Genomic DNA, 230,686 nt, shown 5'->3' with positions numbered 1-230,686 from the left:
TTGGACTCGTTCTTGATCGGTGCCTTGGTTTCTTTTTGCGTCATCTCTTTAGTAAAACCACCGCCCTGGACCATGAAGCCAGGAATCACACGGTGGAAAATCGTGTTGTTGTAGAAGCCGCTGTTGACGTAATCAAGGAAGTTCTTGGTACTGATCGGGGCCTTGACCGGGTCCAGTTCGATTTCGATCTGGCCATTAGTGGTCTCCAGCAGCACGTGCGGCGCCTTGGTGGGCGTTGCGGCCATCAGGTTGGCGGCAAACAGAACGGAGCCAGCGACGAGGGCGATTTTTTTCAGCATGGGTCAGTAATCCTGAGTGAGGTGGTGTCGACTGCGGTGAGAAACTCGAGCAGGGTTTGGTTGAAGTGATCGGGTTGATCCAGCGGGGTGGCGTGGCGCGAATCGGCGATCACCACCAGCCGCGCATCGGGCAGCAGTTTTATATAGGTCTCTTTTAGCGAGACCGGTGTGTAGTCACGGTCGGCGCTGACGATAAGGGTTGGACAGGAGACCTTCGAAAGTCGTTCCTGAACCCCCCAGCCAACGATCGCATCGAAGCTGGCGAGATAAGCATGTTTGTCGTTTTTTGCCCAGCGCTCGGCCATCTTTTGTCGCAAATCAGCCTGTTCCGGTTTAGGGAACAGCTTGGCGCCCAGAGCCTTGCCGATAGCGCCCAGGCTGAGGACGCGCATCAGGCTCCAGCGCTTGAACCACTGCCAATAGTCGTCGCGGCTGCGCAGTTTGACCTCGGGCGCGCTGTTGACGATGCACAGGCTTTTGAGCAATTGCGGCTGATCCACGGCCAGTTGAAAACCGATCATGCCGCCCATGGACAAGCCCACGTAATGAGTGGGGCCCAGGTTCAGGTGTTCGATCAGGGCAATCAGGTCGGCGCTGAACCCGGCGATGCTGTAACGCTCGCGGGGCTTGTCTGAGCGGCCGTGGCCGCGTACATCCGGGACGATCACCCGGTAGCGGGCCGACAGCGCCGGGATCTGCTCTTCCCAGTCCAGGGTGCTGGAACCCAGTCCGTGAACCAGCAGCAACGGCGCACCGTGACCATATTCCTCATAGTGCAGGTTGCAACCTTCGTGTTCGAAATAGGCCATGTTTACACTCCGTGTCAGGCTTGTTCAGGGGCGGCGAAAGGGGTATCCAGCGGCGCGGTGTCGAAGGTGCGCAGCAGTTCGATGAGAATCTGCGTGGCCGGACCCAAGGGTTTGTCCTTGTTCGAGTAGAGGTAGAAGCTCGGGTTACGGCTGCCACCCTGGTCCAACGGTAGCAGCTTGAGCAGACCTTCCTTGAGTTCTCGTTCGATCATGTGCCGAGGCAACCAGGCGAAACCCAGGCCACTGCTGACAAAAGTCGCCGCGGTGGCCAAGCTGCCGACGGTCCAGCGCTGTTCCGCGCCGAGCCAGCCAACGTCCCTTGGCTGCTGGCGACCGGAGTCGCGGATGACCACTTGCAGTTGGCTTTCCAGGTCCTGGAAATTCAGTTCGCGATTGAGGCGATGCAACGGATGTTCGGGATGGGCCACCGCGACGAACTCGACGTCGCTCAATTCCGCGCCCAGGTAACCCGGGATGCTGAAACCACTGATGGCCAAGTCGGCCACGCCTTCGAGCAGGACTTCTTCCACGCCCGACAACACTTCTTCGCGCAGACGCACCCGGCAGCCACGGCTTTGCGGCATGAACGCGGTCAAGGCGCGGACGAGGCGGGCGCTCGGGTACGCAGCGTCGACTACCAGCCGCACTTCCGCTTCCCAGCCTTGTTCCATGTGATGGGCCAGGTCTTCCAGCTGACTGGCCTGTTTCACCAGTTGCCGGGAACGACGCAGCAGCACCCCGCCGGCTTCGGTCAGCACGGCTTTGCGGCCGTCGATACGCAACAGCGGCACGCCAAGCTGATCCTGCATGCGCGCCACGGTGTAGCTGACCGACGATTGCGAACGGTGCAGCGCTTCGGCGGCCTGGGCGAAACCACCGTGGTCGACCACGGCCTGCAACGTTCGCCATTGATCAAGGGTCACGCGGGGCGCTTTCATGAATAGCTCCTCTTGTCTAAGCTGGCAGTCCTAATTGGAGACTGCTGAATGAAAAAGCTTTGTTGTGTGGTATCGGGTTGTGTGCTGCTGGTGATGTTGCCGCTGACGGCATTTGCCTATCCAATCGATGTTCAAAAACAGCTGAATGGCTTGAGCATCGACTACAACGCGTATGACACAGATAGCGACATTGCCTCCATTCAGGTGAACAACTACGGCACCACCGATGCGATCTGTAAGGTGGTTTTCAACAATGGCCCGGAAGCACCGCGCACCCGCAAAATCGAAGTGCCAGCCGGCAAACACACCAATGCCACCGCGAAGTTCACCCGAACCATCATCAAGATGCGTATCAACCTGAGTTGCACCCCAAAATGACGTCCAGCGGAGCATGGCAACGGGTCATGCTCCGCTTATAAACGAATTTATTGATGGGTTATAGCAGTTATTTGCGCTTTTTCATCGATATGGTTCTGTTTAACCTTCACTCCATCGCCTTACAGCATTCTCAGATGGAGCCTACATCCCCATGTCACGTGTTCTGATCATCGAAAGCAGCGCCCGTCAGCAAGACTCGGTTTCCCGTCAACTGACCCAGACCTTCATCAGCCAGTGGCAAGCGACTCACCCGGTAGACCAGATCACGGTGCGTGACCTGGCCGTCAACCCGGTGCCACACCTGGACATCAACCTGCTGGGCGGGTGGATGAAGCCCGCCGAACAGCGCAGCGACATCGAACAAGTTTCCCTGGAACGCTCCAACCAGCTGACCGACGAACTGCTGGCCGCCGACGTGCTGGTTATGGCTGCGCCGATGTACAACTTCGCGATCCCAAGCACGTTGAAAGCCTGGCTCGATCACGTGCTGCGTGCCGGCGTGACCTTCAAGTACACCGACACCGGCCCACAAGGTCTGCTCAGCGGCAAGCGTGCCTATGTGTTGACTGCTCGCGGCGGGATCTACGCCGGCAGCACCGCGGACCACCAGGAACCGTACCTGCGTCAGGTCATGGGCTTCATCGGGATCCACGACGTGACCTTTATTCACGCCGAAGGCATGAACCTGGGCGGTGACTTCCAGGAGAAGGGTCTGAACCAGGCCAACGCGAAGCTTGCCCAGGTCGCCTGAGGCTTTAATCGCCAGATAATCCCTTGATGTTCAAGTGACCTGGCGCAACCCCTTCAAGGCTCTACGCGCATCGAACCTCCCTTTGCACTTGTTGCTCCTGAGTGCTGTAGCCCGATTGAACGCTTTAGCGAGATCGGGCTTTTTTTTGCCTGGGATTTAGCGATGGCCGGCAAAAACCGCTATCGTCGCCGCCATTCGAAATGAGGCGAGCATGGGCTATCTACTTTTTGTGACGCTGATTCAGGCGTTTTCCTTCAGTCTGATCGGCGAATACCTGGCCGGTCATGTCGACAGTTTCTTCGCGGTGCTGGTGCGCGTGGTGCTGGCGGGGCTGGTGTTCATTCCGTTGACTCGCTGGCGTTCGGTTGAGCCGGCGTTCATGCGCGGCATGCTGCTGATCGGCGCGTTGCAATTCGGCGTGACCTACGTCTGCCTGTACCTGAGCTTTCAGGTGCTGACAGTGCCGGAGGTGTTGCTGTTCACCATCCTCACGCCGCTGCACGTAACCCTGATTGAAGACGCGCTGAACCGGCGCTTCAATCCATGGGCATTGATCGCAGCATTGGTGGCGGTGATGGGCGCGGCGGTGATTCGCTACGACCGGATCAACCCGGATTTCTTCATGGGGTTCCTGCTGCTGCAACTGGCCAACTTCACCTACGCCGCCGGGCAGGTGCTCTACAAGCATCTGGTCGCCCGTCATCCGAGCGATCTACCGCATTATCGGCGCTTCGGTTACTTCTATCTCGGCGCATTGGCGGTGGCGTTGCCAGCGTTTCTGCTGTTCGGTAAACAGAACTTCCTGCCCGAAGCACCGCTGCAATGGGGCGTGCTGGTGTTCCTCGGCCTGGTCTCGACTGCGCTCGGGTTGTACTGGTGGAACAAGGGCGCGTGCCTGGTGAATGGCGGGGTGCTCGCGGTGATGAACAACCTGCATGTGCCGGTGGGATTGCTGATCAATCTGCTGATCTGGAATCAGCATGAAGCGCTGGGGCGGTTGTTGTTTGGCGGGATGGTGATTCTGATGGCGGTGTGGATCAGTCGGTTGGGTGTACGTCAATCGGCAGTCGCACACTGAACCCATGTGGGAGCGAGCTTGCTCGCGAAAGCGGTGTGTCAGATAACATCTATGTCGACTGACACTCAGCCATCGCGAGCAAGCTCGCTCCCACAGGGGATTGCGGTGCTACATGATGTGTTTTTCGGGCTCTGGAATGTGGCTAGAACCCAGCAGCGCCGGCAATAACCCGGCCCTTAAATCACCACCACTGGGCTGCTGATACAGGCTCAAGCCAAATTCCGGCAACACCGCCAGCAGGTAATCAAAAATGTCCCCCTGGATCCGCTCGTAATCCGCCCACGCAGTGGTGCGAGTAAAACAGTAAATTTCCAGCGGAATACCCTGGGCGGTGGTCTGCATCTGCCGAACCATGCACGTCATGTTTGGCTGGATTTCCGGGTGGCTTTTCAGATACGCCAGCGCATAGGCGCGGAAAGTCCCGATATTGGTCATCCGCCGACGGTTGGCCGACATTGCGGCCACATTGCCCTGGGCTTCGTTCCAGGCCTTGAGTTCAGCCTGTTTGCGGCTGATGTAATCGGTCAGCAGATGCACCTGGGACAGTTTCTGCTCTTCGTCATCGCGGATGAACCGCACGCCGCTGGCGTCGATGAACAGGCTGCGCTTGATCCGTCGTCCACCGGACTGTTGCATGCCGCGCCAGTTCTTGAACGACTCGGACATCAGGCGCCAGGTCGGAATCGAAACGATGGTCTTGTCGAAATTCTGCACCTTGACCGTGTGCAGCGTGATGTCGACCACGTCACCGTCCGCGCCGACTTGCGGCATCTCGATCCAGTCGCCGACCCGCAGCATGTCGTTGCTGGTCAGCTGCACGCTGGCGACGAACGACAGCAGGGTGTCCTTGTAAACCAACAGGATCACCGCCGACATGGCGCCCAGACCCGACAGCAGCAACAGCGGGGAACGGTCGATCAGCGTCGAGACAATGATAATCGCGCCAAACACGTACAAGACCATTTTCGCCAGTTGCACGTAGCCTTTGATCGAGCGGGTGCGGGCATGCTCAGTGCGCGCATAGATGTCCAGCAGGGCGTTGAGCACGGCGCTGATGGCCAGCACCAGAAATAGAATGGTGAACGCAAGCGCGACATTGCCAAGGAAGATCAGGCTGGTTTTGCCCAACTCCGGCACCAGGTGCAGGCCGAACTGAATCACCAGCGACGGCGTCATTTGCGCCAGGCGATGAAACACCTTGTTGTGCCGCAAATCGTTGACCCAGTGCAGCGCCGGCTGGCGGCCGAGCATTTTGGTCGCATGAAGAATGAGGTAGCGCGCCACTCGTCCGAGGACCAGCGCAATCACCAGCAACACCATCAGCGCCAGGCTGGAATGCAGGAGCGGGTGCTGATCGAGCGCACCCCAAAGGTCTTGGACGTTGAGCCAGAGCTGTTTGATATCCATGGTCGAAAACGGTTCTTCTGTAGGACGCGACGGGGCGATTAGAGCATTTAAGACGCTTTGGATGACGTTTTTGGACAAAAGACGCAACAAAAAAACCACTGTTTAGCGCCGTTTGTATAAAGAAACTCGGCCTTAGCGCTCGAAACCGTTACCCTATGCAGCTGTTTTTTTGTATTTCTTCGAGGTAGCACCCGTGTTTTCCCAATTCGCCCTGCACGAACGCCTGCTCAAAGCCGTGGCCGAGCTTAAATTTGTCGAGCCAACGCCTGTGCAAGCAGCGGCTATTCCGCTGGCGCTCCAAGGGCGTGACTTGCGGGTGACAGCGCAAACCGGCAGCGGCAAAACCGCTGCATTCGTTTTGCCGATCCTCAACCGTTTGATCGGCCCGGCTAAAGTTCGCGTCAGCATCAAGACCCTGATCCTGCTGCCGACCCGCGAGCTGGCTCAGCAGACCATCAAGGAAGTCGAGCGCTTTGCGCAGTTCACGTTCATCAAGTCCGGCCTGATCACCGGCGGTGAAGACTTCAAGGTCCAGGCCGCCATGCTGCGCAAGGTGCCGGACATCCTGATCGGTACGCCGGGCCGGATGATCGAGCAACTGAACGCCGGCAACCTCGACCTCAAAGAAGTCGAAGTCCTGGTCCTCGACGAAGCCGACCGTATGCTCGACATGGGTTTTGCTGAAGACGTCCAGCGCCTGGTGCAAGAGTGCACCAACCGTCAGCAGACCATGCTGTTCTCCGCCACCACCGGTGGTTCGGGCCTGCGCGAGATGGTCGCCAAGGTGTTGAACAACCCTGAGCACCTGCAGCTGAACAACGTCAGCGATCTGAACGCGACCACCCGTCAGCAGATCATCACCGCTGACCACAACCAGCACAAAGAACAGATCGTGAACTGGCTGCTGGCCAACGAGACTTATCAGAAGGCCATCGTGTTCACCAACACCCGGGCCATGGCCGACCGTATCTACGGCCGTCTGGTGGCGCAGGAATACAAAGCGTTCGTGCTGCACGGTGACAAAGACCAGAAGGACCGCAAGCTGGCCATCGATCGCCTGAAGCAGGGCGGCGTGAAAATCCTGGTTGCCACCGACGTCGCCGCTCGCGGCCTCGATGTGGATGGCCTGGACCTGGTGATCAACTTCGACATGCCGCGCAGCGGCGACGAGTATGTTCACCGCATCGGTCGTACCGGCCGCGCCGGCAACGATGGCCTGGCCATCTCGCTGATCTGCCACGGCGACTGGAATCTGATGTCGAGCGTCGAGCGCTACCTCAAGCAGAGCTTCGAGCGCCGCACCATCAAGGAAGTCAAAGGCACCTACGGCGGACCGAAAAAGGTCAAGGCCTCGGGTAAAGCCGTTGGCGTGAAGAAGAAAAAAGTCGACGCCAAAGGCGACAAGAAGAAAACCGGCGCCAAGGCCCCGACCAAACGCAAAATCGCCAACCGCCCGAAGACCGACGCCCTGTCGCTGGTCAGCAAGGACGGCATGGCCCCGTTGAAGCGCCGCAAGCCGGAAGCACCGGCTGCTGAATAAAGCCGCGTCGTGACCCCATAAAAAAACCGGACAAATGTCCGGTTTTTTTATGCCTGGGATTCCTGGGTGGGATCAACCCTCGGTTTTCTTCTCCGCCGATTTCAACTCCTTGAGTCGCTGATCGATCAGCTGGCACTTGTCGGGCAAATCCTTGCTGGCTGTGCCCAAATCCATCTTCTGCAACTCAGCGTTGATCTCCTTAGCCTTGGCCGGGTTCTGCTCGGTGAGTTTGGTTACCTCCTTGGCCAATTGTTCGCGTTTGGCGGTGGCTTCCTCGGGGGTGCAGGCCCAGACGGGAAGGGCGCAGGCGAGGGTGGCGGCGAGGGTGAGTTTCAGCAGGGTTTTCATGGGTTGGGCCTCAATATCTGCATCGCGACGATATTGAGTGGAGGGTCGAGCGCTCTGAAAAGTTCAGGAAGCCTGCGAAGACCAGCGGCCTAGAACGGTTGTAAAAAAGCCCGAAATCAACTTATTGACGCCAGAATGGTGGCAGCTTAACATTGCGCCATCATATTGATATCACTTTGTCATTTCGAGGGATCGAACAGTCCTGACGCCTGCCGTCGCGAAGGACAGTGCACCATGCCCCTGGACGTCCTGACCGGGCGCGCACTTATCCCCATATGAAGTCCGACCCGCTGCGAGCACCCATCGTGCTGGCAGTGTCGGAATCGCTTTGCCTTCGATTTTTGTCCTCAACCATCGCTCCGACGAAACGAGATCTTTGACATGGACGTTCGCCACTACGCTTTTCTCGCTCGCCAGCCCTCTGCGGATCTGAAAGCCCGAGAACACTTCTGGGGTATGCCCAAGCGCGGATTGGCGTTCCTGTTGGCCAACGTTATGTTCTGGCAGCCGATGTGGGCCCAGGCCGAGGGGATCGTCGTGGCGACGCCCGGCACCAGTCTCGGTCAGGCGGGCAATGGCGTGCCGATCGTCAACATCGCCACACCCAATGGCAGCGGCCTGTCGCATAACCAGTTTCACGATTACAACGTCGGCGCTCAGGGTGTGATCCTCAACAACGTCGCCGCGCAAACCGGTGCGACGCAGTTGGGCGGCATCATCATCGGCAACCCCAACATGACCAACCGGGTCGCGGCGCAGACCATTCTGAACGAAGTGGTCGGCGGCAGCCCGAGCCAGTTGCGCGGTTACACCGAAGTGGCGGGACAGTCGGCGCGAGTGATCGTCGCCAACCCGTATGGCATCAGCTGCAACGGTTGCGGGTTTATCAACACCCCGCGCGTGACATTGACCACTGGCAAGCCAGTGCTCGACGGCGGCGGTCGTCTGGATCGCTTTCAGGTCGATCAGGGCAGTGTCTCCATCGAAGGTGCCGGGCTCAACGCCAACAACGTCGACCGCTTCGAAATCATCACCCGCAGCGCGAAAATCAACGCCGAGATTCAGGCGAACAATCTGACCCTCATCGCCGGACGCAACGACGTCAACGCCGACAGCCTCAACGCCACCGCCCGCGCCGATGACGGCAGCGCCAAACCAGGGTTGGCCATCGACTCTTCGGCCTTGGGCGGTATGTATGCGGGGGCGATCAAACTGGTCGGCACCGAGGCCGGGGTCGGGGTGAAACTCGATGGCAAACTGATCGCCAGCGGTGGCGATATCCAGCTTGATGCCAATGGCCACTTGAGCCTGGTCGACACCTCGGCGACTAACGGCGCGGTCAATGTCAAAGCCGCCAGTTTAGACGCTCGTGGCCCGGTCTATGCGGGCACGGCGCTGAACGTGCAAACCCAGAGCAACCTGACCAACCAGCAAACCCTCGCCGCCCGGGACAGCATCACCCTGACCGCCGGCGGTGTGCTGACCAACAACGGCATCATCGAAGCCGGGGTCAACGCCGACACCAGCCGCAACGCCAGCGGCGATGTGAGCCTGACCGCGCAGAACCTCAACAACACCGGTAAGACCGTGGTTGCCAGTCGCAATCTGGCGGTCAATACCGCGCAGACCCTGAACAATCAGAGCGGCACTTTGAGCACCGCGCAAACCGCAAACATTACCGCCGGCACCCTGGATAACCAGAACAACGGCCGGGTGTTGAGCAATGGCAACCTCAATCTCACGGCCAAGCAGGTGCTCAACGCCAAAGGTCTGATCAACAGTTCAGGCGATCTCAGCGCCACCCTTGGTCACCTGAACAACCACAATGGCGAGGTCTTCAGCGCTGGCATCACCACGGTTGCGGGCCAGAGCCTGGACAACAACAGTGGCAGCCTTGTCGCTCAGCGAAAGCTGGATATTCGCTTCGACAATACCTTGAGCAACATCGGAGGTTTGATCAGTGGCAAAAGCGCGACCACTGTCACGACCGGTACGTTCGACAACACCCTGGGCGGTCAATTGATCAGCGGCGATACGCTCGACCTGACCGCGACCCAAGTCAGCAACGGAGTTGCCAGCCGAATCGCCAGCGATAAAACCCTGACCGCCAGTGTCACCGGCTTCGATCAGCAGGGCGGTCAGCTGTTCAGCAAAACCGCCCTGCGCCTGGACTTGAATCAGGGCCAACTGAATAACCAGAACGGACTGATCAACGCGCCTTTGCTGATGTTGAAAAACCTCAAGGACATCAACAACCAGAACGGCGAAATTTCCAGCACCGAGGCGTTCACACTGGCCGCTCAGAATCTGGACAACAGCAACGGAAAACTGCTGAGCAATCAGAGCCTGACCCTGCGCCTCGATCAGGCGCTTACCAATCTCAAAGGCCTGATCGCCGCCGCGGCACTCGACGTCAAGGCCGCCAGCCTGGACAACAGCGGCGGCACCCTGACCAGCCGTGCCAACCTCAATCTGAATCTCGACGGGCTGTTGACTAACCAGAACCAGGGGCTGATCAAAGCCACCACCGATCTGACGATCAACAGCAGCGGCCTAAATAACCAGAACGGCTCTTTGCTGGGCAGCGCCATTGCCATCGATTTCGGGGCCGCCACCGGGGACCTGAACAACAGCGGCGGTCTGATCACCACCGCAGGCTTGCTGACCCTTCAGCACCTGCGCGACCTGAATAACCAGAACGGCGAAATCTCCAGCAGCCAAACCCTCGACCTGACTTCCCGTGCCCTGGATAACAGCGGCGGAAAACTGATCAGCAGCAACCTGCTGACGGTCACCGCCGACACGGTACTTAACCAGGCTGGCCTGATCTCCGGCTGGCAAGGCCTGAGCGTCACCGGCAACAGCCTGGACAACCGCAACAAAGGCACGCTGTCGAGTCACGACGCTGATGTGGCCATCAGCGTCAGCGGTGCACTTCTCAACAGCGGCGAAGGCGCGCTGGTCAGCCAGAAAACCCTGAGCGTCAATGCGGCGAGCCTGGACAACAGCAACGGCGGCATCCTCTCCAGTGGCGGCGCCCAGACCCTGACTATCAGCGGGCTGCTGAACAACGCCCAGGGCGGTTTGATCGACAGCGGCGCAACCCTGGTCATGCAGGCCATGACCCTGGGTAACGCCGGCGGCACGGTCAACACAAAACAGGACCTCAGTTTTACCGGCACGGCACTGGATAACACTGGCGGCAATCTGGTCGGTAACGCTGCCGTGACCTTGGACCTGCTCGGCGCCTTGACCAACACCAACGGCAAACTGGCCAGCGCCGGCCCGCTGCTGGTGCAACGCGCCACACAGATCAATAACCAGGGCGGGCAACTCGCCAGCCAAGGCTTGATGACCCTGCTCACCGGTGGCCTGGACAACCGTAATCGCGGCACCATCGCGGCCAACGATCAACTGACCATCACCACGGGCGGTATGCTGCAGAACAGCGCCGACGGCCAGATCTACAGTCAGACTGGCGACCTGCAAATCCAGGCTGCCAGCCTCGCCAACGCCAAGGGCACCCTGCAAAGCCAGGGGGCTTTGAACCTCACCATCGGCGGCGATATCGACAATCAAAGCGGCCGGATCGTCGCCAAGGACGGCGACCTGTCGATCAAGGCCGGCAATCTCGATAACCGCGGCGGCGTGCTCGCCAGTCTGCAAGCGGCGTTCACGGCCAACCTGAGCGGCGTGCTGAAAAACGGCTATGACCTGAACAACAACCGCCGGAGCGGCGTCACCCAGGCGGCGCGCCTGAACCTGACTGCTCTGGCCGGCATCGACAACTATGGCGGGCATATCGCTGCGCAAAGCGGCGACGCGATCATCGTCATCGGCAACTTCGACAACCGAAACGGCGGCCTCTATGCCAAAGGCAAGGTCAATGTTACTGGCCACGATTTCGATAACAGCGGCGACAATGACGGCCAGATTGCCGGTCAACAGATCGACCTGAACCTCAGCGGCGCGCTGAACAATCGACTGGGCATCATCAAGAGCGACAGCACCCTATCGATCAAGGCCGCCAGCCTCGACAACCAGACCGGCCAACTGCGCGCCCTCGGCGCCAATGGCAAAACCAGCTTCCAGATCGGGGGCCTGTTCGACAACCGCAACGGCACTCTGGAAAGCGCCAACACCGACCTGACACTGGCAGTGGGCAGCTTTCTCAACGGCGGCGGCAGTCTGCTGCATGTGGGCAACGGCACTTTCGACATTTCCACCGCCAACGTCACCGGCGCCGGTGGCACCATCGTCACGCGCGGCGGCCTGACCCTCAACGCCGACAGCTGGACCAATAGCAACGTCATCCAGGCCGGGCGCCTGAACGTCAACGTCAACAGTTTCACCCAGACCGCAAGCGGTCAGTTGCTGGCCTCGGAGAGTCTCGTTGGTACCGGTGTCAACTGGACCAACGATGGCTTGATTGCCAGTGATGGCAGCCTGCGGCTAAACCTGAATGGTGCCTATACCGGTGCGGGTCGAGCCACCAGTCTGGGTAGTCTTTCGCTCAACGCGGCAAGTCTGAATCTGTCCGAGGCGGGCCGAATTGCCGGCGGCGGGCCCACAGATATCAGTGCCTCCGGCCCGATCATCAACCATGGGCGGATGACGTCAAATGACGATCTGCTGCTCAATACGGCATCCCTCAGCAACTACGGCACCGTGGGAAGTGCGCAAGACCTTACGGTTAACGCCTCGCAACTGCTCAATCAGCAGGGCTTGATCTTTAGCGGCGCGAACATGCAGCTGCGCAGTAATACGCTGACGAATAACTATGGCGACATTTACAGCCTGGGTGATTTGACCGTCTCTCGGAACGCGGTGGGCGAGCGGGCAGACGTCATCGAGAACATCTCCGGTAGCCTGGAAAGCGCCGGCGACATGCGGTTGCTGGCGACTTCAATCAGCAACCGCAAGGAGGTGCTGACCTTCGCTGAGCAACGCGTGAATGGTCATATCACCCACAGTTGCAGCCATTGTTCGGATGAGTGGAACGTCTGGTACTACGTCAATGAAGTGTATGAGCGCACTGTCGATAAAGACTCGCCGTCTGCCTTCCTGACAGCCGGAGGCAACCTCGATGTCACCGGATCGAACTTCCTCAATCAATACAGTTCGGTATCGGCCGCCAAAAACATCAACATCACGGTCGATACGTTCAAGAATGAAGGTGTGAACCTAGAGACCATTACCTATCGCAGCCACTATAAAAATCCGGCCGACAAGGAGCCGGGAAGCATCTATCTGGGATTGATCGATCCAGGCGGTGCGGTCAATGAGTACAACAAGTACAGCGCCAAATACGTGCCGTTATACCGGCGAGCCGATGGCGGTTACTTCTACCAACAGGAGAGCGGATTAAGCACCGAGCTCAACCCTGATTACGATCCGTCGAAAAACCTGCCGGTGCCTGAAGCGGTCACCAAATATGGGGTTTTTTCGGCAACGCAAACCGCCAGTACGGGTAAAAGCATCAACGCCGTTATTCAGTCTGGCGGCAATACGACCATCACGGCTTCGACTTCTTTCAACAACAGCGTGCAAACGGTCAACGCTCCCATTGTCACCAGCGACAGCAAGGTGGACGACACCGGCACCAAACGTGCGACTAGCCCGTTTATCGTCCACCTCAACAGCCAACTCCCACCGAATCTGTCCCAACAACGGGTCGATCCCCTGACGCTGCCCGGCTTCGTGATACCGGAAGGCCAAAACGGCCTGTTCCGCCTCAGCACGCAGGGCACCACCTCTGGCGCCGCCAACAACGCTCCGCAAAGCTGGACCATGGGCGGTGCCAGCATCACCCCGACGCAACGGCAGCAAACGGTACCTGCCGCCAGCGCCGTCACGGTCAACCGTGTCCAGGGCTTACCGGCCAGCAGCGGCCAGTCCAAACCGCAGAAATACCTGATCGAAACCAACCCGGTACTCACCGACCTCAAGCAATTCATGAGCTCGGATTACCTGCTGTCCAACCTCGGGTACGACCCGGACAACAGTGCCAAACGACTGGGCGATGGCCTCTTCGAACAACGTCTGGTGCAACAGGCCGTGATCGCCCGCACCGGCCAACGCTTCATCAATGGCCAGACCACCGACGAGGGCTTGTTCAAATACCTGATGAACAACGCCGTCGCCAGCAAACAGGCACTAAACCTGTCCTTGGGCGTCAGCCTGACCTCCGAACAAGTCGCGGCACTGACCCACGACATTGTCTGGATGGAAAATGCCGAGGTGAACGGCGAGCAAGTGCTGGTGCCAGTGCTGTACCTGGCCAACGCCAACAATCGCCTGGCCGCCAACGGCGCGTTGATTGCAGGCAACGACATAACCCTGATCGCCGGCAAGGACCTGAACAATGCCGGCACCTTGCGCGCCTCCAACAATCTGTCGGCCACCGCCACCAACGACCTGGTCAACAGTGGCCTGGTGGAAGCCGGCAATCGCCTCGACCTGCTGGCTACCAACAACCTGACCAACAAGGCCGGCGGCATCATCGCCGGTCGTGACGTCTCGCTGACCACCACCCGTGGCGACGTGATCAACGAACGCACCGTCAGCAGTTACTACGACCAGAACGGTCAATGGTCCTGGTCCCAGGGCTTTGCCGACAGCGCGGCGCGGATCGAAGCGGCCAACCACCTGACCATCGGTGCCGGGCGCGACTTCAACAACATCGGCAGCGTGCTCAGCAGCCGGGCTGATCTGACGATTGGAGCGGGCCGGGACGTAAACATCGTGTCGGCGCAGACGCACAACAGCATCACGGATGGCCGAGATCATAACGATGCATCGGTGACTCAGCTGGGCGCGCAGGTGTCCGCGGGTCGCGACCTGACCATTACCGCCGGGCCGGCCGCGACCTGACCGCCATCGCTAGTCAGATCGATGCCAAAGGCGACATCACCATGGCCGCCGAAAATGACCTGACCCTGGCCTCGGCGGCGGATGAACAGCACTCGTACAGCAAAACCAAGAAGGTCACCAGTCAGGAAGACCATGTCAGTCAGGTGTCTACGACGGTCACTGCGGGGGGCACAGTTTCGCTGAATGCGGGCAAGGATCTGGACCTGATTGCCAGTCGGGTGAGTGCGGGGGATGAGGCCTATCTGTTTGCGGCTAACAACCTGACGCTCCAGAGCGCAGAGGACAGCGATTACAGCTTCTACAGCAAAACCAAGAAAAGCTCCTCGGGCAAGAAGAGTCGACTCGACTAGGTGGCCAGCAGCACCAACATCGCCAGCGCAGTGACCTCCGGCGGCAACAGCACCCTGCTGGCCGGTAACGACATGCTGATAAAAGGCAGCGAGATCGCGGCCGATAAAGGCGGTGTGCAACTGGTGGCCGGCAATGACGTGCAGATCGTTGCTGTCGCTGATTCGAACAGTGCCCGCCATGAGAGCAGCGCCAGTAAAAGCAGTTGGGGTGGCTTGAAGTCGAGCAAGGTCAAGGATCAGGTTTCCGAGACGCAAACCACTGCTGTCGGTAGCGTGATCTCGGGTAATACCGTGGATGTCGCTGCTCGTCGTGATGTAACGGTGACTGGGTCGTCATTAGTCAGCACCCAAGACCTTAAGGTTGCAGCGGGACGCGATCTGACCATTAATGCAGCGGAAAATACATTAACCCGTAACGAGCTGCACAAGGAAAAGAACCGTGACCTGGCGGGCGTACTGACGGCCAATAACCTTGGCGTCGATGACATTACCGGCAACCAGCACCTGTCGGTCAGCAGGCAGAACCATACCGGCAAGTCGTCCCAAACTACCTTGACCGGCAGCACAATTGGCTCCAGTGCAGGGAGCATCAGTCTGTCTGCGGGACGCAATCTTGGGGTCATTGCCAGTGATCTGGTCAGTACTCAAAACATGACCCTTAATGGCTCGAACGTGACCATTGCCGCAGGCATGGAAAGCGCGAGTCAGAGCAGCACCGATAAATCCAGCAGTCTCGCTGTTGGGCGAGTAATCGGGGGGGCTGTCGTCGATACTGCCAATAGCATTCGTGCGGCAGTTAAAGCGGCCAACGATGCCGACGACCCTCGACTCAAGGCAGTGAAGTTGGCTCAGGCAGCGCTGGCGGCCTACAACCTCAATGGAATGGCATCCCAGACTGCTGGAGAGAGTTCGGGTTTCAAAGACAAACAAGGTGGAACTGCCAGCAACGGTTCGTTGATAAAAATTGGTACAGAACTCGCCAATACTCATAGCAAAAGTACCAGCGAGTACACCAGCCAGACCGCCAAACAAAGCACGCTCAACGCCGGTAAAGACCTCACCATCACCGCGGCAGGCAACGCAGCAGGAACCCTTGGTGATATTCATATTGTGGGTAGTAGCCTGAAGGCGGCAAATACCCTGTTGCTAGCAAAGAACGACATCACCCTTGAGAGTGCACGGAACACCGCAGACTGGACCAACAACAGTACCAACAATAAAACCAGCATTGGCGCCAGTTTTAATATCGGTCAACAAAATGGCTTCACCCTGGACCTCGGAGCGCAGATTGCCAAAAGCATGGGGACTGGGAGTTCAGTCACCCAGGTCAACAGCACGCTGGACACTGGATCGCTGTTGCTGCGTAGCGGCAACGACACCACCCTGGCTGGTGCCCAGGTGCGTGCTGACAGTATCCAGGCGTTGATCGATGGCAACTTAAATATTATTTCTCGTCAGGACAGCGAGACACAGAAAAACAAGCAAGGCAGCGGCGGTTTCGGCGCCAGCATTTGTATTCCTCCCTTCTGCTACGGCTCGACGGTGGCAGCGTCTGCAAACCTTGCCGCGGGCAATATGAGCAGTGAATACAAGCAGGTGACCGATCAGAGTGGTCTATTTGCCGGCACGGGTGGTTATAGCCTTGATGTTGGCAAAAACACCACACTACAAGGCGCGGTTATTGCGAGCCAAGCCTCTGCCGACAAGAACCTGCTTATCACCGACCGGTTGATCGTCAGTGACATCAAGAATGTCAGCGAGATCAACAGCCAATCTGCTGGAGTGAGCGTCTCCGGCAGCTATGGTGGCGGAGCAGCAAGTGCATCAGTGGGCGGTTTGTCTGGTATTGCGCTGGAAGAGTCTGATCACAGCAGAACCCGCAGTGCGGTCAGCGAAGGCACGATCATTGTGCGCAACGCCGAGGGCGCACATGATCTGGTCGGCCTGAATCGCGACACCGCAAGTGCCAACGAGACGCTTGATAAACCTGACCAAAAAGCCATGGAAGAACGCATGGAGCTTGTAAGAAGCTCCATGGAACTGGTCAAAGGTGTCGGCGACGCCATTACTGCGGCAAAAATCAAAGAAGCTAACGATCCCGATAGCGAAACATCAAAAGCTGCACGTCAGAAGTTGCTCGACAACGGGGTAGTCGATCCGAGTAACGAGCAGGTCGCCAAACAGGTTCAGAGTGATTACGGCGTCGGCAGCAGTTTCCAGAAAGCCAACCAAGCGGTGACGGCCATCGTTCAAGGGCTGGTCGGCGGAAATATCGGCGGTGCTCTGGCGGGCGCTACTGCGCCTTATCTGGCGCAAACGGTCAAGGACATGACGGAGGGGGACGGAACAGCCAATTTAATGGCCCATGCGGTTTTGGGCGCTGTGATCGCGAGAGCAGGTGGTAATTCGGCGTTAGCGGGGGCGGCTGGCGCAGTCGTCGCCGAGGAAACTGCACGACTGATTAGGGAAGAGCTTTATGGTGGAGTCAGCAACGAACAGCTGACGCAAGAGCAAAAGCAAACAATCTCTGCATTGGCCACATTGGCAGCCGGGATTGCGGGCTCAGTCACAGGCAAGGATGCGATATCTGCTGTGGCATCGGCTCACGTCGGGAAGAATACGGTAGAAAACAATTTTCTTAGCCCGGCCGACCAGACGTTGCTGGATCAACTTCGGCAACAGCGGTTGGATAAAGATACCCGCGTTTCCGTTGCTCAGAAACTGGTCGCGTTGGATAAGCTGGATCAAATCTCAAATGCACTGATGGAACGCTATCGTCGGCATCCTGAGACGATGTCTGATGCTGACAAGGCTCAGCTCAACAACTATCTGCAGGAATATACGTACGCACTGATCAATGCTTACGGGCCAGAGGTAGCACAAGCAAAAATTGATGCGCTAACAAGGAGCGGGCCGTTAAAGCAAAGCGATACCGTCGCCTATGCGAGCTACAGCGCAGAAAAGCAGGCTTCACTGGATAGACTGTACCCAGGTGGACTCATTGAGCAGATGAGTCGCCCGTTGAGTCAAAACGAGCAGCTTTATCTCGACTCCCTTGGCACGCTGCGTATCAATCAGAACTACCAGGCGCTTGCTGATGTAGGCACCCCCGCGCTGTACGTAATGAGCGGTAGCTTGGGTCTGGGTATACGCTTGGTCGCTGCTGAAAGTGGGGCACTTCAGATCGTGTACGGTGGGGTGCAAGCCTACAATGGCGACACGTGGGCTGCGGCCGGCAACATAGTGATGGGCGCTCTGAACATTGCGGGTTCAGGGGTGAATGGGGCGTTGAAAGGGGGTGGGGTTGGTAGTGGTGCAAAAGCAATTGATAACTCAGTAATAGGGAAGCCAAGAGTCGGGAGCGCAAACAAACTTCCTGATGGTCAGCATGGATTTAATGACATAATTGATAACTATGCTGGTGATGCAGCTAGATTTGAGATACCAACCAAAGGTCCTGGTGGCGAGGTGGTTAGGGTGTCCGAGTTAAGACAAATTGAAGGTAGCAATAACGGAGCTAGTGGGGTCTTTGAGTGGATTGTTGATGAAGGCAATGTAACTCATCGACGTTTTATTCCTGGTGGCCAAGTCACTGGGTTGCCTAACCAGATTCCGAAGAAATAGGGAGAAAGTAATGTCACCGCTTAACGTGTTGATTAGTTTGGGTTTGGCTTGTTGGTCAACCATTTTTTTTGGGTTTAGAAAACGCTGGATAAGGCGAGATGATGTTTTTGAATACGCCATTAGTCAGCTTTTGAACGGTTGCGAAAGCGAGCGTGTTGCTATCATTGCGGGAGGCGAATACTTAAGTGATGAAGAGCTTCTTGCCATTATCTCAAAACAAATGGAGATGACGGACTGTGTTGCCGACATGGATAAGTGGCGTTTGGCTTTTCTGCTTTGTATTGATGCATCAGATGACAGTGACGAAAATAAAATAAATAGGCTTCAAGAGATCTATGCGGACTTTGGTTATCCGGAAGACATGGCTTCGTGCAGTATTTACTCTCAAGATGGTGTTTGCCCGCTTGTGGCTATGAACCAGGTTGTGAAAAGGTTAAGAGAGAGGTTTTTTCTTCGGTAGTTTGATGGTGCAAAAGAGGGGGTAAGTGTTGGAGGGGGCGTTGTTCAAAACGGTGACTCCGCTACGGGCCTTCTGAGTACTCAGTTAGCCAAAGATGCCAAATCGTATCTCACTGATATTCAGAGTTTGACAGGCAGGCAGTTCACTCCTCAGCAGCTGGATCTTTTGAAAGCGGATCTTCGGGAAAATTCTTACTCGCGTCTCTCCAAAGAAGGTGTTGAGTTGAACCGGGTTGATTTTGAAAAGAAACTGCCAAGCCTCCGAAAAGAATGGGAGAAAAACACCGGCGAGAGCTGGCCAAAAGAAACCTACACTGATAAAAATGGCAGTGTGAAAACCAGAAATTACGATGCTCATCATGTGATAGAGAATAAATTTGGTGGTAAAGCTGAATGGTGGAATATTACACCTGCAATGCGAGGTGTAGAACATCAGGGAGGCATTCATAGAGCGCAAGGTCCAGCAGAAAAATTATTTGGTAGATAACTATGAAAAATTCAGTAGAAATGCGAAAGCTTATAGACGCAATAACATCCGCTGAGCTTTATGAAGGGGATTATGGTGACTGTATATCTAATGTTGATGCCATACTGAGCGGCGTTGACGATTCGGACCGAAAAGGTGTACCTACTGATTATCTGGCGTTTCTTGCGGATTTTGGATTCGGTGAGCTAGACGCTGCGTTTTATGTAGATGATGGTCCAGTAAAGTATTCTTTTATGTCTGGTAGAGGAATAGATGGGTATGAGGGTATGTATGTATTTGCTGGTAACTCAAGTGATGTGCTATATGCTTTTGATTCCAGGAATAATTGGTCGGTAGTGGAGATTAGCTCTGAGGCTGATGGGTTTAAAGTATTGTCGGTGGATTTTTCTAGTTTTATGTTGGATAAGCTTAAGTATGTTAAGGGTCTAGTCGATTGGCGTGTAGATAACTGAGCGTCGAAAGATTCTTAAGAATGGCAAGACCCAAAAGGCGCAATACTTCAACCAAGGGCAATGGGGTAAGCTGCTCTTGGATGCCGCAGGCGATGGCGGAGCTATTGCTGGAGCATTGGCCCCTGTTTTAGGGAGCGGTTCGAAGGTTCTTGCCGGGGCGGGTGGGGCCGTTGACGAGGTAGCTGCGGGCGGAAAAGGCATTCAGAAGGTTCCTGGTTTTGGAGAGGTAGATGACTTCTTTGCATCACAATCGACTAACCTCAATAAAAAGCTGGGAGCAAAAATTGGTGAGGGTCGCTTACCCTATGAAGCAAGCAGGACTGGTGTAGAGCAGGCTAAGGCAACGGTTAAAGAAATCTTAGAGAACGCTACATCTGTGAGCCCAGTAATCCCCAGCTCAACTGTTCGAGGTAGTTACGACCTCATTCACGTGTACAGCTCCAAAACAAATAGCACCGTGAGCTTAAGGGTGTTGCCTAACGGAAAGTATGAATTTGATACGTTAATTCCAGAGAAGTCATCGAAGTTTTAATGTGGAGGTTGAGAGTCCATGCTGAATAAAGAATTTTTATGTGATGTCAGATTTCGTTCGTTTTTTATGAGTGGAGATTTGGTTTGTGAGTTTTTGGTTTTGTTTTTTAGGATGTCTATCGCAGGGTGGGTATCACTAACGATTAGCGATGGTGTATCAAAATTTACAGTGTTAAATTCAGAGCCGGCATTGCTGGAGTTGTCAGAGATAAGTGATGATTTTGCGTATCCAGTTAAGTCGCTAAATGGTCTGGATGAGTTTTTAGGGTTAGAGGTTTTGGCTGTGTACGAGTACAGAATTAAGAATGTCGAGGAAGGTTGTGTTGGGGTGTATTTAGATTTTGGCAGTAGTGGGCTAAGTATCATTGAGTCTGATGAGTGCCTGTCGGTTGTAGAGGGTGTGGTGCAATATTTGAAAGGCGAGATTTCTCTGTATAAAATAGAAATTTAGTTGGTGCAAAAGGCGGTGCTGCGGAGAGTCCAGGATCAATTGGTGCTATAGCCGATAATGAAGCTGGAGGATTTTCTTACTACGACCAGTTTAAGAAAGCTGACGGAGGGTGGGAATGGCCGAAAAACTTAGGTTTCGCTGAAGACCCTGTTAAAAATACGTTACCAGTTGGTACCAAACTGGATCGCTATGGTGGGCCTGATGGTTCATTTCTGTCGCCAAAAGGTACTCCGTTCGTATCCGATCCATGAACCACACCTACCGTAAGACAACCGCCTCGTTTACCGTGGCATCTCTGGCGAGCAGTTCCATGGCAGTAGCGCTTCGTAATCGGCCACCGACTCCGCATGCGGCAGCCGCTCCAGTACGTGGCGCAGCCACGTATAGGGCTCCTGGCCGTTGACCTTGGCGGTCTCGACCAAGCTGTAGATCTGCGCACTGGCGGTGGCGCCTTTGGGCGTGTCGCTGAACAGCCAAGCCTTGCGCCCAATGACAAACGGCTTTATTGCGCGCTCTGCCGGGTTGTTGTCGATCGGTAAAAATCCGGCCTCCACGTAACGCTCCAGACGGCTCCAGTTGCTGGCCAGGTAGTTCACTGCCTTGCCCAGCACACTTTGAGGGGTGACCTGAGGCTGCGTTTTATCCAGCCAGCTTTTCAACTGAGCCAGGATCGGCAGGCTCTTTTCCTGACGAACGATAAAACGCTGCTTATCGCTGACATCCTTGAGTTCACGCTCGATGCCGTACAGCTTGTTGATCATCGTCAGCGCGATATCGGCACGTCCCGTCTTGCCCTTGGGCTGCACTTTTTGCGCATCGACGAACTTGCGCCGTGCATGGGCCATGCACGCCAGCCGCTCCACACCCGGTTGCAACGCCAATGCGTTGTAACCCGCGTAATCATCAGTCATCACGTAGCCGCGATAACTTTCCAGCAGGCGCAACGGCACGTCCTGCGCACGGCTGGACGTGTAGTCGAACAGCACGACTTTTCGGTCTGGCGGCCCGCTGGCCTGCACCCACATCCAGGATTGGCTGGTAGGGTCTCGATCCGGTTCCTTAAGTACCTGGACGCGGGTTTCATCACAGTGGATGACCGGGCTTTCCAGCAATCGGTCGCGCATTAAATTCAGCAACGGTTGTAAGTGCTCTCCGCACTGGATAACCCAGCGAGCGAGAGTCTGACGCGGGATATCGATACCGTGTCGGCTCAGCACCGTTTCGAAACGATGCAGCGGTAAGCCATCGACATACTTGGTGGTCAGCAGCATCGCCAGTACGCTCGGACTGGCCATGCTCTTTTCGATCAACTGAGCAGGTTTATCAGCAGTGACCGGAGCCGTTTCACAACCACGGCAGCCGTAGACTTTGCGGATGTGTTTGATCACTCGGATCTGCATCGGCACGATGTCCAGCTGTTCGCTGGTTTCTTCACTGATCACATGCTTGCGGCAACCGCAGGCACAGGTCAGTTCATGTTCTGGCAGTTCGTGGATGACTTCGATGCGCGGCAGATCAGCCGACAGTGGCTTGCGTTTGCCACGACGTGGCGTCGGAGCAACCACTTCTTCGTCAGCGTCGCCGACTGAAGGCATCGGCTCGCTTTCGGGCTCGTTGAATAACGCGAGTTGAGGCGTGTTGGGTTCAACGGTCTGCTCGGATTTACGTCCGAATAAACGGTCGCGCAGCAACTTGATCTGTTCTTTTAGATCGACGATATGAGTCTGGTATGCCTCAGCCGTTGCCTGCTGACGGCTGAGTGCCTCAAGCAACATTTGCTTGAGCAGAATAGGGTCATCAGGGAGGTCTTCGGGCATCAAATTCATGCCCGGATTATACCCGTCAAGCGACGAATCTTGGCGTTAAAACCTTGTGAGGACGGTTGCGCCAGAGATCAAATCCATCCAGTAGCCAGTTAAGTTCCTGAACGGTCAGCACGATAGCCTCGTCCACCTCATCAGGTGAACTTTTAAAACGCTCGGACTCCAGGCGCTTGAGCCAAAGGCAGAAGCCGTTGCGCTCCCAGTACAACACTTTGACGCGGTTACGGTGGCGATTCAGGAAAACAAAGAGCACGGGGTCAAACACCGCGACCTTGATATCCAGTTCGACCAGCGCAGCCAGGCCATCGATGGACTTTCGAAAGTCTACCGGCTTTGGATAGAGGTACACTTTTTCAACGCTGGCATTGGGACGCATCATGGTGATGGGCTCCTCATGGAAATCGGGAGCACAGCATCAGCCGTCAGCTATCCGCTTGGAATGTGGGGTTCATGGATCCCTTACAAAAAGTACTGGTGCCGGTGCTTTACCTGGCCAGTGCCAACCAACGCCTGGCCTCCAACGGCGCCCTGATCGCCGGCAAGGACGTGTCCCTGATTGCCGGCAAAGACCTGATCAATGCCGGCACCTTGCGCGCCAGCAACAATCTGTCGGCCTCGGCGGGCAACGACCTGGTCAACAGCGGTCTGATCGAGGCCGGCAATCGTCTTGACCTGCTGGCCGGCAACAACCTGGTTAACAAGACCGGCGGCATCATCGCCGGTCGCGACGTCAGCCTGACCACCCTGCGTGGCGACCTGATCAACGAACGCACCGTTACCTCGCACCAGAGCGCCAGCGGCGATCTGAAGGACCGTCACGACTTCCTCGACAGCGCCGCGCGCATCGAAGCCGCCAACGACCTGACCCTCAACGCCGGGCGCGACCTCAACAACACCGGTGGCGTACTGCAAGCCAAACGCGACACCACCATCAACGCAGGCCGCGATGCCAACCTCGTCGCAGTGGAAGAGCAAAACAGCGAAACCCGCAGCCGCTTCCTGCGCGAAACCATCACCCAACACGGCAGCGAAATCACCACCGGCCAAGACCTCAGCATCAGGGCCGGTCGCGACCTGACCGCCATCGCCAGTCAGATTGAAGCCAAGCGCAACCTCAGCATGGACGCCGGGCAAAACCTCACCCTGGCGTCTGCGGCGGATGAGAGTCACTCGCTCTCCAAGAGCAAGAAAATCACCAGTCAGAAAGACCATGTAAGCCAGGTGTCCACCAACGTCACGGCGGGCGGCAATGTGGCGTTGAGTGCGGGTAAGGATCTGGATTTGATTGCCAGTCGGGTGAGTGCGGGGGATGAGGCCTATCTGTTTGCGGCTAACAACCTGACGCTCCAGAGCGCAGAGGACAGCGATTACAGCTTCTACAGCAAAACCAAGAAAAGCTCCTCGGGCAAGAAGAGTCGACTCGACGAGGTGGCCAGCACCACCAACATCGCCAGCGCAGTAACTTCTGGCGGCAACAGTACGCTGCTGGCCGGCAATGACATGCTGATAAAAGGCAGCGAGGTCGCGGCCGATAAAGGCGGTGTGCAACTGGTGGCCGGCAATGACGTGCAGGTCGTTGCGGTCACTGATTCGAACAGTGCCCGCCATGAGAGCAGCGCCAGTAAAAGCAGTTGGGGTGGCTTGAAGTCGAGCAAGGTCAAGGATCAGGTTTCCGAGACGCAAACCACTGCTGTCGGTAGCGTGATCTCGGGTAATACCGTGAGTGTGGCGGCCAATCGTGACGCCACGATCACCGGCTCATCCCTGGTCAGTACCCAGGATCTGACCGTACAGGCTGGTCGCGACCTGACCATCAATGCGGCAGAAAACACCTTCACCCGCGACGAATTCCATAAGGAGAAAAATCGTGATCTGAGCGGCGTACTGACGGCCAATAACCTTGGCGTCGATGACATCACCGGCAACCAGCACCTGTCGGTCAGCAGACAGAACCATACCGGTAAGTCCGCGCAAACCACTTTGACTGGTAGCACCATTGGCTCCAGCGAGGGGAACGTCAGTCTCACCAGTGGCCGTGAACTGAGCATGATCGCCAGCGATCTCGTCAGCACCCAGAACATGAGCCTGATCGGCTCCAAGGTGACCATCGCTGCCGGCATGGAAAGCGCGAGCCAGAGCAGTACCGACAAGAGCAGCAGTTTGGCGGTGGGACGAGTCGTTGGCGGCGTGATCGTCGATACGGTCAATACGATTCGCAGTTCGGTAAAAGCGGCCAATAACGCCGACGACCCTCGACTCAAGGCGGTGAAGCTGGCTCAGGCAGCCATGGCGCTCAACGATCTGGGAGGTATGGGCGGTGACGCCGAAGGCGCCGGCTCGGATTATGGGAAAAAGCAGGGCACTGCCAGTAATGGGTCCCTGATCAAGATTGGCACCGAACTGGCGAATACCCACAGCAAAAGCACCAGCGAGTACACCAGTCAGACTGCCAAGCAAAGCACGCTCAATGCAGGCAAAAACTTATTGATCATCGCCGATGGCGGTGCGCCGGGAACGCTGGGTGATATTCATGTGATTGGCAGCAGCTTGAAAGCCGCCGACACCGTATTGCTGGCGAAAAACAACATCACCCTGGAAAGCGCGCAAAACACCGCCAACTGGGCCAATAACAACAGCAACAATAAAACGGCCATAGGTGCCAGCTTCAACCTCGGCGAGCAGAACGGATTTACCCTCGACCTGGGAGCGTCCATCGCCAAGAGCATGGGGACTGGTAGCTCCGTTACCCAAGTCAACACCACCCTGGATACCGGCTCTCTCTCCCTGCACAGTGGGCAGGACACGACCCTGGCTGGCGCGCAGGTACGGGCCGACAGCATCAACGCGTTGATTGACGGCAACCTCAACATTACGTCCCGCCAGGACACCGAGACCCAGAAGAGCAAACAAGGCAGTGCCGGTTTCGGTGGCAGCATCTGTATTCCGCCGTTCTGCTACGGCGCACCCGTGGCCGTGTCTGGAAGCCTGGCCGCTGGCAACATGAACAGCGAGTACAAGGCTGTAACAGACCAGAGCGGTCTGTTCGCCGGCAAGGGCGGTTACGACATCACCGTCGGTAAAAACACCACCTTGCAAGGTGCGGTGATTGCCAGTGAGGCGTCTGCCGACAAGAACCTGCTCAGCACCGACCGTCTGATCGTCAGCGACATCAAAAATACCAGCGACATCAGCGCCCAGTCGGCAGGCTTTTCGGCTTCCTACGGCAGCAATGCCGGTTCAAGTGTGGGCGGTAGCGTTCCGCTGTCACTGAACGACTCGGACCACAGCAGCACCCGCAGTGCTGTCAGCGAAGGCAGCATCATCGTGCGCAACGCCGAGGGTGCGAATGATCTGGTTGGGCTGAATCGCGATACAGCAAACGCCAACCAGACGCTGGACAAGCCTGATGAAAAAGCGATGCAGGAGCGGATTGATCTAATCCAGAGCACAGTCGCGCTGTCCAAAAGCATCATCGGCAAAGTAGCCAATGCCCAGCAGCAAGCGGCCGGTGAGAGAGCCAAAGCAGCGACGACTGAGAAGGAACGACAGGCTGCTATTGATGATTACAACAGTTGGGGGGTTGGTGGTGACAAACGCTTCATGGCGGACATCGCCGCAGGCGTGATTGCCGCCGGCATGGGGAGTGTGGGTGGGGCGACGGCGATAGGCCTGGTTGCCAATACTACGGCGGCGGATACCTACAAAAAAATAGGCGACTATGCCGACCAACAACTAGCGGATGCGATACGCAGCAAGGACACAAGCCTGCAAGCGGCATGGGCTGAAGGCGGCTCTGCACGTGTCTTGTTACACAGCTTGGCAGGTGCCGTACAAGGCTTATCCAGCGGCACGGCGGCGAACGGCGCCCTCAGCGCCGGCGCGTCGGCGGCGATGATGCCGGCATTGGACGAGGTGCTGAAAAGTTACGGCGTCGGACTGGCAAGCCGGGATGCGTTCGGCACATTGATCGCCGCCGGACTGGGGGCGGCAGCCGGCAGCGGTGGTTCGGTTGCGCAGATGAGTGGTGCTGCCACTGCTGCCAATATCGAAAAATACAACCGTCAGGTCCACCCCACAGAAGCGCGGTTGATCGAACAGGAAGCGCCAAAACTCGCGGCCCGACTTGGCATCACAGAAGCGGAAGCTGAGCAACGAATGGCTCGTGCATTCGCCTTTTATACGGATGCTCAGTGGCAAAAAACGATTGGCGGCACCGACAGCCAGTTCGATGCGGCCACGTTAGAGCACCTCGGCATTGCTCTCTCGCCACTGGCGGGTCGTTATGACACCGTTGTGTCAGTACTCGAGAATGGGAATAAGGCTTATACCGTCGATGAAACGCTGAGTTTGATAAAAAACTACAATGTGGTTCATTCAGCTGACTTTAAAAACTATGATATCAACATCGGCTATCTCGGCGATCCCGAAAGGTTCAATACAAATAGCCTGGTGGACTTCTACAACCTGAATCTGGATTTTAGTGGAAAGACAGCTGGGGTCTTTGATCCTGTTACGGGAGCGGTGGCGGGTGGCGCTTTAAGTGTCTGGACTGGCTTACGATCAATGGCATCAATGGGCAATGAGCTTCTGTCCGGCCATGCGTTAAATGCTGCAAATAGTCTTCTAGATCCGTTTGTCGATCCAGATGCATCAATGGTTTCCAATTGGTTGGCCACCAACAGCGGTCAGAATTTTGTCTTTGGGCTGCAAAACAACAGCTATCAGAAGGCCTTGCAAACGGGGCAGAATGTTGCTGATCTTGCTACGCTTATAATACCTGGGGCGGGAGAGGCTGCCGGATTCGGGAAAATAACTAAAACTTCTGTGTTGGGTGGGAAGCTTGTAGATGAGGAGGTTTTCTTTCGCGCTATGACTCAGGAACATTATGATGCGTTGTTAGAGACAGGGAAGGTGTCGGCAACAGGAGAAACATTTATTTCACCTGCACAGGGTTTTTCTTCAAATTATAAAGGTGTTCTAGTGCAGTTTAATTTGTGGCCAGGTGCGCTTGATGCGCTTTCCGGACTAGGAGTCCGTGATGCTTCTAAAGCGGTTAAAAATGCATATCCAGACATGCCTCCAATGTCTTCACTGCCTGAAGGTTGGTCTTTTACCAATGTATATTTCAAAAAGGAAAGGGACCAAATCAACATCGGTCTAGGTAAAGGGCCGGGGTTGGATGTTTTTAATTATTATATAAAGTCGTTTTCGGAGATTAAGCGATGAACCATGAGCAGCAAGAGTTGGTGTTTGATCTTATGTTTAAAAGAATTTCAAGGGAAAAATTTATTGAATTGTTTTTCGTGGGGGGTGACATCCCGGAAGATTACGTGTGTCAGGAGCTAGAGGTAGCGCTTGCAATTAAAGACGCTGATAGCGTGGAGTGTTTGCTGATTTTTAGTTTTATATTTGGCTTTTCGACGGGTTGCCCAGATATTTTGAGCCGCCTGTTAATTGAAGATTGGCATGTTTGTCATGAAGATATTGCTAGTGCATTGCAATCGCTTAAATACCCTGGTGCTGTTGATTATTTATTTAAAGCGGCGCTGGCTGATCATCCTTATATAGGTTCTGAATACTCTTTAGGCGTTAAATGTATACATGCGCTGCATGATATAGGTACAGATAGCGCTAAGGAAAAACTGCGAATTTTGGCGCAGGCAGAAAATCCTGTTTTGTCCGAACGCGCAGGCCGACTACTAGCATCTATGTAATGAGTTTTTAGCTCAAGTTTGGTTCGGAGCTACGATGTTGTTTGTTGCTGGGTAATATGTTTTTTCGATTGGAAGCATTTCTCGTGCTTTTTCGATTTCGTTGTCTAGGACCAAGTCGTGAAGATTGTGCGCCAATGATGTTATATCAGTTATGTTCTGTATCCATTCATTGACGTAAAGCTCTACGGCTTGCCTGCTTAGGCCTATCTGAATCGCGCGATGTGTTTGCGGTTGTAGGTACAAGTCTCGTTCTGGATCCCACTGGATGCGGACTGGTGCATTCTCCTTCACATTGAGCCACTCCTCTTTGCTCATTAATTCGTCGGGATGGCTGGGGCAGCTATGGGCTAATGCCCACTCGAAGCCTTTTCGTGAAATATCGATTGCCAAAATTCGGGACTGCCCCGCCTCCTTCAGACCCCAGCCGGCTCGGTACATCATCCATAGAAATGATGGCTTTATCCATGTCATCCGTTCCATCTTGAACGGCGGTGACGCAAAGGTGCCAAGGGTCAGCGCTGCATCGGCGATAGCATCCGAATAAGCCTGGTAGACGCGAATTGTCTTATCGTCGTACAAGCCGCGAATCTGGCAGAGAGGTGTAATTTGAGAGGCGAACCCCCACTGATTTTGCATGCACGTACTCAACATTTAGTGAAAATAAAGGATTGACTATGTCTTGGGGTGTTTTTGACTCATAGGACAGATTTATTTTTTGTATCTCGATTTTCTTGGCGCATTACGTCTTGGAACAAGTTTTCCCATCAGCCAAAAAAACCGTAAAGGACATTCATACGTGAACAAAATCTCACTATTGCTGCTAACCCTAATTCTCGCATTGCCAGGCTGCCATTCCAACGTCAGGGATTCTTCGCCCAGCCTACTGAAAGACGGTGTCCAGCTGCACCAGAACAAGGTGACAGTCGATGCGCAGCACGCCAAGGTCATCATGAAAACCTCAGGTAACACTTCTCCGGTAGAGTTCGCGATCAGGCGTGCAGCAGATCCTGACCAGCGTATGGAGGTGCTTGGAACCGTGGTGGATTCAGGCCAGGGGAAGGTGTTCGGCTGGATTGCCAAACTCAACGAAGTGGCCAACAGTGCCACGGTTAAACGCTTCCCGCAGTTGGAAGTACAGGCCGATGCCGACAAACCGTTCGAGGTGTCGGGATACTCGAATGGCAGGGGCGCCGGGGATACCTATAGCTGTGGTCCGCTGAATAGCACCTTTACGCCAGAACGAAGCAAGGTATATCTGGTGGAGTTCCAGTTTGTGGGTGAGCGCTGTGAGCAGCATGTTTACGATGTCACCCAGCCTCAGCAGCGTATTCCCGTGACGAGCGCACCTGCGGTGTGAAAGGGATTTGTCTATTGCTCACAATATGAAACGGGCAACCCAAAAGGTCGCCCGTTTTCATTCACCCCGCAGCCTGCGCCCGCAACCGCCGACCGATTACATCCATCAAATCACAGCCATCACGCAACGGGATGGCGAGCAATTTTGAGAAGTCGGATAGCACGACTGTGTCGCAGCCGATTTCTGCGCGAAAGGCGATGTTTTCTAGAACTTGGGTGACCGTGCGAATGCGGTAGTCGGCCATGGCTTGCAGGACATCGAGCGGGGCTTGGGTATCAATAAGCAGGGAGGCCGGGATCAGGTCGATTCCGGTGAGGGGCATGTATCTATCCATAGCTGGAGTCTCTTGCAATTAAAAGGACTCTCTGTAATCAGGTCGCCAAACCCGGTTGCCTTTTGGGCGACGGTTTCACTATAAGGATCTGCCACCCAGCGGTACAGAGCGCCGGTTCTGAACTTGATGTAGGGGAAATGTCCTGGTGCGGTCGGACAGTCTCCGGCATTTTGCTCATTACTAAACACTGCCAACACCGGTGGGAGCGAGCTTGCTCCGGGCGGCGATCCGACGATAGCGGTGTATCAGTCGATATCAGTGTTGAATGTTTGTCAGTCATCGCGAGCAGGCTCGCTCCCACAGAGGATTTTCGGTGTTTGGAGAAAGTGTGTGCGGCACAAATCCAATGTGCTCTATGGGCTATCCTCCATGGCAGCAACCGGCTGGGGCCTCGTCGTCATACTGATCGTGAAGCCTCACCCACTCCATAATTTCCTCTTCGTTACGCCCCTTGGGCGTCAGGTCGAGATAGTTATAGGCCCCGACCAACATGTCCAGACCCCGGGCATAGGTGGAATAGGTGTGGAAAATCTCACCCGCTTCGTTGCGATAAAACACGCTGAGGCCGGGGAGTTCTTCTTCGGTGCCGTCGGATTTTTCGTAGTTGTAGGTGGCTTTGCCGGCGGCAACGTCTTCTGCTCGGGCCGAGACGCCGAAGTCGTAGTTGAAATCGCAGCCTTCTGACGACACCCAATCGAATTTCCAGCCCATGCGTCGTTTGAAGGCCTGGAATTCGGCGAACGGTGCGTGGGAAACAGCCACCACGGCGACGTCATGGTGGGCCAGGTGTTGGTTGGCGCCGTCAATGTGGTCGGACAGGAACGAACAGCCGGAGCAGCCTTCGTCCCAGCCTTTGCCAAACATGAAGTGGTAAATGACCAGCTGGCTACGGCCGCCGAACAGGTCAGCCAGTTTCAGTTCGCCGTTTGGGCCCTGGAAATGATAGTCCTTGTCGATTTTCACCCAGGGCAGGGCGCGGCGTTCGGCGCTGAGTTTGTCTCGTTCTTTGGTGAAGGCTTTTTCGTGGGCCAGGTGTTGCTTACGGGCGGCGAGCCATTCTTCTCGGGAGACGACGGGATGATTCTGAATGTTCATTGGGATTCTCCTGCGGGGTGCTGGGAGGTGACTTACACAGCCTAGTCGTTTGGCCTACGCCCAATTCGACATACCGCCGGTCGGTACAGGCAAAAACCTCGGCTGAACGGCTTCAAGCCGCGCCGGTCACAACTTAAGAAGGCCATCTCACTCACAGGCTTTGGAGGTTGAATCAGGATGACAACTTACAACTGGGATTTGATTGAACGCTTGCTGCACGAAGTGCAACACGGTGAGGCCAGTTTTACGCCGCGACCGTATGCCGAGCAGTACGTGGCGGAGAAAGCAACGGAGGGCGAGGAGACGGAAAACCTGGATCACCTGAAAGCGGTGGCCGGTGAGTACGAAAAATTACTGTTGGAGCGCGGTTATATCGAGCCACGGCCTGAGGAGCAGGGTGGCACCGGCTCGAATTACATTTTGACGGCGCGGGGTTCTAGCCTATTGAGCTTGATCGACAGCAGTATTCCAGGCCATGACCATCCGCGGCAGGTGTTGGATGAGCAGGAAGATGCGCTGGATGAGGTGACGTTTGATGGGGTGGCGTCGAAGGCGCAGATTGCCTGATGCCGTAAAAAGCTTCGCGGGCAAGCCTCGCTCCTACAGAAATTCACCGTCTGTAGGAGCGAGGCATGCCCGCGAAATGTTGCGTTCACAATTTATTCCTGCTTTGCCGCCTTCAGGCACTTCAAATCATTGAAGTCCTTGCGCACCCCTTCTATTTTTTTCAGCAACTGCTGGCGCTGCTCCGGCGTGCTTTCGGCCATCAAATCTACAAACAGTCCCCGTGCCTGGGCTTCGGTGTTGGCGAAAGCCTGGCGATAAGCGGGCGTCCACAAGCTCTCGCGATTGACCAGAAGCGTCTCGATACGCTGTGGGAATTCTGGACTCTGGCGCTGCGCAACCGCTGCACTGAACTGCTTCTGCCAATGGACTCGGTTGGCGATCCATTGCGTATTTTGGTCACCCAAGCCGTTTGACCACGCGACAACGCGTAGCTGCTGGGTTGCGCTGAGCGGGCCGAGCCAGTCATTCAGGCGTTTTTCCATGCGCTGGCCACGTCCCTTGATCTGTTGGTCGAGGGACGGTTTGAGGTAACGCTCCTGGCGTTTCTTCTGGTCCTTGGCGAAGGAGTCGTTCATCTCTGCGACTTGCTTGTCATCCAGCCCCTGTAATAGCTCAGTGGCCGACGGGGTGATTTCCCGGGCGGTCTGGGCGATGGCGGCTTTAGCTTCCTGAGTGCGGGTTTGCAGCGCGGCGTCGGTGACCTTGTTGGTCTCGACCATGACCTGTAAGCGGTCCAGCCAGTCGAGATAGCCCGGCAGTTGCGTGGTGCAATGCCAGCTCAGGTGCTCTTTGAGGCGCTCGTCGAACCATTCTTTCTGCTCCCCGTGCATGTTCAGGTAATCGCTAAGCGTCCAGGGAATGATCACGTCGAGGTTGCGATAGGCCAAGCCCACCCGGCTGCACGCACCGAGGGCGAGATTGAGGGTGATAACGAGGGCGAGATACTTCAACCAGCGCGACATGGGCGAATCCTTTGCGAAGGTCTGGTTTTTTTAATTGGCTTCTCTATGTGAGCGCAGAATGAGCCGCGCAGTTCAGCCGATCAATAAAAGGCGCGTTCGGCCTTGAGGGTGACCAGCCCGTCGCATTGGCTGTTGCGCCCGGAATAGGCGGAGCAGCTGCTGCCGCTCAAGCTGGAGTCACTGTAGATCAGGTCCAGATCGACGCCCATGAACGGCCGAGAAAGTTGCACTGACCAGTCGGTGAAATTGCCTACATTTCCACCGTCGACGGACACCGGCGTGTTGAGCTGGTGGGTGGTGTATTTCATGCTGATCCCGATACCGAACGGCTGATTGCCACCGAGGTCGGCGAATACGGTGCTGTTCTGTTTGTCCGGGTCATTGCTGAAGGCTGCGCCAAAACGGCTGCCCAGAAAGGTCAGGCCACCGAAAAGCTCTTGGCTGTCGAGGGTGTCCTCTTTCGGATAGCTGTAACGGATCATGCCGACTTCGTACCCGAGGGTATTATCGAAAGGCTGTTTAAAACCCATGTAGGAGTCGACTTCAAGGTTGGCCCCAGGCGTTAAACCCATGCTTGGTGCCCATTGGCCCACGTAAAAACCGCTGTCGTGACTCAGGTCGAGACCACCGTGGAACGAACCGGTGCTGGCAGGTTTGACCAACCCCTGGGCCATGCTGCGGCTTGGGGTGGTGCCGAGTTTGAGATCGAAGTCGCCCAGTTCACGCTGAAAGATTTGCGCGTTGGCGACCGAACACGACAGCAGGGTGCCGAGCAATAAATAGGAGGGTTTGAGCATGCGTCACTCCATGACAGCGAGGGGCAGGAACAAAAACCTACTGAAACGCTTGATCTAGACGTGTGCAAGCATACCGGCGAATGCTCGGCATTGAAGGCCGTTCGTCGATTTTTGAAATATTGATGTGTTTGGCGGGGTGTTGCGAGGAGGGTTCCAGTCCAAGCGCTTCGAAGCTCAAAGCGCTTAGGGACCAGGTGACGCGGCGGATCTTGAGGAAGTTACTTCTTGCCCAGAGTGATCTGCTTGGACGGGCCGAACGTCTGGCCGCTCACGCCTTTGGCAATTTGCTGGATCTCGCCGCCGGACTTGAGGAACGCAGCAATCTGGTTGTTGATCGATTCGCTGGTTTCAACGGCTGGAGCTGGCTTTGCTTTGCTGTTGGATGCTTTTACACGCATGGCGGCCATTAACCTATAGAAAATTAACTTGGCCAGCTATCGTACAGGAAATACTTGACAATTGCTTGGCAAATATCCCCCCGAAATTCACAAGACAGATGAAGAGATTATCGCCAGTTATTATTCTGCATAACCCCCTAAGCTGCTGTTTTGACTAAGAACGATCGTGAAAAAAACACAGTTTTTTGCCTGGCTGACAGGTGCGCAAGTCACCAGATCGGCCTGACGAGCGGCCAGGCGCGAGCGGTAAAACCCAGGAAAATTAAGCCCTTTAGAGGATTTTCTTCCGCCACCGGGCTGGCCAGCGAACGCGGCCCGCAAAACCGGGTAGAATGCCGCCCACGCAATGAGGGTATTGGAAATGGCTTTAGTCGGGCGCTACAACAGTTTGCAAGTGGTTAAACACACTAACTTCGGTCTATATTTGGACGGTGGCGCGGAGGGCGAAATCCTCTTGCCTAATCGTTATATTCCCAAAGATATTCCCAGCGAAGATGAAGATTGGCTCAACGTTTTTATTTATCTGGACAGCGATGACAAACTCATCGCAACTACCGAAAAGCCGAAAGTTCAAGTCGGTGAGTTCGCCAGTTTAAAAGTCGTTGAAGTCAACAGCATCGGTGTTTTCCTGGATTGGGGCTTGCCGAAGGATCTGTTGCTGCCGTACTCCGAAGAAAAGCGCCAGATGACCGCCGGCGAGTATGTTGTGGTGCACGTCTACCTCGACAAGCACACCCGCCGCATCACCGCGACGGCGCGTCTGGACCGCTACCTCGACAAGACCCCGGGCACCTACACCCCGGGCCAGGAAGTTGATTTGCTGGTGGCCGAAGCCACCGATATGGGCTTCAAGGCGATCATCAACAACAAGCACTGGGGCCTGATTCACAAGAACGAAATCTTCAAGTTCATGCGCGCCGGTAAAGAAGAGAAGGGCTTTATCAAAGAAGTCCGTGCCGACGGCAAGATCAGCCTGAGCCTGCAACCGGTCGGCGAAGAAGCCGCCACCAGCCTGAATTCGAAGATTCTCGCCAAGTTGCGCGACAACAATGGCAGCCTGCCGGTCAGCGACAAGAGCGACCCGACGGTGATCAGCAGTATGTTTGGTGTGAGCAAGGGCAACTTCAAAAAGGCCATCGGTGCGTTGTACAAGAACGGCCAGATCGTCATTCATGCCGATCGCATTGAGCTGAGCTGAGCTGACCTCACTCTTACCGGTATGGGCCCGAGCATGTACGTTCACTGCACCGGAGCTTTGCCTTTACTGTCGAGTCACTGCCATGGATTGTGTTGTCGAGGTGTTTAGGTGAACGCCACCCGGCGCAGCGCCGATGGGTTTGCCCTGCAAGTAATGATTGGGTTGTGCCTGATCTGGGGTATTCAGCAGGTGATGATCAAATGGGCGGCGCCAGATATCGCGCCGGTCATGCAGGCCGCCGGGCGTTCGGGTATTTCCGCATTGCTCGTAGGATTGTTGATCTGCTGGAAGGGCGGCTGGGATCAAGTGGGCCGCACCTGGCGCGGTGGACTACTGGCGGGCGCGCTTTTTGGCTTGGAGTTCTTCTTCATTTCCGAAGGCCTGCAACTGACCACGGCCGCGCACATGTCAGTGTTCCTTTACACCGCGCCGATCTTCACCGCATTGGGCGTTCATTGGTTGTTGCCGAGTGAGCGTTTAAGACCGGTCCAGTGGCTGGGAATTTTCCTCGCCTTCGTCGGGATCGCCATCGCGTTTGCCGGTGGGGTGTCCTGGGACAACCTCGATCACCGTATGTTGATGGGCGATGCGCTGGGCGTACTGGCCGGCGCATCCTGGGGCGCGACCACCGTAGTGGTGCGCGCTTCGCGCCTGTCGGAAGCGCCGGTGACCCTGACGCTGTTCTATCAATTGATTGTAGGTTTCGTTGGTTTGTTGCTGATTGCGATCCTCAGCGGCCAGGTCACCCACGTCAGCCTGACCACCGTGGCGGTGGCCAGTGTGTTGTTTCAGGGATTGGTGGTGTCGTTTTTCAGTTACCTGACCTGGTTCTGGCTGCTGCGCCGTTACCTGGCGGCGAACCTGGCCGTGTTTTCGTTCATGACGCCGCTGTTCGGCGTCACGTTCGGTGTGGTGCTGCTGGGCGAAGAGCTGAGCTTCAACTTCGTCATCGGTGCGGTGCTGGTGCTGCTGGGTATCACGTTTGTCAGCGCTGAGCAGTGGGTACGCCGTCGTTTGCGCAAAGCCCTCGGGCAGAGTTGACCGGACGCAACAACAGACCGCCGGCGACAATCAAACCGCCGCCGGCTAATACCAGCGCTGGCTGCAATCCGCCACTGAAGTGGCTGCTCAACGCCGCCAGCAACGGCCCTCTGAGCTGGTCTACGGCAAAGCAAATCGTCAGCAGCCCGGCCGTTGCGTGGGGCGCCAGTCGGCGTCGAACCAGGCTCAGGCGATGGCTTGAACTATCGGTCAGGTATTTTGATCAATTCAGTAACAGATCATTGCGACTTTGGGCGAGCATTGCGTAGGACTTCGGACTATTATCAGTGCGAAGTGGCTACAGAATTTTTGGCTACTCGGCACTACCCTGAAGGGGGCACCATGAAAGAGAAAATCCAAAACTGGCTGCACGACTTGGGTGTCGCACTCGGTTTGATCGAACCGCCTCTGCAACCTGTGCCCATTCGCACTGACGACGAACAACGCCGACGCCAGCAGCGCCGCCGGTAATCGTGACGCAGCCGATGTAGCAGCTGCCGAAGGCTGCGTTCGGCTGCGAAGCAGTCGTGGATTCTGCGCGCGGTAACACTGACGGAATGCAATTGTATGTTTTGCGACTGCTGTGTCCGAACGCAGCCTCGCAGGCTCGGCAGCTACTACAGGAGAACGGGCGAGTTCATGAAGTGGCGAGCTCAATCCCGCCCGATCACGATCAAAAACCGGCTCAAGTCATTCGCCGTCCCGGCGGTCTTGAGCATCTGATCTTCCTCCGCCGTAAACGCCGTCAAACCCAGTTCATCTTCCAGATGGAAGATCAGCTCTTCGATATCTTCTTTATCCAATCCCAATTGCGCCAGGCTGGCGTTGTCGTCGAGTCATCCTGACGCTCCAGAAGGCGGCTCTTCGATCAACCCGGTGGCTGGGGCCGCTTTGACCCGGTACTCGGCGTAGCACAACGGGCAGTCAGGGTGAGCCTAGAACATCTCGTCACCGACAAAAGCCTTGCTCAGTGTGTTCTCGCTGTCCGGCGACGCGAGGAGTGAATGCCGTCGCTGAGTTGTTTGACCTCAAACCACTGATGACGATCTTCATAAGCAGATTCCTTCAGACGAAAAAAAACGGGTGTGGCAACCGACGCCACACCCGTCGAAGAAAGCATCAAGTCGTTATGTTCAGCTTAGGCGGCGCTGGCCACCGCTGCAGGGCGACGGGACAGCAAGCTGACCACGACGAAACTCACCAGACCCACGCTGAGGCTGTAGTAGATCGGGGTGTTGGCGTCCATTCCGTCCTTGATCATGAATACCAGCGCGGTGGCAAAACCCAAGCCCATGCTGGCGATGGCGCCGGCGGTGGTTGCGCGTTTCCAGAAGATTGCACCGATCAGCGGGATCAGCATGCCGCCCACCAACAGGTTGTACGCCAGGGTCAGCGCGCTGATCACGTCGTTCACTACCAACGCGATGCCAAGTACCGCGATGCCGGTCAGCAGGGTGAACAGGCGGTTGATGCCCAGGCTCGACTGTTTACCGCCGCGCAGTTTCGGCAGCAGGTCTTCGGTCAGGGTGGTGGACGCAGCGAGCAAGCCGGCGCTGGCGGTGGACATCATGGCGGCCAGGGCAGCAGCGATCACCAGGCCACGGATACCGTCCGGCAGGGACAGTTTGACGATGGCGGCGAAGGCGTTGTTGACGTTGTCCAGGTCCGGGATCAGTACGTGAGCGGCCATACCGATCAGGGCACAGGCCAGGCCGTAGAAGATGCAGTAGATGCCCGCGAAAGTACCGGCGTACTGAGCGACTTTGGCGGTCCGGACGGTGAACACACGCTGCCAGATGTCCTGGCCAATCAGGATCCCGAAGAAGTAGATCATGAAGTAGGTGATGATGGTGTCCCAGCCGATGGTGCTGAAGTTGAAGGCTGCTGCCGGCAGTTTCAACACCAACTCATCCCAGCCGCCCACGCGGTACAGGCAGATCGGCAACAGGATGAACATCAGGCCGACGGTCTTGATCACGAATTGGACGATGTCAGTCAGGGTCAGGGACCACATGCCACCGATGGCCGAGTAGACCACTACCACACCACCGCCGAGCAGTACCGAGATCCAGAACGGCAGGCCGAACAACACTTCCAGAACGGTGCCGATCGCCAGGATCGAAGTCACGCCGATCATCAGCGCGTACGCCAGCATGATCGCCGCGCTCGCGGAGCGGGCCATCGGGTTGTAGCGTTTTTCCAGGACCTGGGTGACGGTGTAGATTTTCAGCTTCAGCAGCGGTTTGGCGAGGAACAGGTTCAGCGCCACGATCCCGCAGCCCAGTGCGGCGCAGAGCCAGAAACCGGAAATGCCATGGACGTAGCCCAGACGCACGGTGCCGACAGTGGACGCACCACCCAGAACGGTAGCGGCCATGGTGCCCATGTACAGGGTAGGGCCGAGGTTACGCCCGGCGACCAAGTAGTCTTCGTTGGTCTTGGCCTTGCGCATGCCGAAGTAGCCGAGTACCAGCATCGCGGCGGCGTAAATGAGAACGACGAATAAATCCAATGCCATGATGGCGTGTCTCCGATTGTCTTTTTTATGGTGAAACGAAAATCAAACTTTGTAGGAGCAAGGCTTGCCCGCGAAGGAGACGCCGCGGTCCATCAGGCCGACCGCGTTATCGTTCTTCGCGGGCAAGCCTCGCTCCTACACTACCGCCGGTTTAGCGAGCGAATCCGTGCCCTTGCTGCGTGGATCGCTTGGTCCGAACACCGCTGCCGATTCCGGGAACAGGGTCAGTAGCGCCAGGTACACCAGCGAGGCCAGGCCGAGGGTGACCGGCAGGCTGATGTCGATACCGCCAGCCAGATTGCCCAACGGACCCACAAACTGCCCCGGCAGGTTCACGAAGCTCAAACCCACCAGTGCACTCGGGATCCAGGCACCCAGGCCACGCCAGTTCCAGCCATGCGTGAACCAGTAACGACCCCCTTTCTCGCCGCGGGTGAACACTTGCAAGTCATCCGGGCAGTAGAAGCCGCGACGCACCAGCAGACCGATGATCATGATCACCATCCACGGGGTGGTGCAGGTGATGATCAGCACGGCGAAGGTCGACACGCTCTGCACCAGGTTCGCGGCAAAGCGCCCGATGAAGATGAAGGCAATCGACATCACGCCGATCAATAACGTTGCCTTTACCCGCGACAGCACACGAGGGAACACGCTGGACATGTCCAGCCCGGTGCCATAGAGCGAGGTGGTGCCGGTGGACATGCCGCCGATCACTGCGATCAGGCACACCGGCAGGAAGAACCAGCTCGGCGAGACGGCCAGCAGACCACCCACGTAGTTGTTGGCTGCGATGTAGTCCGGTGCCTTGATCGCCACGATGGTTGCGGTGGCGAGACCGAACAGGAACGGGATCAAGGTGGCGACTTGCGCGGCGATCACGGCGAACATGATCCGGCCTTTTGGGGTTTCGCGCGGGATGTACCGCGACCAGTCACCGAGGAACGCACCGAAGGAAATCGGGTTGCTCATGGCCACCAGCGCGGCGCCGATGAAGGCTGCCCAGAAGCCGGCCTGGCCCATGGCGACGGTGCCGGCGAACTGGCTATCGAAGGTCGGGGCGAAGGCGAAGATGCCTAGCAGGAACAGGGCGCTGGCCGCCCACACCGCGATGCGGTTGACCCACAGCATGAAGCGAAAGCCATAGATGCACACGGTCAGTACCAGGATCGCGAACAGACCGTAGGCCAGGCCCAGGGTCAGGTCGGTTTCCGGAAGACCGATCAGGCGTTTGGCACCACCGATCAGCGCATCACCCGAACTCCACACCGAGAGCGAGAAGAAGGCGATGGCGGTCAACAGCGACAAAAACGATCCGACGATCCGCCCGTGCACGCCAAAGTGCGCACCGGAAGACACAGCGTTGTTGGTGCCATTGATCGGGCCGAACAGGCCCATCGGCGCGAGGATCAGCGCACCGAGTAACACGCCCAGCACGATCGCCCAGACACCGGCCTGGAACGACAGGCCGAACAGCACCGGGAAACTGCCGAGCACGGCGGTAGCAAAGGTGTTGGCGCCGCCGAAGATCAAGCGAAACAGGTCGCTGGGTCGGGCGTCGCGCTCATGATCCGGGATCTGTTCGACCCCGTTTGTTTCGATGCTGCTAAGGCTTTTTTCTTTGTTGTTGTTATTCATGATCAGCTCCGATCATAAAGGCGCGCTCATCGATTGTGAGCGTCACCTGTTTGGCTAAGGGGGTGGCAGCCCTTCCGGCATCGCGGACAAATGTTCGTGGCAGGCCAGCCATAGGCCTTGTTGTTCTTGGCCAGACGCTTGTTTTTTGAAAACAATCGTCTCGCGCTCCTGGCTGAAGTGTTGCTCCCCTTGCATGCGCAGCTCGGTGGCCACGTCATGGATGAAAATCGCCACGTCACCCTGCAGGCTGACGAAGGCGTTGCTCGAGGTGCACGAAAGCACCTCGAAGCCATCCTCCGAGCGCCAGGTGTCCCACAACGCCTCATAGGCATCGCGCGACAGCAGGGGCTGCTCGAGGGTGTGGAACACGAAGCTGGCGTCGGCGCTGAACGCGCCGAAGTAGGCTTCGCGATCGTTACCGGCAAAGGCTGTCACCAAATCGGCGGCAGCTTTCAATACCTGATCACGTTCGTTCATGACCGATCCTCAGCGGTGGGCCACGCCAGGCAGTACGCAGAGCATTTCGTACAGCAAGTTTGCGGCCAGCAGCGAGGTGTTGCCGGTGGTGTCGTAAGCGGGCGAGACTTCTACCAGATCGCAACCGATCAGGTCGAGGCCTTGGCAGCCGCGAATGATCTCTATCGCCTGAATGGTCGTCAGACCACCGATTTCCGGGGTGCCGGTGCCTGGCGCCCAAGCGGGGTCGATGCCGTCGATGTCGAAACTCAGGTACACCGGACCGCCGCCGACTTTCTCGCGAACTTCGGCCATCAGCGGTGCCAGGGATCTGTGCCAGCACTCTTCAGCCTGAACCACGCGGAAGCCCTGTTTACGGCTCCAGTTGAAGTCTTCAGAGGTGTAACCCTGAGCGCGCAAACCGATTTGCACCACGCGATCGCAGTCGATCAGGCCTTCTTCGGCAGCGCGACGGAAGGTGGTGCCGTGGGCGATTTTCTCGCCGAACATGTGATCGTTCACATCGGCGTGAGCATCGATGTGCACCAGACCGACCTTGCCGTGCTTCTTATGAATTGCACGCAGGATGGGCAGGGTGATGGTGTGGTCGCCGCCCAGGGTCAGCGGGATCACGTTGTGTTCGAGGATGGCGTCGTAGGATTCTTCGATGATCCGTACGGCGTCCAGCAGGTTGAACGTGTTGATCGCCACGTCACCGATGTCAGCGACCGACAGCGAGTCGAACGGCGCAGCGCCGGTGGCCATGTTGTACGGGCGGATCATGACCGATTCCGCGCGGATTTCGCGAGGTCCGAAACGGGTGCCAGGGCGCAGAGACGTGCCGATGTCCAGCGGGACGCCAACGAAGGCAGCATCCAGCCCGGCAGCGGTGGGCAAATGGGGAAGTCGCATCATGGTGGCGATGCCGCCGAAGCGCGGCATTTCATTGCCGCCCAGTGGTTGGTGAAGAATCTTGTCCACGGGTAGGGCCTCATCATTTTTATATTAAGAGCTTTATTAGGGGTCGATTCTGCGAAATGTAGTGGGCGGGAAGAATCGCTACGGGCAAATACTTAGTTCAGGTTTTTCTAAACTAATGGCTGGAGCAGAGATAGACTTGAAATTCGACTGGTGTCTGGAGCCCCCCATGGCCAACGCGTTACCCGACCTGAAACTGTTGCGCATCTTCGTCAGCGTGGTTCGCCATCAGGGGTTTGCCAGCGCCCAACAAGAGCTCAACCTATCGACCTCGGCCATCAGCACTTACATGAGCCAGCTCGAAGCCGCCCTCGGCCTGGTCCTCTGCCATCGCGGCCGTGGTGGTTTCAGCCTGACCAGCAAGGGCGAACTGTTCCATCAGGAAACCCTGCGTCTGCTCGGCGAACTCGAAGGCTTCGAACAATACGCCGCTGCCCTCAAAGGGGAACTGCGCGGCACTCTGAATCTAGGAGTGATCGACTCCACCGTCAGTGACAAGGCCTTGCCCTTCGCCGAAGCCATCGGCGCCTACAGTCAGGAACACCCGGCCGTGCATTTGCACCTGTCGGTCATGAGCCCTTACGAACTGCAACTCGGTGTGCAGGACAACCGCCTCGACCTGGCCATCGGTGCGTTCTCCACGCGCATGAGCGGTCTGGTGTACATGCCGCTCTACCGCGAACAACACTGGTTGTATTGCAGCAGTCGTCATCCGCTGTTCACCGAGCGGCGCATTCCCGAGCAGGTCATTACCCAGCAGCGCATGGTCGGCCGCGGTTACTGGAGCCAGGCCGAACTGGCCCGCCACGGCTTCAAGCACAGCGCCGCGACCGTGGAAAGTATGGAAGCCCAGCTGATTCTGGTGCTGTCCGGTGCCTACATTGGCTACCTGCCGGAGCACTACGCGCAGGCGTGGGCGGATAAGGGTGACTTGCGGGTTTTGCTGCCGGCGACCTTCGGTTATCAGGCGCCGTTCTCGATGATCGTGCGCCGTGGCCGCAGCCGCGAGCCGCTGATCCAGACCTTCCGCGACCTGCTTAAAGCGCAACTGAATCAGGCCGCTTAAAGGGAAAACAAGTGATGTCTAGAATCCAATGTCCACGCTGCCTGCGTCCGCAAACCCATTGCCTGTGCCCACTGATCCCGAGCCTCGACAGCCGCACTCGGGTGTTGCTGTTGCAGCATCCCAGTGAAGTGAACCATGCGCTGAACACCGCGCGGTTGGCGGCGATGGGGTTGAAGAATGCCGAGTTGATTGTGGGCGAGGTGTTTGAAGATTTGCCGGCATTGTTGAACTGGCCGGGCTACCAGGCGCGACTGCTGTTTCCTGCCGATGATGCGCAGCCGTTGCAGCCTTACGCCGCCAATGAGCAACCGTTATTGCTGGTCGTCCCGGACGGCACCTGGCGCAAGGCGCGCAAGCTGTTGCACCTCAATCCGTTGTTGGCGGCGTTGCCGAGGGTGACGTTGGCGGAGGGCGGGGTGTCGAGGTATCGGTTGCGCAAAGCACCGGGGCCGGGCGCGTTGTCGACGGTGGAAGCGATTGTTCAGGCGTTGCAAGTCCTCGAAGCGCCGACCACTTTCGAGCCGTTACTACGGCCATTTGAAGCCTTGATTGAAGGGCAGATCGCGGCGATGGGGGAAGAGACCTTTTTGCGTAATCATGGCGACACATGATCGTTCCCACGCTCTGCGTGGGAACGATCAGAGGTTAACGTTCGCGCATCGCTTCGGTCCGGGCTTTCAGCACCGGTTTGAGCAAGTAGTCCAACACACTTTTCTCCCCAGTAATAATGTCCACCGTCGCCACCATCCCTGGAATAATCAGCAATGGTTTTGCATCCCCGCCCAAATGGTTTTTATCCGTCCGTACCTGAATCAGATAAAAGCTGTTGCCCTTGTCATCCGTAATCGTGTCTGCCCCAATCAACTCCAGCTTCGCACTCAGCCCGCCATAAATCGTGTAATCGTAAGCACTGAACTTGACCATCGCTTTCTGCCCCGGATGCAGGAACGCCACGTCCTGCGGCCGCACCTTGGCTTCGATCAGCAGGTTGTCTTCAATGGGCACGATTTCCACCATGTCGCTGCCCGGCTGAACCACGCCGCCGATGGTGTTGACCTTCAGCACTTTGATAATCCCGTGAACCGGCGACACCACGGTGGTGCGGGTCACTCGGTCATCGATAGCAATGCTCGATGCCGTTATTTTCGACAGGTCGGTGCGTTTTTCATTCAGCTCTTTCGCCGCGTCGGAACGGAAGGATTGCTCCGATTCGTCGATTTTGCTTTTGATCTCATTGATCGCCGATTCCGCACGGGGAATCGCCAGCGTCGTGGCATTCAATGAGCCGCGAATCTCCACGGCGCTACGTTTGAGGCGCAAAATTTCCACCGGTGAAACCGCCCCGGAGCCGACCAACGGCGCGGACATGTTCATCTCTTGTTGCAGCAACGCCAGGCTTGAACTGTATTGGCCCTGTTTGGAGCGGAACTCCGCCAGCTCCTGGGTTTTCTGCCGAAGTTGCTCACTCAGCGTGCGCTGTTCGCTCGCCAATCGACGCTGCCGTTGTTCGTGCAACGAGCGTTCGTCTTCGGCCACTTGCGGCGCCTTGGCGATCACTTCGGGGGACAGCTTGAACGGCCGGCCTTCAGCCTCGGCCGACAGCCGTTCGACCTGCGCCGTCAGCGCATAACGATCCGCCTCGCTTTCGCCCTTGTTCGACAGGAATCGAGTGTCATCGAGGCGCAGCAAGGTGTCCCCCTTGTTCACCATTTGCCCTTCGCGAACGAAGATCTCAGTGACGATGCCGCCCTCCAGGTTCTGGATCACTTGGACTTTGCTCGACGGAATCGCCTTGCCTTCGCCCATGGTCACTTCTTGCAGCACCGCAAACTTTGCCCAGACCACCGCGGTGATAATCAGCGCTGCCGCCAGCCACACGGTGATCCGCGACCAGCGCGGTGAATCCTGCAATGAGGCACCGGCGGTTTCCGGCATGAATTCGCTCTCGGCGCTTTTGCTGAAACTGCCGAAATAGCCGCGCGGCTTCGAATTAGAGCGCGATGTGTCGGATGATGAACGGGCCATGGGTAGCTCCTAGACAGCCGCAGAGCCGACACGGCCCTTGCGCAGTGCATCGATGACCGCTTCTTTCGGACCGTCGGCGACGATCCGCCCGTAGTCCAGCACCACCAGCCGATCCACCAGGCTGAGCATCGAGGTGCGGTGGGTCACCAGCAGCAGGGTTTTGCCCTGGACCCAGCCGTGGAGTTTTTGCCGCAGAACGTCTTCGCTGCTGTTGTCCATGGCACTGGTGGGTTCGTCGAGCAACATGATCGGCGGATCGAGCAACAGAGCGCGGGCCAGCAACACTGCCTGACGTTGCCCGCCGGAAAGCAGTTGTCCGCGTTCACCCACTGGCCGGTCGAAGCCTTGCGGATGCTGACGAGCCAGCTCGGTGACGCCGGTCAGCTCGGCGACTTCGAGCATCCGTGAGTCGCTGATGTAGCGGGCGCCGAGGGTCAGGTTGTCGCGCAGGCTGCCGGCCAACAGCGGCAGATCATGGGCGACGTAACCGATTTGCTGGCGCAGGTCGGCGACGTCCAGTTGCCGCAAGTCCAGGCCATCAAGCAGCAACTGGCCTTCTTCCGGTGCGTAGAACCCCATCACCAGTCGCGCCAACGTACTTTTGCCCGAGCCGCTGCGGCCGATGATGCCGATCCGCTCGCCGGGTTTCACGCTGAAGCTGATGTTGGCCAGGGCGGGAGCGTTCTGGCCGTTGTAGTGGAACGTCACGCTGCTGACGTCCAGTGCACCTTGCAGTTGTGTGCGCTCCAGCGGCCGTTGTTTGGCGTCGCGTTCCTGCGGCAAGGACATCAGCGCATCGGTGCTTTTCATCGTCAGTTGCGCTTGCTGATAGCGGGTGATCAAACCGGCAATCTGCCCCAGCGGCGCGAGCACCCGGCTGCCGAGCATGTAGGTCGCCACCAGCGCGCCGACACTGAGGTTGCCGGCGATGATGCTGTAGACCCCGGCGACGATGGTCGCCATGCCGGAGAATTGCTGAATGAACAGCGTGCCGTTGGTGGCCAGCGCCGAGAGGTTGCGCGCATGGCTGTCGAGTCGGGTGAGGGCGCCGTGGGTGCTTTCCCATGTGTGCTGGCGTTCGCTTTCGGCGCTGCAGGCCTTGAGGGTTTCCAGGCCGCCGAGGGTTTCGATCAGCAGCGCCTGGCGTTCGGCGCCCAGGGTCAGGCTTTTCTGCACGGTGTCGCGCAGACGCACCTGAATCACCATCGCGAAGAGGATCGTGATCGGAAACGCCAGCAGAGGAATCACCACCAGCCAGCCGCCGAGCAGGCCGATCACCACCAGCATCAGCACGGCAAAGGGCAGGTCGATCAGGCTGGTCAGCGTCACCGCGGTGAGGAATTCCCGCAGGCCCTGGAAGTCGTGAATGCTTTGGGCAAAACCACCGATGGTCGCCGGCCGGGCTTTCATCGCCATGCCGGTGATGCGCTCAAATAACGTCGCCGAAAGGATCACATCGGTTTTCTTCCCGGCGGAGTCCAGCAAGTGCGCGCGAACCACCCGCAGCGCCAATTCGAAACCGGTGCCGATCAGCAAGCCGATGGACAGCACCCACAAGGTCGACGTGGCCTGGTTCGGCACCACCCGGTCGTAGGTCTGCATCACGAACAGCGGCACCATCAACCCCAGCAGGTTGATCAAAAAACTTGCCAGAATCGCGTCGCTGTACAACCACTTCGACAGCTTCAAGGTGTCGCGAAACCACGCCTCCACGCGTGGCACCAGCGGTGAGCGCAAGTCTTCGAGTTCATGCCGTGGCCGCGCGAACAAGGCCTGGCCGCTGTAATTCTCGGCCAGCTCAACGCGGCTGACCCATTGTTCACCCCCGTCGGCTTCGCTGGGCAGAATCAGCAACTGACCGTCATCGCCAAAGCGTCGCAGAATGGCGGTGCGGCCGTTGTTGAGGATCAGCATCACAGGCAGGTTGAGGGCGCAAATATCCGCCAGTTCACGACGCAGCAATCGCGCCTGCAAACTGGCCCGGGCCGCTGCGCGAGGCAGCAAGTCCAGGCTCATGCGTTGCTTGTTCAGGGGAAGCCCGGCACTCAGGCTGGCGCGGCTGACCGTCGCGCCGTGAAGTTTGCAGAGGATCAACAGACCGTCCAGAAGCGGGTCATCGAAACTCAGGCGCGGATCGACACCGATGTTGCCGGGTTCCATGCTGGTCACATTGATCTCTCCACAGGCCTACTTCAGTTCAGGCAAACGGGCTTCGTTTTTCACTTCGGTCTGGGCGATCGCATCGGCGGGCAACACCACCCGTTGTTTGCTCAGCAACTGACCCATGTTCGCCAGCACGCGGTACATCGAGTACTCCTCGGTGTAGCGCACTTCGGTGTAACGGCGGTTGGCGTTGTAGAGCTCGTTTTCACTGTCCAGCAGGTCGAGCAGGGTGCGTTGACCGAGGCCGAACTGGTCCTGATACGCCACGCGTACGCGCCCGCTGGTGTCCGCGTATTCGCGGGCGGTCGGGGTTTGTTTCTTGGCGTTGACCATGGCGTTCCAGGCCAGGTGAATGTTCTCGTTGAGTTGGCGCAGGGCATTGTTGCGGATGTCCATCGCCTGGTTGATCTGGTGCGCATTGGAGGCCAGGCGAGCCTTATCGCTGCCACCGCGGAACAGGTTGTAGTTCATCACTATGCCTACCCGCCATTCGTTGTCGTGGCCTTCATCGCCCTGCACGTTGTTGTTTGCACCCACGGCGGCTTCGGCGTCGAAACGTGGGTAGAACGGCGACTTGGCCACTTCGTACTGGCTCTCGGCCGATTGCACATCGGCTTGGGCAGATTTCAGGTACGGGTTGTTTTCCACCATGCTTTGCTGGGCTTCCTGCAGGGTGGCGGGCAGCTCGCCTCGGGTCGAGGGCGGTGCTTCGATTTCATCGGGCATGCGCCCCACGACGGCGTAGAAGTTCGACTCGGCGTCCGCGAGGTCGACTTCAGCGGTATCGAGGTTGTTTTGCGCCAGTGCCCGACGAGCGACGGACTGGTCGGCGTCGGCGTTGCTGCCAATACCACGCTGGGTGCGCAGACCGATTTGATCGTTGACCCGCAAGTGAGCCTGCAGGTTGTTCGTGGCCAGGGTTACCAGTTCGCGGCGCTTGAGCACTTCGAGGTAGACCTCGATGGTGCGCAGGGCCAGATCCTGTGCGGTGCCCTGAGCGTAATAGGCCCGGGAATTGACCACGCCTTTGGTGCGCTGGACTTCGTTGGCGGTGTTGAAACCATCGAAAAGCATCTGCCGCAGGCGCAATTCCGATTGGGTGTAGGTCAGGATTTCGGTGTGGTGATTACCGAATGCCCGGGTGTTGGTGTTATCGCTGTACCCGCGCCCGTAGGCGGCATTCAGATCAACCGATGGATAAAAGGCCCCTTTGGCGACTTTCACTTGTTCATCGGCCGAGAGGCGGCTGTCCACTCGCGACGCCAGCTCCGGGTGGGTCGCGATCGTGCTCTGGATCGCCTCCGTCAATGACATGGCTTGGGCCTGAGAAGTGCAGGCCATCGCCAGCAGAATTGCGCTGCATAGGGGGGTTAATACGCGCATGGGTGCCTCTCCCTGAATCCTAATGGTGCTTATAATTCGCCAAATATTTGACGACATTTGTAGTGGAAACCGTTTCACTCTTGTAACAACAGAGCTAAGAACATTTTTGAGAGAACCTAAGAAGTGTTTCTCATAAGGCTTATGCCAAAAAAAACTTATACTCCCTGCTAAATCCAGCACATTGTTCACTCCGAAAGCCCTTGATTTAGGAGCGTTAGGGAGCTCAGCAGGGCTTGAGGAAAGTTTCAATTCACCTATCGACATAGGGCGGGGAAGTGCTGGAGGGGAGGGAAGCGGGCGGTCTGGAAGGTGACGGTTTTTTGTCACTTGGTGGATCAAGATCGTTACGCATCGCTCGAAGGGCAAGTTGTTGCGCAAGTGGATCCCGATGCCATTGATTGCATAGGGTTTTATCCCGCAGCAGACACGTCGCCCGCGAGCGGCAGGCTTGGCGAGAACGGCGCCAGGGCAGCGGCTTACTTCAGGTAACCACTGCCATCAGGCGATTCCGCCAGGTAACCCGTTGGAGCCATGAGCACGTTCTTCGCAAAAACAGGATGCCGACATCGGTTGGCAGCGGAGGAAGTGCACATGGCTACGCTCATCGGTATCGTCAGTAAGGTTATTGGTCAGGTGTTCGCGGTCGCGAGCGATGGCACCCGACGCGCGCTGGTCGAGGGGGATCGATTGTTCGCCGGCGATCAGGTAGTCACCGGGGCCGAAGGCGCGGTGGCGGTGCATCTGCAAAATGGCCAGGAACTGACACTTGGGCGTGACAGCAGTATGGGGATGACGCCTCAGTTGTTCGCGCATCAGGCACCCCCTGTAGACACCGCTGAAGCGGTGACGCCGACTCAGGCGCAACTGACCGATGTCGAACAACTGCAAAAAGCCATCGCTGCCGGCGACGACCCGACCCAGACCGCTGAAGCCACGGCGGCCGGACCTGGTTCGACCGGCGCACCCGGTGGTGCACTCGGCGGTGGCCACAGTTTCGTCATGCTCGAAGAGGTGGGCGGGCGGGTCGATCCGACGATTGGTTTTCCTACCGCAGGCTTCAACGGCATTCCCGAATTTCCCCTGGAGCGGCTGGCCGGAAACCCGGACAACGGCGACAACGGCGACAACGGCGACAACGGCGACAACGGTGCAGGCGGTTCGGGTGGTGCAGGCGATTCGGGTGGTTCAGGCGGGACAGGCGTTCTTCCTGTGACACCGGTTTTTCCTGATGTGCCGAACAATCCGGTCACCCTCACCGGCCTATCGGTGGCAGGGGGCGAACTGACCCTCAATGAGGCCAACCTGGCCGACGGTTCGGCCCCCAACCCTGGGGCACTGACCAAGACCGGCACGTTCAGCGTGTCTGCTCCTGACGGGCTGACCAGCCTGAGCATCGGTGGGATCAACGTGATCAGCGGTGGCGTTGCCGCCGGCTTCCCGCAGTCAATCACCACCCCGTTGGGCAACACCCTGACCGTCACCGGCTACAACCCGGCCACGGGGGTTGTGAGTTACAGCTACACCCTCAACGACAATGAAACCCATCCGGCCGGGGACGGCGCCAACAGCATTACCGAGAATTTCGACGTCGTCGCCACCGATACGGACGGCAGTACGGCGACCGGGCAAATTAACGTTAACATCGTCGATGACCTGCCGACCGCCCATGCCGACACGACCTCGGTCGCCGAAGGCGGCATCATCAGTGGCAACGTGCTGTGGAACGACGTCGGCGGCGCCGATGGTCCCGCCGCCGGTGGCGGAGTGGTCGGCGTGCGTGCCGGTTCAGACACCTCGACCTCGGCCATCGGCGGCCTGAACAGCCAGATCAATGGCACCTACGGTTACCTGACGTTGGATGCAGCGGGCAACGCGGTCTACCACAGCAACCCGAACGCCGTGAACGGCCCGGGTGCAACCGACGTGTTCACCTACACCTTGCGCGATGCCGACGGTGACGAAAGCACCACCACCATCACCATCGACGTGAACAACAGCTGCATCAGAGCGGTCAGCGACCACGACGCGACCGTCTACGAAAAAGCCCTCGACCTGAACAAGGACGGCCTGGATCTGGCCGCCGGGACCGTCACCGGCAGCCAGCCCGGCCACATCGGCGAAACCGCCTCCGGTACGTTGGTTGGCTCCGTCACCGGCGCCATCGGTGCAATCACCTACACCCTGGTCGGCAGCGCCACCGGCACCTACGGCCAGATACTGCTCAATCCCAACGGCACCTACACCTACACGCTGACCTCGCCGGCCAGCACCACGCCGCAGGCGAACGACGGCGCCAACACCCTGAGTGAAACGTTCACCTACCACGCCACCGATTCGCTGGGCAATGTCGTCACCAGCACCATCGTGGTCAACATCGTCGATGACGTGCCGACCGCCCATGCCGACACGGCCTCGGTCGCCGAAGGCGGCATCGTCAGTGGCAACGTGCTGTGGAACGACGTCGGCGGTGCCGATGGTCCCGCCGCCGGTGGCGGAGTGGTCGGCGTGCGTGCCGGTTCAGACACCTCGACTTCGGCCATCGGCGGCCTGAACAGCCAGATCAATGGCACCTACGGTTACCTGACGCTGGATGCAGCGGGCAACGCGGTCTACCACAGCAACCCGAACGCCGTGAACGGTCCCGGTGCAACCGACGTGTTCACCTACACCTTGCGCGATGCCGACGGTGACGAAAGCACCACCACCATCACCATCGATGTGAACAACAGCTGCATCAGAGCGGTTAGCGACCACGACGTGACCGTGTATGAAAAAGCCCTCGACCTGAACAAGGATGGCCTGGATCTGGCCGCCGGCACCGTCATCGGCAGCCAGCCCGGCCACATCGGCGAAACCGCCAGGGGCACCTTGGTCGGCGCCGTCACCGGTGCCACCGGCGCAATCACCTACACCCTGGTCGGCAGCGCCACCGGCACCTACGGCCAAATCCTGCTCAACCCCAACGGCACCTACACCTACACCTTGACCTCGCCGGCCAGCACCACGCCGCAGGCGAACGACGGCGCCAACACCCAAAGTGAAACGTTCACCTACCACGCCACCGATTCCCTGGGCAATGTCGTCACCAGCACGATCGTGGTCAACATCGTCGATGACGTACCGACCGCCCATGCCGACGCGACCTCGGTCGCCGAAGGCGGCATCGTCAGTGGCAACGTGCTGTGGAACGACGTCGGCGGCGCCGATGGCCTCGCCGCAGGAGCGGTGGTCGGCGTGCGCGCCGGTTCAGACACCTCGACCTCGGCCATCGGCGGCCTGAACAGCCAGATCAATGGCACCTACGGTTACCTGACGCTGGATGCAGCGGGCAACGCGGTCTACCACAGCAACCCGAACGCCGTGAACGGCCCCGGTGCGACCGACGTGTTCACCTACACCTTGCGCGATGCCGACGGTGACGAAAGCACCACCACCATCACCATCGACGTGAACAACAGCTGCATCAGAGCGGTCAGCGACCACGACGTGACCGTGTATGAAAAAGCCCTCGACCTGAACAAGGATGGCCTGGATCTGGCCGCCGGCACCGTCATCGGCAGCCAGCCCGGCCACATCGGCGAAACCGCCTCCGGTACGTTGGTTGGCTCCGTCACCGGCGCCATCGGTGCAATCACCTACACCCTGGTCGGCAGCGCCACCGGCACCTACGGGCAAATCCTGCTCAACCCCAACGGCACCTACACCTACACCTTGACCTCGCCGGCCAGCACCACGCCGCAGGCGAACGACGGCGCCAACACCCTGAGCGAAACCTTCACCTACCACGCCACCGATTCGCTGGGTAATGTCGTCACCAGCACGATCGTGGTCAACATCGTCGATGACGTACCGACCGCCCATGCCGACGCGACCTCGGTCGCCGAAGGCGGCATCGTCAGTGGCAACGTGCTGTGGAACGACGTCGGCGGCGCCGATGGCCTCGCCGCAGGAGCGGTGGTCGGCGTGCGCGCCGGTTCAGACACCTCGACCTCGGCCGTTGGCGGCCTTAACAGCCAGATCAATGGCACCTACGGTTACCTGACGCTGGATGCAGCGGGCAACGCGGTCTACCACAGCAACCCGAACGCCGTGAGCGGCCCGGGTGCAACCGACGTGTTCACCTACACCTTGCGCGATGCCGACGGTGACGAAAGCACCACGACGATCACCATCGATGTGAACAACAGCTGCATCAGAGCGGTTAGCGACACGGACGTGACGGTCTACGAAAAAGCCCTCGACCTGAACAAGGACGGCCTGGATCTGGCCGCCGGCACCGTCATCGGCAGCCAGCCAGGCAGCACGGTCGAAACCGCCAGTGGCACTCTGGTCGGCTCCGTCACTGGTGCCACCGGCGCAATCACTTACACGCTGGTCGGCAGCGCCACTGGCACCTACGGCCAAATCCTGCTCAATCCCAACGGCACCTACACCTACACGCTGACGTCGGCGCCAAGCACCACGCCGCACGCCGACGATGGCTGGAACTCCCTCAGCGAAAGTTTCACTTACAAAGCCACCGACGCCTTGGGCCATTCCACCACCAGCACCATTGTGGTGAACATCGTCGATGACGTGCCGAGCGCCACCCGCGACGCGACCTCGGTCGCCGAAGGCGGTATCGTCAGTGGCAACGTGCTGGGGAACGACTTCGGCGATGCCGATGGTCTCGCCGCAGGGGGTGGGGTGGTCGGCGTGCGCGCCGGTTCAGACACCTCGACCTCGGCCATCGGCGGCCTGAACAGCCAGATCAATGGCACCTACGGTTACCTGACGCTGGATGCAGCGGGCAACGCGGTCTACCACAGCAACCCGAACGCCGTGAACGGCCCCGGTGCTAGCGACACCTTCACCTACACCTTGCGCGATGGCGACGGTGACGAAAGCACCACGACGATCACCATCGACGTCAACAACAGCTGTATCAAAGCGGTCAGCGACAACGACGTGACTGTGTATGAAAAAGCCCTCGACCTGAACAAGGATGGCCAGGATCTGGCGACCGGCACCGTCAGTTCGATTGCCAAAGGCGCGGACTTCACCGGCAGCGGAGCGATCAATTTCGTCGGCACCAGCAACTACAGCGCGGCTAACCAGGCATTGGCGAATGTGCGGAGCGCCTTTGCCGGCAACGCGGCGACCATGACCGCGCTGCTGGTCGTGAGCGGTTATCTGGGCGCCGTCACCCATGTCAATGCCAACGATGAGAACCGCATCACCGTCAACCTCAAACAGGGTGAAACCCTTAACCTGGATCACAACCTGGCGGCCGGTCACATCGCGATGGAGTACTCCGTCAACGGTGGGGCTTTCATTGCCATCGCCGACGGCCAGACCATCACCGCCGCGGCGGACGGCAAGTACCAGATCCACATCAACATCGACAACGATGGTCCGGGCATCAGCGGGAAGGGGGCGGAAAACTACCAACTGACCATGACCGTCAACTACGCCGGGGCCCACGATGTCACCCCGGACTACCACGGCACCTACACCGCCAACGACAGCCATGGCGGCAGCGATAACGCCGCCGTGACCATCACCTATCAGAGCGGCCACACCCTCAACGGGACGGCGGGCGATGATGTACTGGTGGCGGGCGCTGGCAACGACCTGCTCGACGGCGGCACCGGCGTCGACACGGCGAACTATGCCCACGCCACCGCAGGGGTTACGGTCAACCTCGGTGTGCTCGGTGCGCAAAACACCCTTGGCGCCGGCACTGACGCCCTGACCGGCATCGAAAATCTCACGGGCTCGAACTTCAACGACACCCTCACCGGCGATAACCACAACAACATCATCAACGGCGGCCTGGGTAACGACATGCTCAACGGCGGGGGCGGTGATGACTTCCTGATTGGCGGTCTGGGCGACAACACCCTCACCGGCGGCAGCGGCGCCGACACCTTCCAGTGGCTCAAAGGCAACAGCGGCCACGACGTGGTCACCGACTTCACGCCGGGCACCGACAAACTCGACCTGTCACAACTGCTGCAAGGGGAAAACGGCACCACGGCGTCGCTGGATGACTACCTGCACTTCAAAGTCACTGGCAGCGGCGCCTCACTGGTCACCAGCATCGACGTCAGCGCCATGGCCGGTGCCACGCCGAACCAGACTATTGATCTGGCGGGCGTGAACCTGGCCAGCCATTACGGCGTAACGCCGGGGGCGGGTGGAGTGATTGCCGGTGGACACGATACGGCGACCATCATCAACGGGATGCTCAATGACCATTCGTTGAAGGTAGATACCGTGTGAACTGAGGGCTGAAACGACAAAACCCGCCATTCCTGTGGAAAGGAATGGCGGGTTTTTTGTTGTCCGTAGCATCGCTATCTCGGTTCATCTGATGAACCGCAATCGCTGTGGTGAGGCAGTCGGTATCGATCTACAACCGCGAGCGACCGCACCTGTCATTGAAATACAAAAATGCCCGATGCGATGCATCGGGCATTGGGGTGAAATAGGTGTAAACCAATTTCAGGACCAGACAATGCCTAATGTTGGGCAAAACCATCAGGTAGGAACAAAACAAATCGTTTGACATTGATGCGGCAAGCCCGGAACTAGCCCCCATGCAAGACCAGCAATATTCCCCGCAGCATCACATTGCATATAACTAATTATTTCTCCCCCTGCCGGACTAGGTCCAACATTATACCAACGTCTGCCTCCATTGCCGATCTGTGTGAATATCTGACGCTTGTCGCTAAAATTGTTAACAAGAACGACTGAGCCAAAAACATCGTTCCGAAGTGCCCCCCCTTGACTGCTTACCCAGGTGATAGCTTGGTGAGCAGTCATTAAAGTATTGTTTATCAGCACTCGACTGACATTAGAAATGACAACTAAATAAGTTGCACTGGCTTTGGTAGCGTCGGTGACTCGAATTGTCGTTGTTCCATTTTTCCTCCCGCTTACTTTTCCGTTTGAATCTACTGTGGCAACACTAGTGTCAACACTGGCATAGACATAAGGTGATGTACCCTGTTTTGGGGTTCGTATTTCGGTGTTGCCCGCAACTTCTTTGGAGGCCCATCCATAGCTTTGAAGAAGCTTTACGCCATCCAACACCATTCGGGTTTGATCAATAACCAGCTGTAAAACCACGCTAAAGGTCCGAGCGGCAGAGACTTGGCCACTACCATACAAGGCTTTGGCCGTGAAACTGTGAGCCGCCACTGACAGCGCCGTTAACGCAAGGGTCCAAGCACCCGTTGTGGCGTGGGCCGTTACAGTGCCCTTGGGCGTGGTGCCGTCAAAAATCGTGACCTGTTGACCCTTGCTGGCCGTACCACTGAGCGTGACAGTGGTATCTACCGTGGTTCCGGCGTTTGGAATCTCAACACTTTTGGAGTCTTTCACCGAGCTGATCACTGGCGCGACGAGTGCAATGACCGTCATGGTTCGGGCGGTAGATACCTGCCCGCTGCCATACAGTGCCTTGGCCGTGAAACTGTGAGCTGCCACTGGCAGCGCCGTTAACGCGAGGGTCCAAACACCCGTTGTGGCATGGGCCGTTACAGTGCCCTTGGGCGTTGTGCCGTCAAAAATCGTGACCTGTTGACCCTTGCTGGCAGTGCCGCTGAGCGTGACAGTGGTATCTACCGTGGTTCCGGCGTTCGGGATCTCCACGCTTTTGGAGTCTTTCACCGAGGTGATCACTGGCGCAACGAGTGCAATGACCGTCATGGTTCGGGCGGCAGATACCTGCCCGCTGCCATACAGTGCCTTGGCCGTGAAACTGTGAGCTGCCACTGGCAGCGCCGTTAACGCAAGGGTCCAAACACCCGTTGTGGCGTGGGCCGTTACAGTGCCCTTGGGCGTTGTGCCGTCAAAAATCGTGACCTGTTGACCCTTGCTGGCCGTACCGCTGAGCGTGACAGTGGTATCTACCGTGGTTCCGGCGTTCGGGATCTCCACGCTTTTGGAGTCTTTCACCGAGGTGATCTCGGGCTTCAGCTCCACCAGTGCCTTGACGTTGTAGGTACGCACCGGAAAGATCACCGCCGTGGATTCATCCATGCTGCTACCAAACGTCGTCTTGAACTCCACCCGCAATTTACTTCCGTGCGCCAGATCCTTGAGGTAGCTGTACGGCGCAATGGGGGCGTAGTAGCCCTGGTTCAGCCATGCCTGGTGCACTGCATTACTGGCGCCAGTCATCACTGCCAAATCGTGAGTTCCGCCGCTGGAGTTTTTGCCTCGCATGTACAGCCAGACGCGGTGCCCAAAAGCAATCAGTGGATAACTGTTGACACGTACCGACGCTCCGGAAGTCAGCCCGCTCGTATCCAGCTCAGGCCCTTCACCGTTGTTGGCTGCCTGTGTGATCTTAGGCGCCTCCAGTGCCGGATCTTCATTCGGAATCTTTTGCACCGTCAGCTTCAACACTTTGGACTTCTCATCAACCCCGTTACGAATCACCGTGTAGGTCACCGTCACTTCCAGGCCGAAGTTGGGGATCACCACCGTATTCGGGATCATGATCTCCTTGACTCCCACGGTGCCCACCTGCACCGTTGCCGATGTGTGCGAGCCGGCCCCCGATGTGCCGAGCCATGTCACGCGAATATCATCCGTGCCCAACATGCCGGGGTAACGCGGAACCATCACGGTGAGTCGGTCCTTGGTCGCGAGGGGATTCAGACTGGTGTTGTTCGGTGCTTCCTTCACCGTAGGGGCAATCAAATCCATGGCTTTGATCGTGTACGTGCGATCCGGAAACACCGTGGCTGTGGCCGGGTCATTACTTTTATCCAGCGACGCCTTGAACTTTATGGTCAGTGTGGAGCCCTTCCCGAGTTGCGTCAGGTAGCTGTTGGCCAGCGCGGCCGGCCAGTATCCCTGTTTGATCCAATTAGCGTTGGTCTGGGCCGGCAGACCGTTCCACAACGCCAGGTTGTGCGCCGAGCCGTCCGGTTTCTTGCCTTCCAGGCTCAGCCAGCACGGTTGGTCGGCCTCGATCAACGTATAAAGCAATGCATGGATGGTCGCGTTTTTTGTATTCAGTGCTATCACGTCAATCACATTATCGGCACCGGCCTCAACGATCTTCGGCGGGATCAGCGCCGTCGCGGGCAGTGTCAGGATGTTCAGCGCCAGAGGCAATGAGGTGGAAGAGTTCCCGCCACGTTCGATGACATAGCTGACCGTGACGCTTTTGCCCAGGCTGTAGGCCAGCACCGAGCGTGGCACGACAAACTCCAGCCCGGCGCTGACCAGCCGTTGCGGGCTGGTGAAGGAGGCCGCCGGCGTGCTGATCGCGCCTTGCCAGATCACGCTCACCTTGTCGGTCGGCAGCAGCGAGCCTTGCGGCACAATTACGCGGATGTCCTGCAGGGTCGGGCTGAGGTTGTTGCCCGTCTGGCCCTTGACGGTCGGGGCCGGCAGGGTAAAACGGTCGAGGTGGATGTCCAGCCGCTTCTCTGCGGATTTCACCCGATTGCCCAATTGGTCGACGACAAAAAACTCGGCCACCGCACTGGTGTTGTCCCCTGCCTTCTGAAACGTGTCCGTGAACAGTGTGTGGGTGATTGGCGCCGTGCCATCGGGGACATCGAACCTGACCAGCGCATCGCCCAGCAGAAACTCGATACGGTCGAATGGTCGCCGGTTGGCGTAGGTGAACCCGAACTCCACCCCTTGCGCCGCCCGATCAGCGTTCACGCCGTCCTTGATCACGTCGGGCGGGATCATCAGATCCAGGCCATCTGCAGGCCGCAGGTGGTACAGCACCTTTAGATCCCGAGAACTTTCAACGTTCCCGCCGACACGGGTGACCTTGTAATGCAGTCGATTGACACCCTGTGTCAGATACCCTTGCGGCACATACAGACGCACGCGCAGACCTTCATCCTCCGTGCTGACGGTCTTGCCCGTCACAGGGGTCGGATCGTCGTTGACATACAGATCCACACGATCATCGACCGCCATTGTCCAGGACCGAAGCTGAAGCTCGGTCCATGGGTCGACCAGACACTCAAGGCCCTGAGCCTGGCCGTCGTAAAGGGATTTTGGAATGCCGCCGTGAGCGATATCGGGTGGTTTTACCGGAGAGACCCAGCCCGGGATGATCACGGGATACAGCACAAACAATTCGGTCAATACGGCGGACTGGATATCCATCAAGTTCTCCTGAAAGGTGACAAGCCCTGAGTCCTCTCGGGACGCGGGTTCATCACACACCAGGCTGGGAAGACTGGCTACTGTCAGATCTGACAGGTAAATGCAGGTTTAAGACGAACGGTAGTACCGTTCACATCGGCTCCGGCGGCCCAATCAACCGTTCCATCACCCCAAACAACTCCAACTCCCGGATCACCTCCAACTCTCCTTTGGTCTCTACCATCTCCGCAATCAACGGCAAATCAATGCTGTTAGTCGCCGGTTGGGGCGGTGATGACTTCCTGATTGGCGGTCTGGGCAACAACACCCTCACCGGCGGCAGCGGCGCCGACACCTTCCAGTGGCTCAAAGGCAACAGCGGCCACGACGTGGTCACCGACTTCACGCCGGGCACCGACAAACTCGACCTGTCGCAACTGCTGCAAGGGGAAAACGGTACCGCGGCGTCGCTGGATGATTACCTGCACTTCAAAGTCACCGGCAGCGGCGCCTCACTGGTCATCAGTATCGACGTCAGCGCCATGGCCGGGGCCGCGCCGAATCAAACCATCGACCTGGCGGGTGTGAACCTGGCCAGCCACTACGGCGTAACGCCGGGGGCGGGTGGGGTGATTGCGGGTGGGCACGATACGGCGACGATCATCAACGGCATGCTCAATGATCATTCGTTGAAAGTGGATACGGTGTGAGCTGACGGCTGAAACGACAAAACCCGCCATTCCTGTTGAAGGAATGGCGGGTTTTTTGTTGTCCGTAGCATCGCTATCGCGAGCGTGCTCGCGATGAACGATAACGCGGTTCATCTGAAGAACCGCGATCCCTGTGGCGAGGGAGCTTGCTCCCGCTAGGTTGCGAAGCGGCCCCAAACTCTGCGCACGCGGTGCCGCTGACCAAACCCTTTGTGGCGAGGGAGCAAGCACCCTCGTCACAAGTCCATCGCTAGTCCTGCGGATCGATGTTGTCCAGCGCCCGATTCACCGCCAGCTCCCCCAGCATGATGATCTGCGCAATACCCAACAGGGAATTGCGACTCGGCCCCTCCATTTGATCCGCCAGGTCCATGGTCATGACATTGGCCGAGGCCAGCGACTCGCAAGCGTGGGCCAGCAGGGTCTCGGTATCGAGCTCCGGATTGACGGTGAACATAGTGCCGGGTGTGCGCGGGGTGGCTTTGATGTGGGCGGCCAGATTGAGGTAGTGATCGAGGGCGCGGTGGGCGGCTTCGTGGAGTTTTTTGGAGTCGAGGGAATCGTAGGGGGAAACGTCGTCGGTTTTCGGGGGATTGGGTGTTGGTTTGAACATAGTGAAACTCCTAGTTAAAACAAAGGAGCCTTCACCCTTGCTACCAAACGAAGGGTGGCGGCCATACGCGGGTTGGTAGACCGGTAACTAGGACCCGGCGCCCCCGAAGGAGCCCTGCGCATGGCCACCATAAAACAGAAGCCTGGACAGGCCTGCAAATGGTGCGCTATGCGACTAGTTAATCCGGGCTACCAAACCCGATCGCTGTTTTTCAGCGACAGGGAAACGATAGAGCCCCAGACCCAAGGCGCACAAGCCGGCGGATTCTGGCGCAGTCGTAGGCAATGGCGCAAGGCTGTGTAGCCTGAGTGAGTATCTGAAGGTGTCTATTAAACATCAACGTTCATGCTCACTTTTATGGACAAATAAATGTGTCCGCTTTTGCCCCTTTTCTTATTCTTCCTGTCTCGCTGAACGAGGAGATATCGCCTTGAGCAGCATGGCCATGGAGCTGTCCTGCGCAATTTGATCCTGTGGGTCGTAGCTGACGATATGGCCGGGTGTGGCTGCCAGATCCACGTGGACAATCGGTAAGAAACGAGCTCAGGCTCGTTACATAGGCTCCGGCGGCCCGATCAACCGCCCCATCACCCCAAACAACCCCAGCTCCCGGATCACCTCCAACTCCCCCTTGGTCTCTACCATCTCCGCAATCAACGGCAAATCAATGCTGTTGGTCGCCCGAAAAATCGCCTCGATGAACAGCTTTTTATCACTCTGCTCATCAATATGGCGGATGTAAGCGCCGTCGATTTTCAAGTAAGCCAACCCCAGCTGGGTCAGATTGCCGATCTGACTAAAGCTGCCGCCAAAATGCTGCAGACCGATGCGGTAACCGGTGTTGAGCAAGCTGTGGCTCAGGCGTTGCAGTTCTTCCTGAGGGGGCAGTTGGCGTTCGTCGATTTCCAGAATCAGCAGGGGCGCGAGTTCGGGCAACGATTCGAGCATGTCGAGGATGTGTTGCAGCTGCGCGGGATCGCGCAGGGTGCTGCCGGACAGGCTTAACGCCAGGGGCCAACGATTAATGACGAGGTAATCGAGGGTGGCTTCGAGCATCGCCAGGTCGAACCGGGCCGACCAGCCGAGGCGTTCGATCCATGGCAGGCAATGCCCGGCGGCTATCGCCTCGCCCTGTGGGTCCAGCAGGCGCGCGAGGACTTTGTGATGCAACACCTGGCTGGTGTCGGCGCATTGCACGACGGGTTGGAAATACAACTGCATCTTGCCTTGGTTCAAGGCGTCGTCGATCCAGGTTTGCCAGTCGTTTTGAGACGGGTCCGGCGCGGTATTGGAATAGGCCAAGTGGACCCACGGGCGCTCGGGATGTCGCTGGGCTTGAGTCAACGCCTGATCCAGTCGCGTCAGCACGTCACTGGCCGGTTCACCGGGTTGGAAAGCGACGATCCCCAAGTGTGCGACCGGCATGCAATCGCTGGCACCGGTCAAGCGCAGGTTTTCCAGGGTGGCGCTGATTTCGGAAGCCAGGCGTGCCGCGTCCTTGGCGTCGAGGCCCGGTGTCAGCAGGCTGAACTCGCCACCGCGATTGCGTGCCGCCAGCCAGGTGCGACGTTCCGCAAGTTGGGTCAGACGCTTGAGCAGTTCACCGATGGTGCTGATCAACGCGTCAGTGCGCTGACCACCCAAGCGTTGGTTGAGACCGACCAGGTCGTTGATCCGCAGCATCAGCAAATGGCCGTCGCTGCTCTGCTCGGAGACCAGCAATTGGTCGTCCAGTTGTTCATCCAGCAAGCGTCGATTGGCCAGGCCCGTAAGGTTGTCCTGATAGGATTCGGCCCGCAGTTTTTCACTGCGCGCGACCTCTTCGGCGAACAGCGCTTTTAGCTTTTCGACCATCTGGTTCATGGCCAGTACCACGCGTTTCAACTCCGGTGTGCGCGGCAGTTTTGGCAGGCTGAGGAACTCGCGTTTGCTGATGGCTTCGGCCTGTTTGACCATGGTGTCGAGTGGACGAAATTGCCGGCGCAGCAACCAGCCACCAAACACGGCGCTGAGCAGTCCGCAAATCAGCAACCAGATCAGGCTGCCGAGAGTGCTGTCCCAGAGTTTGGCCAGGGCGAATTGCGGGTTGCTCAGCACTTCGACCCGTGCCGCCTGCACCCAGCCACGCATGACCAGCGCTTCGCCACCGGGTGGGTGCAGATTGACCAAACTGACAAACCAGGTGGGAACGCTTTTGATTTCCGCCGATACGCTGCGCTCCACCAGCACCTGCTCATTCTCGATATTGATGACTCGGATGCTGCTGAAGTAACCACTGTCGAAAATCGAGCTGACCATCAATTCGGTCATCGCCTGGTCATCGATCTGCGCCGTCAACGACAAACCCAATGCCGTGGCGGCGTCCTGGGCGTGGGAGCGCAATTGGCCGAGCATCTGGTCGCGAGAGCTTTCCAGGCTGACAAAAAAACTGCCGCTGAAAGCCACCAGCAAGAACAGGCAAATGGCGAGAAACAACTGTTTGCGCAGTGACATAAAACGCTCCTTGCGATGGTGGCTAGCCGTCACCCACGGCGAACCCTTCGGCCTGCATCTTTTTCAATACGTCCTGCCAGCGCGACAGGTTTTTCGAGTCGTTGCTGCGTTTACCGCCATTGGCTCCCGGCAAGTAGAGGCCTTCGGCGTTGAAGGCGTACACCGGCAGCAGGTCTTTGCGTTGGGAGGCGGGGCGGATTTCGCCGATCAAGTTGTCCAGCACCAGCGGATCGGCCGTGGGACTGTTGTAGAACGTCAGCACCATGTGCGCCTGGTTCTGGGTCAGGGCTTTGACGTAGGTGATGCGCAGTTTCTCGCTGGGAATCCCGAGGTGGCGCAGGCTGAAATACTTCGCCAGTGCGTAGTCCTCGCAGTCAGCGGCACCTTTGATCAGGGACTCGACGGGCGTGGCCCAGTAATCGGTCTGCCGCCAGATGCGGGTGTCGTCCAGAAAGCTCAGTTGCTGATTGAAGAAACGATTGACTGCGTTCAGTTGCTCGCGCTCGGGGGCATTGACTTCGCTTCGCAGCATCTGACTCCAGGCCTCGATCCGTCCTCGTTCCGGGCCGAGGGTGCCGTAGCGTTTTTCTGCGGTTTGCAGAATCTGCGCAAAATCCCAGTTGGCCCAGACACTGCCCAGCCCGGCCAATAGAAAAGTGATCAGCAACAACCATTCGCCGAGCCGAAGTCGGAGCGTTGACCATCCTGGACTACGCGGACTGCGGGACATGTCTGGCTGCTCGGGTACAGATGCCTGAAGTCTAGGCGGTGTTTTTTGAAAGGTAGGGTCGATCGTCGGACCGAGACGGCATGATCGGGGTGCTTTCAGGGCTTTTGCAGGGTTTTCTGTTTGAGGATGTAGACGGTCACCAGAACGGCGCTGGTGAGCATGAACCCCCGCGCCCACGGCAGGGGCACCAGATAGCAGGAGAGCAGAATGCTCGCCCACATCAGCCCGATGGCGTAGACCTTGCCTTTGAGCGGGATGCCGTTGCCGCTCAGGTAATCGCGTACCCACGGCCCAAGCCGTGGATGCTCAACCAGCCAATGATAGAAGCGCGGAGAGCTGCGGGCGAAGCAAGCGGCCGCCAGCAACAGGAAGGGCGTGGTGGGCAGCACCGGCAGGAAAATCCCGATCACCCCCAGCGCTACGCTCAGCCAACCGATGGCCAGCAGCACGTAACGCAACATCAGGGAGCGGTTGCCTATGGGGTTGTCCATAGGCAAAACCTTAGTGGTGACGAGGCTTGAGTATCGCCGGTTTTTCGTCTGGTGCCTGGCACAGCAGGTACAGCGCAGTCAGCGCTTCCGGGATCTGTACGATCATGTCGTCCATCAGGTTGGCGTCTTTGGCGATGTCTTCGAACTCAGGCTGTTCGTCGAACAGACCCGAACCGACCATGATCGGCAGCAGCATTTCGCTGACTTCGTCTTCGGCGGTTTCGAACCAGGCCGCTTCGCGCAGGAACACGCCTTCCATGAAACCGATGCACCAGCCGCGCAGGTCGGAATCGTCCGGCTCCTCGCCCAAGTCCAGGTCGCATGGCAGCTCGAATTCTTCATCGGCAGCCAATTGGCGGGCGATGTGAGCCTTGAGCAGCAGCAGGGTGGATTCAATCGCTTCACGCTCGGTGTCGTCGGCGTAATGCGGCTCTTCGGCGAAGAGGGCGTCGATCCATTCACGGTCGGGAACGGTTTCGGAACAGATCGACAGCGCAGTGAGGTAGCCGTGGGCGGCCACGTAGTCCAGCGCCTCGTCATGCAGTTCGTCGGCGTCGAGGAAGACTTGCAGGCGGGTTAATTGCTCAGCGAAGGACATTAAAGGGCTACCTTGGGAATTAAACAGATGCGCGAATTCTAGGCCTTCTTGAGCACTCAGGCCAGCCGCGCGGCATATTTGCGCGCACAGGCCTCTTATCAGCGGCGCCCTTTGCCGGACAGGGGTCGGGTATACTCGCGCGTTTTGTGATGCCCTGCCGGCGTCGCGGCTGAAATGTGAAGCGTCATGCAATGCGCACTTACGATTTGTCAGTGCAGCCTGCGTGGTTCTGAACCAGCCTTGCAGGGATGTTTTTGTGATTTTTGGAGTTTCTATGCTCGAACAGGCTCAACGCGTCCTCAAGGACATCTTCGGCTACGACAGTTTCCGTGGCCGTCAGGGTGCAATCATTGAGCGCGTGGCCAGTGGCGGCGACGCCCTGGTGTTGATGCCTACGGGTGGCGGCAAGTCCTTGTGCTTTCAGGTGCCGGCGCTGTTGCGCGAAGGCCTGGCGGTGGTGGTGTCGCCGCTGATCGCCCTGATGGACGACCAGGTCGCGACCCTCGAGGAACTGGGCGTCGCCGCCGCTGCATTGAACTCCACGCTGAGCGCCGAGCAGCAACGTGATCTGGCCGTGCGGATCAAGCGCGGTGAAGTGAAAATGCTTTATCTCGCGCCCGAGCGTCTGGTTCAGCCACGGATGCTGGCTTTCCTGCAAAGCCTTGAAATCTCCCTGTTCGCCATCGACGAAGCCCACTGCGTGTCCCAATGGGGTCACGACTTCCGCCGCGAATACCTGCAACTGGGCCAGTTGGCGGAATTGTTCCCCAACGTTCCGCGTATCGCCCTGACCGCGACCGCCGACAAGCGCACCCGGGAAGAAATCGTCGACCGCCTTCATCTTCAGGATGCGGAGCGTTTCCTGTCGAGTTTCGACCGCCCCAACATCTTCTATCGCATCGTGCCCAAAGAGCAGCCACGCAAGCAATTGCTGGCGTTCCTCGCCGAGCGGCGCAGTGATGCCGGTATCGTCTATTGTCTGTCGCGCAAGAAAGTCGATGAAGTCGCGGTGTTCCTCAGCGAACAAGGCTTCCCGGCGCTGCCGTACCACGCCGGTCTGCCCAACGATACCCGGGCTCACCACCAGAAGCGCTTCCTCAACGAGGAAGGCCTGATCATGGTCGCCACCGTGGCGTTCGGCATGGGCATCGACAAGCCCAACGTGCGCTTTGTCGCTCACCTCGATTTGCCGAAATCCCTGGAAGCTTATTACCAGGAAACCGGTCGCGGTGGCCGTGATGGTTTGCCGGCGGACGCCTGGATGGCTTACGGCCTGCAAGACGTGGTGATGCTCAAGCAGATGTTGCAGAACTCCGAGGGCGACGAGCGCCACAAGCGACTGGAACAGCACAAACTCGACGCCATGCTCTCGCTCTGCGAAGAAACCCGCTGCCGTCGCCAGACGCTGCTGGCCTACTTCGACGAAGACATGCCCGAGCCCTGCGGCCACTGCGACAATTGCATCGATGGCGTGCAGACCTGGGACGCCACCGAGCCGGCCCGTCAGGCGCTCTCGGCGATCTTCCGCACCGGCCAGCGCTACGGCGTCGGGCATCTGGTGGACGTGTTGCTGGGCAAGGACAACGAAAAGGTCCGCAGCTTCGGCCATCAGCATCTGTCGGTTTACGGTGTCGGCAAGGCGATGGGGGAGAGCGAGTGGCGCTCCTTGTTCCGACAGCTGGTTGCCCGTGGTCTGGCCGACATCGACCTCGAAGGCTACGGCGGCCTGCGCTTGAGTGACACGTGCCGGCCGCTGCTCAAGGGCGAAGTGACTCTGGAACTGCGTCGCGACCTCAAGCCGCAAACCACTGCCAAAAGCAGCAAGAGCCAGGCGAGTCAACTGGTTCGCGGCGAAGAACGCGAACAGTGGGAAGCCTTGCGCGCCCTGCGCCGCAAGCTCGCCGAAGAGCATGGCGTACCGCCGTACGTCATTTTCCCCGATTCGACGCTGCTGGAAATGCTCCGAAGCCAGCCGACCTCGCTGTCGGAAATGGCCACGGTCAGTGGTGTTGGCGCGCGGAAACTGGAACGTTACGGCGAGGCCTTCCTTGAAGTCCTCGGCGGCCAGGTCGAAGCGCCGAAAGTGGTGGCCGACCTGCGTCACGAACTGATCACTCTGGCTCGTGCGGGCATGACACCGTTGCAAATCGCCGGCCAGCTGCAATGCTCGGAAAAGAACGTCTACACCCTGCTCGCCGAAGCGATTGGCAAGCAACAGTTGTCGCTGGAGCAAGCGCTGGATCTGCCTGAAGAGTTGATGGGCGAAGTCCAGGACGCGTTCCTCGACGGCGAGGGCGAATTGCCGCCCGTGTCAGAGATTGCCGCATTGTTCGCCGGTCGCGTGCCGGAAGGGGTGTTGTACTGTGTGCGGGCGGCGCTGCAATCGGAATTTGAAGTTTAAGTGACCTGTTACGGTGATGTAACGATTCACTAAAGAGCAAACCTTGCCTCAAGCCAACGGCCATGCTTAGCTGACTAATAATTAGTTTTCTCTATTTCAGTCTAATCATGAGTGTTTTATGCCGTTTACCGACCAACACCGCTTTGGCATGCAACTGGCCCAGATGTCGCGCGGCTGGCGTGCCGAACTGGACCGCCGTCTGGCTGGCCTGGGTCTGTCCCAGGCGCGCTGGCTGGTGCTGCTGCACCTGGCGCGTTTCGAGGATGCCCCGACCCAACGTGAACTGGCGCAAAGCGTCGGCGTTGAAGGGCCGACGTTGGCCCGACTGCTCGACAGCCTCGAAAGCCAGGGACTGGTGCAACGTCAATCGGTGCTGGAAGACCGCCGTGCCAAGAAAATCGTCCTCTGTGCTCCGGCGCGTCCCTTGATCGAACAAATTGAAACCATTGCCACTCAACTGCGCCACGAATTGTTCGAAGGCGTCGATGAGGCGGATTTGAAGATCTGCATGCGTGTCCACGGGCATATTCTGACCAACCTGGAAAAATCTTGAGGCATAACCGCGCGCCAGACTTTTGAGATACCCCGTTGGGCAGACTATAAAGAACTACTTGGCAATCTCGTGTTCGTACCGGATGTGCGAACGCGTACAAGATGGTTATGGTTATCTAAGGGATGCTCATGCTCGAGAGTTGGCACGTGGTTTTGCGGTGTTGCGCCAGGCTGCTACTGGTCGGTGGTGCTGTCACTTACTCGGCATTGGCGCCCGCGTTGGGCTTGGGTGATATCACTCTGCATTCTGCACTGAATCAGCCATTGCGCGCCGACATCGCCCTGGTGGATGCCGCGGGTCTGGAGGAGGGCGAGCTCTCCGTCAGTCTGGCGACACCTGAAGAGTTCAGCCGCGCCGGCGTCGATCGGGTGTTCTTCCTCAACAATCTGAAATTCACACCGATCTTGCGCGGTAACCGCGGCCTGATCCGGGTGAGCTCCAACAAGCCAGTCAATGAACCCTTCTTGAATTTCCTCGTGCAACTCAATCAGCCCAACGGGCGGGTGCTGCGCGAGTACACGGTGCTGATCGATCCGCCGGGTTCACCGGGGATTGTTCCCGTCACTGACGAACCGGTCACCGACGTTCAGTCCTCTGGATTCCCGACGGTTGAACCGGCCGTTGCGCAGCCACCTGCGGCGAAGGGCCAAATGCCGCCAGTCTCTCGCGTCGATCAACCTGCTGCCACGCCGGAGAGTGATCCGATTGCCGAACAACTGGCGGCCAGCGTGCTGCAAAACCAGCAGCTGCAAGCAACCATCGATACGTTAAATGCGAAGCTTCAAACCCAGGAGGAGCAAGTCGCCGGCCAGAAAAAACAGGTGACTGAACTGCAAACCCCATTGGCGGGGATCAAACAAGCGTCGGTGGAGCCGGTTGCACCCGTTTTTGCGGCTCCAGCGCCGGCCATTGTTGAAGAGCCTGAGGCCACTCATTGGCTGCTGATTTTCGGGTTGCTGGCGCTGGTGGCTTTTGTTTTGTTGGGGCTGTTCGTTAGGCGTCAACGACAACAGGTTCAGGCATTGCCCGACGCTTTACCTGTTTTGCCATCACAGCATGTGGCGGTGCTCAATCGCGCTGCAGAACCGGTCGTGCAACCAGCAACCGAATCGGGTGAAGAGACGCCCGCAGGCGATGTGCTCGAAGGGGTAGGTATCTATCTGGCCTATGGCCGTTTTTCCGAAGCGGCCGGTTTGTTGCGGGAGGCGCTGATCAATGAGCCACAACGCACGGATCTGGCCGTTCAGCTGTTGGAAGTATTGGGTAAACAGGGTGACGTACCGGCTTACGAAGCACAGGAAAACAACCTGCGTGACGCCGGATACGACCTGCAAAAACTTCAGAATATTCGCGCCCAACACCCGAAACTGAGCAGAGCGGTACCGTTGGGCGTCGCAACGACAATCACTCCCCTCCAGCCTTTAATACCTCAAGCAGCGCCGAACGATGAGTTCCAGTTGAACCTGGATGACCTGTCGATGGATTCGAGTTGGGACCTGATCAGTCCTTTTGAACACTCGCTGTCTGCCGCGAAGCCATCGAGCGAACCCGCGCCGGACGAGCCCGAACTTGAATGGGTCGCCGAGCCTGACTCGCAGTCTCTGGATGACACCTTTCTCAACGAGTTCAGCGATCCCGGCCAGTCGCTGGAGTTGGAACCGTTGAACCTGGAACGGGCCGAGCCGAGCAGCGCCATCAAACTGGAACAAGCCCAGAGCTGCATCGATGACGGCGATCTGGACAGTGCCATCGAACTGCTCAACGAGTTGCTCAAGGAAGGTGACGAGCCGCTTAAGCAAACAGCGCGGAACCTGCTCGCCGGGCTATCATAGCGGCGACCTCTGGCTCAGGAGTTTCGCCGATCATGACTGCACGCAAACCGGAAATCATCATCACTTATTGCACGCAATGCCAGTGGCTGTTGCGTGCTGCATGGCTGGCCCAGGAACTGCTCAGCACCTTTGGTGACGACCTCGGCAAAGTGTCGCTGGTGCCAGGCACCGGTGGGGTGTTTCACATTTTCTGTGACGATGTGCAGATCTGGGAGCGCAAGGCTGATGGCGGTTTCCCGGAGGCCAAAGTGCTGAAGCAGCGGGTCCGCGATCAAATTGATCCGGACCGCGATCTGGGGCACAACGATCGCACTCAGTGAGAGGCAGCTTCTGCCGCAACGGTCTTCTTGCTTGAGCCGCCCGAGAGTCGGCTGGAGACCACGATCGCCACGAGAATCAACGCGCCACCGATCAGCATGCGCAGTGTCGGGTTTTCATCAAACAGCAGCCAGGCCACGGTGATGCCGTAAACCGGCTCTAGGGCGAAAACCATTGCCGCGGTCCGCGCCTTGATCACTGCCAGGCTGGCGACAAACAGACTGTGAGCGACGCCGGTGCAGAACACCCCGAGCAGACCGATCCACAGCCAATCGATGGTGCTCACTTCGCTCAACTGCGGTGCCGCCACCGGCAGCAGGCACAACGCGACCACCACGTTCTGACACAGCGCAGCCTGCACCGCCGGGATTCGCCCGGAGCTGGCGCGGTTGGTCAGCGATAGCAGAGAGAACAGCAAACCTGAGCCCACCGCCCACAGCAGGCCAATGGTGGCGCCGCTCGCCAGGTCGAAATCAGGGGTGACCAGCACCAGCCCGACACTGACCAGCACTACCAGCAGGATTTCGTTGGCGCGAATTCGCTCGCGGAAGATCAACCCTTCAAGGATCACGGTAAACGCCGGGAAGCTGGCGAAACCCAAGGTCGCGATTGCCACGCCTGCGACCTTCACCGCAATGAAAAAACTCACCCAGTGTCCGGCCAGCAGTAAACCGCTGAGCAACAGTCGGCGCAAGTCCATAGCCTCGAGTTTCTGCCAGCGAGTATTGCTGGCGAACAGCGCAAAAAAGGCTAACGCCAGCACAGCGAACGCGGCACGACCAAAAACGATAATGGCGGGGGACGCAGCAGCCAGTTTGCCGAACACACCGGTCAAGCCGAACATCAGTGCGCCGATATGCAGGGCGCCAAGGGCGGTGCGGGGAGTCATCGCAATCCTTAATAACAAGCGAACAGAGATGTAGGAGCAGCCTTCGGCAGCTCCTGCATTGAACCGTGATAACGCCTGTTGTGTCTGTCGGTAAACTATTGCCTTTTGCCGCCAACCTCGCGCCGCAATTTGCCGGGTGAGACACCGAACTCCCGCAACACCCGACCGGCGTTGTCGAGCAAACGACGGCTGAGGATCGGTCTCATCGCAGGTCTCGAGGGCTTGGCTGCCAGTCTACGCCGAGGGCAATCGTGGGGTGCTGTCACAGGACTGACTCGCCACTGTCATGGGCAATTAACCCGACCGGCGCAAAGTTGCAAAAACTTTTGCAGAGGGTTGCCCATGACCAGCGCCGAGCTCGCCAAACCCAGTCGTAAGCAACGTGTGCGGACCTTGTGGATTTCCGACGTGCATCTGGGCACCCGGGATTGCCAGGCCGAACACCTTTCGCAGTTTCTCAAGGGCTACCACGCGGACAAGATTTACCTGGTCGGCGACATCATCGATGGTTGGAAGCTGCGCGGCGGCATGTACTGGCCGCAGGCGCACACGAATGTGATCCGCCGCTTGCTGACCATGAGCAAGCGCGGCACCGAGGTGATCTACGTCACGGGCAACCACGACGAATTCCTGCGCCGCTATTCGAAGCTGATTCTGGGCAATATCCAATTGGTGGATGAAGCCGTGCACGTGACCGCTGATGGCCGCCATCTGCTGGTGATCCACGGCGACCAATTCGATGTGATCACGCGGTATCACCGCTGGCTGGCCTTTCTCGGCGACTCGGCCTACGAATTCACCCTGACCCTCAACCGCTGGCTCAACCATTGGCGCGCCCGTTATGGTTACGGTTACTGGTCGTTGTCTGCCTACCTCAAGCACAAGGTCAAAACCGCGGTCAGCTTCATCAGTGATTTCGAAGAAGCTATTGCTCACGAATGCGTCAAGCGCGAGTTGCACGGCGTGGTGTGCGGGCACATTCACCATGCCGAGATTCGCAAGGTCGGCGGGGTGGATTACTTTAATTGCGGGGATTGGGTGGAGTCGTGCACAGCGCTGATCGAGCATTGGGACGGGTCGATTGAGTTGTATCGATTGGCGGATGCCCAGGCGCGAGAGGCCGAGTTGAAAGAGGTGAAAGTCGCCGAACCGGCGTGAAGAGCAAAATCAAGAGATCGCAGCTGGCGCGTATTCCTCCATCGCGGCCTTGTAAATGGAGTTCTTCGGCTGCGCAAACAACCGCTTCATCATCGGCTCAAAGAAACTCAGCGGCAGCGTGTCATACGCCGGATCAAACGCCGCAGCGTCATATGTGGCACAGAACTCAATGGTCGCCTGATATTGCGGATGGCCGCTGAATTGCTCGCGCAGATGCCGGTCCATGCCCAAATGATGGAAGAAATAGTATCCCTGGAAAATCCCGTGTTGCTCGACCATCCACAGGTTCTCGGCGCTGACGAAGGGCTTGAGGATCGCTGCGGCGATGTCCGGGTGGTTGTAGGAACCCAGGGTGTCGCCAATGTCGTGAAGCAGCGCGCAGACCACATATTCTTCATCGCGGCCATCGCGCCAGGCACGGCTGGCGGTTTGCAGGGAATGGGTCAGACGATCCACCGGGAAACCGCCAAAATCACCCTCCAGTAATTTCAGGTGCGCCACAATCCGTGTCGGCAATTGTCGCGCGTAGGCACTGAAGTCTGCGGCGATAATCGCCCAGTCTTCCTGCGTCCCGTCCTGCATATGGGTGAAACGGGCGTTGGCATTCATCGGCTAATCTCTCTTTGCTTATCTCTCTAAATAGCGGCTGCGCCTAGAACGGCACGCGACCCAGAATCATGTCTCGGTACATGACAAAATCGCCGAGCAGGCTGTAAAGCGGATGTTGAAAGGTCGCAGGACGATTCTTCTCGAAGAAGAAATGCCCCGCCCAGGCGAAGCTGTAGCCTGCCAGCGGTAGCGCCAACAGCAGCAGCCAGGCGCCTTTGCCGATGGTGAGGGCCAGAATGAAAATAACCAGCGTCGTGCCGATAAAGTGCAATCGCCGGCAGGTACTGTTGCTGTGTTCGCTGAGGTAATACGGATAGAACTCAGCGAAGCTGTTGAAACGTTTGACGTTTTCCACGACTGCGATCTCTGTGGTTATTGTTCTGACTGCAAGTTGTTCTGCAGGTAGCTTATTTGAGTCTAGAGTGATCATTGGCATCAGCCAGTGACAATAGGCGCCACTTTAGTATCCTTCGGAAATTGGCCGTAGCATGCGGCTCATCATGTAAGTGGACGACATGAGCGAACGAACGACTTCTGCAAGCTGGGCGATGGGGATTGTCAAAGCACTGGAGATGGACGGCCTGGATTGCCGGGTTCTGTTCAAGCAGCTGGGGCTCGACTACGCGGCACTGGATGATCCGGATGCGCGCTTCCCGCAAGATTCCATGACACGACTTTGGCAACGCGCGGTTGAGCTGTCCGGCAACCCGGCGATTGGCCTGAACATGGGCAAGGTGGTGCGACCGGCTTCCTTTCATGTGGCAGGCTACGCCTTGATGTCCAGCCAGACCCTGGCCGAAGGCTTTCAACGGCTGGTGCGCTATCAGCGGATTATTGCGGAAAGTGCCGACCTGAGCTTCCGGTTATTGGATGAGGGTTATGCGCTGATTCTGACGGTTCACGGCGACCATCTGCCACCGACCCGGCAGAGCGCCGAAGCGTCACTGGCCTGTGCCCTGGCGCTGTGCGGCTGGTTGACCGGGCGCACTCTGCAACCGCGCAAAGTGCTGGTGCAGGGCGATCAGCCCGTCGATCTCGAACCCTATAAACAAGCCTTTCATGCACCTTTGGTGTTCAACGCGCCTTATGACGCCTTGATCTTCGAGCGTGCTGACATGGAGGCTCCGCTGCCTACTGCCAACGAGGCGATGGCGCTGTTGCATGACCGGTTTGCCGGTGAATACCTGGCGCGGTTTTCCGAGAGTCGCGTGACCCACAAGGCGCGACAGGTGCTGTGCCGTTTGCTGCCCCAAGGCGAACCCAAGCGCGATACCGTGGCGCAGACGCTGCACCTGTCGCAACGCACCTTGCAGCGACGCTTGCAGGAAGAAGGCACGAGTTTTCAGACGTTGCTCGACGACACTCGACGTGAACTGGCCGAGCAATACCTGGCGCAGCCGACCATGACCCTGCTGGAAATTGCCTACCTGCTGGGGTTCGCCGATCCGAGCAACTTCTTCCGTGCTTTCCGCCGCTGGTTTGATGCCACCCCCGGCGAGTACCGGATACGGCTGATGGAAGCGCCGGCGCCTGTCAGTGACGCCAGAACGCCGGAATACACAGAACAAACACCGTAATAATCTCGAGTCGGCCCAGCAGCATGCCGACCGACAGAATCCACTTGGCGGCGTCCGGCAGGGTGGCAAAGTTGCCCGCCGGGCCAATCGTCTCGCCCAGTCCGGGACCGACGCCGGACACCGTGCTTGCCGCGCCGGTAAGGGCGGTCATCCAGTCCACACCGAGCAGCGACAACAGCAGCGCGATCACACAGATGGTGATGGCGAAGAAGAATGAAAACGTCAGAATCGAACGCACAATCTCTTCGTCGAGCCGGTGTCCGTTGTACTTCTGTTTGATCACCGCGCGAGGGTGAATCAATTGGTTAAGGTTGGCCTTGAGCAGAATGTAGGCGACCTGGAAGCGGAAAATCTTGATCCCGCCAGCGGTCGAGCCCGAACAGCCGCCGACAAAACCCAGATAGAAGAACAGCATCAGCGAGAAATTGCCCCAGAGGCTGTAGTCTCCCAGCGCAAATCCTGTGGTAGTCACCACTGATGTCACGTTCAGCGCCACGTGCCGCAGGGCTTCCAGCCAATGCAGCTGGGTGGTCCACCAGTACCAGGTGCCGAGCACCAGCCAGGTCACCAGCAACATGCCAAGCAAACCCTGAACCTGCTGATCCTTGATGAGGGCCCTGCGGTTACCGCGCAAGGTCGCTACATACAGGGTGAACGGCAGACTGCCGAGGATCATGATGACGATCGCCACCCAATGCACCGCCGGCTGCGTCCACTTGGCCAGAGACTGGTCGGACGTTGAGAAACCGCCGGTGGAAATCGCCGACATCGCATGGTTGATCGCATCGAACGGGCTCATCCCGGCCCACCAGAGCGCCAGGCTGCCGAAAATGGTGATGCCGACGTAGGCCGCAACGATCAAGCGCGCCACCATGTGCGAACGGGGCATGACTTTTTCGGAACGGTCCGACGATTCGGTCTGAAACAGCCGCATGCCACCGATGCGCAGCAGTGGCAGAATCGCTACCGCCATGCCGATAAAGCCGATGCCGCCGATCCAGTGCAGCAACGAGCGCCACATCAGGATGCCGGGGGACATGGTGTCCAGGCCCGTGAGCACCGTTGCCCCGGTGGCGGTGATGCCGGACATGCTTTCGAAGAACGAGTCGGTGTAGCTGATGCGCTGGGTCAACAGGAACGGCAGCGCAGCGAAGATGCACACCGCCACCCAACTGCTGACGGTCAGCAGGTACATGTCTCGCGGACGCAGGTGTATGTGTTCGGGGCGACCGGGGATGACCAGCGCGAGGCCGGCGACAAAGGTAATCATGCTCGCCCAGAGGAACGACGGCAGGTCGCTGGTGCGGTCGAAAATCACCAGCGTGGCCATGGGCACGACCATGGCGATGGCCAGCGTGATCAGGAAGATGCCGATGATGAAACCAATAATCCGTAAGGTCGGCAACGCCATGAAGTCCGCTCGGGCTGAAATAGGGAAGGGCGCCATTCTACCTGTGGGGCAGGGCATGTAAACCGGCACCGTCGGGCACTTACCGCTAGAATAGCCGGACAATTTTTTCAGGAGGTGGCCGATGCAGGCTCTCGACGCTTTGCTCAACCGTGTTTCCGTTCCACGACTGCTGGAACCAGCACCGACCGCAGAACAGCGCGAAGTGCTGTTTGCCGCCGCGATGCGAGCGCCAGACCATGGTCACTTGCAGCCTTGGCGCTTCCTGACCGTCGAAGGCGCGGCGCGTGAGCAAATGGGCGCGTTGCTGGCCGAAGCGGCGAAGCTTCAAGACAGCGAGGTGTCCGAGGCCGCGCTGGACAAGGCGCGTAACGGCCCGCTGCGTGCGCCGCTGGTGGTTGTGGTGATCGCGCGGTTGCAGGAGCACGTCAAATATCCGAAGTCCGAACAACTGCTGGCGGCGGGTTGCGCGGCTCACGGGATTTTGCTGGCGGCTTATGCACAAGGGATTGGCGCGGTGTGGCGCACGGGAGAGCTGGCATATTCGGCGCATGTGGCCAAAGGGTTGGGGCTTGCGGAAGGGGAAGAGGTGATTGCGTTTCTTTATCTGGGTACGCCGCAGAAGGAACCGCGGGTGGCAGAGAAGGTTGATCTGGCGGAATTTGTCAGCGTCTGGCCCGGAAGGTAAGTAAGGATCGTTCCCACGCTCTGTTCTGCGTGGGAACGATCACCTAAGAGGCGACTCCCGGCACCAGAGGCAACTCCAGGCTGGCGATAAACCCGCCATCCGGATGATTAGCCAGCACTAGACTCCCGCCATGCCGTTCCGCCGCGCGACGCGCAATCGCCAACCCCAAACCATGCCCAGCCGCCGTCTGCCCCGGCGCCCGATAGAACGGCTTACCTAACTGGTTCAAATGTGCAGCCTCTACACCCGGCCCATGGTCACGCACGCTGACCACAATCCGCTCACCCTGACGCACCGCCTGCATTTCAATGGATTGCCCCTGCGGGTTGAACCGCTGAGCATTGCGCAGCAAGTTGTCCACGGCGCGCTCGATCATCGTCGGCCAGCCTTTGAGATTCAGCTGCGGCTCGGCCTCAAGGCGCACGTTCTGTTCGGGCGAACTCAATTGAGCATCCTTTTGCAGTGTGTTGAGCAGTGCGTTGAGATCAACCTCTTCGGCGCTGGCGTTGTCGGCATCGACCCGTGCCAGTACCAGGATTTCGCTGATCAACGCTTCCAGTCTGTCGCACTCACGGGTAAGGCGCGGCCAGAGCTTTTCCCGTTCTTCAGGGTTGGCCCGCTCGGCCAGTGCCAGCGCAATGCGCAGCCGGGCTAGCGGTGAACGCAGCTCATGGGACACATCCCGCAGCAACTGCCGCTGACTGCCGATCAAACTTTGCAGGCGCGCGCCCATGCGGTTGAAGTCGTTGGCCAGCACGCCGAACTCATCGCGGCGGTTGGCCAGTTTTACCAGGCTGTTTTGTTGGTAGGTGGTTTGTCCAAGGTCATGCACCGCGCCGCGCAAGCGGTTGAGTGGGCGAGTAATGGACAACGTCACCAGCAGGCTGAACAAGGTCAGCACCACCAGCGCGATACCCAGCGCACTCAACGGCCACAGCAGGCTTTCGCGGTGCCATGAGTCCAGTTCCGGGTGTCGAATGCGGTAGATCAGCAGGTACGTGTCGCCGGTTTTTTCGCTGGTGTACTCAGCGGTCAAGCGACGCCATGGCAGGCGACGGTCGTCGTTGTTCTGCCGCGCTTCGAAGGCCGCCGCGCGACGTGGGAAGGTGCCGCGCACCACCGGATCGCCGCTCTCGTTGAGCACTTGAACGTCAATGTGATACTGGCGTTTGCGCTGTTCCAGAATGTCCTGGGCCGCGTCTTCACCCTGCGACTCATAGGTTTGCGTCCACTGTTCGGCGAGGGTGTTGAGGCCCGGGTGGCGACTGAGAATCCACGCGTCCTGGTTGAGCATGTGCCCGAGCAGAATGGAGAGCCCTGCAACCAGAGCGATAGCCAGCCAGAAACTGGCCAGGATACGCCAGAACAATGAGCGCACAGAAAATCCTCAAACGAAGAAAGCCCAGCGGCGATTAACCGTTGGGCTGGAGAGTGTCGCTAAAACATTATTGCGCTTTTTGCGGTTGTTGCGCTTTCCAGGCCTTGAACTCGGCCCATTCGGCGCGACGCTCGGCCTTTTTCTTCTGGATCTCGTCAAATTGCTTCTGTTGATCCGGTTTCAGCAAGGCACGCACGTCGGCTTCAGCTTTCTTGTGGTTGGCCGCCATTTCATCTTTCATGGCTTTCTGGTCGGCTGGCGAAAGTTTTTCCAAGTACTTGTCGACCACTTGCTTACGCTCATGCATCTGCTCGCCCATGATCTTGCGGATCTGCTCGCGCTGTTCGCGGCTCAGGTCCAGCTGGCTGTACGGGCCTTTGCCGTGCATGCCGTGCATCTGACCGCCATGGCGTGAGCCGTCCATCGGGCCGGCACTTTCGGGCATGGCCATGGCAACGGTCGGCAGGGCGGCAGCGAACATCAGAGCGATAAGAGTCTTGCGCATGGTGAATCTCCTTGTCTCGTTCCCGGTACGTTCCGGATGTGTGCAGATTACGGAGATCAAGGTCAGCGGCGGTCAGCGGAGCGTAAAGCTTGGGTAAAGACGATTTCTCGCTGACCTGACAAAACTTACAGGCTGTAGTAATAGCCACGGCTGCGCAGGGCCACGATGCGCGGGCGGCCGTCGGGGTGCGGGCCGATCTTTTTGCGCAGGTTGCTGACGTGCATGTCCAGGCTGCGGTCGTACAGCGTCAGCTTGCGGCCGAGGGCGATTTGCGCCAGTTCCTGTTTGTCCAGCGGTTCGCCAGGTTGCTTGAGCAGGGCTTCGAGCAAACGGCTTTCGGAAACGGTGAGGGTAAATTCCTGTTCATCGATGCTGACGACGCCACGCACCGGGCTGAAACACAGGTCGCCCAGTTCCATCTGGCTGGACACCGCCGTCGGATGACTGCGGCGCAATACGGCGCGCAGGCGGGCTGTCAGTTCCCGTGGGTCGCACGGTTTGGCCAGGTAATCGTCGGCGCCGAGTTCCAGGCCGAGGATGCGGTCCAGCGGCTCGCCGCGCGCCGAGAGCATCAGCACCGGCAAGTCCGGGTGGTCGTTGCGCAATTGCTTGAGCAACTCCAGGCCGCTGCCGTCCGGCAGCATCACGTCCAGTACCACGGCTGCCGGCGATGTTTCAGCCAGTGCGCGACGGGCACTCTGACCGTCGTGGCAGGCGCGGACCTGGAAGCCTTCCTGGCTCAGCCAACTGCTCAGGAGCTCACACAGCTCCTGGTCGTCATCAATTAATAACAGCTCGCTCATGACTCACTCAATTTAGCCATTGCCTACGTTTTCTGGTGGCACCACTGGCGAAGATACCGCAGAGCAGCGCCAATAGCGCTACTCCAGCCCCGATGACGAACCACTGCTGCTGATCAGTCAGCAAGCGCGGCAGCGGGCTGCTGGCCTGGGCTTCCTTGAGTTGCAGCTTCAGACGCTGGTTCTCCTGGCGCAACCGGCTCAGTTGAACGCTTTCGCGTTCGCCATCGACATTCTGCAGTTGTTTGCTCAGTTCTTCTCGTTGCTGCTCGCTTGCCTTCAAGCGTTGCTGCAAATCGGTGATCTGGCTGCCGGCGCTCAAGGACAGCGGCGTCGAACTAGCGCCTGCAGCGCCTTCTTCACCGTGGGCGGGGGCCATGATCGACAACGTCACCAACATCAGACACAACGGACCTTTGCGCATCGCGACTCCTGATTCCAATACGAGTATTGGGCAGGTTGTCGGCCGGTAAACGAGAATAATGAGCGTTGAGCGCGCGATGAACCGATTAGGTTCACCGCGCCAGGGGATATTACGGCAGGACTTGCTTGAACGGCTTGACCGAAACGTTGGCGTAGACGCCTGCGGCGATATACGGATCAGCGTCGGCCCAGGCTTGGGCGGCGCTCAAAGAATCGAATTCGGCGACGATCAGGCTGCCGGTGAAACCCGCAGCACCTGGATCATTGCTGTCGACCGCCGGGTGTGGACCGGCCAGAACGATGCGACCTTCGCCTTTAAGCACTTGCAGGCGCTCAAGGTGTGCAGGGCGTGCGGCCAGGCGGGCTTCCAGTGAGTTGGCGACGTCTGTGGCAATAATTGCGTAAAGCATGTCAGTCCTCGGTTTTTGGCGTTGTGGTATCGGCGTCATGCAGGTGGCGGGACAGGTAGATGCCCTGGGCGACCAGGAACAGCAGCGTCATGCCCAGGCTGCCGAACACCTTGAAGTCGACCCAGTAGTTCTGGAAGGTGAACGCGACGAACAGGTTGGCGGCACCGCAGAACAGGAAAAACCCGATCCAGGCGATGTTCAGGCGGGTCCAGACCTGATCCGGCAGGGTCAGCGCGTGGCCCATGATGCGTTTGATCAGCAGGTTGTCACCAACAAAGTGGCTGCCGATGAAAGCCAGGGCGAACAGCCAGTTCACCACCGGAGCTTTCCACTTCAGGAAGGTTTCGCTGTGGAACGCCAGGGTCAGGCTGCCGAAGACCAGGCAGGCGACGAGGGTCAGCCACTGGCTCTTCTCCAGCTTGCGCTGCTTGATGAACAACGTGCCGTAAACCACCAGGGAACTGATGATCAGCATCGCGGTGGCGCTGTAAATACCGCCTACAGTCAGTTGATGACCGGCGATGTCGACGACCCGTGGATCAAGTTTGAAGACGATGAAAAACAGCAGAAGCGGGATGAAATCGATGAATTGTTTCACAGTGGCAGCCAGAAGCAGGATGTGGCGGCATAATAACAAACATACGGGCGCGCGATAGCGCCAGCTGATTTGAGGTAACACATCCCCGTGAATGTTGATTTGCACTGCCATAGCACGGCCTCCGATGGCGCTCTCGCGCCTGCAGTTCTCGTTGCGCGTGCGTTCGAAAAAGGCGTGCGAGTCCTGGCCTTGACCGATCACGACACCCTTGAGGGCCTCGACGAGGCCCGCCACGCTGCGACTGCGCTGGGGATGCAACTGGTCAATGGCGTCGAATTGTCCTGCACCTGGGGGGGCGCGACCATTCATGTACTGGGCTACGGATTTGATGTAAATGCCGCACCGTTGGTCGAGGCAATCGCAAAATTGCACGACGGCCGCTGGCTCCGGTCCGAAGAAATAAGCCGCAAGCTGGCGTTGAAAGGCATGCCGGGAGCGCTCGACGGTGCCCGGGCCATTCAGCAGGAACTGGGCGATAGCGGCAACGCGCCGGCCCGTCCGCACTTCGCCGACTGGATGGTGCGTGAAGGTTTCGTCAAGGATCGCGCCGAAGCGTTCCGCAAATGGCTGGGCGCCGGCAAGCTGGGGGACGTCAAGCAACACTGGCCGACCCTGGAAGACACGGTCGAAACCCTGAGAGCCGCGAAAGCCTGGGTCAGCCTGGCGCATCCGTGGCACTACGATTTCACTCGCAGCAAACGTCGCCGGTTGATTGCCGACTATATTCAAGCAGGGGGCCACGCTATCGAAGTGGTCAATGGCCATCAGCCCGCCGAGCAAGTGGGCAGCCTGGCGATTCTTGCCCGTGAATTCGGTCTGCTGGTCAGCGCCGGCAGTGACTTTCATGGCCCTGGAGGCTGGTCCGAGATCGGTGAATACCGCCCGCTCCCGGAGGATCTGCCACCACTGTGGTGTCGATTCAAACATGACCCAATTATTGCCGCCGTCTGAACAGGTAGAGAATGTGAGTCAATTTTTCCAGATTCATCCGGAAAACCCGCAAGCGCGCCTGATAAAACAAGCTGTCGAGATCATCCGCAACGGCGGGGTGGTGATTTACCCCACAGACTCGTCCTATGCCATTGGTTGCCAGATCGGCGACAAGAATGCCGTGGAGCGCGTGCGTCGCTTGAGACAGCTGGACGAAAAGCACAACTTCGCGCTGATTTGCAGCGACCTGTCGCAACTGGGGCTGTTTGCCAAGATCGACACCGGCACCTTCCGCCTGCTTAAAGCTCACCTGCCGGGGCCATACACCTTCATTCTCAACGCCACCCGCGAAGTCCCGCGGCTGTTGTTGCACCCGAAAAAACGCACCATCGGCCTGCGCGTGCCGAGCCATCCGATTGCCCTGGCGCTGCTGGAGGAACTCGGCGAACCGCTGATGAGCGTGACGCTGATCATGCCTGGCGACACCGATCCGATGACCGATCCTTACGAAATGCGTCAATTGCTTGAGCATCAGGTCGAACTGATCATCGACGGCGGTTTCGGCGGGATCAAGGCGTCCACCGTGATCAACCTCGCCGACGGCGAGCCAGAAGTGATCCGCGTCGGTTGCGGCGACCCTACGCCGTTCATGGCCGAGGCGTAGATGTCTGCAGTAGAACCCGTTATCGACAGTCAGGCCGGAGCCCAGCAAGAGCTGCCCTTCGCCATGGTCTATGGCCAGGCGGTCATGGAAATGCCGCTGGACCTGTACATTCCGCCTGACGCATTGGAAGTCTTCCTTGAAGCGTTCGAAGGCCCTCTGGACCTGCTGCTGTACCTGATCCGCAAACAGAACATCAACATTCTCGACATCCCGGTGGCGGAAATCACTCGGCAATACATGGGCTATGTCGAGTTGATGCAGTCGGTGCGCCTGGAGTTGGCCGCCGAGTACCTGGTCATGGCCGCGATGCTGGCCGAGATCAAGTCGCGGATGCTGCTGCCGCGTGCCGAAACGATCGAGGCCGAAGAAGACGACCCTCGCGCCGAACTCATCCGCCGCTTGCAAGAGTACGAACGCTTCAAGGCTGCTGCCGAAGGCATCGATGGTCTGAGCCGCGTGGGCCGCGATGTGGTGGTGCCCAAGCTCGACGCTCCGCAAGCCCAAGCGCGCAAACTGTTGCCGGACGTGCGTCTGTCAGAGCTGCTGCTGTCCATGGCCGAGGTCCTGCGCCGCGGCGACATGTTCGAAAGCCACCAGGTCAGTCGCGAGGCGCTGTCCACGCGCGAACGCATGAGCGATGTGCTGGAACGGCTCAAGGGTGGTGGTTTCGTGCCGTTTGTCGAGCTGTTCACCGCTGAAGAAGGGCGTCTTGGGGTAGTGGTGACCTTTATGGCGATTCTCGAACTGGTCAAGGAATCCTTGGTCGAGCTGGTGCAGAATGAGCCGTTCGCGGCGATCCATGTCCGGGCCCGAGCCGAATAACGAGTTGAATCATGAACCTGACTGAACCCCGCGAGCTGGCGCCACTGCTTGAAGCCTTTCTGTTGGCCTCGGGAAAACCGCAATCGCTTGAACGCCTGTTCGAACTCTTCGAAGAGGGCGAGCGGCCGGAGCCGCCCGTCTTCAAGAAAGCCCTGACGATTCTCGCCAAGTCCTGCGACGGCCGCGCCTTCGAGCTGAAGGAAGTGGCCTCCGGGTATCGCTTGCAGATTCGCGAAAAGTTCTCGCCGTGGGTAGGACGATTGTGGGAAGAACGCCCGCAGCGTTATTCGCGCGCCATGCTCGAAACCATAGCCCTGATTGCCTATCGCCAGCCGATCACCCGGGGCGAGATCGAAGATGTGCGGGGCGTGGCGGTCAACAGTCACATCGTCAAAACCTTGCTAGAGCGCGAGTGGATTCGCATTGTCGGTTACCGCGACGTGCCGGGTAAGCCGGCGATGTTCGCGACCACCAAGGCCTTTCTCGATCACTTCAACCTGAAAAACCTCGACGATTTGCCACCGCTGGCCGAATTGCGCGAGCTTGAACCTGATCCAGTGCTCGATTTCGACGACGCGCCAGTGCCTGCCGGTCTGCAAGCGTTGGCCGACGCCAGTGCCGAACCGGAAGAGCCGAAGGAAGAAACCAGTTTCCATACGTTGCTGCTGGAACTGGACACCATGGAGGAAGGGATCAAAACCGACTTCGACGATTTGTTGCGCGATGAAGCAGTGACTGAGACTGACGAAGGCGTGGATCAGGCTGAGCCTGAAATCGAAGTTGAACTTCAGGTTGAGCCAGAAGCCACAGTCGAAGAAGAGCAGGAAGACGATGTGCTCGGCGTCGCCGAAGCTCGCGAAAAACTCCTGGCCGCTGTGGCTGCACTGGAACAAGCCAAGCCCGAACCTGAACTGAGCGACGAAGAAGCCGAAGCCCGGGCTCTCGCCGAAGCGATCGAAAACGAACGCCGCGAATTCGACGACTGACCCCAATCCTGAGCCGAGCTTGCTCGCGATAGCGGCCTTCCAGTCACTTTGATGTTGAATGTGCCGTCGCTATCGCGAGCAAGCTTGGCTCCTACACAAGGTCGACAAGCGCACGGTTCTCGCCGAAGCGTCGCTCAGGCTGATCAAACTCGACGCCGGTCGGCGGAAAAATAAGTAAGTCTCCATTGATCAGCTAGTCTCTGATGCGCGAACGCTCCCATGAGCGTATGATTCGCGACCCTTCGGCGATCCCTTTGCCAAGTACCAGTTTTACATCGCTTCAGGACGCTCAATTCAGGGCTGCCTGAACAGACCACACCGGGAGGTGCCCAGATGAGTATCAAAGAACAGAAAGACGACCAGGAAATCGGCCCAGCAGGCGAGAAACTGCAGAAAGTCCTCGCCCGTATCGGGGTCGGCTCGCGCCGTGACGTAGAAGCCTGGATCAGCCACGGCCGCATCAAGGTCAACGGCAAAGACGCCACCCTTGGCCTGCGCGTCGACCTGCATGACGCCATCACCATTGATGGCAAGGTGATCAAGCGCGAAGAAGCCGCCGAGTCGGTACGCCGCGTGATCATGTACAACAAACCCGACGGTGAAATCTGCACCCGCCTTGACCCGGAAGGCCGTCCGACCGTTTTCGACAAGATGCCGCGCCCAAAAGAAGGTCGCTGGATCAACATCGGCCGTCTGGACATCAACACCACCGGTCTGCTGATGTTCACCACCGATGGTGAGCTGGCCAACCGCCTGATGCACCCTTCCTATGAAATGGACCGTGAATACGCGGTACGTGTGCGTGGCGAAGTCGATGACGAGATGATCGAGCGTCTGAAGGCAGGCGTCGTCCTCGAAGACGGCCCGGCCAAGTTCACCGACATCAAGCAGGCCCCAGGCGGCGAAGGTTTCAACCACTGGTACCACTGCGTGGTGATGGAAGGTCGTAACCGCGAAGTCCGCCGTCTGTGGGAATCCCAGGGCCTGGTGGTCAGCCGTCTGAAGCGCGTGCGTTTCGGTCCGGTGTTCCTCAACTCCGACCTGCCGATGGGTCGCTGGCGCGAAATGAGCCAGTACGAAGTCGACATTTTGAGTGCTGAAGTGGGCCTGACGCCTGTGGCCATGCCGCAGATGAACGCCAAAAGCAAAGATAAGCTCGATCGCATGCAGCGTAAATCGTCGCGTCCATTGGGCAAGACCGAGCGCGTGCGTTCGTTGCGTCCAGCCATCGGTAACCAAACCGCTGCTACACCGCGTGACTCCCGTGAACCGCAGATCGAAGGCGATCGTCCGTCCCGCAAACCAGCCGCGCCACGTGCGGATGGCGAGCGCGGTCCGCGCGCGCCGCGTCCGGCCAACGGTCGCACTGAACGTGGCGAGGGTCGCGGTGCGCCAAGCGGCGGTCGTAGCGATCGCGGTGCTCCAGCCGGTCGTGGTACGCCAGTGGCAGACCGTCCTTCCGACACCAAGCGCCCGGCCAAGCCAGCGCCGAAGAAGCGCCCGGGCATTGTTCTGGTCGACAAGGACGCGCCATCGGGCAAGCGCCGTGGTGCGCCAGCCGGTTCGGGCCAGCGTCCGGGCTTCGGTCGTCGCAAGCCTGAGTAATTGGTAAGCGCCCCATAAAAAACGCCAACCTTCGGGTTGGCGTTTTTTTTTTGCTTGGCTGATCGTACCCACCCCGTTTAGAACACAAACCGCCCATCAAACACCGGCTCATCATCCAGCGCCAACACGCCGCTGGAGAAGATCAGGTCCAGATGATGGCTGCCCTTCGCGCCACCGCCCAATCCGAGATGCAGGCCGCAATGACGCTCCTCGAACCCGGCATTGCGTGCATACAACGTCTTCACGCCTTCGTTGGTGCCGACCCCCAACTCCTCGATCCGTCGATTGGATGGATTGGCTTCTAGATACTTGTTGAAGTCATGTTCCAGCCCGGGTACATCGGTGGCGATTTTGCTGATGGTCGAGTTCTCGATCCACAGTTCCAGCGGTGACTCCAGCACCCCGTATTTGCGGGCAAATGGAATAGTGCCGAGAAAAGTCCCCATGAACCTGACCCGGCCGTTAATGGCTTCGCTGTGCGTGGCAATTTCACCGGGCGCCAGATCGAAGTTGCCGACACCGTTAATGTCGGTCCACTTCTTGATGCTGCTCAACGGTGTTTCGAACCATGACCCGTGATCATCTTTGAAACTTAACGTGGTGGCGTGAGACATGCGCTGGATCAAGTGGCTGTTCAACCCGGCGATGCGCTGCGGGGTGACACTGAAGGTATCGTAGAAGTAATCGCCGTAATCCTTGAACAGCAGCGACTTCTTCCAGTTCTCGGCCATCACGCCTTGCAGCGCGCGGACAAATTCCGGGCCGTCGGGGCGTGGGTTGGGCAGGGTGGAAGAGTCGTAGAAGAAAATATACAGATCGCTGTCGGCTATCGCCTGGGCCAGCAATGGCGTGGGTTCCAGATCCAGTCGCATCGCGCTGAAACCAAAACGCGGGCTGTCACCGGCCTGTTCGGCAATGGCGCCGGTCAGTGCTTCGTAATCAGCCGTGTGGCCGAGCAAAACCTTCGCCGGGTTGATGCCGGCAAGGGCAGGGTGGTGTTCGAGGTAGTAAAGGAAATGCGAGATGGCGCGTTGCTTATCCATGTAGTCCTCCCTGACAAACCGAGAAAAAGTGGCAGGCACAACCGGCCGGATCGTGCCTGCCGGGCCTTTCTACAAAGGCCACATCGCCGTGCCGAACGGAACAACCGCGTCGGCTTGCATCATTTCAACGGCGGCTTCATGGGTTGGTGCTTCAAACCAATCGTCCAGTTGCAGTTCAGTTTCCAAGTCTTTGTCCAGTGCTTGCATGGTGAATCTCCTAGATGACTTTTGAGTAAGAACAACTTGCCGATCGATGCGGCTCGGCAAGTCGCTAAAACCTAGTTCAGAGATTTTTAAAATGCAAAAAAATAATTAAATAAGATTTATTTTGAACTTTTTATTCTGTTTTGTAGGAAGCTATTTGTTAATAAAAAACAAAAAACTAACCCGACGTTTCCATAAGGAAACGTCCTACCGTCAATTTGCAGTCAGCTTACATCCAGATCTGATTCGGAAAATTTACGTTACGGCATGTAAAGAAATGCTGACGAAAATCAAGCCTCAAAACCCTTGGATTGACGTTGATGAAGTGAATGTAAGGAAAACCTTCCGCTCAGGAGCCATTTAACCCCTGCGCAGGGCTCTGGCCCGCTTGTTTCAGACGCGGTTGAAGGGTGAGATGCGCCGCATGCCTGTCGTGCAGGTGCATAACAAGAAGGAGGCGCAATGTACGCCGTGACTCATTTTCATCTCTCCCCGTGGGGCAATTTTTCCATTGCTCCCGTCAGAGACCTGCAAAGGTCTGACTCAATTTTTGCAGCCGCCCGAGGCACTCGAGGCGGACACTGGCAATCCCGGCAATCGACACGCTGATCCAGCGGTGTCTGGCAGCAGGGGGTTACAGGTGTACAATGCGCCGCGTTTTAACTGTGACCTCCTGCGCATCTGCGCAAACCTTAAGGCTATCCGCCTTGTTCACTCCGCCGCGTTACGAGCGTGTCGGGTTCGATTTCGTCACAGATAAAAACAAACAGGTGACGCATGACTGTTGTAAATACGCTGAACGTGAGAGCCTTTTCATGAGTGGACAAAACTCGCATTCAGGCGAGCTGAAACGCGGCCTGAAAAATCGCCATATTCAACTGATCGCCCTCGGTGGTGCGATCGGTACCGGGCTGTTCCTCGGCTCGGCCGGCGTCCTGAAATCCGCCGGCCCGTCGATGATCCTCGGCTACGCCATCTGCGGCTTCATTGCTTTCATGATCATGCGCCAGCTCGGCGAAATGATCGTCGAAGAGCCGGTGGCCGGTTCCTTCAGCCACTTCGCTCATAAATACTGGGGTGGTTTTGCCGGCTTCCTGTCGGGCTGGAACTGCTGGATTCTGTACATTCTGGTGGGCATGTCGGAGCTGACCGCGGTCGGCAAGTACATCCACTACTGGGCGCCGGACATCCCGACCTGGGTATCGGCAGCCGGATTTTTCGTCCTGATTAACCTGATCAACCTGGCCAACGTCAAAGTCTTCGGTGAGGCCGAGTTCTGGTTCGCGATCATCAAGGTCGTGGCCATCGTCGGCATGATTGCGCTGGGCAGCTATATGCTGGTCAGTGGCCACGGCGGCCCGCAAGCGTCGGTGACCAACCTCTGGGCTCACGGCGGCTTCTTCCCGAATGGCATCAGCGGCCTGGTGATGGCCATGGCGATCATCATGTTCTCCTTCGGCGGCCTGGAAATGCTCGGTTTTACCGCAGCGGAAGCCGACAAACCGAGAACTGTGATCCCGAAAGCCATCAACCAGGTGATCTATCGGATCCTGATTTTCTACATCGGTGCGCTGGTCATCCTACTGTCGCTGACGCCATGGGACAGCCTGTTGGCGACCCTGAACGCGTCGGGTGATTCCTACAGCGGCAGTCCGTTCGTGCAAGTGTTCTCGATGCTCGGCAGCGACACCGCCGCGCACATCCTCAACTTTGTGGTCCTGACCGCGGCGCTGTCGGTGTACAACAGCGGCACCTACTGCAACAGCCGTATGCTGCTGGGCATGGCCGAGCAGGGCGATGCGCCGAAAGCCTTGTCGAAGATCGACAAGCGCGGCGTGCCGGTGCGTTCGATCCTTGCGTCGGCGGCGGTGACGCTGATCGCGGTGCTGCTGAACTACCTGATCCCGCAAAACGCGCTGGAACTGTTGATGTCGCTGGTCGTGGCCACCCTGGTGATCAACTGGGCGATGATCAGCTTCTCGCACTTCAAGTTCCGCCAGCACATGAACAAGACCCAGCAAACGCCGCTGTTCAAGGCCCTGTGGTACCCCTACGGTAACTACGTCTGCCTGGCGTTCGTGGTGTTCATTCTCGGCGTAATGTTGTTGATTCCGGGCATCCAGATCTCGGTGTATGCGATTCCGGTGTGGGTTGCGTTCATGTGGGTTTGCTACGGCATCAAGAACAAGCGTCGTGACCGGCATGCGCTGCAGGCTGCGGGTTCCACCGCGAAGTAAAACGCATAACGCAGAAACAACAAACCCGGCCATGTGCCGGGTTTATTATTCGTGACACGCTAACTTTACGATTGTGCTGAAGTCTCGTTCCTACAGGGGTAGTTATTATTCACTACAGTAATTTCTGAATTGTGAAAAAACAGAAGCAGGCACGTTAATTCAGAACCGGCCTACAATCTGCCTTGTCCTTTTTGTCATAGGCTGGCGCTCCAAGTACATTAAGGAGCCGTATGTATGGCCAGTCAAAGCTACATGACTATTACAGGTAAGCGGCAAGGTTTGATTTCTGCTGGCTGCTCCGGTCAAAGCTCTATCGGTAATAAATGCCAGTTCGGCCACCAAGACGAAATCATGGTGTTGGCCTATTCGCACGATATGGTGACGGGTAATGACGGCAGCATGTCAGGTGGTCGCGGCAAGCACATGCCTATCATGATTACCAAGGGTATCGATAAATCATCACCGCTGTTGGCGAGCGCGCTTCATGAGCGTGAAGAAGTGGAGTGTATTATCAATTTCTACCGTACAGCCTCGGCTGGGGGGGCAGGAGCGATATTATTCAATACATCTCACCGGTGCGCGTATTGCACATATCAGCCAACAAGTCCCCCACGCTATTCGTATGAACGATGCAGAACCGCAAGAACAGGTGGCTATTCGTTATAGAGATATTGCTTGGGCGCATGTGCCTGGGGCAACAAGCGCATACAGTACGTGGGCAAATGAGGATGAATGAAACTTCGTGCGATATTCATGATGTGACTAGGGCGGCTTCTGATCTGGTAGCGGTAGGATGCAATATTGGCATGACACATTTGCCGGACGGTGTTACACGGTTGCGATTCAGTTCGGTTATTTCATCCTATGCTGATGAGGTGATCCAAGCTGTTGATGAAGGACTCATCAGCGTGTGGCAAGGGGTTCAGGAGTTAAGGGCGGAACAGGAAGAATTATTATCGAGGGCTCGATTTTACCTTCAGAATGGTGTCGGGGTTGTGGCTGGTGTAATGCAGGTTAGGACGGGTGTTTCGGTCATTGGTAGCTCAGGAGGGCTAGGGGTGGTTCCGGGGGGGCTGATGGTCGGACATGGTGCGAATAATATCTATGAAGGCTTGGGTAATATCTATCATGAGCCGGGAACTCCAGTAAGGGATCCATGAACCCCACATTCCAAGCGGATAGCTGACGGCTGATGCTGTGCTCCCGATTTCCATGAGGAGCCCATCACCATGATGCGTCCCAATGCCAGCGTTGAAAAAGTGTACCTCTATCCAAAGCCGGTAGACTTTCGAAAGTCCATCGATGGCCTGGCTGCGCTGGTCGAACTGGATATCAAGGTCGCGGTGTTTGACCCCGTGCTCTTTGTTTTCCTGAATCGCCACCGTAACCGCGTCAAAGTGTTGTACTGGGAGCGCAACGGCTTCTGCCTTTGGCTCAAGCGCCTGGAGTCCGAGCGTTTTAAAATTTCACCTGATGAGGTGGACGAGGCTATCGTGCTGACCGTTCAGGAGCTGAACTGGCTACTGGATGGATTTGATCTCTGGCGCAACCGTCCTCACAAGGTTTTAACGCCAAGATTCGTCGCTTGACGGGTATAATCCGGGCATGAATTTGATGCCCGAAGACCTCCCTGATGACCCTATTCTGCTCAAGCAAATGTTGCTTGAGGCACTCAGCCGTCAGCAGGCAACGGCTGAGGCATACCAGACTCATATCGTCGATCTAAAAGAACAGATCAAGTTGCTGCGCGACCGTTTATTCGGACGTAAATCCGAGCAGACCGTTGAACCCAACACGCCTCAACTCGCGTTATTCAACGAGCCCGAAAGCGAGCCGATGCCTTCAGTCGGCGACGCTGACGAAGAAGTGGTTGCTCCGACGCCACGTCGTGGCAAACGCAAGCCACTGTCGGCTGATCTGCCGCGCATCGAAGTCATCCACGAACTGCCAGAACATGAACTGACCTGTGCCTGCGGTTGCCGCAAGCATGTGATCAGTGAAGAAACCAGCGAACAGCTGGACATCGTGCCGATGCAGATCCGAGTGATCAAACACATCCGCAAAGTCTACGGCTGCCGTGGTTGTGAAACGGCTCCGGTCACTGCTGATAAACCTGCTCAGTTGATCGAAAAGAGCATGGCCAGTCCGAGCGTACTGGCGATGCTGCTGACCACCAAGTATGTCGATGGCTTACCGCTGCATCGTTTCGAAACGGTGCTGAGCCGACACGGTATCGATATCCCGCGTCAGACTCTCGCTCGCTGGGTTATCCAGTGCGGAGAGCACTTACAACCGTTGCTGAATTTAATGCGCGACCGATTGCTGGAAAGCCCGGTCATCCACTGTGATGAAACCCGCGTCCAGGTACTTAAGGAACCGGATCGAGACCCTACCTGCCAATCCTGGATGTGGGTGCAGGCCAGCGGGCCGCCAGACCGAAAAGTCGTGCTGTTCGACTACACGTCCAGCCGTGCGCAGGACGTGCCGTTGCGCCTGCTGGAAAGTTATCGCGGCTACGTGATGACTGATGATTACGCGGGTTACAACGCATTGGCGTTGCAACCGGGTGTGGAGCGGCTGGCGTGCATGGCCCATGCACGGCGCAAGTTCGTCGATGCGCAAAAAGTGCAGCCCAAGGGCAAGACGGGACGTGCCGATATTGCACTGACGATGATCAACAAGCTGTACGGCATCGAGCGTGAACTCAAGGATGCCAGTGATGAGCAGCGTTTTATTGGCCGTCAGGAAAAGAGCCTGCCGATCCTGGCCCAGTTGAAAGGCTGGCTGGAAAAAACGCAGCCTCAGGTCACCCCTCAAAGTGTGCTGGGCAAGGCAGTGAACTACCTGGCCAGCAACTGGAACCGGCTGGAACGCTACGTGGAAGCCGGTTTTTTACCGATCGACAACAACCCGGCAGAGCGCGCAATAAAGCCGTTTGTCATTGGGCGCAAGGCTTGGCTGTTCAGCGACACGCCCAAAGGCGCCACCGCCAGTGCGCAGATCTACAGCTTGGTCGAGACCGCCAAGGTCAACGGCCAGGAGCCCTATACGTGGCTGCGCCACGTACTGGAGCGGCTGCCGCATGCGGAGTCGGTGGCCGATTACGAAGCGCTACTGCCATGGAACTGCTCGCCAGAGATGCCACGGTAAACGAGGCGGTTGTCTTACGGTAGGTGTGGTTCATGGATCGGATACGAACTCCAGGTACGGTCGGACCTGTTAGGCGTATCTACAGAACTTTACTTGATGATTATCAGGGAGATATGGCTTATTACTCTATGGATTTGTTTATTTCGGGGTACGGAGTTTCGAGGGAAGGGCGTAAGCCTGGAGCGGTGGAGTTTTTCAGGCGTGATCCAATTAACTACGAGAGAGCTTACCGGCAAACGGGAAAGCTGGCGTTGGCTTTCGAGGCGCTAGTCGATTTTCTAACCATAAATATAATTCTTTCAGAAGAAAAATCTTCCAATTGATGTAATAGTGCTGTGAGGATTAACTATTTATGTTCTGCCTCGCATTCTTGGGATGTAAAAAACTAATCCCAAAAAAACAATAATTGCGTATGTTACTAAGTAGGTAATATTTAGATTATTTTTGTCTATGTGGATTGCTTTTTTTATGCAAAACACAACTAGTCCGGCGGGAAGTCCGGAGCAGCCTAAGACCATGAGAGTGACAGAAGTGTAGTATCTAATATTTTCAAGGTTCATTAGCCAATGTAATCCGTCGATGTAAAGTCTTAGATTAATATTGCTATTCGAAACAAAGCAACTCCCCATTTGTAAATCCGAGAACGCTGTAAGAAAAATCCGGGAGAGCTTTTCATATCTCGCCTGCGCCATTGATTACCTGCTATTGAGAGCGTCTTTCGCGGTATCCTGACCACCCTGAACCCGGACGCTTTTCCATGCTGGTGATTTCCAACAACGTGCATCTGCCGGATGCCGAGATCGAGTTGACCGCTATTCGCGCTCAGGGCGCGGGGGGGCAGAACGTCAACAAGGTCTCCAGCGCCATGCACCTGCGCTTCGACATTCCGGCCTCGTCCTTGCCCGAGTTTTACAAGGAACGGTTGCTGGCGCTGCGGGACAGCCGCATCACCAGCGAAGGGGTGTTGATCATCAAGGCCCAGCAATACCGCACGCAGGAAGCCAATCGCGCCGATGCGCTGGAGCGGTTGACCGAGTTGATTCTCAGCGCCACCAAGGTCGAAAAGAAACGTCGCCCGACCAAACCGACCCTCGGTTCGAAAAAGCGTCGGTTGGAGTCCAAGACCAAACGTGGCAGCATCAAGGCTGGACGCGGTAAGGTCGACTTCTAACGCGCGTCTCTTTCTTCGCGATACTTTGGCGCTTGCCGGTACAGATAAACGCTAAGCATCAACCCGCTTAAAGCGGCGAGGGCGGCGAACAGGAAAATCGAGGCAAAGCCAAAGCCTGCCGCAACCGCTCCGGCCAACGGCCCGGTGATTCCCAGCGACAAATCGATGAACAGCGAATAAGCCCCGACCGCAGCACCACGGCTGGAGGCTGGCACCAGATTGACCGCTTCCACCCCCAGCGCGGGGAACACCAGCGAAAAGCCGAACCCGCTCAGCGCCGCACCGGCCAGTGCCCAATGAGCATCCGGTGCCAGCCATAGCAGCAGCAAGCCGAGGGTTTCCACCGACAGGCAGGCAATCGCCACGCGAAAGCCGCCGAGGCGGTTGATCAGGTTGCCGAACAGCAGCCGCGCACCAATAAAACTGGCACCGAACACGCTCAAGCAAAGCACCGCATTGGACCAATGCTGAGTCGCGTAGTAGAGGGTAATGAAGGTGGCGATGGTGCCGAAGCCGATCGAGCCCAGCGCCAGACTGCAACCATGTGGCAGCACGCGCCCCAGCACATGCATGAACGGCAAGCGTTCACCGACAACGATCGGTGCGGCGGTTTTCGGCCAGGCGAGTGCCAGGCCCAGCACGGCCAGCAGCAAGATGCTCACGCCCATGCTCCACAAACCCAACTCACCGACCAGCCACACCCCCAGCGGTGCGCCGATGGCGATGGCGCCATAACTGGCGATGCCGTTCCAGGAAATGACCTTGGCAGTGTTCGCCGCGCCGACCCGGCCGATGCCCCAGCCGATCGAGCCGGAGCCCACCAGGCTTTCCGCGCTGCCGAGCACCAGACGACCGATCAGCAGGCTGATCAGGCTCACGGTCGGCAGGCTCTGGGTCCAGGCCGAAATCAGCATGAACACCCCGCTCAAACCGCAGCCGGCGAGGCCGTACATCACGGCGAGTTTGCTGCCCTTGTTGTCGATGATTTTCCCGGCATAAGGACGGCTGAGCAGGGTGGCCAGGTATTGCACGCTGATGACCAGACCGGCGATTACCGCGCCGAAGCCCAGGTCGCTGTGGACGTAGCCCGGCAACACGGCCAGGGGAATGCCGATATTCAGGTAGCCGATGAAGGTGAACAGGACGATGGAAACGACTTGCAGCGTGACCGCCAGGGGGCGCTGGTTTTCAGACATGGGTAAAAGGTCCACGGGGAAGCAGGATAGATAGGCTGCTTATGATAGCGGCGCGAGCGGACGCGGGTCGTGGAAAAGTAAAACTATTTGCCGTGTGGGGTGAATCAGGGTTTGGCGGGAGCAACCAGGTGCGTTGTGACCAGGGCGGCCAGGGCGTTTTCTTCGGAACCGAAGCGGGCCAGGAGGGCGGCTTGCTTTTCGGGGGACAGGCGATTCCAGATCTCGATCATCTTCTCGGTGGTGCCGATCAGAATGCTGGCCTGAGCTTCGCTAAAGGTAGGGCTGAAGTCGTCGGTCATGGAGGGGCTCAAGGGTTCAGGCGGTGTGGAAAGCGCATGTTAGCGCTTTCCACACGGTCTGGCATTGCAGGTGAATCAGTCTTCGCTGTCGGCCTTGCGGCGTTCAGTGGCTTCTTTCGGCTCGGGCTGTTGGGCACCGGCTTGTTGCGTGGGCGTCTGCTCAGTTTCGTGCAGGCTTGGGAAGGGGAGATTAGGGATCTCGTGCATATCGCGCTCCTCGCAAAGTCTGTTGATAGATCTGGTAGATCCGCGCTTTTAAAAAGCCTGGGAAGGATACAGCAGGAGAAATGACAAACAGAGTTTTATATCCATTTGTTGCGACGGATGGGATTGTCTGGACAGGTCTGTAGCAGTTCCGAGCTGCATTCCCACGCGGAGCATGGGAACGATCAGTGGAGGGCGGGGTTATTTGCAGACTTCGGCAATCGCCTCGGCCAGCAAATCCAGACGCGTCGCATCAATCCCGGCCACGTTGGCGCGGCCTGAGTTGACCATGTAAACACTGTGATGATCGCGCAGTTGTTTCACCTGGTCCGGCGTCAATCCGGTGTAGGAAAACATTCCGCGCTGCACGCCGATGTGCGCAAAGCGCTCGCGCAACCCATGAGGTTCAAGGGCTTCAACCAATCCGCTGCGCAGTTGGGCGATACGCAAACGCATGGCTTCCACTTCGTCAGCCCAGAGGCTTTTCAGCTCTGGATCACCGAGGATGGTCGCCACCACAGCAGCGCCGTGATCCGGCGGTGTCGACCACAGGTTGCGGGCGATGTTGGCCAGTTGGCTGCGGATGTCCACTAACTTGTCAGCGGTTTTCGCGCAGACAATCAGCGCGCCTGTGCGGTCGCGGTACAGGCCGAAATTCTTTGAGCAGGAACTGGTGATCAGCACTTCCGGCAACGCGGCCGCGAACAAGCGGGTCGACCATGCATCCTGTTCCAGACCATCGCCGAAGCCTTGGTAGGCGAAGTCGATCAACGGAACCAGATCGCGGCTGCGCACCACCTCCAGCACCCGGCGCCAGTCGTCATGGGACAGGTCGAAACCGGTCGGGTTGTGGCAGCAGGCGTGCAGCAGCACCACATCGCCCTTCGGCGCTTCATTGAGTACCGCGAGCATCGCTTCGACGTCGAGGCGGTTATCGCTGCCGACGTACGGGTAATGACCGACCTTGACCCCGGCCGCCGCGAAAATGCTTTCGTGGATTGGCCAGGTTGGGTTGCTCAACCACACGCCACGGCCCGGCAAGCACTGGGCGATGAAGTCGGCACTCAAGCGCAGCGCGCCGGTGCCGCCCGGCGTTTGCGTCGCGCCGGTCCGTTGTTCGGCGATCAGCGGGGAATCGGCACCCAGAACCAATTCAATGATGGCCTTGCCGAACGCCGGTTCGCCGTGGCCACCGATGTAGGTTTTGGTGGTCTGACGATCCACCAGACGTTGCTCGGCGAGCTTCACGGACTGAGGAATCGGTGTCAGGCCCTGGGCATCTTTATAGACGCCCACACCGAGGTCGAATTTGCGCGGGTTGGGGTCCTGCGCATAGGCCTCCATCAGGCCGAGAATCGGGTCGCCGGGTACTCGACCTATGGCGTCGAAATGCATTATTTGCGGCCCTCGGCGTCCTTGGCCACTTCGTCAGTGCGCGCTGCCATGATGAAGTCGTTGCGATGCAGGCCTTTGATCGAGTGGCTCCACCAGGTCACAGTGACTTTGCCCCACTCGGTGAGCAGGCCTGGGTGGTGACCTTCGGCCTCGGAGATTTCACCGACGGCGTTGGTGAACGCCAGCGCGTGTTTGAAGTTCTTGAACAGGAACACTTTTTCCAGCTGCATCACGCTGTCGCGCACTTCAATGTTCCAGTCCGGGATCTGCTTGATCAGTACCGGCAGTTCTTCGTCGCTGACCTGAGGAGCGCCGGCTTGGCAGGCTTCGCAGTGGGCTTGGTTCAATGTGGACATGATGGGTTCCTGAAATCGAATGATTGGAAATCGGCTGCCAGTTCACCACGCTAAAGCAAAGCGTCGGTTCCTGACAGACTCACTTGATCGTAAAAGTCGCGGATCACGCAGCTTTTGGTTTTGGCGCAAACTTTGGTGCGCGCAAACCCAGCTGCATGCCTTGCTTGACCATACCCATGATGTCTTCGTGGGCGAGGTCGAACAGGCGCTTGAGGTTTGGCAGGGCAAAGTACAGCGGCTGCAAAATGTCGATGCGGTAAGGCGTGCGCATGCATTCCAGCGGATCGAAGGCCTGATGCTCAGGTTCGTCCGACAGGCAGTAAACGGTTTCTTTCGGCGAGGAGAGAATGCCGCCGCCGTAGATGCGCAGGCCTTCTGGCGTGTTGACCAGACCGAACTCGATGGTCATCCAATACAGACGCGCCAGGTACACGCGTTCTTCCTTGGATGCTTGTAGGCCAAGTTTGCCGTAGGTGTGGGTAAATTCGGCGAACCAAGGGTTGGTCAGCAGCGGACAGTGGCCAAAAATCTCGTGGAAAATGTCCGGCTCTTGCAGGTAGTCCAGCTCTTCGCGGGTACGAATAAACGTTGCCACCGGAAACTGCTTGTTGGCGAGCAATTCGAAAAAGGTCTGGAAGGGGATCAGTGCGGGTACCCGGGCAACCTGCCAGCCGGTGGTTTCACCGAGGACCTTGTTGATCTCACCGAGTTGAGGAATGCGGTCGTGGGGCAGACCGAGTTTTTCGATACCGTCCAGGTATTCCTGGCACGCACGCCCTTCGATCACTTTCAGTTGGCGAGTGATCAGCGTGTTCCACACCGCGTGTTCTTCGGCGGGGTAGTCGATAAAACCTTGCGCATCGGGCTCGCGAGCCACGTATTGCGTCTGCTTCATGCTGCTCTCCTGCTAGGGGATTTCGTTCTTGTTATGTCCTGCTATGGACCTAGAAATACTCCAAGGTGTGCGGTGTTGCAGCAGGTGATTGGCATCGTGTGTAGGAGAATTCGCCAATTTTCGTAAAGTATTCGTTACGGTTTGGCGCTTGTCGCGCAGCTATTGAGATTTTCGAGTTTGAAACTGCGTACAGGTGTCACATAATCTTGACGACTAAGTTGGCGCCTGCGCAGAAAATTTCTGGCTCAGGCCCTCGATCACTCCTGTTTCGGGCCTTTATATGCGTATCAAAGTCCACTGCCAGAACCGCATCGGCATCCTGCGCGACATTCTCAACCTGCTGGTGGAATACGGGATCAACGTCGCACGCGGCGAGGTCGGCGGTGAGCATGGCAATGCCATCTACCTGCATTGCCCGAACCTGATCAACATTCAGTTCCAGGCGTTGCGTCCGAAATTTGAATCGATTGCCGGGGTTTTTGGCGTCAAGCGCGTAGGTCTGATGCCCAGCGAGCGTCGGCACATGGAACTCAATGCCTTGCTCGGCGCCCTGGAGTTTCCGGTGCTGTCGATCGACATGGGCGGCTCGATCGTCGCGGCCAACCGCGCAGCGGCGCAGTTGCTCGGGGTGCGCGTGGATGAGGTTCCAGGGATCCCGCTGTCGCGTTACGCCGAAGATTTCGACTTGCCTGAACTGGTGCGCGCCAACAAATCGCGGATCAACGGGCTGCGGGTCAAGGTCAAGGGCGACGTGTTTCTCGCCGACATCGCGCCACTGCAATCGGAACATGACGACAGCGAAGCCATGGCTGGCGCGGTGCTGACGCTGCACCGCGCGGATCGGGTAGGGGAGCGCATCTACAACGTGCGCAAACAGGAATTGCGTGGGTTCGACAGCATCTTCCAAAGCTCAAAGGTGATGGCCGCCGTGGTGCGCGAAGCCCGACGCATGGCGCCGCTGGATGCGCCGCTATTGATAGAAGGTGAAACCGGTACCGGTAAAGAGTTGCTGGCGCGAGCCTGCCACCTGGCGAGTCCGCGGGGGCAGTCACCCTTGATGGCGCTCAACTGCGCCGGCCTGCCGGAATCCATGGCTGAGACGGAGCTGTTCGGCTACGGCCCCGGCGCTTTCGCGGGGGCGAGGGCAGAAGGCAAGCTCGGGCTGCTGGAGCTGACAGCGGGCGGTACGCTGTTTCTCGATGGCGTCGGGGAAATGAGCCCGCGCTTACAGGTGAAATTGCTGCGTTTCCTGCAGGACGGTTGTTTCCGTCGTGTAGGCAGTGATGAAGAGGTTTATCTGGATGTACGAGTGATCTGTGCGACGCAGGTTGACCTCTCGGAATTGTGCGCACGAGGCGAGTTTCGCCAAGATTTGTATCACCGCTTGAACGTGCTGTCGTTGCACATTCCGCCACTGCGCGAATGCCTCGATGGTTTGACCCCGCTGGTGGAGCACTTCCTCGATCAGGCCAGTCGGCAGATCGGTTGCCCACTGCCAAAACTGACGCCGGCGGCGATGGAACGGCTCAGTCACTACCATTGGCCGGGCAACGTGCGACAGTTGGAAAACGTGCTGTTCCAGGCCGTTTCCCTGTGCGAAGGAGGGACGGTCAAGGCCGAGCATATTCGCCTGCCGGATTATGGCGTGCGTCAGCCACTTGGCGATTTTTCGCTGGAGGGCGGGCTGGACGAGATTGTCGGGCGCTTTGAGAAAGCGGTGCTGGAGCGCTTGTACTCCGAGCACCCGAGTAGTCGGCAGCTGGGCAAGCGCCTGGGTGTTTCCCACACCACCATTGCCAATAAGTTGCGTGAGTACGAGGTCGGTAAAGACAACACCTGACTGATCGTTGCCACTTACCGGCATAACACCGCCGGTTTTTCGTCTTTGACACAATCCCTGATTCCCGCCTGTATCCCTCAAGTCCTTTGTTTGCCGGGCCCCGTGCCGCCAGAAAAAAGTTGGTCTGCAAATTGCTTATCGCTCAGCAGTACAGCAGTGGACGGCAAACGTCCGGCATGCAGAGGAAAGAGTGTGGACAAGTACCTTTATGTGGCAATGACCGGCGCCAGCCAGAATGCACTGGCGCAGAAGGCTCATGCGAACAACCTGGCGAACATCTCCACCAACGGTTTCCAGAAAGACCTGGAGCAGGCTCGTTCGATGCCGGTGTTCGGTGACAGCTTTCCGGCGCGTGCGTTTGCCTTGTCCGAGCGTCCGGCCACCGATTTCTCCCCTGGCGCGCTGGTGGAAACCGGTCGCGACCTCGATGTCGCCGTGCAAGGCAGCGGATGGATCGCCGTGCAGAACCCTGACGGCGGCGAAAGCTACGTGCGCACCGGCAGCCTGAACGTTGACGCCTTGGGCGTGCTGCGGGCCGGCAATGGTATGCCGGTGATGGGCAATGGCGGGCCGATTGCCGTGCCACCCGAGCAGCAAATCGAAGTGGGCGAGGACGGCACCATCAGCATTCGTGCGATGGGCGAAGGTCCTCGCGTGATGGCCGAAGTCGACCGCATCAAACTGGTCAACCCTGACTTCAGGAACATGACCAAAGGCCTGGACGGGTCGATCCACACCAAGGATGGCAAGCCGGCGCAAGCCGATGCCAATGTCAAGCTGGTGTCCGGTTTCCTTGAGTCGAGCAACGTTAATGCCGTGGAAGAAATGACCTCGGTGCTGGCCTTGGCCAAGCAGTTCGAACTGCACATCAAAATGATGAACACCGCCAAAGACGATGACCAGGCCATGGCTCGGGTCTTGCAGATCAGCTAATTATCAGAACGTCGCGCCGTAAAACAGGCGCACGAGGAGAATCGAATGCTTCCGGCTCTATGGGTTGCCAAAACAGGTCTGTCCGCCCAGGACACCAACCTGACGACCATTTCCAACAACCTGGCCAACGTGTCGACCACGGGTTTCAAACGTGACCGCGCCGAGTTTCAGGACTTGCTCTACCAGATCAAACGCCAGCCAGGCGCCCAGTCGACCCAGGACAGTGAACTGCCGTCGGGTCTGCAATTGGGTACCGGTGTGCGCATCGTCGGCACCCAGAAAAACTTCACCGCCGGCAGCCTGCAAACCACCGAGCAGCCGTTGGACATGGCCATCGACGGTCGCGGTTTCTTCCAGATTCTGCAGCCGGACGGCACCACGTCCTACACCCGTGACGGTACTTTTCACCTGGATTCCAACGGTCAGATCGTCAACGCCAGCGGCTTCGCCCTGGAACCGGCCATTGTCATCCCCAACGATGCCCAGACCTTCACGGTCGGTCGCGACGGCACCGTCTCCGTCACCGTTGCCGGCAACCCGGCATCCCAGGTGATCGGCAACCTGCAAACCGCCGACTTCATCAACCCGGCCGGTCTGCAGGCCGTGGGCAACAACCTGTTCCTGGAAACTGCTGCCAGCGGCGCGCCGCAAGTCGGCACCCCAGGCCTGGCCGGTTTCGGCACTACGCTGCAGAACACCCTGGAAACGTCCAACGTCAGCACCGTTGAGGAGATGGTCAACATGATCACCACTCAGCGCGCTTACGAGATGAACTCCAAGGTGATCTCGACCGCCGACCAGATGCTCTCGTTCGTAACGCAGAATCTGTAATCAAGTCTATGAGGCGGCCATCAGGTCGCCTGCAACACCGTGAGGTAGGGTCATGAATCGCTTTGTATCTGTTCTGGCACTGAGTGGGGCCGTCGTGCTCGCGGGCTGCGTTGCCCCGTCGCCCAAGCCCAATGACCCTTACTACGCCCCGGTGTTGCCGCGCACACCGTTGCCGGCAGCCGCCAATAACGGCTCGATCTACCAGGCCGGTTTCGAACAGAACCTGTACAGCGACCGCAAGGCATTCCGGGTCGGCGACATCATCACCATCACCCTGAACGAACGCACCCAGGCCAGCAAGAACGCTAACTCGCAAACCGCCAAGAACAGCAAGACCGACATCGGCCTGAGCTCGTTTTTCGGTGGTGGCCTGAGCACCAGTGATCCAGTGGGCAGCGGTAGCCTGAGTCTGGACGTCGGTTACGAAGGCGACCGTGCGACCAAGGGCGACAGCAAGTCCGGCCAGAGCAATAGCCTGACCGGTTCGATCACGGTGACCGTCGCGGACGTGTTGCCCAACGGCATCATCGCCGTGCGCGGCGAGAAGTGGCTGACCCTCAATACCGGCGATGAGCTGGTACGGATTGCAGGGCTTGTTCGGGCCGATGACATCGCTACGGATAACACCGTTTCGTCGACCCGCGTCGCCGATGCGCGGATCACCTATTCGGGCACCGGTGCGTTTGCCGATGCGAGTCAGCCAGGCTGGTTCGACCGTTTCTTCCTCAGCCCGCTGTTCCCTTTCTAGGTGGCTACGTTGAACTTCAAACACCTGATGGTGGCCGCTCTGTTGCTGTCCGCAGCCTTCAACGCTCAAGCCGAGCGGCTGAAGGACATCGCCAGTATTTCCGGCGTGCGTTCCAACCAATTGATCGGCTATGGCCTGGTGGTCGGGCTTAACGGCACTGGTGATCAGACGACCCAAACCCCGTTCACCCTGCAGACCTTCAACAACATGCTCTCGCAGTTCGGCATCAAGGTGCCGGCAGGTTCAGGCAACGTGCAGTTGAAGAACGTCGCGGCGGTGTCAATCAGTGCCGATCTGCCAGCGTTTGCCAAGCCGGGTCAGCAGGTCGACATAACCGTAGCGTCCATCGGTAACTCCAAGAGCCTGCGCGGCGGCACCTTACTGCTGACGCCTCTGAAGGGTATCGACGGCAACGTGTACGCGATCGCTCAGGGCAATCTTGTAGTCGGCGGTTTTGATGCTGAAGGTCGCGATGGTTCGAAAATCACCGTCAACGTTCCGTCGGCCGGTCGTATCCCGGGCGGTGCATCGGTTGAGCGTTCGGTGCCGAGCGGTTTCAACCAGGGCAATAGCCTGACCCTGAACCTCAATCGTTCGGACTTCACTACGGCCAAGCGCATCGTCGACAAGATCAATAACATGCTCGGCCCTGGTGTTGCCCAGGCAATCGACGGCGGCTCGATTCGTGTCAGCGCACCACTCGATCCGAGCCAGCGCGTCGACTACTTGTCGATCATCGAGAACCTTGAAGTCGACCCGGGTCAGGCGGTGGCGAAAGTCATCATCAACTCCCGTACCGGCACCATCGTGATCGGCCAGAACGTCAAGGTTTCCCCGGCCGCCGTGACCCACGGCAGCTTGACCGTGACCATCACTGAAGACCCGATCGTCAGCCAGCCCGGCCCTCTGTCCAATGGTCAGACGGCGGTCGTGCCGCGCTCGCGGGTCAACGCCCAGCAGGAAGCCAAGCCGATGTTCAAGTTCGGCCCGGGCACCACCCTCGACGAAATCGTGCGTGCGGTGAACCAGGTCGGCGCGGCACCGGGTGACTTGATGGCCATCCTCGAAGCACTGAAACAGGCCGGCGCATTGCAAGCCGACCTGATCGTGATCTGAGGACGACGACCATGGATATGCGCAAGGGCGGTTTGGGTGTCAGCAGCAACGATTCGGGTTCCTATTCGGACCTCAATCGTCTGAACCAGCTCAAGGTCGGCGACAAGGACAGTGACGCGAACATGCGCAAAGTTGCGCAGGAATTCGAGTCGCTGTTCCTCGGTGAAATGCTCAAGTCCATGCGCTCGGCCACCGACGCGCTGGGCCAGGACAATCCGCTCAACACGCCGGCAGCCAAGCAGTACCAGGAAATGTACGACCAGCAGTTGGCCGTTTCCATGTCCCGTGAGGGCGGCGGTATCGGTCTGGCTGACGTGCTGATGCGTCAGATGTCGAAGAATAAACCGTTGGCCCCCGGCGAGGCCGCTGCCGCGTCAGCCGCGAAGCAAGCTGCCGCGAAAGCCGCCGTGGAAACGCCAATTGCCGCCGGTACGGTCGCCACCAACGGGCCGCTGTCGCGCCTCAATGGCGAGCGTCCGTTGTGGGCTTCGCGTTCGGTGAAGTCGCCGGCAAATGCGGGCGAGGGCGCTCATCACAATGATATGGCGCTGATCAATCAGCGGCGTCTGGCGCTGCCGCCGAAACTGGCCGACCGCTTGCTCGCAGGGTTGGTGCCGTCGGCATCGACCACTGCCGCGACCGCCATGGCGGCGCAGAACAAAATCCAAATGCCGCAGAGTACCAAGACCGGTTCGGGTCCCATGTACAACGGCGATTGGCTGACTTCGCAAACGGATACGACACCCAGTGGGCGCCTGCAGGTTTATGGTCGTGCCATGGCTCAAATACCCCTGGCACCGGCGAAGAAAGCGTTCAGTTCCGCCGACGAATTCGTCAACACCATGTTGCCGATGGCCAAAGAGGCCGCCGAACGCATTGGTGTCGATCCGCGTTATTTGGTGGCGCAGGCGGCCTTGGAAACCGGTTGGGGTAAATCGGTCATGCGCGCCCAGGATGGCAGCAGCAGCCATAACCTTTTCGGCATCAAGGCCAGCAGCAATTGGAAGGGCGAGTCGGCGCGGGCAATCACCAGCGAATTCAGGAATGGCGAGATGGTCAAGGAGACGGCGCAGTTCCGTTCCTATGACTCTTACAAGGACAGCTTCCATGACCTTGTGACGCTGCTGCAAACCAACAATCGCTATCAAGATGTTGTGAAGTCGGCCGATAACCCAGAACAGTTTGTACGCGAGTTGCAAAAGGCCGGTTACGCAACCGACCCGGACTACGCAAGCAAGATTTCGCGGATAGCCAAGCAGATGACGAGTTACCAGAACTACGCTGCGGCGGGCGCTACCACCACGCCTCTATAGGCATAAGCTATAAGGTCTGAACCATGAGTTTGCTCAACATCGGGATGTCGGGGCTGTCAGCCAGCCAATCGTCGTTGATGACTACGGGTAACAACATCGCCAATGTCGATACCGCGGGTTACTCGCGTCAGCAGACCGTGCAGGGCACCAAAGCCTCGCAGCAGTTCGGCAATGTCTACATCGGTACCGGCACGACCCTGGCCGATGTACGCCGGGTGTACAACAGCTACCTCGATGCTCAGTTGCAGACCACCACTTCGCTCAACAGTGATTCGGCAGCGTACCTGGGGCAGGTCACCCCCCTGGACAAATTGTTGTCGGACAGCGGTACCGGCCTGAACGGCGCCTTGACCAAGTTCTTCGCCTCGGTGCAGAACGTCAACGCCAAGCCTGGTGACGATGCTTCCCGCCAATTGCTGCTCAGCGATGCCCAGGCCTTGAGCAACCGTTTCAATTCGGTGTCCAGCCAGTTGAACGCGCAGAACGCGAACATCAACGGCAACCTGACGAACATGGCCGATCAGGTCAACAAGCTGGCCGCCACCGTGGCGCAGTTGAACCAGAAGATTACCGAGATTTCCAGCTCTGGCGGCATGCCGAACGAGCTGCTCGACGCCCGTAACGAGACCGTACGCCAGCTCTCGACATTTACCGGCGCGCAGATCGTCGAACGCGAAGGCAATGTCGATATCTACTTGGGCAGCGGCCAGCCGCTGGTGATGGGTAACACCGTCAACAAACTCGAAGTCGTGCCGGGCAAAGACGATCCGGGACGGTTATCGCTGCAGCTCAATCGTAGCTCCAGCACCATCGATATCACGTCGATCATGACCGGCGGCGAAATCGGCGGCTTGTTGCGTTATCGCAGCACCGTGCTGGACCCGGCCATGAACGAACTGGGCCGTGTGGCGCTGGTCGTCGCCGATCAGATGAACAGTATTCAGGCCCAGGGTATCGACAAGAACGGTAACTCCGGCTCGACCCTGTTCAACAGCATCAACAGTGCCGCGCAGATGGCTCAGCGTAGCATCGCCTCCGGCAATAACAGCGTAGGCTCGGGCAATTTCGATGTCAGCATCGAAGACACTGGCAAGCTGGCCATCAACGATTACAAGGTGACGTTCACCAGCGCCACTGACTACACCGTGCAGCGCCTGCCAGACAATACGTCTGTGGGCAGCTTCAGCACGACGACCACACCGGCGCCGGTGATTGACGGTTTCTCCTTGAAGCTTACCGGTGGCACCGCGGCTGCAGGCGATACCTTCAAGATTACCCCGACCCGCAACGCGGCCGCCAACATCAAGACCGAGATGACCGACTCCAAACGTCTGGCCATCGCGGCACCGTTGGGCGCGGCAATTGCAGCGAGCGGCAGCGGCAGCGGCACCCTGACGATCCCGGCCAGCGGTCAACCGACCCTGACCACCAAGTTCGATATCTACGACGCGGCGACCACCACCGCGATGCAGAACGGCCTGAAAAACTCCACGCCGACCAAGGTGGTATTTGGTGCGGTGTCCGCCGACGGCACCAGCCAGGTCTACCAGTTCCTGGATGTCAAGGGCGGGTTGATCAGCAGCGGCACCATCAAGCCAGGTGAGAGCAACACCCTGAACCTGAGCATTCCGCTCAAGGATGCCACGGGTGCGCCGATCCCGCCTGCGCCTGCCACTCAGTACACCGCGACCTTCAGAATGACCTTCGCCGGTGCCCCGAGCAACGGCGCGGCAATTAACGTCTCGCTCAGTCAGCCGGGCAGCCTGGACAACCGTAACGGCACCACACTGGCCGGCTTGCAGACCGCGCAGACCGTGGACACCGGCTCCGCCAGCAAAGGTATTTCCCTGAACGACGCTTACGGCAAACTGGTCGAAGGCGTTGGCTCCAAGGCCGCCCAGGGCAAGCTCGACAGCGCCGCGACCTCAGCCATCCTGGCGAACGCCAAAGGTGCGCGCGACTCGCTTTCGGGTGTCGACCTCGATGAGGAGACCGGCAACCTGGTCAAGTATCAGCAGTACTACACCGCCTCTTCGCAGATCATCAAGGCTGCGCAGGAAATCTTCAGCACACTGATCAACAGCATTTAAGGAGTCGTAGCCCATGCGCATCTCTACCGCCCAGTTTTACGAGTCCTCGGCTGCGAACTATCAGAAGAACTTCGCCAACGTGGTCAAGAGCAGCGAAGAGGCCAGCAGCCTGGTTCGCGTGAATACAGCTGCAGATGATCCGGTCGGCGCCTCGCGTCTGCTGCAATTAGGCCAGCAGGCTTCGATGCTCGATCAGTACGCTGCCAATACCAACACCCTCAAGGCAACCCTCGGGACGGCCGAGTCGGTGATGACCAGCATCAACAATGTGCTGACCCGCGCCAAGGAATTGGCCGTCAGCGCCGGTAACGCCGGTTACACCGATGCCGATCGTCAAACCACGGCGGCGGAGCTGGGCCAGATTGAAGAGCAGTTGCTGAGCCTGATGAACTCCAAGGACGAAAACGGCAAGTACATCTTCGCCGGCTCCAAGGGCGAAACCGCGCCATTCACGCGTAACAATGACGGCACCTACAGCTACAACGGCGACCAAGTGACCCTGGACTTGGCGATCGGCGACACCATGTCGATGGCCACCAACAGCACCGGTTGGGACACGTTCCAGAAGGCGATCAATACCAGTCGTACCGAGACCAACATGACGGCGACCGGTGTGAACGGCAGTAAAGTGCAACTGAGCAATGGCCAGGTTTCGTCGGACGTCTCCTACAGCAGCAAGTTTCGTGGTGGCGAGCCGTACACCGTGCAAATTATCAGTGGCACCCAACTGAAGATCACCGACTCGGCAGGCATCGACAGGACATCGGAAGCCAGTCAGGGCGGCACGTTCGATCCCACAAGCAAAGCCGGGCAGGCTGTGACGTTTCGCGGTGTAGAGTTGACGCTGAACATTAATCTGGCAGCCGGCGATGTGGCGGCTACCGATTTGCCGGGTCATACATTCACACTGGCGGCGAAACCCGACACGTTCACCCCGTCCCGCAGCCCAAGCAATTTGACGGGGGCGCAGGTGACGGCCAGCAGCATCACCAACGCAGCCAGTTATCACGCCAGTTTCCCGGAAGGTTCGGCGATCGTGAAGTTCACCAGCGCCACCGCGTTTGATTTGTACGCCGCGCCATTGACGGCTGACAGCCAGCCAGTGTCCAGCGGCACCATGGTGGGTGACGTCGCAACCGCATCGGGTGTTAGCTTCACCTTGACCGCTGCACCGAATGCGCCGGGTGCGGGCGATCAGTTCAGCGTGGCGGTTAATACACACGAAACCCAGAATATTCTGGACACCGTGAACCAGCTGAAAACGGCATTGAACACCCCAACCAACGGTAACGCGCTGGCGGTCCAGAAGCTTCAGGCTTCGTTGGCGTCGGGTCTGGGTAACCTGGCCACCGGCACCGACCAGTTGTCCAGCGCGCTGAGTTCGGTTGGTGGTCGCGGTTCGGCCCTGGCCACCCAGAGCGACACCAACCAGAGCCTGACCCTGGCCAATGCCCAGACCCAATCGTCGATTCGCGATTCCGATCCGGCCGAAGTGATGACCCGTCTGACCTTGCAACAAACCATGTTGCAGGCCTCGCAACTGGCGTTCAGCAAGATTGCTCAATTGGGCTTGTTCAACAAGGTCTGAGCCTGTGCCTGCCGAGCTGCCAACCGTCTTTTCCTAAGCGGTTCCGCGGCCTCTACCTGAAAGGGTGGAGGCCCACCGCTCGAGAGTTCCCGTCGTGAATCAACGCCCCCTCGTCAGTATCGTCATCCCTGCCTTCAACCCGCGCTTTTTCAGCCAGGCGCTGGAAAGTGCACTCGCCCAGACCTACGAGCAGATCGAGATCGTCATCTGCGATGACTCCTCCAGCGACGAGATCCGCGACATCGTCGACAGCTTTGCCGAGCCGGCGCACCCGATTCGTTATCTGCGCAATCCTCAGCGTCTGGGGCTGCAGAAAAACCTGCTGCGTTGCGTGGAAGAAGCCCTGGGCGAGTTCATCAAAGTGCTGTGCGACGACGACCGTCTGTTTGCACCGAGTGTTGCCTTGCAGGCTCAGGTTTTGATCGACCATGCTGATGTCAATGTGGTATTTGCCCTGCGGATGCTCAGCGATGCCGGAAATTTCCTTCTGCCACCGCGGGTCGATAACTGCCGCTTCTCGCCAAACGATGCGTTGCTCAAGGGCGACGATATGTTGGCGATCTTCGAAAGTACGCCAGTAAATTTTCTCGGTAACTTCAGTTCGGCCATGATGCGTCGCGCCGATGTGTTGGAGTTGTTGCCGGCGCTGATCCAGGAAGGTGCCGGTTTCGTCGCGATGCTCGATTTCGCCCTGTTCGTTTGTCTAATGCGTCGCGGTAATCTGGTGTCGCTCAGCACCGTGCTGAGTACCGAACGGCTGTATCCGGAGCGCCTGAGCAAGACCCCGGAGATGCTCAAGGCTGCTGCGGTGGAGTGGAGTTGGCTGGCGCAGATGCTCGCGGTACGCAGCGGCGAATCGGCGCCGGCGTCGGGTTGGGTCCGTTACATCGACCTGGCCAATGTCACGAATCAACCCCATGCCTGGCAAGAACTGTGCGTGACGCGCATTCTCGGTAACCGCAACACGGTGGTCAGTGGCCGAGTGGGCGGAGAAAGTGAGAGTTACGAAAATTTTTATCGTGAATGGCTGGCGATCCGGCGGTTCTCGCAGGTTGTGCAACGCCTGATGCCACAGCGCATCGACAGTTGGTCGTCGCGTCCGCAAATCGTACCGATCGTGATCGACGGGGGTGCTGACGCGGCGGCGATGGAGATTACGTTGCAGAGCCTGCGAGCCCAGCTCTATGCGCCGCAGGCGGTGGTGGTGCTGTCTGATGCTCATTGCGAAGCAGATGAGCGTCTTCTGCAGTTGCCGCTCCAGGCAGACTGGGCACAACAGCTCAATGCCGTGGTGCCTCAACTGGAGGGTGCTCATTGGTTTTACTTGCTGCGGGCAGGCGACACCTTGCGCGAGTCGGCGTTGTTGATTCTGGCTGAGCGTATCGCCGGATTGCCGGGCATTCTTTGTGCCTATAGCGATGAAGGTGCATTGACTGATGGCGAGTCGATCGACCCGGTGTTCAAGCCGGATTTCAACCTTGACCTGATGCGCGCCTATCCCTATGTCGGCCGAACCCTGGCGTTTGAGCGCCAGCGTTTTATGGCCTCGGGCGGATTTGATCCGGTGCACGGCGAGTTGGCTCCCCATGACCTGATGTGGCGTTTGGTGGAAGAGGTCGGGCCACAGGCCATCGAGCACATCGCCGAGATTCAAGTGGAGTCGAGCCTGGCCTTTGCCGATTGGCTGTCGCTGCCCGAGGTGATCGAGCGCAATGCCGGTATGGTCGGGGCGCATCTGGACCGTATCGGCACGCCGCACCGGATACGTCACGAAGCGCTGCCGCTGATCAATCGCATCGACTACCTGCACGCCGCGCGGCCGTTGGTATCGATCATCATCCAGGCCGGTGCCTCGCTGTACGCGTTGCAGCGTTGTACCGAAGGCTTGATTGAGCGTACTGCTTACGCTCAGTACGAAATTCTGATCGTCGACAGCGGTAATAATGATCCGGCGATGATCGAGTGGCTGGCGGCGATGGCGCAACTCGGTACCGCCATGTTGCGGGTACTGCGTTACGCTGGGGACGCCAACGAAGCTGCCATTCGTAATTTCGCAGCGAGTCAGGCCCGGGGCGATTATCTGGTGCTGCTCGATGCGCAAGCTGTGATTTGCGATGGCGACTGGCTGGACGAATTGCTCAACCATGCTCAGCGTCCCGAGGTGGGCGTGGTGGGGGCCAGACTGCTGAGTCCCGAGGGCGCCATCGTCAGCGCCGGGTTGATCCTGGGACTGGCCGGGCCGGTCGGTTCACCGTTTGCTGGCGAGGCCGCGAATGGCCGTGGTTACATGCAGCGTTTGCAGGTCACCCAGAACTGGAGTGCGGTGAGCGGCCAGTGCCTGATGGTGCGTAAACAAGTCTTTGAAGGGCTTGGCCAACTGGACGAGGCCACGTTCGGCCTCGGCTTGAGCGATGTCGATTTGTGTTTGCGGGCGAGCAAGGACGGCTATCTGGTGGTCTGTACGCCGTATGCCAGTGTCGTATTGGCGCCGGAGGCGGGTGCGTCACTGTTGTCTTCGTCGGCTGTGCTGCGTGAGTGTGAGGAAGAGGCGTTCTACCGCAAATGGTTACCGCAGATTGCCAAGGATCCGGCTTACAGTCCTGCGCTGAGTCTTGGGTTTTCCAGTTTCAGCCTGGAGCCGTCGTTGCGCGACAACTGGAACCCTTTTTGCACCCGTGCCTTGCCGCTGATTCTTGGTCTGCCGGTCAACAGCACTGCGGTCGGACATTATCGGGTCACTGGGCCATTGAAGGAGCTCGAGGCGGCGGGACGAGTGATTTCACGCTTCGCCTATGAATCGCCATCGACGGTGGAGATCGAGCGGTTATCCCCTGACACCATCATTTTGCAATGCCGCTACAGTGAAGGGGCTGTCAGTGACATTTTGCGCATAAAGAAGTACTCCAGTGCACTTAGGATTTTCGAACTGGACGACTACGTTGTCAGCGCGCCGAAGAAGAACACCCACACCCGCAACAAGCCAGTCAACACTGAACAGATGCTGCGCGAAGGCATCGCACTGTGTGATCGTGTGGTGGTGACTACCCAGCCGTTGGCCGATGCGTTGTCGAGCATGCACAGCGAGATTCGCGTAGTACCGAACATGCTGTCGCCGGACCCATGGGCGACACTGACCAGCCGCCGCCGAACCTCCAGCAAGCCGCGCGTTGGCTGGGGTGGCGGCACCAGCCACAGCGGTGATCTGGAGATCATTGCCGACGTAGTGCGAGAGCTGGCGAACGAAGTCGAGTGGGTGTTTTTCGGCATGTGTCCTGAAGGGTTGCGGCCGTATGTCCATGAATTTCACTCCGCCATCAGCTTGCAGAGCTACCCGTTCAAACTGGCGAGCTTGAACCTCGACCTGGCACTGGCGCCGCTGGAATTCCACATCTTCAACGATTGCAAAAGTAATCTACGGTTGCTGGAGTACGGTGCTTGCGGTTATCCGGTGATCTGCACCGACACCGAGGCCTATCGCGGCCACTTGCCTTGCACCAAGGTCTACAGCAACAGCACGGACGAATGGCTACAAGCAATTCGCATGCACTTGGCCGATCCGGATGCGAGTTACCGCATGGGCGATGAACTGCGTGAAGCGGTACATCGGGATTTCATGCTGCGTGGTGACAACCTTCAACATTGGCTGTGGGGCTGGTTGCCGGACTGATTCCGTCGCTGGCAATCAACCTTAAAAAAACGTCCGAATGCAGCCCGTGTTCGGACGTTTTTTTTGTCCTGTGCAATTGGCTCACTTCCTGCAAGTCACCCTAATATCGCCATAAAACCTTCACCCCATGGGCGTGAACGGCCAATGGCTGCAGGCAAATGATGTGCATCTGACGGTTCGGCTACCCCAGCGGGGCGGGCCGCGCGAAGAGCAAGAGGACAGCGATGAAGGCAGTAATTCTGGCAGGTGGTCTCGGCACGCGGATTAGCGAGGAGTCGCACCTCAAGCCCAAGCCGATGATCGAGATCGGCGGCAAGCCAATTCTTTGGCACATCATGAAACAGTACTCGGCCCACGGGATTCATGACTTCGTGATCTGCCTTGGCTACAAGGGCTACGCGATCAAGGATTTCTTTGCTAACTATTTCCTGCACACCTCCGATGTCACCTTCGACATGCGTGAAAACCGCATGGATGTTCACCAGAATTACAGCGAACCATGGCGTGTCACCCTGATCGACACGGGCGAAGAGACCATGACCGGCGGACGTTTGCGGCGTGCCGCGCGTTATCTGGAAAAAGAAGAAGCCTTTTGTTTCACCTATGGCGACGGCGTGTCGGATCTGAACATCGGAGCGCTGGTGGATTTTCACCGGTCTCACGGCAAGCTGGCAACGGTGACCGCTGTGCAACCGCCAGGCCGTTACGGCGCCCTGGAGCGCAATGGCGACACGGTGTTGGGCTTCACCGAAAAACCTCGCGGCGATGGCGGCTGGATCAACGGCGGCTTCTTCGTGCTGTCACCCAAAGTGCTGCCGTACATTGCAGATGATCAAACCTCATGGGAAGCCGAACCGCTGACGAGACTGGCGGGCGAAGAACAATTGCATGCGTTTCAGCACGACGGCTTCTGGCATCCCATGGACACTCTGCGCGATAAGAATTATCTGGAAACGCTGTGGCAGAGCGGGGAGGCCCCATGGAAGCAGTGGGATTGAGCGCGGAGTTCTGGAGTGGCAAGCGAGTCCTGATCACCGGCCACACCGGTTTCAAAGGCAGTTGGCTGACGTTGTGGTTGCAAAGCCTCGGGGCCAAGGTCAGCGGGTTTTCCCTTGATCCTTCCACCGAGCCGAGTCTGTTCGAACTGGCACGGGTGGCCGAAGGCATCAACGATCAACGCGGCGACTTGCGTGACCTGGGTGCCTTGCTTGAGGTCATCGCCGAAACCGAACCTGAAATCGTCCTGCACCTGGCGGCCCAGCCGCTGGTGCGTGAAAGTTATCGCGACCCGTTGGGCACCTATTCCAGCAATGTCATGGGCACCCTCAACCTGCTCGAAGCGATCCGCCAGATCGGTGGCGTCCGTGCCTGTGTGCTGGTGACCACCGACAAGGTTTACGCCAATCAGGAATGGCTGTGGCCATACCGTGAAAACGAGCCGTTGGGCGGGCATGACCCCTATAGCAGCAGCAAAGCTTGCTGCGAGCTGCTGGCGCAGTCCTATGCCGCCTCATTTTTCGCCGCCGATCGTTATGACGAGCATGGCCTGGCCTTGGCGACTGCCCGTGCCGGAAATGTACTGGGAGGTGGTGACTTCGCCCCGGAGCGGCTGATCCCGGATGTACTAACGGCTTGGTCCGCAAATGAACCCGTCACCTTGCGCTACCCGCAAGCGGTACGTCCCTGGCAGCACGCGTTGGGGCCGCTGGCCGGCTACTTATTGTTGGCAGAACGGTTGTTCGAGCAGGGCCCGGCGTATTCGGGGGCCTGGAACTTCGGTCCGGGTGATGCCGATATGTGTACGGTCGGAGAAGTGGTTGAGCGGTTGGCCAGCCGCTGGCCGCAGGCGCCCGGGTTGCGTATCGAGGCCAGTGACATGCATGAGGCCGGCCTGTTACGGCTGGACAGCAGTCGTGCGCAGCAATTGCTTGGCTGGCGCCCTTGCTGGTCGCTGCAGCAGTGTCTTGAACATACGCTGGACTGGCATCTGGCCTGGAAGAATGGCGAGGACATGCGTGCGGTCACCCTGAATCAATTGAATCTTTACAAGGAACGGTCATGAGCGAGCTCACGCTCCAGGCGCTGGAGCTGGAAGGATTGTTTTTGATTCGGCAGAAAGTGTTCTGTGATGATCGAGGCCGGTTTGCCCGTTTGTTTTGCCAGACCAGTTTGACGGTGCAGGGCCGACCTTTCGCTATCCGCCAGATCAATCATTCGCGTACTGCTGAGAAGGGCAGCGTTCGAGGTCTTCATTATCAAAAAGCCGGGTTCGCCGAGTCCAAATTGATTACCTGCGTACGCGGCGCGGTCTGGGATGTGGTGGTAGACCTGCGCCCGCAGTCGCCGACGTATTTGCACTGGCACGCTGAAGAGCTGCGTGCCGACGACGGGCGCAGCTTATTGATCCCGGCGGGTTTTGCCCATGGTTTTCAATCCCTGACCGACGACTCGGAAGTGCTGTATCTGACGGATGCGGATTACGCCCCCGCCCATGAAGCCGGCCTCTCGGTCAATGACCCTGCGTTGTCCCTACCTTGGCCGTTACCCGTCAAGAACTTGTCGGCAAAGGATGCCTGCCATCCACTGCTGGATGACCACTTCATCGGTGTCGTGCTGTGACAGCCCGCGCAATGAAAGTGCTGGTCACTGGCGCCACTGGCTTTGTAGGGCGACATCTGGTCAGCGCCTTGCTCGCCAAGGGCTTCAAGGTTCGGGCCGTGTCGCGAAATATCAAAGCGGCCCGTGCGATGCCATGGTTTGGCGACGTGGAGTTCATCGCCGCTGATATCCAGGCCATGGATCTGAATGTGGCGGCCTTGGCCGAGGGGATCGATGCCATCGCGCACCTGGCCTGGACCGGCTTGCCGAACTATCAGGCGCTGTTCCATTTCGAGCGCAACTTGCCGCTGGATTACGCGTTTCTGAAACGAGTGGTCGAGGCCGGCGTTAACCAGGTGCTGGTCACCGGAACCTGTTTCGAGTACGGGCTGCAAAGTGGCCCTTTGAGTGAGGCGGTGGCGGCACAACCCAATACCCCCTATGGCTTGGCTAAACACACCTTGCGGCTGTTTCTTGAAGCCTTGCAGCGTGAGCGTCCGTTCACCTTGCAATGGGCTCGACTGTTTTATCTGCACGGCGAGGGGCAAAACCCCAGCAGTCTCCTGGCCAGTCTCGACCGAGCCATCGACGCCGGTGATCCGCAGTTCAACATGTCGGCGGGCGATCAGCTGCGTGATTACCTGGAAATCAGCCAAGCCGCCAGCCTGCTGGCGTCACTCATCGCCCGTCGCGATGTTGAAGGCCTCATCAATTGCTGCAGCGGGCAACCGGTTTCCGTAAGGGCATTGGTTGAGCAGCATGTTCGTCAACGTCAATCGTCCATCGTCCTGAATCTGGGGCACTACGGTTACTCCGCCCATGAACCCATGGCGTTCTGGGGCGTGGCCCAGCGGATTTCGCTACTGGCAGGAGAAGAACATGCAGCGTGAGCTATATCGAGTGGCCGGGCTGCCGGTACTCCAGAACCGCACGTTTGCCAGCGCCGAGCAGGCCCGGGCTTCGGGCAGCGCCGATATCGTGCTGGTGCAGGACAGCCAGAGCGGGTTGATCTTCAACCAGGCGTTCGACGTCAGCAAGCTCAGCTATGACGCCGACTATCAAAACGAACAGGCCCATTCGGTGCAGTTCCAGCAGCACTTGAATGATGTCGAGGCCATCCTCGCTCATCATTTCAATGGGAAAAGCCTGATTGAGGTCGGCTGCGGCAAAGGTTATTTCCTTGAGATGCTGCGCGGGCGGGGTTATGCCATCACTGGTATCGACCCCTCCTACGAAGGTGACAACGCCGACGTCATCAAGGCCTCTTTCACCAAGGAGCTAGGGCTGGCCGCCGACGCGATCGTCTTGCGCCACGTTCTGGAACATATCAGCGATCCGGTGAGCTTCCTGGCCGAAATTGCCAGCGCCAATCAGGGTGGGCAGATTTACATCGAGGTGCCTTGCTTCGACTGGATCGTCGAACATAACGCCTGGTTCGATGTGTTCTACGAGCATGTGAATTACTTCCGTCTTGCGGATCTGCGCGGCCTGTTCGGCACGGTGCACGAGGCGGGTCACCTGTTTGGCGGGCAGTACCTGTACATCGTCGCGGACCTGTCGACCTTGCGCCGAGCACCGGTCGAGGCGCCGCAACTGCTCACGCTCGCGGATAACTTCACCGCCAGCATCGGGCGAGCGGTGCAGATCATTCAGGCCAGCGGCAGTCAGGGCGCAGGCATCTGGGGGGCTTCATCCAAGGGCGTGATTTATTCGCTGTTCCTGCAGCGCGCCGGTGTGACGGTCGAGCATGTAGTGGACATCAACCCGTCCAAGCAGGGCCGTTATTTGCCACTGAGCGGGGTGCGTGTGTCATCGCCGCAAGAGGCCCAGGACGGTCTGCCTGAAGGCGCGAACCTGTTTGTGATGAATTCCAACTACCTCGAAGAAATCGAGCGGATGACCGGTGGACGCTACGTCTATCACGCCGTCGACAGCGCTTCGTTCCAGTGACTATTGAGATTACAAAAATGACCGACAACACGATTCATAAAGCCTTTGACGCGGAATGTCAGGCGGAAATCGCCCGTCAGGGTGACGACCAGGAGCTGACTGCTTTGGCCCAGGATTTCTTCAACAAATCGGCCAAACACAAATACAGCTACCACTTCTCGTGGATGGGCCGTCCGATCATCCAGCTGCCGCAAGACATGATGGCGATGCAGGAGATCATCTGGCAGGTCAAACCGGATCTGGTCATCGAGTGTGGAATTGCCCACGGCGGTTCGATCATTTACTACGCATCGTTGCTGGAACTGCAGGGCCACGGCGAAGTGCTGGGCATCGACCTCGACATCCGTGCGCACAACCGCGAAGCCATCGAAAGCCACCCGATGAGCAAACGCATATCCATGATTGAAGGTTCGAGCACCGACCCGGTAATCGCTGCTCGAGTACGCGCGTTGGCCGAAGGCAAGAAAGTCATTCTGGTGCTCGATTCCAACCACACCCATGACCACGTGCTTGAAGAGCTTCGCCTTTATGCACCGCTGGTTTCAGTGGACAGCTACTGCGTGGTCATGGACACCGTTGTCGAAGACATGCCGGCGGACTTCTTCCCGGATCGTCCATGGGGCCCGGGTGACAACCCGAAGACTGCCGTGTGGAAGTACCTGGAAGAAAACAAGGACTTTGAAATCGACCAGCAGCTGCAAAACAAGTTGCTGATCACTGTTGCGCCTGACGGTTACCTGCGTCGCGTTCGTTAATCAATATTTGGATCAGGTTATTGGCCGCTGGCCAGTTGCGGGGATAGAGATATGCAGGTTCAAAACAGTACTCAAGACAACGTTGCGCCGCTGAGCGATCGGTTCACGGTCGTGGTGATCACCCACAACCGGAGCGCGTTCCTGCGGCGCACTTTGCAGTACTACGGCAACTATCCCTGCACGGTGCTGGTTCTGGACTCGTCCGTTGCAGGTGATGAGCACATCGCCCGGGACTTCCCGTCGGTCGACTATCGCCATTTGCCTCAGTACACCTATCAGGGGCTTCAGGAAAAACTCAGCTATGGCGTCACCCAGGTCACCACGCCTTACATGGTGTTTGCAGCCGATGATGATTTCCTGCTGCACGACGCGCTGACCGCGTCGCTGGAGTTTCTCGAAGCCAATACCGACTATGGCATGTGCCATGGCTACGGAATGATGTACCTGGCCCGCGCCACTGAGGTTAACTACTACCGGCGTGATTGCAGGGTGCAAGAGGATTACAACTCGAAGCAGCCTGAAATTCGGGTCATTGAGTTCATGGAGCAGTTCCTGCCGCCGTTTTATGCGGTGACTCGCACCGACCTGCTGCAGCAGTGGTACAGCCAACTGCCTTCGGGCACCAGTTTCGAGTGGCAGGAAATCGGCCATGCGTTCTATCTGCTGGCCTGTGCCAAGGCGCGGATTCTGCCGATCCCCTACGCCGTGCGGGAGGCCAACTACGGCGCCTCGGACCACAACACCAACGTGTTGACCGTGCTCACATACAAGGACGCGAAAACCGTCGCCGAGCGCGAGCAGTTTGCCGAGTTCCTGGCTTCGATTCCTACCCAGTTCAGCGGCAAGGAACCGGCCGAGGTCAAACAGTTAGCACTGGACAGTTTTGCCGCCATGGCCGAGTGCTTGCTCGCAGGTCGCTCGCTCAAAGGCACCATGATCTTTCGCTCGGCCTGGATCGAGGCCGGGCAAGCGCCGGTTCGCTCGTTCGGTCCCGAGCAGTTTGTCGAAATGCCGTTCTACAACAAAACGATGTTCGACCTGCTGACCGAATTCGAATTTCTGTTGCACGCCATGCCGGCCGGCCGCCTGCAATTGCAGGAACTCGAAGGCATCCTGCTCAAGCAACAGGAGCTGATGCGAATTCAGCCTAACGACAACGACCGCACCATTCGTGCTCGCCTGTGGGAGGCATTGAGTCTTAACCGGTTCAACCGGTCGGTGGTCAAGCGCTTGATCGAGTCACTCGAAGACACCGAGGAACAGGACGAGAAGCTCAAGCTTCAAGCATGGGCCAAGCGCCTCGATTCGGTCCCGGGACAGGATGACCGCACGTTGCTGCAGAGCATGCCGTCCGGGCGTTTGCTTGACTGGCTAGATGCTCGCAATCCTGATGCCGTCCAGCTTTCAGATATCACCGGGTATCTGGGCAAGCACAACGGCGGCCCTCGGTTCGCCATTTTGCTGCTCGACCTGGACGCCGACATGTTCAAGTTGCAGGCCACGTTCGACAGCCTGGTCAACGGGCATTGCAAGGCGTTCAACGTGGTGGTGTTCACCACTGGCGAGCTGCCGGCCACTACCAGCGTCCGGGACACCGTGCACTTCGTCAAAGTCAGCACAACCAATTACGTCGATCGGATCAATCAGATTGTCGTGCAATCCACGGCTGACTGGCTGCTGCTGGCCGAGGCCGGAGATCAGTTCACCCCGAGCGGGTTGTTACGTGCCAGCCTCGAGCTGATGGGCGCCGAAGGCGTGCGCGCGGTGGCCATGGACGAAATTCAGCGTCAGGTTAACGGCACGTTAGTGGATGTATTTCGTCCTGGGGTCAACCTAGACCTGCTGCAAACCGTACCGTCGCTGATGGCACGGCACTGGTTGATCCAGCGTGACGTGTTGGCCCAGGCCAAGGGTTTCTCGACCGAGTACACCCAGGCCCTGGAGTTTGACCTGTTGCTTCGTCTGATCGAAAACAGTGGTCTCGGGGGGCTGGCGCACCTGGCCGAACCCTTGCTGATCTGCAACGCGCCGGCCACTGAAGAAAATGCTCAGGAACGTCAGGTTTTGACTCGTCACCTGGCCAGGCGTGGGTATCGTGGTCAAGTCAGCTCGATGCTGCCGCAGACCTGGCAGATCGACTATCAGCACGCTGAACGACCGATGGTATCGATCGTCCTCCAGAGCCAGGACAACCTGGAACACTTGCAACGTGCATTGGTCAGCGTACTGCAACGCACCCGCTACCAACGCCACGAAGTGCTGATTGTCGACAACTACAGCCAATCGCCCGAACTGGCCGAATGGCTTATCAGTCTGCAAGGCAAGGGCGAGCGCATTCGTGTACTGCGCACCGGTCAGCGCGTGAGCGGTTCAGCGTTGTATAACGTTGCCAGCGCCGAGGCCAAGGGTGAGTACCTGGTGCTGCTGTCGGCCGAAGCCCAGGTATTCAATGCCAACTGGCTCGACGCCATGCTCAACCAGGCCCAGCGTCCGGAAGTCGGCATTGTTGGCGCCAAACTGATGGACATTAGTGGCACCACCAACCAGGCCGGGTTGGTCCTCGGTTTGAATGGCGATATCGGCTCGGTCTTTGTCGATGAACGCAAGGACGCCAAGGGTTACCTCTATGGCCATCAAGTGGAGCAGAACTATTCGGCGGTTTCCGGTGCATGCCTGATGATTCGCAAGGAGCTATATGAAGCGGTTGGCGGGCTGGATGAAGAGCATTTCGACGAAGCTTTTGGCGATATCGATTTGTGCCTGAAAGTTGCCGATGCCGGTTACCTCACCGTCTGGACGCCACAAGCGCAACTGTTGCACCCGGGCCTGTTGCCTGAGGCGCCACAGGCCCGTGCGGCCCTGCGTGACAAATGGCAGGCCCGTTTCGAACAGGACTCGGCCTACAACCAGAACCTGGCCTTGATTGGCAAGAGCTTTACCCTCGGCAACGCTTGCAGTGTGAACTGGGCACAGTTGCTTGCATAAGCCTGATTGACAGGGAAATGCCAGCCCAAGCGTGTGGTGGTGTTTTCCCGCGATGAGATCAAGCAGTACGAAATGCAGCAGACGTTCAACGCGCCGTGCATGCGTTAATTCATCGGTGATGTGCGCGGCGTTGACTGTTTGCGTCAGGCCATGCGCGGTATCGATTACGTGGTGGGTGTTCCTGAGCAAGGATCGCCTATGACCAGTTCAAGATGGGCAACCGCTCGATCGGCGTAGATGCGCCGCTGTTCATCATTGCCGAGATGAGTGGCAAACATAATCAGTCGCTGGAAGTGGCACTGCCGAGCGCAAGCCCCTGGTATACCGCCGCTCGCTCTACGTGACTCAGGACATGGCTGCCGTCGAACCCCTCACCGTCACCAACGTGCGAGCCATTCGTCCTGGTCTGGAGTTGGCCCCAAAATACGCGGAAACGCTTCTGGACCGCCGTGCCCGTCAGGCCGTCCAGCGCGGAACGCCGCTGAACTGGTCGTTGGTCGAATAACTCCTTGTGGCGCTGATTCGGCAAAATAGCGTGACCTGCGAGTCATAACGCGCATCTTCACTGTATTGTATTAATCGGGAAGGTGGCGCCTGGCCTGTTTTTGGCCCAGTGATAGCCTTTTATTTTTCCCGCAATCGTCTCAGTGAGGCGACATTTTTTATCCGTTTGTCGGCGCCCCTCGAATCATTACGAGCGGTGGTATTGGGCTGTTTATTATTGGGAAGCCGTAATGATTGGCATAAAAAGCATTGCGAGCTACGTTCCTGTAGCCGGCGTGGACAATTACGCACAGGGTGCAAAATTCGAAAAGGATGAAGAGTTTATCCTGGGCAAGATCGGTTCAGCCTTCCTGCCGCGCAAAGACGCCGGGCAGGAAACCTCGGACCTGTGTGTCGAAGCAGCTAACGCGCTGTTCGCCAACAATCCCGACTTGAAACGTGAAGACGTCGACGTGCTAATCGTTGTCACCCAGAACGGCGACGAAGAAGGCCTGCCGCACACCGCAGCTATCGTTCAGGACAAACTGGGCCTGCCAACTACCGTGGCCGCGTTCGATATTTCCCTGGGCTGCTCCGGCTACGTCTACGGCATCTACGCCATCAAGGGTTTCATGGAAGCCGCAGGCTTGAAGAATGGCCTGCTGATCACCGCTGATCCTTACTCCAAGATCGTCGACCCGGAAGACCGCAACACCACCATGCTGTTTGGTGATGCCGCCACTGCCACCTGGATGGGCGAGAACGCGCCATGGCATTTGGGCAAGGCCAAGTTTGGCACCGACGGTTCCGGTGCGCCGCACCTTAAGGTCACCGATGGCGTGTTTTTCATGAACGGCCGCCAGGTGTTCAACTTCGCGCTGCTTAAAGTCCCGGCGCATTTGCACGAGTTGCTGGCTGATTCGCAGCTGACCGCTGACGATATCGATGCGTTCTGCATTCACCAGGGCAGTGCGGCGATTGTCGATGCCGTGGCGCGACGTTTCGAGGGCGAACCCGAGAAGTTCATCAAGGACATGGTCGAGACCGGCAACACGGTGTCGTCGAGCATCCCGCTGCTGCTGGAAAAACATGTGCTGGACTCCACCTGGAAGCGCGTGGCGTTGAGCGGTTTCGGCGTTGGTTTGTCGTGGGGCTCGGCGATTATCTATCGCCCTTGATTTTTCAAAAGCCAGGCACAAAAAAAGCGTTCAAGGTGCAACCTACCTTGAGCGCTATTTTTTTGCCCGAATGAAAAGCGAAGCTCCATGAGCGAGTTCTTTGAGCGCAACGGCGAAGTCATACAGCGGCACTGGCCGCTGCTGTCGGCGCGCTCGCTGGCCCAAGGGTGAACTTTATGTGGGCGGTAGAGTGACTTCCCCCGTGGTGGACCTTGGATGAAGATGGGTGCAGCGCAGATCATCCTGTTCGGCGCCCACTTTGCATTTCCTCGCCAATCTGTCGCCGGCATTTCCATGGCGTCATTTTTTTAGCTGCTTGAGTGTGGTCAAGTCCTTTGTTTACGGGGGGTGGCAACGTGATGGCAAATATTTTTGAAAATCCCCTAAAGCAAGTTGCAATGCCGACGATAACTATTACGAAGGTTCTCTAGGCCATACCCGGCGGTTGCCAGGGCCGGAAGCCGCAGTACCCAACCAACGAGGAATTCGTCATGGCTTTAACAGTAAACACTAACGTTACATCGTTGAACGTACAGAAAAACCTGAACAAGGCTTCTGATGCTCTGTCGACTTCGATGACTCGCCTGTCTTCCGGCCTGAAAATCAACAGCGCTAAAGACGACGCCGCCGGCCTGCAAATCGCTACCCGTATGACCTCGCAGATCCGTGGTCAGACCATGGCGATCAAAAATGCTAACGACGGTATCTCGATTGCTCAGACCGCTGAAGGCGCGATGCAAGAATCGAGCAACATTTTGCAGCGTATGCGTGAACTGGCTGTTCAAGCACGAAACGATTCCAACGGCACCGACGACCGTGCAGCTCTGAACAAAGAGTTCGCAACCATGTCGGACGAACTGACCCGTATCGCCAAGTCGACCAACCTGAACGGCAAAAACCTGATTGACGGCACCGCTGGCACTATGACCTTCCAGGTTGGTTCCAACACTGGCGGAACTAACCAGATCACCATCACTCTGGCCAGCGGCTTCGATGCTGCTACCCTGAGCGTAGGTTCGGCCACCATCGCTGTAACCGGTACCGACAGCACCACTGCAGAAGCCAGCACCAAGGCTGCAATCGACGCAATCGACGCGGCACTGAAAACTATCAACACCAGCCGTGCTGACCTTGGTGCCGCGCAAAACCGTCTGACCAGCACCATCTCCAACCTGCAGAACATTAACGAAAACGCCAGTGCTGCACTGGGTCGCGTACAAGATACCGACTTCGCTTCTGAAACTGCACAGCTGACCAAGCAACAAACTCTGCAACAAGCTTCCACCGCAGTTCTGGCCCAGGCCAACCAACTGCCATCCGCTGTACTGAAACTGCTTCAGTAATAGCCGGGTAGTTTTTGGCGGGGGAGTGCGTACGTCGCGCTTTCTCGCTTTTTTACTTTAAGAGGTGATGGACATGGATATGAGCGCGAAGCTGAACTTGTCTTATCCTGCGGCCCGGCAGGTGGCGACACCTATTGCCGAAAAGGCAGCGCAGAAACCTCTAGCGGAAACTGCGCCAGTGGTTGCCGTCAAGGATGAAAGCAAAGGTACCCAGACCGAGCAGGAACAACTGAAGATGGCCGTCCAGGAAATTGAAAAGTTCGTTCAGTCGGTCAAGCGTAATCTGGAGTTCTCGATTGACGAGCCTTCAGGCAAGGTTGTGGTAAGGGTGATTGCCAGTGACTCCGGTGAGGTAATCCGTCAGATCCCCAACGAAGAAGTTCTTAAGCTGGCCAACAGTTTGAATGATGCAAGTAGCTTGTTGTTCAGCGCGAAAGTCTGACAATTGGCATGAATTTTGTTGCTATGTTCTTTTGGGCGTTGTAGTGGTCAAAAGGCCGGCGACACACTGAAGGGAGTTTCACATGGCAAGTCCAATTTTACCGGGCGCAGGTCTTGGCTCCGGTCTTGACACCGGTGCTATCGTCAAGGCTTTGGTAAGCGCTGATAAAGCAGCCAAGCAAGGTCAACTCGACCGTGGGACTGCGACCAGCACCGCAAGCATCTCCGGTATCGGGACCTTAAAGTCCTTGATGGCTGCATTTACCAAATCCATGACTGATCTGGGTAGCAAAACCAGCCCGCAGTTCCCCGGGTTTGCCGCGACTTCCTCTGATGTGAAAATTGTCACAGCCACGGCGGGTAACTCGGCCGTGGGTGGCAGCTACGCCATCAATGTCAAGAATCTCGCCACCTCTTCCAAAGTGACCAGTCAGGCTTTTGCCGGTGGAACGACCAGTGCTATCACTGATGGGACGCTGGTCATTAAGCAGGGCACCACCGGGACATATAATCTTGATGTAAAGCCCGGCGCTACACTGCAATCGGTTCGAGATTCGATCAACGCCGATGCCTCGCTCAAGGGCGCCGGTATCAGCGCCAACATCGTGACTGACTCATTCGGTTCGCGTCTGGTGTTGGGTTCGACTACTACAGGGGCCAAGTCGGATATTTCCGTCAGTGGCATCCCTGAATTGGTCATCGACGGCACGAAAGTCGTGGGTACTGACGCCTCTCCAATGACTAGCGCTTCTGCTGGTTCTATCGGTGCTTTGGCTGTGGATGCAAACTTCACCGTCGATGGCATGGCGCTGACCAGCAAGAGCAATACCGTGGATAAGGCGGTTTCCGGGTTGACCTTCAACTTATTGGCAACGGGGTCTTCGACCGTTACGGTTTCTACCAACACGGATGGCCTGAAAGCTTCGATCCAGAAGTTTATAGACGCCTACAACGCAATCGCCAACAGCGTTACGGCGCTCACAAAGCCTTCGCTCGATAAAGAGGGTAAGCTAACCGTGCCAGCGGCGTTGACCGGTGACGCATTGCCGCGTTCGATTTTGTCGGCCATTCGCACGCCTTTGTCTGAAGCCGGTGCGGGTGACAAACTTACCGTGCTGGCGCAGTTGGGGATTACCACCAACCAGAAGACTGGCGCTCTCGATTTTGACAGCACCAAATTCACTGCTGCGATGAATGACAAAAAACTGGGCGGTGAAGTCCAGGAGTTGTTCACCGGTAGTAACGGCTTGCTGGAGCGTATGGGCAAGGCGATCGCGCCGTTTGCAGAGACCGGCGGAATTCTGGATCAGCGCACGACCAGTCTGAACAAGACCAAGACCAAGCTGACCAACGATCAGGCTGCCCTGGATCGCCGCATAGCAACCTTGACGGCGGTGCTGACCAAAAAGTACAACGACATGGATACTCTCGTTGGCAAGCTGAAAGCGACAGCCAGCAACATCACTTCGATGTTCGAAGCCATGACCGCGCAGCAGAAGAACTCTTAACTCCCAAAGTGCCAAAAGCCCGGCAGCGTTTCACGCTCCGGGCTTTTTGTTTTTTGAATCTAAAGTTTTTTGACGCATCGTCGATACACTGGTTATACGAACCACAGATTTTTGATGAGGTACAACATGAATCCAATGTTAGCCCTTCGCCAATACCAGAAGATTGGCGCCCAGGCGCAAACTTCCGAAGCCAGTCCTCACCGTCTGGTGCAGATGCTTATGGAAGGCGGCCTGGACCGCATCGCGCAGGCCAAAGGCGCCATGGAGCGAAAGGATATCCCGAACAAAGGGGTTCTGATCGGCAAGGCCATTGGCATCATTGGCGGTCTGCGTGAAGGTCTGGATCTTGAGAATCAGGCTGCATCGGTAGGGGAGTTGGACAACCTGTACACCTACATGATGAAGCGTCTGACAGAAGCCAACGTCAAAACCGATCCAAAGATTCTCGACGAAGTCGCCGACCTGCTTCGCACCGTCAAAGACGGCTGGGATGCTATCGCCGCGCCGGGTCCGCAGTTTTAAGGAGATCACCATGAGTCTTGTATTGCAGCGAATCGAACAAACCCGTGATGGCCTGGTCGGTGCTTTGGCTGAGCGTAACTGGGAAGCCATTGGTGAATTGGACCTGGCTTGCCGTTCCTGCATGGAAGATGTCTTGAGTGAAGCTTCGGGGGACGAGGCCGCGTTGCGCGATAACCTTGAGGAGTTGCTGGGGGTGTATAAACAGCTTCTGGAGGCGGCGACAGGGGAGAGGCAAGCGATAGTCGATGAGATGTCGCAGATCCACCAAGCACAAAACGCGTCAAAGGTTTACCATCTGTTTGGTTAATTAATCCCCGGTTAATCCAAACATAGTGCGCCATAAATTTGACTGTGCACGGTTTTTTGACTTAACTAGTGGCTGGTTGAACATTTCAGGCGTCTACAGGCATCAACGTGTCTGCAAGCGTCTAGCTTGCCCCTCATTTCGGGCATTGAGTTGACTAGGGAAGTTGCAATTGCATGTGGCGTGAAACCAAAATTCTGCTAATTGATGACGATAGTGTCCGCCGTCGCGACTTGGCGGTGATATTAAATTTTCTTGGCGAAGAAAATTTTCCCTGCGGTAGCCATGACTGGCAGCAGGCTGTCGGCTCATTGTCGTCAAGTCGTGAAGTGATCTGTGTCCTGATCGGGACGGTCAATGCGCCTGGCGCACTTACGGGCTTGTTAAAGACACTCTCAACCTGGGATGAGTTCCTTCCGGTTTTGTTAATGGGCGATAATTCTTCCGTTGACTTGCCAGAAGACCAGCGTCGCCGAGTGCTTTCAACCCTCGAAATGCCACCCAGCTACAGCAAATTGCTCGACTCCCTGCACCGTGCCCAGGTCTATCGTGAGATGTACGACCAGGCCCGCGAGCGCGGTCGTCATCGCGAACCCAATCTTTTCCGCAGTCTTGTCGGCACCAGTCGGGCGATTCAACACGTCCGTCAGATGATGCAGCAAGTCGCCGACACCGACGCCAGCGTGCTGATCCTCGGCGAGTCCGGGACCGGCAAGGAAGTGGTCGCGCGCAACCTGCACTATCACTCCAAGCGTCGTGACGCGCCGTTCGTTCCGGTCAACTGCGGGGCGATCCCGGCCGAGTTGCTGGAAAGCGAACTGTTCGGCCACGAAAAGGGCGCGTTCACCGGTGCAATCACCAGCCGTGCCGGACGTTTCGAACTGGCCAACGGCGGCACGCTGTTCCTTGATGAAATCGGCGACATGCCGCTGCCAATGCAGGTCAAGCTGCTGCGCGTGTTGCAGGAGCGCACCTTCGAGCGCGTGGGCAGCAACAAGACCCAGAGCGTCGACGTTCGCATCATCGCCGCGACGCACAAGAATCTCGAAAGCATGATCGAGATCGGCACCTTCCGCGAAGACTTGTATTACCGCCTGAACGTGTTCCCGATCGAGATGGCGCCATTGCGCGAACGTGTCGAAGATATTCCTCTGCTGATGAACGAGTTGATCTCGCGCATGGAGCACGAGAAGCGTGGTTCGATCCGTTTCAATTCCGCGGCGATCATGTCGCTGTGCCGTCACGGTTGGCCGGGCAACGTCCGCGAACTCGCCAACCTGGTGGAGCGCATGGCGATCATGCATCCGTACGGAGTGATCGGCGTGGTCGAATTGCCGAAGAAATTCCGTTACGTCGACGATGAAGACGAGCAGTTGGTCGACAGCCTGCGCAGCGATCTTGAAGAGCGGGTGGCCATCAACGGTCATACTCCGGATTTCTCTGCCGGGGCCCTGCTGCCGCCGGAAGGCCTGGACCTGAAAGACTACCTCGGTGGTCTGGAACAAGGGCTGATTCAGCAAGCGCTGGATGATGCCAATGGCATCGTCGCCCGCGCGGCAGAGCGGCTGCGAATTCGTCGAACCACACTGGTGGAGAAGATGCGCAAGTACGGCATGAGCCGTCGTGACGGTGATGAACAGGCGGATGATTGACGCCTGTTTTTCAAGTCCTTCATTTATAGGCGGTTTTTTTTAGGCACGGGTATTGCTACATCCCTCGCAACGTTCCGTTTAACTGACGGTCAGCCAAGCGAGAGTGCACGATGCCCCAAGCCGCCCAGATGTCTCCTGTCCCTGACGCTTCGGGGCAATCGTCGTCCGCAGAGCAGGTGAGCCTGCTTGGTCTTGAGCAGGCGTTTGCACTGTTCAACCAAATGTCGAGCCAATTGACCGACTCTTACAGCATGCTTGAGGCCCGGGTCACTGAGCTTAAGGGTGAGCTGGCGGTCGTCAGCGCTCAGCGCATGCAGGAGCTGGCGGAAAAAGAGCGTTTGGCCAACCGGCTGCAAAACCTCCTCGACCTGTTGCCCGGCGGCGTCATCGTTATCGACGCCCAAGGCATCGTGCGCGAAGCCAACCCCGCTGCCTGCGAACTGCTCGGTCTGCCCCTCGAAGGCGAGTTGTGGCGCCATGTCATTGCCCGCTGCTTTGCGCCTCGTGAGGACGACGGTCATGAAATCTCTCTCAAGGACGGTCGACGCTTGTCGATCGCCACTCGCTCGCTGGATGCCGAGCCCGGCCAGTTGGTGTTGCTCAACGACCTGACTGAAACCCGTCATCTGCAAGATCAGCTGGCCCGCCACGAACGACTCTCGTCCCTCGGCCGAATGGTCGCCTCGCTGGCTCATCAGATTCGTACACCGTTATCCGCCGCCTTGCTCTACGCCAGTCATTTGACCGAGCAGGCGTTGCCGGTCGAGACCCAGCAGCGTTTTGCCGGGCGCCTGAAAGAGCGTCTGCATGAGCTGGAGCATCAGGTTCGTGACATGCTGGTGTTTGCTCGCGGCGAGCTACCGCTGACCGATCGCGTCACGCCCAAAGTGCTGATGCAGTCGCTGCAGGCGGCCGCACTGACCCATGTGCAGGACCTGCCGATTCGCTGGCAGTGCGACAGTCATTCTGGCGAGTTGCTGTGCAATCGCGACACACTGGTCGGGGCGATCCTGAACCTGATCGAGAACGCCATCCAGGCCAGTGCCGGCGACGTTCGTTTGAAAGTCCATCTCTATACCCGTGAAAACAACCTGCGTGTCTCGGTCAGCGACAGCGGTAGCGGCATCGATACGAAAGTGCTGGCGCGCCTGGGTGAACCCTTCTTTACCACTAAAAACACCGGAACCGGCCTCGGCCTGACCGTGGTCAAGGCTGTGGCCCGTGCTCATCAGGGAGAATTGCAACTGCGCTCGCGGCTCGGTCGCGGCACATGTGCGCAGGTGATCCTGCCGCTTTTTTTGGGTGACAAGCCCAGCGCGCAGGGCGCGGAGTGAAGGACATGGCAATCAGGGTTTTACTGGTCGAGGATGACCGCGCGCTACGCGAAGCATTGGCGGATACGCTGCTGCTCGCGGGGCACGATTACACGGCGGTAGGCTCGGCGGAAGAAGCGCTGGCGGCGGTCGGTGCCGAGGCGTTCAACCTGGTACTGAGTGACGTCAACATGCCGGGCATGGACGGCCATCAACTGCTCGGATTGCTGCGCGCTCGCCAGCCGCAGCTGCCGGTGTTGCTGATGACGGCTCATGGCGCCGTGGAGCGGGCAGTCGATGCGATGCGACAAGGCGCGGCGGATTACCTGGTCAAGCCGTTCGAACCCAAGGCGTTGCTCGATCTGGTGGCGCGTCATGCGCTGGGCAGTCTCGGCGCAGCCGAGGGCGAGGGGCCTGTCGCGTTCGAGCCGGCCAGTGCGCAATTGCTGGAACTGGCTGCGCGGGTGGCGCGCAGTGATTCCACGGTATTAATCTCCGGTGAGTCCGGGACCGGTAAAGAAGTGCTGGCGCGTTACATTCATCAGCACTCCCATCGTGCCAGTCAACCGTTCATTGCGATCAACTGCGCAGCCATCCCCGACAATATGCTTGAAGCCACGCTGTTCGGTCATGAGAAGGGCTCGTTCACTGGCGCCATTGCGGCTCAGGCCGGCAAGTTCGAACAGGCTGATGGCGGGACCATCCTGCTCGACGAAATTTCCGAAATGCCGCTGGGCCTGCAGGCCAAGTTGCTGCGCGTGTTGCAAGAGCGCGAAGTCGAGCGGGTCGGGGCGCGCAAACCGATCACGCTGGATATTCGGGTCGTCGCGACCACCAACCGCGACTTGGCAGGGGAAGTGGCGGCGGGGCGTTTCCGCGAAGATCTTTACTATCGCCTGTCGGTGTTTCCGCTGGCCTGGCGTCCGTTGCGCGAGCGTACCGCCGACATCCTGCCGCTGGCCGAGCGTCTGCTGGCCAAGTACGTCAATAAAATGAAGCATGCCGCGGCAATGCTGTCGCCTGAGGCACAGGCGTGCCTGATTGGTTATCCGTGGCCGGGTAATGTGCGTGAACTGGATAACGCGATTCAGCGCGCGCTGATCCTGCAGCAGGGCGGTTTGATACAGCCTGAGGATTTCTGCCTGGCCGGGCCAGTCGCCTGTGCGCCGTTGCCAGCCTTGGTGTCGACGTCCGTGCGAGCCGTGGAGGTCGAATCCGTGCCGGCCGGGGCATTGGGTGATGACCTGCGTCGCCGTGAATTCCAGATGATCATCGACACCTTGCGCTCCGAGCGCGGCCGTCGCAAAGAGGCCGCCGAGCGTTTGGGCATCAGTCCGCGCACCCTGCGCTACAAGCTGGCGCAGATGCGTGATGCCGGAATGGACGTGGAAGCTTATTTGTTCGCCACCTGATTTGTTAGCAATGCAAAGCCCGGGACAGTTTTTGTTTAGAGCGGCCACGGAGCTGGCACCCTTGTTGCTAACACCTCACTACCCGCCGAGTGAGTGTCAAAAAATTGCGGGTCGCCAAAGACGTAGCTCGTCAAAGAGAGTAGACCATGAGCCAAGGTATTGAATTTAATCGATTGATGCTGGACATGCGCTCCATGCAAATGGATGCCATGTCTGCGTCAAAATCGACTGCCGCAGTCCCTCAACTGGGTGGCAGCAGCTTTGCCGACATGCTCGGTCAAGCCGTCAATAAAGTGAACGACACCCAGCAGGCGTCCAGTCAGTTGGCCAGTGCCTTCGAGATCGGCAAGAGCGGCGTCGACCTGACGGACGTGATGATTTCCTCGCAGAAGGCCAGCGTGTCTTTTCAAGCGTTGACGCAAGTACGCAACAAGCTGGTTCAGGCATACCAAGACATCATGCAGATGCCGGTTTAAGGACGAATTGAGTCATGGCAGAAGCAGTCGCCGATAATGTACCGGCCAAGACCACTCCAATAGACGGCAAGCCGCCGCTGTTCGGGTTGTCCTTCCTGGAAAACCTCTCCGAGATGACCATGTTGCGTCAGGTGGGCCTGTTGGTCGGCCTGGCTGCGAGCGTGGCGATTGGCTTTGCCGTGGTGTTGTGGTCCCAGCAGCCGGACTACCGGCCTCTGTACGGCAGCCTTGCCGGTATGGACGCCAAACAGGTCATGGATACCCTGGCCGCAGCCGATATTCCCTATACCGTTGAACCGAATTCCGGTGCCTTGCTGGTCAAGGCCGATGACCTGTCCCGTGCGCGAATCAAACTCGCGGGCGCTGGTGTCACTCCCAGCGACGGTAACATCGGTTTTGAAATCCTCGACAAGGACCAGGGCCTGGGAACCAGCCAGTTCATGGAAGCGACCCGATATCGTCGCGGTCTCGAAGGCGAATTGGCCCGCACCATCTCCAGTTTGAACAACGTCAAGGGTGCCCGCGTGCACTTGGCGATTCCGAAGAGTTCGGTGTTCGTACGTGACGAGCGCAAGCCGAGCGCTTCGGTTCTGGTGGAGCTGTACTCCGGCCGCTCGCTGGAGCCTGGCCAAGTGCTGGCGATCATCAACCTGGTGGCCACCAGCGTTCCCGAACTCAGCAAATCCCAGATCACCGTCGTCGATCAGAAGGGCACCTTGCTCTCCGATCAGGCGGAGAACTCCGAACTGACCATGGCAGGCAAGCAATTCGATTACAGCCGTCGCATGGAAAGCATGCTGACTCAGCGCGTGCACAACATCCTGCAACCGGTGCTGGGCAACGATCGCTATAAAGCCGAAGTCTCGGCCGACGTGGATTTCAGTGCTGTCGAGTCAACCTCTGAGCAGTTCAACCCGGATCAACCGGCCTTGCGCAGCGAGCAGTCGGTCAATGAACAACGCACCGCCAGCAATGGCCCGCAAGGTGTGCCGGGTGCTTTGAGCAACCAGCCACCAGCCCCAGCCTCCGCGCCGCAAACCACCGGTGGCGCTACCGCGTCGGCCGCCATGGTGCAGCCAGGCCAGCCATTGATTGATGCCAACGGTCAGCAAATCATGGACCCGGCCACCGGCCAGCCCATGCTCGCACCGTACCCGGCGGACAAGCGTCAACAATCCACCAAGAACTTCGAGCTCGACCGCTCCATCAGCCACACCAAACAACAGCAGGGCCGTTTGAATCGCCTGTCGGTGTCAGTGGTGGTGGATGACCAGGTCAAGATCAACGTGGCCAACGGTGAAACCACTCGTGCTCCGTGGAGCGCCGACGAATTGGCGCGCTTCACTCGCCTGGTGCAGGACGCCGTCGGCTTCGACGCCAGCCGTGGCGACAGCGTCAGCGTGATCAACATGCCGTTCTCCGCCGAGCGCGGTGAAGTGATTGCCGATATTGCGTTCTACTCCCAGCCATGGTTCTGGGACATCGTCAAACAAGTGCTGGGTGTCTTGTTCATCCTGGTGCTGGTGTTCGGTGTGCTGCGTCCGGTGCTCAACAACATCACCGGTGGCGGCAAAGATAAGCAGTTGGCGGGCTTGGGTAGCGACGTCGAACTGGGTGGCATGGGCGGTCTGGACGGCGAACTGGCCAACGACCGCGTCAGCCTCGGTGGCCCGACCAGCATCCTGCTGCCGAGCCCGAGCGAAGGCTATGACGCACAGTTGAACGCAATCAAGAGTCTGGTGGCAGAAGATCCGGGTCGCGTGGCCCAGGTCGTGAAAGAGTGGATTAACGCAGATGAGTGATAACCGAGCCGTTGCCGCCAAACTGACCAAGGTCGACAAAGCCGCGATTCTGCTGCTGTCGCTGGGGTCAACCGACGCCGCCCAGGTGCTGCGCCACATGGGGCCCAAAGAGGTCCAGCGTGTGGGTGTGGCCATGGCGCAAATGGGTAACGTGCACCGCGAGCAAGTCGAGCAGGTGATGAGCGAATTCGTCGACATCGTCGGCGACCAGACCAGCCTCGGCGTCGGCTCCGACGATTACGTGCGCAAAATGCTCACCCAGGCACTGGGCGAAGACAAGGCCAACGGCCTGATCGACCGCATCCTGCTGGGCGGCAACACCAGCGGCCTCGACAGCCTGAAGTGGATGGAACCGCGCGCCGTCGCCGATGTGATTCGTTTCGAGCACCCGCAGATCCAGGCGATCGTCGTGGCGTACCTCGATCCGGACCAGGCCGGTGAAGTGTTGGGCAACTTCGACCATAAAGTGCGTCTGGACATCATTCTGCGAGTTTCCTCGCTGAACACTGTGCAACCTGCGGCCCTGAAAGAACTCAACCAGATTCTCGAGAAGCAGTTCTCCGGCAACTCGAATGCCGCGCGCACCACCCTGGGTGGCATCAAGCGTGCGGCAGATATCATGAACTTCCTCGACAGCTCGATCGAAGGTCAACTGATGGACTCGATCCGCGAAGTCGACGAAGACCTGTCCGGTCAGATCGAAGACCTCATGTTCGTGTTCAACAACCTGTCCGATGTCGACGACCGCGGGATTCAGGCGCTGCTGCGCGAAGTGTCCTCCGACGTGCTGGTGCTGGCCCTCAAAGGTTCGGACGAGGGCGTCAAAGAGAAGATCTTCAAGAACATGTCCAAACGGGCGGCCGAACTGTTGCGCGACGACCTCGAGGCCAAAGGCCCGGTGCGTGTCAGCGACGTGGAAACCGCGCAGAAAGAAATCCTCACCATTGCCCGCCGTATGGCCGAAGCCGGAGAAATCGTTCTCGGCGGGAAGGGCGGCGAAGAGATGATCTAAGGTCGCTATGTCGTCCAAACATGATGAGTCCAACACCGACCTGATCCGTGCCAAGGACGTCGGTGGTTTTGACGTCTGGTCGCTGCCCAGCTTCGACCCTTTTGTGCCGGAGCCCGAGCCTGAACCTGAGCCCGAGCCTCCGGAAATGGAAGAGGTGCCGCTGGAAGAAGTCCAGCCACTGACCCTCGAAGAGCTCGAAAGCATTCGCCAGGAGGCCTACAACGAAGGCTTCGCCACGGGCGAGAAAGAAGGTTTTCACAGCACCACGCTCAAGGTCCGTCAGGAAGCCGAAGTGGCGCTGACCGCTAAGATTGCCGCTCTGGAGCAACTGATGGCGCATCTGTTCGAGCCCATTGCCGAACAGGACACCCTGATCGAAAAATCCCTGGTCGACCTTGTGCAGCACATCACCAAACAGGTGATTCAGCGCGAACTGGCCATCGACTCGACGCAGATCGAACACGTCATGCGCGAGGCTCTCAAGCTTTTGCCGCTGGGCGTGGGCAATGTGCGGCTGTACATCAATCCGCAAGATTTCGAACAGGTCAAAGCCCTGCGCGAACGCCATGAAGAAACCTGGCGCATCGTCGAGGACGAGGCGTTGTTGCCTGGAGGTTGCCGGGTCGAGACTGAACACAGTCGTATCGACGCCACGGTCGAAACCCGCGTTGCGCGGGTCATGGACAAGTTGTTCGATCAGTTGCACGAACAGGCATTGCACCCGGCCGCGCCGGACCTGAGCCTGGAACTGCCGATTGACGACAAGCCCGCGATCGCGCTGGTTGAACCCGAACTGGACGATCCCGATGCGCCTTGATCGCACCAGCTTCGCCAAGCGTCTCGGCAGCTACGCCGAGGCCACGGAGTTGGAAGGCGCGCCGATCCTTGAAGGCCGCTTGCTGCGCATGGTCGGCTTGACCCTCGAAGCCGAAGGCTTGCGCGCCGCCATGGGCAGCCGCTGCATGGTCATCAATGACGACAGTTATCACCCGGTGCAGGTCGAAGCCGAAGTCATGGGCTTCTCCGGCAGCAAGGTGTTTCTGATGCCAGTCGGCAGCGTTGCCGGCATCGCTCCCGGTGCCCGTGTGGTTCCTCTGGCTGATACCGGTCGTCTGCCGATGGGCATGAGCATGCTCGGGCGGGTGCTCGATGGCGCTGGTCGCGCGCTGGACGGCAAGGGCGGAATGAAGGCCGAAGATTGGGTTCCGATGGACGGCCCGACCATCAACCCGCTTAAGCGCGAACCGATCAGCGAGCCGCTGGACGTGGGTATTCGCTGCATCAACGGTTTGTTGACAGTCGGCCGTGGTCAGCGACTCGGCCTGTTCGCCGGTACCGGCGTGGGCAAGAGTGTGCTGCTGGGCATGATGACCCGCTTCACCGAGGCCGACATCATCGTCGTCGGATTAATCGGTGAGCGGGGTCGTGAAGTTAAAGAGTTCATCGAGCACATCCTCGGCGAAGAAGGGCTCAAGCGTTCTGTCGTCGTGGCGTCCCCGGCGGACGATGCGCCACTGATGCGTCTGCGCGCGGCCATGTACTGCACGCGAATCGCCGAGTATTTCCGTGATAAGGGCAAAAACGTCCTGTTGCTCATGGATTCCCTGACCCGATTCGCCCAGGCCCAGCGAGAAATCGCCCTGGCCATCGGCGAGCCGCCGGCGACCAAGGGTTATCCGCCATCGGTGTTCGCCAAGCTGCCGAAACTGGTTGAGCGGGCCGGTAATGCCGAGAAGGGTGGCGGTTCGATCACTGCGTTCTACACCGTATTGTCCGAAGGCGATGACCAGCAGGATCCGATTGCCGATGCCGCGCGGGGCGTGCTCGACGGGCACATCGTGCTGTCCAGGCGCCTGGCCGAGGAAGGTCATTACCCGGCCATCGATATCGAAGCGTCCATCAGCCGGGTCATGCCGTCGGTGGTATCGCCGGAGCACATGATGCGCGCCCAGTATTTCAAGCAGCTGTGGTCGCGTTATCAACAGAGTCGAGATCTGATCAGCGTCGGTGCCTACGTCGCGGGTGGTGATCGGGAAACCGATCTGGCGATCTCCCTGCAACCGCAGCTGGTCAAATACCTGCGCCAGGGCCTGAACGACAGTATCAGCCTGGGCGAAAGCGAAGCGTATCTCGCGTCGATCTTCGCCCCCGCGGCCGGCGGGTAACCGGCCATGGCCCAGAGCCGCGCCTCGCGCCTGGCCCCCGTGGTCGAAATGGCTGAAAAGGTCGAGAAAACCGCGGTCCAGCGCCTCGGGCACTTCCAGGGGCAGGTCCGCCTTGCAGAAAGTAAACTCGCCGACCTCGAAGCCTTTCGCCTCGACTATCAGGAGCAATGGATCGTGCGCGGCAGCAGTGGCGTGTCGGGCCAATGGCTGCTGGGTTATCAAGGCTTCCTTGCGCAGCTGGGTACCGCCATCGATCAGCAGCGACAAAGCCTCGTGTGGCATCAAAACAATCTGAACAAGGCGCGCGAAACCTGGCAACAGGCTTATGCCCGGGTCGAAGGCCTGCGCAAACTGGTGTCGCGCTACATGGATGAGGCGCGGCGGCTGGAAGACCGGCGCGAGCAAAAGCTGCTGGATGAGTTGTCCCAGCGGTTGCCGCGTCAGGATCCTTATTAAGCGTTGCCTTCGAAAAGATCGCAGCCTTCGGCAGCTCCTACGGGTTCGGGTTTACACGCGGATAATGTAGGAGCTGCCGAAGGCTGCGATCTTTTGATCTTGCTCCTGTTTCCGCCAAGTGCTAAACCTTGTACACGTAAGTTCACCAATGACAAGGAAGCCGTTCTATGTCAGTTGTTACAGAAGTATCTCAAGGTGGGCAAAAACTGACGATATCGATCAAGGGACGATTCGATTTCGCCAAGCATCAGGAATTTCGTGAGTCCTACGAGAATCTTGAGCCAAAACCCGACTCCTTCGAAGTGAACTTGAAGGACGCTACCTACCTCGACAGCTCAGCGCTCGGCATGTTGTTGCTATTGCGTGATCACGCCGGTGGCGAAAGTGCCGAGATCACGTTGACCAACGCTAATGCAGATGTGCGCAAGATCCTCGCCATCTCTAACTTCGAACAAATCTTCGACGTGGCGTGAGCGCCATGCAGTCTTTGTTCGAGCCGCTGACGATCCTGATCGCTGAAGACAGCGCGGCCGATCGCATGCTGCTGTCGACCATCGTCCGTCGCCAGGGCCATGAGGTGCTGACGGCCGCCAATGGTGCCGAAGCCGTTGACGCGTTTCGCCAGCAGCGACCGCAACTGGTACTCATGGACGCCATGATGCCGGTGATGGACGGTTTCGAGGCGGCGCGACAGATCAAGGTATTGGCCGGGGAAACCCTGGTGCCGATCATCTTCCTCACCTCGCTGACCGAAAGCGAAGCGCTGGCCCGCTGTCTGGAGGCCGGTGGCGACGACTTTCTGGCAAAGCCCTACAACCAGGTGATCCTCGCCGCCAAGATCAAGGCGATGGATCGCTTGCGGCGGTTACAGGCCACGGTGTTGCAGCAGCGGGACCAGATCGCCAGGCACCACGAATACCTGCTCAACGAGCAGCGGGTGGCCAAGGCCGTGTTCGATAAGGTGGCCCACTCCGGCTGCCTGAATGCACCCAATATCCGCTACCTGCAATCGCCCTATGCGCTGTTCAACGGCGATCTGCTGCTGGCTGCGTTTACCCCGGCCGGTGACATGCATGTGCTGCTCGGTGATTTCACCGGCCATGGTTTGCCTGCCGCGGTCGGTGCGATGCCCTTGGCCGAAGTCTTTTACGGCATGACTTCCAAGGGTTATGGCCTGTCCGAAACCTTGCGCGAGATGAATGCCAAGCTCAAGCGCATCCTGCCGGTGGACATGTTCTGTTGTGCAACGCTGCTGTGCCTGAGTTTTCAGCGACGTTCGGTGGAGGTCTGGAACGGCGGGATGCCGGACGGGTACCTGCACAGCATCGCCAGTGGTGAGTGCGCGGCGCTGAAGGCTCGGCATTTGCCGCTCGGCGTGCTGAGCCCGCAATCGTTTAATGACCGCACCGAGGTGTTTCCGATGGCGGTCGGGGATCGCGTCTTCCTGTTGTCCGACGGGGTGATCGATACCTGCGATGCCAACGAACAGTTGTTTGGTGTGGAGCGATTGCAGCAGGTGTTTGCGGCCAATCGTCAGCCTGATGCGTTGTTCGAACAGATCGAGCAGGCGTTGCGGGACTTTCGCGGCGAGGCCCGCGATGACGTGAGCATGGTCGAGGTCAGTCTGCTTGACGCCGCGCAACTGAGCCCGCCGGCGCTGGTGTATTCCGACAGTGGTGAGTCTTGCCCGCTGGACTGGTCAGTGAGTTTCGAGTTTCGCGCCGCCACGCTCAGACGTTTCAATCCTCTGCCGTATCTTCTGCAATTGTTGCTTGAGGTCCACGGTCTGCGGGCTCAGAGCGGGGCGCTCTACAGTGTTTTGGCCGAACTGTATTCCAATGCCTTGGAGCATGGCGTGCTGGGGCTGGATTCGGCGCTCAAACGCGATGCCTCGGGTTTTACCCGTTACTATCAACAGCGCAAAACGCGCCTGGACGATTTGCAGGACGGCTTCGTGCGGGTGCATTTGCAGGTTGTCCCGAGGGGCGAGGGCGGTTGCCTGACGGTTCGGGTCGAAGACAGTGGCAAGGGTTTCGATGTCGCGCGAGTGATGGAGCAGCCCGTCGATGGCGTCCGTCTGTCGGGACGTGGCGTCAGTCTGATCCGTCAGTTGGGCCACAATGCGAGTTGGTCCGATGAGGGTCGAAGTGCCCGCGTGGAATTTTTCTGGGAGGCTCTGGCATAATCCACGCATTCTTGATCAAGGAGTGAGCAAGTGGCTGACACACACCTGGACCGCGACGTGCTGAGCGCGTTGCAAGAGGTCATGGAGGATGAGTATCCGATGTTGCTGGATACCTTCATTGCCGATTCCGAAGAGCGTTTGCGCATCTTGCGAAACGCCGAAGATGCCGCGCAACTCATGAATGCTGCCCATAGTTTCAAAGGCAGTAGCAGCAATATGGGCGCCATTCGCCTGGCTGAGTTGTGCAATGAGCTGGAACAACGCGCCAAGCAAGAAAGCCTCGCCGGAATTAAAAAACTGGTGGGCGAAATTGATGGCGAATTTGCCATTGTTCGACCGCTCTATGAAGCCGAGCGCCAGCGTTCTCTTGGTGACTGAGGCGACCGTCCGGCGCTTTTAACACCGGTCACTCAAACCTGGCGCGACCTTTGCAATAATCTCCGTCAACTGTACCTACGATCCCAGTGCCGCGGAGACCGTTCCATGCCCGTTACCCCCAATATGCTGCTTCAGGCCGCCGCGCAGGCCAAGACTCAAGCTGCCGCCGCCAATACACCGGCGCTGGCCGCTGAGCCTGGGGACAAGGCGTCCAGCTTCGCTCAGGTTTACGCCAATCAAGCCCAGAACAAGCCCTCCGCCGTGTCTGACGGATCGGCAAAGCCGGTACGCGATAAAACCCCGGACAGCCCTGGAAAAAAGGACGTCGACAACGACAAATCTGCCGCCCCGGAACCCGCGGTTGCCGATAGCGGCAAATCCTTGCCCGCCGATAAACCGGCGCCGGCTGACGACAAGGCTGCCAGCGATAAAGCCTCGGATTCCGCTGAAACGTCGGTCGCCGATGCCGCGCCTGTTGACCCGACTCTCGATCCTGCATTGATGCAGGCAGCCCAGCCGGCGGCGCCAGTGCCTACGACTGCGCCAGTGATAGTCGCCGCGCAGGTCGAAGCGCCGATCGCTGCGGCCGTTACAGCGGCAATCTTTCCCGCCGCAACCACTGACACCGATTTCGACCCCGAAGCCGATCCACTCGACGCGCTGCCAGCCGTGCGCATGGCCATGGAGCAGAGCGGTCACGTTTCCGCCTCCAGTCAGGCTCAGCCCAAAGCGGCACCGACCTCGGCGCAGGCTCAGGCCGACGGCGAATCGACCTCGGCGCAGAACTTTGCCGCGGGCATGGCGAGCATGCTCGACGTGCAAGCCGACAAGGACAGCACTGGCCAGGGCGGCGACAAGGCCTTCAGCGGTCTTATCGATGACGGTCTCAAGGACCTGAAGTCCGCGACCAGCGATACCCGAGTTGACGATTTCGCCAACCGTCTGGCGGCGCTGACCCAGGCGGCCACGCCGAAAACTGCCAATGCCTTGCCGGTGAACCAGCCGATCGCCATGCACCAGAGCGGCTGGACCGAAGAAGTGGTGAACCGGGTCATGTACCTGTCCAGTGCCAATCTCAAGGCGGCCGACATCCAGTTGCAACCGGCCGAACTGGGGCGCCTGGACATTCGGGTGAACATGGTTCCGGATCAACAGACTCAGGTGACTTTCATGAGCGCCCATCCAGGCGTTCGTGAAGCGCTGGACGGGCAGATGCATCGCTTGCGTGACATGTTTGCGCAGCAGGGCATGGGCCAGGTCGACGTCAACGTGTCCGACCAGTCCCGTGGCTGGCAAGGTCAGGGGCAGGATCAGGCTCAACAGGGCCAAGGCCAGGGCGGGCGCACCAACGCCAGCGGTGGTCGCCTCGATTCCATGGACGAAGAACTTCCGGTTAACGTTGCCGAAGTAGCGGCCAGCACCACCAGCGTGATTGGCTCCAGCGCAGTCGACTACTACGCCTGATAATTCTCGACGCCCCCTAAAAGATCGCAGCCTTCGGCAGCTCCTACAGGATGTACACATTCCAATGTAGGAGCTGCCGAAGGCTGCGATCTTTTGCTTTTCGGCCACGGTCGACTGTCCTTCCAGTTTTCCCTCAGACACTTCTGGCATAACACTTGCTCTTGCCTTGCCGTGCAACTGTGAAAACCCGAATAGTGACGGATTATTGGCATGGCGAAGAGCGAAGCAGCAGTAAAAGACCCCGCAACCAAAGGCAAACTCAAGCTGATCATCGTGATCGTGGTGGCCCTGCTGCTGGCGATCGGTTTGTCCGTGGGGGCGACCTGGTTCTTCATGCACGGCGCCCAGAGCAAGCCTGCCGCGGCGGCCGAAACCGCCCCGGTCGGCAAACAGCCAGCGATTTTCGAGCCCATGGCTCCGGCCTTCGTGGCCAACTACAACCAGAACGGTCGTCAGCGCTACATGCAGGTGAGCATCACCCTGCAGGGTCGCAATCAGGCTGAGCTGGAAGCGCTCAAAGTCCACATGCCGGTCATCCGCAATAACCTGGTCATGCTGTTCTCCGGCCAGGACTTCGCCACCCTGGCGTCGCCAGTCGGCCAGGAAATGTTGCGTCAGAAAGCCACGGCCAGCGTCCAGGAAGTGGCGCAAAAAGAACTCGGCAAAGTGGTCATCGAACAGTTGCTCTTCACTAATTTCGTACTGCAGTAGGAACACGACATGGCCGTGCAGGACCTGCTGTCCCAGGATGAGATCGATGCGCTGTTGCATGGCGTCGACGATGGTCTGGTGCAGACCGATACCGCTGCCGAACCCGGCAGCGTCAAAAGCTACGACCTGACCAGCCAGGATCGCATCGTCCGTGGACGCATGCCGACCCTGGAGATGATCAACGAGCGTTTCGCCCGCTACACCCGCATCAGCATGTTCAACATGCTGCGCCGCTCGGCGGACGTTGCCGTCGGTGGCGTGCAGGTGATGAAGTTCGGCGAATACGTGCACTCGCTGTACGTGCCCACCAGCCTCAACCTGGTCAAGATCAAACCGTTGCGCGGCACCGCGCTGTTCATCCTCGACGCCAAACTGGTGTTCAAGCTGGTGGACAACTTCTTCGGCGGCGACGGCCGCCACGCAAAGATCGAAGGGCGTGAATTCACCCCGACCGAACTGCGTGTGGTGCGCATGGTGCTGGAGCAGGCCTTCATCGATTTGAAGGAAGCCTGGCAGGCGATCATGGAAGTGAACTTCGAGTACATCAACTCGGAAGTGAACCCTGCCATGGCCAACATCGTCGGTCCGAGCGAAGCCATTGTGGTGTCGACGTTCCACATCGAACTCGATGGCGGCGGCGGCGACCTGCACGTGACCATGCCGTACTCGATGATCGAGCCGGTACGCGAAATGCTCGACGCCGGCTTCCAGTCGGACCTCGACGATCAGGACGAGCGCTGGGTCAATGCCTTGCGCCAGGACGTGCTGGACGTTGACGTACCGGTCGGTGCCACGGTTGCCCGTCGTCAGTTGCGCCTGCGGGACATTCTGCACATGCAGCCGGGGGACATTATCCCGATCGAGATGCCGGAAGAGATGATCATGCGCGCCAACGGCGTGCCTGCGTTCAAGGTCAAGATGGGCTCGCACAAAGGCAACCTCGCGTTGCAAGTGATCGAGCCGATCGAGCGCCGTTGATTGGCGCTCGCACACATTCGCTTTTAACTGACGGCTTCTAATTGATTGGTTGCCCGCCGAGGACACATGATGGCTGACGATATGAATACCCAGGACGACCAGGCGCTGGCCGATGAATGGGCTGCTGCCCTGGAAGAAACCGGCGATGCCGGGCAGGACGACATTGACGCCTTGCTGGCCGCCGACGCCGCCAGTTCGCCGTCCAACCGTCTGCCGATGGAAGAATTCGGCAGCGTGCCGAAAAACAACAATCCAGTCACCCTGGACGGTCCGAACCTGGACGTGATCCTCGACATTCCAGTGTCGATTTCCATGGAAGTCGGCAGCACCGACATCAACATCCGTAACCTGCTGCAACTCAACCAGGGGTCGGTCATCGAGCTCGATCGTCTGGCCGGTGAACCGCTGGACGTGCTGGTCAACGGCACGCTCATTGCTCACGGCGAAGTGGTGGTGGTCAACGAAAAGTTCGGCATCCGTCTGACCGACGTGATCAGCCCAAGCGAACGCATCAAGAAGCTGCGCTAAGTGAAAAAGGTTCTAAGCGCTCTGCTTGCCTTGCCGTTCAGCGTTCTGGCTGCCGAGCCGGTGGCGACGGCTGCCACCGCTGCCGCGCCCGTGGTCAGCAGTGGTGTGGGCGGGCAATTGACACAGTTGGTGTTCGGTTTGCTGCTGGTACTGGGGTTGATCTTCTTCCTCGCCTGGTTGCTGCGTCGGGTGCAACAGGCCGGGCCGGCCGGCAAAGGGCAGGTGATCGAGCTGATCGGTTCCCGCGCGCTGGGCCCTCGCGACCGGTTGATGCTGGTGCAGGTCGGCAACGAGCAGATTCTGCTTGGCTTGAGCCCCGGCACCATTACTGCGTTGCATGTGCTCAAGGAGCCGGTGCAGTTGCCGGTCACCGAGAAAGCGACCCCGGAGTTTGCCCAGCGCCTGATGGAGCTGATGGGCAAGGATCAGAAGGATAAGAAGTAATGGGTGCGTTACGCATCGCCTTGACGCTGGCCCTGATGCTGGCCGCGCCGCTGGCGTTCGCCGCCGATCCGTTGTCGATCCCGGCGATCACCCTGGGTACCAATGCCGAAGGCGCTCAGGAATACTCGGTCAGCCTGCAAATCCTGCTGATCATGACCGCACTGAGTTTTATCCCGGCGTTCGTCATGCTGATGACCAGTTTCACCCGGATCATCATCGTCTTCTCGATCCTGCGTCAGGCCCTGGGCCTGCAGCAGACACCGTCTAACCAAATCCTCACGGGTATGGCGCTATTCCTGACGCTGTTCATCATGGCGCCGGTGTTCGACCGTGTTAATCAAGATGCCTTGCAACCGTATCTGGCGGAGAAACTCACCGCTCAAGACGCCGTGGCCAAGGCCCAGGTGCCGATCAAGGACTTCATGCTCGCCCAGACCCGCAGCAGCGATCTGGAGTTGTTCATGCGCTTGTCCAAACGCACTGATATCGCGTCGCCGGATCAGGCTCCGCTGACCATTTTGGTCCCGGCGTTCGTCACGTCCGAGCTGAAAACCGCCTTCCAGATTGGCTTCATGATCTTCATTCCGTTCCTGATCATCGACCTGGTCGTGGCCAGTGTGCTGATGGCCATGGGCATGATGATGCTCTCGCCGCTGATCATTTCGCTGCCGTTCAAGATCATGCTGTTCGTGCTGGTGGATGGCTGGGCGTTGATCATCGGTACGCTGGCGAGCAGCTTCGGCGGTGTATCGCCATGACGCCAGAAGTTGCGGTAGACATCTTCCGGGAGGCGCTGTGGCTGACCACCATGATGGTTGCCGTGCTGGTGATTCCGAGTTTGCTCGTGGGTCTGTTGGTGGCAATGTTCCAGGCCGCTACGCAGATCAACGAACAGACGCTGAGCTTTCTGCCGCGCTTGCTGGTGATGCTGGTGACGCTGATTGTCGCCGGCCCGTGGCTGGTGCAGACCTTCATGGAATACATCCTGCAGTTGTACGGCAATATTCCTCAGGTTATCGGCTAAGCCATGTCGCTGCTCCAGTTGACTGACACCCAGATCAGTACCTGGGTGGCGACGTTTATGTTGCCACTGTTTCGCGTCGGTTCGTTGCTGATGGTCATGCCGATATTCGGTACGAGCCTGGTGCCCACGCGGATCCGCCTCTATTTCGCTGTGGCCATTACCGTGGTCATCGCCCCCGGCCTGCCACCCATGCCGCCGGTGAATGCGCTGGATCTGAGCGGGCTGCTGCTGATCGCCGAGCAGATCATCATCGGCGCGGTACTGGGGTTCTCCTTGCAGCTGTTCTTCCAGGCCTTCGTGGTTGCCGGGCAGATCGTCTCCATTCAGATGGGCATGGGCTTCGCTTCCATGGTCGACCCTACAAACGGTGTGTCGGTGGCAGTGATCGGGCAGTTCTTCACCATGCTGGTGACGCTGTTGTTCCTGTCGATGAATGGCCATCTGGTGGTGTTCGAAGTCCTCACCGAAAGCTTCACCACGCTGCCCGTCGGTAGCGGGTTTATGGTCAATCATTTCTGGGAGCTGGCCGGCAAGCTCGGTTGGGTCCTTGGGGCTGCTCTTATGCTGGTGCTGCCAGCGATCACCGCGCTGCTGGTAGTGAACATTGCGTTTGGCATCATGACTCGGGCGGCGCCGCAGCTGAACATCTTCTCCATCGGCTTCCCGCTGACCTTGGTCCTCGGGATGTACATCCTCTGGGTGGGGCTTGCGGACATCCTCAATCAGTATCAACCGCTGGCCTCCGAGGCCTTGCAGTTTTTACGCGAACTGGCACAGGCGCGCTGAGTCATGGCTGAGAGCGAAAGCGGTCAGGACAAAACAGAAGACCCCACGGAGAAACGTAAAAAGGACTCTCGCGAGAAAGGCGAGATTGCGCGCTCCAAGGAGCTCAACACGCTGGCGATCATGCTGGCTGGTTCCGCTGCGCTGCTGATTTTCGGCGGAGCCCTGGCGCAGGATTTGATGGAGTTGATGCGACAGAATTTTTCCCTGCCGCGAGAAGTCATCCTCGATCAGCGCTCGATGGGCACTTATCTGATGAACTCGGGGCTGATGGCGTTGCTGGCGATTCAACCCATCATGATCACCCTGGTCCTGGTAGCATTGATCGGGCCGATTTCTCTGGGCGGCTGGCTGTTCGCGGCCAGTTCCCTGGCACCGAAGTTCAGTCGGATGAACCCCGCTGCCGGCCTCAAGCGCATGTTTTCGTTCAAGGCTGTGGCGGAGCTGCTCAAGGCGCTGGCGAAATTTTTCATCACCCTTACCGTGGCGCTTTTAGTGTTGTCATCGGACATTGATGACCTGATACGCATCGCACACGAACCATTGGAACTGGCCATCATTCACTGCTTGCAGGTGGTGGGCTGGAGTACGTTGTGGATGTCTTGCGGGCTGATCGTTATCGCCGCGGTGGACGTGCCGGTGCAGCTTTGGGAGAGCCACAAGAAACTGCTGATGACCAAGCAGGAAGTGCGTGACGAGCATAAAGATCAGGAAGGGAAGCCAGAGGTTAAACAACGGATTCGCCAGCTGCAGCGCGACATGTCCCAGCGCCGGATGATGGCGGCAATCCCCGACGCCGATGTGGTCATCACCAACCCGACCCACTACGCCGTAGCGCTCAAGTACGATCCGGACAAGGGCGGGGCGCCGATGCTGATCGCCAAAGGCAGCGACTTCCTGGCCTTGAAAATCCGTGAAATCGCTGTGGCCAACGACGTGCTGCTGCTTGAGTCGCCGGCGCTGGCACGTTCGATCTACTACTCCACCGAACTTGATCAGGAAATCCCTGGCGGGCTCTATCTTGCCGTCGCCCAGGTGCTCGCTTACGTCTACCAGATCCGCCAGCATCGCGCCGGCAAGGGCAAGCGCCCGGATCCGCTCAAGGGCGATCTGCCAATTCCACCGGATCTGCGGCGCGATTCCTGAAAGAGGCGCTCGTAGCAGCTGCCGGTCCACAGTACAAATCCCGCTGATAAATCCCTCTGTTTCAACCCCCCGCAGAAGTTGGAAGGTTTCTTGCAGTAGCCGCTTTGCGCCTGCTTCAGGCGTCAAAAGTTTGCTTTAAAGGAACGGGGAAAACCGGTGGATCGCTCTCAGTTACTCAACAGTGCTCGCACAAACGTTGCCGACTTAAGTCGGGGCAATCTGGGTGTGCCGTTGTTGCTGCTGGTCATGCTGGCGATGATGATGTTGCCGATCCCGCCGTTCCTGCTGGACGTGTTCTTCACGTTCAATATTGCCTTGTCGATCGTAGTGTTGCTGGTGTGCGTTTATGCCTTGCGACCGCTGGATTTCGCGGTGTTTCCGACCATTCTACTGGTGGCGACGCTACTGCGGCTGGCGTTGAACGTGGCCTCCACCCGGGTGGTGATGCTCCACGGTCAGGACGGTCACGCCTCCGCCGGTAAGGTGATCCAGGCCTTCGGTGAGGTGGTGATCGGCGGTAACTACGTGGTCGGTATCGTGGTCTTCGCGATTTTGATGATCATCAACTTCGTCGTAGTGACCAAGGGTGCCGGGCGGATTTCCGAGGTGAGCGCGCGCTTCACCCTCGATGCGATGCCCGGCAAACAGATGGCGATCGACGCCGACCTGAACGCCGGCCTGATCGATCAGAACCAGGCCAAATTGCGCCGTATGGAAGTGGCCCAGGAAGCCGAGTTCTACGGTTCGATGGACGGTGCCAGCAAGTTCGTGCGCGGCGACGCCATTGCCGGCCTGCTGATTCTGTTCATTAACCTGATCGGCGGCATGGCCGTCGGTATCTTCCAGCACGGCATGACCTTCGGCGATGCCGGTCGGGTGTACGCCTTGTTGACCATCGGTGACGGTTTGGTGGCGCAATTGCCATCACTGCTGTTGTCGACTGCCGCAGCGATCATGGTGACTCGTGCGTCCGGCTCGGAAGACATGGGCAAACAGATCAATCGCCAGATGTTCGCCTCGCCGAAAGCGTTGGCAGTGGCGGCGGGTATGATGGCAGTCATGGGCCTGGTGCCCGGCATGCCGCACTTCTCCTTTCTCAGCATGGCGGCCGTGGCGGCCGGCGGCGCGTACCTGTTCTGGAAGAAGCAGAACGTGGTCAAGGTTCAGGCCTTGCAAGAGGTCAAGCGTCAGCAGGAACTGTTGCCATCGCCCGCTCGCGCCCAGGAAACCAAGGAGCTTGGCTGGGACGACGTGACCCCGATCGACATGATCGGCCTGGAAGTCGGGTACCGGCTGATTCCGCTGGTGGACCGCAACCAGGGTGGTCAGTTGCTGGCGCGAATCAAAGGCGTGCGCAAGAAGCTGTCGCAGGATCTGGGCTTCCTGATGCCGACTGTGCATATCCGTGACAACCTCGACCTGGCGCCGAGTGCCTATCGCCTGACTCTGATGGGGGTGATCCTGGCCGAAGCGGAGATTTACCCGGACCGCGAACTGGCGATCAACCCGGGGCAGGTCTACGGGACGCTCAACGGCATTACCGCCAAAGATCCGGCTTTCGGTCTGGAGGCGGTCTGGATCGAAATCAGCCAGCGTGCCCAGGCGCAATCCCTCGGTTACACCGTGGTTGATGCCAGTACTGTAGTGGCAACCCACTTGAACCAGATTTTGTACAAGCACTCGAGCGAGTTGATCGGTCACGAAGAAGTGCAGCAACTCATGCAATTGCTGGCCAAAAGCTCACCAAAACTGGCTGAAGAGCTGGTGCCTGGCGTGGTGTCTCTGTCGCAGCTGCTCAAAGTTTTGCAGGCTTTGCTGGCCGAACAGGTGCCAGTACGGGACATTCGCAGCATTGCCGAGGCCATCGCCAACAATGCCGCCAAGAGTCAAGATACTGCCGCGCTGGTGGCCGCCGTGCGCGTCGGCGTATCCCGCGCTATCGTCCAAAGCATTGTAGGCACTGACTCCGAGCTACCAGTGATCACCCTTGAGCCAAGGTTGGAACAGATATTGCTCAATAGTCTTCAGAAGGCAGGACAAGGCTCGGAAGAGGGCGTTCTGCTGGAGCCAAGCATGGCTGAGAAACTGCAACGCTCGTTGATCGATGCGGCGCAGCGTCAGGAAATGCAAGGTCAGCCGGTGATTCTGCTGGTAGCCGGTCCGGTTCGCGCGATGCTGTCGCGATTCGGCCGATTGGCAGTCCCGGGTTTGCACGTGTTGGCGTATCAGGAAATTCCTGACAACAAGCAAGTGACCATCGTTGCGACAGTAGGGCCCAACGGCTGAGGTAGTGGTTTATGCAAGTTAAGCGTTTTTTCGCCGCCGATATGCGTCAGGCCATGAAACTGGTTCGTGATGAGCTGGGCGCTGAAGCCGCCATCATTGGCAACCGCCGGATCGCCGGTGGTGTCGAGTTGACGGCTGCCCTGGATTACAAGTTGTCGGCGCTGGCCCCGCGCGTTCCGAACATGGAACTCGAAGACGAGCTGCGCAAGACCCAGTCGCGGATCGTTACCGCCCAGGCCGAACTGAGCCTGCGAGGCGAAGGCGAGAGCGACAAGAGCACCAATCGCCAGTTGTTCGCCGGCCTGCCACTGACTGCCGCCGAGCCGCTGATCGAACCGACCTACGCCGAACCCCGTCGGCCTGCACCGGCCGCTGCGCCAGCCTCCGGTGGTGTGGACCCGCGGGCGTTCGACTCGATGCGTTTCGAACTCAACAGCTTGCGCGAACTGATGGAAGTGCAACTCGGCTCCCTGGCCTGGAATCAGCTGCAAGGCAGCCGTCCGGCCCAGGCCAATCTTTGGCGTCGCCTGCAACGCATTGGCCTGTCCGGCCCGTTGTCGCGCGATTTGCTGGCGCTGATTACCGATATTGAAGAACCTCGTCAGGCCTGGCGCATGTTGCTGGCGCACCTGGCGCGGATGATCGCCACACCGGAAGTCGAGCCGCTGGAAGAGGGCGGTGTGATTGCCATGGTCGGCCCTGCCGGCATGGGCAAGACCACCACGCTGGCCAAGCTCGCTGCCCGCTACGTGCTCAAGTACGGCGCGCAGAATATCGCGTTGGTGAGCATGGACAGCTACCGTATTGGTGCTCAGGAGCAGCTCAAGACCCTCGGCCGGATCCTCAATGTGTCGGTGACTCACGTCGACCCGGGTCAGTCGCTGGTGCAGGCGCTGGAGCCCTTGCTGCGCAAACGCGTGGTGCTGATCGATACCGCGGGCCTCCAGGCCAGCGATCCGGCACTGCGCATGCAGCTCGAAAGCCTGGCCGGTCGTGGGATCAAATCGAAAAATTATCTGGTGTTGGCAACCACCAGCCAGAAACAGGTTCTAACGGCCGCTTATCACAGTTACAAACGCTGCGGCCTCGCTGGCTGCATCCTGACTAAACTGGATGAAACGGCAAGTCTGGGCGAGGTGTTGAGCCTGGCCATCAGTCATGAATTGCCGGTGGCCTACCTGACCGATGGCCCGCGGATTCCGGATGATTTGCATCTGCCGCGTCGTCATCAGTTGGTCAGTCGCGCCGTAAGCGTGCAAATGCAAGAAGAACCCAGCGAAGAAGCCATGGCTGACATGTTCGCTGATATTTACCACAGCCCGACCAAGCAGGTCGGCTGAGGTATTAATGAACTGTTTTTGTACCTACATCGATGGTCTGCCATGCATTGTTCATTTTGTGAACGCGCAGCCAGTAATGTGGCCTCCGTCTAAGTAAGACAAGGTAAAGAAAATTCATGGGCAGCATGCATCCCGTACAGGTGATCGCGGTGACCGGCGGCAAAGGTGGCGTCGGGAAAACTAACGTGTCAGTGAACTTGTCCCTGGCTCTAGCTGAACTCGGCCGGCGCGTCATGCTGCTGGACGCCGATCTGGGGCTGGCGAACGTTGACGTCCTGCTGGGACTGACACCCAAACGTACGTTGGCCGACGTGATCGAAGGCCGCTGTGAGCTGCGCGACGTTCTGTTGCAGGGCCCTGGCGGCATCCGCATCGTCCCGGCCGCGTCCGGCACTCAAAGCATGGTCCATCTGAGCCCGGCCCAACACGCCGGCCTGATCCAGGCGTTCAGCGATATCGGCGACAATCTCGACGTATTGGTGATCGACACCGCTGCGGGCATTGGTGACTCGGTAGTCAGTTTCGTTCGTGCAGCGCAAGAAGTCTTGCTGGTGGTCTGCGACGAACCGACCTCGATCACTGATGCCTACGCACTGATCAAACTGCTAAACCGCGATTACGGCATGAACCGCTTCCGCGTCCTGGCCAACATGGCCCAGAGCCCGCAGGAAGGTCGCAACCTGTTCGCCAAGTTGACCAAGGTCACAGATCGCTTCCTCGACGTCGCCTTACAATACGTCGGCGCGGTGCCTTACGACGAAAGCGTGCGTAAGGCTGTGCAGAAACAGCGCGCCGTCTATGAAGCCTTCCCGCGTTCCAAGTGCTCCCTGGCGTTCAAGGCCATTGCACAGAAGGTCGATACCTGGCCGTTGCCTGCCAACCCGCGTGGGCACCTGGAGTTTTTCGTCGAGCGCCTCGTGCAACAAACGGCAGGACCGGTGTTATGACAGCCAGCGGCTACAACCTCTACAAGAAGTCGGCACGTGACGCGCAGTACGAGCTGATCGAGCGTTACGCGCCACTGGTTAAACGCATTGCCTACCACTTGCTGGCGCGTCTGCCGGCCAGTGTCCAGGTCGAAGACCTGATCCAGGCCGGGATGATTGGCCTGCTTGAAGTGTCGACCAAATACGACGCCAGCAAAGGCGCGAGTTTCGAGACGTACGCGGGCATACGAATCCGCGGCGCGATGCTCGATGAAGTACGCAAGGGGGACTGGGCGCCACGTTCGGTCCACCGCAATACCCGGATGGTCAGCGACGCCATTCGCTCGATTGAAGCTAAAACCGGTCGTGACGCTAAAGATCACGAGGTTGCGGCCGAACTCCAATTGAGTCTCGACGATTATTACGGGATTTTGAACGACACCCTGGGCAGCCGGTTATTCAGTTTCGACGATCTGTTGCAGGACGGCGAACACGAAGGGCTGCACGAGGATGGCGCCAGTGCTCATCTGGAGCCGTCGCGCGATCTGGAAGATGAACGCTTCCAGATGGCACTGGCGGACGCGATTGCCAATTTGCCGGAGCGTGAGCGACTGGTGTTGGCGCTGTACTACGACGAAGAGTTGAATCTCAAGGAAATCGGTGAAGTCCTGGGGGTCAGCGAATCGCGGGTCAGCCAGTTACACAGCCAGTGCGCGGCCCGTTTGCGGGGGCGTTTGGGGGAGTGGCGAGCGCGCTGAAGGCAGTGTGGGGGCACTGCGAACGCGGCTGGTGGGGTGTTGAACCGCACGGGTCCCGATCTGTTGTGCTCCAGACAGTCATTGAGTGCTTTGCCGGATTGATTGAAATGGCGCGTCCAGGTGCTGGGCGCGTTTAAGACTGCTTGGAGGTCGAATTGAACAAGAACATGAAAATCCTCATCGTTGATGACTTCTCAACGATGCGGCGGATCATAAAAAACCTGTTGCGTGACCTTGGGTTCACCAACACGGTCGAGGCCGATGATGGCATCACTGCCATTCCTGTTCTCAACAGCGGGAGCATCGACTTTCTGGTAACGGACTGGAACATGCCTGGCATGACCGGTATCGATCTGCTGCGCCATGTGCGTGCCGATGAAAAGCTCAAGCATCTGCCGGTGCTGATGGTGACCGCTGAAGCCAAGCGCGAGCAGATCATCGAGGCAGCCCAGGCCGGTGTTAACGGCTATGTGGTCAAACCCTTTACGGCCCAGGCGTTGAAAGAAAAAATCGAAAAGATTTTCGAACGCATCGGTTGAGAAACTGCGCCACGGGGGAGCTATGGAGCATAACGAATCTTCACAGGGCGATTTCGAGTCGACCCTGAAAAAACACGCTGTTGAACTGGTCGAAAGCCTTGAAAAAGGCAGGTTCGGCGACGCCGTGCAACTGATCCATGAGCTCAACCAGACCCGTGACCGCGGCCTGTACCAGGAAGTGGGCAAGCTCACTCGCGAGCTGCATAGCGCGATCGTCAATTTCCAGATTGACCCGAACATGCCGCAAGCCGAGGAAGTGTCACAAATCACGGACGCCACCGAGCGTCTGGGCTATGTGGTCAAGCTGACCGAGGCCGCGGCCAACCGCACCATGGACCTGGTGGAAAACGCCACGCCGCTGGTCAACGGCCTGAGCAATGAAGCGCAGGCCTTGAGCACCGACTGGGGACGGTTCATGCGGCGCGAAGTCGGGGCTGAAGAGTTCCGCGAACTGGCCCGGCGAGTCGACGGTTTCCTGACACGCAGCAGCGAAGACAATCGCGTTGTGTCGAGCAACCTCAACGACATTCTGCTCGCTCAGGATTACCAGGACCTCACCGGTCAGGTGATTAAGCGTGTGACCCAATTGGTCACCGAAGTTGAAAGCAACCTGCTCAAGCTCGTGCTCATGGCCAGTCAGGTGGACCGCTTTGCGGGCATCGAACATGACCGTGAAGCGATGCTGGCTGAAAAAGATCCACAAAAACATCTCTCTCAGGGTGAAGGTCCGCAGATTCATGCCGATAAAAGAGAAGATGTTGTGTCCGGTCAGGACGATGTGGACGATTTGTTATCCAGCCTAGGATTTTAGAGTTTTAGCATTTTAGGTTTTTTAGGTTTTTAGACCTCGGGAGCACCCCCTTAATGAGCTTCGGCGCCGATGAAGAGATCCTTCAGGATTTCCTGGTTGAGGCCGGCGAGATTCTAGAGCAACTGTCCGAACAGCTGGTCGAGCTTGAAAGCCGACCTGATGATGCGGACTTGCTCAATGCAATTTTTCGCGGTTTTCACACTGTAAAAGGAGGCGCCGGCTTCCTCCAGCTCAACGAGCTGGTGGAGTGCTGTCACATCGCCGAGAACGTGTTCGACATCCTGCGCAAGGGTGAACGTCGCGTCGACTCGGAATTGATGGACGTGGTTCTCGAAGCGCTGGATGCGGTGAACAGCATGTTTACCGAAGTCCGCGAGCGCAGCCCGATCACTGCTGCCACGCCTGAATTGCTGGCAGCTCTGGCCCGTCTGGCCGAGCCGAAAACTGAAGAATCCGCACCGGTTGCCGAAGTGTTCGAAGCACCGGCTGCTGACAGCGAGTCGGGCGACATCACCGATAACGAATTCGAACAATTGCTGGACTCGCTGAACGCCGTCAAGGCGCAGGCAGAAGCCCCGGCAGCTGTGCCAGCGCCGAGTAGCAATGCGGCGGGCAGCGACGAAATCACCGATGCCGAGTTCGAGTCGTTGCTCGATCAACTGCACGGTAAAGGCCAGTTCGCCGTCGATGCGGTAGCTGCGGCGCCAGCCGCACCGGCTGCCCCGAAAGCGGCAGGCGACAGCTCCGATATCACCGACGACGAGTTCGAAGCACTGCTCGATCAGCTGCACGGCAAGGGTAACTTTGCCGTTGATGCGCTGGAATCGGCCATTGCTGCGGTCCCGGCCCCGGCTGCGCCAACCGCTAAAGCGGCTGGCGGCGATCTGATCTCCGATCACGAGTTCGAATCGCTGCTCGACGAATTGCACGGCAAAGGCAAGTTTACTGAAGTCGGTACCGCGTCGGGCGCCAGCGCTTCGGTTGCGGCGCCAGTTGCCAAGGCTGTAGCAGCGAAACCCGTTGCCAAAGCGCCCGAGCCTAAAGCCGAAGCGCCGAAGCCTGTTGCTGCTGCACCGGCTCCGGCTCGTGCCCCGGCCGCGCCACCGGCGGAAAAACCGGCCAGCGAAGCCGAGACGACCGTGCGGGTCGATACCGCGCGTCTCGACGAAATCATGAACATGGTCGGCGAGTTGGTACTGGTGCGTAACCGTTTGGTCCGTCTGGGCCTCAACAGCGGCGACGAAGCCATGTCCAAGGCGGTGTCGAACCTCGATGTGGTCACGGCCGACCTGCAAACTGCGGTCATGAAGACCCGGATGCAACCGATCAAGAAGGTCTTCGGGCGCTTCCCGCGCCTGGTTCGCGACCTGGCTCGTCAGCTCAAGAAAGAGATCAACCTGGAGCTGGTCGGCGAAGAAACCGACCTCGACAAGAACCTCGTCGAGGCCCTGGCCGACCCGCTGGTCCACTTGGTGCGCAACTCGGTTGACCACGGTATCGAAGAGCCGGCCGAGCGCGAAGCGATGGGCAAGCCTCGCAGCGGCAAGGTGATCCTGTCCGCAGAACAGGAAGGCGACCACATCCTGCTGTCCATCTCTGATGACGGCAAGGGCATGGACGCCGATGTTTTGCGCGGTATCGCGGTGAAAAAAGGTTTGATGGACAAGGATGCAGCAGATCGCCTCAGCGAGTCCGACTGCTTCAACCTGATCTTCGCGCCGGGTTTCTCGACCAAGACCGAAATTTCCGATGTCTCCGGACGCGGCGTGGGCATGGACGTGGTGAAAACCAAGATCGCCCAGCTCAACGGCACCATCAATATCTACTCGACCAAGGGCAAAGGCTCGAAGATTGTCATTAAGGTCCCGTTGACCCTGGCGATCATGCCAACGCTGATGGTCATGCTCGGCAACCAGGCGTTTGCGTTCCCGCTGGTGAACGTCAACGAGATCTTCCACCTCGACCTGTCGCGCACCAACGTGGTGGACGGCCAAGAAGTGGTGATCGTGCGGGACAAGGCACTGCCATTGTTCTACCTCAAACGCTGGCTGGTCGCCTCCGCCGCTCACGAAGAGCAGCGCGAAGGCCATGTGGTGATCCTTTCGGTGGGCACTCAGCGGATCGGCTTCGTCGTCGATCAACTGGTGGGCCAGGAAGAAGTGGTCATCAAGCCATTGGGCAAAATGCTCCAGGGAACCCCGGGCATGTCCGGCGCCACCATCACCGGTGACGGCCGAATTGCGCTGATTCTCGATGTACCGAGCATGCTCAAGCGTTACGCCGCACGGCGTATTTGATTCTGATGGAGCGGGGCGACTGAGCCTCGCTCCGTCTAACGGAGTGTTTATGGCAGTCAAAGTCCTGGTGGTGGACGATTCGGGGTTTTTCCGCCGCCGCGTCTCGGAAATTCTTTCAGCGGATCCGAACATCCAAGTTGTCGGTACGGCGACCAACGGAAAAGAGGCGATTGATCAGGCGCTGGCCCTCAAGCCAGACGTGATCACCATGGACTACGAGATGCCGATGATGGATGGCATCACGGCGGTGCGGCACATCATGCAGCGCTGCCCGACCCCGGTGTTGATGTTTTCCTCGCTGACACACGAAGGCGCTCGGGTCACTCTCGATGCGCTGGACGCCGGCGCGGTGGATTTCCTGCCGAAGAATTTCGAAGACATCTCCCGCAACCCGGAGAAGGTCAAGCAACTGCTGTGCGAGAAGATTCTCAGCATCTCGCGCAGTAACCGTCGTGCCAGCACTTACAGCGCTCCGGCACCCGTCGCCGCACCAGCCCCGACGCCTGCGCGTTCGAGCGTCAGCAGTTACGGCAGCAGCGCGCCTGCGCGTCCGGCACCGGCGCCGATTCCGGCGCGTACGCACGCATCCGCCTCGTCGTCGCCGAAACGCAAAGCCTACAAATTGGTCGCCATCGGTACGTCCACTGGCGGTCCGGTTGCCCTGCAGCGGGTTCTGACCCAATTGCCGGCCAACTTTCCCGCACCCATCGTGTTGATCCAGCACATGCCGGCCGCCTTCACCAAGGCCTTCGCCGAACGTCTGGACAAGCTCTGCCGCATCAGCGTCAAGGAAGCCGAGGATGGCGACATCCTGCGTCCGGGCCTGGCGCTGCTGGCGCCGGGTGGCAAGCAAATGATGATCGACGGCCGTGGCGCGGTGAAAATCCTCCCGGGCGACGAGCGTTTGAACTACAAGCCCTGCGTGGACATCACCTTCGGTTCCGCGGCCAAGACCTACGGTGACAAAGTTCTGGCGGTCGTGTTGACCGGCATGGGCGCCGATGGTCGCGAAGGCGCGCGTCTGCTCAAGCAGGGCGGCAGCTCGATCTGGGCCCAGGATGAAGCCAGCTGCGTGATCTACGGCATGCCGATGGCCATCGTCAAAGCCGAACTCGCCGACGCGGTGTATGGCCTGGACGATATTGGCAAGCATCTGGTCGAGGCTTGTATCTGATGGATGTTTTAAGTCTTATCGGGATCATCCTGGCGTTTGTCGCCATCATTGGCGGCAACTACCTTGAAGGCGGTCACCTCGGCGCGTTGGCTAATGGCCCGGCAGCGTTGATCGTACTCGGTGGGACCCTCGGTGCGGCGCTGCTGCAGGCGCCGATGAGCGCCTTCAAGCGCGCCATGCAGATTCTGGCCTGGATCCTGTTTCCACCTCGCGTGGATCTGGCCGGTGGCGTCGATCGTGTTGTGAACTGGAGCCTGATCGCGCGCAAGGAAGGTCTGCTCGGTCTGGAAGGGGTGGCCGACGCCGAACCCGACAACTACTCGCGCAAAGGCCTGCAACTGCTGGTGGACGGTGCGGAGCCGGAAGCGATTCGCAGCATCCTGGAAGTGGATTTCTACACCCAGGAAAGCCGCGACATCGAAGCCGCCAAAGTCTTCGAAAGCATGGGCGGCTACGCGCCGACCATCGGCATCATCGGTGCGGTGATGGGCCTGATCCACGTGATGGGTAACCTGGCCGATCCATCGCAACTGGGTAGCGGCATTGCCGTGGCCTTCGTCGCGACCATCTATGGCGTGGCCAGTGCCAACCTGGTGCTGCTGCCGATTGCCGCCAAACTCAAGTCCGTCGCTTTGCGACAGTCGCGTTATCGCGAAATGTTGTTGGAAGGCATTCTGTCGATCGCCGAAGGTGAAAACCCTCGCTCTATCGAGTTGAAGCTTCAGGGCTTCATGGATTGATGGGAGACATGGACCATGGCACGTCGTCGCCAACCTGAAGAACATGTAAACCATGAGCGTTGGCTGGTTTCGTACGCCGACTTCATTACATTGCTGTTCGCTTTCTTCGTGGTGATGTACTCGATCTCTTCGATCAACGAAGGCAAGTACAAAGTCATTTCGGAAGCATTGATTGGCGTGTTCTCCGATTCGGATCGTGCGCTCAAGCCGATCCCGATTGGCGACGAGCGACCGAAGACCGTGACCCCGGCCAAGCCGCTGGTTAAAGATGCCGAGCAGGTCGACGCCGGCATCGCGGGTGCCAGCGATCCGCTCAAAAGCATCGCCGACGACATCAGCGCCGCGTTCGGCGACTTGATCAGCTCCAATCAGATGACCATTCGCGGCAATGAGCTGTGGGTCGAGATCGAACTCAATTCCAGCCTGCTGTTCGGCAGTGGCGACGCCATGCCCAGTGACATCGCGTTCAACATCATCGACAAGGTCGCCGCGATTCTGAAGCCGTTCGACAACCCGATTCACGTTGAAGGCTTCACTGACGATCAACCGATCCGCACCGCGCAATACCCGACCAACTGGGAGCTGTCCTCGGCCCGTTCGGCGAGCATTGTGCGCATGCTGGCGATGCAGGGTGTGAACCCTGGTCGTCTGGCGTCGGTGGGTTACGGCGAGTTCCAGCCAGTGGCCAACAACGCCACTGCCGAGGGACGGGCGCGTAACCGTCGGGTCGTACTGGTGGTGTCACGAAATCTTGATGTACGCCGCAGTCTCACCGGTACCGGAACGGCCAATGCACATCCGGATGCCGCGTTGAAGCGTGCTGGCACACAAACTGCACCGACCCCGGTCAAGTCGCCGGTACGAGAGAGCGCCGTCAATTCTCCGTCACCTGCATTAATACGTTGAGCTATTTCTCGGTCGACCCTTTCGACCGGGAGGAACAATCCGAATGAGAGTCTGGGCAGTCGCCAATCAAAAGGGTGGTGTCGGTAAAACCACTTCCTCTATCGCTTTAGCCGGTTTACTGGCCGAGGCGGGCAAGCGCGTGGTCGTGGTCGATCTCGACCCCCACGGCTCCATGACCAGCTATTTCGGTTATGACCCCGACAGCCTGGAACACAGCAGCTACGACCTGTTCCTGAATAAGGGCAGCGTGCCGCAAGGCTTGCCGGGACAGTTGTTGTTGCCCACCAGCCACGAAAGTATTTCTCTGTTGCCATCGAGCACCGCACTCGCGACCCTCGAGCGCCAGTCGCCGGGTCAGAGTGGTTTGGGCCTGGTGATTGCCAAGAGTCTGGCGCAATTGTGGCAAGACTTCGATTACGCGGTGATCGACAGCCCGCCGTTGCTCGGTTTGCTGATGGTCAATGCCTTGGCGGCGAGCCAGCAATTGGTGATTCCGGTGCAGACCGAGCACTTGGCGGTCAAAGGCCTGGAGCGCATGGTCAACACCCTGGCGATGATCAACCGTTCACGCAAACAGGCGCTGCCCTTCAGCATCGTGCCGACCCTGTTCGACCGCCGCACGCAGGCTTCCCTCGGCACTCTGCGGGTGTTGCGCGACAAGTACCCGGAAGAAATCTGGCAGGGCTACATTCCAGTCGACACCCGCTTGCGTGACGCCAGCCGTGCCGGCGTAACGCCTTCGCAATTTGACGGCAAGAGCCGGGGTGTTCTCGCCTACCGTGCACTGCTCAAACATTTGCTGGCAGCACAACTTGTCCCGCAGGTGGCGTGACATGAACCGCCCGGTAAAAATCACCTCGCGCCCGCAACTCGCGCTCCAGTCTTATCTGGACAACTTGCTGATGGAAGCGACCGAAGAGTTGCCGCCGGAAATCGAGGCGCTGCCCGAGGTTGTAGAGGTTGTAGCTGCTCTGGACGAGTTCCAGGCGGCGGTGCTTGAAGAGCAGGCTCGTGATGCGCAGAAACCCGCCGTGGTCGCCGCGCTGAAAGTAGCGCCAGTGGTGAAAGCACCTGTTGTGATCGAAGAAGCACCGGCACCGGTTCTGGCGTCTGTATCGACTATCGCACCGCTGCTGCAAGCCTTGGTGCCGCCGGTGGTCGAAGTCCATTTGCCGCCGAGCAACACGCCGCCGCCGGTGGAAACCGATGGTCGTCCGTCCTGGGCCGCCGAACCCTTTGAATGCCTGTTGTTCGATGTCGCCGGGTTGACCCTGGCGGTGCCGCTGGTGTGTCTGGGTTCGATTTATTCTTTGGCCGGCCACGAGCTGACACCGTTGTTCGGTCAGCCGGAATGGTTCCTCGGAATTCTGCCAAGCCAGGCCGGCAACCTGAAAGTGTTGGACACCGCGCGGTGGGTCATGCCCGACCGCTACCGCGACGATTTCCGTCAGGGCCTGCAGTACGTTATTTCGGTTCAGGGTTACGAGTGGGGGCTGGCGGTGCATCAAGTCAGCCGCTCATTGCGCCTGGACCCGAACGAAATCAAATGGCGCAGCCACCGTGGTCAACGGCCATGGCTGGCGGGCACCGTGATTGAACACATGTGTGCGTTGCTCGATGTTTCCGCACTGGCCGAGTTGATCGCCAGCGGCGGGGCAAAGCACATGAGCAGCGTTAAACCAGCTCACAAACCGACATAAAAACACGTGACGGCAGTGACTGCCGTCGCACAGAACATACACCGCTAGGGCGGTTTTCGAGGGGTCAGGGTATGAATGATAAGGCGTCGTCTGCAAAGGGTTCCGAAGATCCGATCCTGCAATGGGTAACCTTCAAGCTGGACAACGAAACCTACGGCATCAACGTGATGCGCGTTCAGGAAGTCCTGCGTTACACCGAAATCGCCCCGGTCCCGGGTGCCCCGAGCTACGTGCTGGGCATCATCAACCTGCGCGGTAATGTGGTCACCGTGATCGACACCCGTCAGCGCTTCGGCCTGATGAATGCCGAGATCAGCGACAACACCCGAATTGTCATCATCGAAGCCGACAAGCAAGTGGTCGGGATCATGGTCGACAGCGTGGCCGAAGTGGTTTACCTGCGTCAGTCGGAAATCGAAACCGCGCCGAACGTCGGTAACGAAGAATCCGCCAAGTTCATTCAAGGCGTGTGCAACAAGAACAACGAGCTGCTGATTCTGGTCGAGCTGGACAAGATGATGAGCGAAGAAGAATGGTCGGACCTGGAGAACATCTGATTGATTCTTGAGGTGGCGGTCATTGTCCTGTTCCTCTTCTGGGCAGGCACGCTGGCGATGTTTCTGGCGTACATACGAGGCCAACGACTGATCGCTGCGCAACAGGCTCAGGGCGATGCGCTGCGTGATCAGCGCATCAAGGACCTGGCCCGGCGTGTCGAGGACTACCAGAGCGGCACCGTGCGCATGGGGGAAGACCTACACGAACTGCGCGCGGTGGTGGGCCCGTTACCGGACAAACTGGCTCAGCTGGAACAGCGCGATCCGTCGAGCCTGTCGTTTGCCCAAGCGGCACGATTGGTGGGGATGGGGGCCAGTGTTGATGAACTGACTCAGTCTTGCGGGTTGACCCAGGCTGAGGCGGAGTTGATGAGCAAGTTGCACAAAAGCTAAGAAGATCAAAAGATCAAGAGATCGCAGCCTTCGGCAGCTCCTTGGGGTGTACACAAATCCCTGTAGCAGCTTGCCGAACGCTGCGATCTTTTTGCGTTTAGACACCGTTAGATTCAGCTCCCCTTTGCGAAATATATTACGGCTCACCCCGTCGATAATCTATGTTCCGTTCGTCTGAACTGGTATTTCTGACAGTAGAGTTTTTCATGTTGTATGGACCAGACTTGAAATTAATTTATATTTCAAGAGGGTAAGGTCCATGAGGGCTCTAGTTGTTTTAATGTTTTGTTGTGTCACACAAGTTCATGCCATGTCCGGGCAGGCGCTGGTCACCGATCTGAACGCCAAGTACATGAGTAATGTTGCGCAGTGTTCGAATGGTTCTCCGGCCTACCATTGTTCCGGTGTATTACTTCGGGCTGTGGATTACAGCACCTTTTTCAAGTTTTGGGATTATGGGTCGAATGCAACGACGTTGGGTTCGGTCGCCTTTACGTATATTCGCTCAGATGTCGGAAGTACGAGATTGAATGGCGACAGGAAGAGCGGCTTCATCCTCAAAGATCAAGCGTCGGCGCTGGCCGCAGGAAAAGCACTAAACCTGCGTTGTATCTTTCCTTTTCCAACCGAATCACTCGATGTTCGCGCAGATCATGGATGCGGGTTCGCGCCCAAAGCGGAACAACTGAGCGCGGATCTCGCCAATTGTGCAAAATTGGCGGTTCCGGCGACAACAGCAGCAGCTTGGCTGAAAAACTTTCAGGAGCACCAGTCGTTACCCAAAAATCAATGCTCGCTTAGCACGGTGGCGGCTGCACAGTTCAAGGCCAGCCTTGAAGCGCACAAACTCGTTGGTGCGGCTTGGACTGCCAAACCCACTGAGGTGCTGATTCAAACATGGGATGAGAGCAAACCCGAGAAGCTTCCAATCGAGGCAGTGTTCTATGAGGCATCGACGCCGGCCAAGTTGGCAGACGCCCAGAAGTTCCAGAGAGATTATTATCTGGAAACGTCGCTTTATGTCCCTATTGTCAAGATAAATATTACTGCTGCAAACCACAATATTTTCAGTTTTGACGCAAAAGATCAGAGGTTTGGACAACTGGTGGCTGAGCGCCTGAATGGTCGTTATAACAACGTCTCAAACAATTGTACTGGGAAGCCCGCTTATTATTGCAGTGGTGTACTTGTGCGCACAACAGGCGCAAAGCCGGCCTATCACGCTTGGGATCCTAGTCCGACGGCAATTACCAAAAAAGGCGTTCCTTTTTCCTACCTTCGTAAAGATCTCGGAATTACCATTCTTGCTTGGGGGGACCTCCACGGCTTCATCTTCAAGGACTTCGCTACGGCTGAGCGGTTGGCAACTTCCGCCATAAGCCTGCTGTGTTCCTTTCCCTCGGATGCTGCGAGTTGGCGGCGGGCAGGCATAGGGGGGTGCGGGCCACATAATACTTATCCAACAAACAGTCGCTCATGTCCGGAGGAAGGGGCAGTTTCTATTGCGGCATGGAAGACGCATTACCGAGCAGTACCCGGATCCGGCTATTTTTCGGCAAGGAATGAGCACCAGTGTGGCTTTACTTCCAGTGTCGAGCAATTTTCTTTAAGTCTGCAAGCGCGAGGTAACTTTGAGATTCCAGCCGCCCGATCGCACCATAATGAAGTGATTCTTTCTCTTTGGCCACAGAGCATCCCAAAACAGCTGCCGCTGTACGCGTTCTTTTATCTCCAAAATCAAGGCGGCGGCGCGGGAGTGGCTGGGGCCAAGTATATGCAACAAGACTATTTCAACATCACAGGTGATTTGCTTCCTGTTATTAGAGTGGATTTGGCTCCAGGAGTGTCCGAAGTATTCAGTTATCACGGGAATGATCAGGTCGTTGCGCTATTTGGACGTTGATCGTAAACAGTGGTTTTGATCTTTCAATAAAAAAGGCGCGGGATGCAATAAAACTGCATCCCGCACCTGCGTTCACTTTTGGCCCTCGCTTATTCAAAAAGAGACGCGTAGCAGGCGAGAAAACATCAGGTTGTCATTTGAGTTCGATTGGTGGACGCTATAGTTGATTAGCACAGCTTTGTTAGTGTTCTCTGATACCCAGCTAGCCGGAATATTGAATGCCATTGATGAACTGTTCTGAATTGGTTGGGTTTCGGTATTCCGCACAACCACTCCGTGCCACCTGACTCTTACCGTATAACCGGTCGTCATATTTAAAAACTTGACGGTCACTTCTTTTCTGTCAGCAGAGAGCCTGGGTTTACTGAGATCATATAATTGCCCGTCTACATTTAACGTCAGCGATTTTGAAATGATCAGCGGCGCATCTGGTGTGAGGCGAACGCTGTAATTGACTGCTACGATGCTGTCAATGGAGTCGATAACTTCGAGGCGTGGGATCTTGAAGAGCATCGGTCCCGGGGTGCCAACGGTCAACGTTTCAGTCTTGTATACATAATTGCCTGTTGCCCAGCGAACTTGTATTTGATGTCCTCTCGACAGGCCTTCGAAGTTTACTTGAGCATTGATGTGTGGGTTGTTGTATACATCATTAAAGTTAAGTCGATCTCCGTCAGAGCCATAGGCTTCAAGTACCTTCGGCGCGATAAGATTCAGTGCATTCAGTTCGGCGTCCATGTTTCCTGTGCTCCATTCGTATAGGCGAATGAGTTCGCCTACGCAATCGGTCTTATTGGTGGTGTTAAAGGTCTACTCTTAATACTTGAGAGAACATGCTTTGTTCGTCGATGCCCGGTCGATTGACGCTGTAGTTGATCAACACAGTTCTCCCCTTGTTTTCCTCTATCCAATTTGCCGGAATACTGAACTCTTCCGTGACATCGGTTTGTAAGTCTTGCCAGTCAGTTTCCCGAGTAACGACGCCAGTGAGGCGTACGCAAGCGTGGTAGCCGGTGACCATTCCCGGATAACGGACGGTGACCGTGGTTCGATCGGGAGTAAGCCTTGGCGGTGTCAGAACAAATTTTTGAGCATCCACGGCCAGCAGCAGGGCGTCGGAGCGGTGCAATGGGCCGTTGGGATACGTGCGTACCGTGAAACTGACCGGAACAGTACTGCCAATGGCATCCACAACTTCGAGTCGAGGAACATTGAAAGTCATCGGGCCAACCGTTGTAACGGTTGTGATCGCACTGTCATAGACATGCCGGCTGGAAGCCCAACGTGCCCGGATGGTTTGTCCGATAGCCATCCCAAGGTACTTTTGAACCTGAATCGTTACATGACTGGCCTCATAAATATCAGCCATTTTCAAACGATCACCATTAGGACCGTAGGCTTCCAGTACCCTGGGCGGTTTTAGCTCAATTGTGGTTTTGATTGTCAGGTTGCGAGGCTCAGAGGTGAGCGGTCGCCCTGCTCGCCGCACCCGGGTGGTGACGCTCACGGCGCTTTCAGTACTTTCATTAGCCCAATTGAGTGGAATGGGAAACCGCAGCACCCCGCTTCCAGAGTACGGAACTGTTGTTGTCTCTCTTTCGACGCGGCCCTGCCAGTTGATCCAGACGCTGTCACCCGCGATCAGCCCCACTCCCGAAGCAACTGCTTCGATTTTCGTCACGTATGCAGTATCCAGTACGCCGCCTTGTTCACCTGTTACCGTCGGAGCCGGGATACGGAGCAGATTGACAGTTACTTCAGTGGGTATTGCCCATGGCGCATTAACATGCGGACGGTTGCCGCAGCGGTCTATCACTTGGTAGGTTACTAAATGCCTACCGTCACCTGCGCGCTTGATCAACTGCTCATCGAACGAGATCAAGATCGGATGATTTAGCGGGTCCTTGATCTGATCAGGGGTGACGGAATAATGATCCGCCTCTTCGTTGTTACCCCAGCGCGCGACGATAGAATCGTACACAGTGATGTTCTGATAAGGTTCGATATGCATGGCAATGCCGTTTTTTGCCATATCCCCATCGACCCCGGTGCTGATATCCGGATTGAAGGAGTAACGCAGTCTGGGGTGACCCAGTGGCTCGGGTTTGTCGAGAACACCTCCCGGCAGTGTGCGTTTGATCAATACATTGAGCTTGATTGAATCGATTTCGTTATGGCTGGCGCGTATTAAACGGTAAAAAACCGGGAAAGCGCTGCCATCTAGAATCTGGCCTTTTGGCACATAGAATCGGCATGGTTTGTCGAGCTTTTCCTCTGTGTCAATGATCTCTGTGCTCATGGGGTTCACGGCGTCATCCCAGAAGAGAAGGCATCGGTCACCTATTGCCATGTCAAACCAGGGATCAACGATGACAAGCAGATCCGTTTCCAAGGCATCGGCGCCAATGCCGCCATCGTAGCCTTCGTCGCCATCCAGTGGCGTGATCAATGCGGGAATATTGGGCGCCCAAAGGGCCAGCAAACTGCTGTCCTCAAAGGTGGCACCGGGGGGCGTGGGCAAAGTCATCAGAGCGCTCCTGTGATAAGGGCAGCGCCTGGAAAGGGTGGGTCAACGCTGCTTGTCTATCTGGCAACGAAAGCAAGGATGCTCGCTACTGTCAGATCTGACAGTAGCGACGAATGGTAAAAAGCCACCAGTAGCTTTGGGTCGGGCGAATCCTGGGGTCAGTAATCCTCGCCGCGTTCGGTGATGTCCTTCTCCGCCATTGGCGCATCCGGATCTTGCCCCTCAGGAAACTTACCCTTCAGATTCCACGCAAACGCAATAATCTCCGCAATCGTGCGATACAACTCCTCCGGAATACTCTCCCCCAATTCCATCCGCGCCAGCAGTTTCACCAGCTCGGCGTTTTCATAGATGGGCACTTCATAATCGCGGGCAATCTTCAGAATGGCTTCGGCCAGTGCTTCGTCACCTTTGGCCGTGAGGGTAGGGGCGTGGCTGCCGTCGTATTTGAGGGCGATGGCTTGGCGCGGGGCGTTGGGGTTTCTCATGCGGTTTCGTCGACCCAGCGTTGTTCGAGACGGGTTTGAGGGCCTTGCGGCGGTGTGCCGAGGTGGCAATCCAGATCGCCGACATTCAGGCCGGACGCCAGCAGACGCTGGCGCAGTTCGGCCAGATGACTTTCGATCAGGCTGGCGGTGTAAGGCCGTTCGGCCCACAGTTGGCTGGACAAGCTGCCGTTGATCAGTTGCGCCTGAATCTGCAGCGGGCCTAAAGGCTCCATGTCGAATGCCAGATCGACCCGCCAGAGCTGTTGCTTCGGTGGACGTTCTTCATTGCGTTCTTTTGGTTGTTCTTTCTCGGGGGCTTCTTCACGCTGGAACTTTACCTGCAACGGCACGATGTCCTGCAGATTGCGCATCGGGATTTCCAGCTGCCAGGTGCTCATCAGCCGACCGTCATCAGTGACGCCGGTCTGTTCCAGGCTCGACAACTGATGGCTTTGCAGGCGCGAAACTGCCGCTGCCGCCAAACGCAGCAGGTGCTCCAGATCGTTTTCACCGTCCTGGCTCTGCAACAGGCGTTCGGGGAGCGGGAAACTAGTCGGTAGCGGTTTGGCGCTGACTTGCCCGAGCATGCCGAGGGCGCTGCGCACAAAGTTCGGCATGGCTTGGGCCAGTGTGTTGGCGGCAATGATCGCGTTGAGATTGGTGTTGGCCGGCAGGCCTGGCGTCAATTGTGCGATCAGCTTGAGCAGATCGCCTTTCATGTCCGGGGTTAGCGTCGGGTTCTGTCCGGCGAGCAGTTTTCTTTCCAGGAACATTCCGCTATTGGCCAACGCCAAGGCCAGGCCTTTGGGCGTGCTGAGTTGCCGAACATCGGGCAGGCCCGCGAGCAGCTTGTCGACGGCGGCACGCAGGTCGCTTGAGGTCTGGTCCGATGCTGGCAGGTTTTGCAGAAGCTTGATCAAGCCGTCCAGCGAACCTTGGCGGCTTTGTTGGCTGACCAGTTGCTGCGTGACGGCCAATTGTTCCTGACGGCTGCTCAACGGCACGAACTTCAGCGTCTGAGTGTCCTGCACCAGCGCGCTCAGCAAGGTGCCGATGCGCAGCGGTGTCGGGCTGTCGATGCTCAGGGTGCTGCCGCTCAACGCGGTGTTGAGCAAGCTCACCATCGAGCGAAACACGGTCGGCTGGCCCGGGACCTGCGGCATCACCTGAGAGGTCAGCACTTTGCCTTGCAGCAGGGTGCCAACGGGCAGTTGCGCCGTGTCGATACGGGTGAGGGTGGCGACGCTGGAGGCGATGGCCTGTTGCACGGTGACGGCCAGATTACCCGCCGATGGCTGGGTGATCGCCAGGCTGGTGCCCTGAGGCAGCGGTTGGGTGCTGGTGGCCTGGACCGTGGTCTGACGGCCGCTGTCGAGGGTGACCTTGAGCAACAGTTGAAAGGTCTGATCCGCCTGCTTGAGCGACAGCACTTCGCCCCGGGCAGTCTGACCGGCAGTAATCAGGCCCTCCATGGGCGTCAGCAGCTTGAGCAAATCGCCACTCACCACCTGCGGCCGCGAAGTCGCAGGCGTGGTCTGCGGTAGCGGGAGGATGTTCATTTCGCCTGTCATACGCGGTCACAACCTGAGGAAATTGCCCTCTTTAGAGTAGGGCATGGCATGTATAATGCGGCCCCGTTGCAACCGGAGCGCTGGGAACATTTGCAAAAAACTTGATCTGGCTCCTTAGAACGGGCCACCACTGCATTTATCCTGCATCTCTTTAGCGGCCGCACCGCTGCCGACTTGAACCGTAAAGGCCCGTAATCTCTTGACCAGTCCAGTCCTGCAAACCGTTGCCCTTGCTTGTGAGCGAGACCTTCGGCTGCTCTTCGAAAATCTCGAATTGAGACTGGCCAGTGGCGAAATGTTGCAAATCAGCGGCCCCAACGGCAGCGGCAAGACCAGCCTTTTACGTCTGCTTTGCGGTCTGATGCAGCCGACCGCCGGTCAAGTGCTGCTCAACGGCCGGCCACTGAACGAGCAACGCTTTGAGCTGGCGCGCAACCTGCTGTGGATCGGCCATGCCGCCGGGATTAAAGACCTGCTGACGCCGGAAGAGAATCTGAGCTGGCTTTGCGCCCTGCATCAACCGGCCGCCCATGAGGCGATCTGGCAAGCGCTGACGGCTGTTGGATTGCGCGGTTTCGAGGATGTTCCCTGCCACACGCTGTCTGCCGGGCAGCAACGCCGGGTCGCGTTGGCGCGGTTGTACCTGGAAAGCCCACCGCTATGGATCCTCGATGAGCCGTTCACCGCGCTCGACAAACAAGGCGTGGCGCAACTCGAAGAACACCTGGCCGCCCACTGCGAGCGCGGTGGCATGGTGGTCTTGACCACTCACCACACGCTGACCCGGATGCCTGCCGGTTATCGCGACATTGATCTGGGGAACTGGGCCGTATGAGTGTTTTCGGCCTGTTGGTCGCCCGCGAGGCTCGTTTGCTGTTTCGCCGTCCTGCGGAACTGGCCAATCCGCTCGTATTCTTCGCGATCGTCGTTTCCCTGTTCCCGTTGGCGGTCGGACCCGAGTCTCAATTGTTGCAAACCTTGTCTCCGGGACTGGTCTGGGTAGCAGCCCTTTTATCGGTTTTGCTCTCGCTGGACGGGCTTTTCCGCAGTGATTTCGAAGACGGATCGCTTGAACAGTGGGTCCTTTCGTCGCACCCCCTGCCTCTTCTGGTGTTGGCCAAGGTACTGGCACACTGGACCTTCTCTGGCCTGGCACTGGTTTTGCTCGCTCCACTGCTGGCATTGATGCTCGGTTTGCCAACCGCCTGTCTGCCGGTGTTGCTGCTTTCTTTGTTGCTGGGTACACCGGTGCTGAGCCTGCTCGGTGCGGTGGGCGCAGCCCTGACGGTGGGATTGAAACGCGGTGGCCTGTTGCTGGCGCTGCTGATTCTGCCGCTGTACATCCCGGTGTTGATTCTTGGCAGTGGCGCCTTGCAGGCGGCATTGCAAGGCATGCCGGCGACCGGTTATCTCCTGTGGCTTGGTAGCCTGACCGCCCTGGCGATAACCCTGACACCTTTTGCAATAGCTGCTGGCCTGAAGATCAGCGTCGGCGAATAATGAGGTCTGGTCATTTTTTGATCAGTAAAGACCCTGGCTACTCGTGAAACGAGCAGCAACCGTGATGGAAACAGTAATGAACTGGACTTGGTTTCATAAGCTCGGCTCGCCCAAATGGTTTTACGGCATCAGCGGTAAACTGCTGCCGTGGCTGAGCGTCGCGGCGTTGCTGCTGATTGGCGTTGGCGTAGTCTGGGGCCTGGCCTTCGCGCCGCCGGACTACCAGCAAGGCAACAGCTTTCGCATCATCTATATCCACGTTCCGGCCGCCATGCTGGCGCAATCCGTCTACGTGATGCTGGCCGTGTGCGGCATCGTCGGGCTGGTGTGGAAGATGAAACTGGCCGACGTCGCCCTGCAATGCGCGGCGCCCATCGGTGCCTGGATGACCGCGGTGGCGCTGGTCACCGGGGCGATCTGGGGCAAACCGACCTGGGGCTCGTGGTGGGTCTGGGATGCACGACTAACGTCCATGCTTATTCTGCTGTTTCTGTACTTCGGTCTCATTGCTCTGGGCAACGCCATCAGCAATCGTGATAGTGCCGCCAAGGCCTGCGCGGTATTGGCGATTGTCGGCGTGATCAATATCCCGATCATCAAATACTCGGTGGAGTGGTGGAACACCCTGCACCAGGGCGCGACGTTCACCCTCACCGAAAAACCGGCGATGCCGGCCGAGATGTGGCTGCCACTGCTGCTGATGGTGCTGGGTTTCTACTGTTTCTTTGGCGCGGTGTTGCTGCTGCGCATGCGCCTTGAAGTGCTCAAGCGCGAAGCCCGCGCCAGTTGGGTCAAGGCCGAAGTGCAGAACAGTCTGGAGGCCGCAAGATGAGTTTTGCTTCATTCGGCGACTTCCTCGCCATGGGCCATCATGCCCTGTATGTCTGGTCAGCCTATGGCATCTGCCTGGCGGTGCTGGCCCTCAACGTGGCGGCGCCGATCCTGGCCCGCAAGCGGTATCTGCAACAAGAGGCGCGTCGTCTGCGCCGGGAGAACGGCAAGTGAATCCGCTACGCAAAAAGCGTCTTATCATCATTCTCGCGATCCTGGTCGGTGTCGGCGCTGCTGTCGGCCTGGCCCTGAGCGCCCTGCAGCAGAACATCAATCTGTTTTACACCCCGACCCAGATCGCCAACGGCGAAGCCCCGCAAGACACGCGCATCCGCGCGGGCGGCATGGTCGAAAAAGGTTCGCTGCAACGTTCCGGCGATTCGCTGGACGTGACATTCATTGTCACCGACTTCAGCAAATCCGTGACCATCAGCTACCGCGGCATCCTCCCGGATCTGTTCCGCGAAGGGCAGGGCATCGTTGCCCTCGGCAAGCTCAACGCCGACGGCGTGGTGGTAGCCGACGAAGTGCTGGCCAAGCACGATGAAAAGTACATGCCACCGGAAGTGACCAAGGCCCTGAAAGACAGTGGCCAGTCGGCGCCTTCACCTGCGAAAGAGGGTTAAACGATGACATCTGCTCTCTATAGTTCAGGGCTGTTCATCCCCGAGTTAGGCCACCTGGCGATGATTCTGGCGCTGTGTTTCGCGCTGGTTCAGACAGTGGTGCCGTTGCTCGGTGCCTGGCGCGGTGACCGTTTGTGGATGAGCCTGGCCCAACCGGCCGCCTGGGGGCAATTCGCGTTTCTGCTGTTTGCCTTCGGTTGCCTGACTTACGCCTTCATGGCCGACGATTTCTCCGTCGCCTACGTCGCTAGCAACTCCAACAGCGCGTTGCCGTGGTACTACAAGTTCAGCGCGGTGTGGGGCGCTCACGAAGGTTCGTTGCTGCTCTGGGCGTTGATTCTCGGCGGCTGGACCTTCGCGGTGTCGGTGTTCTCCCGGCAATTGCCGCAAGTGATGCTGGCTCGCGTACTGGCGGTGATGGGCATGATCAGCACCGGTTTCCTGCTGTTCCTGATCCTCACGTCCAACCCGTTTGCACGGATCCTGCCGCAAATCCCTGCGGACGGTCGTGACCTCAATCCCTTGCTGCAAGACATCGGCCTGATCGTTCACCCGCCGATGCTGTACATGGGCTATGTCGGTTTCTCCGTGGCGTTCGCTTTCGCCATCGCCGCGCTGCTGGGCGGTCGTCTTGATGCCGCGTGGGCGCGCTGGTCCCGTCCGTGGACCATCGTCGCCTGGGCCTTCCTCGGTATCGGCATCACCCTCGGTTCGTGGTGGGCCTACTACGAACTCGGCTGGGGTGGCTGGTGGTTCTGGGACCCGGTGGAAAACGCATCCTTTATGCCATGGCTGGTGGGCACGGCGCTGATTCACTCGTTGGCGGTCACGGAAAAACGTGGCGTGTTCAAGAGCTGGACCGTGTTGCTGGCCATCGCCGCGTTCTCGTTGAGCTTGCTGGGGACCTTCCTCGTGCGTTCCGGCGTGCTGACCTCGGTTCACGCGTTTGCGTCCGATCCTGAGCGCGGCGTGTTCATCCTGATCTTCCTGCTGTTTGTGGTCGGTGGTTCGCTGACGCTGTTTGCCCTGCGCGCTCCAGTGGTGAAGAGCCACGTCGGCTTCAACCTCTGGTCCCGGGAAACCCTGCTGCTGGGTAACAATCTGGTGCTGGTGGTGGCGGCGTCGATGATCCTGCTGGGCACCTTGTATCCGCTGATTCTCGATGCGATGACCGGCGCCAAGCTGTCGGTCGGCCCGCCGTACTTCAACGCACTGTTCATTCCGTTGATGGCCTTGCTGATGATGGTGATGGCGGTCGGCATGTTGGTGCGCTGGAAAGACACGCCAGTCAGATGGCTGTTGAGCATGCTGACCCCGGTGTTGCTCGGCAGCGCCGCGCTGGCCGTGGTAGCCGGTGTCGCTTATGGCGATTTCAATTGGGCAGTGATTGCGACCTTCATGCTCGCCGCCTGGGTATTGTTGGCCGGCGTGCGTGACATCTTCGACAAAACTCGCCACAAGGGCCTGATCAAAGGCCTGCCGACTCTGACCCGCAGTTATTGGGGCATGCAGGTCGCTCACCTCGGCATCGCCGTGTGCGCCCTCGGCGTCGTGCTGTCGAGCCAGAACAGTGCCGAGCGCGACCTGCGTCTGGCGCCGGGCGAGTCCATGGACCTGGGCGGTTACCAATTCGTGTTCGAAGGCGCCAAGCATTTCGAAGGCCCCAACTTCACCTCCGACAAGGGCACCGTACGGGTAATCCGCAACGGTAAGGAAGTCAGCGTGCTGCACCCGGAAAAACGCTTGTATACCGTGCAGAACTCGGTGATGACCGAAGCCGGGATCGACGCCGGTTTTACCCGCGACCTCTACGTCGCACTCGGCGAACCGTTGGGCGACGGCGCCTGGGCCGTTCGTGTCCACGTCAAACCATTCGTGCGCTGGATCTGGTTCGGTGGTCTGCTCACTGGGTTGGGCGGGTTGCTGGCGGCGCTGGATCGCCGTTACCGGGTCAAGGTGAAAAGCCGTGTGCGTGAAGCACTGGGCATGACGGGAGCCACGGCATGAGACGTTGGTTGATGCTGTTGCCACTGGTGATTTTTCTGGTGGTGGCTGTTTTCCTTTACCGCGGTCTGTACCTGGACCCGGCCGAGTTGCCCTCGGCGATGATCAACAAGCCATTCCCGGAGTTTTCCCTGCCGGCCGTGCAGGGCGACAAGACCCTGACCAAGGCCGACATTCTGGGTAAGCCTGCGCTGGTCAACGTTTGGGGCACCTGGTGCATTTCCTGCCGGGTCGAGCACCCGGTGCTGAACAAACTGGCCAAGCAGGGTGTGGTGATCTACGGCATCAACTACAAGGACGTCAACGCGGATGCGTTGAAATGGCTGGACGAATTCCACAATCCGTACCAGCTGGATATCCGTGACGACGCAGGCACATTGGGTCTGAATCTCGGTGTTTACGGTGCGCCGGAAACCTTCTTCATCGACGCCAAGGGCATCATCCGCGACAAATTCGTTGGCGTGATCGACGAACAGGTCTGGCGCGAAAAACTGGCGGCCAAGTATCAGGCGCTGGTCGATGAGGCCAAGCCATGAAGCGCTGGATAGCCGCCGCGGTATTGGGTTTGAGCATGGCCGGCGTGGCGCACGCGGCCATTGACACCTACGAGTTCGCCAAAGAAGGTGATCGCGAGCGTTTTCGCGAGCTGACCAAAGAGCTGCGTTGCCCCAAGTGCCAGAATCAGGACATCGCCGACTCCAACGCGCCGATCGCCGCTGACCTGCGCAAAGAGATTTTTCGCATGCTCGGCGAGGGCAAGGACAACCAGCAGATCATCGATTTCATGGTCGACCGCTACGGTGATTTCGTCCGCTACAAACCTGCTCTGAACGCCAAGACTGCTGTGCTCTGGTTCGGCCCTGCCGGCCTGCTGCTGGGCGGTTTTGTGATCATCGCCGTGATCGTCCGCCGTCGTCGCGTGCAACGCACTGACACCAAGGATGAGCTCTCTGCCGAGGAGCGCGAGCGCCTCGACCACCTGTTGGATAAAACCAAGAATGATTGATTTCTGGCTCGCTGCAGGTCTGCTACTTCTGGTTGCCCTGAGTTTTCTGCTGATTCCCGTTCTGCGTGGTCGTCGCGCGCAGCTTGAAGAGGATCGTACTGCCCTGAACGTCGCGCTGTATCAGGAGCGCGTGGCTGAGTTGCAGACTCAGCAGGAAGAGGGCGTTCTCGATGCCGCGCAAATGGACACCGGCCGCGCCGAAGCCGCCCGTGAACTGCTCGCCGACACCGAAGGCGTCGAGGCGCCGCGTGTGTCCCGTCTGGGCAAACCGTGGCCCTTGCTGGCGGCGATTCTGGTGCCGGTGCTGGGTCTTGGCCTGTACCTGCATTTTGGTGCCAGCGACAAGGTCGAACTGACCCGCGAATTCGCCCAGGCGCCACAGTCGATGGAAGAGATGACCCGTCGTCTGGAACGCGCGGTCGCCGCTCAACCGGATTCGGCCGAGGGCTTGTACTTCCTGGGTCGTACTTATATGGCCCAGGACCGTCCTGGCGACGCGGCGAAGATCTTCGAACGCACGGTGAACCTGGCCGGTCGTCAGCCGGAACTGTTGGGCCAATGGGCTCAGGCCCAGTACTTCGCCGACGGCAAGAAGTGGTCGGACAAGGTCCAGGCCTTGACTGACGAAGCGCTGAAAGCCGATCCGAAAGAAGTCACCAGCCTTGGTCTGCTCGGCATCGCCGCCTTCGAAAGCGAGCGCTATCAGGACGCCATCGACTACTGGAATCGCTTACTGGCGCAACTGCCGCCGGAAGACAGTTCCCGCGCTGCGCTGCAAGGCGGCATCACTCGGGCCACTGAGAAGCTTGAAGCCAGCGGCGGCAAGGTTGCCCAGGCGCCGGCGGCCAAGGTTGCGGCGCTGCTCAAGGTGCGTGTGGATCTGGCGCCAGACTTGAAAGCCAAGGTCCAGCCGGGCGACAGCGTATTCATCTTCGCCCGCGCCACCTCAGGCCCACCGGCACCATTGGCCGCCAAGCGCCTGACCGTGGCCGACTTGCCAGCGACCGTCGAGCTGGGCGATGCCGATGCAATGATGCCGCAGTTGAAACTGTCGAACTTCCCTGAAGTCCAACTGGTTGCACGCATCTCCCGCGCCGGCCAACCGACTGCCGGCGAATGGATCGGTCGCAGCCAGCCTCTGGCCAGCAGCACCACCGCGCCGCAAACACTGACCATCGACAGCCCGGACAAATGACAGGAAACTCCACTATGACCGCCATCGCTCGTATCACCCTGCTCAGTATGGTTTTGGGGTTAAGCGCTTGTGTGGTCCAACCGCAGCAGCCTGAACGGCTGCCACCGATCCCGCCGTCGCAGCCGCGTCCGACGCCGTCCCCGACACCGACACCGGGCAAGCCGAGCATTCCGGCCAAGCCCGCCAAACCGCTGCCACGTACCTCCGCCAGCTTCGCGCCGCCACCGGGTGGCAACAGCCATTGGGATGCCAAGCTCGGCGTGTACGTTCTCGATGATCAGACCAACACTTTCTACCGCCAGCGCACCTACTATCGCTGGAATAACGGCTGGAGCCGGTCGATCAGCCCGAACGGGCCATGGGAGGACACCGATATTCAGGGCGTGCCGGGTGGGTTGGGCAGGCAGTTCGGGCAGTAAACAGAAACGGCGATCTAAGGATCACAGGGGTTGGTGTTGTTGGTTAGAACGCCGCTTTACCTATCGAAGCGCCACCGTCGACAAACAAGGTTTGCCCGGTAATAAACCCGCTCTGCTCGGACAGCAAAAACGCAATCGCCGCAGCGATCTCTTGCGGCTGCCCCAACCGAGCCATCGGCACGCCGGCCAGATAACGCGCTTCACCCTCACTGCCCGGCGGATTGTTGGCGCGAAACAGTTCGGTTTCGGTCGGACCCGGCGCCACGGCGTTCACCGTCACGCCGGTTTGCGCCAGTTCCAGCGCCCAGGATCGCGTGAAGCTGATCAGCGCCGCTTTGGCCGCCGCGTACGCCGTGCGTTGGGTGATGCCAAGCACGGTCAAACTGGAAATGTTCACCACCCGACCCCAGCCCTTGGCGCGCATGTTCGGCAGCAGTGCCTGAGTGGCCTGCAAGGCCGAATGCAGGTTGACCCGCATCACGTCGTCGAACGTCTCGAGGTCGATTTCGCCCAGCACTTGCGGGCGAACCAGGCCGACGTTGTTGACCAGCCCGTCGAACTCATAAGTCTTGGCCAGCTCCGCCAGCACTTGCTGGGTCAGCACCCTATCGCTCAGATCCAGCGGAAACAGAATGCCGGGAAAGCTCAGGTCGGGCGATCGGGCAATACCGACCACCCGATGACCCGCACGATCCAGGTGCTCGGCTACCGCACGGCCAATGCCTTTGCTGGCGCCGGTGATGAGAAAGGTACGTCGGGTCATTGCACACTCCTTGAAAGAACATGCCGCGAGTCAGGCGGCATTTGATCGGTTAGCCGCGAATCGCATCCCGCATCGCTTCAGGCTCAGGTCGCTGAGTGTAATCCGGGTTCACCTCGGCGTGACGGTTTACGCAGAGAAAAATGATTCATTTTTGGTGGGAGTGAGGTGCCTTGAATCACACTCTGTAAAACAACCGAGCGTCGCGTCCCGCACTTTTGTGCTTGAGTAAAGATAACTCTAGGGTTACTTTTATTCGAGCCTGAGCAAGGAGGCGAGTGGTGCAGAGCAGGCTATTGATCAAGGAGTTGGAGGAGGCGGGCTGGACACTGGATCGGATTACCGGCAGCCATCACATCTTCACTCACCGATACAACCCATACACGATCCCCGTCCCTCATTCGAAAAAGGATTTGCCGATCGGGACGGTCAAAAGCATCAGGAGGCGAGCCGGGCTGTATTGCCCGGGAGCCAGTTACGCAGGAGATCCATAATGCAATATCCAATCTGTATCGAGTGGGGCGACGAGAACACCGCCATCGGTATTCAGATCCCCGATATTCCAGGCGCCGTAACGGCCGGGGATACGTTTGAAGACGCCTATAACGCAGCGGTCGAGATTGCCCACATCCTGCTTCAGGAAATAGCGGCTGACGGGGATTCGATTCCGATGCCGACTTCTGCGGCTACTCATCGCGGACATCCGGACTTTGCCGACATGGGCTGGGGAATGCTGGAGCTGGACATCGCGCCGTACATGGGCAAAACCGAGAAGGTCAACGTGACGCTGCCTGGCTATGTGATTCAGCGCATAGACCGATATGTGCGTGAGCACAATGTCAAAAGCCGCTCTTCCTTTCTGGCAGATGCGGCGATGGAGAAATTGGTTCGGCATTGAGTGGTACCAGTCACATCACCTTCGCGGGTAAGCCCGCTCCCACAGGGTCAGCGAATAACCTGTGGGAGTGGGTTTGCCCGCGATGCTTTTTGACGATTCAAGCGGTAGCGAGCGAACGCCCCTCTGACACACTAAAAAGCCGCAACAACGCCAACAGCGCAAACGCGCTGCCCACAATCACGATCCACAACCAGCCGCCGTGTTCATACACCGCACTGGCACCGAGGAACCAAATGCGCCGCCGATAAAAATGCTGATCATGTACAGCGCATTCAGGCGGCTGCGGCTTTTGGCGTCGAGGGCGTAGACCGCGGAACGATCAGTCAGCGTCGACAAAAAAGGCGACCTTCTCAGGTCGCCTTTTTCATTGGGTTCAGGAATTACTGGCCGCTGTAAATCTGATCAAAGATCCCACCATCATTGAAGTGAGTCTTCTGCACAGTCCGCCAGTCACCAAAGGTCTTCTCTACCGACAGGAAATCCACTTTCGGGAAACGATCGGTGTACTTGGCCAGCACCGCCGGATCACGCGGACGCAGGTAGTTCGCCGCCGCAATCTCCTGGCCTTCCGGCGACCACAGGTACTTCAAATATTCCTCAGCTGCCGCGCGGGTGCCTTTCTTGTCGACTGTTTTGTCGACCACCGACACTGGCGGCTCGGCTTCAGCAGAAACACTCGGGTAGATCACTTCAAACTGGTCACGACCAAACTCACGCGCAATCATTTCGGCTTCGTTTTCGAAGGTCACCAGCACGTCGCCAATCTGGTTGGTCATGAACGTGGTGGTGGCTGCACGGCCACCGGTGTCGAGGACCGGCGCTTGTTTGAACAGCTTGCCGACGAAGTCTTTGGCTTTGCTTTCGTCACCCCCGTTTTTCAGCACATAACCCCAGGCCGAAAGGTAGGTGTAGCGGCCGTTACCCGAGGTTTTCGGGTTCGGCACGATCACCTGCACACCGTCCTTGAGCAGGTCCGGCCAGTCTTTCAGGGCTTTCGGGTTACCTTTGCGGACGATGAACACGGTGGCCGAGGTGAACGGTGCGCTGTTATTCGGCAGGCGGGTGACCCAGTTGTCCGGCACCAGTTTGCCGTTGTCCGCGAGGGCGTTGATATCGGTGGCCATGTTCATGGTGATGACGTCAGCCGGCAGGCCGTCGATGACCGAACGCGCCTGTTTGCTGGAGCCGCCGAAGGACATTTGCAGGGTGATGTTTTCGTTGTGCTCGGCTTGCCAGTGTTTCTGGAAGGCAGTGTTGTAGTCCTTGTAGAAATCTCGCATCACGTCGTAGGAAACATTGAGCAGGGTCGGTGCGGCCTGAGCCACGCTGGTCAATGCCAGGCCAGCGGCCAGAAGTGAGGCGCCAAAGAGTTTTTTCACTGCGCATTCCTTGTTCTAGAAGTTTTTATTTAGAAAGTGGGGCAATTTGCCAGCGACTATAGCCGGGCTCGCATAGTCCTTTAAAGATTAAAAAGCACTTTGCTTATTCCAGTTTCTTGAAGAGTTGATTGCCGCACCGCGAGCAGAATGCCGCGCCGTGTTCGTGGTTGTTTTTCTTGCACACCGGGCAGTCGTGTTGCAGTTGTTCGCCACGCATGGCGTTGGCCAGTTCGGCGGTAAAAATTCCCGTGGGCACGGCGATGATCGAGTAACCGGTGATCATCACCAGCGACGAGACCACCTGGCCCAACGGCGTCTTGGGCACGATGTCGCCGAAGCCCACGGTGGTCAGTGTGACGATAGCCCAATAGATGCCTTTGGGAATGCTGGTGAAGCCGTGTTCCGGGCCTTCGATCACGTACATCAGCGTGCCGAACACCGTGACCAGCGTGCAGACGCTGACCAGAAACACTACGATTTTCTGCTTGCTGCCGCGCAGCGCCGACATCAAATAGTTGGCCTGCTTCAGATACGGGCTGAGCTTGAGCACACGGAAAATCCGCAGCATCCGAATGATCCGGATGATCAGCAGGTACTGCGCATCGGCGTAATACAGCGCGAGGATGCCGGGCACGATGGCCAGCAAATCCACCAGCCCATAAAAGCTGAACGCATAGCGCAACGGCTTGGGCGAGCAGTACAGCCGCAGGCCATATTCGATGGCGAAGATAATGGTGAAGCCCCACTCGATGTACGCCAGCACGTTGGCGTAGTTCTGGTGAATGGAGTCGATGCTGTCGAGCATCACGATCACAATGCTGGCGAGGATGATCAACAGCAGAATGCCGTCGAAGCGCCGACCGGCCTTGGTGTCGCTCTGGAAAATCATGATGTAGAGGCGATGGCGCCAGTCGTTGTTACTTTCCATAAGGTCTTGCCCAAGCCGAAAAAGAGAGAAGCCTGGGTGATTGACGAGGATTGCGCAAGCGGGACGCCGGGTACGCCATGTTCAGCCGGTTGTAGTCGTTCATGGCTTAAGAAATTGATTGTCTCGTCGATATATCGACTTCTCACAGAACAAATACCTTTGTCTTGATGTGCAGCTTGGATTTCAGGCTATGGATTTCAGAACCTCACGGAAGTGATATGGATAGTAATTTCTTCAAGAAAAGCCTGCTGGCAATGGTTGTCAGCGCTTCGACCGCTCAGGTATTTGCCAGCGAGTACGATCTGAGCCAGGGTTTCAAGGACTGGACTGGTCAAACCCTTGGTGAAACCTTGACCCTGACCGGGCAACGAACCCGCCAGAGCAACACGGACAAAACGGGTGTCACGTTCTTCCAGAACACTGTCGCGGGCTCACTCATTAACCGGGGCGACTTCACTTTCGACGCTCAAGGCACGACGGTGACCGGGATCGGACTGGATGCCGGTTTCCATGCCAACAACGCCAGCGGCAGCAACATCCAGGGTGACTTCATCAACGCCGGCAAGCTATCTCTTACCAACGTGAATAGCGCTGAGGGAGTCGAGATCGGCAATACCAATATCACCGGCAATGTCATTAACGCCGGGACTATCTCCATCACCCAGGCAACGGGAGCCAGCATCTATGGCGAGCCTGAAGGTATCTACCTCCATGGGACCACTATTGGCGGCGATCTGATCAACAGTGGTGTTGTCGATGTGCAGGGTAACTATGCCCTGGGGCTGATTCTGGATTCCCATTCCGGACATCCTGTGAGCATCGCCGGCAGGCTTCTCAACTCAGGAACGATTCGTGCCACGGGTCAGAACGCCTCCGCTTTTCACGTCGAGACCCAAACCAGCGCGTTGAGGATCGAGAACAGCGGCTCGATCCTAAGCGTTGGCAAGAACTCCGCGGCTATCGGGTTTTTGGATGGTTCAGTCGATCATTTGCTCAACACCGGGACTATTGAGGCATCGGGTGAAGACGCCGTGGGCATCAAACTCGGCGGTGCTACTTTCACGCAGAATGCTGTGGCTGGCGCTCGGGGCATTATCAACTCCGGCAATATCACTGCAGACGGTGTTGCGATCCGGGTCGATGCGGACCAGACATCAGCGTTCGAGATCAACCAGCAGGGTGGCGAAATTCGCAGCAATCATGCGGCGGCCATTGATGGCGCAGGGTTGGCGCAACTGAACTGGACCGGCGGTGCAATCAAGGGCGATCTGCTCAATCTAAATGGGGTGAATGTTGCTGGTCGGGCCAATTACACCGGTAGCAAAATTGACAGCACGGTTTCCATCGTTTCGGGATCTCTAAACCTTCAGAACCAAGGGGTCGAAATTACCGGTGACCTGAACGTCGGTGCCGACAGTGGTATCGATATGTTGCTTTCGGATCGAGTCACCCCCGGTACGCCTTATTTGACGGTGGACGGCAAGGCCACCTTCGCCCAGTTCTCCACAGTGACGCTGAATGCCAAACCAGGTGATTTCACGCCGACCGCTGCCGGCACTCAATACACACTGGTCAAGGCCAGCAGCCTGCAGAACAACGGTTTGAGCGTTAGCAGTTCGTCCTCGTTGTTGAACGTCGCCAGCTATACAACCGATGCCCAGACTGTCAACGCGCTGGTCACACTGAAAAGTGACAGTCAGGTGGATGAAGAGCAGGGGAGTATCGGTACTTCCAGCAGCACCCGCGAGATTCTCAATCGCTTCAAGAATGGCCCGCTGGGACAATTGAACAGTGATGATGCGGTCTTCAAAGCCTTTGCCAACGCCTCCTCTCAAGAGGAACTGGCAAAGCTCGGTGAGCAACTGGCTCCGGAAGTCAGCGGTGGGGCGGTCAATGCGGCAGTGTCGGGTCAGGCGATGATGAATGGAGCGATCAGCAACCGCGTGTCCGGTCTGCGCTCGGGGCTCTCATCAGGGGATTCGCTGGCAGAAACCGGCGTATGGTTTCAGGGGTTGAGCAGCAACCAGGATCAGGACAGTCGTGATGCGGTCGCCGGTTATTCGGCCAACAGCAGCGGTATTGCCGTCGGGGCGGATGGCAAGCTGAATGCCAACTCCACCGTGGGTCTGGCCTATTCCTATCTGAACACTAACGTCACCTCCGATACCGGAAATAAAACCGATGTACAGGGCAGCGCATTGACGCTGTACGGTAGCTGGGATCTGCGCAACTGGTTTGTCGATGGCAGCCTCAGTTACGGGCGCAATGACAATGACAGCAAACGTTATGTCGCCGACAGCGTGGCCAAGGCCAGCTACAACAGTGACGCATGGGCACTAAGCGTCTTGAGCGGTTATACCTTCAAACTCACCGACCAACTGATTATCGAGCCGCGCGTCGCCGCACGTTACACCAATATTCAGCTGGACAGTTTTAATGAGCATGGCTCTTCGGCCGCCCTGCACTCCGATGCCCAGCGCTTCGAAATTGGCGAGCTGGGTGCCGGGTTGCGAATGGCCGCTGACGTGCCACTGCTCAATGGCACCCTTACACCTGAAGCGAGCGTGATGGCTTACCATGACTTCATCGGTGACCAGATCAATCAGACCTCCAGTTTCACCTTGGGGGGCTCGCCGTTCATTGTCGCGGGAGCCAGTCCGGTGCGTGATAGTTATGAAGGTCGCATAGGAGTGAAGTATCAAATTGATGCTCTAACCCTGGGGACCCATTACAGCTATCAAGCGAAGACCGGTTTTAACGCCGACACCTTTACCCTTGAAGCGCGCTACGCTTTTTGATCGACTGGATTGCAACGATTCGCGCTGGCGGAACGTTGCGTCTGATCAACAGGTTAAAACCATGTTTAAAGCACTGGCCGCCATCGGCTTCGCGCTCCTCGGGCTCGGCGGGTGCGCGGGTAAAGTCGATTTGCAGGCGGTAAGCCAAGGCACTTCGCTTACTCCTGGCACGCTTGATAGTTCACCTTACACACTCATGGCCTTGTTACCGCCACCAGGGGGCTACAAGCATCTGCGTGTTTACATTGAAGGCGATGGTCGGGCGTGGGCGACACGGTCTCAACCGAGTCTCGATCCGACCCCTCGCGTGTCCTTGATGGCGAGATTGGCCGCTGGAGATCGGGGGCCCAGCGCCTATCTGGCGCGCCCTTGTCAGTTCGTGACATCACCGGGTTGCAACACTGATTTGTGGACTTCCGGTCGTTTCAATTCTTTGGTCATAGAGACCATGAGCGCGGCCCTTGATCGTCTGAAAAGTCGCTTTGCAGTGGAGCAGTTCGAACTGGTCGGATACTCGGGGGGCGCGGCGATTGCCTTGATCCTTGCGGGTTCTCGTAACGACGTAACTCAGGTGCAAACGATTGCCGGGAATCTCGACCCTGTAAAGTGGGCGAAGCTGATGCAGCTCGCGCCATTCTCGAAGCCTGTGACACCTCTGGAGTTTCGCGACAAGTTGCGTGCGCTCCCGCAACGCCATTTCATCGGTTTGAATGACAAGGTCGTGCCGCCTCAAATGCTCCAGGTCTACACCACGCAGCTTCAGGGCAAATGCCTGGAAGTCGTCGAAACGCTCGCCACCCACGATCAGGGATACGATGAAAGTTGGGGCTCGCGGTCGGCTCTGCCATTGGCTTGCGAGACTGACCCATTACGCTGAATGCAGATTCAGCCCTTTCAGGCGCCACCATTGGTTTGGCGCTCAATAGCGCAAGGCGCGCTATCCACGACGGCTTGGCGCAGCACCCGAATGCCGGCACGGATCAGCCAGCAGGCGAGGATGAAGGGCGCAGTGAGCGTGGCCAATCCTAGCGCGGCGAAGCCCGGTGTGAGCAACACGGCCAATACAATGCCCAGCAGCGGCAACCAGGGTTGACGGCGATTTTGGCTGAAGGCGAGGGCGGCGAGCACCGCGTTGTAACCGCTCAAACCCAGCAGCGCGTTTGACGTTTCGTGATGCAGCAACGCGAAGCCGAGGCCGGTGGCGGAGCCCAGCAGCGCCCAAAGGAAAGCGCGGCGATCTGCGATCAGCAAACCCGCAGCAATCAGAGCACCGGCCAGCGGATGCCCCAGAAACATCACCTGACCGAGCCCTTTCAATGGAGCGACGAGCAGGTTGAGTGTGTTCATCTCGATCACAGGCGCGGGTAATTGAGGCGTGGCAAACGACAGCAGGATCCAGCTCAACCCGACAAAGGGCGCGGTGTAGGCGGGCAGGCAATGATGATTGCGGGCACGCTTTAGCCATTGCTGAGTCAGCATCGCACTCAGGCCGCCAGCGGCGATGATCAGCGGCGGTAACATCGCTGACCATGGGAAGTAGAGGCTCAGCAGCAAACCGAGCAAGACACCGTTGTAACTGAAGAGCCCAGCCTGTCGATCGGCCTTGGCATAACCGCGTCGTTGCGCGGTGAGCAACCCGGCGACACCGCCCAGCAGTGCACCGCCGAGCAGGGCGGGCGCGGTGAAAAGAATGGCCAGCAGGCACAGCAGGCCGCACAGCGGATGACGCTGGAGGAAGACCTGACTGAAACCGTTGAGCAGGGCAGTCGCCCAGTCGGGGCAGTGGGTGTTGAAGTGGTTGGCAGGCATTTTAGTTCTGTGTGTCAGGAAGACCGTGTCATCGTTCTTCGCGGGCAAGTCGGATCGCCGCCCGCTCGCTCCTACGGGATTTGCGTTGTCGCCCATCACGCGGCCAACACAATTCCTGTAGGAGCGAGCGGGCGGCGATCCGACTTGCCCGCGAAGGGGTCGCTACAGGCGCTAAATTAGCGTCTCAATACGCAGTGAGTTAGTCGACCCCGGCTGCCCAAACGGCACACCCGCCGTGATCAATAAAGTATCCCCGCGCTTGGCCATCCCTTGCGCCTGCGCAATCTCCAGCGCCGTCGAGCACACCTCATCCACCTGCCGCAGCCGGTCATTGACCACCGAGTGCACGCCCCACGCCACCGTCAACCGGCGAGCGGTTTGCAGGTTCGGCGTCAGGTTCAGGATCGGCACCGTCGGCCGTTCCCGCGCGGCTCGCAAACTCGACGTGCCGGACTCGCTGTAATTCACCAGCACCGCCACCGGCAGCACATTGCTGATGCGACGAATCGCGCAGCTGATCGCGTCGGACACCGTCGCTTCAGCCTTCGGCCGACTTACGTCCAGTTGCGCCTGATAGTCCGGCCCGTTTTCCACCTGACGGATGATTTTGCTCATCATCTGCACGGCTTCCAGCGGGTATTCGCCGGACGCGGTTTCCGCCGACAACATCACCGCATCCGCACCTTCGGCCACGGCGTTGGCAACGTCGGTCACCTCCGCACGGGTCGGGGCAGGGGAGAAGCGCATCGACTCCAGCATCTGCGTCGCTACCACCACTGGTTTGCCGAGTTCGCGGCAGATGCTGATGATGTTTTTCTGAATCTGCGGCACGCTTTCGGCCGGCACTTCCACGCCGAGGTCTCCGCGAGCAACCATGATCGCGTCGCTCAACTCAGCGATCTCGCGCAATTGAGTCACCGCCGATGGCTTCTCGATCTTGGCCATCAGAAATGCTTTGTCGCCGATCAGTTCGCGCGCCTCGCGAATGTCTTCCGGACGCTGCACAAACGACAGCGCCACCCAGTCCACACCCAGCTCCAGACCGAAGCTCAGATCGCGACGATCCTTGGCCGTCAGCGGGCTCAGTTCCAGTACCGCTTGGGGGACGTTCACGCCTTTGCGGTCCGACAGCTCACCGCCATTGAGCACGGTGGTATCGATCGCGTCAGAGTATTTGGTGACCACACGAAGACGCAGTTTGCCGTCGTCGAGCAGCAGGTCCATGCCCGGTTCCAGCGCCGCTATGATTTCCGGGTGAGGCAGGTTGACCCGGCGCTCATCACCCGGCGTCGGATCAAGATCCAGACGCAGAGCCTGACCGCGATGCAGTTGCACCTTGCCCTCGGCGAACGTGCCAACCCGCAGTTTCGGGCCTTGCAGGTCCATCAGAATGCCCAGCGGATAATTCAGCTGGCGCTCGACTTCACGAATCCACTGATAGCGCTGAGCGTGGTCGGCGTGATCGCCATGGCTGAAGTTCAGGCGAAAGATGTTGACCCCGGCCTGCACCAACTCACGGATGTCGTCGATCCCGTCAGTGGCAGGACCGAGGGTGGCGAGGATTTTAACCTTCTTGTCAGGCGTCATTTTTAGGGTTCTCGAGAATCAGGATGGCTCGGAAGTCGTTAACGTTGGTGCGGGTCGGCTCGGTGACGATCAGCGCGTTCAGCGCCTCGAAATAGCCGTAGCCATTGTTGTTGTCCAACTCGTCGCTGGCGCTCAAACCGAGTGCGGCGGCGCGGGCGTAACTGTCCGGGGTCATGATCGCGCCAGCGTTGTCTTCGGAGCCGTCAATGCCATCGGTGTCGCCGGCCAGCGCGTAGACGCCGGGCAGGCCTTTGAGGCTGTCGGTCAGGCTCAGCAGAAATTCGGCGTTGCGTCCGCCACGACCATTGCCGCGTACGGTGACCGTGGTTTCACCGCCGGAGAGGATCACGCAAGGCGCCGCCAATGGCTGACCGTGCAGCACGACTTGACGAGCGATACCGGCGTGAACCTTGGCCACTTCGCGGGACTCGCCTTCCAGGTCGCCGAGGATCAGCGGGCTGAAACCGGCCTGACGTGCTTTCACCGCAGCGGCTTCAAGCGATTGCTGCGGACGGGCGATCAACTGGAAATGACTGCGCGCCAAGCTCGGATCGCCGGGTTTGACCGTCTCCGATTCCGGGCTCTGCAGCCAGTTCCGCACCGAGGCCGGAACGTCGATGGCGTAGCGCTTGAGGATCGCCAACGCTTCGGCCGAGGTGCTCGGATCGGCCACGGTGGGACCGGAGGCGATGACCGTGGCGAGGTCGCCCGGTACATCGGAAATCGCATAGGTGTAAACCGTGGCAGGCCAGCAGGCTTTGCCGAGTCGGCCGCCCTTTATCGCCGAGAGGTGTTTGCGTACGCAGTTCATCTCGCTGATGGTGGCGCCGGATTTGAGCAGGGCTTTGTTGATCGACTGCTTGTCGGCGAGGGTGATGCCGGCCGCTGGCAATGCCAACAATGCCGATCCACCGCCCGAGAGCAGGAAGATCACGCGGTCGTCTTCGCTCAGGTTGCTGACCAGTTCCAGCACGCGTTTGGCGACCGCCAGACCCGCAGCATCGGGCACCGGGTGAGCGGCTTCGACCACTTCGATTTTTTCACACGGGGCGCCGTGACCGTAACGCGTCACCACCAAACCTGTCACTTCACCCTGCCAGCAGCGCTCGACGACCTGGGCCATGGCCGCGGCGGCTTTGCCGGCGCCGATGACGATCACCCGACCGCTGCGATCTTTAGGTAAATGGGCTTCAAGGACTTGCTGCGGATGGGCTGCGTCGATGGCTGTGGCAAACAGCTCGCACAGGAATTGTTGCGGATCGACCGACATGGCGGGCTCCCGGATTTCTTGTTATAGGGGATATCGGGCCTTGCATCGCCCTCTGTAGGAGCGAGGCTTGCCCGCGAACCGGACACCACGGTGTTTCTGCTGCACCGAGGCGATCCCTTCGCGGGCAAGCCTCGCTCCTACAGGGGAGCGGGGAGGTGGCTTACTTATCGCGAATCGAGAAATTCGCCATGTGTTCCAGGCCCTTGATCAGCGCCGAGTGGTCCCAGTTGCTGCCGCCAATGGCCGCGCAGGTGCTGAACACTTGTTGGGTGTTGGCGGTGTTCGGCAGGTTGATGCCCAGCTCGCGTGCGCCGGCGAGGGCCAGGTTCAGGTCCTTCTGGTGCAGGCTGATGCGGAAGCCTGGGTCGAAGGTGCCTTTGATCATGCGCTCGCCGTGAACTTCGAGGATCTTCGAGGACGCGAAACCGCCCATCAGCGCTTCACGGACCTTGGCTGGATCGGCACCGTTTTTCGACGCAAATAGCAGGGCTTCGGCCACGGCCTGGATGTTCAGCGCAACGATGATCTGGTTCGCCACTTTCGCGGTTTGACCGTCGCCGTTGCCGCCCACCAGAGTGATGTTCTTGCCCATGGCCTGGAACAGCGGCAGAACGCGTTCGAAAGCGTCAGCGTCGCCGCCGACCATGATGCTCAAGGTCGCAGCCTTGGCGCCGACTTCACCGCCGGACACTGGCGCGTCAAGGTACTGAGCGCCTTTTTCGTTGATCTTGGCGGCGAAGGCTTTGGTGGCTGTCGGCGAGATCGAGCTCATGTCGATCACGACTTTGCCTTTGCCGACACCGGCCGCAACGCCGTCGGCGCGGAACAGCACGTCATCGACCTGCGGGGTATCCGGCACCATGATGATGATGAATTCGGCTTCTTGCGCCACTTCTTTCGGGTTCGCCAGGGCGACGGCGCCACCTGCAACCAAGTCGGCCGGGGCTGGGTCGTGATGCGCCGACAGGAACAGGCTGTGACCGGCTTTCTGCAGGTTCAATGCCATTGGGTGGCCCATGATGCCGGTGCCGATAAATCCGATTTTAGCCATGAGAAATTCCTCTTGTTTTTATAGCTGCCCCCTCATACATGGGGAGCGCTTCAGATAGCGTTATGAGTCTTCAACCAACCCAGACCTGCTTCAGTAGTGGTCAGCGGCTTGTATTCACAGCCAACCCAACCCTGATAACCGATGCGGTCCAGGTGTTCGAACAGGAAGCGGTAGTTGATTTCACCGGTGCCGGGTTCGTTGCGCCCAGGGTTGTCGGCCAACTGGATGTGGTTGATCTCGCCCAGGTGCGCGGCCATGGTGCGGGCGAGATCGCCCTCCATGATTTGCATGTGGTAGATGTCGTATTGCAGGAACAGGTTGGCGCTGCCGACCTGTTCGCGAATCGACAGGGCTTGCGCCGTGTTGTTCAGGTAGAAACCCGGGATGTCGCGGGTGTTGATTGCTTCCATTACCAGTTTGATGCCCGTCGCTTGCAGCTTGTCGGCGGCGTACTTGAGGTTGCTGACGAAGGTTTTTTCCACGGTGGCATCGTCGACGCCTTGTGGACGAATACCGGCCAAGCAGTTGACCTGGGTATTGCCCAACACTTTCGCGTAGGCAATCGCCAGGTCGACACCGGCGCGGAACTCTTCAACCCGATCCGGCAGGCACGCGATACCGCGTTCGCCCTTGGCCCAGTCACCGGCCGGCAAGTTGAACAGCACCTGGGTCAGGCCGTTGGCGTCGAGCTTGGCCTTGATGTCGGCGGAGCTGAAGTCGTAAGGGAACAGGTATTCGACACCACTGAAACCGGCCTTGGCGGCGGCTTCAAAACGGGCAAGAAAATCCTGCTCGGTGAACAGCATGGACAGGTTGGCTGCGAAACGCGGCATGGTGGTCTCCTGTAAAAATAGGTGCCTGTAGCAGCTGCCTCGTGCCTCGGCAGCTGCTACAGGTATCAGGTCGTCTTAATCGAGCAACGAAATCGCCGTTGGCGCATCGTTGCCAACCAGCGCCAGGTCTTCGAATTCGTTGACGGCGTTGATCTCGGTGCCCATGGAAATGTTGGTCACGCGCTCCAGAATAATCTCGACGATGACCGGCACCTTGAACTCTTCGATCATTTCCTGAGCCTTGCGCAAGGCAGGCTGGATCTGATCCGGTTCGAACACACGCAGCGCCTTGCAGCCGAGGCCTTGAGCGACCGCGACGTGGTCGACACCGTAACCGTTGAGTTCCGGAGCGTTCAGGTTATCGAAGGCCAGCTGCACGCAGTAGTCCATGTCGAAACCGCGCTGAGACTGACGGATCAGCCCCAGGTACGAGTTGTTGACCACAACGTGGATGTACGGCAGCTTGAACTGCGCGCCCACCGCCAACTCTTCGATCATGAACTGGAAATCATAGTCGCCCGACAGCGCCACGACCTTGCGGGTCGGATCAGCCTTGACCACGCCCAGCGCTGCCGGAATGGTCCAGCCCAGAGGACCTGCCTGACCGCAGTTGATCCAGTGACGCGGTTTGTAGACGTGCAGGAACTGCGCGCCGGCAATCTGCGACAGACCGATGGTGCTGACGTAGCAAGTGTCTTTGCCGAACACCTGGTTCATCTCTTCGTAAACGCGTTGCGGCTTGACCGGCACGTTGTCGAAGTGAGTCTTGCGCTGCAGGCTGGATTTGCGCTGCTGGCAGTCTTGCAACCAGGCACTGCGGTTTTTCAGCTTGCCGGCGGCTTGCCATTCGCGAGCGACTTCGATGAACACGGTCAGCGCGGCAGCGGCGTCGGAAACGATGCCCAGGTCCGGGGTGAACACGCGGCCGATCTGGGTCGGTTCGATGTCAACGTGAATGAATTTGCGGCCTTCGGTGTAAACGTCGATCGAACCGGTGTGACGGTTGGCCCAACGGTTACCGACACCCAGTACCAGGTCGGACTTGAGCATCGTCGCGTTGCCGTAGCGGTGCGAGGTTTGCAGACCGACCATGCCGACCATCAATGGGTGATCGTCCGGAATGGTGCCCCAGCCCATCAGGGTCGGGATCACCGGGATACCGGTCAGTTCGGCGAACTCGACCAGCAACTCGCTGGCGTCGGCATTGATGATGCCACCACCGGCAACCAGCAATGGACGTTCGGCCTGGTCGAGCATGGCCAGAGCCTTCTCGATTTGCACGCGGTTAGCGGTTGGCTTGGCCAGCGGCAAAGGCTCGTAGGCGTCGATGTCGAATTCGATTTCGGCCATCTGCACGTCGAACGGCAGGTCGATCAACACTGGGCCTGGACGGCCGGAGCGCATTTCGTAGAAGGCTTTCTGGAACGCATAAGGCACCTGGCCCGGTTCCATGACGGTGGTTGCCCACTTGGTCACTGGCTTGACGATCGCGGTGATGTCGACAGCCTGGAAGTCTTCCTTGTGCATACGGGCGCGGGGTGCTTGCCCGGTGATGCAAAGGATCGGGATCGAGTCGGCCGAGGCGCTATAGAGCCCGGTGACCATGTCGGTACCGGCAGGGCCGGAAGTGCCGATGCACACGCCAATGTTACCGGCCTTGGTGCGGGTGTAGCCCTCGGCCATGTGCGAGGCGCCTTCAACGTGGCGAGCGAGGACGTGATCGATGCCACCGACCTTCTGCAAGGCGGAGTACAGCGGGTTGATCGCGGCGCCTGGAATGCCAAAAGCGGTATCAACCCCTTCACGGCGCATCACCAGAACGGCGGCTTCGATTGCTCTCATTTTGCTCATGGTTTTGGTGCCTCGTACGTTTTGTAATTGTATACAAGTGGCTTTGCGCAGAGTGTATTCACGGCGGACGGCGCAGGTCAATCCATTTTCTCAAGCAACTGTTTCATTCGTCGGAAGCCCGATCTACTGTGGCTTTTCGTCGCATGTGGCGCTTTTCGAGAATTATTGTATACAAAAAAATAACTCATTGTGTTCTATTTGTTGCATCGGACTCTGAGCGAAAACAGTCCAGCAGCTTTCCCTATAACAAAATGAGGACGGCACCATGAGCGCTTTAACCTTGAAAGTAGCAGTCAACCTGATCAGTCAGGCCATCTCCGCGGGGCGTGCAATATCGGCGGCTCCATTGACCATCGCGGTGCTGGATGCCGGTGGGCATTTGGTCGCCCTGCAACGCGAAGACGGCGCCAGTCTGCTGCGCCCGCAGATCGCCATCGGCAAAGCCTGGGGCGCCATCGCCCTGGGCAAAGGCTCGCGCCTGCTCGCGCTGGACGCCCAACAACGCCCGGCGTTCATCGCCGCTTTGAATAGTCTGGGTCAGGGCAGTGTGGTGCCGGCACCGGGCGGCGTGCTGATCCGGGATCAGGACGGGAACGTGCTGGGGGCGGTGGGTATCAGCGGGGATCTTTCTGATATTGATGAGCAATGTGCGATCAGTGCGATCGAGGCGATGGGGTTGCGGGCGGATGCGGGGGTGACTGCTTGATTTTGTAGTGACTGATCTACCGCTTCGCGAGCAGGCTCGCTCTCACAGGGGATTATCTGAATAGCAGAGATCTACTGTGGGAGCGAGCCTGCTCGCGATATAGGTAGTCCCCCAGACACATCCAGCTAAAAATCTGCCCCACTCTCTAACACTCACAGGTCTAGCCTTCTTCATGACTTCATCATGAAAAGGGCAAAGGAATGCCGGATTTGGCTGCTTCACACCGCCTACGCGTCGGCCGCTTCGCCGAACCCGACCGGATTTACCTGCTGACCACCAACACTCTCGGTAGAGAACCTGTTTTCAATGACTTTGTCTTGGGCAGATTAGTCGTCGCTCAATTTCGCGCCGCACAAGATCAAGGCTGTGCTAACTCATAGGCTTGGGTGGTCATGCCAGATCACTTTCATTGGTTGATCGAGTTGCAGCAGGGGTCGCTGAGTGGACTGATGCAAAAGACCAAATCATTGAGTACCAAATTGGTGAACCAGGCCACCGGTCGTAAGGTCACCCTTTGGCAGCAAGGTTTTCATGATCGAGCACTGCGCCGTGAGGAAGACTTGATAAAGTTGGCTCGGTACATCGTGGCCAACCCATTGCTCGCGATGGCCGCGCCGCGGTTTAACGGTCCGGCTCACACCCCTTCAGCACCAACCGGATAATCGTCTGCGCCGCCGCTTCATAATCTGCCTCATCCAGTTTGGCCTTGCCGGTAACCGCAGAAATCTGCCAATCAAAGTCGGCATAGGTCTGGGTCGCGGCCCAGATGCTGAACATCAGGTGGTTGGGGTCGATGGGGGCGATCTGACCGCGGTCGATCCAGGTCTGGATGCAGTCGATGTTGTGCTTGGCCTGGCCGTTGAGCCGTTCCACCAGATCGGCGCTCAGGTGCGGGGCGCCGTGCATGATTTCGCTGGCGAATACCTTGGAGGCGAAGGGCAGGTCGCGAGAGATGCGGATCTTCGAGCGGATGTAGCCGCTCAGCACTTCACTGGGCACGCCGTCGGCATTGAATGGTGTCGAGGCCTGCAGGATCGGCTCGATGATGCTTTCCAGGACCTCGCGGTAGAGGTTTTCCTTGGATTTGAAGTAGTAATAGACGTTGGGCTTGGGCAATCCCGCCTTGGCTGCGATGTCACTGGTTTTGGTCGCAGCGAAGCCCTTGTCGGCAAATTCTTCACTGGCGGCACGCAGGATCAGTTGTTTGTTGCGCTCGCGGATAGTGCTCATAAACCGGGGGGTTCCTTGCCTGTTCTGGCGGTTGCGCATGGTAGCACCGGCCTCGCGCGGCGCTCAAGAATGCCCCGCAGCGTGTTAGGCCGCGCTATGCTGCGCAGCATTCATTATTCGAAGGGAGCCTGATTCATGGCAGGAAGCAGTTTGCTGTTGCTGATCGACGACATTGCCGCGGTACTCGACGACGTGGCATTGATGACCAAAATGGCCGCCAAGAAGACTGCCGGCGTGCTCGGGGACGATCTGGCGCTCAACGCTCAGCAGGTTTCCGGCGTGCGTGCCGAGCGGGAAATTCCGGTTGTCTGGGCGGTGGCCAAGGGCTCATTCATCAACAAACTGATCCTGGTGCCGTCAGCTCTGGCCATCAGCGCATTCATTCCCTGGCTGGTCACACCGTTGTTGATGATCGGCGGCGCCTACCTGTGTTTCGAAGGTTTCGAGAAACTCGCCCACAAATTCCTGCACAGCAAAGCTGAAGACCAGGCCGAACATGCCGAGCTGGTGGAAGCGGTAGCCGATCCTGCGATCGATCTGGTGGCGTTCGAGAAGGACAAGATCAAGGGTGCCATCCGCACCGACTTCATTCTTTCGGCGGAAATCATCGCCATCACTCTGGGTACCGTGGCTGATGCTTCGCTGACCCAACAAGTCATCGTGCTCTCGGGCATCGCCATCGTCATGACTATCGGCGTCTATGGCTTGGTAGCGGGCATCGTCAAACTCGACGACCTCGGTCTGTGGCTGACCCAGAAGCCGGGCCAGATGGCCAAAAGCATCGGCGGCGGGATCCTGCGTGCGGCACCGTACATGATGAAAAGCCTGTCGGTGATCGGCACGGCAGCGATGTTCCTGGTGGGTGGCGGAATTCTTACCCACGGCGTGCCGGTGGTTCATCACTGGATAGAAAGCGTCAGCACGGGGGCGGGCGGTGCCGGGTTTATCGTGCCGACGTTACTGAATGCGGTGGCGGGGATTGTGGCGGGTGCGGTGGTGTTGGCGGGTGTGATGGTTGCCAGCAAAATCTGGAAAACCCTCAAAGGCTGAACCTGTGTGCGAGCTTGCTCGCGATAGCGGTCTGGCAGTCAACATTGATGTTGGATGCTATGGCCTCATCGCGAGCAAGCTCGGTCCCACTGGTGATTTGTAATTTTGTTGCCGTCGGACTTACTCGGCGATCTGCAACTTGCGCGACTCGGTGTAGACGTAACGCACTTTCTCGTACTCGAACGGCGTGTTCAGCTGGCCGTAGCGGAAGCCGGTCTGGTAGCGCTTGTCGACGCTGCGCAGGACCCAGACCTCGGGGTGGTTGGAGCTGACTTCGGAGACGTTCAGGAAGTTGATCGCCGACTCGGCCGTGTAGTCCACTGCCAGGCCACCGGTGTCGCGGATGTTCGAAGGGCCAAGGATCGGCAGCACGAAGTAGGCGCCGCCCGGTACACCGTAGAAACCCAGCGTCTGGCCGAAGTCTTCGCTCTGGCGTTGCAGGCCCATGGCGGTGGCCGGGTCCCACAGGCCGGCGATGCCGACGGTGGTGTTGAGCAGTAGCCGTGCGGTGGTTTCCATTGATCGCTGCCCCTTGAACTGCAGCAGGCTGTTCAACAGGTTCGGTACGTCACCGATGTTGTTGAAGAAGTTGCTGACGCCAGTACGCAGGAAGCTCGGAGTGATGTAGCGATAGCCGTCAACCACGGGCAGGAACACCCATTGGTCGAAGCGGTAGTTGAAGTGGTAGACGCGGCGGTTCCACTCTTCCAGCGGGTCGTAGACGTTCAGCGCGTTAAGCGTCGAGCGTTCGAATTCGCGCTGATCCAGCCCCGGGTTGAATTTGAGTTTGCTCAGCGGCTCCTTGAAGCCGTCACTGTCGATGACAACCGGTGCGTTGGCTTTGCTGTTGTCGGCATTGGCGACGCCTGCACAGAGTAACGCTGCGATAAGCAGGAGGTATTTAGCCACGGAAAAACTCCAGCATGGCGTCGCTGTTGACGCGGTAATTAAGGTTGCCGCAATGGCCGCCCAGTGGATAAACGGTCAAACGATCGCCAAAGGTCTTGCGCAGGAAACCGAGGTCGCCAGGGCCGAGGATCACGTCGTCGGCGTTGTGCATGACGGCAATTTTCGGGCTGTCATGCAGATAGTCCTTCAACGCATACAAACTGACCTGATCGATCAGTTGCAGCAGGCTGCCGCCGTCAGTGCGGGCGCGCCACATCGGGATGACCTGTTCGGTGATGTAGCAGTCGAAGTCGCACTGCAGCGCGCGTTTGAGGAACGGTGTGAGGCTAGTGCCTTCGGTAATCGGGTATTTCGGCGGGGTGATGAGGCCGCGGCGGTTGATCAGGTCCGAGGTGAAGGCAATGTCTGCTGCCGAGAAACGGAATGAGGTGCCGATCAGCATGGCCATCTGTTCATTGCTCAGGTGCTGCTTGGACTGCTGAAAGTCGTAAAGCAATGCATCGTTAAGGTCGATGTAGCCTTTTTGCTGGAAGTAGCGGGTCAGTTTGTCCAGCACCAGTTCATAGAACGTTGTGCTGTTGTTAATGCCCTTGACCTCGGTCTGGACCAGCTTGTCGAGGTTGGTGATTGAGGTGTAGAGGTTGACCGGTGGGTTGAGCAGCAAGACTTTCTTGAAGTTGAAGCTGCGGCGGGTTTCGTCCAGGTGCGCGACGAATGCCGCGTCCAGTGCGCCCAGGCTGTAACCGGTCAGGTAGTAATCGGTAACGTTCACATTCGGGTTTTGTGCTCGCACGGCCTGCATCACCCGGTACATGTCTTCGGCATCTTCCTTGGTGATACCGGGCGTGGCAAAGCGTGAGGCGGCGCTCATGAAATCGAAGCTGGTGGGCGACGACAGTTGCACCACATGGTAGCCAGCCTTGTAGTAGAGTTTTTTCAGGTACTCGTTGTGGCTGCTGTCATAGCGCGCGCCGGTGCCGGCGATCAGGAAGATCAGCGGTGCGGCTTTGTCCTGGGTGGCGATGCGATAGGTGAGTTTCTTCACCGGCCAGAAGTTGTCCGGTAGGTCGAATGCACGCTCCGGGCGCAACGTGACGCTGCGAGTTGCCTGATCGATGTCATCGTCCAGCGGTAACTCCGGACGCAGGTCCGGCGGCGTCGTCGCGATTGTCGCCTCGAACGGGTTGGTCAAGGGGTAGCCATAACTGGCGGCGTCGATGTCGACGGCCAGTGCGGACGCACTCAAAATAAGGCCGCCAAACAGGGCGGCGAAGCGCAAGGAACGGAGCATGACTAGATCTCTTAGAGAAAGGTGCCAAATGAAGTTCGCAGGCTATGACCACGGGGTTTGCGCCAAAGTGCCATGGATCGGCACCAATCAGGCCTAGTTTCGGAGTAATAGTAGCTGGACGATACACTTTGCAGCTATTTCGTGACCAATTATCTGTTGCGCGCGTTTGCTTACCGCTGGCGGGAGATTAAGCTGGCCGCCGTTTTCGTTAATTGGAGTGCTTCATGTCCCGCCGTCTGCCTGTGATTCTGCTGCTCGTTCTCCTGCCGTTATGGCTGGCCGCCAGTTATGGCGCGCGTTATGGCTTTATGGAGGATGCTCAATGGGTCGGCATCTGCGTGGAAGAAGCGAGTCGCTGGGAATGCCAGATACGTTCGAGCCTGGGGTTGATGATTCACTTCAAGGTGTTGGGTTGGGCGGCGTTGGCTGCTGCCGTGATCGGTTTTGTGCTACCGGGTCGGGCAGGGTGGTGGCTGGCGGTGCTGGCGCTGGTGTTCGGGTTTCCGGCATTGGCGTTGTACAACACGACTTTGGCGGTGTTTTCGGTGGTGATTGCCGGTTTGCGTCTGGTTCGGGCTTCCCGCGGCGTTTGACAGTCAGTATTCGTGAGCAAGCTCGCTCCCACATCCGACCGCATCTAGCATGAGAACGCGGTTAAATAATGTGGGAGATTCTATGTTGCAGGGGAACCCTGCGGTCTTAAATTCGGCTGGTATTCGCTCTGGTTTTTCATGAGAACGAATGCCACCCGGCAAAGTTTGCGGGCGAGGATGACCAGGGCCTGGGTTTTAGCCAAGCCTCTGGCCAGATAGGACTCATAGTACGGTTTCCAGGCGGGAGACCGACAAGCTGCCATTGCCGCGTTGTGTGCCAGACGCCGTAACTCCGCATCGCCTTTTTTGGACAGGTGGCGGGGACCGTTCTTCTTCCCTGAATCCTTTGCTCTCAGGTCCATCCCCAAAAAGGCAATGAATGCATCGCCGCTGGCGAAGTGACCACGCATGAAAGCGGTTGCCAGGCCAACTGCCGTAAGCTCGCCGATCCCCTCAATGGCTTTGCATCGCCTGATGTTTTCGGTGATGCCCGCCTTTGGCTGACTTTGCGCAGTATGGCCTGATCAGCTTGTTCGTAGGACTTCAGCAGCGTAAGCATGAAACCTAAAGTTTCGACATTTATTGACGATCTAAACCTTACAACCAAGGAGCGTAAGGCATGATCTATAAACCTATGTCATTCGGTATCAGTCTTTACTTTGCTTTGAGTGGTGTGTGCCTGGCGGCAACGCCAGCGACTCAGGGCGTCATTGAGTTTCGAGGCAGTATTGTCGAACCCAGCTGCATGTCCCGTTTTAGTGAGAATACAGGATTTGAGCTGACGGACTGCCCATCCCCTGGCCGCGCGCCAGCCATCAATGCGCGCCGTATTGAACCGGTCGCCAGCATCAGTACAACCGCTCGCCCTGCCGTAAATGTTAGGCAGTTGGCCGATAGTGGCCAGCGGAGCCGCTATCAGCATTACCAATTGGCAGATGACGCCGGGTCGCCGGTTCGGTCGGGGATGTACTTGGTTACGCTGACCATGCCCTGAGCGCAGTTACTGATAGATGATGGTGTAAGTAGCCACCGCGCTCGCTTTGCCCGTTGCAGGGCCAATGCATCTTTCAGAAGCGGTTCGCCGGACCAGCTCAGCGTGATACTCACACGCACTTTGATTAGTTGTGCACGTCTACTAAGCAGGCTTTTCAATACGTTGTAGGCCTGTGGAGGCGAATTCCAGATACGCAGCCGCTCCTGCTCGCTAGTCAGGTAACGCTAGCGAGCAAGCTCGCGAAGAGGCCGGTAGGGCCCCCGAAGATCAGCCCTTGCGAACCCGCAAACTGCGCCACAATGCTGCAACCATCAACACACTCACCAGCGCCCAACCCCAGGCCTGCTGGTTCTGCAACCCTTCTTGATACAGCTGCGGCGCAATGCCAGCGCCAATGATGAAGGTCAGCAGGGCTATCTCACGACGCGGCACGCTTACCGGGCGGCACAGATAAACCAGGGCCGGCAATAGGAAGGCGACACTCGGAAAGCTGCGATAGCGCGGGTCGAACACCAGTTCCAGCATCATCACCGCAGCGGCAAACCCCGCCGCTGCCACCCACCAGCCAGCCCGACGTTCCAGCGCATTGAATGCACGTTCACGCCAACCGGTGCGAGCGCTCAGGGTCAGCGCGGCATGGGCCAGCACCAACAGATTCAAACCCGTCAGCAGCGCCACCCACAACCATTCACTGGCAAAACGGGTGGTGACACGCGCCAGATCGCCCCAGGCACCAATCGAGCAAGCCGCCAGCGCACCCAGCAGCGGCAGGACCAGCGCTGCGCGAGTGCTGCGAACACGTCCGCCGAGGATCAGTGTGCCGAGGAAGATCAAGCCGCCCACCACCAGCCACTGCGACCAGTACGGCACGTTCGACACCGGACCTGCCAGCACGCCCTTGTCCTGACGATCGGCGTCGAACAGCCCCCAGTAACCACCGACCGCACCTTCGCTGGCGCGTTTCCACGGCTGGTCAAAAGCTTCGATCAGGTTGTAATGCCAGCCTTGCTGCTCGGCCATGATGACAAAAGAGCGAATGAACTTGGCTTCATTGACTCGGCTCGGCAGGGCGGTTTCGCGCTGACGGCCTTCGCTCGGCCAACCGGTTTCGCCAATCATCACGTCCTTGGGCGCGAATTTGTTACCGAACACCTGACGCACCTCAGCTACATGTTGCAGCGCGGCGTCGATATTCGAAGGATCGTCTTCCCAGTACGGCAGCAAATGGATGGTCAGGAAGTCCACTGCCGGGGCGATTTCCGGGTGCTTGAGCCAGAACTCCCAGACGTCGGCGTAAGTGACAGGCTGTTTGACCTGACTTTTGACTTTATGAATAAGCTTGGCCAACTGCGCGCCAGTGACTTCCTTGCGCAACAGGGTTTCGTTGCCGACGATCACTGACGTCACCACGTCCGCGTTCGCATTGGCTGAGGCGATCAGCAGGTCGACTTCCTTGGCGGTGTCTACCGGATTGCTGTTGACCCAGGCGCCAATCATCAGCTTCAGCCCGTGCTTGCGCGCCAAGTCGGGCAGGGCCTCAAGGCCGGTCATTGAGTAGGTGCGGATGCATTCGAAGCGCGTCGCCAGCAGCGCGAGGTCGGCGTCCATGCGCTCGGGGCGCAGCTTGAACGGCTGATCGAACGGCGATTGATCCTTGTCGAAAGGGGTGTAGGAGGCGCATTGCAGCTTGTGCGTCGCGCTGGCCACATCCGGCAGCATCACCGGTTTACCGAGGCCGTACCAGAAGCCACCGAGGGCAAAAAGCCCCAACAGGCAGGCAAATAGATAAGCAAAAAAAGGAAAGCGTGATGTCGCGGGCATGGTCAGGCCGTCTGGGAGCAAAGCCGCGCATGTTACCTTCATTTGCCGGGTGCTTGGTGGCTTGCATAATTTTGACATGCAAAGTTCAAGCGGATTGGCCGGCGGACGTCCGGTGGTCTAGATTAATGGCGTTCTGATGTCGTTTCTCGATGCCTTGAGGTCGCTGGCAGAGAAGGTCGCCTTTGGCGTGAGGTTGATGATCGACGCATCAGTGCTCTCATAGATAAATCGCGCTGATGTTCGGACGAGTTTGCGGTGGGCGTGATGGGGGCGCTGTGCACCATAACAATACGTTGACGCGACTCGGCATCCGTCGAGCGCAGCACTTTCGGGGAAGTAACGATGAAGATGCGACGACTTTTAGGCGTGAGTGCCGCTCTGGTGCTTGCGATTGGCTCCACATTCGCCAATGCCGAGAGCAAAACCCTGAGCATCGGCTACGTTGACGGTTGGTCCGACAGCGTTGCCACCACTCATGTGGCGGCCGAGGTGATCAAGCAGAAGCTGGGTTATGACGTGAAGTTGCAAGCCGTCGCCACCGGCATCATGTGGCAGGGTGTGGCCACCGGGAAACTCGACGCCATGATGTCTGCGTGGCTGCCTGTGACTCACGGTGATTACTGGACCAAGAACAAGGATCAGGTCGTCGATTACGGTCCGAACTTCAAAGACGCGAAAATCGGCTTGATCGTGCCGGAGTACGTCAAAGCCAAATCCATTGATGATCTTAAAACCGACGACAGCTTCAAAAAACGCATCGTCGGCATCGACGCCGGTTCAGGCGTGATGCTTAAGTCCGAGCAGGCGATCAAGGACTACGATCTGACCGGCTATCAACTCAAGGCCAGTTCCGGTGCCGGGATGATCGCCGAGCTGACCCGTGCCGAGAAGAAAAACGAATCCATTGCCGTCACCGGTTGGGTGCCGCACTGGATGTTCGCCAAGTGGAAACTGCGCTTCCTGGATGACCCGAAGGGCGTTTTTGGCGCGGCTGAAACCGTGAACAACATCGGCAGCAAAGAACTGGCCACCAAGGCTCCGGAAGTTGCCAAGTTCCTGAAGAGCTTCCAGTGGGCGTCGAAAGACGAGATCGGCGAAGTCATGTTGGCCATTCAGGATGGTGCCAAACCTGAAGCCGCAGCGAAGGATTGGGTGGCCAAACACCCGGAACGCGTTGCAGACTGGATCAAATGATTTGAGCTGACGCTTCTAGTCAGCACCTTCCAGGGCCGCTTGGTATCACTGCCAAGCGGCCTTTTTGCATTCCCGCATTCTTGTAGAGAGAAGACGGGTGCAAAGCAGGCTAATTATTAATTGCTGAAAAATGGCAAAACCGTCATGTCGTTCTAATACTAAGGTCGTCTGGAACCAGTTCTGTAGCCGCATAGAGTGGATGACGTTACAACTTCATCTGTGCTGCGAGGATAAAAACAATGAACGACAGCATTTACCTCTCGATTCAAAACAGCCCGCGCTTCAAGGAGCTGGTTAGTAAGCGAGAAAGGTTCGCCTGGATTCTTTCGGCGATCATGCTTGGGCTTTACTCCGGATTCATCCTGTTGATTGCTTACGGGCCGCATATTCTGGGCGCGAGAATCAGCCCTGAGTCTTCGATTACCTGGGGGATACCCATTGGTGTCGGGCTGATTCTCTCGGCCTTTATCCTGACTGCAATCTACGTGCGACGCGCCAATGGCGAATTCGACGACCTGAACAATGCGATTCTCAAGGAGGCTCAGCAATGATCCGGCGTCTAATGGCTCTATTGAGCATCGCAGCTTTCGCGCCAGGCGCCTGGGCCGCTGAAGCTCTGACTGGCGAAGTCAACAAACAACCGCTTAACGTCTCTGCGATTCTGATGTTCGTGGCGTTCGTCGGGTTGACCCTGTGCATCACCTACTGGGCCTCCAAGCGCAACAATTCGGCGGCTGACTACTATGCGGCGGGTGGCAAGATCACCGGCTTCCAGAACGGTTTGGCAATTGCCGGCGACTATATGTCCGCGGCGTCCTTCCTGGGTATTTCCGCCCTGGTGTTCACCTCCGGCTACGACGGCCTGATCTACTCGATCGGCTTCCTGGTGGGCTGGCCGATCATTCTGTTCCTGATCGCCGAGCGCCTGCGTAACCTGGGTAAATACACCTTTGCCGACGTGGCGTCCTATCGTCTCGGGCAAACCCAGATCCGCACGCTGTCCGCTTGCGGTTCGCTGGTGGTGGTGGCGTTCTACCTGATCGCGCAAATGGTCGGTGCCGGCAAGCTGATTCAGCTGCTGTTCGGTCTTGACTATCACATTGCAGTCATCCTGGTCGGTGTCCTGATGTGCTTGTACGTGCTGTTCGGCGGCATGCTGGCGACCACTTGGGTGCAGATCATCAAGGCAGTGTTGCTGCTGTCTGGTGCCTCGTTCATGGCGCTGATGGTGATGAAGCACGTCAACTTCGACTTCAATGCGCTGTTTTCCGAGGCGATCAAGGTTCACCCTAAAGGTGAGGCGATCATGAGCCCCGGCGGTCTGGTGAAAGACCCGATCTCCGCGTTCTCCCTTGGCCTGGCACTGATGTTCGGTACCGCTGGCCTGCCGCACATTCTGATGCGCTTCTTCACCGTGAGTGACGCAAAAGAAGCTCGTAAGAGCGTGCTGTATGCAACCGGCTTCATTGGCTATTTCTACATCCTGACGTTCATCATCGGCTTCGGCGCGATCCTGCTGGTCAGCACCAACCCTGCCTTTAAAGATGCTGCTGGCGCGTTGTTGGGCGGCAACAACATGGCGGCGGTGCACCTGGCTGATGCGGTCGGTGGCAGTATCTTCCTGGGCTTCATCTCGGCAGTCGCGTTCGCAACCATTCTGGCTGTGGTGGCTGGTTTGACGCTGGCCGGTGCTACGGCGGTGTCTCATGACCTTTACGCCAGCGTGATCAAGAAGGGCAAGGCCAACGACAAGGACGAGATCCGCGTCTCGAAAATCACCACCATCTTTCTGGGGGTGCTGGCGATCGGTCTGGGCATTCTGTTCGAAAGCCAGAACATCGCGTTCATGGTGGGCCTGGCGTTCTCCATCGCGGCGAGCTGTAACTTCCCGGTGCTGTTGCTTTCCATGTACTGGAAGAATCTGACCACCCGCGGAGCGATGATCGGTGGCTGGTTGGGTCTGATCAGCGCCGTTGGTTTGATGGTCCTTGGGCCAACCATCTGGGTACAGATCCTGCATCACGAGAAGGCTATCTTCCCGTATGAGTACCCGGCGCTGTTCTCCATGGCCATTGCGTTTATCGGGATCTGGTTCTTCTCGATCACTGACAAGTCGACTGCGGCTGACAATGAGCGGGCGCTGTTCTTCCCTCAGTTTGTTCGTTCGCAGACGGGGTTGGGGGCGAGTGGGGCGGTTTCTCATTAAGGTTTCAGGTTTGCTTATGTAAGCTGCGTTAAACAGAAATGCCCCGGTCGAGAGATCGGGGCATTTTTTTGTTGGGCGGTTTGATTGTGTACATATCCGTTACCGCAGAAACGGATATGTCCCCAGTCCCATATAACCGACACAGCACAAACAAAAACGGCCTCTATATAAATAGAAGCCGTTTCCGGTGCAGGCTAAGACGTTATCGCAAGACAGGTCTTATTTGCGGTCTTCCAGCTTGGTGATGTCACGCGACTCGTAGCCGGTGTACAGCTGGCGCGGACGGCCAATCTTGTACGGGCTGGAGAGCATTTCTTTCCAGTGGGAAATCCAGCCGACAGTCCGCGCCAGGGCGAAGATCACGGTGAACATGCTGGTTGGAATGCCGATCGCCTTGAGGATGATCCCCGAGTAGAAGTCGACGTTCGGGTACAGCGAGCGTTCGATGAAGTACGGGTCGGTCAGGGCGATCTCTTCCAGGCGCATGGCCAGTTCGAGTTGCGGATCGTTGGTGATGCCCAGTTCTTTCAGTACTTCGTCGCAGGTCTGCTTCATGACTGTGGCGCGTGGGTCGCGGTTTTTGTAAACCCGGTGACCGAAGCCCATCAGTTTGAACGGATCGTTCTTGTCCTTGGCCTTGGCGATGTACTTGTCGATGTTCGACACATCGCCAATTTCATCGAGCATGGTCAGAACAGCTTCGTTCGCGCCGCCGTGGGCAGGGCCCCACAGTGCAGCGATGCCGGCGGCGATACAAGCGAACGGGTTGGCACCCGAAGAGCCGGCCAGGCGTACGGTGGAGGTCGATGCGTTCTGCTCGTGGTCGGCATGGAGGATGAAGATCTTGTCCATGGCCTTGGCGAGTACCGGACTGATCGGTTTGATCTCGCACGGGGTGTTGAACATCATGTGCAGGAAGTTTTCCGCGTACGTCAGGTCGTTGCGCGGGTACATCATGGGCTGGCCCATGGAGTACTTGTAAACCATCGCTGCCAGCGTCGGCATCTTGGCAACCAGACGGATCGCGGAGATTTCGCGATGCTGCGGGTTATTGATGTCCAGGGAGTCGTGGTAGAAGGCCGAGAGGGCGCCGACTACACCGCACATGACGGCCATCGGGTGGGCGTCGCGACGGAAACCGTTGAAGAAGGTTTTCAGCTGCTCGTGAACCATGGTGTGGTTCTTCACGGTGCTGACGAACTGGGCCTTCTGTTCTGCGGTCGGCAGTTCGCCGTTGAGCAGCAGATAGCAGGTTTCCAGGTAGTCCGATTTTTCAGCCAGCTGTTCGATCGGGTAGCCGCGGTGCAGCAGGATCCCGTTGTCACCGTCGATATAGGTGATCTTCGACTCGCAGGCAGCGGTCGACATGAAACCCGGGTCAAAGGTGAAGCGGCCCGTGGCCGTCAGGCCCCGAACATCAATTACATCGGGACCAACGGTGCCGGTTAAAATGGGCAGCTCGACGGGGGCTGCGCCCTCGATGATCAACTGCGCTTTTTTGTCAGCCATGTGGCCTCCTATTTATGCTTGAAATCATCAGACAGACCCCCCACGCAGGGCCCGCACCACTATAGTGAGATAAATTCGAATGTCAATTTGCCTAAAGTCTTGCTCCAGAAGGCTTTAACCGGACTTTTTCCTCGAAATTGACTGCCATTTACGCCTTTTATCCAACTTGTGCAATGCGCTATTAGGGGAAGGTGAACGCGTTGTCATTAGTAGCCTAACTGTCTATACTCGGCCTCCGACCGCCAGGGGCTTTTGGGCCTGCTTTACTGGGGGTCGCACTCCCTGGGTGGTGGGTACCTGACCAGTGCACTCCCCAACAACTTTGCCCTGATTGTTAGGGGCTCTTCAGTGTGAAAAAGCCGTGAATAGCCAACGACCTGTAAACCTAGACCTAAGGACCATCAAACTCCCAGTCACTGCTTACACGTCCATTCTTCACCGAATCTCCGGAATCATCCTCTTTGTCAGCCTGGCCATCATGCTTTATGCATTGGACAAGTCGCTCGACTCGGAAGAAGGCTTCAGTCAGGTGAAAGCGTGTCTGACCAGTCCGCTAGCCAAGCTAGTGACATGGGGCATCCTGTCCGCTCTGCTGTATCACCTGGTTGCCGGTGTGCGCCACTTGATGATGGACATGGGCATTGGCGAGTCGCTTGAAGGCGGCAAACTGGGCTCGAAAATCGTTATCGCCGTTTCCGTGGTGGTAATCGTTCTGGCAGGAGTTTGGATATGGTAACTAACGTCACGAACCTGTCGCGTTCGGGCCTCTATGACTGGATGGCACAACGTGTGTCTGCGGTCGTTCTCGCGGCTTACTTCATTTTCCTGATCGGATACGTCGTCGCCAACCCTGGCATCGGCTACGCCCAATGGCATGAACTGTTCGCAAGCAACTGGATGCGTATTTTCAGTCTCCTGGCCCTCGTTGCCCTCGGCGCTCACGCCTGGGTCGGCATGTGGACCATCGCGACCGACTACCTGACGCCAATGGCGTTCGGCAAGTCTGCGACTGCAATACGTTTCCTCTTCCAGGCAGTATGCGGCGTTGCGATGTTCGCCTACTTCGTCTGGGGTGTGCAGATTCTTTGGGGTATCTGATTCATGTCTAATACAGTTAACACGCTTTCGTTCGACGCCATCATCATTGGCGGCGGCGGTGCTGGCATGCGCGCTGCGCTGCAGCTGGCACAAGGTGGTCACAAGACTGCCGTGGTTACCAAGGTTTTCCCGACTCGTTCGCACACTGTATCCGCCCAGGGTGGCATCACCTGCGCCATCGCCTCGGCAGATCCGAACGATGACTGGCGCTGGCACATGTACGATACCGTCAAGGGTTCCGACTATATCGGTGACCAGGACGCTATCGAATACATGTGTTCCGTAGGCCCGGAAGCGGTCTTCGAGCTCGAGCACATGGGCTTGCCGTTCTCCCGTACCGAACAAGGCCGCATCTATCAGCGTCCGTTCGGCGGTCAGTCGAAAGACTTCGGTAAAGGTGGCCAGGCTGCCCGTACGTGCGCCGCTGCCGACCGTACCGGTCACGCGTTGTTGCACACCCTGTACCAGGCCAACCTCAAGGCCGGCACCGTATTCCTCAACGAATACTACGGTGTCGACCTGGTGAAGAACGAAGACGGTGCTTTTGTCGGCATGATCGTCATCTGCATCGAAACTGGCGAAACCTCCTACGTCCGCGCTAACGCCACCGTATTGGCGACCGGCGGTGCAGGTCGTATCTACTCGTCCACCACCAATGCCCTGATCAACACCGGTGACGGCGTCGGCATGGCTCTGCGTGCTGGTGTGCCGGTACAAGACATTGAAATGTGGCAGTTCCACCCAACCGGCATCGCCGGCGCTGGTGTACTGGTGACTGAAGGTTGCCGCGGTGAAGGCGGTTACTTGATCAACAAGCACGGCGAGCGTTTCATGGAGCGTTATGCTCCGAATGCCAAAGACTTGGCTGGTCGTGACGTGGTTGCTCGCTCGATGGTTAAAGAAATCATCGCCGGCAACGGTTGCGGTCCGGATGGCGACCACGTAATGCTGAAACTCGATCACCTCGGTGAAGAAGTTCTGCACAGCCGTCTGCCAGGCATCATGGAACTGTCCAAGACCTTCGCCCACGTCGATCCAGCCGTGTCGCCGATTCCGGTCGTTCCAACCTGCCACTATATGATGGGCGGCGTGCCGACCAACATTCACGGTCAGGCGATCACTCAGGACGCCGACGGCGTTGACCAGATCATCCCGGGTCTGTTCGCAGTAGGCGAAGTGGCCTGCGTATCGGTTCACGGTGCCAACCGTCTGGGCGGTAACTCGTTGCTCGACCTGGTGGTATTCGGTCGTGCTGCCGGCCTGTTCCTGGAACAGACCCTGAAAGAAGGCGTCGATTACACTCGCGCTCGCCAGTCCGACATCGACGCTGCCCTGGCGCGTCTCGATGGCCTGAACTCGCGTACCGAGGGCGAAGACGTCGCCACCCTGCGTAAAGAGCTGCAAAGCTGCATGCAGAACTACTTCGGTGTATTCCGTACCGGCGAATACATGCAGAAGGGTATTGCCCAGCTGGCTGATCTGCGTGGCCGTATCGCCAACGTCAAGATCAACGACAAGAGCCAGGCGTTCAACACCGCTCGTATCGAAGCTCTGGAACTGCAGAACCTGCTGGAAGTGGCTGAAGCTACCGCCATCGCCGCAGAGATCCGCAAAGAGTCCCGCGGCGCTCACGCCCGTGAAGACTACGAAGATCGCGACGACGAAAACTGGCTGTGCCACACCCTGTACTTCCCGGGTGACAAGCGCGTAACCAAGCGTGCTGTGAACTTCTCGCCGAAGACTGTTCCGACTTTTGAACCTAAGATTCGGACTTATTAAGGGTGGCCGCCATGTTGCAAGTCAGTGTTTATCGCTACAACCCTGATCAGGACGCTGCGCCGTTCATGCAGGAATTTTCGGTCGATACCGGTGGTAAAGACCTGATGGTGCTGGACGTGCTGGCCCTGATCAAAGAGCAGGACGAAGGGTTCTCCTATCGTCGCTCTTGCCGTGAAGGTGTTTGCGGTTCCGACGGCATGAACATCAACGGCAAAAACGCTCTGGCGTGCGTCACGCCGCTGTCCGCTGTCGTAAAAGGTAACAAGCTGATCGTTCGTCCTCTGCCAGGTTTGCCGGTTATCCGTGACCTGGTCGTCGATATGAGCATCTTCTACAAGCAATACGAGAAGGTTAAGCCATACCTGCAGAACGACACGCCGGCTCCGGCCATCGAACGTCTGCAGACCCCTGAAGAACGTGAAAAGCTCGACGGTCTGTACGAGTGCATCCTGTGCGCTTGCTGCTCGACCTCTTGCCCATCCTTCTGGTGGAACCCGGACAAGTTCCTGGGTCCAGCTGCTCTGCTGCAAGCGTATCGCTTCCTGGCAGACAGCCGCGACACCAAGACTGCCGAGCGTCTGGCTTCGCTGGATGACCCGTTCAGCGTATTCCGCTGCCGCGGGATCATGAACTGCGTCAACGTCTGCCCGAAAGGCCTGAACCCCACTAAGGCCATCGGTCACGTACGTAACATGTTGCTGCAAAGCGGCGTGTGATTCAGCTGCTATACCCGGCTGTTGTAAATGCACTACCGCTGTACCCGTAGATGCTACGGCGCAGGCTTCAACCGGCGCCGTAGTTTTAACCTGAGCAGCAGCTTATAAGGCTGCGGCTCTTATTTTGAAGAAATGAGACAAGCAGGGGCATCCGGGCTGGTACCCGGACTATCAGCGTGATCCTAGTGGCTTGTTTTAGTCGCTGCATTCGGACTTCTGCAAGCGTGCTCGGTGTCGACGCCGGTGGTGTTCCCCTAACCGAGGGTGACCAAGCATGCAAGAAAGCGTGATGCAGCGCATGTGGAACAGCGCCTACCTATCCGGTAGTAACGCTGCCTATGTGGAAGAGCTCTATGAGCTCTACCTGCACGACCCTAACGCTGTGCCAGAAGAGTGGCGCACCTACTTTCAGAAGTTGCCAGCTGACGGCAACACTGCCACCGATGTTTCGCACTCGACAATTCGCGATCATTTCGTCTTGCTGGCAAAGAACCAGCGCCGCGCCCAACCGGTTTCCGCCGGCAGCGTGAGCAGTGAGCACGAGAAGAAGCAAGTTGAAGTGCTGCGATTGATCCAGGCCTACCGTATGCGTGGCCACCAGGCAGCCCAGCTTGACCCGCTGGGGCTGTGGCAGCGTCCTGCACCTGCAGACCTGTCGATCAATCATTACGGCTTGACCAATGCCGATCTTGATACGACCTTCCGTGCCGGCGACCTGTTCATCGGCAAAGAGGAAGCGAGCCTACGCGAAATTCACGAAGCGTTGCAGCAGACATATTGCCGCACCATCGGCGCTGAATTCACGCATATCACCGATTCCGAGCAGCGCCAGTGGTTCCAGCAGCGTCTGGAAAGCGTGCGTGGCCGTCCGACGTACTCCGCCGACATCAAGAGTCATCTGCTCGAGCGCGTCACGGCCGGCGAAGGCCTGGAAAAATACCTGGGCACCAAATACCCGGGTACCAAGCGTTTCGGTCTGGAAGGCGGCGAAAGTCTGATTCCGATGCTCGATGAGCTGATCCAGCGTTCCGGTTCCTACGGCACCAAGGAAATCGTCATCGGCATGGCCCACCGTGGCCGTCTGAACGTGCTGGTCAACACCTTCGGCAAGAACCCGCGCGAGCTGTTCGACGAGTTCGAAGGCAAGAAGAAGGTCGAGCTGGGGTCCGGTGACGTTAAGTATCACCAGGGCTTCTCGTCCAACGTCATGACCACCGGTGGTGAAGTTCACCTGGCCATGGCGTTCAACCCGTCCCACCTGGAAATTGTATCTCCAGTGGTCGAGGGGTCGGTTCGCGCCCGTCAGGATCGTCGCAACGACCCTACCGGTGAGAAGGTTCTGCCGATTTCCATCCACGGTGACGCGGCATTCGCCGGTCAAGGCGTGGTGATGGAAACCTTCCAGATGTCGCAGACCCGCGGTTTCAAGACCGGCGGCACCGTGCACATCGTGATCAACAACCAGGTCGGTTTCACCATCAGCAACCCGCTGGACTCGCGTTCCACCGAGTACGCGACTGACGTTGCGAAAATGATCCAGGCGCCGATCCTCCATGTGAATGGTGATGACCCGGAAGCCGTATTGTTCGTGACCCAGTTGGCCATCGACTACCGCATGCAGTACAAGCGCGACGTGGTGATCGACCTGGTCTGCTACCGTCGTCGCGGCCACAACGAAGCCGACGAGCCAAGCGGTACCCAGCCTCTGATGTATCAGCAAATCGCCAAGCAGCGCACCACGCGTGAGCTGTATGCCGATCGTCTGACCCAGGGCGGTGTACTGGACGTTGAGCATGTTCAGGCGAAAGTCGACGAATACCGCAACGCGCTGGACAACGGTCTGCATGTTGTAAAAAGCCTGGTCAAAGAGCCGAACAAAGAGTTGTTCGTGGACTGGCGTCCGTATCTGGGCCATGCCTGGACCGCGCGTCACGACACTCGCTTCGATTTGAAAACCCTGCAGGAACTGTCTGCCAAGCTGCTGGAAATTCCGGAAGGCTTCGTGGTTCAGCGCCAGGTCTCGAAAATCTACGAAGACCGTCAGAAGATGCAAGTCGGCGGCCTGCCGATCAACTGGGGTTACGCCGAAACCATGGCGTACGCAACCCTGGCGTTCGAAGGTCACCCGATTCGCATGACCGGTCAGGACATCGGCCGGGGTACGTTCTCGCACCGTCACGCTGTCTTGCACAACCAGAAAGACCCGGGCAGCTACATTCCGCTGCAGAATCTGTACAAAGGTCAGCCACGCTTCGACCTGTACGATTCGTTCCTGTCTGAAGAGGCCGTACTGGCGTTCGAATACGGTTACTCGACCACCACGCCTGAGGCGCTGGTTATCTGGGAAGCCCAGTTCGGCGACTTCGCCAACGGTGCCCAGGTGGTTATCGACCAGTTCATTACCAGTGGCGAGCACAAGTGGGGCCGTCTCTGCGGTCTGACCATGTTGCTGCCGCACGGTTATGAAGGTCAGGGTCCGGAGCACTCTTCGGCTCGTCTGGAGCGTTACCTGCAACTGTGCGCCGAGCACAACATTCAGGTAGCGGTACCGACCACGCCGGCTCAGATCTACCACTTGCTGCGTCGTCAAGTGATTCGCCCGCTGCGCAAGCCATTGATAGTCCTGACGCCGAAGTCGCTGCTGCGCCACAAACTGGCCGTGTCGACGCTGGAAGATCTGGCCGAAGGTTCGTTCCAGACCGTTATCCCGGAAATCGATGTTCAAGACCCGAAAAAGGTCGAGCGCATTGTTTTGTGTAGCGGCAAGGTCTACTACGACCTGCTGGAAAAACGCCGTGCCGAAGGTCGTGATGACATCGCCGTCGTGCGTATCGAGCAGCTGTACCCATTCCCTGAGGACGACTTGAACGAAGTCCTGGCTCCGTATACCAACCTCAAACATATCGTTTGGTGTCAGGAAGAGCCGATGAACCAGGGTGCCTGGTACTGCAGCCAACACCACATGCGCCGCATCGTTGGTAATCACAACAAGTCTCTCGTACTCGAGTACGCGGGCCGTGATGCCTCTGCTGCACCTGCTTGTGGTTACGCATCGATGCACGCTGAGCAGCAAGAAAAGCTGCTGCAAGACGCCTTTACTGTTTAACGCCTTCGCGCACCTGAAACCGAATTTAAGGACCCACAGATAATGGCTATCGAAATCAAAGCCCCCACTTTCCCGGAATCGGTTGCCGATGGCACCGTTGCCACCTGGCACAAGAAGCCGGGCGACGCCGTCAAGCGCGATGATCTGATCGTCGACATCGAAACCGACAAAGTCGTACTGGAAGTGTTGGCCACCGCTGACGGCGTGCTGGGCGCTATCGTCAAGAACGAAGGCGAAACCGTTCTGTCCGACGAAGTCCTGGGCTCCATCGAAGCGGGCGGCGCTGCTGCCGCTCCAGCCGCTGCCGCTGCTCCGGCTGCTGCACAGGCTGCTGCTCCAGCGGCTGAAGGCGAAGACGATCCTGTTGCTGCACCGGCTGCTCGCAAGCTGGCTGAAGAAAACGGCATCAACATCGCTTCCGTTGCCGGTACTGGCAAAGGCGGTCGTGTAACCAAGGAAGACGTAGTAGCCGCTGTTGCCGCCAAGAAAGCCGCTCCGGCTGCCGCGCCTGCCAAGGCTGCTGCGCCTGCCGCCGCTGCGCCAGTGTTCGCCGCCGGTGACCGCGTTGAAAAACGCGTTCCAATGACCCGTCTGCGTGCCAAGGTTGCCGAGCGTCTGGTTGAAGCTCAGTCGAACATGGCGATGCTGACCACGTTCAACGAAGTCGACATGACTGAAGTCATGGCGCTGCGTTCGAAGTACAAGGACCTGTTCGAGAAGTCCCACAACGGCGTGCGCCTGGGCTTCATGTCGTTCTTCGTGAAAGCGGCCACCGAAGCGCTGAAACGCTACCCGGCTGTCAACGCCTCGATCGACGGTGCCGACATCGTTTACCACGGCTACGCCGACGTTGGTGTGGCTGTTTCCAGCGACCGCGGTCTGGTTGTACCGGTTCTGCGTAACGCCGAACTGATGAGCCTGGCTGAAATCGAAGGCGGCATCGCCACCTTCGGCAAGAAGGCTCGTGACGGCAAACTGTCGATGGACGAGATGACCGGCGGTACGTTCACCATCACTAACGGTGGTACCTTCGGTTCGATGATGTCGACCCCGATCGTCAACCCGCCACAAGCGGCCATCCTGGGCATGCACAACATTCTGCAGCGTCCTATGGCGATCAACGGTCAAGTCGTTATCCGTCCGATGATGTACCTGGCTCTGTCCTACGATCACCGTCTGATCGATGGCAAAGAAGCTGTGACCTTCCTGGTTACCATCAAGAACCTGCTGGAAGACCCGGCTCGTTTGCTGCTGGATATCTGATTTCGTTGCGCGGGCCGTCCAGTGATGGACGGCCCTTCTGTAATGACCAGCTTCGTCCTACGACGGTCCTCAAAAGGGGCCGTCCGGTTTGATTCGAGAAGGAATGACACATGACTCAGAAATTCGACGTGGTAGTGATTGGCGCGGGCCCTGGCGGCTACGTGGCTGCCATTAAAGCAGCGCAACTGGGCCTCACCACTGCCTGCATCGAGAAATACACTGACAAGGAAGGCAAACTTGCCCTCGGCGGTACTTGCCTGAATGTCGGTTGCATTCCATCCAAGGCGCTGCTGGACAGCTCCTGGAAATACAAGGAAGCCAAAGAAGGCTTCGCGATCCACGGTATCAACCACGCTGGCGTGACCATGGACGTGGCTGCAATGGTTGGCCGTAAAGCCAACATCGTCAAAGGCCTGACCTCTGGCGTTGCAACCCTGTTCAAGGCTAACGGCGTTACTTCCCTGCAAGGCCACGGCAAACTGCTGGCCGGCAAGAAAGTGGAACTGACCAAGCCAGACGGCACCGTCGAAATCATCGAAGCCGAGAACGTGATCCTGGCTTCGGGCTCGCGTCCGATCGACATTCCACCGGCTCCGGTTGACCAGAACGTGATCGTCGATTCGACTGGCGCGCTGGAATTCCAATCGGTACCTAAGCGTCTGGGCGTGATCGGCGCTGGCGTAATCGGTCTGGAACTGGGTTCGGTCTGGTCCCGTCTGGGTTCTGAAGTCGTGGTTCTGGAAGCACTGGAGAAGTTCTTGCCAGCGGCTGACGAAGCGGTTTCCAAAGAAGCCTACAAAACCCTGACCAAACAAGGTCTGAACATCAAGCTGGGCGCTCGCGTCACCGGTTCCAAAGTGAACGGCGACGAAGTCGTTGTGAACTACACCGATGCCAATGGCGAACAGAACATCACCTTCGACAAGCTGATCGTTGCCGTCGGTCGCCGTCCAGTGACCACCGAGCTGCTGGCAGCTGACAGCGGTGTAAACATCGACGAACGTGGTTTCGTTTTCGTTGACGACCAATGCGCGACCAGCGTTCCGGGCGTTTTCGCGATCGGTGACGTGGTTCGCGGCATGATGCTGGCGCACAAGGCGTCCGAAGAAGGCATCATGGTTGTAGAGCGCATCAAGGGCCACAAAGCCCAGATCAACTATGACCTGATCCCGTCTGTTATTTATACTCACCCGGAAATCGCGTGGGTCGGTAAAACCGAGCAAACCTTGAAAGCTGAAGGCGTTGAAGTTAACGTCGGCACTTTTCCGTTTGCAGCCAGTGGCCGTGCCATGGCAGCCAACGATACCGGCGGTTTCGTGAAAGTCATTGCTGATGCCAAGACTGACCGCGTATTGGGCGTCCACGTGATTGGCCCGAGCGCTGCAGAACTGGTTCAGCAGGGCGTGATCGGTATGGAATTCGGCACCAGCGCCGAAGACCTGGGCATGATGGTTTTCTCCCATCCGACCCTGTCCGAAGCCTTGCACGAAGCTGCTCTGGCAGTGAATGGCGGCGCCATTCACATCGCCAACCGCAAGAAGCGTTAAGACAAGACAATAAGAAACCACGGCGGAAGGCCCGTCGTGAGCCTTGCGTGCAAGACTCACCGCGGAATGTCCGCCGGACGCAGCCTTGCGTAGTTCACCGGTTATCCGGAACACCTACGCAAGCAGCAGTCACAGGTGGTGCGGCACTGAACAAGTGCAGCACCGAATGCGCAGTACCTAACGAAGACGGTAATAAGCATGAATCTTCACGAGTATCAGGGTAAGCAGCTGTTCGCCGAATACGGCCTGCCAGTTTCCCAGGGTTTCGCCGTAGACACCCCGGAAGCAGCAGCAGAAGCGTGCGACAAGATCGGCGGGACCGAATGGGTTGTCAAAGCCCAGGTTCACGCAGGTGGTCGCGGTAAAGCGGGCGGCGTTAAGCTGGTTCGCAGTAAAGAAGACGCCAAAGCATTCGCTCAACAGTGGTTGGGCAAGCGTCTGGTGACTTACCAGACTGATGCCAATGGTCAGCCAGTCACCAAGATCCTGGTTGAATCGTGCACTGATATCGCTAAAGAGCTGTACCTGGGCGCTGTCGTTGACCGTTCGAGCCGTCGCATCGTGTTCATGGCTTCCACCGAAGGTGGCGTGGACATCGAGAAAATCGCTCACGACACCCCTGAGAAAATCCTCAAGGCCACTATCGATCCACTGGTTGGCGCTCAGCCATTCCAGGGTCGCGAGCTGGCATTCCAGCTGGGTCTGGAAGGCAAGCAAGTTGCTCAGTTCGCCAAGATCTTCGTAGGTCTGGCCAAGCTGTTCAAGGATCACGACCTGGCTCTGCTGGAAGTGAACCCGCTGGTGATCAAGGCTGACGGCGATCTGCATTGCCTCGACGCCAAGATCAACATCGACGCCAACGCCATGTACCGTCAGCCTAAGCTGAAGACTTTCCACGATCCGTCGCAAGACGATCCGCGCGAAGCGCACGCTGCCAAGTTCGAACTGAACTACGTAGCACTGGAAGGCAACATCGGTTGCATGGTCAACGGTGCTGGCCTGGCCATGGGTACCATGGACATCGTCAACCTGCATGGCGGCAAACCAGCCAACTTCCTCGACGTGGGCGGCGGTGCTACCAAAGAACGCGTGACCGAAGCGTTCAAGATCATCCTGTCCGACACTAACGTCGCTGCAGTATTGGTCAACATCTTCGGCGGCATCGTTCGTTGCGACATGATTGCCGAAGGCATCATCGGCGCTGTGAAAGAAGTCGGCGTGAAAATCCCGGTTGTTGTTCGCCTTGAAGGCAACAACGCTGAGCTGGGCGCTAAAGTATTGGCAGAAAGCGGTTTGAACATCATCGCTGCTACCAGCCTGACCGACGCTGCTCAACAAGTTGTCAAAGCTGCGGAGGGCAAATAATGAGCGTCCTGATCAATAAAGACACCAAAGTTATCTGCCAGGGTATTACCGGTTCGCAAGGTAGTTTCCACACCCAGCAAGCCATCGAATACGGCACCAAGATGGTTGGCGGCGTAACGCCTGGCAAAGGCGGCACCGAGCACCTGGGTCTGCCAGTGTTCAACACCGTGAAAGATGCTGTAGCTGCCACTGGCGCCACCGCCAGCGTGATCTACGTTCCAGCTCCTTTCTGCAAAGACTCCATCCTGGAAGCAGCCTTCGGCGGCATCAAGCTGATCGTTTGCATCACTGAAGGCATTCCTACCCTGGATATGCTGGATGCCAAGGTCAAGTGCGACGAGCTGGGTGTAATCCTGATCGGTCCTAACTGCCCAGGCGTGATCACTCCAGGCGAATGCAAGATCGGCATCATGCCAGGTCACATTCACTTGCCAGGTAAAGTCGGTATCGTTTCCCGTTCCGGCACCCTGACCTACGAAGCTGTTAAGCAGACGACTGACGCCGGTTTCGGTCAGTCGACTTGCGTCGGCATCGGTGGTGACCCGATCCCGGGTTCGAACTTCATCGACATCCTGAAGCTGTTCCAGGAAGACCCGAAGACCGAAGCGATCGTAATGATCGGTGAGATCGGCGGTTCGGCTGAAGAAGAAGCGGCTGCCTACATCAAGGCACACGTGACCAAGCCGGTTGTTTCCTACATCGCTGGTGTGACTGCCCCTGCAGGCAAGCGCATGGGCCATGCTGGCGCAATCATCTCTGGCGGCAAAGGCACTGCAGACGAGAAGTTTGCTGCCCTGGAAGACGCAGGCGTTAAAACCGTGCGTTCGCTGGCAGACATCGGCAAGGCTTTGTCCGAGCTGACCGGTTGGGCAGTCAAGTAAGCCTCGCGCTTATCTGACGCTTTACCAGACAAAGGCCACCTTCGGGTGGCCTTTGTCGTTTCCGGGGTTTGTGTTGGCCGTTCGGGCCCCTTCGCGAGCAAGCCCACTCCCACATTTGACCGCATTCCACTGTGGGAGCGGGCTTGCTCGCGATGACGGACTTACAGGCGACCACCATTAATATGCAAAAACACGACACGCAAATGTCGCGTATCGGATAGTTCGCACCCTAACAGTGCGTTTGTCGGACAAATTCGTTAGGCTAGCAGCCATTTTTGCGTCCGCGGCCCACAAGGTTGCTACGCGCTAAACGGGTCAGTCCTATACGGACCGACAACATTTCCCTCACCCTCAGGGAAATCCCTCTCTAAATTCCGATTCAGTAGTGTGGTATTTCCTTAATGAAAGTGTTGAAAGGCCAGGACATCCTGGCACTTGGTTTTATGACTTTTGCCCTGTTTGTCGGGGCTGGCAACATCATCTTCCCGCCGATCGTCGGTCTGCAGTCCGGTCCAAATGTCTGGATGGCGGCGCTGGGCTTTCTGATCACCGCGGTCGGCTTGCCAGTGATCACCGTTGTCGCCTTGGCCAAGGTCGGTGGCGCCATGGATGCCTTGAGCAGCCCGATCGGTAAAGTCGCCGGTGGCCTGCTGGCGGCCGCGTGCTACCTCGCTGTCGGCCCGCTGTTCGCGACACCGCGCACCGCCTCCGTGTCGTTCGAAGTGGGCCTGGCGCCGCTGACCGGCGAGAGCCCACTGGCGTTGTTCCTCTACAGTTCGGTGTACTTCCTGCTGGTGTTCTTCATCTCGCTCTATCCGGGCCGACTGCTGGATACCGTAGGGCGTTTCCTCGCGCCGCTGAAGATCATCGCCCTGGCCGCTCTCGGCATCGCAGCGTTTGCATTGCCGGCCGGTGATGTCGGCGTAGCCACCCCGGAATACGTGGCGGCACCGTTCTCCCAAGGCTTCATCAATGGTTACCTGACCATGGATACCCTGGGTGCGCTGGTATTCGGCATCGTCATCGTCAACGCGATCCGTTCCCGTGGCGTCGAGTCGCCAGTGTTGATTACCCGTTACGCGATCATTGCCGGGCTGATTGCCGGCGTGGGGCTGGCGCTGGTTTACGTCAGCCTGTTCCGTCTCGGTTCTGGCAGCCATGAAGTGGCTGCGGGTGCTACCAACGGCGCGGCGGTGTTGCACGCTTACGTGCAGCACACCTTCGGTTCTCTGGGCAGCGGTTTTCTGGCGGTGCTGATCTCCCTGGCCTGTCTGGTGACAGCGGTGGGTCTGACCTGCGCCTGCGCCGAATACTTCAGCCGTGTGCTGCCGCTGTCCTATAAGACATTGGTCATCATCCTGGCCGTGTTCTCGCTACTGGTGTCCAACCTGGGCCTCACCAAGCTGATTGCGTTCTCGATCCCGGTGCTGACCGCGATCTACCCGCCGTGCATTGCCTTGGTAGCCCTGAGCTTCTGCAAGGACTTCTGGCATGAGCAGGGCCGCATCGTCGGTCCGGTGATGCTGGTGTCGTTCATCTTCGGCCTGATCGACGCCCTCAAGGGCGCGGGCCTGGCGGACTGGATGCCGACTCAGATGTCCCACCTGCCGCTGAGCGAGCAAGGCCTGGCCTGGCTGGTGCCGTCGGTCATGACCCTGGTGGTCGCGGTGGTCTGCGATCGTCTGCTGGGCAAGCGCGAAGAAGCCCTGGCTTAAGCTGCTTCATGGCCCGCCACAAGCGGGTCTCAAGCACATATGGAAATGCCCCGTATCAATCGATACGGGGCATTTTTTTTGGAGTCGGTGCAGTGTCTTTTTCCTTGAGCTAACGTCGAAGCACTACTTGCTTTGCCAAACACATCACAAGGACCTGCATGTCGTTCATCCACATCAATATGATCCACATCCTCGCCGCGCTCTGGTTCGTCATCTGCTGGGGCGGCTACACCCGTTATGCGTCGTGGAAGGGCCGTGACACCGCGTGCCTGGCCAGCGTGCTGCACTTGTATCGCGAAGACTGGATGCGCCGCATGCTGTTGCGCGACAACCGTATCGCTGACGCCAGCGTGGTTGGCAACCTGGAGCGCAATGCCTCGTTCTTCGCCTCCAGCACACTGATTATCCTGGCCGGCATTCTCACGGTGCTCGGCGCCTCGGAAAGGGCCGTGTCGTTGCTGGCGGATATCCCGATGGTGCAGCAGGCCTCTCAAGGGATGTCGGAGATCAAGTTGCTGTGCCTGGCGCTGGTGTTTGTCTATGCATTCTTCACGTTCAGCTGGTGCATGCGCCAGTACAACTTCGCGGCCATTCTGATTGGCTCGGCGCCGATGGTCGGTGAGCGTCACGTTTCCGAGCAGGAGCGCAAAGCCTTTGCTGCCCGTGCGGCGCGCGTCATCTCCATGGCCGCCAACCAGTTCAACTTCGGCCTGCGCGCTTACTACTTCGGCATGACCATGCTGGCCTGGTTCGTCAGCCCCTGGTTGTTCATGTTGATGAGCGCTGGCGTCGTGTTGGTGTTGTATCGCCGGGAGTTTCATTCCGACGTTCTCGACGTGATGGTCTATACACCTACAGAGGCGCCATTGCCCGAAGCGAACAAAGAGGCCGCTTGATGAGTATTCCGTTCTGGTGTGTGTTTATCAGTGCCTTGCTGATTTTCGTGGCAAAGATTCCCGTGGCCAAAGCGATGAACGAGCAGGGCGGTTACGACAACCATCTGCCGCGTCAGCAACAGGCGCAACTGACAGGCTTTGGTGCCCGTGCGTTGGCGGCTCATCAAAACTGTTTTGAGGCGTTCATTCTGTTCGCGGTGGGGGTATTGATGGCTCACACCACGCAGACGGCGGGGTGGCTGATCGACTTGTTGGCAATCGTCTTCGTCATTACGCGAATCATTTATTTACTGTGCTATTGGGTCGATCTGGCCTGGCAACGGAGCTTGGTGTGGTTCGTTGGACTAGTGTGCTCGTTGTTGTTGATGATTAGTCCGACTTTTAGAACTATTTTGCTGTAATGCCTGCCGTGCAAAAAAAAACAGCAGGCAAAAGAAAACCCGCACTTGGCGGGTTTTCTTTATCACGCTAAAAACTGTTTTAGTTTTTAGGTGCTTCTTTTGCTGCCGCTGCATCCGATTCAGCCTGAGCTTTGGCGGCTTCGGCGTTTTCTTTCGCAGCGTCGTTCACTTTATCCTGAGCTTTGTTCATGTCTTGCTGAGCTTGCTCAGCATGTTGGTTGGCATCTTGAGCTTTGTCCTCGGATTTTTTATCGCAGGCAGCGAGACCGAGGGAAGCGGTCAACATCAAGGCAATAGCTAAAGTCTTACGCATGGGGTGTTTCTCCTTATGGAAAATATATCTACTGACCTTTCGAGCGTAGTCCGCAACGTTAAGTTCCTCAATTTATACAGATATATAAGATTATTCTGACGGGAACTTTTACTAAAGCGCCAGTGCGTTGCCAGAACACTAAAAAGAGTGGGATAAAAATGACCGAAAACCCCGTTTTTGAGCGCGCGACGCGATTTCTATCGGCGCTGCGACATTGTCAGGTACTTGGGCTGCGGGTTCGCAGCGCTAGCAGCGAAGGGCTAACCGTCATCCTGCCGTACAGTCCTCAAATTGTTGGCAACCCGCAAACCGGGGTGATCCATGGCGGAGCGCTGACCTCGCTGATGGACACTGCCTGTGGCATGTCGACCCTCTGCGTGCTACCCGAATTTGAGGTCTGCCCGACCCTCGATCTGCGCATCGACTACATGCACGCCGCTGAACCACACAAAGATGTCTACGGTTTTGCTCAGTGCTACCGGGTTACCACGGATGTGATCTTTGCTCGCGGTTTCGCCTATCAGGACGATCCCGAGCAACCCATTGCCCATGTGGTGGGTACGTTCATGCGCATGGGCAAAGCCATCAAAGGCACCAAAGGTTTTGGCGGCGCCATCGCCAGAGGTGAGAAATGACCGACGACTTCAAGGAACAACTTCAGAAGGCACATGAGCAAGGCGACTACGCCTCGCTGCTGCACCTGATTCCTTACGCCAAACTGATCGGCGTCGAATGTTCGCGGGTGGGGGATGAGCTGCTGTTTCGCTTGCCGGCCAACAAGGACAACATTGGTAACCCTTTATTGCCGGCGATTCATGGCGGCGTGATCGCCGGGTTCATGGAGCTGTCTGCAGCGTTGCACCTGCTGATTTTCACCGGTTCGCCGGGTGTGCCGAAGATCATCGACTTCTCCCTCGACTACCTGCGTGCGGGGCAGTTTCGCGACACCTGGGCCCGATGCCAGGTTTGCCGTCAGGGTCGCCGGGTGGCCAACGTTGCGATTACGGCCTGGCAAAGTACCGAAGCTGAACCGATTGCCACGGCCCGCGCCCATTTCAAAATCGAAGAGCCCTTGAAATCCTGAACACTGCCCCCAACTTTGATGACAACCCGCCGCCGACCCTCAAGGTCGCGGCCACTGCCATCTGATTGGAGTTTGATAACCATGAGTGTGGAAACTCAAAAGGAAACCCTGGGCTTCCAGACCGAGGTGAAGCAACTGCTGCACCTCATGATCCATTCGCTGTATTCCAACAAGGAAATTTTCCTTCGCGAATTGATCTCGAACGCCTCTGACGCTGTCGACAAATTACGTTTCGAAGCCCTGTCCAAGCCTGAACTGCTGGAAGGTGGCGCCGAGCTGAAAATCCGTGTGAGCTTCGACAAGGACGCTAAAACCGTCACTCTCGAAGACAACGGCATCGGCATGAGCCGAGAAGAGGCGATCACCCACCTGGGGACCATCGCCAAATCCGGCACTGCCGATTTCATGAAACATCTCTCTGGCGATCAGAAAAAAGACTCGCACCTGATCGGTCAGTTCGGTGTGGGTTTCTACTCTGCATTCATCGTCGCTGACAAAGTTGACGTGTTCAGCCGTCGTGCCGGCGATGCTGCCAGCGAAGGCGTGCACTGGTCGTCCAAGGGCGAAGGCGATTTCGAAGTTGCCACCGTTGAGAAAGCCGAGCGCGGTACCCGCATCGTCCTGCACCTGAAGGCGGCTGAAGACGAATTCGCCGATGGCTGGCGTCTGCGCAACATCATCAAAAAGTACTCCGACCACATCGCTCTGCCGATCGAGTTGCCAAAAGAAGTGGCAGCCGTCGAAGGCGAAGAGCAACCGGCCGTTGAATGGGAAACCGTCAACCGCGCCAGCGCCCTGTGGACCCGTCCGCGTACCGAAGTCAAGGACGAGGAATACCAGGAGTTCTACAAACACGTCGCTCACGACTTCGAGAACCCGCTGAGCTGGAGCCACAACAAGGTCGAAGGCAAGCTCGAATACAGCTCGCTGCTCTACGTGCCGGCCCGTGCTCCGTTCGATCTGTACCAGCGTGAGGCGCCGAAAGGCCTGAAGCTGTATGTGCAGCGCGTGTTCGTGATGGATCAGGCCGAGTCGTTCCTGCCGCTGTACCTGCGCTTCATCAAAGGCGTGGTCGATTCCAACGACCTGTCGCTGAACGTCTCGCGGGAAATCCTGCAAAAAGACCCGATCATCGATTCCATGAAGTCGGCGCTGACCAAGCGCGTTCTCGACATGCTGGAAAAGCTGGCGAAGAACGAGCCTGAGCAATACAAAAGCTTCTGGAAAAACTTTGGCCAGGTCATGAAAGAAGGCCCGGCAGAAGACTTCGCCAACAAAGAGAAGATTGCTGGCCTGCTGCGTTTCGCATCGACCAACGGTGATGAAGGCGAGCAAGTGGTGGGTCTGGCCGAATACCTGGCTCGCGCCAAGGAAGGTCAGGACAAGATCTACTACCTGACCGGCGAAACCTACGCGCAAGTCAAAAACAGCCCGCACCTGGAAGTCTTCCGCAAGAAAGGCATCGAAGTGCTGCTGCTGACCGACCGCATCGACGAGTGGCTGATGAGTTACCTCAGCGACTTCGACGGCAAGAGCTTTGTCGACGTGGCTCGCGGTGACCTTGATCTCGGCAACCTGGACTCGGAAGAGGACAAGAAAGCTGCGCAAGAAGTCGCCAAGTCCAAAGAAGGTCTGGTTGAGCGTCTGAAAACTGCACTGGGCGACTCGGTCGCTGAAGTGCGGGTTTCGCACCGTTTGACCGATTCCCCGGCGATTCTGGCCATCGGTGAGCAGGACCTGGGCATGCAGATGCGTCAGATCCTGGAAGCCAGCGGTCAGAAGGTTCCGGAATCGAAGCCAATCTTCGAATTCAACCCGGCTCACCCGTTGATCGAGAAGCTCGACAACGAGCAGAGCGATGAACGCTTCGGCGATCTGTCGCACATTCTCTTTGATCAGGCGGCCTTGGCAGCCGGTGACAGCTTGAAAGACCCGGCTGCTTACGTGCGCCGTCTCAACAAGCTGTTGGTTGAACTGTCGGTTTAACGGCGTTGTAAAAAAACCCGCTTCGGCGGGTTTTTTCATTCTGGTGTCTTTTGCTGGGAGTTAGTCATGAGCCAAATCACTGTTCGTTCCGTCGCTTATCAGATTGATGGCCAGTCGTATGAAGGTCGTCTCGCCTTCGACGTTGACCATAAAGGCCCGCGCCCGGGGTTGTTAATGGCGCCGAACTGGATGGGTGTCAGTGCCGGTGCCGAGGAGATCGCCAAGTCCGTGGCGTCCAAGGGTTATGTGGTGCTGATCGCGGACCTCTACGGCCAGTCGGTCCGTCCGCAGAACGGCGACGAGGCGGGTGCAGCAATGATGCCGCTCAAGCATGACCGCCCGTTGTTGCGTAAACGCATGCAAGCGGCGTTCGATCAGCTGCAAATCCAGGACGAAGCAGCGGTCGATGCCTCGAAACTGGCAACCTTTGGTTTCTGCTTCGGCGGTTGCTGCGCCCTGGATCTGGCGCGCACCGGCGCGCCAGTGAAAGCAGCAGTGTCGTTCCACGGAACGCTGGATTCGCCGAATCCGGCGGACGCCAAAAATATCAAAGGCTCGGTGTTGGTGCTGCACGGTGCATCCGACCCATTGGTGCCGAAAGACCAACTGCCGGCGTTTGAAGAAGAAATGAATGCGGCAGGCGTGGATTGGCAACTGCTGAGCTACGGCGGTGCGGTGCATTCCTTCACCGATCCGCATGCCAATGTGCCGGGCATGATGATGTATGACGCGAAGACGGCGGGGCGTGCGTTTACGTCGATGCATAATTTGCTGGATGAAGTGTTTAGCGGCTAATTGCTGCTTTTTGATCGTTCCCACGCAGAGCGTGGGAACGATCATTACAGCGGGGTTGGCCCGCTTCGTCCTTTTGGCAACTCGATCCGCTCGCTTTCCCCCGGCACCGTCGGCCAATCTCCGGCCGCCCAACGCCGACGAGCCTCATCGATCAACGCGGGATCACTCGCCACAAAATTCCAGTTGATCCGCCGTGGCCCATCCAGCGGCGCCCCACCAAACAGCACGGCATGACAGTTGCTCTCGGCGAACAGCGTCATCTCTTCCCCGACCGGCAACACCACCAGCGAATGCGGTTCTATCAGCTCGCCATCCAGTTGCACCTCGCCGTCCAGCACGTACAACGCCCGCTCTTCATGCTCGGTAGGAATCAGCAGCGTCGTCGCCGTTTGCAGGTTCAATTCGGCATACAGCGTCGGAGAAAGCACCGGGACCGGTGATTCCAGGCAAAAGCCTGACCCGGCAATCATCCGGATCTTCACCCCAAGGTTATCGCTGACCGGCAGCGTGGCCGCCGGATGGTGACTGTAGTGTCCGGGCCCGTGCTCTTTATCTTTCGGTGAGGCCAGCCAAATCTGTAAACCGTGCATCGTGAAGCCCTTGTCCTTCAACGCCTCAGGCGTGCGCTCGACGTGGGCAATCGCGCTGCCTGCAGTCATCCAGCTGACATCACCGGCGTCCACCACTTGATCGGAGCCGAGGCTGTCCTTGTGCTGGATTTGCCCTTCGAACAAGTAGGTGAGGGTGGACAGACCAATGTGCGGATGCTGTCGGATGTTCATGCCTTTACCCGCCGGATAACGGGTTTGCAGCATGTGGTCAAAAAACACGAAAGGCCCGACGCTGCGGCATTTGGCTGACGGCAGCGGGCGAAGAATCGGTTGGCCTTCGACATCTTCGGTGCGGGGGCGGATCACGAGCGGAGTGTTCATGGGGCATTCCAAGCTAAGCGGGTGACGCGTGGAGCATAACCCGCCTGCACAGCCCTTGCCGCTATTGGCTGAAAGCGCCTTCGGACAGATGGGTTTCGACACTCACCTCGGTGTCTTTCTTCTTCGCGTACATCTTCAGGGGCAGGGCTTTGCAGGCACCCAGCGCCGCGTCGAAGTAATCGTGTGGCTCGGGCGCCGAGCCTTCGCCGCCGGCAGATCTCGGAACGTCGGCAAAGCGTTCGTGGTCATCGATCTGGACGCTGTGACGAAAGCCTTCGACACGACCGGCTGGCTGCGCAAGTTGCGGGTGGCGCCATCCAGGCCTATGGTCCAAGCGAGACTTTGCCTGTGATTGGTGCGCGATTATTCGCCGCCGGTTGCTGTCCATCCAGTGCTAATTTGCGTAGCGAGGTGACGACATGCCCACTGACTCCCGTCCCGCCGTACTCGAACTGATTGGCAATACGCCGCTGGTGCGCGTCAGCCGTTTCGATACCGGCCCGTGCACGCTGTTCCTCAAGCTCGAATCGCAGAACCCCGGCGGTTCGATCAAGGATCGCATCGGCCTGGCGATGATTGACGCCGCCGAGCGCGATGGCCGCCTGCGACCCGGTGGCACCATCGTCGAGGCCACCGCCGGCAACACCGGCCTCGGCCTGGCGCTGGTCGGCCGTGCCAAGGGTTACCGGGTGGTGTTGGTGGTGCCGGACAAGATGTCCACCGAGAAGGTCCTGCACCTCAAGGCGATGGGCGCCGAGGTGCACATCACCCGCTCCGATGTCGGCAAGGGTCATCCCGATTATTACCAGGACGTTGCTGCGCGGCTGGCGCAGGACATTCCCGACGCCTTCTTCGCCGATCAGTTCAACAACCCGGCCAACCCGCTGGCCCACGAATGCAGCACTGCGCCTGAGATCTGGGCGCAGACTCAGCATGATCTGGACGCCATCGTCGTCGGCGTCGGTTCGGCAGGCACGCTGACCGGGCTGACCCGCTTCTTTCGCCGCGTGCAGCCGAACCTGACCATGGTGCTCGCCGATCCGGTCGGCTCGGTGATGGCCGAATACAGCCGCAGCGGCACCCTCGGCACACCCGGTTCGTGGGCGGTTGAGGGCATCGGCGAGGACTTCATTCCGTCGATTGCCGACCTGTCCAGCGTGCGCCACGCGTATTCGATCAGCGATGAGGAAAGCTTCGATCATGCCCGCCAACTGCTGCGCGCCGAAGGCATTCTCGGCGGTTCCTCGACCGGCACGTTGCTGGCGGCGGCGCTGCGCTACTGCCGTGAGCAAACCGAGCCGAAGCGGGTCGTCAGCTTCGTCTGCGACACCGGCACGCGCTACCTGTCGAAGGTCTACAACGACCAGTGGATGAACGATCAGGGCCTGCTGCAGTACAAACATTACGGCGATCTGCGTGACCTGATCTCACGACGCTTCGAGGATGGCCGGGTGATCAGCGTGGGCCCGGACGACACGCTGCTCACCGCTTTCCAGCGCATGCGCCTGGCTGATGTCTCGCAACTGCCGGTACTGGAGGGCGGACAGCGGCTGGTTGGCGTGATCGACGAGTCCGATATTCTGCTTGGCATGCAAGAAGATGCTTCGCACTTTCGCACGAGTGTTTCCAGCGCGATGACCGATAAGCTTCAAACCCTGCCTCCCGGCGCCAGCCTGGCTGAACTGCGGGCGGAGCTCGACCGTGGGCTGGTGGCAATCATCGCCGACGCCTCGGGCTTCCACGGCTTGATTACTCGAGTCGACATGCTCATTCACTTACGGAGATCCCTTGCATGAGTCAACACGATGAAACCACTGTGCCACGTGCCTTCGCCACCCGTGTGATCCATGCCGGGCAGACGCCCGACCCTTCAACCGGGGCGCTGATGCCGCCGATTTACGCCAACTCCACCTATTTGCAGCAGAGCCCCGGCGTGCACAAGGGCTTCGATTACGGGCGCTCGCACAACCCGACGCGCTTTGCGCTGGAGCGTTGCGTCGCGGACCTCGAAAGCGGCACCCAAGCCTTCGCGTTCGCCTCCGGGCTGGCGGCGATCTCCACGGTGCTCGAGCTGCTCGACGCGGGCTCGCACATCGTCTCTGGCAATGATCTGTACGGCGGCACCTTTCGACTCTTCGATAAGGTGCGCAAACGCAGCGCCGGGCATCGCTTCAGCTTTGTCGATCTGACTGACCTGGCGGGATTCGAAGCATCACTGCAGCCCGACACGAAGATGGTTTGGGTCGAGACGCCAAGCAATCCCTTGCTGAGCCTGACGGACCTCGCGGCTGTCGCGCGCATCTGTCGCGCGCGAGGCATCATCTGTGTGGCCGACAACACGTTTGCCAGCCCCTGGATACAGCGCCCGTTGGAGCTTGGCTTCGACATCGTGCTGCACTCGACCACCAAGTACCTGAACGGCCACTCCGATGTGATCGGCGGCATTGCGGTGGTTGGAAAAAACGCAGACCTGGCGGAGCGTCTGGGCTTCCTGCAGAACTCAGTTGGCGCTATCGCCGGGCCGTTCGACGCGTTCCTCACCCTGCGCGGCGTGAAGACCCTGGCGCTGCGCATGGAACGCCACTGCAATAACGCGCTGGATCTGGCGCAATGGCTGGAGCGTCAGCCGCAGGTGGCGCGCGTCTATTATCCGGGCCTGCCGTCGCACCCGCAGCACGAACTGGCGCAGCGGCAGATGCGCGGTTTCGGCGGGATGATTTCCCTCGATCTGAACAGCGACCTGGCGGGCGCCACGCGTTTCCTCGAGAGTGTACGGATCTTCGCCTTGGCCGAAAGCCTGGGTGGGGTGGAAAGCCTGATCGAACACCCGGCGATCATGACCCACGCCAGCATCCCCGCAGACACCCGCGCGCAACTTGGCATCGGCGATGCGCTGGTGCGTTTGTCAGTGGGTGTCGAGGATGTCGAAGACCTGCGCGCCGACCTGGCCCAGGCGCTGGCGCGGATTTGAATTGTAGCGGGCATAAAAAAATCCGGAATCCTTATCGGATTCCGGATTTTCGTGTGGATCCGGATTAGCTGCCTTTGACAGCCTTGCCGTTGACCGTACCGTCCAGGAGCATGATGTTGTACTCCTTGCCGTCGGTTTCAACCTGTTGCAGACGAACCAGCAGGTAATCCCAGTCCTTGGCGAACCACAGGACGGTGATGCGCTTGCTTTGTGTCGGGTCGCGCACGCGCTCGACTTTGATCGCTTCAATCTGGCCAGCCTTGGTGTCGACTTTTTCCGAACCCAGCACGCGGAAGTCATAGGTATCGACTTCGCCATCGTCGACGACCTGATAGCTCATGCTTTTCTTGCCCGCGGCCACGTCGTGCTGCAGGGCCAGCTGATAAGTGGATTTGTCGACCATGCCGCGGTTGAGCGGGATCTTGACCGGGTCACCGCGATCGGTGCCGGTGACCATTTTGTTGGTCCAGTCGAAATCCAGGTCAGCTTTCTTGGTTTTTCCCAGACCGCCACGTTCGAAGTGGTAGGACTGCGGCAGCAGCGTGTCCTTGTCCAGGGTCAGGGTGCTTTCTTCGGTCAGGCTGGCGATCATCATTGAGGCCTTGAAGCTGAGCTTCCAGGCGCCATTGGCTTGCTTGGTCAAGCTGCGTTCAGCGGTGCCGCTCATGGGCAGCTGCTTCCAGTCAGCGGTGTAGCTGGCGGAGAAAGGTTGAAGTTCTGCAGCCTGCGCAAAAGGCAGGGCGAGCAGAGCGCAAGCGAAGAGCAGGGCGCGACGCATAAAGTCTCCTAGGTTCGAATCAAGTGGCCGCTGGCCGCGAGTAACTTTCCATCCAGTAAAGCACCTTGCTCGCCGAGTGATAAACGACCTTCGGCAAACCAGCGTACAGCCAGCGGGTAGATCAGGTGTTCCTGAACGTGGACCCGCTGCGCCAGACTCTGCGGCGAATCGTGCAACTCTACCGGTATTACTGCCTGTACGACCAGTGGTCCGCCATCGAGTTCCTCGGTGACGAAATGCACGGAGCAGCCATGGTCCGTGTCGCCGGCTTCCAGCGCGCGCTGATGAGTGTGTAACCCTTTGTATTTGGGTAGCAGCGAGGGATGGATGTTGAGCAGGCGACCTTGGTAGTGGCGCACGAAGTCAGCGCTGAGAATGCGCATGAAGCCGGCCAGTACCACGAGTTTGGGGTTGAACGCGTCGATCAGATCGATCAGCGCGGCATCGAAGGCCTCACGGCCTTCGAAAGCCTTGTGATCCAGGGTGCGGGTGTCGATACCCGCGTCCGTGGCGCGTTGCAGGCCGTAGGCGTCGGCGCGGTTGGAAATCACCGCAGCGATGCGGGCCGGGCTGTCGCCGGTCCGCGTGCTGTCGATCAAGGCCTGCAAGTTACTGCCGGTGCCGGACAACAGCACCACCACATCACAGGTCTGGGACATCCGCTCTTGCATCAGTGTGCCTTGAGGTTCTTCAGTTCAACCTGAGCCGCGCCTTCGGCAGCGGTGGAGATCTGACCGATCACCCAAGGCTGCTCGCCGGCTTCGCGCAGGACGTTCAGGGCGGTTTCAACGTGCTCTTGAGCGACGCAGATGACCATGCCGACGCCGCAGTTCAGCACACGGTGCATTTCGTTTTCGTCGACGTTGCCTTTCTCTTGCAGCCAGTCGAACACGGCAGGACGGGTCCAGCTCGCGACGTCAACCACCGCTTGTGCGCCTTTTGGCAGAACGCGCGGGATGTTGTCCAGCAAGCCACCACCGGTGATGTGGGCCATGGCTTTGACGGCGCCGGTTTCTTTGATCAGCTTGAGCAGCGGCTTCACGTAGATACGGGTCGGGGCCATCAGCAGGTCGGTCAGTGGTTGGCCGTCGAGCTGGATGTTTTCGATGTCGGCACCGGACACTTCGATGATCTTGCGGATCAGCGAGTAGCCGTTGGAGTGCGGGCCGGAGGACGGCAGGGCGAGCAGGGCATCGCCGGCAGCGACTTTCGAACCGTCGATGATTTCGGATTTTTCCACGACGCCGACGCAGAAGCCGGCCAAGTCGTAGTCTTCGCCTTCGTACATGCCCGGCATTTCAGCAGTTTCGCCGCCGACCAGGGAGCAGCCGGACAGTTCGCAGCCAGCGCCAATGCCGGTCACGACCTGGGTCGCGGTTTCGACGTTAAGTTTGCCGGTAGCGTAGTAGTCGAGGAAGAACAGCGGCTCGGCGCCGCAGACCACCAGGTCGTTCACGCACATGGCAACCAGGTCGATGCCGATGGTGTCGTGCTTGTTCAGGTTCAGCGCCAGACGCAGCTTGGTGCCGACGCCGTCAGTGCCGGAAACCAGCACGGGCTGCTTGTAGCCGGCCGGGATTTCGCAGAGGGCGCCGAAACCGCCCAGGCCGCCCATGACTTCCGGGCGCGCAGTACGCTTGGCGACGCTCTTGATGCGTTCGACCAATGCTTCACCGGCGTCGATGTCTACACCGGCGTCCTTGTAGCTCAGGGAGGGTTGCTTGCTCATGATCCAGGCCTTTAGGGGGGATTCAGGGGTAACGACCGAGTCCAGTGGGACCACCGAAACTGACGAAGGCGATTGCCTAGCGCATATTTCAGGGTGCCCGGCTGTTGCCGGTCTGCGAAGGCGCGCGATTTTATCAGGCTTGAGGGGCAGCGGCCATCCTCAGGCCGACGGCAGGGGCATATCGGCTTAAAAAAACCTTTATTGCCCGTGTTGGTCGCCTCCTTCATGGCTGTATAAGGTATCGCTATTAACCGTCTATCGTTACGACAGTGCAAAAACTTACCGGGGTCGGGTGAATGTTTTGCTGGGGGGCGTGGTCACAGCCTTGCTCAATCTGGTTCACGCGGCCTGTTCCAGCCGCTCTTGTCGTCAGGAATCCTCCATGCGTTTTTTTTCTAGATATTTGTTTGCGGGCTGTTTGTCAGTGGTCAGCCTGGCGAGTCATGCCGAGACCGTCAAAAACCTGTATCAGGTGCGTCAGCCTGTCAGTGGTCAATCCCCTGAGGTACGCGATCAGGCGACCCAGCAAGCGTTGGATACGCTGGTGTTGCGTCTGACCGGTGATCCCAAGGCTGCGCAAAGCCCGGGGTTGGCAGCACTGCGCAAGGACCCGCAGCAGATCATCAGTCAGTACGGCTTTGACGCTGGTCCACCGGAAGTGCTGAAGGTCGATTTCGACCCGGCCAGCACCGAGCAAGCGTTGCGCCGTGCCGGGCTGTCTCTGTGGGGGGCGAACCGGCCATCGATCCTCAGCTGGTGGTTGAACGATTCCGCTGAGGGTTCGAGCCTGGTGGGCGATGGCCAGGCCAGCGCTGCACCGCTGCGTCGAGCGGCGCAACACCGTGGTCTGCCGCTGCGCCTGCCGCTGGCCGATCTGAATGAGCAAATTGTCGCCACTGCACCGAATCTGGAAGGTGCTGACGCAACGCCACTGCGCGGAGCATCGGAGCGTTACAACGCTGACGCTTTGCTCGCGGTGCATGCCCGTGAAGAGGGCGGCCAGTGGCAGGCCAAGTGGCAGTTGTGGCTGGGCGACAAGAAGGAGGCGGGCAATGTTCAGGGCGCGGATCAGGCTGCTGTGGCTGATGCGGTGATGCTGGCGGTCAGTCAACGGCTGGCGCCTCGGTTTGTGGTCAAGCCAGGTGCTTCGGGCGAACAATTGCTCGAAGTGCAGGGCATGAATCTGGAGCGTTACGCGGCGCTTGGGCGCTTGCTGGAGCCGTTTGGTGCGCGTCTGCAAAGTGTCGACGGCGACCGGATTCTCTACCGGGTCAATGGCAGCGCCGATCAGTTGAAGGCGCAATTGTCGCTGGCCAAATTGCAGGAAGTTCCAGCCGGTGAAGCGCCGGCGCCAGTCGCACCGGTTCAGCCGGCCGAGGGTTCGGCGCCGGTAGTAGCGCCTACTCCGGCACCTGTGCCGCAGTTGCGATTCCGTTGGTAACGGTTTTCTTTCTTTATATAGATGCATAGGGAGTTGTACATGGCCGATACGCGGCGTTGGTTCTGGTTGGGCGGGATAATCCTGCTCTGTGCGTTTGTCTGGCTGTTGCATCCGATCCTGACGCCGTTCCTGGTGGCGCTGCTGTTGGCTTATCTGTTCGATCCATTGGTGGATCGGCTGGAGAAGGCCGGGCTGTCTCGCACCTGGGGCGTGGTGGCGGTGTTTGCGCTGATTACCTTGATCTTCACGACATTGCTGCTGGTGTTGGTGCCGATGCTCGCCAAGCAGCTGTTTCGCTTGTACGAACTGGCGCCGCAGATGCTCGATTGGTTGCAGAACACCGCGCTGCCGTGGGCGCAATCGAAGTTCGGGTTGTCGGATGGCTTCTGGAAATTCGACAAGCTCAAGGCTGCGATCAGCGAGCACATGGGCCAGACCACCGACATTGTCGGTGTGGTGCTGAGTCAGGCAACGGCTTCCGGCCTTGCATTGATTGGCTTGCTGGCGAATCTGGTGCTGATCCCGGTGGTGGCCTTCTATCTCCTGCGGGACTGGGACCTGATGATGGCCAAGATCCGCAGCCTGCTACCCCGTGATCGCGAAGAGCGCGTTGTGATCCTGGCGGGTGAATGCCATGAAGTGCTGGGTGCGTTCGTGCGCGGACAGTTGTTGGTGATGGTGGCGTTGGGCGTCATCTACGCGGCGGGCCTGATGCTGGTGGGGCTGGAACTAGGGCTGTTGATCGGTTTGATTGCCGGTCTGGCGGCGATCGTGCCGTACATGGGGTTTGTCATCGGAATTGGCGCGGCCTTGATAGCCGGGTTGTTCCAGTTTGGTGGCGATCTGTATCCCATGATCGGTATCGTCGCGGTGTTCATGGTCGGGCAGGCGCTGGAAGGCATGGTGCTGACGCCATTGCTGGTGGGAGACCGGATTGGTCTGCACCCGGTGGCGGTGATCTTCGCGATTCTGGCAGGGGGTGAGCTGTTCGGTTTTACCGGTGTGCTGCTGGCGCTGCCGGTGGCGGCGGTGATCATGGTGTTGGTGCGCCACGTGCATGATTTGTATAAAGATTCTGGTATGTACAGCGGTGTTGATGAGCCCGAGCTTTAAGGTGATGCTGTTCACTTAAGCTTGATGTTTCCAGGCACACACACATGCGTAGCGAGGGGGCGGTGGATCAAGAGCAAAAGCGAGGCGGCCGACCTGGCTTTTGTTGATCGTGTGCATATCCGTTTCTGTGGTAATGGCCGCTATTGGTTTCGCTTTTACAGCGAGTCACTTGGAAGAGCCCCAAGTAACCAAGGGCTCTTGCCCCTGACGTTCGGTGCCTCGCCTAGGCTCGGCATGCCCTCGCTCCGGTCCTGCTCCGTGGGCCCGCCGCCATCGGCCATCCATGGCCGGGGGCGGCTAACCCGGCATCCATGCGGGGTTGCCCACTGCGCAGAACCTCCACTCGGCCTCTCGAGGGGGCGTGCACCGCAAACGCCAAAGCGAGGCGGCCTACCGGCCGGTCTGGCTTCAAGTGAACGCATTTTCCTGTAGGAGCTGTCGAGCGAAGCGAGGCTGCGATCTTTTGATCTTGCCGTTGCCGTCGCTTTGCTTTGGCTTCAGATCTGCCGCCCCTTTCCCAGAGGCCGAACGCAGGCGTTGCGCAGGGGGCACCGCGGCAAGGATGCCGCGGTAGCCGCCCCCGGCCATGGATGGCCGATGGCGGCGGGCCCCCGGAGCAATGCCGGAGTGAGGGCATGCCGAGCCTAGGCGAGGCACCGAATGGCGGGGCAAGAGCGCTTTGGTTACTTTCGCGCTTTTCGAAAGTGACTCGCTGTAAAAGCGAAACCGCCAGCCGCCGTGACCGCAGAAA

At 58.3% G+C, this 230,686-nt stretch carries 208 protein-coding genes and 11 pseudogenes (1 of these 219 cut by a window edge); 145 read left to right on the top strand and 74 right to left on the bottom strand.

Features of this window, described 5'->3' with window-relative positions; all coding sequences use genetic code 11:
* The 3 genes in view from ACYZTU_RS21555 to ACYZTU_RS21545 are tightly spaced (at most 14 nt apart) and all read right to left on the bottom strand, a layout consistent with a single transcriptional unit that may run on beyond the window.
* Positions 1-299 carry the 5' portion of a peptidylprolyl isomerase gene (locus ACYZTU_RS21555; RefSeq protein ID WP_461965371.1) on the bottom strand. The gene continues 259 nt to the left of window position 1, outside the view, so 299 of the gene's 558 nt are visible here — the first part of the coding sequence; its start codon is at positions 297-299; its stop codon lies beyond the left edge, outside the window.
* The gene (locus tag ACYZTU_RS21550; RefSeq protein ID WP_461965369.1) at positions 293-1,108 is read right to left on the bottom strand and encodes an alpha/beta fold hydrolase; all 816 of its coding nucleotides are present in this window, start codon (positions 1,106-1,108) and stop codon (positions 293-295) included. The genes ACYZTU_RS21555 and ACYZTU_RS21550 overlap by 7 nt, the downstream gene beginning before the upstream one ends.
* 14 nt (positions 1,109-1,122) lie before the next feature.
* Positions 1,123-2,046: a LysR family transcriptional regulator gene (locus ACYZTU_RS21545; protein ID WP_461965367.1), complete on the bottom strand. Its 924-nt coding sequence runs from the start codon at positions 2,044-2,046 to the stop codon at positions 1,123-1,125.
* 48 nt (positions 2,047-2,094) lie between these two features.
* On the opposite strand from ACYZTU_RS21545, the gene ACYZTU_RS21540 reads away from it, so the two are divergent.
* From ACYZTU_RS21540 to ACYZTU_RS21530, 3 genes are all read left to right on the top strand, one after another.
* Positions 2,095-2,424 (top strand): 3-phosphoglycerate kinase, encoded by a 330-nt coding sequence (locus tag ACYZTU_RS21540; RefSeq protein WP_461965365.1) that lies wholly within the window; start codon positions 2,095-2,097, stop codon positions 2,422-2,424.
* Positions 2,425-2,575: 151 nt separating this feature from the next.
* A complete protein-coding gene (locus ACYZTU_RS21535) occupies positions 2,576-3,175 on the top strand; it encodes an FMN-dependent NADH-azoreductase (RefSeq protein WP_461965363.1) in 600 nt (199 codons plus the stop codon).
* 211 nt (positions 3,176-3,386) lie between these two features.
* On the top strand, positions 3,387-4,253 hold the full coding sequence (locus ACYZTU_RS21530) for a carboxylate/amino acid/amine transporter (protein ID WP_461965361.1): 867 nt from the start codon (positions 3,387-3,389) through the stop codon (positions 4,251-4,253).
* 108 nt (positions 4,254-4,361) lie between these two features.
* Here the strand turns inward: ACYZTU_RS21530 and ACYZTU_RS21525 are convergent, their stop codons facing one another.
* Positions 4,362-5,660: a mechanosensitive ion channel family protein gene (locus ACYZTU_RS21525; RefSeq protein WP_461965359.1), complete on the bottom strand. Its 1,299-nt coding sequence runs from the start codon at positions 5,658-5,660 to the stop codon at positions 4,362-4,364.
* 193 nt (positions 5,661-5,853) lie between these two features.
* Between ACYZTU_RS21525 and ACYZTU_RS21520 the strand changes: the two genes are divergently transcribed.
* Positions 5,854-7,200 carry a DEAD/DEAH box helicase gene (locus ACYZTU_RS21520; RefSeq protein WP_064679181.1) on the top strand — a complete coding sequence of 449 codons (1,347 nt, stop codon included), beginning with the start codon at positions 5,854-5,856 and terminating at the stop codon, positions 7,198-7,200.
* Between the two features lie 72 nt (positions 7,201-7,272).
* On the opposite strand, the gene ACYZTU_RS21515 is transcribed toward ACYZTU_RS21520, so the two are convergent.
* Positions 7,273-7,548 carry a hypothetical protein gene (locus ACYZTU_RS21515; protein WP_461965357.1) on the bottom strand — a complete coding sequence of 92 codons (276 nt, stop codon included), beginning with the start codon at positions 7,546-7,548 and terminating at the stop codon, positions 7,273-7,275.
* A gap of 381 nt (positions 7,549-7,929) precedes the next feature.
* Between ACYZTU_RS21515 and ACYZTU_RS21510 the strand changes: the two genes are divergently transcribed.
* The 9 genes from ACYZTU_RS21510 to ACYZTU_RS21470 all read left to right on the top strand — a co-directional run bounded on the left by ACYZTU_RS21510 (position 7,930) and on the right by ACYZTU_RS21470 (position 21,026).
* Positions 7,930-14,421 (top strand): two-partner secretion domain-containing protein, encoded by a 6,492-nt coding sequence (locus ACYZTU_RS21510; protein WP_461965355.1) that lies wholly within the window; start codon positions 7,930-7,932, stop codon positions 14,419-14,421.
* A 41-nt stretch (positions 14,422-14,462) separates the two neighbouring features.
* Complete coding sequence (locus tag ACYZTU_RS21505; protein ID WP_461965353.1) at positions 14,463-14,771, top strand: hemagglutinin repeat-containing protein; 309 nt, start codon at positions 14,463-14,465, stop codon at positions 14,769-14,771.
* A complete protein-coding gene (locus ACYZTU_RS21500) occupies positions 14,772-18,395 on the top strand; it encodes a hemagglutinin repeat-containing protein (RefSeq protein ID WP_461965351.1) in 3,624 nt (1,207 codons plus the stop codon).
* A gap of 10 nt (positions 18,396-18,405) precedes the next feature.
* Positions 18,406-18,855, top strand: a complete 450-nt coding sequence (locus ACYZTU_RS21495; protein WP_461965349.1) for a DUF2247 family protein — start codon at positions 18,406-18,408, stop codon at positions 18,853-18,855.
* A 165-nt stretch (positions 18,856-19,020) separates the two neighbouring features.
* Positions 19,021-19,341, top strand: coding sequence for a hypothetical protein (locus ACYZTU_RS21490; protein WP_461965347.1), 321 nt, complete (start codon positions 19,021-19,023; stop codon positions 19,339-19,341).
* A 2-nt stretch (positions 19,342-19,343) separates the two neighbouring features.
* Positions 19,344-19,793 (top strand): SMI1/KNR4 family protein, encoded by a 450-nt coding sequence (locus tag ACYZTU_RS21485; protein ID WP_461965345.1) that lies wholly within the window; start codon positions 19,344-19,346, stop codon positions 19,791-19,793.
* Between the two features lie 76 nt (positions 19,794-19,869).
* Positions 19,870-20,325, top strand: coding sequence for a hypothetical protein (locus ACYZTU_RS21480; RefSeq protein WP_461965343.1), 456 nt, complete (start codon positions 19,870-19,872; stop codon positions 20,323-20,325).
* A gap of 18 nt (positions 20,326-20,343) precedes the next feature.
* On the top strand, positions 20,344-20,775 hold the full coding sequence (locus ACYZTU_RS21475) for a hypothetical protein (protein ID WP_461965341.1): 432 nt from the start codon (positions 20,344-20,346) through the stop codon (positions 20,773-20,775).
* Positions 20,776-20,813: 38 nt separating this feature from the next.
* Positions 20,814-21,026 (top strand): glycohydrolase toxin TNT-related protein, encoded by a 213-nt coding sequence (locus ACYZTU_RS21470; protein WP_461971127.1) that lies wholly within the window; start codon positions 20,814-20,816, stop codon positions 21,024-21,026.
* Positions 21,027-21,056: 30 nt separating this feature from the next.
* On the opposite strand, the gene tnpC (ACYZTU_RS21465) is transcribed toward ACYZTU_RS21470, so the two are convergent.
* Together tnpC (ACYZTU_RS21465) and tnpB (ACYZTU_RS21460) are read right to left on the bottom strand one after the other, a co-directional pair.
* Positions 21,057-22,601, bottom strand: a complete 1,545-nt coding sequence (gene tnpC / locus ACYZTU_RS21465; RefSeq protein ID WP_461965339.1) for an IS66 family transposase — start codon at positions 22,599-22,601, stop codon at positions 21,057-21,059.
* A 16-nt stretch (positions 22,602-22,617) separates the two neighbouring features.
* Positions 22,618-22,977: an IS66 family insertion sequence element accessory protein TnpB gene (gene tnpB, locus ACYZTU_RS21460; protein WP_461965337.1), complete on the bottom strand. Its 360-nt coding sequence runs from the start codon at positions 22,975-22,977 to the stop codon at positions 22,618-22,620.
* A 167-nt stretch (positions 22,978-23,144) separates the two neighbouring features.
* On the opposite strand from tnpB (ACYZTU_RS21460), the gene ACYZTU_RS21455 reads away from it, so the two are divergent.
* Entirely contained in the window at positions 23,145-27,824 is a 4,680-nt protein-coding gene (locus ACYZTU_RS21455) for a hemagglutinin repeat-containing protein (RefSeq protein ID WP_461965335.1), read from the top strand.
* Positions 27,821-28,312 carry a hypothetical protein gene (locus ACYZTU_RS21450; protein ID WP_461965334.1) on the top strand — a complete coding sequence of 164 codons (492 nt, stop codon included), beginning with the start codon at positions 27,821-27,823 and terminating at the stop codon, positions 28,310-28,312. The genes ACYZTU_RS21455 and ACYZTU_RS21450 overlap by 4 nt, the downstream gene beginning before the upstream one ends.
* A gap of 12 nt (positions 28,313-28,324) precedes the next feature.
* On the opposite strand, the gene ACYZTU_RS21445 is transcribed toward ACYZTU_RS21450, so the two are convergent.
* Positions 28,325-28,948 (bottom strand): DUF4291 domain-containing protein, encoded by a 624-nt coding sequence (locus ACYZTU_RS21445; protein ID WP_461965332.1) that lies wholly within the window; start codon positions 28,946-28,948, stop codon positions 28,325-28,327.
* A gap of 160 nt (positions 28,949-29,108) precedes the next feature.
* Here ACYZTU_RS21445 and ACYZTU_RS21440 point away from each other — a divergent pair, with 160 nt between their 5' ends.
* Complete coding sequence (locus ACYZTU_RS21440; protein WP_461965330.1) at positions 29,109-29,669, top strand: hypothetical protein; 561 nt, start codon at positions 29,109-29,111, stop codon at positions 29,667-29,669.
* 61 nt (positions 29,670-29,730) lie between these two features.
* Here the strand turns inward: ACYZTU_RS21440 and ACYZTU_RS21435 are convergent, their stop codons facing one another.
* Positions 29,731-30,003, bottom strand: coding sequence for a hypothetical protein (locus ACYZTU_RS21435; RefSeq protein ID WP_461965328.1), 273 nt, complete (start codon positions 30,001-30,003; stop codon positions 29,731-29,733).
* Positions 30,004-30,363: 360 nt separating this feature from the next.
* Entirely contained in the window at positions 30,364-31,098 is a 735-nt protein-coding gene (locus tag ACYZTU_RS21430) for a DUF899 domain-containing protein (RefSeq protein ID WP_461965326.1), read from the bottom strand.
* Positions 31,099-31,275: 177 nt separating this feature from the next.
* Here ACYZTU_RS21430 and ACYZTU_RS21425 point away from each other — a divergent pair, with 177 nt between their 5' ends.
* On the top strand, positions 31,276-31,665 hold the full coding sequence (locus tag ACYZTU_RS21425) for a transcriptional regulator (RefSeq protein ID WP_461965324.1): 390 nt from the start codon (positions 31,276-31,278) through the stop codon (positions 31,663-31,665).
* 92 nt (positions 31,666-31,757) lie between these two features.
* On the opposite strand, the gene ACYZTU_RS21420 is transcribed toward ACYZTU_RS21425, so the two are convergent.
* The 3 genes from ACYZTU_RS21420 to ACYZTU_RS21410 form a co-directional block, all read right to left on the bottom strand.
* Positions 31,758-32,627, bottom strand: coding sequence for a DUF6279 family lipoprotein (locus ACYZTU_RS21420; protein WP_461965322.1), 870 nt, complete (start codon positions 32,625-32,627; stop codon positions 31,758-31,760).
* A gap of 80 nt (positions 32,628-32,707) precedes the next feature.
* Entirely contained in the window at positions 32,708-33,424 is a 717-nt protein-coding gene (locus tag ACYZTU_RS21415) for a TorF family putative porin (protein ID WP_461965320.1), read from the bottom strand.
* A gap of 218 nt (positions 33,425-33,642) precedes the next feature.
* The gene (locus ACYZTU_RS21410; protein ID WP_017337097.1) at positions 33,643-33,831 is read right to left on the bottom strand and encodes a hypothetical protein; all 189 of its coding nucleotides are present in this window, start codon (positions 33,829-33,831) and stop codon (positions 33,643-33,645) included.
* A gap of 352 nt (positions 33,832-34,183) precedes the next feature.
* Here ACYZTU_RS21410 and ACYZTU_RS21405 point away from each other — a divergent pair, with 352 nt between their 5' ends.
* Positions 34,184-35,020: a CvfB family protein gene (locus ACYZTU_RS21405; RefSeq protein WP_461965318.1), complete on the top strand. Its 837-nt coding sequence runs from the start codon at positions 34,184-34,186 to the stop codon at positions 35,018-35,020.
* Between the two features lie 108 nt (positions 35,021-35,128).
* Positions 35,129-36,061, top strand: coding sequence for a DMT family transporter (locus ACYZTU_RS21400; RefSeq protein WP_461965316.1), 933 nt, complete (start codon positions 35,129-35,131; stop codon positions 36,059-36,061).
* Here ACYZTU_RS21400 and ACYZTU_RS21395 read toward each other — a convergent pair.
* Positions 36,006-36,236: pseudogene (locus tag ACYZTU_RS21395) on the bottom strand (YbfB/YjiJ family MFS transporter); the annotation flags it as partial. The gene ACYZTU_RS21400 and the pseudogene ACYZTU_RS21395 sit on opposite strands and share 56 nt — an antisense overlap.
* 167 nt (positions 36,237-36,403) lie before the next feature.
* Between ACYZTU_RS21395 and ACYZTU_RS21390 the strand changes: the two are divergent.
* Positions 36,404-36,532, top strand: a complete 129-nt coding sequence (locus tag ACYZTU_RS21390) for a PA1414 family protein (protein ID WP_007914492.1) — start codon at positions 36,404-36,406, stop codon at positions 36,530-36,532.
* Between the two features lie 182 nt (positions 36,533-36,714).
* Here the strand turns inward: ACYZTU_RS21390 and ACYZTU_RS21385 are convergent.
* The 6 genes and pseudogenes from ACYZTU_RS21385 to speB all read right to left on the bottom strand — a co-directional run bounded on the left by ACYZTU_RS21385 (position 36,715) and on the right by speB (position 41,654).
* Positions 36,715-36,914 (bottom strand): annotated as a pseudogene (locus ACYZTU_RS21385) (acyl carrier protein).
* Positions 36,915-36,921: 7 nt separating this feature from the next.
* Positions 36,922-37,062: pseudogene (locus tag ACYZTU_RS21380) on the bottom strand (MBL fold metallo-hydrolase); the annotation flags it as partial.
* 137 nt (positions 37,063-37,199) lie between these two features.
* Entirely contained in the window at positions 37,200-38,579 is a 1,380-nt protein-coding gene (locus ACYZTU_RS21375; RefSeq protein WP_461965314.1) for a sodium:solute symporter family protein, read from the bottom strand.
* A gap of 135 nt (positions 38,580-38,714) precedes the next feature.
* On the bottom strand, positions 38,715-40,217 hold the full coding sequence (locus ACYZTU_RS21370; protein WP_461965312.1) for a purine-cytosine permease family protein: 1,503 nt from the start codon (positions 40,215-40,217) through the stop codon (positions 38,715-38,717).
* Positions 40,218-40,271: 54 nt separating this feature from the next.
* The gene (locus ACYZTU_RS21365; RefSeq protein ID WP_461965310.1) at positions 40,272-40,694 is read right to left on the bottom strand and encodes a YybH family protein; all 423 of its coding nucleotides are present in this window, start codon (positions 40,692-40,694) and stop codon (positions 40,272-40,274) included.
* 9 nt (positions 40,695-40,703) lie between these two features.
* Positions 40,704-41,654, bottom strand: coding sequence for an agmatinase (gene speB / locus ACYZTU_RS21360; protein WP_461965308.1), 951 nt, complete (start codon positions 41,652-41,654; stop codon positions 40,704-40,706).
* Between the two features lie 166 nt (positions 41,655-41,820).
* Between speB and ACYZTU_RS21355 the strand changes: the two genes are divergently transcribed.
* Both ACYZTU_RS21355 and ACYZTU_RS21350 read left to right on the top strand, forming a co-directional pair.
* Entirely contained in the window at positions 41,821-42,717 is an 897-nt protein-coding gene (locus ACYZTU_RS21355; RefSeq protein ID WP_201119066.1) for a LysR family transcriptional regulator, read from the top strand.
* Between the two features lie 14 nt (positions 42,718-42,731).
* A complete protein-coding gene (locus ACYZTU_RS21350) occupies positions 42,732-43,328 on the top strand; it encodes a tRNA-uridine aminocarboxypropyltransferase (RefSeq protein ID WP_461965306.1) in 597 nt (198 codons plus the stop codon).
* A 34-nt stretch (positions 43,329-43,362) separates the two neighbouring features.
* Here ACYZTU_RS21350 and ACYZTU_RS21345 read toward each other — a convergent pair whose 3' ends face one another.
* From ACYZTU_RS21345 to ACYZTU_RS21335, 3 genes are read right to left on the bottom strand one after another with little or no spacing between them, the layout of a single operon-like run.
* A complete protein-coding gene (locus ACYZTU_RS21345) occupies positions 43,363-44,742 on the bottom strand; it encodes an HlyD family type I secretion periplasmic adaptor subunit (protein ID WP_461965304.1) in 1,380 nt (459 codons plus the stop codon).
* A 9-nt stretch (positions 44,743-44,751) separates the two neighbouring features.
* Positions 44,752-46,911, bottom strand: a complete 2,160-nt coding sequence (locus ACYZTU_RS21340) for a type I secretion system permease/ATPase (protein WP_461965302.1) — start codon at positions 46,909-46,911, stop codon at positions 44,752-44,754.
* 18 nt (positions 46,912-46,929) lie between these two features.
* On the bottom strand, positions 46,930-48,288 hold the full coding sequence (locus tag ACYZTU_RS21335; protein WP_461965300.1) for a TolC family outer membrane protein: 1,359 nt from the start codon (positions 48,286-48,288) through the stop codon (positions 46,930-46,932).
* 591 nt (positions 48,289-48,879) lie between these two features.
* On the opposite strand from ACYZTU_RS21335, the gene ACYZTU_RS21330 reads away from it, so the two are divergent.
* Positions 48,880-54,552: a retention module-containing protein gene (locus ACYZTU_RS21330; protein WP_461965298.1), complete on the top strand. Its 5,673-nt coding sequence runs from the start codon at positions 48,880-48,882 to the stop codon at positions 54,550-54,552.
* Between the two features lie 258 nt (positions 54,553-54,810).
* On the opposite strand, the gene ACYZTU_RS21325 is transcribed toward ACYZTU_RS21330, so the two are convergent.
* Together ACYZTU_RS21325 and ACYZTU_RS21320 are read right to left on the bottom strand one after the other, a co-directional pair.
* Positions 54,811-58,422, bottom strand: a complete 3,612-nt coding sequence (locus ACYZTU_RS21325) for an Ig-like domain-containing protein (protein ID WP_461965296.1) — start codon at positions 58,420-58,422, stop codon at positions 54,811-54,813.
* Positions 58,423-58,552: 130 nt separating this feature from the next.
* Positions 58,553-58,681 (bottom strand): annotated as a pseudogene (locus ACYZTU_RS21320) (hypothetical protein); the annotation flags it as partial.
* 1 nt (position 58,682) lies between these two features.
* On the opposite strand from ACYZTU_RS21320, the pseudogene ACYZTU_RS21315 reads away from it, so the two are divergent.
* A pseudogene (locus ACYZTU_RS21315) lies at positions 58,683-59,111 on the top strand (type I secretion C-terminal target domain-containing protein); the annotation flags it as partial.
* A 250-nt stretch (positions 59,112-59,361) separates the two neighbouring features.
* Here ACYZTU_RS21315 and ACYZTU_RS21310 read toward each other — a convergent pair.
* The 5 genes from ACYZTU_RS21310 to ACYZTU_RS21290 all read right to left on the bottom strand — a co-directional run bounded on the left by ACYZTU_RS21310 (position 59,362) and on the right by ACYZTU_RS21290 (position 64,036).
* A complete protein-coding gene (locus ACYZTU_RS21310; protein ID WP_461965295.1) occupies positions 59,362-59,724 on the bottom strand; it encodes a DUF6124 family protein in 363 nt (120 codons plus the stop codon).
* A 552-nt stretch (positions 59,725-60,276) separates the two neighbouring features.
* The gene (lapD, locus tag ACYZTU_RS21305) at positions 60,277-62,217 is read right to left on the bottom strand and encodes a cyclic di-GMP receptor LapD (protein ID WP_461965293.1); all 1,941 of its coding nucleotides are present in this window, start codon (positions 62,215-62,217) and stop codon (positions 60,277-60,279) included.
* A 22-nt stretch (positions 62,218-62,239) separates the two neighbouring features.
* A complete protein-coding gene (lapG, locus tag ACYZTU_RS21300) occupies positions 62,240-62,947 on the bottom strand; it encodes a cysteine protease LapG (RefSeq protein WP_461965292.1) in 708 nt (235 codons plus the stop codon).
* A gap of 95 nt (positions 62,948-63,042) precedes the next feature.
* Entirely contained in the window at positions 63,043-63,438 is a 396-nt protein-coding gene (locus tag ACYZTU_RS21295) for a YbaN family protein (RefSeq protein WP_282380752.1), read from the bottom strand.
* A gap of 10 nt (positions 63,439-63,448) precedes the next feature.
* Positions 63,449-64,036, bottom strand: coding sequence for a UPF0149 family protein (locus tag ACYZTU_RS21290; protein ID WP_223487825.1), 588 nt, complete (start codon positions 64,034-64,036; stop codon positions 63,449-63,451).
* Positions 64,037-64,310: 274 nt separating this feature from the next.
* On the opposite strand from ACYZTU_RS21290, the gene recQ reads away from it, so the two are divergent.
* The 4 genes from recQ to ACYZTU_RS21270 all read left to right on the top strand — a co-directional run bounded on the left by recQ (position 64,311) and on the right by ACYZTU_RS21270 (position 69,142).
* Positions 64,311-66,437, top strand: coding sequence for a DNA helicase RecQ (gene recQ / locus ACYZTU_RS21285; protein ID WP_461965290.1), 2,127 nt, complete (start codon positions 64,311-64,313; stop codon positions 66,435-66,437).
* Positions 66,438-66,555: 118 nt separating this feature from the next.
* Entirely contained in the window at positions 66,556-66,990 is a 435-nt protein-coding gene (locus ACYZTU_RS21280) for a MarR family transcriptional regulator (RefSeq protein ID WP_461965288.1), read from the top strand.
* Positions 66,991-67,118: 128 nt separating this feature from the next.
* On the top strand, positions 67,119-68,822 hold the full coding sequence (locus ACYZTU_RS21275) for a FimV/HubP family polar landmark protein (RefSeq protein ID WP_461965286.1): 1,704 nt from the start codon (positions 67,119-67,121) through the stop codon (positions 68,820-68,822).
* A 32-nt stretch (positions 68,823-68,854) separates the two neighbouring features.
* Positions 68,855-69,142: an Rdx family protein gene (locus ACYZTU_RS21270; protein ID WP_033055915.1), complete on the top strand. Its 288-nt coding sequence runs from the start codon at positions 68,855-68,857 to the stop codon at positions 69,140-69,142.
* Here ACYZTU_RS21270 and ACYZTU_RS21265 read toward each other — a convergent pair.
* On the bottom strand, positions 69,136-70,029 hold the full coding sequence (locus ACYZTU_RS21265; RefSeq protein ID WP_461965284.1) for a DMT family transporter: 894 nt from the start codon (positions 70,027-70,029) through the stop codon (positions 69,136-69,138). The two genes, ACYZTU_RS21270 and ACYZTU_RS21265, sit on opposite strands and share 7 nt — an antisense overlap.
* 342 nt (positions 70,030-70,371) lie before the next feature.
* On the opposite strand from ACYZTU_RS21265, the gene ACYZTU_RS21260 reads away from it, so the two are divergent.
* Positions 70,372-71,187 (top strand): UDP-2,3-diacylglucosamine diphosphatase, encoded by an 816-nt coding sequence (locus ACYZTU_RS21260; protein ID WP_461965282.1) that lies wholly within the window; start codon positions 70,372-70,374, stop codon positions 71,185-71,187.
* A 9-nt stretch (positions 71,188-71,196) separates the two neighbouring features.
* On the opposite strand, the gene ACYZTU_RS21255 is transcribed toward ACYZTU_RS21260, so the two are convergent.
* Positions 71,197-71,796 carry an HD domain-containing protein gene (locus ACYZTU_RS21255; protein ID WP_461965280.1) on the bottom strand — a complete coding sequence of 200 codons (600 nt, stop codon included), beginning with the start codon at positions 71,794-71,796 and terminating at the stop codon, positions 71,197-71,199.
* Positions 71,797-71,839: 43 nt separating this feature from the next.
* Positions 71,840-72,151 carry an Mpo1-like protein gene (locus ACYZTU_RS21250; protein WP_461965278.1) on the bottom strand — a complete coding sequence of 104 codons (312 nt, stop codon included), beginning with the start codon at positions 72,149-72,151 and terminating at the stop codon, positions 71,840-71,842.
* Between the two features lie 160 nt (positions 72,152-72,311).
* Between ACYZTU_RS21250 and ACYZTU_RS21245 the strand changes: the two genes are divergently transcribed.
* The gene (locus tag ACYZTU_RS21245; RefSeq protein WP_461965276.1) at positions 72,312-73,373 is read left to right on the top strand and encodes an AraC family transcriptional regulator; all 1,062 of its coding nucleotides are present in this window, start codon (positions 72,312-72,314) and stop codon (positions 73,371-73,373) included.
* Here ACYZTU_RS21245 and ACYZTU_RS21240 read toward each other — a convergent pair.
* Positions 73,330-74,784: a TrkH family potassium uptake protein gene (locus ACYZTU_RS21240; protein ID WP_461965274.1), complete on the bottom strand. Its 1,455-nt coding sequence runs from the start codon at positions 74,782-74,784 to the stop codon at positions 73,330-73,332. The two genes, ACYZTU_RS21245 and ACYZTU_RS21240, sit on opposite strands and share 44 nt — an antisense overlap.
* A gap of 121 nt (positions 74,785-74,905) precedes the next feature.
* Here ACYZTU_RS21240 and ACYZTU_RS21235 point away from each other — a divergent pair, with 121 nt between their 5' ends.
* Positions 74,906-75,469, top strand: a complete 564-nt coding sequence (locus ACYZTU_RS21235) for an NAD(P)H nitroreductase (RefSeq protein WP_461965272.1) — start codon at positions 74,906-74,908, stop codon at positions 75,467-75,469.
* Positions 75,470-75,512: 43 nt separating this feature from the next.
* On the opposite strand, the gene ACYZTU_RS21230 is transcribed toward ACYZTU_RS21235, so the two are convergent.
* The 6 genes from ACYZTU_RS21230 to ACYZTU_RS21205 form a co-directional block, all read right to left on the bottom strand.
* Complete coding sequence (locus tag ACYZTU_RS21230; protein ID WP_461965270.1) at positions 75,513-76,847, bottom strand: sensor histidine kinase; 1,335 nt, start codon at positions 76,845-76,847, stop codon at positions 75,513-75,515.
* A gap of 67 nt (positions 76,848-76,914) precedes the next feature.
* Positions 76,915-77,352, bottom strand: a complete 438-nt coding sequence (locus ACYZTU_RS21225) for a Spy/CpxP family protein refolding chaperone (RefSeq protein WP_461965268.1) — start codon at positions 77,350-77,352, stop codon at positions 76,915-76,917.
* 125 nt (positions 77,353-77,477) lie between these two features.
* Positions 77,478-78,155, bottom strand: a complete 678-nt coding sequence (locus ACYZTU_RS21220) for a response regulator transcription factor (RefSeq protein WP_282380720.1) — start codon at positions 78,153-78,155, stop codon at positions 77,478-77,480.
* A 7-nt stretch (positions 78,156-78,162) separates the two neighbouring features.
* Positions 78,163-78,576, bottom strand: coding sequence for a translation initiation factor 2 (locus ACYZTU_RS21215; RefSeq protein WP_461965266.1), 414 nt, complete (start codon positions 78,574-78,576; stop codon positions 78,163-78,165).
* Positions 78,577-78,685: 109 nt separating this feature from the next.
* On the bottom strand, positions 78,686-78,985 hold the full coding sequence (locus ACYZTU_RS21210; protein ID WP_008156126.1) for a YciI family protein: 300 nt from the start codon (positions 78,983-78,985) through the stop codon (positions 78,686-78,688).
* A gap of 1 nt (position 78,986) precedes the next feature.
* The gene (locus ACYZTU_RS21205; RefSeq protein WP_461965264.1) at positions 78,987-79,583 is read right to left on the bottom strand and encodes a septation protein A; all 597 of its coding nucleotides are present in this window, start codon (positions 79,581-79,583) and stop codon (positions 78,987-78,989) included.
* A gap of 87 nt (positions 79,584-79,670) precedes the next feature.
* On the opposite strand from ACYZTU_RS21205, the gene ACYZTU_RS21200 reads away from it, so the two are divergent.
* From ACYZTU_RS21200 to rluB, 5 genes are all read left to right on the top strand, one after another.
* On the top strand, positions 79,671-80,534 hold the full coding sequence (locus ACYZTU_RS21200) for a PHP domain-containing protein (RefSeq protein ID WP_461965262.1): 864 nt from the start codon (positions 79,671-79,673) through the stop codon (positions 80,532-80,534).
* Between the two features lie 13 nt (positions 80,535-80,547).
* On the top strand, positions 80,548-81,177 hold the full coding sequence (locus ACYZTU_RS21195; protein ID WP_461965260.1) for an L-threonylcarbamoyladenylate synthase: 630 nt from the start codon (positions 80,548-80,550) through the stop codon (positions 81,175-81,177).
* Positions 81,178-81,300: 123 nt separating this feature from the next.
* The gene (locus ACYZTU_RS21190; RefSeq protein WP_461971125.1) at positions 81,301-81,999 is read left to right on the top strand and encodes a segregation and condensation protein A; all 699 of its coding nucleotides are present in this window, start codon (positions 81,301-81,303) and stop codon (positions 81,997-81,999) included.
* 11 nt (positions 82,000-82,010) lie between these two features.
* Positions 82,011-82,985, top strand: a complete 975-nt coding sequence (scpB, locus tag ACYZTU_RS21185; RefSeq protein WP_461965258.1) for an SMC-Scp complex subunit ScpB — start codon at positions 82,011-82,013, stop codon at positions 82,983-82,985.
* Positions 82,986-83,318: 333 nt separating this feature from the next.
* Positions 83,319-84,590: a 23S rRNA pseudouridine(2605) synthase RluB gene (gene rluB / locus ACYZTU_RS21180; RefSeq protein WP_461965256.1), complete on the top strand. Its 1,272-nt coding sequence runs from the start codon at positions 83,319-83,321 to the stop codon at positions 84,588-84,590.
* A gap of 77 nt (positions 84,591-84,667) precedes the next feature.
* Here rluB and ACYZTU_RS21175 read toward each other — a convergent pair whose 3' ends face one another.
* A complete protein-coding gene (locus tag ACYZTU_RS21175) occupies positions 84,668-85,633 on the bottom strand; it encodes a M29 family metallopeptidase (protein WP_461965254.1) in 966 nt (321 codons plus the stop codon).
* A gap of 69 nt (positions 85,634-85,702) precedes the next feature.
* Positions 85,703-85,840 (bottom strand): hypothetical protein, encoded by a 138-nt coding sequence (locus ACYZTU_RS21170; RefSeq protein ID WP_170219177.1) that lies wholly within the window; start codon positions 85,838-85,840, stop codon positions 85,703-85,705.
* An 812-nt stretch (positions 85,841-86,652) separates the two neighbouring features.
* On the opposite strand from ACYZTU_RS21170, the gene ACYZTU_RS21165 reads away from it, so the two are divergent.
* From ACYZTU_RS21165 to arfB, 7 genes and pseudogenes are all read left to right on the top strand, one after another.
* Positions 86,653-88,074: an amino acid permease gene (locus ACYZTU_RS21165; protein WP_461965252.1), complete on the top strand. Its 1,422-nt coding sequence runs from the start codon at positions 86,653-86,655 to the stop codon at positions 88,072-88,074.
* A gap of 234 nt (positions 88,075-88,308) precedes the next feature.
* A pseudogene (locus tag ACYZTU_RS21160) lies at positions 88,309-88,810 on the top strand (Hcp family type VI secretion system effector).
* On the top strand, positions 88,803-89,234 hold the full coding sequence (locus ACYZTU_RS21155; RefSeq protein WP_461965250.1) for a DUF4225 domain-containing protein: 432 nt from the start codon (positions 88,803-88,805) through the stop codon (positions 89,232-89,234). Before ACYZTU_RS21160 ends, ACYZTU_RS21155 begins: the two are co-directional and overlap by 8 nt.
* 69 nt (positions 89,235-89,303) lie before the next feature.
* Complete coding sequence (gene tnpB, locus ACYZTU_RS21150) at positions 89,304-89,663, top strand: IS66 family insertion sequence element accessory protein TnpB (protein ID WP_252117532.1); 360 nt, start codon at positions 89,304-89,306, stop codon at positions 89,661-89,663.
* 16 nt (positions 89,664-89,679) lie between these two features.
* Positions 89,680-91,224, top strand: coding sequence for an IS66 family transposase (tnpC, locus tag ACYZTU_RS21145; protein WP_461965248.1), 1,545 nt, complete (start codon positions 89,680-89,682; stop codon positions 91,222-91,224).
* A gap of 32 nt (positions 91,225-91,256) precedes the next feature.
* Complete coding sequence (locus ACYZTU_RS21140) at positions 91,257-91,547, top strand: DUF4225 domain-containing protein (RefSeq protein WP_461965246.1); 291 nt, start codon at positions 91,257-91,259, stop codon at positions 91,545-91,547.
* Between the two features lie 434 nt (positions 91,548-91,981).
* Entirely contained in the window at positions 91,982-92,395 is a 414-nt protein-coding gene (gene arfB, locus ACYZTU_RS21135; protein ID WP_007902485.1) for an alternative ribosome rescue aminoacyl-tRNA hydrolase ArfB, read from the top strand.
* Here the strand turns inward: arfB and ACYZTU_RS21130 are convergent.
* From ACYZTU_RS21130 to phhA, 6 genes are all read right to left on the bottom strand, one after another.
* Positions 92,392-93,591 (bottom strand): MFS transporter, encoded by a 1,200-nt coding sequence (locus ACYZTU_RS21130; protein WP_461965244.1) that lies wholly within the window; start codon positions 93,589-93,591, stop codon positions 92,392-92,394. The genes arfB and ACYZTU_RS21130 overlap by 4 nt on opposite strands.
* Positions 93,592-93,695: 104 nt before the next feature.
* Positions 93,696-93,890: a hypothetical protein gene (locus ACYZTU_RS21125; protein WP_461965242.1), complete on the bottom strand. Its 195-nt coding sequence runs from the start codon at positions 93,888-93,890 to the stop codon at positions 93,696-93,698.
* Between the two features lie 75 nt (positions 93,891-93,965).
* Positions 93,966-94,097, bottom strand: a complete 132-nt coding sequence (locus ACYZTU_RS21120) for a hypothetical protein (protein ID WP_008156098.1) — start codon at positions 94,095-94,097, stop codon at positions 93,966-93,968.
* Positions 94,098-94,295: 198 nt separating this feature from the next.
* On the bottom strand, positions 94,296-95,489 hold the full coding sequence (locus tag ACYZTU_RS21115; protein WP_461965240.1) for an amino acid aminotransferase: 1,194 nt from the start codon (positions 95,487-95,489) through the stop codon (positions 94,296-94,298).
* Positions 95,489-95,845: a 4a-hydroxytetrahydrobiopterin dehydratase gene (locus ACYZTU_RS21110; RefSeq protein ID WP_129442142.1), complete on the bottom strand. Its 357-nt coding sequence runs from the start codon at positions 95,843-95,845 to the stop codon at positions 95,489-95,491. The genes ACYZTU_RS21115 and ACYZTU_RS21110 overlap by 1 nt, the downstream gene beginning before the upstream one ends.
* Before the next feature lie 103 nt (positions 95,846-95,948).
* Positions 95,949-96,740 carry a phenylalanine 4-monooxygenase gene (phhA, locus tag ACYZTU_RS21105; RefSeq protein WP_461965238.1) on the bottom strand — a complete coding sequence of 264 codons (792 nt, stop codon included), beginning with the start codon at positions 96,738-96,740 and terminating at the stop codon, positions 95,949-95,951.
* Between the two features lie 280 nt (positions 96,741-97,020).
* Here phhA and ACYZTU_RS21100 point away from each other — a divergent pair, with 280 nt between their 5' ends.
* The 60 genes and pseudogenes from ACYZTU_RS21100 (at position 97,021) to ACYZTU_RS20805 (ending at position 161,192) form a co-directional block, all read left to right on the top strand.
* Complete coding sequence (locus ACYZTU_RS21100) at positions 97,021-98,580, top strand: sigma-54-dependent transcriptional regulator (RefSeq protein WP_461965236.1); 1,560 nt, start codon at positions 97,021-97,023, stop codon at positions 98,578-98,580.
* A gap of 192 nt (positions 98,581-98,772) precedes the next feature.
* Positions 98,773-99,513 carry a flagellar basal body rod protein FlgF gene (locus ACYZTU_RS21095; RefSeq protein ID WP_461965234.1) on the top strand — a complete coding sequence of 247 codons (741 nt, stop codon included), beginning with the start codon at positions 98,773-98,775 and terminating at the stop codon, positions 99,511-99,513.
* Positions 99,514-99,558: 45 nt separating this feature from the next.
* Positions 99,559-100,344, top strand: coding sequence for a flagellar basal-body rod protein FlgG (gene flgG / locus ACYZTU_RS21090; protein ID WP_461965232.1), 786 nt, complete (start codon positions 99,559-99,561; stop codon positions 100,342-100,344).
* A gap of 52 nt (positions 100,345-100,396) precedes the next feature.
* Entirely contained in the window at positions 100,397-101,092 is a 696-nt protein-coding gene (flgH, locus tag ACYZTU_RS21085; RefSeq protein ID WP_461965230.1) for a flagellar basal body L-ring protein FlgH, read from the top strand.
* Between the two features lie 27 nt (positions 101,093-101,119).
* Complete coding sequence (locus tag ACYZTU_RS21080) at positions 101,120-102,208, top strand: flagellar basal body P-ring protein FlgI (protein ID WP_283184534.1); 1,089 nt, start codon at positions 101,120-101,122, stop codon at positions 102,206-102,208.
* An 11-nt stretch (positions 102,209-102,219) separates the two neighbouring features.
* Positions 102,220-103,521, top strand: coding sequence for a flagellar assembly peptidoglycan hydrolase FlgJ (gene flgJ, locus ACYZTU_RS21075; protein WP_461965228.1), 1,302 nt, complete (start codon positions 102,220-102,222; stop codon positions 103,519-103,521).
* A gap of 23 nt (positions 103,522-103,544) precedes the next feature.
* On the top strand, positions 103,545-105,611 hold the full coding sequence (flgK, locus tag ACYZTU_RS21070; RefSeq protein WP_461965226.1) for a flagellar hook-associated protein FlgK: 2,067 nt from the start codon (positions 103,545-103,547) through the stop codon (positions 105,609-105,611).
* A gap of 13 nt (positions 105,612-105,624) precedes the next feature.
* Positions 105,625-107,199, top strand: coding sequence for a flagellar hook-associated protein 3 (locus ACYZTU_RS21065; protein WP_461965224.1), 1,575 nt, complete (start codon positions 105,625-105,627; stop codon positions 107,197-107,199).
* A gap of 94 nt (positions 107,200-107,293) precedes the next feature.
* On the top strand, positions 107,294-110,866 hold the full coding sequence (locus ACYZTU_RS21060) for a glycosyltransferase (RefSeq protein ID WP_461965222.1): 3,573 nt from the start codon (positions 107,294-107,296) through the stop codon (positions 110,864-110,866).
* 224 nt (positions 110,867-111,090) lie between these two features.
* On the top strand, positions 111,091-111,864 hold the full coding sequence (gene rfbF, locus ACYZTU_RS21055) for a glucose-1-phosphate cytidylyltransferase (protein ID WP_461965220.1): 774 nt from the start codon (positions 111,091-111,093) through the stop codon (positions 111,862-111,864).
* On the top strand, positions 111,846-112,928 hold the full coding sequence (gene rfbG / locus ACYZTU_RS21050; protein ID WP_461965218.1) for a CDP-glucose 4,6-dehydratase: 1,083 nt from the start codon (positions 111,846-111,848) through the stop codon (positions 112,926-112,928). Before rfbF ends, rfbG begins: the two co-directional genes overlap by 19 nt.
* Positions 112,925-113,485, top strand: a complete 561-nt coding sequence (rfbC, locus tag ACYZTU_RS21045; protein WP_461965216.1) for a dTDP-4-dehydrorhamnose 3,5-epimerase — start codon at positions 112,925-112,927, stop codon at positions 113,483-113,485. Before rfbG ends, rfbC begins: the two co-directional genes overlap by 4 nt.
* A gap of 11 nt (positions 113,486-113,496) precedes the next feature.
* Positions 113,497-114,354: an NAD-dependent epimerase/dehydratase family protein gene (locus ACYZTU_RS21040; protein WP_461971124.1), complete on the top strand. Its 858-nt coding sequence runs from the start codon at positions 113,497-113,499 to the stop codon at positions 114,352-114,354.
* Positions 114,344-115,414 (top strand): class I SAM-dependent methyltransferase, encoded by a 1,071-nt coding sequence (locus ACYZTU_RS21035; RefSeq protein ID WP_461965214.1) that lies wholly within the window; start codon positions 114,344-114,346, stop codon positions 115,412-115,414. The genes ACYZTU_RS21040 and ACYZTU_RS21035 overlap by 11 nt, the downstream gene beginning before the upstream one ends.
* 17 nt (positions 115,415-115,431) lie before the next feature.
* Positions 115,432-116,169 (top strand): cephalosporin hydroxylase family protein, encoded by a 738-nt coding sequence (locus ACYZTU_RS21030; RefSeq protein ID WP_461965212.1) that lies wholly within the window; start codon positions 115,432-115,434, stop codon positions 116,167-116,169.
* A 51-nt stretch (positions 116,170-116,220) separates the two neighbouring features.
* Positions 116,221-119,154: a TIGR00180 family glycosyltransferase gene (locus tag ACYZTU_RS21025; RefSeq protein WP_461965210.1), complete on the top strand. Its 2,934-nt coding sequence runs from the start codon at positions 116,221-116,223 to the stop codon at positions 119,152-119,154.
* Between the two features lie 21 nt (positions 119,155-119,175).
* Positions 119,176-119,328: pseudogene (locus ACYZTU_RS21020) on the top strand (polysaccharide biosynthesis protein); the annotation flags it as partial.
* 115 nt (positions 119,329-119,443) lie between these two features.
* Positions 119,444-119,659 (top strand): annotated as a pseudogene (locus tag ACYZTU_RS21015) (SAF domain-containing protein); the annotation flags it as partial.
* A gap of 229 nt (positions 119,660-119,888) precedes the next feature.
* A complete protein-coding gene (locus tag ACYZTU_RS21010; RefSeq protein ID WP_461965208.1) occupies positions 119,889-120,815 on the top strand; it encodes a ketoacyl-ACP synthase III in 927 nt (308 codons plus the stop codon).
* A gap of 491 nt (positions 120,816-121,306) precedes the next feature.
* On the top strand, positions 121,307-122,158 hold the full coding sequence (locus ACYZTU_RS21005) for a flagellin domain-containing protein (protein WP_461965206.1): 852 nt from the start codon (positions 121,307-121,309) through the stop codon (positions 122,156-122,158).
* A 73-nt stretch (positions 122,159-122,231) separates the two neighbouring features.
* A complete protein-coding gene (locus tag ACYZTU_RS21000; RefSeq protein WP_461965204.1) occupies positions 122,232-122,600 on the top strand; it encodes a flagellar protein FlaG in 369 nt (122 codons plus the stop codon).
* Positions 122,601-122,682: 82 nt separating this feature from the next.
* On the top strand, positions 122,683-124,107 hold the full coding sequence (gene fliD, locus ACYZTU_RS20995; RefSeq protein ID WP_461965202.1) for a flagellar filament capping protein FliD: 1,425 nt from the start codon (positions 122,683-122,685) through the stop codon (positions 124,105-124,107).
* Positions 124,108-124,233: 126 nt separating this feature from the next.
* Positions 124,234-124,629: a flagellar export chaperone FliS gene (fliS, locus tag ACYZTU_RS20990; RefSeq protein WP_461965200.1), complete on the top strand. Its 396-nt coding sequence runs from the start codon at positions 124,234-124,236 to the stop codon at positions 124,627-124,629.
* A 10-nt stretch (positions 124,630-124,639) separates the two neighbouring features.
* A complete protein-coding gene (locus ACYZTU_RS20985; RefSeq protein ID WP_461965198.1) occupies positions 124,640-124,936 on the top strand; it encodes a flagellar protein FliT in 297 nt (98 codons plus the stop codon).
* A 173-nt stretch (positions 124,937-125,109) separates the two neighbouring features.
* Complete coding sequence (locus tag ACYZTU_RS20980) at positions 125,110-126,585, top strand: sigma-54 dependent transcriptional regulator (RefSeq protein WP_461965197.1); 1,476 nt, start codon at positions 125,110-125,112, stop codon at positions 126,583-126,585.
* Between the two features lie 128 nt (positions 126,586-126,713).
* The gene (locus ACYZTU_RS20975) at positions 126,714-127,919 is read left to right on the top strand and encodes a sensor histidine kinase (protein ID WP_461971122.1); all 1,206 of its coding nucleotides are present in this window, start codon (positions 126,714-126,716) and stop codon (positions 127,917-127,919) included.
* 5 nt (positions 127,920-127,924) lie between these two features.
* Entirely contained in the window at positions 127,925-129,310 is a 1,386-nt protein-coding gene (locus tag ACYZTU_RS20970) for a sigma-54-dependent transcriptional regulator (protein ID WP_461965195.1), read from the top strand.
* Positions 129,311-129,456: 146 nt separating this feature from the next.
* The gene (fliE, locus tag ACYZTU_RS20965; protein WP_461965193.1) at positions 129,457-129,786 is read left to right on the top strand and encodes a flagellar hook-basal body complex protein FliE; all 330 of its coding nucleotides are present in this window, start codon (positions 129,457-129,459) and stop codon (positions 129,784-129,786) included.
* A 14-nt stretch (positions 129,787-129,800) separates the two neighbouring features.
* A complete protein-coding gene (fliF, locus tag ACYZTU_RS20960) occupies positions 129,801-131,588 on the top strand; it encodes a flagellar basal-body MS-ring/collar protein FliF (protein ID WP_461965191.1) in 1,788 nt (595 codons plus the stop codon).
* Positions 131,581-132,600 (top strand): flagellar motor switch protein FliG, encoded by a 1,020-nt coding sequence (fliG, locus tag ACYZTU_RS20955; protein ID WP_461965189.1) that lies wholly within the window; start codon positions 131,581-131,583, stop codon positions 132,598-132,600. The genes fliF and fliG overlap by 8 nt, the downstream gene beginning before the upstream one ends.
* 7 nt (positions 132,601-132,607) lie before the next feature.
* Positions 132,608-133,417 carry a flagellar assembly protein FliH gene (gene fliH / locus ACYZTU_RS20950; RefSeq protein ID WP_461965187.1) on the top strand — a complete coding sequence of 270 codons (810 nt, stop codon included), beginning with the start codon at positions 132,608-132,610 and terminating at the stop codon, positions 133,415-133,417.
* Positions 133,407-134,765 (top strand): flagellar protein export ATPase FliI, encoded by a 1,359-nt coding sequence (gene fliI, locus ACYZTU_RS20945; RefSeq protein ID WP_461965185.1) that lies wholly within the window; start codon positions 133,407-133,409, stop codon positions 134,763-134,765. Before fliH ends, fliI begins: the two co-directional genes overlap by 11 nt.
* 6 nt (positions 134,766-134,771) lie before the next feature.
* Positions 134,772-135,221: a flagellar export protein FliJ gene (gene fliJ, locus ACYZTU_RS20940; RefSeq protein ID WP_461965183.1), complete on the top strand. Its 450-nt coding sequence runs from the start codon at positions 134,772-134,774 to the stop codon at positions 135,219-135,221.
* A gap of 167 nt (positions 135,222-135,388) precedes the next feature.
* Positions 135,389-135,694: an STAS domain-containing protein gene (locus tag ACYZTU_RS20935; RefSeq protein ID WP_449642396.1), complete on the top strand. Its 306-nt coding sequence runs from the start codon at positions 135,389-135,391 to the stop codon at positions 135,692-135,694.
* 5 nt (positions 135,695-135,699) lie between these two features.
* Positions 135,700-137,406, top strand: a complete 1,707-nt coding sequence (locus ACYZTU_RS20930; RefSeq protein ID WP_461965181.1) for an ATP-binding SpoIIE family protein phosphatase — start codon at positions 135,700-135,702, stop codon at positions 137,404-137,406.
* Between the two features lie 30 nt (positions 137,407-137,436).
* Positions 137,437-137,784, top strand: coding sequence for an Hpt domain-containing protein (locus ACYZTU_RS20925; RefSeq protein ID WP_461965180.1), 348 nt, complete (start codon positions 137,437-137,439; stop codon positions 137,782-137,784).
* A gap of 105 nt (positions 137,785-137,889) precedes the next feature.
* Positions 137,890-139,248, top strand: a complete 1,359-nt coding sequence (locus ACYZTU_RS20920) for a flagellar hook-length control protein FliK (RefSeq protein ID WP_461965178.1) — start codon at positions 137,890-137,892, stop codon at positions 139,246-139,248.
* 210 nt (positions 139,249-139,458) lie between these two features.
* On the top strand, positions 139,459-139,959 hold the full coding sequence (fliL, locus tag ACYZTU_RS20915; RefSeq protein WP_461965176.1) for a flagellar basal body-associated protein FliL: 501 nt from the start codon (positions 139,459-139,461) through the stop codon (positions 139,957-139,959).
* 9 nt (positions 139,960-139,968) lie between these two features.
* Entirely contained in the window at positions 139,969-140,937 is a 969-nt protein-coding gene (gene fliM, locus ACYZTU_RS20910; protein ID WP_461965174.1) for a flagellar motor switch protein FliM, read from the top strand.
* Positions 140,938-141,006: 69 nt separating this feature from the next.
* Positions 141,007-141,465 carry a flagellar motor switch protein FliN gene (fliN, locus tag ACYZTU_RS20905; protein ID WP_282377495.1) on the top strand — a complete coding sequence of 153 codons (459 nt, stop codon included), beginning with the start codon at positions 141,007-141,009 and terminating at the stop codon, positions 141,463-141,465.
* Complete coding sequence (gene fliO / locus ACYZTU_RS20900) at positions 141,466-141,909, top strand: flagellar biosynthetic protein FliO (RefSeq protein WP_461965172.1); 444 nt, start codon at positions 141,466-141,468, stop codon at positions 141,907-141,909.
* A complete protein-coding gene (gene fliP, locus ACYZTU_RS20895; RefSeq protein ID WP_461965170.1) occupies positions 141,909-142,667 on the top strand; it encodes a flagellar type III secretion system pore protein FliP in 759 nt (252 codons plus the stop codon). Before fliO ends, fliP begins: the two co-directional genes overlap by 1 nt.
* Entirely contained in the window at positions 142,664-142,933 is a 270-nt protein-coding gene (fliQ, locus tag ACYZTU_RS20890) for a flagellar biosynthesis protein FliQ (RefSeq protein WP_010456946.1), read from the top strand. The genes fliP and fliQ overlap by 4 nt, the downstream gene beginning before the upstream one ends.
* 3 nt (positions 142,934-142,936) lie before the next feature.
* Entirely contained in the window at positions 142,937-143,719 is a 783-nt protein-coding gene (gene fliR / locus ACYZTU_RS20885) for a flagellar biosynthetic protein FliR (RefSeq protein WP_282377498.1), read from the top strand.
* A 3-nt stretch (positions 143,720-143,722) separates the two neighbouring features.
* On the top strand, positions 143,723-144,862 hold the full coding sequence (gene flhB, locus ACYZTU_RS20880) for a flagellar biosynthesis protein FlhB (protein WP_461965168.1): 1,140 nt from the start codon (positions 143,723-143,725) through the stop codon (positions 144,860-144,862).
* A 156-nt stretch (positions 144,863-145,018) separates the two neighbouring features.
* Complete coding sequence (gene flhA, locus ACYZTU_RS20875; RefSeq protein ID WP_461965166.1) at positions 145,019-147,148, top strand: flagellar biosynthesis protein FlhA; 2,130 nt, start codon at positions 145,019-145,021, stop codon at positions 147,146-147,148.
* A gap of 11 nt (positions 147,149-147,159) precedes the next feature.
* The gene (gene flhF, locus ACYZTU_RS20870) at positions 147,160-148,488 is read left to right on the top strand and encodes a flagellar biosynthesis protein FlhF (protein ID WP_282377501.1); all 1,329 of its coding nucleotides are present in this window, start codon (positions 147,160-147,162) and stop codon (positions 148,486-148,488) included.
* 116 nt (positions 148,489-148,604) lie between these two features.
* Entirely contained in the window at positions 148,605-149,435 is an 831-nt protein-coding gene (fleN, locus tag ACYZTU_RS20865; RefSeq protein WP_008001746.1) for a flagellar synthesis regulator FleN, read from the top strand.
* Positions 149,432-150,172 carry an RNA polymerase sigma factor FliA gene (gene fliA / locus ACYZTU_RS20860; RefSeq protein ID WP_282377502.1) on the top strand — a complete coding sequence of 247 codons (741 nt, stop codon included), beginning with the start codon at positions 149,432-149,434 and terminating at the stop codon, positions 150,170-150,172. The genes fleN and fliA overlap by 4 nt, the downstream gene beginning before the upstream one ends.
* 167 nt (positions 150,173-150,339) lie before the next feature.
* Positions 150,340-150,711: a chemotaxis response regulator CheY gene (locus tag ACYZTU_RS20855; RefSeq protein WP_008006721.1), complete on the top strand. Its 372-nt coding sequence runs from the start codon at positions 150,340-150,342 to the stop codon at positions 150,709-150,711.
* Positions 150,712-150,733: 22 nt separating this feature from the next.
* Complete coding sequence (locus tag ACYZTU_RS20850; RefSeq protein WP_074874578.1) at positions 150,734-151,522, top strand: protein phosphatase CheZ; 789 nt, start codon at positions 150,734-150,736, stop codon at positions 151,520-151,522.
* Between the two features lie 53 nt (positions 151,523-151,575).
* Positions 151,576-153,819, top strand: a complete 2,244-nt coding sequence (locus ACYZTU_RS20845; protein WP_461965164.1) for a chemotaxis protein CheA — start codon at positions 151,576-151,578, stop codon at positions 153,817-153,819.
* Positions 153,820-153,868: 49 nt separating this feature from the next.
* Positions 153,869-154,993 carry a protein-glutamate methylesterase/protein-glutamine glutaminase gene (locus ACYZTU_RS20840; protein WP_461965162.1) on the top strand — a complete coding sequence of 375 codons (1,125 nt, stop codon included), beginning with the start codon at positions 153,869-153,871 and terminating at the stop codon, positions 154,991-154,993.
* Positions 154,993-155,733, top strand: a complete 741-nt coding sequence (locus tag ACYZTU_RS20835) for a flagellar motor protein (protein ID WP_461965160.1) — start codon at positions 154,993-154,995, stop codon at positions 155,731-155,733. The genes ACYZTU_RS20840 and ACYZTU_RS20835 overlap by 1 nt, the downstream gene beginning before the upstream one ends.
* 15 nt (positions 155,734-155,748) lie before the next feature.
* Positions 155,749-156,639: a flagellar motor protein MotD gene (motD, locus tag ACYZTU_RS20830; protein WP_282377507.1), complete on the top strand. Its 891-nt coding sequence runs from the start codon at positions 155,749-155,751 to the stop codon at positions 156,637-156,639.
* 43 nt (positions 156,640-156,682) lie between these two features.
* A complete protein-coding gene (locus ACYZTU_RS20825; RefSeq protein WP_033056007.1) occupies positions 156,683-157,471 on the top strand; it encodes a ParA family protein in 789 nt (262 codons plus the stop codon).
* A 1-nt stretch (position 157,472) separates the two neighbouring features.
* A complete protein-coding gene (locus ACYZTU_RS20820) occupies positions 157,473-158,339 on the top strand; it encodes a CheW domain-containing protein (protein WP_461965158.1) in 867 nt (288 codons plus the stop codon).
* Between the two features lie 71 nt (positions 158,340-158,410).
* Positions 158,411-158,896, top strand: coding sequence for a chemotaxis protein CheW (locus tag ACYZTU_RS20815; RefSeq protein WP_131061597.1), 486 nt, complete (start codon positions 158,411-158,413; stop codon positions 158,894-158,896).
* The gene (locus tag ACYZTU_RS20810) at positions 158,897-159,289 is read left to right on the top strand and encodes a DUF2802 domain-containing protein (protein ID WP_461965156.1); all 393 of its coding nucleotides are present in this window, start codon (positions 158,897-158,899) and stop codon (positions 159,287-159,289) included.
* A gap of 259 nt (positions 159,290-159,548) precedes the next feature.
* On the top strand, positions 159,549-161,192 hold the full coding sequence (locus ACYZTU_RS20805; protein ID WP_461965154.1) for a hypothetical protein: 1,644 nt from the start codon (positions 159,549-159,551) through the stop codon (positions 161,190-161,192).
* Between the two features lie 93 nt (positions 161,193-161,285).
* On the opposite strand, the gene ACYZTU_RS20800 is transcribed toward ACYZTU_RS20805, so the two are convergent.
* The 4 genes from ACYZTU_RS20800 to fliK form a co-directional block, all read right to left on the bottom strand.
* Entirely contained in the window at positions 161,286-161,930 is a 645-nt protein-coding gene (locus ACYZTU_RS20800) for a hypothetical protein (protein ID WP_461965152.1), read from the bottom strand.
* Between the two features lie 64 nt (positions 161,931-161,994).
* Positions 161,995-163,719: a hypothetical protein gene (locus tag ACYZTU_RS20795; RefSeq protein ID WP_461965150.1), complete on the bottom strand. Its 1,725-nt coding sequence runs from the start codon at positions 163,717-163,719 to the stop codon at positions 161,995-161,997.
* A 158-nt stretch (positions 163,720-163,877) separates the two neighbouring features.
* Entirely contained in the window at positions 163,878-164,207 is a 330-nt protein-coding gene (locus tag ACYZTU_RS20790) for an EscU/YscU/HrcU family type III secretion system export apparatus switch protein (RefSeq protein WP_461965148.1), read from the bottom strand.
* Positions 164,204-165,778: a flagellar hook-length control protein FliK gene (fliK, locus tag ACYZTU_RS20785; RefSeq protein WP_461965146.1), complete on the bottom strand. Its 1,575-nt coding sequence runs from the start codon at positions 165,776-165,778 to the stop codon at positions 164,204-164,206. The genes ACYZTU_RS20790 and fliK overlap by 4 nt, the downstream gene beginning before the upstream one ends.
* Before the next feature lie 199 nt (positions 165,779-165,977).
* Here fliK and ccmA point away from each other — a divergent pair, with 199 nt between their 5' ends.
* From ccmA to ACYZTU_RS20735, 10 genes are all read left to right on the top strand, one after another.
* Positions 165,978-166,613, top strand: coding sequence for a cytochrome c biogenesis heme-transporting ATPase CcmA (ccmA, locus tag ACYZTU_RS20780; RefSeq protein WP_461965144.1), 636 nt, complete (start codon positions 165,978-165,980; stop codon positions 166,611-166,613).
* Positions 166,610-167,278 (top strand): heme exporter protein CcmB, encoded by a 669-nt coding sequence (gene ccmB / locus ACYZTU_RS20775; protein ID WP_461965142.1) that lies wholly within the window; start codon positions 166,610-166,612, stop codon positions 167,276-167,278. The genes ccmA and ccmB overlap by 4 nt, the downstream gene beginning before the upstream one ends.
* A gap of 76 nt (positions 167,279-167,354) precedes the next feature.
* Positions 167,355-168,110, top strand: coding sequence for a heme ABC transporter permease (locus ACYZTU_RS20770; RefSeq protein WP_282377519.1), 756 nt, complete (start codon positions 167,355-167,357; stop codon positions 168,108-168,110).
* A complete protein-coding gene (gene ccmD, locus ACYZTU_RS20765) occupies positions 168,107-168,283 on the top strand; it encodes a heme exporter protein CcmD (RefSeq protein WP_008145547.1) in 177 nt (58 codons plus the stop codon). Before ACYZTU_RS20770 ends, ccmD begins: the two co-directional genes overlap by 4 nt.
* Positions 168,280-168,735: a cytochrome c maturation protein CcmE gene (gene ccmE / locus ACYZTU_RS20760; RefSeq protein WP_461965140.1), complete on the top strand. Its 456-nt coding sequence runs from the start codon at positions 168,280-168,282 to the stop codon at positions 168,733-168,735. Before ccmD ends, ccmE begins: the two co-directional genes overlap by 4 nt.
* 3 nt (positions 168,736-168,738) lie before the next feature.
* A complete protein-coding gene (locus ACYZTU_RS20755; RefSeq protein WP_461965138.1) occupies positions 168,739-170,742 on the top strand; it encodes a heme lyase CcmF/NrfE family subunit in 2,004 nt (667 codons plus the stop codon).
* Positions 170,739-171,275: a DsbE family thiol:disulfide interchange protein gene (locus ACYZTU_RS20750; protein ID WP_449642372.1), complete on the top strand. Its 537-nt coding sequence runs from the start codon at positions 170,739-170,741 to the stop codon at positions 171,273-171,275. Before ACYZTU_RS20755 ends, ACYZTU_RS20750 begins: the two co-directional genes overlap by 4 nt.
* Positions 171,272-171,745 (top strand): cytochrome c-type biogenesis protein, encoded by a 474-nt coding sequence (locus ACYZTU_RS20745; protein ID WP_449642371.1) that lies wholly within the window; start codon positions 171,272-171,274, stop codon positions 171,743-171,745. The genes ACYZTU_RS20750 and ACYZTU_RS20745 overlap by 4 nt, the downstream gene beginning before the upstream one ends.
* A complete protein-coding gene (gene ccmI, locus ACYZTU_RS20740) occupies positions 171,738-172,940 on the top strand; it encodes a c-type cytochrome biogenesis protein CcmI (RefSeq protein WP_461965136.1) in 1,203 nt (400 codons plus the stop codon). Before ACYZTU_RS20745 ends, ccmI begins: the two co-directional genes overlap by 8 nt.
* Before the next feature lie 14 nt (positions 172,941-172,954).
* The gene (locus tag ACYZTU_RS20735; RefSeq protein WP_449642369.1) at positions 172,955-173,359 is read left to right on the top strand and encodes a hypothetical protein; all 405 of its coding nucleotides are present in this window, start codon (positions 172,955-172,957) and stop codon (positions 173,357-173,359) included.
* A gap of 43 nt (positions 173,360-173,402) precedes the next feature.
* Here ACYZTU_RS20735 and ACYZTU_RS20730 read toward each other — a convergent pair whose 3' ends face one another.
* Positions 173,403-174,122 (bottom strand): SDR family oxidoreductase, encoded by a 720-nt coding sequence (locus tag ACYZTU_RS20730; RefSeq protein ID WP_461965134.1) that lies wholly within the window; start codon positions 174,120-174,122, stop codon positions 173,403-173,405.
* 278 nt (positions 174,123-174,400) lie between these two features.
* Between ACYZTU_RS20730 and ACYZTU_RS20725 the strand changes: the two genes are divergently transcribed.
* Both ACYZTU_RS20725 and ACYZTU_RS20720 read left to right on the top strand, forming a co-directional pair.
* The gene (locus ACYZTU_RS20725; protein ID WP_461965132.1) at positions 174,401-174,613 is read left to right on the top strand and encodes a type II toxin-antitoxin system HicA family toxin; all 213 of its coding nucleotides are present in this window, start codon (positions 174,401-174,403) and stop codon (positions 174,611-174,613) included.
* Entirely contained in the window at positions 174,613-175,017 is a 405-nt protein-coding gene (locus ACYZTU_RS20720) for a type II toxin-antitoxin system HicB family antitoxin (RefSeq protein ID WP_461965130.1), read from the top strand. The genes ACYZTU_RS20725 and ACYZTU_RS20720 overlap by 1 nt, the downstream gene beginning before the upstream one ends.
* A 97-nt stretch (positions 175,018-175,114) precedes the next feature.
* On the opposite strand, the pseudogene ACYZTU_RS20715 reads toward ACYZTU_RS20720, so the two are convergent.
* From ACYZTU_RS20715 to ACYZTU_RS20705, 3 genes and pseudogenes are all read right to left on the bottom strand, one after another.
* Positions 175,115-175,332: pseudogene (locus ACYZTU_RS20715) on the bottom strand (MFS transporter); the annotation flags it as partial.
* A 65-nt stretch (positions 175,333-175,397) separates the two neighbouring features.
* A complete protein-coding gene (locus ACYZTU_RS20710) occupies positions 175,398-176,396 on the bottom strand; it encodes a sulfate ABC transporter substrate-binding protein (RefSeq protein WP_309676598.1) in 999 nt (332 codons plus the stop codon).
* Between the two features lie 103 nt (positions 176,397-176,499).
* A complete protein-coding gene (locus ACYZTU_RS20705; RefSeq protein ID WP_461965128.1) occupies positions 176,500-177,324 on the bottom strand; it encodes an ion transporter in 825 nt (274 codons plus the stop codon).
* 218 nt (positions 177,325-177,542) lie between these two features.
* Between ACYZTU_RS20705 and ACYZTU_RS20700 the strand changes: the two genes are divergently transcribed.
* Positions 177,543-180,122 (top strand): autotransporter family protein, encoded by a 2,580-nt coding sequence (locus ACYZTU_RS20700; RefSeq protein ID WP_461965126.1) that lies wholly within the window; start codon positions 177,543-177,545, stop codon positions 180,120-180,122.
* Between the two features lie 61 nt (positions 180,123-180,183).
* The gene (locus tag ACYZTU_RS20695) at positions 180,184-180,999 is read left to right on the top strand and encodes an alpha/beta hydrolase (RefSeq protein ID WP_461965124.1); all 816 of its coding nucleotides are present in this window, start codon (positions 180,184-180,186) and stop codon (positions 180,997-180,999) included.
* A 17-nt stretch (positions 181,000-181,016) separates the two neighbouring features.
* On the opposite strand, the gene ACYZTU_RS20690 is transcribed toward ACYZTU_RS20695, so the two are convergent.
* The 6 genes from ACYZTU_RS20690 to gcl all read right to left on the bottom strand — a co-directional run bounded on the left by ACYZTU_RS20690 (position 181,017) and on the right by gcl (position 188,523).
* The gene (locus ACYZTU_RS20690) at positions 181,017-181,931 is read right to left on the bottom strand and encodes an urea transporter (RefSeq protein WP_461965122.1); all 915 of its coding nucleotides are present in this window, start codon (positions 181,929-181,931) and stop codon (positions 181,017-181,019) included.
* Between the two features lie 171 nt (positions 181,932-182,102).
* Positions 182,103-183,518, bottom strand: coding sequence for a pyruvate kinase (gene pyk / locus ACYZTU_RS20685; RefSeq protein ID WP_461965120.1), 1,416 nt, complete (start codon positions 183,516-183,518; stop codon positions 182,103-182,105).
* The gene (locus ACYZTU_RS20680) at positions 183,508-184,788 is read right to left on the bottom strand and encodes a glycerate kinase type-2 family protein (RefSeq protein WP_461965118.1); all 1,281 of its coding nucleotides are present in this window, start codon (positions 184,786-184,788) and stop codon (positions 183,508-183,510) included. Before ACYZTU_RS20680 ends, pyk begins: the two co-directional genes overlap by 11 nt.
* Positions 184,789-184,948: 160 nt before the next feature.
* Positions 184,949-185,839, bottom strand: coding sequence for a 2-hydroxy-3-oxopropionate reductase (locus ACYZTU_RS20675; protein ID WP_131061574.1), 891 nt, complete (start codon positions 185,837-185,839; stop codon positions 184,949-184,951).
* Positions 185,840-185,889: 50 nt separating this feature from the next.
* On the bottom strand, positions 185,890-186,672 hold the full coding sequence (gene hyi, locus ACYZTU_RS20670) for a hydroxypyruvate isomerase (protein WP_461965117.1): 783 nt from the start codon (positions 186,670-186,672) through the stop codon (positions 185,890-185,892).
* Between the two features lie 75 nt (positions 186,673-186,747).
* Positions 186,748-188,523 (bottom strand): glyoxylate carboligase, encoded by a 1,776-nt coding sequence (gene gcl / locus ACYZTU_RS20665; RefSeq protein ID WP_461965115.1) that lies wholly within the window; start codon positions 188,521-188,523, stop codon positions 186,748-186,750.
* Positions 188,524-188,788: 265 nt separating this feature from the next.
* Between gcl and ACYZTU_RS20660 the strand changes: the two genes are divergently transcribed.
* Together ACYZTU_RS20660 and ACYZTU_RS20655 are read left to right on the top strand one after the other, a co-directional pair.
* Positions 188,789-189,229 (top strand): GlcG/HbpS family heme-binding protein, encoded by a 441-nt coding sequence (locus tag ACYZTU_RS20660; protein ID WP_461965113.1) that lies wholly within the window; start codon positions 188,789-188,791, stop codon positions 189,227-189,229.
* A gap of 200 nt (positions 189,230-189,429) precedes the next feature.
* Positions 189,430-189,891, top strand: a pseudogene (locus tag ACYZTU_RS20655) (REP-associated tyrosine transposase).
* Here ACYZTU_RS20655 and ACYZTU_RS20650 read toward each other — a convergent pair.
* On the bottom strand, positions 189,851-190,459 hold the full coding sequence (locus tag ACYZTU_RS20650; RefSeq protein WP_348132580.1) for a TetR/AcrR family transcriptional regulator: 609 nt from the start codon (positions 190,457-190,459) through the stop codon (positions 189,851-189,853). The pseudogene ACYZTU_RS20655 and the gene ACYZTU_RS20650 sit on opposite strands and share 41 nt — an antisense overlap.
* Before the next feature lie 135 nt (positions 190,460-190,594).
* On the opposite strand from ACYZTU_RS20650, the gene ACYZTU_RS20645 reads away from it, so the two are divergent.
* On the top strand, positions 190,595-191,509 hold the full coding sequence (locus tag ACYZTU_RS20645; RefSeq protein ID WP_461965111.1) for a DUF808 domain-containing protein: 915 nt from the start codon (positions 190,595-190,597) through the stop codon (positions 191,507-191,509).
* Positions 191,510-191,629: 120 nt separating this feature from the next.
* On the opposite strand, the gene ACYZTU_RS20640 is transcribed toward ACYZTU_RS20645, so the two are convergent.
* Together ACYZTU_RS20640 and ACYZTU_RS20635 are read right to left on the bottom strand one after the other, a co-directional pair.
* Positions 191,630-192,418 (bottom strand): MlaA family lipoprotein, encoded by a 789-nt coding sequence (locus ACYZTU_RS20640; protein WP_461965109.1) that lies wholly within the window; start codon positions 192,416-192,418, stop codon positions 191,630-191,632.
* Positions 192,411-193,709: a serine/threonine protein kinase gene (locus tag ACYZTU_RS20635; protein WP_461965107.1), complete on the bottom strand. Its 1,299-nt coding sequence runs from the start codon at positions 193,707-193,709 to the stop codon at positions 192,411-192,413. The genes ACYZTU_RS20640 and ACYZTU_RS20635 overlap by 8 nt, the downstream gene beginning before the upstream one ends.
* 224 nt (positions 193,710-193,933) lie before the next feature.
* Here ACYZTU_RS20635 and ACYZTU_RS20630 point away from each other — a divergent pair, with 224 nt between their 5' ends.
* A complete protein-coding gene (locus tag ACYZTU_RS20630) occupies positions 193,934-194,302 on the top strand; it encodes a hypothetical protein (RefSeq protein ID WP_461965106.1) in 369 nt (122 codons plus the stop codon).
* An 80-nt stretch (positions 194,303-194,382) separates the two neighbouring features.
* Here the strand turns inward: ACYZTU_RS20630 and ACYZTU_RS20625 are convergent.
* Positions 194,383-194,834 (bottom strand): annotated as a pseudogene (locus ACYZTU_RS20625) (transposase); the annotation flags it as partial.
* An 87-nt stretch (positions 194,835-194,921) separates the two neighbouring features.
* Between ACYZTU_RS20625 and ACYZTU_RS20620 the strand changes: the two are divergent.
* Complete coding sequence (locus tag ACYZTU_RS20620) at positions 194,922-195,296, top strand: type 1 fimbrial protein (RefSeq protein ID WP_461965104.1); 375 nt, start codon at positions 194,922-194,924, stop codon at positions 195,294-195,296.
* A gap of 267 nt (positions 195,297-195,563) precedes the next feature.
* On the opposite strand, the gene ACYZTU_RS20615 is transcribed toward ACYZTU_RS20620, so the two are convergent.
* Entirely contained in the window at positions 195,564-197,159 is a 1,596-nt protein-coding gene (locus tag ACYZTU_RS20615) for a glycoside hydrolase family 17 protein (RefSeq protein ID WP_461965102.1), read from the bottom strand.
* 300 nt (positions 197,160-197,459) lie between these two features.
* Here ACYZTU_RS20615 and ACYZTU_RS20610 point away from each other — a divergent pair, with 300 nt between their 5' ends.
* From ACYZTU_RS20610 to ACYZTU_RS20600, 3 genes are all read left to right on the top strand, one after another.
* Positions 197,460-198,311, top strand: a complete 852-nt coding sequence (locus tag ACYZTU_RS20610; RefSeq protein ID WP_461965100.1) for a glycine betaine ABC transporter substrate-binding protein — start codon at positions 197,460-197,462, stop codon at positions 198,309-198,311.
* A gap of 239 nt (positions 198,312-198,550) precedes the next feature.
* Positions 198,551-198,862, top strand: coding sequence for a DUF485 domain-containing protein (locus ACYZTU_RS20605; protein ID WP_461965098.1), 312 nt, complete (start codon positions 198,551-198,553; stop codon positions 198,860-198,862).
* On the top strand, positions 198,859-200,517 hold the full coding sequence (locus tag ACYZTU_RS20600; protein ID WP_461965096.1) for a cation acetate symporter: 1,659 nt from the start codon (positions 198,859-198,861) through the stop codon (positions 200,515-200,517). Before ACYZTU_RS20605 ends, ACYZTU_RS20600 begins: the two co-directional genes overlap by 4 nt.
* A gap of 219 nt (positions 200,518-200,736) precedes the next feature.
* On the opposite strand, the gene gltA is transcribed toward ACYZTU_RS20600, so the two are convergent.
* On the bottom strand, positions 200,737-202,026 hold the full coding sequence (gene gltA, locus ACYZTU_RS20595) for a citrate synthase (protein ID WP_282377548.1): 1,290 nt from the start codon (positions 202,024-202,026) through the stop codon (positions 200,737-200,739).
* Positions 202,027-202,387: 361 nt separating this feature from the next.
* Between gltA and sdhC the strand changes: the two genes are divergently transcribed.
* The 12 genes from sdhC (at position 202,388) to ACYZTU_RS20535 (ending at position 216,793) form a co-directional block, all read left to right on the top strand.
* A complete protein-coding gene (gene sdhC / locus ACYZTU_RS20590) occupies positions 202,388-202,762 on the top strand; it encodes a succinate dehydrogenase, cytochrome b556 subunit (RefSeq protein WP_461965095.1) in 375 nt (124 codons plus the stop codon).
* The gene (gene sdhD / locus ACYZTU_RS20585; RefSeq protein ID WP_007945134.1) at positions 202,756-203,124 is read left to right on the top strand and encodes a succinate dehydrogenase, hydrophobic membrane anchor protein; all 369 of its coding nucleotides are present in this window, start codon (positions 202,756-202,758) and stop codon (positions 203,122-203,124) included. Before sdhC ends, sdhD begins: the two co-directional genes overlap by 7 nt.
* A 3-nt stretch (positions 203,125-203,127) precedes the next feature.
* Positions 203,128-204,903 (top strand): succinate dehydrogenase flavoprotein subunit, encoded by a 1,776-nt coding sequence (sdhA, locus tag ACYZTU_RS20580; RefSeq protein ID WP_282377551.1) that lies wholly within the window; start codon positions 203,128-203,130, stop codon positions 204,901-204,903.
* 11 nt (positions 204,904-204,914) lie between these two features.
* Positions 204,915-205,619, top strand: a complete 705-nt coding sequence (locus tag ACYZTU_RS20575) for a succinate dehydrogenase iron-sulfur subunit (protein ID WP_046048041.1) — start codon at positions 204,915-204,917, stop codon at positions 205,617-205,619.
* A 274-nt stretch (positions 205,620-205,893) separates the two neighbouring features.
* Positions 205,894-208,725 (top strand): 2-oxoglutarate dehydrogenase E1 component, encoded by a 2,832-nt coding sequence (locus ACYZTU_RS20570; RefSeq protein WP_461965093.1) that lies wholly within the window; start codon positions 205,894-205,896, stop codon positions 208,723-208,725.
* 42 nt (positions 208,726-208,767) lie between these two features.
* Positions 208,768-209,988, top strand: a complete 1,221-nt coding sequence (gene odhB, locus ACYZTU_RS20565; protein ID WP_461965091.1) for a 2-oxoglutarate dehydrogenase complex dihydrolipoyllysine-residue succinyltransferase — start codon at positions 208,768-208,770, stop codon at positions 209,986-209,988.
* Between the two features lie 110 nt (positions 209,989-210,098).
* Positions 210,099-211,535 carry a dihydrolipoyl dehydrogenase gene (gene lpdA, locus ACYZTU_RS20560; protein WP_461965089.1) on the top strand — a complete coding sequence of 479 codons (1,437 nt, stop codon included), beginning with the start codon at positions 210,099-210,101 and terminating at the stop codon, positions 211,533-211,535.
* Positions 211,536-211,733: 198 nt separating this feature from the next.
* A complete protein-coding gene (gene sucC / locus ACYZTU_RS20555; protein WP_008148602.1) occupies positions 211,734-212,900 on the top strand; it encodes an ADP-forming succinate--CoA ligase subunit beta in 1,167 nt (388 codons plus the stop codon).
* Entirely contained in the window at positions 212,900-213,781 is an 882-nt protein-coding gene (sucD, locus tag ACYZTU_RS20550; protein WP_012723092.1) for a succinate--CoA ligase subunit alpha, read from the top strand. The genes sucC and sucD overlap by 1 nt, the downstream gene beginning before the upstream one ends.
* Before the next feature lie 401 nt (positions 213,782-214,182).
* Complete coding sequence (gene brnQ / locus ACYZTU_RS20545) at positions 214,183-215,496, top strand: branched-chain amino acid transport system II carrier protein (RefSeq protein WP_461965087.1); 1,314 nt, start codon at positions 214,183-214,185, stop codon at positions 215,494-215,496.
* A gap of 158 nt (positions 215,497-215,654) precedes the next feature.
* Positions 215,655-216,392 carry a DUF599 domain-containing protein gene (locus ACYZTU_RS20540; RefSeq protein ID WP_461965085.1) on the top strand — a complete coding sequence of 246 codons (738 nt, stop codon included), beginning with the start codon at positions 215,655-215,657 and terminating at the stop codon, positions 216,390-216,392.
* Entirely contained in the window at positions 216,392-216,793 is a 402-nt protein-coding gene (locus tag ACYZTU_RS20535) for an MAPEG family protein (RefSeq protein ID WP_282377557.1), read from the top strand. The genes ACYZTU_RS20540 and ACYZTU_RS20535 overlap by 1 nt, the downstream gene beginning before the upstream one ends.
* A 79-nt stretch (positions 216,794-216,872) precedes the next feature.
* On the opposite strand, the gene ACYZTU_RS20530 is transcribed toward ACYZTU_RS20535, so the two are convergent.
* Positions 216,873-217,106: a hypothetical protein gene (locus ACYZTU_RS20530; RefSeq protein WP_109635983.1), complete on the bottom strand. Its 234-nt coding sequence runs from the start codon at positions 217,104-217,106 to the stop codon at positions 216,873-216,875.
* 158 nt (positions 217,107-217,264) lie between these two features.
* Here ACYZTU_RS20530 and ACYZTU_RS20525 point away from each other — a divergent pair, with 158 nt between their 5' ends.
* The 4 genes from ACYZTU_RS20525 to ACYZTU_RS20510 all read left to right on the top strand — a co-directional run bounded on the left by ACYZTU_RS20525 (position 217,265) and on the right by ACYZTU_RS20510 (position 220,971).
* Positions 217,265-217,741 carry a PaaI family thioesterase gene (locus ACYZTU_RS20525; RefSeq protein WP_461965082.1) on the top strand — a complete coding sequence of 159 codons (477 nt, stop codon included), beginning with the start codon at positions 217,265-217,267 and terminating at the stop codon, positions 217,739-217,741.
* The gene (locus tag ACYZTU_RS20520) at positions 217,738-218,190 is read left to right on the top strand and encodes a PaaI family thioesterase (RefSeq protein ID WP_461965080.1); all 453 of its coding nucleotides are present in this window, start codon (positions 217,738-217,740) and stop codon (positions 218,188-218,190) included. Before ACYZTU_RS20525 ends, ACYZTU_RS20520 begins: the two co-directional genes overlap by 4 nt.
* An 81-nt stretch (positions 218,191-218,271) precedes the next feature.
* Positions 218,272-220,176 (top strand): molecular chaperone HtpG, encoded by a 1,905-nt coding sequence (gene htpG, locus ACYZTU_RS20515; RefSeq protein ID WP_461965078.1) that lies wholly within the window; start codon positions 218,272-218,274, stop codon positions 220,174-220,176.
* Between the two features lie 66 nt (positions 220,177-220,242).
* On the top strand, positions 220,243-220,971 hold the full coding sequence (locus ACYZTU_RS20510) for a dienelactone hydrolase family protein (protein WP_461965076.1): 729 nt from the start codon (positions 220,243-220,245) through the stop codon (positions 220,969-220,971).
* Positions 220,972-221,015: 44 nt separating this feature from the next.
* Here the strand turns inward: ACYZTU_RS20510 and ACYZTU_RS20505 are convergent, their stop codons facing one another.
* The gene (locus ACYZTU_RS20505) at positions 221,016-221,903 is read right to left on the bottom strand and encodes a pirin family protein (protein ID WP_461965074.1); all 888 of its coding nucleotides are present in this window, start codon (positions 221,901-221,903) and stop codon (positions 221,016-221,018) included.
* A 61-nt stretch (positions 221,904-221,964) separates the two neighbouring features.
* The gene (locus tag ACYZTU_RS20500) at positions 221,965-222,237 is read right to left on the bottom strand and encodes an OsmC family protein (protein ID WP_461965072.1); all 273 of its coding nucleotides are present in this window, start codon (positions 222,235-222,237) and stop codon (positions 221,965-221,967) included.
* An 85-nt stretch (positions 222,238-222,322) separates the two neighbouring features.
* Between ACYZTU_RS20500 and ACYZTU_RS20495 the strand changes: the two genes are divergently transcribed.
* Positions 222,323-223,699: a pyridoxal-phosphate dependent enzyme gene (locus ACYZTU_RS20495; protein ID WP_461965070.1), complete on the top strand. Its 1,377-nt coding sequence runs from the start codon at positions 222,323-222,325 to the stop codon at positions 223,697-223,699.
* Complete coding sequence (locus ACYZTU_RS20490) at positions 223,696-224,874, top strand: cystathionine gamma-synthase (protein ID WP_461965068.1); 1,179 nt, start codon at positions 223,696-223,698, stop codon at positions 224,872-224,874. The genes ACYZTU_RS20495 and ACYZTU_RS20490 overlap by 4 nt, the downstream gene beginning before the upstream one ends.
* A 64-nt stretch (positions 224,875-224,938) precedes the next feature.
* On the opposite strand, the gene ACYZTU_RS20485 is transcribed toward ACYZTU_RS20490, so the two are convergent.
* The 3 genes from ACYZTU_RS20485 to purM are packed head-to-tail and all read right to left on the bottom strand — an operon-like array spanning position 224,939 to position 227,381.
* Positions 224,939-225,652, bottom strand: coding sequence for a DUF3108 domain-containing protein (locus tag ACYZTU_RS20485; RefSeq protein ID WP_461965066.1), 714 nt, complete (start codon positions 225,650-225,652; stop codon positions 224,939-224,941).
* An 8-nt stretch (positions 225,653-225,660) separates the two neighbouring features.
* Positions 225,661-226,311 (bottom strand): phosphoribosylglycinamide formyltransferase, encoded by a 651-nt coding sequence (gene purN, locus ACYZTU_RS20480; protein ID WP_461965064.1) that lies wholly within the window; start codon positions 226,309-226,311, stop codon positions 225,661-225,663.
* Between the two features lie 11 nt (positions 226,312-226,322).
* Complete coding sequence (gene purM, locus ACYZTU_RS20475; protein WP_282377568.1) at positions 226,323-227,381, bottom strand: phosphoribosylformylglycinamidine cyclo-ligase; 1,059 nt, start codon at positions 227,379-227,381, stop codon at positions 226,323-226,325.
* A gap of 382 nt (positions 227,382-227,763) precedes the next feature.
* Between purM and ACYZTU_RS20470 the strand changes: the two genes are divergently transcribed.
* Together ACYZTU_RS20470 and ACYZTU_RS20465 are read left to right on the top strand one after the other, a co-directional pair.
* Positions 227,764-228,822: a DUF2066 domain-containing protein gene (locus ACYZTU_RS20470; RefSeq protein WP_461965062.1), complete on the top strand. Its 1,059-nt coding sequence runs from the start codon at positions 227,764-227,766 to the stop codon at positions 228,820-228,822.
* A gap of 39 nt (positions 228,823-228,861) precedes the next feature.
* Positions 228,862-229,935, top strand: coding sequence for an AI-2E family transporter (locus ACYZTU_RS20465; protein WP_461965060.1), 1,074 nt, complete (start codon positions 228,862-228,864; stop codon positions 229,933-229,935).
* Positions 229,936-230,686: the final 751 nt, after the last annotated feature.

This window comes from Pseudomonas sp. HLT2-19-2 (genome assembly GCF_054898005.1).
This window is presented reverse-complemented; position numbering and strand designations above follow the sequence as displayed.

Bases quoted from the DNA above. Each gene is read 5' to 3' on its own strand.
- ACYZTU_RS21550 (WP_461965369.1), bottom strand. From the start codon at position 1,108: ATGGCCTATTTCGAACACGAAGGTTGCAACCTGCACTATGAGGAATAT.
- ACYZTU_RS21545 (WP_461965367.1), bottom strand. From the start codon at position 2,046: ATGAAAGCGCCCCGCGTGACCCTTGATCAATGGCGAACGTTGCAGGCC.
- ACYZTU_RS21540 (WP_461965365.1), top strand. From the start codon at position 2,095: ATGAAAAAGCTTTGTTGTGTGGTATCGGGTTGTGTGCTGCTGGTGATG.
- ACYZTU_RS21535 (WP_461965363.1), top strand. From the start codon at position 2,576: ATGTCACGTGTTCTGATCATCGAAAGCAGCGCCCGTCAGCAAGACTCG.
- ACYZTU_RS21530 (WP_461965361.1), top strand. From the start codon at position 3,387: ATGGGCTATCTACTTTTTGTGACGCTGATTCAGGCGTTTTCCTTCAGT.
- ACYZTU_RS21525 (WP_461965359.1), bottom strand. From the start codon at position 5,660: ATGGATATCAAACAGCTCTGGCTCAACGTCCAAGACCTTTGGGGTGCG.
- ACYZTU_RS21515 (WP_461965357.1), bottom strand. From the start codon at position 7,548: ATGAAAACCCTGCTGAAACTCACCCTCGCCGCCACCCTCGCCTGCGCC.
- ACYZTU_RS21510 (WP_461965355.1), top strand. From the start codon at position 7,930: ATGGACGTTCGCCACTACGCTTTTCTCGCTCGCCAGCCCTCTGCGGAT.
- ACYZTU_RS21505 (WP_461965353.1), top strand. From the start codon at position 14,463: ATGGCCGCCGAAAATGACCTGACCCTGGCCTCGGCGGCGGATGAACAG.
- ACYZTU_RS21495 (WP_461965349.1), top strand. From the start codon at position 18,406: ATGTCACCGCTTAACGTGTTGATTAGTTTGGGTTTGGCTTGTTGGTCA.
- ACYZTU_RS21485 (WP_461965345.1), top strand. From the start codon at position 19,344: ATGAAAAATTCAGTAGAAATGCGAAAGCTTATAGACGCAATAACATCC.
- ACYZTU_RS21475 (WP_461965341.1), top strand. From the start codon at position 20,344: ATGCTGAATAAAGAATTTTTATGTGATGTCAGATTTCGTTCGTTTTTT.
- tnpC (WP_461965339.1), bottom strand. From the start codon at position 22,601: ATGAATTTGATGCCCGAAGACCTCCCTGATGACCCTATTCTGCTCAAG.
- tnpB (WP_461965337.1), bottom strand. From the start codon at position 22,977: ATGATGCGTCCCAATGCCAGCGTTGAAAAAGTGTACCTCTATCCAAAG.
- ACYZTU_RS21450 (WP_461965334.1), top strand. From the start codon at position 27,821: ATGAACCATGAGCAGCAAGAGTTGGTGTTTGATCTTATGTTTAAAAGA.
- ACYZTU_RS21445 (WP_461965332.1), bottom strand. From the start codon at position 28,948: ATGCAAAATCAGTGGGGGTTCGCCTCTCAAATTACACCTCTCTGCCAG.
- ACYZTU_RS21435 (WP_461965328.1), bottom strand. From the start codon at position 30,003: ATGGATAGATACATGCCCCTCACCGGAATCGACCTGATCCCGGCCTCC.
- ACYZTU_RS21430 (WP_461965326.1), bottom strand. From the start codon at position 31,098: ATGAACATTCAGAATCATCCCGTCGTCTCCCGAGAAGAATGGCTCGCC.
- ACYZTU_RS21425 (WP_461965324.1), top strand. From the start codon at position 31,276: ATGACAACTTACAACTGGGATTTGATTGAACGCTTGCTGCACGAAGTG.
- ACYZTU_RS21420 (WP_461965322.1), bottom strand. From the start codon at position 32,627: ATGTCGCGCTGGTTGAAGTATCTCGCCCTCGTTATCACCCTCAATCTC.
- ACYZTU_RS21415 (WP_461965320.1), bottom strand. From the start codon at position 33,424: ATGCTCAAACCCTCCTATTTATTGCTCGGCACCCTGCTGTCGTGTTCG.
- ACYZTU_RS21410 (WP_017337097.1), bottom strand. From the start codon at position 33,831: ATGGCCGCCATGCGTGTAAAAGCATCCAACAGCAAAGCAAAGCCAGCT.
- ACYZTU_RS21405 (WP_461965318.1), top strand. From the start codon at position 34,184: ATGGCTTTAGTCGGGCGCTACAACAGTTTGCAAGTGGTTAAACACACT.
- ACYZTU_RS21390 (WP_007914492.1), top strand. From the start codon at position 36,404: ATGAAAGAGAAAATCCAAAACTGGCTGCACGACTTGGGTGTCGCACTC.
- ACYZTU_RS21375 (WP_461965314.1), bottom strand. From the start codon at position 38,579: ATGGCATTGGATTTATTCGTCGTTCTCATTTACGCCGCCGCGATGCTG.
- ACYZTU_RS21370 (WP_461965312.1), bottom strand. From the start codon at position 40,217: ATGAATAACAACAACAAAGAAAAAAGCCTTAGCAGCATCGAAACAAAC.
- ACYZTU_RS21365 (WP_461965310.1), bottom strand. From the start codon at position 40,694: ATGAACGAACGTGATCAGGTATTGAAAGCTGCCGCCGATTTGGTGACA.
- ACYZTU_RS21355 (WP_201119066.1), top strand. From the start codon at position 41,821: ATGGCCAACGCGTTACCCGACCTGAAACTGTTGCGCATCTTCGTCAGC.
- ACYZTU_RS21350 (WP_461965306.1), top strand. From the start codon at position 42,732: ATGTCTAGAATCCAATGTCCACGCTGCCTGCGTCCGCAAACCCATTGC.
- ACYZTU_RS21345 (WP_461965304.1), bottom strand. From the start codon at position 44,742: ATGGCCCGTTCATCATCCGACACATCGCGCTCTAATTCGAAGCCGCGC.
- ACYZTU_RS21335 (WP_461965300.1), bottom strand. From the start codon at position 48,288: ATGCGCGTATTAACCCCCCTATGCAGCGCAATTCTGCTGGCGATGGCC.
- ACYZTU_RS21330 (WP_461965298.1), top strand. From the start codon at position 48,880: ATGGCTACGCTCATCGGTATCGTCAGTAAGGTTATTGGTCAGGTGTTC.
- ACYZTU_RS21325 (WP_461965296.1), bottom strand. From the start codon at position 58,422: ATGGATATCCAGTCCGCCGTATTGACCGAATTGTTTGTGCTGTATCCC.
- ACYZTU_RS21310 (WP_461965295.1), bottom strand. From the start codon at position 59,724: ATGTTCAAACCAACACCCAATCCCCCGAAAACCGACGACGTTTCCCCC.
- lapD (WP_461965293.1), bottom strand. From the start codon at position 62,217: ATGTCACTGCGCAAACAGTTGTTTCTCGCCATTTGCCTGTTCTTGCTG.
- lapG (WP_461965292.1), bottom strand. From the start codon at position 62,947: ATGTCCCGCAGTCCGCGTAGTCCAGGATGGTCAACGCTCCGACTTCGG.
- ACYZTU_RS21295 (WP_282380752.1), bottom strand. From the start codon at position 63,438: ATGGACAACCCCATAGGCAACCGCTCCCTGATGTTGCGTTACGTGCTG.
- ACYZTU_RS21290 (WP_223487825.1), bottom strand. From the start codon at position 64,036: ATGTCCTTCGCTGAGCAATTAACCCGCCTGCAAGTCTTCCTCGACGCC.
- recQ (WP_461965290.1), top strand. From the start codon at position 64,311: ATGCTCGAACAGGCTCAACGCGTCCTCAAGGACATCTTCGGCTACGAC.
- ACYZTU_RS21280 (WP_461965288.1), top strand. From the start codon at position 66,556: ATGCCGTTTACCGACCAACACCGCTTTGGCATGCAACTGGCCCAGATG.
- ACYZTU_RS21275 (WP_461965286.1), top strand. From the start codon at position 67,119: ATGCTCGAGAGTTGGCACGTGGTTTTGCGGTGTTGCGCCAGGCTGCTA.
- ACYZTU_RS21270 (WP_033055915.1), top strand. From the start codon at position 68,855: ATGACTGCACGCAAACCGGAAATCATCATCACTTATTGCACGCAATGC.
- ACYZTU_RS21265 (WP_461965284.1), bottom strand. From the start codon at position 70,029: ATGACTCCCCGCACCGCCCTTGGCGCCCTGCATATCGGCGCACTGATG.
- ACYZTU_RS21260 (WP_461965282.1), top strand. From the start codon at position 70,372: ATGACCAGCGCCGAGCTCGCCAAACCCAGTCGTAAGCAACGTGTGCGG.
- ACYZTU_RS21255 (WP_461965280.1), bottom strand. From the start codon at position 71,796: ATGAATGCCAACGCCCGTTTCACCCATATGCAGGACGGGACGCAGGAA.
- ACYZTU_RS21245 (WP_461965276.1), top strand. From the start codon at position 72,312: ATGAGCGAACGAACGACTTCTGCAAGCTGGGCGATGGGGATTGTCAAA.
- ACYZTU_RS21240 (WP_461965274.1), bottom strand. From the start codon at position 74,784: ATGGCGTTGCCGACCTTACGGATTATTGGTTTCATCATCGGCATCTTC.
- ACYZTU_RS21235 (WP_461965272.1), top strand. From the start codon at position 74,906: ATGCAGGCTCTCGACGCTTTGCTCAACCGTGTTTCCGTTCCACGACTG.
- ACYZTU_RS21225 (WP_461965268.1), bottom strand. From the start codon at position 77,352: ATGCGCAAGACTCTTATCGCTCTGATGTTCGCTGCCGCCCTGCCGACC.
- ACYZTU_RS21220 (WP_282380720.1), bottom strand. From the start codon at position 78,155: ATGAGCGAGCTGTTATTAATTGATGACGACCAGGAGCTGTGTGAGCTC.
- ACYZTU_RS21215 (WP_461965266.1), bottom strand. From the start codon at position 78,576: ATGCGCAAAGGTCCGTTGTGTCTGATGTTGGTGACGTTGTCGATCATG.
- ACYZTU_RS21210 (WP_008156126.1), bottom strand. From the start codon at position 78,985: ATGCTTTACGCAATTATTGCCACAGACGTCGCCAACTCACTGGAAGCC.
- scpB (WP_461965258.1), top strand. From the start codon at position 82,011: ATGAACCTGACTGAACCCCGCGAGCTGGCGCCACTGCTTGAAGCCTTT.
- rluB (WP_461965256.1), top strand. From the start codon at position 83,319: ATGAGTATCAAAGAACAGAAAGACGACCAGGAAATCGGCCCAGCAGGC.
- ACYZTU_RS21175 (WP_461965254.1), bottom strand. From the start codon at position 85,633: ATGGATAAGCAACGCGCCATCTCGCATTTCCTTTACTACCTCGAACAC.
- ACYZTU_RS21170 (WP_170219177.1), bottom strand. From the start codon at position 85,840: ATGCAAGCACTGGACAAAGACTTGGAAACTGAACTGCAACTGGACGAT.
- ACYZTU_RS21165 (WP_461965252.1), top strand. From the start codon at position 86,653: ATGAGTGGACAAAACTCGCATTCAGGCGAGCTGAAACGCGGCCTGAAA.
- ACYZTU_RS21155 (WP_461965250.1), top strand. From the start codon at position 88,803: ATGAATGAAACTTCGTGCGATATTCATGATGTGACTAGGGCGGCTTCT.
- tnpB (WP_252117532.1), top strand. From the start codon at position 89,304: ATGATGCGTCCCAATGCCAGCGTTGAAAAAGTGTACCTCTATCCAAAG.
- tnpC (WP_461965248.1), top strand. From the start codon at position 89,680: ATGAATTTGATGCCCGAAGACCTCCCTGATGACCCTATTCTGCTCAAG.
- ACYZTU_RS21140 (WP_461965246.1), top strand. From the start codon at position 91,257: ATGGATCGGATACGAACTCCAGGTACGGTCGGACCTGTTAGGCGTATC.
- arfB (WP_007902485.1), top strand. From the start codon at position 91,982: ATGCTGGTGATTTCCAACAACGTGCATCTGCCGGATGCCGAGATCGAG.
- ACYZTU_RS21130 (WP_461965244.1), bottom strand. From the start codon at position 93,591: ATGTCTGAAAACCAGCGCCCCCTGGCGGTCACGCTGCAAGTCGTTTCC.
- ACYZTU_RS21125 (WP_461965242.1), bottom strand. From the start codon at position 93,890: ATGACCGACGACTTCAGCCCTACCTTTAGCGAAGCTCAGGCCAGCATT.
- ACYZTU_RS21120 (WP_008156098.1), bottom strand. From the start codon at position 94,097: ATGCACGAGATCCCTAATCTCCCCTTCCCAAGCCTGCACGAAACTGAG.
- ACYZTU_RS21115 (WP_461965240.1), bottom strand. From the start codon at position 95,489: ATGCATTTCGACGCCATAGGTCGAGTACCCGGCGACCCGATTCTCGGC.
- ACYZTU_RS21110 (WP_129442142.1), bottom strand. From the start codon at position 95,845: ATGTCCACATTGAACCAAGCCCACTGCGAAGCCTGCCAAGCCGGCGCT.
- phhA (WP_461965238.1), bottom strand. From the start codon at position 96,740: ATGAAGCAGACGCAATACGTGGCTCGCGAGCCCGATGCGCAAGGTTTT.
- ACYZTU_RS21100 (WP_461965236.1), top strand. From the start codon at position 97,021: ATGCGTATCAAAGTCCACTGCCAGAACCGCATCGGCATCCTGCGCGAC.
- flgG (WP_461965232.1), top strand. From the start codon at position 99,559: ATGCTTCCGGCTCTATGGGTTGCCAAAACAGGTCTGTCCGCCCAGGAC.
- flgH (WP_461965230.1), top strand. From the start codon at position 100,397: ATGAATCGCTTTGTATCTGTTCTGGCACTGAGTGGGGCCGTCGTGCTC.
- ACYZTU_RS21080 (WP_283184534.1), top strand. From the start codon at position 101,120: ATGGTGGCCGCTCTGTTGCTGTCCGCAGCCTTCAACGCTCAAGCCGAG.
- flgJ (WP_461965228.1), top strand. From the start codon at position 102,220: ATGGATATGCGCAAGGGCGGTTTGGGTGTCAGCAGCAACGATTCGGGT.
- flgK (WP_461965226.1), top strand. From the start codon at position 103,545: ATGAGTTTGCTCAACATCGGGATGTCGGGGCTGTCAGCCAGCCAATCG.
- ACYZTU_RS21065 (WP_461965224.1), top strand. From the start codon at position 105,625: ATGCGCATCTCTACCGCCCAGTTTTACGAGTCCTCGGCTGCGAACTAT.
- rfbF (WP_461965220.1), top strand. From the start codon at position 111,091: ATGAAGGCAGTAATTCTGGCAGGTGGTCTCGGCACGCGGATTAGCGAG.
- rfbG (WP_461965218.1), top strand. From the start codon at position 111,846: ATGGAAGCAGTGGGATTGAGCGCGGAGTTCTGGAGTGGCAAGCGAGTC.
- rfbC (WP_461965216.1), top strand. From the start codon at position 112,925: ATGAGCGAGCTCACGCTCCAGGCGCTGGAGCTGGAAGGATTGTTTTTG.
- ACYZTU_RS21040 (WP_461971124.1), top strand. From the start codon at position 113,497: ATGAAAGTGCTGGTCACTGGCGCCACTGGCTTTGTAGGGCGACATCTG.
- ACYZTU_RS21035 (WP_461965214.1), top strand. From the start codon at position 114,344: ATGCAGCGTGAGCTATATCGAGTGGCCGGGCTGCCGGTACTCCAGAAC.
- ACYZTU_RS21030 (WP_461965212.1), top strand. From the start codon at position 115,432: ATGACCGACAACACGATTCATAAAGCCTTTGACGCGGAATGTCAGGCG.
- ACYZTU_RS21025 (WP_461965210.1), top strand. From the start codon at position 116,221: ATGCAGGTTCAAAACAGTACTCAAGACAACGTTGCGCCGCTGAGCGAT.
- ACYZTU_RS21010 (WP_461965208.1), top strand. From the start codon at position 119,889: ATGATTGGCATAAAAAGCATTGCGAGCTACGTTCCTGTAGCCGGCGTG.
- ACYZTU_RS21005 (WP_461965206.1), top strand. From the start codon at position 121,307: ATGGCTTTAACAGTAAACACTAACGTTACATCGTTGAACGTACAGAAA.
- ACYZTU_RS21000 (WP_461965204.1), top strand. From the start codon at position 122,232: ATGGATATGAGCGCGAAGCTGAACTTGTCTTATCCTGCGGCCCGGCAG.
- fliD (WP_461965202.1), top strand. From the start codon at position 122,683: ATGGCAAGTCCAATTTTACCGGGCGCAGGTCTTGGCTCCGGTCTTGAC.
- fliS (WP_461965200.1), top strand. From the start codon at position 124,234: ATGAATCCAATGTTAGCCCTTCGCCAATACCAGAAGATTGGCGCCCAG.
- ACYZTU_RS20985 (WP_461965198.1), top strand. From the start codon at position 124,640: ATGAGTCTTGTATTGCAGCGAATCGAACAAACCCGTGATGGCCTGGTC.
- ACYZTU_RS20980 (WP_461965197.1), top strand. From the start codon at position 125,110: ATGTGGCGTGAAACCAAAATTCTGCTAATTGATGACGATAGTGTCCGC.
- ACYZTU_RS20975 (WP_461971122.1), top strand. From the start codon at position 126,714: ATGTCTCCTGTCCCTGACGCTTCGGGGCAATCGTCGTCCGCAGAGCAG.
- ACYZTU_RS20970 (WP_461965195.1), top strand. From the start codon at position 127,925: ATGGCAATCAGGGTTTTACTGGTCGAGGATGACCGCGCGCTACGCGAA.
- fliE (WP_461965193.1), top strand. From the start codon at position 129,457: ATGAGCCAAGGTATTGAATTTAATCGATTGATGCTGGACATGCGCTCC.
- fliF (WP_461965191.1), top strand. From the start codon at position 129,801: ATGGCAGAAGCAGTCGCCGATAATGTACCGGCCAAGACCACTCCAATA.
- fliG (WP_461965189.1), top strand. From the start codon at position 131,581: ATGAGTGATAACCGAGCCGTTGCCGCCAAACTGACCAAGGTCGACAAA.
- fliH (WP_461965187.1), top strand. From the start codon at position 132,608: ATGTCGTCCAAACATGATGAGTCCAACACCGACCTGATCCGTGCCAAG.
- fliI (WP_461965185.1), top strand. From the start codon at position 133,407: ATGCGCCTTGATCGCACCAGCTTCGCCAAGCGTCTCGGCAGCTACGCC.
- fliJ (WP_461965183.1), top strand. From the start codon at position 134,772: ATGGCCCAGAGCCGCGCCTCGCGCCTGGCCCCCGTGGTCGAAATGGCT.
- ACYZTU_RS20935 (WP_449642396.1), top strand. From the start codon at position 135,389: ATGTCAGTTGTTACAGAAGTATCTCAAGGTGGGCAAAAACTGACGATA.
- ACYZTU_RS20930 (WP_461965181.1), top strand. From the start codon at position 135,700: ATGCAGTCTTTGTTCGAGCCGCTGACGATCCTGATCGCTGAAGACAGC.
- ACYZTU_RS20920 (WP_461965178.1), top strand. From the start codon at position 137,890: ATGCCCGTTACCCCCAATATGCTGCTTCAGGCCGCCGCGCAGGCCAAG.
- fliL (WP_461965176.1), top strand. From the start codon at position 139,459: ATGGCGAAGAGCGAAGCAGCAGTAAAAGACCCCGCAACCAAAGGCAAA.
- fliM (WP_461965174.1), top strand. From the start codon at position 139,969: ATGGCCGTGCAGGACCTGCTGTCCCAGGATGAGATCGATGCGCTGTTG.
- fliN (WP_282377495.1), top strand. From the start codon at position 141,007: ATGGCTGACGATATGAATACCCAGGACGACCAGGCGCTGGCCGATGAA.
- fliP (WP_461965170.1), top strand. From the start codon at position 141,909: ATGGGTGCGTTACGCATCGCCTTGACGCTGGCCCTGATGCTGGCCGCG.
- fliQ (WP_010456946.1), top strand. From the start codon at position 142,664: ATGACGCCAGAAGTTGCGGTAGACATCTTCCGGGAGGCGCTGTGGCTG.
- fliR (WP_282377498.1), top strand. From the start codon at position 142,937: ATGTCGCTGCTCCAGTTGACTGACACCCAGATCAGTACCTGGGTGGCG.
- flhB (WP_461965168.1), top strand. From the start codon at position 143,723: ATGGCTGAGAGCGAAAGCGGTCAGGACAAAACAGAAGACCCCACGGAG.
- flhF (WP_282377501.1), top strand. From the start codon at position 147,160: ATGCAAGTTAAGCGTTTTTTCGCCGCCGATATGCGTCAGGCCATGAAA.
- fleN (WP_008001746.1), top strand. From the start codon at position 148,605: ATGGGCAGCATGCATCCCGTACAGGTGATCGCGGTGACCGGCGGCAAA.
- fliA (WP_282377502.1), top strand. From the start codon at position 149,432: ATGACAGCCAGCGGCTACAACCTCTACAAGAAGTCGGCACGTGACGCG.
- ACYZTU_RS20855 (WP_008006721.1), top strand. From the start codon at position 150,340: ATGAAAATCCTCATCGTTGATGACTTCTCAACGATGCGGCGGATCATA.
- ACYZTU_RS20850 (WP_074874578.1), top strand. From the start codon at position 150,734: ATGGAGCATAACGAATCTTCACAGGGCGATTTCGAGTCGACCCTGAAA.
- ACYZTU_RS20845 (WP_461965164.1), top strand. From the start codon at position 151,576: ATGAGCTTCGGCGCCGATGAAGAGATCCTTCAGGATTTCCTGGTTGAG.
- ACYZTU_RS20840 (WP_461965162.1), top strand. From the start codon at position 153,869: ATGGCAGTCAAAGTCCTGGTGGTGGACGATTCGGGGTTTTTCCGCCGC.
- ACYZTU_RS20835 (WP_461965160.1), top strand. From the start codon at position 154,993: ATGGATGTTTTAAGTCTTATCGGGATCATCCTGGCGTTTGTCGCCATC.
- motD (WP_282377507.1), top strand. From the start codon at position 155,749: ATGGCACGTCGTCGCCAACCTGAAGAACATGTAAACCATGAGCGTTGG.
- ACYZTU_RS20825 (WP_033056007.1), top strand. From the start codon at position 156,683: ATGAGAGTCTGGGCAGTCGCCAATCAAAAGGGTGGTGTCGGTAAAACC.
- ACYZTU_RS20820 (WP_461965158.1), top strand. From the start codon at position 157,473: ATGAACCGCCCGGTAAAAATCACCTCGCGCCCGCAACTCGCGCTCCAG.
- ACYZTU_RS20815 (WP_131061597.1), top strand. From the start codon at position 158,411: ATGAATGATAAGGCGTCGTCTGCAAAGGGTTCCGAAGATCCGATCCTG.
- ACYZTU_RS20805 (WP_461965154.1), top strand. From the start codon at position 159,549: ATGAGGGCTCTAGTTGTTTTAATGTTTTGTTGTGTCACACAAGTTCAT.
- ACYZTU_RS20800 (WP_461965152.1), bottom strand. From the start codon at position 161,930: ATGGACGCCGAACTGAATGCACTGAATCTTATCGCGCCGAAGGTACTT.
- ACYZTU_RS20795 (WP_461965150.1), bottom strand. From the start codon at position 163,719: ATGACTTTGCCCACGCCCCCCGGTGCCACCTTTGAGGACAGCAGTTTG.
- ACYZTU_RS20790 (WP_461965148.1), bottom strand. From the start codon at position 164,207: ATGAGAAACCCCAACGCCCCGCGCCAAGCCATCGCCCTCAAATACGAC.
- fliK (WP_461965146.1), bottom strand. From the start codon at position 165,778: ATGACAGGCGAAATGAACATCCTCCCGCTACCGCAGACCACGCCTGCG.
- ccmB (WP_461965142.1), top strand. From the start codon at position 166,610: ATGAGTGTTTTCGGCCTGTTGGTCGCCCGCGAGGCTCGTTTGCTGTTT.
- ACYZTU_RS20770 (WP_282377519.1), top strand. From the start codon at position 167,355: ATGAACTGGACTTGGTTTCATAAGCTCGGCTCGCCCAAATGGTTTTAC.
- ccmD (WP_008145547.1), top strand. From the start codon at position 168,107: ATGAGTTTTGCTTCATTCGGCGACTTCCTCGCCATGGGCCATCATGCC.
- ACYZTU_RS20755 (WP_461965138.1), top strand. From the start codon at position 168,739: ATGACATCTGCTCTCTATAGTTCAGGGCTGTTCATCCCCGAGTTAGGC.
- ACYZTU_RS20750 (WP_449642372.1), top strand. From the start codon at position 170,739: ATGAGACGTTGGTTGATGCTGTTGCCACTGGTGATTTTTCTGGTGGTG.
- ACYZTU_RS20745 (WP_449642371.1), top strand. From the start codon at position 171,272: ATGAAGCGCTGGATAGCCGCCGCGGTATTGGGTTTGAGCATGGCCGGC.
- ccmI (WP_461965136.1), top strand. From the start codon at position 171,738: ATGATTGATTTCTGGCTCGCTGCAGGTCTGCTACTTCTGGTTGCCCTG.
- ACYZTU_RS20735 (WP_449642369.1), top strand. From the start codon at position 172,955: ATGACCGCCATCGCTCGTATCACCCTGCTCAGTATGGTTTTGGGGTTA.
- ACYZTU_RS20730 (WP_461965134.1), bottom strand. From the start codon at position 174,122: ATGACCCGACGTACCTTTCTCATCACCGGCGCCAGCAAAGGCATTGGC.
- ACYZTU_RS20720 (WP_461965130.1), top strand. From the start codon at position 174,613: ATGCAATATCCAATCTGTATCGAGTGGGGCGACGAGAACACCGCCATC.
- ACYZTU_RS20705 (WP_461965128.1), bottom strand. From the start codon at position 177,324: ATGGAAAGTAACAACGACTGGCGCCATCGCCTCTACATCATGATTTTC.
- ACYZTU_RS20700 (WP_461965126.1), top strand. From the start codon at position 177,543: ATGGATAGTAATTTCTTCAAGAAAAGCCTGCTGGCAATGGTTGTCAGC.
- ACYZTU_RS20695 (WP_461965124.1), top strand. From the start codon at position 180,184: ATGTTTAAAGCACTGGCCGCCATCGGCTTCGCGCTCCTCGGGCTCGGC.
- ACYZTU_RS20690 (WP_461965122.1), bottom strand. From the start codon at position 181,931: ATGCCTGCCAACCACTTCAACACCCACTGCCCCGACTGGGCGACTGCC.
- pyk (WP_461965120.1), bottom strand. From the start codon at position 183,518: ATGACGCCTGACAAGAAGGTTAAAATCCTCGCCACCCTCGGTCCTGCC.
- ACYZTU_RS20680 (WP_461965118.1), bottom strand. From the start codon at position 184,788: ATGTCGGTCGATCCGCAACAATTCCTGTGCGAGCTGTTTGCCACAGCC.
- ACYZTU_RS20675 (WP_131061574.1), bottom strand. From the start codon at position 185,839: ATGGCTAAAATCGGATTTATCGGCACCGGCATCATGGGCCACCCAATG.
- hyi (WP_461965117.1), bottom strand. From the start codon at position 186,672: ATGCCGCGTTTCGCAGCCAACCTGTCCATGCTGTTCACCGAGCAGGAT.
- gcl (WP_461965115.1), bottom strand. From the start codon at position 188,523: ATGAGCAAAATGAGAGCAATCGAAGCCGCCGTTCTGGTGATGCGCCGT.
- ACYZTU_RS20660 (WP_461965113.1), top strand. From the start codon at position 188,789: ATGAGCGCTTTAACCTTGAAAGTAGCAGTCAACCTGATCAGTCAGGCC.
- ACYZTU_RS20650 (WP_348132580.1), bottom strand. From the start codon at position 190,459: ATGAGCACTATCCGCGAGCGCAACAAACAACTGATCCTGCGTGCCGCC.
- ACYZTU_RS20645 (WP_461965111.1), top strand. From the start codon at position 190,595: ATGGCAGGAAGCAGTTTGCTGTTGCTGATCGACGACATTGCCGCGGTA.
- ACYZTU_RS20635 (WP_461965107.1), bottom strand. From the start codon at position 193,709: ATGCTCCGTTCCTTGCGCTTCGCCGCCCTGTTTGGCGGCCTTATTTTG.
- ACYZTU_RS20630 (WP_461965106.1), top strand. From the start codon at position 193,934: ATGTCCCGCCGTCTGCCTGTGATTCTGCTGCTCGTTCTCCTGCCGTTA.
- ACYZTU_RS20620 (WP_461965104.1), top strand. From the start codon at position 194,922: ATGATCTATAAACCTATGTCATTCGGTATCAGTCTTTACTTTGCTTTG.
- ACYZTU_RS20615 (WP_461965102.1), bottom strand. From the start codon at position 197,159: ATGAAGGTAACATGCGCGGCTTTGCTCCCAGACGGCCTGACCATGCCC.
- ACYZTU_RS20610 (WP_461965100.1), top strand. From the start codon at position 197,460: ATGAAGATGCGACGACTTTTAGGCGTGAGTGCCGCTCTGGTGCTTGCG.
- ACYZTU_RS20605 (WP_461965098.1), top strand. From the start codon at position 198,551: ATGAACGACAGCATTTACCTCTCGATTCAAAACAGCCCGCGCTTCAAG.
- ACYZTU_RS20600 (WP_461965096.1), top strand. From the start codon at position 198,859: ATGATCCGGCGTCTAATGGCTCTATTGAGCATCGCAGCTTTCGCGCCA.
- gltA (WP_282377548.1), bottom strand. From the start codon at position 202,026: ATGGCTGACAAAAAAGCGCAGTTGATCATCGAGGGCGCAGCCCCCGTC.
- sdhD (WP_007945134.1), top strand. From the start codon at position 202,756: ATGGTAACTAACGTCACGAACCTGTCGCGTTCGGGCCTCTATGACTGG.
- sdhA (WP_282377551.1), top strand. From the start codon at position 203,128: ATGTCTAATACAGTTAACACGCTTTCGTTCGACGCCATCATCATTGGC.
- ACYZTU_RS20575 (WP_046048041.1), top strand. From the start codon at position 204,915: ATGTTGCAAGTCAGTGTTTATCGCTACAACCCTGATCAGGACGCTGCG.
- ACYZTU_RS20570 (WP_461965093.1), top strand. From the start codon at position 205,894: ATGCAAGAAAGCGTGATGCAGCGCATGTGGAACAGCGCCTACCTATCC.
- odhB (WP_461965091.1), top strand. From the start codon at position 208,768: ATGGCTATCGAAATCAAAGCCCCCACTTTCCCGGAATCGGTTGCCGAT.
- lpdA (WP_461965089.1), top strand. From the start codon at position 210,099: ATGACTCAGAAATTCGACGTGGTAGTGATTGGCGCGGGCCCTGGCGGC.
- sucC (WP_008148602.1), top strand. From the start codon at position 211,734: ATGAATCTTCACGAGTATCAGGGTAAGCAGCTGTTCGCCGAATACGGC.
- sucD (WP_012723092.1), top strand. From the start codon at position 212,900: ATGAGCGTCCTGATCAATAAAGACACCAAAGTTATCTGCCAGGGTATT.
- brnQ (WP_461965087.1), top strand. From the start codon at position 214,183: ATGAAAGTGTTGAAAGGCCAGGACATCCTGGCACTTGGTTTTATGACT.
- ACYZTU_RS20540 (WP_461965085.1), top strand. From the start codon at position 215,655: ATGTCGTTCATCCACATCAATATGATCCACATCCTCGCCGCGCTCTGG.
- ACYZTU_RS20535 (WP_282377557.1), top strand. From the start codon at position 216,392: ATGAGTATTCCGTTCTGGTGTGTGTTTATCAGTGCCTTGCTGATTTTC.
- ACYZTU_RS20530 (WP_109635983.1), bottom strand. From the start codon at position 217,106: ATGCGTAAGACTTTAGCTATTGCCTTGATGTTGACCGCTTCCCTCGGT.
- ACYZTU_RS20525 (WP_461965082.1), top strand. From the start codon at position 217,265: ATGACCGAAAACCCCGTTTTTGAGCGCGCGACGCGATTTCTATCGGCG.
- ACYZTU_RS20520 (WP_461965080.1), top strand. From the start codon at position 217,738: ATGACCGACGACTTCAAGGAACAACTTCAGAAGGCACATGAGCAAGGC.
- htpG (WP_461965078.1), top strand. From the start codon at position 218,272: ATGAGTGTGGAAACTCAAAAGGAAACCCTGGGCTTCCAGACCGAGGTG.
- ACYZTU_RS20510 (WP_461965076.1), top strand. From the start codon at position 220,243: ATGAGCCAAATCACTGTTCGTTCCGTCGCTTATCAGATTGATGGCCAG.
- ACYZTU_RS20505 (WP_461965074.1), bottom strand. From the start codon at position 221,903: ATGAACACTCCGCTCGTGATCCGCCCCCGCACCGAAGATGTCGAAGGC.
- ACYZTU_RS20495 (WP_461965070.1), top strand. From the start codon at position 222,323: ATGCCCACTGACTCCCGTCCCGCCGTACTCGAACTGATTGGCAATACG.
- ACYZTU_RS20490 (WP_461965068.1), top strand. From the start codon at position 223,696: ATGAGTCAACACGATGAAACCACTGTGCCACGTGCCTTCGCCACCCGT.
- ACYZTU_RS20485 (WP_461965066.1), bottom strand. From the start codon at position 225,652: ATGCGTCGCGCCCTGCTCTTCGCTTGCGCTCTGCTCGCCCTGCCTTTT.
- purN (WP_461965064.1), bottom strand. From the start codon at position 226,311: ATGTCCCAGACCTGTGATGTGGTGGTGCTGTTGTCCGGCACCGGCAGT.
- purM (WP_282377568.1), bottom strand. From the start codon at position 227,381: ATGAGCAAGCAACCCTCCCTGAGCTACAAGGACGCCGGTGTAGACATC.
- ACYZTU_RS20470 (WP_461965062.1), top strand. From the start codon at position 227,764: ATGCGTTTTTTTTCTAGATATTTGTTTGCGGGCTGTTTGTCAGTGGTC.
- ACYZTU_RS20465 (WP_461965060.1), top strand. From the start codon at position 228,862: ATGGCCGATACGCGGCGTTGGTTCTGGTTGGGCGGGATAATCCTGCTC.